The organism is Pseudomonas sp. WS 5027 (genome assembly GCF_012985695.1).
In the GTDB taxonomy this organism is placed as follows: Bacteria; Pseudomonadota; Gammaproteobacteria; order Pseudomonadales; family Pseudomonadaceae; genus Aquipseudomonas; species Aquipseudomonas hygromyciniae.
In genome coordinates, this window is record NZ_JAAQWU010000005.1 from 1 (window position 1) to 230,686 (window position 230,686).

General features: G+C 59.8%; 195 protein-coding genes, 2 tRNA genes and 8 pseudogenes (1 of these 205 cut by a window edge). 80 read left to right on the plus strand and 125 right to left on the minus strand.

Features of this window, described 5'->3' with window-relative positions:
- Together HBO09_RS08045 and HBO09_RS08050 are read right to left on the minus strand one after the other, a co-directional pair.
- A pseudogene (locus tag HBO09_RS08045) lies at positions 1-652 on the minus strand (type IV secretion protein Rhs); the annotation flags it as partial.
- A 176-nt stretch (positions 653-828) separates the two neighbouring features.
- Positions 829-2,649 carry a sigma-54-dependent Fis family transcriptional regulator gene (locus tag HBO09_RS08050; protein WP_169993214.1) on the minus strand — a complete coding sequence of 607 codons (1,821 nt, stop codon included), beginning with the start codon at positions 2,647-2,649 and terminating at the stop codon, positions 829-831.
- A gap of 261 nt (positions 2,650-2,910) precedes the next feature.
- Between HBO09_RS08050 and HBO09_RS08055 the strand changes: the two genes are divergently transcribed.
- From HBO09_RS08055 to HBO09_RS08080, 6 genes are all read left to right on the plus strand, one after another.
- Positions 2,911-4,005 carry an ABC transporter ATP-binding protein gene (locus tag HBO09_RS08055; RefSeq protein WP_169993212.1) on the plus strand — a complete coding sequence of 365 codons (1,095 nt, stop codon included), beginning with the start codon at positions 2,911-2,913 and terminating at the stop codon, positions 4,003-4,005.
- Entirely contained in the window at positions 4,005-5,102 is a 1,098-nt protein-coding gene (locus HBO09_RS08060) for an ABC transporter ATP-binding protein (RefSeq protein WP_169993210.1), read from the plus strand. Before HBO09_RS08055 ends, HBO09_RS08060 begins: the two co-directional genes overlap by 1 nt.
- Positions 5,099-5,965, plus strand: a complete 867-nt coding sequence (locus HBO09_RS08065) for a sugar ABC transporter permease (protein ID WP_029293322.1) — start codon at positions 5,099-5,101, stop codon at positions 5,963-5,965. Before HBO09_RS08060 ends, HBO09_RS08065 begins: the two co-directional genes overlap by 4 nt.
- A 10-nt stretch (positions 5,966-5,975) precedes the next feature.
- On the plus strand, positions 5,976-6,776 hold the full coding sequence (locus tag HBO09_RS08070) for a carbohydrate ABC transporter permease (protein ID WP_017735079.1): 801 nt from the start codon (positions 5,976-5,978) through the stop codon (positions 6,774-6,776).
- Between the two features lie 10 nt (positions 6,777-6,786).
- Positions 6,787-7,059: a DUF2160 domain-containing protein gene (locus tag HBO09_RS08075; RefSeq protein WP_029293327.1), complete on the plus strand. Its 273-nt coding sequence runs from the start codon at positions 6,787-6,789 to the stop codon at positions 7,057-7,059.
- A gap of 167 nt (positions 7,060-7,226) precedes the next feature.
- Positions 7,227-8,969, plus strand: a complete 1,743-nt coding sequence (locus tag HBO09_RS08080) for an ABC transporter substrate-binding protein (RefSeq protein WP_029293329.1) — start codon at positions 7,227-7,229, stop codon at positions 8,967-8,969.
- Positions 8,970-9,042: 73 nt separating this feature from the next.
- On the opposite strand, the gene HBO09_RS08085 is transcribed toward HBO09_RS08080, so the two are convergent.
- The 24 genes from HBO09_RS08085 to HBO09_RS08200 all read right to left on the minus strand — a co-directional run bounded on the left by HBO09_RS08085 (position 9,043) and on the right by HBO09_RS08200 (position 36,270).
- Positions 9,043-9,357 (minus strand): transcriptional regulator, encoded by a 315-nt coding sequence (locus HBO09_RS08085; protein ID WP_169993208.1) that lies wholly within the window; start codon positions 9,355-9,357, stop codon positions 9,043-9,045.
- Positions 9,354-9,698 carry a toxin gene (locus HBO09_RS08090; RefSeq protein ID WP_169993206.1) on the minus strand — a complete coding sequence of 115 codons (345 nt, stop codon included), beginning with the start codon at positions 9,696-9,698 and terminating at the stop codon, positions 9,354-9,356. The genes HBO09_RS08085 and HBO09_RS08090 overlap by 4 nt, the downstream gene beginning before the upstream one ends.
- Before the next feature lie 238 nt (positions 9,699-9,936).
- Positions 9,937-11,400 carry an NADH-quinone oxidoreductase subunit NuoN gene (gene nuoN / locus HBO09_RS08095; protein ID WP_029293335.1) on the minus strand — a complete coding sequence of 488 codons (1,464 nt, stop codon included), beginning with the start codon at positions 11,398-11,400 and terminating at the stop codon, positions 9,937-9,939.
- Positions 11,401-11,407: 7 nt separating this feature from the next.
- Positions 11,408-12,940 (minus strand): NADH-quinone oxidoreductase subunit M, encoded by a 1,533-nt coding sequence (nuoM, locus tag HBO09_RS08100; protein ID WP_029293337.1) that lies wholly within the window; start codon positions 12,938-12,940, stop codon positions 11,408-11,410.
- Positions 12,941-12,995: 55 nt separating this feature from the next.
- Complete coding sequence (nuoL, locus tag HBO09_RS08105) at positions 12,996-14,849, minus strand: NADH-quinone oxidoreductase subunit L (RefSeq protein ID WP_029293339.1); 1,854 nt, start codon at positions 14,847-14,849, stop codon at positions 12,996-12,998.
- On the minus strand, positions 14,846-15,154 hold the full coding sequence (gene nuoK, locus HBO09_RS08110; RefSeq protein ID WP_003174727.1) for an NADH-quinone oxidoreductase subunit NuoK: 309 nt from the start codon (positions 15,152-15,154) through the stop codon (positions 14,846-14,848). The genes nuoL and nuoK overlap by 4 nt, the downstream gene beginning before the upstream one ends.
- A gap of 2 nt (positions 15,155-15,156) precedes the next feature.
- A complete protein-coding gene (nuoJ, locus tag HBO09_RS08115; protein WP_017476146.1) occupies positions 15,157-15,660 on the minus strand; it encodes an NADH-quinone oxidoreductase subunit J in 504 nt (167 codons plus the stop codon).
- Between the two features lie 9 nt (positions 15,661-15,669).
- On the minus strand, positions 15,670-16,218 hold the full coding sequence (gene nuoI / locus HBO09_RS08120; protein WP_003174725.1) for an NADH-quinone oxidoreductase subunit NuoI: 549 nt from the start codon (positions 16,216-16,218) through the stop codon (positions 15,670-15,672).
- Between the two features lie 11 nt (positions 16,219-16,229).
- The gene (nuoH, locus tag HBO09_RS08125; RefSeq protein WP_017737147.1) at positions 16,230-17,237 is read right to left on the minus strand and encodes an NADH-quinone oxidoreductase subunit NuoH; all 1,008 of its coding nucleotides are present in this window, start codon (positions 17,235-17,237) and stop codon (positions 16,230-16,232) included.
- Positions 17,234-19,948, minus strand: coding sequence for an NADH-quinone oxidoreductase subunit NuoG (nuoG, locus tag HBO09_RS08130; protein ID WP_169993204.1), 2,715 nt, complete (start codon positions 19,946-19,948; stop codon positions 17,234-17,236). The genes nuoH and nuoG overlap by 4 nt, the downstream gene beginning before the upstream one ends.
- A gap of 135 nt (positions 19,949-20,083) precedes the next feature.
- Positions 20,084-21,439 (minus strand): NADH-quinone oxidoreductase subunit NuoF, encoded by a 1,356-nt coding sequence (gene nuoF / locus HBO09_RS08135; protein ID WP_169993202.1) that lies wholly within the window; start codon positions 21,437-21,439, stop codon positions 20,084-20,086.
- The gene (gene nuoE, locus HBO09_RS08140) at positions 21,436-21,933 is read right to left on the minus strand and encodes an NADH-quinone oxidoreductase subunit NuoE (protein WP_029293358.1); all 498 of its coding nucleotides are present in this window, start codon (positions 21,931-21,933) and stop codon (positions 21,436-21,438) included. The genes nuoF and nuoE overlap by 4 nt, the downstream gene beginning before the upstream one ends.
- Before the next feature lie 2 nt (positions 21,934-21,935).
- A complete protein-coding gene (gene nuoC, locus HBO09_RS08145; RefSeq protein WP_033896875.1) occupies positions 21,936-23,720 on the minus strand; it encodes an NADH-quinone oxidoreductase subunit C/D in 1,785 nt (594 codons plus the stop codon).
- Positions 23,721-23,792: 72 nt separating this feature from the next.
- The gene (locus tag HBO09_RS08150) at positions 23,793-24,467 is read right to left on the minus strand and encodes an NADH-quinone oxidoreductase subunit B (RefSeq protein ID WP_012724951.1); all 675 of its coding nucleotides are present in this window, start codon (positions 24,465-24,467) and stop codon (positions 23,793-23,795) included.
- Between the two features lie 10 nt (positions 24,468-24,477).
- Positions 24,478-24,891 (minus strand): NADH-quinone oxidoreductase subunit A, encoded by a 414-nt coding sequence (locus HBO09_RS08155; RefSeq protein ID WP_003219575.1) that lies wholly within the window; start codon positions 24,889-24,891, stop codon positions 24,478-24,480.
- Between the two features lie 656 nt (positions 24,892-25,547).
- The gene (gene aceA / locus HBO09_RS08160) at positions 25,548-26,873 is read right to left on the minus strand and encodes an isocitrate lyase (protein WP_003219577.1); all 1,326 of its coding nucleotides are present in this window, start codon (positions 26,871-26,873) and stop codon (positions 25,548-25,550) included.
- Positions 26,874-27,381: 508 nt separating this feature from the next.
- Positions 27,382-28,107, minus strand: a complete 726-nt coding sequence (locus HBO09_RS08165) for a secretin N-terminal domain-containing protein (protein WP_169993200.1) — start codon at positions 28,105-28,107, stop codon at positions 27,382-27,384.
- Between the two features lie 309 nt (positions 28,108-28,416).
- Positions 28,417-28,839 carry a GNAT family N-acetyltransferase gene (locus HBO09_RS08170; protein WP_169993197.1) on the minus strand — a complete coding sequence of 141 codons (423 nt, stop codon included), beginning with the start codon at positions 28,837-28,839 and terminating at the stop codon, positions 28,417-28,419.
- Positions 28,832-30,001 (minus strand): cupin domain-containing protein, encoded by a 1,170-nt coding sequence (locus tag HBO09_RS08175; RefSeq protein ID WP_169993195.1) that lies wholly within the window; start codon positions 29,999-30,001, stop codon positions 28,832-28,834. The genes HBO09_RS08170 and HBO09_RS08175 overlap by 8 nt, the downstream gene beginning before the upstream one ends.
- Before the next feature lie 84 nt (positions 30,002-30,085).
- Positions 30,086-31,456, minus strand: a complete 1,371-nt coding sequence (gene purB, locus HBO09_RS08180) for an adenylosuccinate lyase (RefSeq protein ID WP_029293372.1) — start codon at positions 31,454-31,456, stop codon at positions 30,086-30,088.
- Positions 31,457-31,581: 125 nt separating this feature from the next.
- Positions 31,582-32,205 (minus strand): high frequency lysogenization protein HflD, encoded by a 624-nt coding sequence (gene hflD / locus HBO09_RS08185; RefSeq protein ID WP_169993193.1) that lies wholly within the window; start codon positions 32,203-32,205, stop codon positions 31,582-31,584.
- Positions 32,202-33,326: a tRNA 2-thiouridine(34) synthase MnmA gene (gene mnmA, locus HBO09_RS08190; RefSeq protein ID WP_169993191.1), complete on the minus strand. Its 1,125-nt coding sequence runs from the start codon at positions 33,324-33,326 to the stop codon at positions 32,202-32,204. Before mnmA ends, hflD begins: the two co-directional genes overlap by 4 nt.
- Positions 33,327-33,385: 59 nt before the next feature.
- On the minus strand, positions 33,386-33,832 hold the full coding sequence (locus tag HBO09_RS08195; protein ID WP_169993189.1) for an NUDIX hydrolase: 447 nt from the start codon (positions 33,830-33,832) through the stop codon (positions 33,386-33,388).
- Positions 33,833-34,044: 212 nt separating this feature from the next.
- On the minus strand, positions 34,045-36,270 hold the full coding sequence (locus HBO09_RS08200; RefSeq protein WP_169993187.1) for an NADP-dependent isocitrate dehydrogenase: 2,226 nt from the start codon (positions 36,268-36,270) through the stop codon (positions 34,045-34,047).
- Between the two features lie 495 nt (positions 36,271-36,765).
- Here HBO09_RS08200 and icd point away from each other — a divergent pair, with 495 nt between their 5' ends.
- Positions 36,766-38,022, plus strand: a complete 1,257-nt coding sequence (gene icd / locus HBO09_RS08205; protein WP_169993185.1) for an NADP-dependent isocitrate dehydrogenase — start codon at positions 36,766-36,768, stop codon at positions 38,020-38,022.
- Between the two features lie 80 nt (positions 38,023-38,102).
- Here the strand turns inward: icd and cspD are convergent, their stop codons facing one another.
- Entirely contained in the window at positions 38,103-38,402 is a 300-nt protein-coding gene (gene cspD, locus HBO09_RS08210; RefSeq protein WP_169993183.1) for a cold shock domain-containing protein CspD, read from the minus strand.
- Between the two features lie 224 nt (positions 38,403-38,626).
- On the opposite strand from cspD, the gene clpS reads away from it, so the two are divergent.
- Both clpS and clpA read left to right on the plus strand, forming a co-directional pair.
- Positions 38,627-38,995 (plus strand): ATP-dependent Clp protease adapter ClpS, encoded by a 369-nt coding sequence (gene clpS, locus HBO09_RS08215; RefSeq protein WP_029293391.1) that lies wholly within the window; start codon positions 38,627-38,629, stop codon positions 38,993-38,995.
- A gap of 29 nt (positions 38,996-39,024) precedes the next feature.
- Positions 39,025-41,295 carry an ATP-dependent Clp protease ATP-binding subunit ClpA gene (clpA, locus tag HBO09_RS08220; RefSeq protein ID WP_169993181.1) on the plus strand — a complete coding sequence of 757 codons (2,271 nt, stop codon included), beginning with the start codon at positions 39,025-39,027 and terminating at the stop codon, positions 41,293-41,295.
- Positions 41,296-41,481: 186 nt separating this feature from the next.
- Here clpA and infA read toward each other — a convergent pair whose 3' ends face one another.
- The 3 genes from infA to aat form a co-directional block, all read right to left on the minus strand.
- Positions 41,482-41,700 (minus strand): translation initiation factor IF-1, encoded by a 219-nt coding sequence (gene infA / locus HBO09_RS08225; protein WP_002553999.1) that lies wholly within the window; start codon positions 41,698-41,700, stop codon positions 41,482-41,484.
- A gap of 100 nt (positions 41,701-41,800) precedes the next feature.
- Positions 41,801-42,508, minus strand: a complete 708-nt coding sequence (locus HBO09_RS08230) for an arginyltransferase (RefSeq protein WP_169993179.1) — start codon at positions 42,506-42,508, stop codon at positions 41,801-41,803.
- A gap of 55 nt (positions 42,509-42,563) precedes the next feature.
- Positions 42,564-43,244 (minus strand): leucyl/phenylalanyl-tRNA--protein transferase, encoded by a 681-nt coding sequence (aat, locus tag HBO09_RS08235; protein ID WP_169993177.1) that lies wholly within the window; start codon positions 43,242-43,244, stop codon positions 42,564-42,566.
- 521 nt (positions 43,245-43,765) lie between these two features.
- Here aat and ftsK point away from each other — a divergent pair.
- Genes ftsK through cysG form a run of 6 tightly spaced genes read left to right on the plus strand, consistent with a single transcriptional unit; the run spans position 43,766 to position 51,254 of the window.
- Positions 43,766-46,174, plus strand: a complete 2,409-nt coding sequence (ftsK, locus tag HBO09_RS08240) for a DNA translocase FtsK (RefSeq protein ID WP_169993174.1) — start codon at positions 43,766-43,768, stop codon at positions 46,172-46,174.
- 57 nt (positions 46,175-46,231) lie between these two features.
- Positions 46,232-46,855: an outer membrane lipoprotein chaperone LolA gene (gene lolA / locus HBO09_RS08245; RefSeq protein ID WP_169993172.1), complete on the plus strand. Its 624-nt coding sequence runs from the start codon at positions 46,232-46,234 to the stop codon at positions 46,853-46,855.
- A gap of 10 nt (positions 46,856-46,865) precedes the next feature.
- On the plus strand, positions 46,866-48,191 hold the full coding sequence (locus HBO09_RS08250) for a replication-associated recombination protein A (RefSeq protein ID WP_169993170.1): 1,326 nt from the start codon (positions 46,866-46,868) through the stop codon (positions 48,189-48,191).
- Positions 48,188-48,562, plus strand: coding sequence for a fluoride efflux transporter CrcB (crcB, locus tag HBO09_RS08255; protein ID WP_169993167.1), 375 nt, complete (start codon positions 48,188-48,190; stop codon positions 48,560-48,562). Before HBO09_RS08250 ends, crcB begins: the two co-directional genes overlap by 4 nt.
- 16 nt (positions 48,563-48,578) lie before the next feature.
- The gene (gene serS, locus HBO09_RS08260) at positions 48,579-49,859 is read left to right on the plus strand and encodes a serine--tRNA ligase (protein ID WP_169993165.1); all 1,281 of its coding nucleotides are present in this window, start codon (positions 48,579-48,581) and stop codon (positions 49,857-49,859) included.
- Positions 49,860-51,254 carry a siroheme synthase CysG gene (cysG, locus tag HBO09_RS08265; protein ID WP_169993163.1) on the plus strand — a complete coding sequence of 465 codons (1,395 nt, stop codon included), beginning with the start codon at positions 49,860-49,862 and terminating at the stop codon, positions 51,252-51,254.
- Here cysG and HBO09_RS28830 read toward each other — a convergent pair.
- The 8 genes from HBO09_RS28830 to HBO09_RS08300 form a co-directional block, all read right to left on the minus strand.
- The gene (locus HBO09_RS28830) at positions 51,239-51,361 is read right to left on the minus strand and encodes a hypothetical protein (protein ID WP_262381200.1); all 123 of its coding nucleotides are present in this window, start codon (positions 51,359-51,361) and stop codon (positions 51,239-51,241) included. The genes cysG and HBO09_RS28830 overlap by 16 nt on opposite strands.
- Before the next feature lie 22 nt (positions 51,362-51,383).
- On the minus strand, positions 51,384-52,379 hold the full coding sequence (locus HBO09_RS08270) for a glutathione S-transferase family protein (RefSeq protein WP_169993161.1): 996 nt from the start codon (positions 52,377-52,379) through the stop codon (positions 51,384-51,386).
- A gap of 88 nt (positions 52,380-52,467) precedes the next feature.
- Positions 52,468-53,469, minus strand: coding sequence for a glycosyl transferase family protein (locus tag HBO09_RS08275; protein WP_169993159.1), 1,002 nt, complete (start codon positions 53,467-53,469; stop codon positions 52,468-52,470).
- Positions 53,466-53,801, minus strand: coding sequence for a TusE/DsrC/DsvC family sulfur relay protein (locus HBO09_RS08280; protein WP_169993157.1), 336 nt, complete (start codon positions 53,799-53,801; stop codon positions 53,466-53,468). Before HBO09_RS08280 ends, HBO09_RS08275 begins: the two co-directional genes overlap by 4 nt.
- Positions 53,798-54,091, minus strand: a complete 294-nt coding sequence (gene tusB / locus HBO09_RS08285; RefSeq protein WP_169993155.1) for a sulfurtransferase complex subunit TusB — start codon at positions 54,089-54,091, stop codon at positions 53,798-53,800. Before tusB ends, HBO09_RS08280 begins: the two co-directional genes overlap by 4 nt.
- Complete coding sequence (gene tusC, locus HBO09_RS08290; RefSeq protein WP_169993153.1) at positions 54,091-54,441, minus strand: sulfurtransferase complex subunit TusC; 351 nt, start codon at positions 54,439-54,441, stop codon at positions 54,091-54,093. Before tusC ends, tusB begins: the two co-directional genes overlap by 1 nt.
- Before the next feature lies 1 nt (position 54,442).
- Positions 54,443-54,835: a sulfurtransferase complex subunit TusD gene (gene tusD, locus HBO09_RS08295; protein ID WP_169993151.1), complete on the minus strand. Its 393-nt coding sequence runs from the start codon at positions 54,833-54,835 to the stop codon at positions 54,443-54,445.
- Positions 54,836-54,922: 87 nt separating this feature from the next.
- Entirely contained in the window at positions 54,923-55,594 is a 672-nt protein-coding gene (locus tag HBO09_RS08300) for a Bax inhibitor-1/YccA family protein (RefSeq protein ID WP_029293588.1), read from the minus strand.
- A 152-nt stretch (positions 55,595-55,746) separates the two neighbouring features.
- On the opposite strand from HBO09_RS08300, the gene HBO09_RS08305 reads away from it, so the two are divergent.
- A tRNA-Ser gene (locus tag HBO09_RS08305) sits at positions 55,747-55,837 on the plus strand.
- A 218-nt stretch (positions 55,838-56,055) separates the two neighbouring features.
- On the opposite strand, the gene HBO09_RS08310 is transcribed toward HBO09_RS08305, so the two are convergent.
- From HBO09_RS08310 to HBO09_RS28835, 3 genes and pseudogenes are all read right to left on the minus strand, one after another.
- Complete coding sequence (locus HBO09_RS08310; protein ID WP_169993149.1) at positions 56,056-61,008, minus strand: hemagglutinin repeat-containing protein; 4,953 nt, start codon at positions 61,006-61,008, stop codon at positions 56,056-56,058.
- A gap of 104 nt (positions 61,009-61,112) precedes the next feature.
- Positions 61,113-62,780 carry a ShlB/FhaC/HecB family hemolysin secretion/activation protein gene (locus HBO09_RS08315; protein WP_262381204.1) on the minus strand — a complete coding sequence of 556 codons (1,668 nt, stop codon included), beginning with the start codon at positions 62,778-62,780 and terminating at the stop codon, positions 61,113-61,115.
- A 568-nt stretch (positions 62,781-63,348) separates the two neighbouring features.
- A pseudogene (locus HBO09_RS28835) lies at positions 63,349-63,462 on the minus strand (integrase); the annotation flags it as partial.
- Between the two features lie 18 nt (positions 63,463-63,480).
- Between HBO09_RS28835 and HBO09_RS08320 the strand changes: the two are divergent.
- Positions 63,481-63,723: pseudogene (locus HBO09_RS08320) on the plus strand (phage tail tape measure C-terminal domain-containing protein); the annotation flags it as partial.
- Between the two features lie 293 nt (positions 63,724-64,016).
- Here the strand turns inward: HBO09_RS08320 and HBO09_RS08325 are convergent.
- From HBO09_RS08325 to HBO09_RS08335, 3 genes are all read right to left on the minus strand, one after another.
- Positions 64,017-66,281: a TonB-dependent siderophore receptor gene (locus tag HBO09_RS08325; RefSeq protein WP_346266426.1), complete on the minus strand. Its 2,265-nt coding sequence runs from the start codon at positions 66,279-66,281 to the stop codon at positions 64,017-64,019.
- A gap of 272 nt (positions 66,282-66,553) precedes the next feature.
- Positions 66,554-67,552 carry a FecR family protein gene (locus HBO09_RS08330; protein WP_169993143.1) on the minus strand — a complete coding sequence of 333 codons (999 nt, stop codon included), beginning with the start codon at positions 67,550-67,552 and terminating at the stop codon, positions 66,554-66,556.
- Positions 67,549-68,070 carry a sigma-70 family RNA polymerase sigma factor gene (locus tag HBO09_RS08335; RefSeq protein ID WP_169993141.1) on the minus strand — a complete coding sequence of 174 codons (522 nt, stop codon included), beginning with the start codon at positions 68,068-68,070 and terminating at the stop codon, positions 67,549-67,551. Before HBO09_RS08335 ends, HBO09_RS08330 begins: the two co-directional genes overlap by 4 nt.
- A 481-nt stretch (positions 68,071-68,551) precedes the next feature.
- Here HBO09_RS08335 and HBO09_RS08340 point away from each other — a divergent pair, with 481 nt between their 5' ends.
- From HBO09_RS08340 to HBO09_RS08350, 3 genes are all read left to right on the plus strand, one after another.
- Positions 68,552-69,019, plus strand: a complete 468-nt coding sequence (locus HBO09_RS08340; RefSeq protein ID WP_169993139.1) for a GAF domain-containing protein — start codon at positions 68,552-68,554, stop codon at positions 69,017-69,019.
- 144 nt (positions 69,020-69,163) lie between these two features.
- On the plus strand, positions 69,164-69,397 hold the full coding sequence (locus HBO09_RS08345) for a hypothetical protein (RefSeq protein WP_169993137.1): 234 nt from the start codon (positions 69,164-69,166) through the stop codon (positions 69,395-69,397).
- A gap of 539 nt (positions 69,398-69,936) precedes the next feature.
- Entirely contained in the window at positions 69,937-70,494 is a 558-nt protein-coding gene (locus HBO09_RS08350; protein ID WP_169993135.1) for a hypothetical protein, read from the plus strand.
- A gap of 844 nt (positions 70,495-71,338) precedes the next feature.
- Here the strand turns inward: HBO09_RS08350 and HBO09_RS08355 are convergent.
- Positions 71,339-71,881, minus strand: a complete 543-nt coding sequence (locus tag HBO09_RS08355) for a histidine phosphatase family protein (protein WP_169993249.1) — start codon at positions 71,879-71,881, stop codon at positions 71,339-71,341.
- 395 nt (positions 71,882-72,276) lie between these two features.
- On the opposite strand from HBO09_RS08355, the gene HBO09_RS08360 reads away from it, so the two are divergent.
- Together HBO09_RS08360 and HBO09_RS08365 are read left to right on the plus strand one after the other, a co-directional pair.
- Positions 72,277-72,597, plus strand: coding sequence for a hypothetical protein (locus tag HBO09_RS08360; protein ID WP_169993132.1), 321 nt, complete (start codon positions 72,277-72,279; stop codon positions 72,595-72,597).
- A gap of 133 nt (positions 72,598-72,730) precedes the next feature.
- On the plus strand, positions 72,731-73,102 hold the full coding sequence (locus HBO09_RS08365; RefSeq protein ID WP_169993130.1) for a hypothetical protein: 372 nt from the start codon (positions 72,731-72,733) through the stop codon (positions 73,100-73,102).
- Between the two features lie 29 nt (positions 73,103-73,131).
- On the opposite strand, the gene HBO09_RS08370 is transcribed toward HBO09_RS08365, so the two are convergent.
- Complete coding sequence (locus HBO09_RS08370; RefSeq protein ID WP_169993116.1) at positions 73,132-73,281, minus strand: hypothetical protein; 150 nt, start codon at positions 73,279-73,281, stop codon at positions 73,132-73,134.
- Between the two features lie 93 nt (positions 73,282-73,374).
- Positions 73,375-74,214 (minus strand): endonuclease, encoded by an 840-nt coding sequence (locus tag HBO09_RS08375; protein ID WP_169993114.1) that lies wholly within the window; start codon positions 74,212-74,214, stop codon positions 73,375-73,377.
- 175 nt (positions 74,215-74,389) lie between these two features.
- On the opposite strand from HBO09_RS08375, the gene HBO09_RS08380 reads away from it, so the two are divergent.
- Positions 74,390-74,821: a hypothetical protein gene (locus tag HBO09_RS08380; RefSeq protein ID WP_169993112.1), complete on the plus strand. Its 432-nt coding sequence runs from the start codon at positions 74,390-74,392 to the stop codon at positions 74,819-74,821.
- Between the two features lie 95 nt (positions 74,822-74,916).
- Here HBO09_RS08380 and HBO09_RS28655 read toward each other — a convergent pair whose 3' ends face one another.
- Together HBO09_RS28655 and HBO09_RS08385 are read right to left on the minus strand one after the other, a co-directional pair.
- Positions 74,917-75,132 carry a DUF6434 domain-containing protein gene (locus tag HBO09_RS28655; protein WP_222933912.1) on the minus strand — a complete coding sequence of 72 codons (216 nt, stop codon included), beginning with the start codon at positions 75,130-75,132 and terminating at the stop codon, positions 74,917-74,919.
- Between the two features lie 31 nt (positions 75,133-75,163).
- Positions 75,164-75,769, minus strand: a complete 606-nt coding sequence (locus HBO09_RS08385) for a hypothetical protein (protein ID WP_169993110.1) — start codon at positions 75,767-75,769, stop codon at positions 75,164-75,166.
- Positions 75,770-76,258: 489 nt separating this feature from the next.
- Here HBO09_RS08385 and HBO09_RS08390 point away from each other — a divergent pair, with 489 nt between their 5' ends.
- The gene (locus tag HBO09_RS08390; protein ID WP_169993247.1) at positions 76,259-77,050 is read left to right on the plus strand and encodes an aminoglycoside phosphotransferase family protein; all 792 of its coding nucleotides are present in this window, start codon (positions 76,259-76,261) and stop codon (positions 77,048-77,050) included.
- A 226-nt stretch (positions 77,051-77,276) separates the two neighbouring features.
- Here the strand turns inward: HBO09_RS08390 and proP are convergent, their stop codons facing one another.
- From proP to HBO09_RS08420, 6 genes are all read right to left on the minus strand, one after another.
- The gene (gene proP / locus HBO09_RS08395; protein ID WP_169993108.1) at positions 77,277-78,779 is read right to left on the minus strand and encodes a glycine betaine/L-proline transporter ProP; all 1,503 of its coding nucleotides are present in this window, start codon (positions 78,777-78,779) and stop codon (positions 77,277-77,279) included.
- 131 nt (positions 78,780-78,910) lie between these two features.
- Positions 78,911-80,182: an FAD-dependent oxidoreductase gene (locus tag HBO09_RS08400; RefSeq protein ID WP_169993106.1), complete on the minus strand. Its 1,272-nt coding sequence runs from the start codon at positions 80,180-80,182 to the stop codon at positions 78,911-78,913.
- 2 nt (positions 80,183-80,184) lie between these two features.
- Positions 80,185-81,756: an aldehyde dehydrogenase (NADP(+)) gene (locus HBO09_RS08405; protein ID WP_169993104.1), complete on the minus strand. Its 1,572-nt coding sequence runs from the start codon at positions 81,754-81,756 to the stop codon at positions 80,185-80,187.
- Between the two features lie 55 nt (positions 81,757-81,811).
- Entirely contained in the window at positions 81,812-82,759 is a 948-nt protein-coding gene (locus tag HBO09_RS08410) for a dihydrodipicolinate synthase family protein (RefSeq protein ID WP_169993101.1), read from the minus strand.
- 44 nt (positions 82,760-82,803) lie between these two features.
- Entirely contained in the window at positions 82,804-83,730 is a 927-nt protein-coding gene (locus HBO09_RS08415; protein ID WP_169993099.1) for a 4-hydroxyproline epimerase, read from the minus strand.
- Between the two features lie 26 nt (positions 83,731-83,756).
- Positions 83,757-85,373, minus strand: coding sequence for an APC family permease (locus HBO09_RS08420; protein WP_169993097.1), 1,617 nt, complete (start codon positions 85,371-85,373; stop codon positions 83,757-83,759).
- A 200-nt stretch (positions 85,374-85,573) separates the two neighbouring features.
- Between HBO09_RS08420 and HBO09_RS08425 the strand changes: the two genes are divergently transcribed.
- Entirely contained in the window at positions 85,574-86,341 is a 768-nt protein-coding gene (locus tag HBO09_RS08425; RefSeq protein ID WP_169993095.1) for an AraC family transcriptional regulator, read from the plus strand.
- Between the two features lie 146 nt (positions 86,342-86,487).
- Here HBO09_RS08425 and HBO09_RS08430 read toward each other — a convergent pair whose 3' ends face one another.
- Positions 86,488-87,324, minus strand: a complete 837-nt coding sequence (locus tag HBO09_RS08430; RefSeq protein ID WP_169993093.1) for an HAD family acid phosphatase — start codon at positions 87,322-87,324, stop codon at positions 86,488-86,490.
- A 126-nt stretch (positions 87,325-87,450) separates the two neighbouring features.
- On the opposite strand from HBO09_RS08430, the gene HBO09_RS08435 reads away from it, so the two are divergent.
- Together HBO09_RS08435 and HBO09_RS08440 are read left to right on the plus strand one after the other, a co-directional pair.
- Positions 87,451-89,598 carry a TonB-dependent receptor gene (locus HBO09_RS08435; RefSeq protein ID WP_169993091.1) on the plus strand — a complete coding sequence of 716 codons (2,148 nt, stop codon included), beginning with the start codon at positions 87,451-87,453 and terminating at the stop codon, positions 89,596-89,598.
- A 173-nt stretch (positions 89,599-89,771) separates the two neighbouring features.
- Positions 89,772-90,410: a hypothetical protein gene (locus HBO09_RS08440; protein ID WP_029293673.1), complete on the plus strand. Its 639-nt coding sequence runs from the start codon at positions 89,772-89,774 to the stop codon at positions 90,408-90,410.
- Positions 90,411-90,467: 57 nt separating this feature from the next.
- Here HBO09_RS08440 and HBO09_RS08445 read toward each other — a convergent pair whose 3' ends face one another.
- Positions 90,468-91,013, minus strand: coding sequence for a hypothetical protein (locus tag HBO09_RS08445; protein ID WP_169993089.1), 546 nt, complete (start codon positions 91,011-91,013; stop codon positions 90,468-90,470).
- Between the two features lie 169 nt (positions 91,014-91,182).
- Here HBO09_RS08445 and HBO09_RS08450 point away from each other — a divergent pair, with 169 nt between their 5' ends.
- Positions 91,183-91,512, plus strand: a complete 330-nt coding sequence (locus HBO09_RS08450) for a hypothetical protein (RefSeq protein ID WP_070996090.1) — start codon at positions 91,183-91,185, stop codon at positions 91,510-91,512.
- Between the two features lie 588 nt (positions 91,513-92,100).
- Positions 92,101-92,349 (plus strand): DUF1652 domain-containing protein, encoded by a 249-nt coding sequence (locus HBO09_RS08455; protein ID WP_169993086.1) that lies wholly within the window; start codon positions 92,101-92,103, stop codon positions 92,347-92,349.
- 3 nt (positions 92,350-92,352) lie between these two features.
- Here the strand turns inward: HBO09_RS08455 and HBO09_RS08460 are convergent, their stop codons facing one another.
- Entirely contained in the window at positions 92,353-92,715 is a 363-nt protein-coding gene (locus HBO09_RS08460) for an NUDIX hydrolase (protein WP_169956953.1), read from the minus strand.
- Between the two features lie 141 nt (positions 92,716-92,856).
- Here HBO09_RS08460 and HBO09_RS08465 point away from each other — a divergent pair, with 141 nt between their 5' ends.
- The 9 genes from HBO09_RS08465 (at position 92,857) to HBO09_RS08505 (ending at position 106,941) form a co-directional block, all read left to right on the plus strand.
- On the plus strand, positions 92,857-93,825 hold the full coding sequence (locus HBO09_RS08465; RefSeq protein WP_169993084.1) for a Gfo/Idh/MocA family oxidoreductase: 969 nt from the start codon (positions 92,857-92,859) through the stop codon (positions 93,823-93,825).
- Positions 93,826-93,932: 107 nt separating this feature from the next.
- Positions 93,933-94,571 carry a ribonuclease T2 gene (locus HBO09_RS08470; protein WP_169993082.1) on the plus strand — a complete coding sequence of 213 codons (639 nt, stop codon included), beginning with the start codon at positions 93,933-93,935 and terminating at the stop codon, positions 94,569-94,571.
- Positions 94,572-94,625: 54 nt separating this feature from the next.
- Positions 94,626-95,243 carry a transcriptional repressor LexA gene (gene lexA / locus HBO09_RS08475; RefSeq protein ID WP_169993080.1) on the plus strand — a complete coding sequence of 206 codons (618 nt, stop codon included), beginning with the start codon at positions 94,626-94,628 and terminating at the stop codon, positions 95,241-95,243.
- Complete coding sequence (imuA, locus tag HBO09_RS08480; protein ID WP_169993078.1) at positions 95,243-95,854, plus strand: translesion DNA synthesis-associated protein ImuA; 612 nt, start codon at positions 95,243-95,245, stop codon at positions 95,852-95,854. The genes lexA and imuA overlap by 1 nt, the downstream gene beginning before the upstream one ends.
- A gap of 7 nt (positions 95,855-95,861) precedes the next feature.
- The gene (locus HBO09_RS08485; protein WP_169993076.1) at positions 95,862-97,277 is read left to right on the plus strand and encodes a DNA polymerase Y family protein; all 1,416 of its coding nucleotides are present in this window, start codon (positions 95,862-95,864) and stop codon (positions 97,275-97,277) included.
- Positions 97,253-100,351 (plus strand): error-prone DNA polymerase, encoded by a 3,099-nt coding sequence (locus tag HBO09_RS08490; protein ID WP_346266427.1) that lies wholly within the window; start codon positions 97,253-97,255, stop codon positions 100,349-100,351. Before HBO09_RS08485 ends, HBO09_RS08490 begins: the two co-directional genes overlap by 25 nt.
- 1,576 nt (positions 100,352-101,927) lie before the next feature.
- Positions 101,928-104,045, plus strand: a complete 2,118-nt coding sequence (locus HBO09_RS08495) for a PAS domain-containing hybrid sensor histidine kinase/response regulator (protein ID WP_169993072.1) — start codon at positions 101,928-101,930, stop codon at positions 104,043-104,045.
- 58 nt (positions 104,046-104,103) lie between these two features.
- On the plus strand, positions 104,104-106,641 hold the full coding sequence (locus HBO09_RS08500) for an excinuclease ABC subunit UvrA (RefSeq protein WP_169993070.1): 2,538 nt from the start codon (positions 104,104-104,106) through the stop codon (positions 106,639-106,641).
- A gap of 78 nt (positions 106,642-106,719) precedes the next feature.
- Entirely contained in the window at positions 106,720-106,941 is a 222-nt protein-coding gene (locus HBO09_RS08505; RefSeq protein WP_169993068.1) for a YdcH family protein, read from the plus strand.
- 80 nt (positions 106,942-107,021) lie between these two features.
- Here the strand turns inward: HBO09_RS08505 and solA are convergent, their stop codons facing one another.
- From solA to HBO09_RS08545, 7 genes are all read right to left on the minus strand, one after another.
- On the minus strand, positions 107,022-108,176 hold the full coding sequence (gene solA / locus HBO09_RS08510) for an N-methyl-L-tryptophan oxidase (protein WP_169993066.1): 1,155 nt from the start codon (positions 108,174-108,176) through the stop codon (positions 107,022-107,024).
- Positions 108,173-109,087, minus strand: a complete 915-nt coding sequence (locus HBO09_RS08515) for a rarD protein (RefSeq protein WP_169993064.1) — start codon at positions 109,085-109,087, stop codon at positions 108,173-108,175. The genes solA and HBO09_RS08515 overlap by 4 nt, the downstream gene beginning before the upstream one ends.
- Positions 109,084-109,947, minus strand: a complete 864-nt coding sequence (locus HBO09_RS08520) for a methyltransferase (protein ID WP_169993062.1) — start codon at positions 109,945-109,947, stop codon at positions 109,084-109,086. The genes HBO09_RS08515 and HBO09_RS08520 overlap by 4 nt, the downstream gene beginning before the upstream one ends.
- A gap of 207 nt (positions 109,948-110,154) precedes the next feature.
- Entirely contained in the window at positions 110,155-110,763 is a 609-nt protein-coding gene (locus HBO09_RS08530; protein ID WP_169993059.1) for an NAD(P)-binding domain-containing protein, read from the minus strand.
- Positions 110,764-111,243: 480 nt separating this feature from the next.
- Entirely contained in the window at positions 111,244-112,614 is a 1,371-nt protein-coding gene (locus HBO09_RS08535; RefSeq protein ID WP_169993057.1) for a VOC family protein, read from the minus strand.
- 179 nt (positions 112,615-112,793) lie between these two features.
- Positions 112,794-113,108 (minus strand): SCP2 sterol-binding domain-containing protein, encoded by a 315-nt coding sequence (locus HBO09_RS08540; RefSeq protein ID WP_029293699.1) that lies wholly within the window; start codon positions 113,106-113,108, stop codon positions 112,794-112,796.
- A gap of 56 nt (positions 113,109-113,164) precedes the next feature.
- Positions 113,165-113,875: a histidine phosphatase family protein gene (locus HBO09_RS08545; protein WP_169993055.1), complete on the minus strand. Its 711-nt coding sequence runs from the start codon at positions 113,873-113,875 to the stop codon at positions 113,165-113,167.
- 193 nt (positions 113,876-114,068) lie between these two features.
- Here HBO09_RS08545 and sohB point away from each other — a divergent pair, with 193 nt between their 5' ends.
- Entirely contained in the window at positions 114,069-115,091 is a 1,023-nt protein-coding gene (gene sohB / locus HBO09_RS08550; protein WP_169993053.1) for a protease SohB, read from the plus strand.
- Between the two features lie 73 nt (positions 115,092-115,164).
- Here the strand turns inward: sohB and HBO09_RS08555 are convergent, their stop codons facing one another.
- On the minus strand, positions 115,165-116,706 hold the full coding sequence (locus HBO09_RS08555) for an MFS transporter (protein ID WP_169993051.1): 1,542 nt from the start codon (positions 116,704-116,706) through the stop codon (positions 115,165-115,167).
- A 150-nt stretch (positions 116,707-116,856) separates the two neighbouring features.
- Here HBO09_RS08555 and HBO09_RS08560 point away from each other — a divergent pair, with 150 nt between their 5' ends.
- Entirely contained in the window at positions 116,857-117,732 is an 876-nt protein-coding gene (locus tag HBO09_RS08560; RefSeq protein ID WP_169993049.1) for a LysR substrate-binding domain-containing protein, read from the plus strand.
- A gap of 261 nt (positions 117,733-117,993) precedes the next feature.
- Here HBO09_RS08560 and dhaL read toward each other — a convergent pair whose 3' ends face one another.
- The 7 genes from dhaL to HBO09_RS08595 all read right to left on the minus strand — a co-directional run bounded on the left by dhaL (position 117,994) and on the right by HBO09_RS08595 (position 125,380).
- Complete coding sequence (gene dhaL, locus HBO09_RS08565) at positions 117,994-118,641, minus strand: dihydroxyacetone kinase subunit DhaL (RefSeq protein WP_169993047.1); 648 nt, start codon at positions 118,639-118,641, stop codon at positions 117,994-117,996.
- Positions 118,642-118,644: 3 nt separating this feature from the next.
- Positions 118,645-119,646, minus strand: a complete 1,002-nt coding sequence (locus tag HBO09_RS08570; protein WP_169993045.1) for a dihydroxyacetone kinase subunit DhaK — start codon at positions 119,644-119,646, stop codon at positions 118,645-118,647.
- Between the two features lie 156 nt (positions 119,647-119,802).
- Positions 119,803-120,918 (minus strand): alcohol dehydrogenase catalytic domain-containing protein, encoded by a 1,116-nt coding sequence (locus HBO09_RS08575; RefSeq protein WP_169993043.1) that lies wholly within the window; start codon positions 120,916-120,918, stop codon positions 119,803-119,805.
- A gap of 26 nt (positions 120,919-120,944) precedes the next feature.
- Entirely contained in the window at positions 120,945-121,700 is a 756-nt protein-coding gene (locus HBO09_RS08580) for an SDR family oxidoreductase (RefSeq protein ID WP_169993041.1), read from the minus strand.
- 156 nt (positions 121,701-121,856) lie between these two features.
- The gene (locus tag HBO09_RS08585; protein WP_169993039.1) at positions 121,857-122,864 is read right to left on the minus strand and encodes a substrate-binding domain-containing protein; all 1,008 of its coding nucleotides are present in this window, start codon (positions 122,862-122,864) and stop codon (positions 121,857-121,859) included.
- 54 nt (positions 122,865-122,918) lie between these two features.
- A complete protein-coding gene (locus tag HBO09_RS08590; protein WP_169993037.1) occupies positions 122,919-123,896 on the minus strand; it encodes an ABC transporter permease in 978 nt (325 codons plus the stop codon).
- Entirely contained in the window at positions 123,893-125,380 is a 1,488-nt protein-coding gene (locus tag HBO09_RS08595; RefSeq protein ID WP_169993035.1) for a sugar ABC transporter ATP-binding protein, read from the minus strand. The genes HBO09_RS08590 and HBO09_RS08595 overlap by 4 nt, the downstream gene beginning before the upstream one ends.
- 282 nt (positions 125,381-125,662) lie before the next feature.
- Between HBO09_RS08595 and rpiB the strand changes: the two genes are divergently transcribed.
- The 3 genes from rpiB to HBO09_RS08610 all read left to right on the plus strand — a co-directional run bounded on the left by rpiB (position 125,663) and on the right by HBO09_RS08610 (position 129,108).
- Complete coding sequence (gene rpiB, locus HBO09_RS08600; protein WP_169993033.1) at positions 125,663-126,124, plus strand: ribose 5-phosphate isomerase B; 462 nt, start codon at positions 125,663-125,665, stop codon at positions 126,122-126,124.
- Between the two features lie 63 nt (positions 126,125-126,187).
- Positions 126,188-127,168, plus strand: coding sequence for a sugar-binding transcriptional regulator (locus HBO09_RS08605; protein ID WP_029293725.1), 981 nt, complete (start codon positions 126,188-126,190; stop codon positions 127,166-127,168).
- Positions 127,169-127,545: 377 nt separating this feature from the next.
- A complete protein-coding gene (locus HBO09_RS08610) occupies positions 127,546-129,108 on the plus strand; it encodes a TerC family protein (protein ID WP_169993031.1) in 1,563 nt (520 codons plus the stop codon).
- Here the strand turns inward: HBO09_RS08610 and HBO09_RS08615 are convergent.
- Positions 129,105-129,467, minus strand: coding sequence for a thioredoxin family protein (locus HBO09_RS08615; RefSeq protein ID WP_169993029.1), 363 nt, complete (start codon positions 129,465-129,467; stop codon positions 129,105-129,107). The genes HBO09_RS08610 and HBO09_RS08615 overlap by 4 nt on opposite strands.
- Before the next feature lie 348 nt (positions 129,468-129,815).
- Between HBO09_RS08615 and HBO09_RS08620 the strand changes: the two genes are divergently transcribed.
- From HBO09_RS08620 to HBO09_RS08635, 4 genes are all read left to right on the plus strand, one after another.
- On the plus strand, positions 129,816-130,205 hold the full coding sequence (locus HBO09_RS08620) for a RidA family protein (protein ID WP_169993026.1): 390 nt from the start codon (positions 129,816-129,818) through the stop codon (positions 130,203-130,205).
- Between the two features lie 167 nt (positions 130,206-130,372).
- The gene (locus HBO09_RS08625; RefSeq protein WP_169993024.1) at positions 130,373-131,137 is read left to right on the plus strand and encodes an IclR family transcriptional regulator; all 765 of its coding nucleotides are present in this window, start codon (positions 130,373-130,375) and stop codon (positions 131,135-131,137) included.
- A 17-nt stretch (positions 131,138-131,154) separates the two neighbouring features.
- The gene (locus HBO09_RS08630) at positions 131,155-132,363 is read left to right on the plus strand and encodes an amino acid deaminase (RefSeq protein WP_169993022.1); all 1,209 of its coding nucleotides are present in this window, start codon (positions 131,155-131,157) and stop codon (positions 132,361-132,363) included.
- A gap of 138 nt (positions 132,364-132,501) precedes the next feature.
- On the plus strand, positions 132,502-133,419 hold the full coding sequence (locus tag HBO09_RS08635) for a sugar kinase (RefSeq protein WP_169993020.1): 918 nt from the start codon (positions 132,502-132,504) through the stop codon (positions 133,417-133,419).
- 168 nt (positions 133,420-133,587) lie between these two features.
- Here HBO09_RS08635 and HBO09_RS08640 read toward each other — a convergent pair whose 3' ends face one another.
- From HBO09_RS08640 to HBO09_RS28850, 14 genes and pseudogenes are all read right to left on the minus strand, one after another.
- Positions 133,588-133,863, minus strand: coding sequence for a peptidylprolyl isomerase (locus HBO09_RS08640; protein ID WP_029293742.1), 276 nt, complete (start codon positions 133,861-133,863; stop codon positions 133,588-133,590).
- 41 nt (positions 133,864-133,904) lie between these two features.
- The gene (locus tag HBO09_RS08645; RefSeq protein ID WP_170060908.1) at positions 133,905-136,454 is read right to left on the minus strand and encodes a PAS domain-containing sensor histidine kinase; all 2,550 of its coding nucleotides are present in this window, start codon (positions 136,452-136,454) and stop codon (positions 133,905-133,907) included.
- 143 nt (positions 136,455-136,597) lie between these two features.
- Complete coding sequence (locus HBO09_RS08650) at positions 136,598-138,550, minus strand: acetoacetate--CoA ligase (protein ID WP_169993016.1); 1,953 nt, start codon at positions 138,548-138,550, stop codon at positions 136,598-136,600.
- A 169-nt stretch (positions 138,551-138,719) separates the two neighbouring features.
- Positions 138,720-139,493, minus strand: a complete 774-nt coding sequence (locus tag HBO09_RS08655) for a 3-hydroxybutyrate dehydrogenase (protein ID WP_057959252.1) — start codon at positions 139,491-139,493, stop codon at positions 138,720-138,722.
- A gap of 7 nt (positions 139,494-139,500) precedes the next feature.
- A complete protein-coding gene (locus HBO09_RS08660; RefSeq protein ID WP_029293751.1) occupies positions 139,501-140,892 on the minus strand; it encodes a GntP family permease in 1,392 nt (463 codons plus the stop codon).
- Between the two features lie 287 nt (positions 140,893-141,179).
- Positions 141,180-142,586 (minus strand): sigma 54-interacting transcriptional regulator, encoded by a 1,407-nt coding sequence (locus HBO09_RS08665; protein WP_169993014.1) that lies wholly within the window; start codon positions 142,584-142,586, stop codon positions 141,180-141,182.
- Positions 142,587-142,630: 44 nt separating this feature from the next.
- Positions 142,631-142,717: pseudogene (locus HBO09_RS28845) on the minus strand (outer membrane lipoprotein carrier protein LolA); the annotation flags it as partial.
- 8 nt (positions 142,718-142,725) lie between these two features.
- Positions 142,726-144,303, minus strand: coding sequence for an ABC transporter ATP-binding protein (locus HBO09_RS08670; RefSeq protein WP_169993012.1), 1,578 nt, complete (start codon positions 144,301-144,303; stop codon positions 142,726-142,728).
- A 10-nt stretch (positions 144,304-144,313) separates the two neighbouring features.
- Positions 144,314-145,336 carry an ABC transporter permease gene (locus tag HBO09_RS08675; RefSeq protein ID WP_169993010.1) on the minus strand — a complete coding sequence of 341 codons (1,023 nt, stop codon included), beginning with the start codon at positions 145,334-145,336 and terminating at the stop codon, positions 144,314-144,316.
- Positions 145,336-146,397: a microcin C ABC transporter permease YejB gene (locus HBO09_RS08680; protein WP_169993008.1), complete on the minus strand. Its 1,062-nt coding sequence runs from the start codon at positions 146,395-146,397 to the stop codon at positions 145,336-145,338. The genes HBO09_RS08675 and HBO09_RS08680 overlap by 1 nt, the downstream gene beginning before the upstream one ends.
- Positions 146,397-148,256 (minus strand): extracellular solute-binding protein, encoded by a 1,860-nt coding sequence (locus HBO09_RS08685; protein WP_169993005.1) that lies wholly within the window; start codon positions 148,254-148,256, stop codon positions 146,397-146,399. Before HBO09_RS08685 ends, HBO09_RS08680 begins: the two co-directional genes overlap by 1 nt.
- Before the next feature lie 135 nt (positions 148,257-148,391).
- A complete protein-coding gene (locus HBO09_RS08690) occupies positions 148,392-148,673 on the minus strand; it encodes a peptidylprolyl isomerase (RefSeq protein WP_032861429.1) in 282 nt (93 codons plus the stop codon).
- 282 nt (positions 148,674-148,955) lie between these two features.
- The gene (locus HBO09_RS08695; RefSeq protein WP_169993003.1) at positions 148,956-150,041 is read right to left on the minus strand and encodes a 3-deoxy-7-phosphoheptulonate synthase; all 1,086 of its coding nucleotides are present in this window, start codon (positions 150,039-150,041) and stop codon (positions 148,956-148,958) included.
- A gap of 339 nt (positions 150,042-150,380) precedes the next feature.
- Entirely contained in the window at positions 150,381-150,515 is a 135-nt protein-coding gene (locus tag HBO09_RS28850; protein WP_262381201.1) for a hypothetical protein, read from the minus strand.
- Positions 150,516-150,662: 147 nt separating this feature from the next.
- Between HBO09_RS28850 and HBO09_RS08700 the strand changes: the two genes are divergently transcribed.
- Both HBO09_RS08700 and HBO09_RS08705 read left to right on the plus strand, forming a co-directional pair.
- Positions 150,663-151,412 carry a carbon-nitrogen hydrolase family protein gene (locus HBO09_RS08700; RefSeq protein ID WP_169993000.1) on the plus strand — a complete coding sequence of 250 codons (750 nt, stop codon included), beginning with the start codon at positions 150,663-150,665 and terminating at the stop codon, positions 151,410-151,412.
- A 19-nt stretch (positions 151,413-151,431) separates the two neighbouring features.
- Positions 151,432-151,881, plus strand: a complete 450-nt coding sequence (locus tag HBO09_RS08705; RefSeq protein ID WP_169992998.1) for a GNAT family N-acetyltransferase — start codon at positions 151,432-151,434, stop codon at positions 151,879-151,881.
- Positions 151,882-151,917: 36 nt separating this feature from the next.
- On the opposite strand, the gene HBO09_RS08710 is transcribed toward HBO09_RS08705, so the two are convergent.
- On the minus strand, positions 151,918-152,157 hold the full coding sequence (locus tag HBO09_RS08710) for a DNA-binding protein (protein WP_169992995.1): 240 nt from the start codon (positions 152,155-152,157) through the stop codon (positions 151,918-151,920).
- A gap of 81 nt (positions 152,158-152,238) precedes the next feature.
- Here HBO09_RS08710 and HBO09_RS08715 point away from each other — a divergent pair, with 81 nt between their 5' ends.
- The 6 genes from HBO09_RS08715 to HBO09_RS08740 all read left to right on the plus strand — a co-directional run bounded on the left by HBO09_RS08715 (position 152,239) and on the right by HBO09_RS08740 (position 158,033).
- Positions 152,239-152,604, plus strand: a complete 366-nt coding sequence (locus tag HBO09_RS08715) for a helix-turn-helix transcriptional regulator (protein WP_169992992.1) — start codon at positions 152,239-152,241, stop codon at positions 152,602-152,604.
- 151 nt (positions 152,605-152,755) lie between these two features.
- Positions 152,756-153,397 carry a UvrY/SirA/GacA family response regulator transcription factor gene (gene uvrY, locus HBO09_RS08720; protein WP_029293774.1) on the plus strand — a complete coding sequence of 214 codons (642 nt, stop codon included), beginning with the start codon at positions 152,756-152,758 and terminating at the stop codon, positions 153,395-153,397.
- A gap of 16 nt (positions 153,398-153,413) precedes the next feature.
- Positions 153,414-155,237, plus strand: coding sequence for an excinuclease ABC subunit UvrC (gene uvrC / locus HBO09_RS08725; protein ID WP_169993243.1), 1,824 nt, complete (start codon positions 153,414-153,416; stop codon positions 155,235-155,237).
- Between the two features lie 32 nt (positions 155,238-155,269).
- The gene (gene pgsA, locus HBO09_RS08730; RefSeq protein ID WP_029293776.1) at positions 155,270-155,830 is read left to right on the plus strand and encodes a CDP-diacylglycerol--glycerol-3-phosphate 3-phosphatidyltransferase; all 561 of its coding nucleotides are present in this window, start codon (positions 155,270-155,272) and stop codon (positions 155,828-155,830) included.
- Between the two features lie 63 nt (positions 155,831-155,893).
- A tRNA-Gly gene (locus HBO09_RS08735) sits at positions 155,894-155,969 on the plus strand.
- 222 nt (positions 155,970-156,191) lie between these two features.
- The gene (locus HBO09_RS08740) at positions 156,192-158,033 is read left to right on the plus strand and encodes an integrase arm-type DNA-binding domain-containing protein (protein WP_169992990.1); all 1,842 of its coding nucleotides are present in this window, start codon (positions 156,192-156,194) and stop codon (positions 158,031-158,033) included.
- A gap of 1,475 nt (positions 158,034-159,508) precedes the next feature.
- Here HBO09_RS08740 and HBO09_RS08745 read toward each other — a convergent pair.
- The 4 genes from HBO09_RS08745 to HBO09_RS08760 all read right to left on the minus strand — a co-directional run bounded on the left by HBO09_RS08745 (position 159,509) and on the right by HBO09_RS08760 (position 164,206).
- Positions 159,509-160,671 (minus strand): IS3 family transposase gene (locus tag HBO09_RS08745; protein WP_169992987.1). Its coding sequence is split into 2 segments (ribosomal slippage): positions 159,509-160,416 and positions 160,416-160,671, totalling 1,164 coding nucleotides; the frame shifts between segments, so codons are not numbered across the junction.
- Positions 160,672-160,837: 166 nt separating this feature from the next.
- Positions 160,838-161,953, minus strand: coding sequence for a D-alanyl-D-alanine carboxypeptidase family protein (locus tag HBO09_RS08750; RefSeq protein ID WP_234451333.1), 1,116 nt, complete (start codon positions 161,951-161,953; stop codon positions 160,838-160,840).
- A gap of 179 nt (positions 161,954-162,132) precedes the next feature.
- On the minus strand, positions 162,133-163,548 hold the full coding sequence (locus HBO09_RS08755) for a HAMP domain-containing sensor histidine kinase (RefSeq protein WP_169992984.1): 1,416 nt from the start codon (positions 163,546-163,548) through the stop codon (positions 162,133-162,135).
- On the minus strand, positions 163,526-164,206 hold the full coding sequence (locus HBO09_RS08760) for a response regulator transcription factor (protein WP_169992983.1): 681 nt from the start codon (positions 164,204-164,206) through the stop codon (positions 163,526-163,528). The genes HBO09_RS08755 and HBO09_RS08760 overlap by 23 nt, the downstream gene beginning before the upstream one ends.
- 404 nt (positions 164,207-164,610) lie before the next feature.
- Here HBO09_RS08760 and HBO09_RS08765 point away from each other — a divergent pair, with 404 nt between their 5' ends.
- Positions 164,611-165,933: a chloride channel protein gene (locus HBO09_RS08765; RefSeq protein WP_169992982.1), complete on the plus strand. Its 1,323-nt coding sequence runs from the start codon at positions 164,611-164,613 to the stop codon at positions 165,931-165,933.
- A gap of 6 nt (positions 165,934-165,939) precedes the next feature.
- Here HBO09_RS08765 and HBO09_RS08770 read toward each other — a convergent pair whose 3' ends face one another.
- Positions 165,940-167,217, minus strand: a complete 1,278-nt coding sequence (locus HBO09_RS08770; RefSeq protein WP_106118393.1) for a DUF2254 domain-containing protein — start codon at positions 167,215-167,217, stop codon at positions 165,940-165,942.
- 106 nt (positions 167,218-167,323) lie between these two features.
- Complete coding sequence (locus HBO09_RS08775) at positions 167,324-168,577, minus strand: sodium:proton antiporter (protein ID WP_169993241.1); 1,254 nt, start codon at positions 168,575-168,577, stop codon at positions 167,324-167,326.
- Between the two features lie 300 nt (positions 168,578-168,877).
- Here HBO09_RS08775 and HBO09_RS08780 point away from each other — a divergent pair, with 300 nt between their 5' ends.
- From HBO09_RS08780 to HBO09_RS28855, 3 genes and pseudogenes are all read left to right on the plus strand, one after another.
- A complete protein-coding gene (locus HBO09_RS08780) occupies positions 168,878-170,758 on the plus strand; it encodes a DUF294 nucleotidyltransferase-like domain-containing protein (protein ID WP_106118391.1) in 1,881 nt (626 codons plus the stop codon).
- Positions 170,755-171,477 (plus strand): 3'-5' exonuclease, encoded by a 723-nt coding sequence (locus HBO09_RS08785; protein ID WP_106118390.1) that lies wholly within the window; start codon positions 170,755-170,757, stop codon positions 171,475-171,477. The genes HBO09_RS08780 and HBO09_RS08785 overlap by 4 nt, the downstream gene beginning before the upstream one ends.
- A gap of 48 nt (positions 171,478-171,525) precedes the next feature.
- Positions 171,526-171,699 (plus strand): annotated as a pseudogene (locus tag HBO09_RS28855) (helix-hairpin-helix domain-containing protein); the annotation flags it as partial.
- 57 nt (positions 171,700-171,756) lie between these two features.
- Here HBO09_RS28855 and HBO09_RS08790 read toward each other — a convergent pair.
- The 3 genes and pseudogenes from HBO09_RS08790 to HBO09_RS08800 form a co-directional block, all read right to left on the minus strand.
- Positions 171,757-172,491, minus strand: a pseudogene (locus tag HBO09_RS08790) (methyl-accepting chemotaxis protein); the annotation flags it as partial.
- 341 nt (positions 172,492-172,832) lie between these two features.
- On the minus strand, positions 172,833-174,500 hold the full coding sequence (locus HBO09_RS08795; RefSeq protein ID WP_106118388.1) for a BCCT family transporter: 1,668 nt from the start codon (positions 174,498-174,500) through the stop codon (positions 172,833-172,835).
- Between the two features lie 228 nt (positions 174,501-174,728).
- A complete protein-coding gene (locus HBO09_RS08800) occupies positions 174,729-176,216 on the minus strand; it encodes a SulP family inorganic anion transporter (RefSeq protein ID WP_106118387.1) in 1,488 nt (495 codons plus the stop codon).
- 385 nt (positions 176,217-176,601) lie between these two features.
- On the opposite strand from HBO09_RS08800, the gene nhaA reads away from it, so the two are divergent.
- Positions 176,602-177,795, plus strand: a complete 1,194-nt coding sequence (gene nhaA / locus HBO09_RS08805) for a Na+/H+ antiporter NhaA (RefSeq protein ID WP_106118386.1) — start codon at positions 176,602-176,604, stop codon at positions 177,793-177,795.
- A gap of 402 nt (positions 177,796-178,197) precedes the next feature.
- Here nhaA and HBO09_RS08810 read toward each other — a convergent pair whose 3' ends face one another.
- On the minus strand, positions 178,198-179,508 hold the full coding sequence (locus tag HBO09_RS08810; protein ID WP_169992981.1) for an MFS transporter: 1,311 nt from the start codon (positions 179,506-179,508) through the stop codon (positions 178,198-178,200).
- A gap of 96 nt (positions 179,509-179,604) precedes the next feature.
- Positions 179,605-180,921, minus strand: coding sequence for an L-fuconate dehydratase (locus HBO09_RS08815; protein WP_169992980.1), 1,317 nt, complete (start codon positions 180,919-180,921; stop codon positions 179,605-179,607).
- Positions 180,922-181,004: 83 nt separating this feature from the next.
- On the opposite strand from HBO09_RS08815, the gene HBO09_RS08820 reads away from it, so the two are divergent.
- Positions 181,005-181,991 carry a LysR family transcriptional regulator gene (locus tag HBO09_RS08820; RefSeq protein ID WP_169992979.1) on the plus strand — a complete coding sequence of 329 codons (987 nt, stop codon included), beginning with the start codon at positions 181,005-181,007 and terminating at the stop codon, positions 181,989-181,991.
- 4 nt (positions 181,992-181,995) lie between these two features.
- On the opposite strand, the gene HBO09_RS08825 is transcribed toward HBO09_RS08820, so the two are convergent.
- From HBO09_RS08825 to HBO09_RS08835, 3 genes are all read right to left on the minus strand, one after another.
- Positions 181,996-183,576, minus strand: coding sequence for an aldehyde dehydrogenase (NADP(+)) (locus HBO09_RS08825; protein ID WP_169992978.1), 1,581 nt, complete (start codon positions 183,574-183,576; stop codon positions 181,996-181,998).
- A 71-nt stretch (positions 183,577-183,647) separates the two neighbouring features.
- Positions 183,648-185,195 carry an altronate dehydratase family protein gene (locus tag HBO09_RS08830; RefSeq protein WP_169992977.1) on the minus strand — a complete coding sequence of 516 codons (1,548 nt, stop codon included), beginning with the start codon at positions 185,193-185,195 and terminating at the stop codon, positions 183,648-183,650.
- Positions 185,196-185,361: 166 nt separating this feature from the next.
- The gene (locus tag HBO09_RS08835; RefSeq protein WP_169992976.1) at positions 185,362-186,321 is read right to left on the minus strand and encodes a LysR family transcriptional regulator; all 960 of its coding nucleotides are present in this window, start codon (positions 186,319-186,321) and stop codon (positions 185,362-185,364) included.
- Positions 186,322-186,441: 120 nt separating this feature from the next.
- On the opposite strand from HBO09_RS08835, the gene HBO09_RS08840 reads away from it, so the two are divergent.
- A complete protein-coding gene (locus tag HBO09_RS08840; RefSeq protein ID WP_169992975.1) occupies positions 186,442-187,638 on the plus strand; it encodes a fumarylacetoacetate hydrolase family protein in 1,197 nt (398 codons plus the stop codon).
- Positions 187,639-187,725: 87 nt separating this feature from the next.
- Here HBO09_RS08840 and uraH read toward each other — a convergent pair whose 3' ends face one another.
- Together uraH and HBO09_RS08850 are read right to left on the minus strand one after the other, a co-directional pair.
- Complete coding sequence (gene uraH, locus HBO09_RS08845) at positions 187,726-188,136, minus strand: hydroxyisourate hydrolase (RefSeq protein WP_169992974.1); 411 nt, start codon at positions 188,134-188,136, stop codon at positions 187,726-187,728.
- Positions 188,137-188,146: 10 nt separating this feature from the next.
- A complete protein-coding gene (locus HBO09_RS08850; RefSeq protein ID WP_169992973.1) occupies positions 188,147-188,650 on the minus strand; it encodes a heme-binding protein in 504 nt (167 codons plus the stop codon).
- A gap of 148 nt (positions 188,651-188,798) precedes the next feature.
- Here HBO09_RS08850 and HBO09_RS08855 point away from each other — a divergent pair, with 148 nt between their 5' ends.
- The 5 genes from HBO09_RS08855 (at position 188,799) to HBO09_RS08875 (ending at position 196,320) form a co-directional block, all read left to right on the plus strand.
- A complete protein-coding gene (locus tag HBO09_RS08855) occupies positions 188,799-189,470 on the plus strand; it encodes a heavy metal response regulator transcription factor (protein WP_169992972.1) in 672 nt (223 codons plus the stop codon).
- On the plus strand, positions 189,467-190,837 hold the full coding sequence (locus tag HBO09_RS08860) for a heavy metal sensor histidine kinase (protein WP_169993239.1): 1,371 nt from the start codon (positions 189,467-189,469) through the stop codon (positions 190,835-190,837). Before HBO09_RS08855 ends, HBO09_RS08860 begins: the two co-directional genes overlap by 4 nt.
- Before the next feature lie 187 nt (positions 190,838-191,024).
- On the plus strand, positions 191,025-192,743 hold the full coding sequence (locus tag HBO09_RS08865) for a hydrogenase maturation protein (RefSeq protein WP_169992971.1): 1,719 nt from the start codon (positions 191,025-191,027) through the stop codon (positions 192,741-192,743).
- Between the two features lie 101 nt (positions 192,744-192,844).
- Complete coding sequence (locus HBO09_RS08870) at positions 192,845-195,259, plus strand: DUF3772 domain-containing protein (protein ID WP_169992969.1); 2,415 nt, start codon at positions 192,845-192,847, stop codon at positions 195,257-195,259.
- Between the two features lie 14 nt (positions 195,260-195,273).
- Entirely contained in the window at positions 195,274-196,320 is a 1,047-nt protein-coding gene (locus HBO09_RS08875) for a DUF2931 family protein (RefSeq protein ID WP_169992967.1), read from the plus strand.
- Between the two features lie 44 nt (positions 196,321-196,364).
- On the opposite strand, the gene HBO09_RS08880 is transcribed toward HBO09_RS08875, so the two are convergent.
- The 5 genes from HBO09_RS08880 to HBO09_RS08900 all read right to left on the minus strand — a co-directional run bounded on the left by HBO09_RS08880 (position 196,365) and on the right by HBO09_RS08900 (position 202,038).
- Positions 196,365-197,591, minus strand: coding sequence for an MFS transporter (locus HBO09_RS08880; RefSeq protein WP_169992965.1), 1,227 nt, complete (start codon positions 197,589-197,591; stop codon positions 196,365-196,367).
- A 260-nt stretch (positions 197,592-197,851) separates the two neighbouring features.
- On the minus strand, positions 197,852-199,024 hold the full coding sequence (locus HBO09_RS08885) for an MFS transporter (protein WP_169992963.1): 1,173 nt from the start codon (positions 199,022-199,024) through the stop codon (positions 197,852-197,854).
- 110 nt (positions 199,025-199,134) lie between these two features.
- Positions 199,135-200,058 (minus strand): LysR family transcriptional regulator, encoded by a 924-nt coding sequence (locus HBO09_RS08890; protein WP_169992961.1) that lies wholly within the window; start codon positions 200,056-200,058, stop codon positions 199,135-199,137.
- 865 nt (positions 200,059-200,923) lie between these two features.
- The gene (locus HBO09_RS08895; RefSeq protein ID WP_169992959.1) at positions 200,924-201,595 is read right to left on the minus strand and encodes an NAD(P)H-dependent oxidoreductase; all 672 of its coding nucleotides are present in this window, start codon (positions 201,593-201,595) and stop codon (positions 200,924-200,926) included.
- Positions 201,592-202,038: a GNAT family N-acetyltransferase gene (locus tag HBO09_RS08900; protein WP_169992957.1), complete on the minus strand. Its 447-nt coding sequence runs from the start codon at positions 202,036-202,038 to the stop codon at positions 201,592-201,594. The genes HBO09_RS08895 and HBO09_RS08900 overlap by 4 nt, the downstream gene beginning before the upstream one ends.
- Positions 202,039-202,123: 85 nt before the next feature.
- Between HBO09_RS08900 and HBO09_RS08905 the strand changes: the two genes are divergently transcribed.
- The gene (locus HBO09_RS08905) at positions 202,124-203,524 is read left to right on the plus strand and encodes a PLP-dependent aminotransferase family protein (protein ID WP_169992955.1); all 1,401 of its coding nucleotides are present in this window, start codon (positions 202,124-202,126) and stop codon (positions 203,522-203,524) included.
- Positions 203,525-203,623: 99 nt separating this feature from the next.
- On the opposite strand, the gene HBO09_RS08910 is transcribed toward HBO09_RS08905, so the two are convergent.
- Both HBO09_RS08910 and HBO09_RS08915 read right to left on the minus strand, forming a co-directional pair.
- Complete coding sequence (locus tag HBO09_RS08910) at positions 203,624-204,145, minus strand: ClbS/DfsB family four-helix bundle protein (protein ID WP_169992953.1); 522 nt, start codon at positions 204,143-204,145, stop codon at positions 203,624-203,626.
- Between the two features lie 88 nt (positions 204,146-204,233).
- Positions 204,234-205,151 carry a LysR substrate-binding domain-containing protein gene (locus HBO09_RS08915; RefSeq protein WP_169992951.1) on the minus strand — a complete coding sequence of 306 codons (918 nt, stop codon included), beginning with the start codon at positions 205,149-205,151 and terminating at the stop codon, positions 204,234-204,236.
- A 250-nt stretch (positions 205,152-205,401) separates the two neighbouring features.
- On the opposite strand from HBO09_RS08915, the gene ycaC reads away from it, so the two are divergent.
- From ycaC to HBO09_RS28865, 3 genes and pseudogenes are all read left to right on the plus strand, one after another.
- Entirely contained in the window at positions 205,402-206,028 is a 627-nt protein-coding gene (gene ycaC, locus HBO09_RS08920) for an isochorismate family cysteine hydrolase YcaC (RefSeq protein ID WP_169992949.1), read from the plus strand.
- A 24-nt stretch (positions 206,029-206,052) separates the two neighbouring features.
- Positions 206,053-206,142, plus strand: a pseudogene (locus tag HBO09_RS28860) (outer membrane lipoprotein carrier protein LolA); the annotation flags it as partial.
- A 58-nt stretch (positions 206,143-206,200) separates the two neighbouring features.
- Positions 206,201-206,290 (plus strand): annotated as a pseudogene (locus tag HBO09_RS28865) (outer membrane lipoprotein carrier protein LolA); the annotation flags it as partial.
- Positions 206,291-206,341: 51 nt separating this feature from the next.
- Here HBO09_RS28865 and HBO09_RS08925 read toward each other — a convergent pair.
- The 12 genes from HBO09_RS08925 to tatA all read right to left on the minus strand — a co-directional run bounded on the left by HBO09_RS08925 (position 206,342) and on the right by tatA (position 217,722).
- Positions 206,342-207,679, minus strand: coding sequence for a cation:proton antiporter (locus tag HBO09_RS08925; RefSeq protein WP_169992947.1), 1,338 nt, complete (start codon positions 207,677-207,679; stop codon positions 206,342-206,344).
- Between the two features lie 23 nt (positions 207,680-207,702).
- Positions 207,703-209,175 carry an amidase gene (locus tag HBO09_RS08930; protein ID WP_262381202.1) on the minus strand — a complete coding sequence of 491 codons (1,473 nt, stop codon included), beginning with the start codon at positions 209,173-209,175 and terminating at the stop codon, positions 207,703-207,705.
- A 5-nt stretch (positions 209,176-209,180) separates the two neighbouring features.
- Positions 209,181-210,851, minus strand: a complete 1,671-nt coding sequence (locus HBO09_RS08935) for a tryptophan 7-halogenase (protein ID WP_169992943.1) — start codon at positions 210,849-210,851, stop codon at positions 209,181-209,183.
- A gap of 63 nt (positions 210,852-210,914) precedes the next feature.
- Complete coding sequence (locus HBO09_RS08940) at positions 210,915-211,556, minus strand: peroxiredoxin-like family protein (protein WP_169992940.1); 642 nt, start codon at positions 211,554-211,556, stop codon at positions 210,915-210,917.
- Between the two features lie 19 nt (positions 211,557-211,575).
- Positions 211,576-212,340 carry a hypothetical protein gene (locus tag HBO09_RS08945; RefSeq protein ID WP_169992938.1) on the minus strand — a complete coding sequence of 255 codons (765 nt, stop codon included), beginning with the start codon at positions 212,338-212,340 and terminating at the stop codon, positions 211,576-211,578.
- Complete coding sequence (locus HBO09_RS08950; protein WP_169992936.1) at positions 212,337-213,974, minus strand: FAD-binding oxidoreductase; 1,638 nt, start codon at positions 213,972-213,974, stop codon at positions 212,337-212,339. The genes HBO09_RS08945 and HBO09_RS08950 overlap by 4 nt, the downstream gene beginning before the upstream one ends.
- A complete protein-coding gene (locus HBO09_RS08955; RefSeq protein ID WP_169992934.1) occupies positions 213,964-214,830 on the minus strand; it encodes a class I SAM-dependent methyltransferase in 867 nt (288 codons plus the stop codon). Before HBO09_RS08955 ends, HBO09_RS08950 begins: the two co-directional genes overlap by 11 nt.
- A 34-nt stretch (positions 214,831-214,864) precedes the next feature.
- On the minus strand, positions 214,865-215,794 hold the full coding sequence (locus tag HBO09_RS08960) for a GNAT family N-acetyltransferase (protein ID WP_169992932.1): 930 nt from the start codon (positions 215,792-215,794) through the stop codon (positions 214,865-214,867).
- A gap of 50 nt (positions 215,795-215,844) precedes the next feature.
- Complete coding sequence (locus HBO09_RS08965; protein ID WP_169992930.1) at positions 215,845-216,357, minus strand: MarR family transcriptional regulator; 513 nt, start codon at positions 216,355-216,357, stop codon at positions 215,845-215,847.
- 92 nt (positions 216,358-216,449) lie between these two features.
- On the minus strand, positions 216,450-217,214 hold the full coding sequence (tatC, locus tag HBO09_RS08970; RefSeq protein ID WP_169992928.1) for a twin-arginine translocase subunit TatC: 765 nt from the start codon (positions 217,212-217,214) through the stop codon (positions 216,450-216,452).
- Entirely contained in the window at positions 217,211-217,507 is a 297-nt protein-coding gene (gene tatB, locus HBO09_RS08975; protein ID WP_169992926.1) for a Sec-independent protein translocase protein TatB, read from the minus strand. Before tatB ends, tatC begins: the two co-directional genes overlap by 4 nt.
- Complete coding sequence (tatA, locus tag HBO09_RS29175) at positions 217,507-217,722, minus strand: twin-arginine translocase TatA/TatE family subunit (RefSeq protein ID WP_169992924.1); 216 nt, start codon at positions 217,720-217,722, stop codon at positions 217,507-217,509. The genes tatB and tatA overlap by 1 nt, the downstream gene beginning before the upstream one ends.
- Before the next feature lie 161 nt (positions 217,723-217,883).
- Between tatA and gspK the strand changes: the two genes are divergently transcribed.
- The 3 genes from gspK (at position 217,884) to HBO09_RS08995 (ending at position 221,200) form a co-directional block, all read left to right on the plus strand.
- A complete protein-coding gene (gspK, locus tag HBO09_RS08985) occupies positions 217,884-218,849 on the plus strand; it encodes a type II secretion system minor pseudopilin GspK (protein WP_169992922.1) in 966 nt (321 codons plus the stop codon).
- Positions 218,850-219,048: 199 nt separating this feature from the next.
- A complete protein-coding gene (locus HBO09_RS08990) occupies positions 219,049-220,878 on the plus strand; it encodes a hypothetical protein (RefSeq protein ID WP_169992920.1) in 1,830 nt (609 codons plus the stop codon).
- A gap of 10 nt (positions 220,879-220,888) precedes the next feature.
- Positions 220,889-221,200: a hypothetical protein gene (locus HBO09_RS08995; RefSeq protein ID WP_169992918.1), complete on the plus strand. Its 312-nt coding sequence runs from the start codon at positions 220,889-220,891 to the stop codon at positions 221,198-221,200.
- Positions 221,201-221,261: 61 nt separating this feature from the next.
- Here HBO09_RS08995 and HBO09_RS09000 read toward each other — a convergent pair whose 3' ends face one another.
- A complete protein-coding gene (locus tag HBO09_RS09000) occupies positions 221,262-223,292 on the minus strand; it encodes a PhoX family phosphatase (protein WP_169992916.1) in 2,031 nt (676 codons plus the stop codon).
- A gap of 232 nt (positions 223,293-223,524) precedes the next feature.
- Between HBO09_RS09000 and HBO09_RS09005 the strand changes: the two genes are divergently transcribed.
- The 6 genes in view from HBO09_RS09005 to gspG are tightly spaced (at most 32 nt apart) and all read left to right on the plus strand, a layout consistent with a single transcriptional unit that may run on beyond the window.
- On the plus strand, positions 223,525-225,177 hold the full coding sequence (locus HBO09_RS09005; protein ID WP_169992914.1) for a lipoprotein UxpA: 1,653 nt from the start codon (positions 223,525-223,527) through the stop codon (positions 225,175-225,177).
- On the plus strand, positions 225,150-225,602 hold the full coding sequence (locus HBO09_RS09010; RefSeq protein ID WP_169992912.1) for a pilus assembly protein PilZ: 453 nt from the start codon (positions 225,150-225,152) through the stop codon (positions 225,600-225,602). The genes HBO09_RS09005 and HBO09_RS09010 overlap by 28 nt, the downstream gene beginning before the upstream one ends.
- Before the next feature lie 13 nt (positions 225,603-225,615).
- Positions 225,616-227,559, plus strand: coding sequence for a type II secretion system secretin GspD (gene gspD, locus HBO09_RS09015; protein ID WP_169993235.1), 1,944 nt, complete (start codon positions 225,616-225,618; stop codon positions 227,557-227,559).
- 5 nt (positions 227,560-227,564) lie between these two features.
- Complete coding sequence (locus HBO09_RS09020; RefSeq protein WP_169993237.1) at positions 227,565-229,013, plus strand: ATPase, T2SS/T4P/T4SS family; 1,449 nt, start codon at positions 227,565-227,567, stop codon at positions 229,011-229,013.
- Positions 229,013-230,215: a type II secretion system inner membrane protein GspF gene (gene gspF, locus HBO09_RS09025; protein ID WP_169992910.1), complete on the plus strand. Its 1,203-nt coding sequence runs from the start codon at positions 229,013-229,015 to the stop codon at positions 230,213-230,215. The genes HBO09_RS09020 and gspF overlap by 1 nt, the downstream gene beginning before the upstream one ends.
- A 32-nt stretch (positions 230,216-230,247) precedes the next feature.
- Positions 230,248-230,686: the 5' portion of a type II secretion system major pseudopilin GspG gene (gspG, locus tag HBO09_RS09030; RefSeq protein WP_169992908.1), read on the plus strand. It continues 5 nt past the right edge of the window; 439 of the gene's 444 nt are visible here — the first part of the coding sequence; the start codon lies at positions 230,248-230,250; the stop codon falls past the right edge of the window.

Sequence of the window (230,686 nt, forward strand, 5' to 3'; positions counted from 1 at the left end):
CCGGGTCCTTGAGGATGTCCTGCACCAGCGAAAGGCTGTCCCACACCTCGGAAATGGCTGACCAGGTACCGGCCAATATCCCACTGCCAATAGCGCTCGCCGTGGAGGCCTGCCAGTGCGGTTTGAAACCACTCCACTCCTTGCGCAACCAGGCTTGCAGCTCAACGGTCAAACCGTCGTAGGACGCAAACAGCGCCTCCACCTGCGCTGGCGAAACCCCGCCCTGCACACGCAGCTGATAGCGCCCGCCGGCTGCGCAGTGATGGGAGCCCTTGCCTTGTTCATCCAGTTGGATAAACGTGGAACTGCCGTCATCCAGGCCAAGCACCTGCACCTGGAGATTGCCCAGCGGCACGTCATACACCGACTCGAACTTGCTCTCGATCTTCAGCTCGCCGCCTGCCGGGCACACGGCAACACTGGAAGCAAAATCGGTGTCGGCCATGCTCACCGACACCTGGGAATCGCCGACCCGCAGCACTCGCTCCATGCCCAGCAACGACGGCAAATCCGTGGCATGGCTGGCCTTGTCCAGGGCTTGCGCGTACCAGCTGGTTACCTGCTGGCGATACACCGCCAGGCTCTGGTGAAAGCCGTTCAGCTCGTATTCGATCAGGTCGAGGGGGGATGAATCAGGGGCAGGAGCTGGCATCCATGACGTCTCTGCAAAAGAAAGGCGTCGGAGAATGCCGCAGGAAAAGGGTGGTTGGAGGTGTGGTCTGTTAAATCAGAATGGGCTTACGTGCAGGCAGAATTTGCTCGGTGGGATCGCCGCTTATGCCCACATCAACTAGCGATCGGTCTTAAAGAAAGACGCAGGATTTACGGCTATGGAGCGGCGCGTAATCGTTTGTATAAGGTATTGCGGCTGACCCCCAGCTCCCGCGCCAAGTGGGAGATATTGCCGCCGACCGCTGCCAGTTGTTGCTGCAGATTTTGGCTATCGTCCAGATCGCCCATGACTAGCGGTGCGGGGGGCGAGGCTTGCCCCAGGTCGACAAAAAAATCATCTGGCAGGTGCTCCGGGCGGATCGGCTGGTCTTCGGCCATGGCCAGCGCCACCTGCATCACGCTGCTGACCTGGCGCAAGTTGCCTGGCCAAGGGTGTTGCTCGAATAACGCCAGCACTTCAGCACTGAGTCCGGCCCACTGCGTGGGGTCGCGGTGCTGTTGCCACAGTTGCTTGAATAGCGCCTGTTTGTCACTGCGCTCGCGCAGGGGCGGCAGTTCCAGGGTCAGGCCGCCGATGCGGTAGTACAAGTCCTCACGAAACCGTCCGACCTGCACCTGTTCGCGTAGCGAACGGTTGGTGGCCGAGATAATTCGCAGGTCTACCGGGAACAATTCGCTGCTGCCCACCGGCTGCACGCAGCGCTCCTGCAATACCCGCAGCAGCCGGGCCTGGGTCGGGAGGGGCATGTCACCGATTTCATCGAGAAACAGCGTGCCTTTGTCAGCCTTGCGGATCAGGCCGATGCTGCCCTTTTGGTTGGCGCCGGTGAACGCGCCTTTTTCGTAGCCAAACAGCTCCGATTCCACCAACTCGGCCGGAATTGCCGCACAGTTGACCGCGATAAAAGCCTGCTGGCTGCGGGAACTGGCCTGGTGCAGGGCTTTGACGAAAACTTCCTTGCCCACACCGGTTTCGCCATGGATCAGCAACGGGATGTCTTTTTCCAGTAGGCGTTCGGCCTGGCGCACGGCTTTTTCCACGCGGCTGTCGCCAAAGTGCAGGGTCTTGAGACCGATGGCCACGGCGGCCGGCTCGCTGAAGACCCTGGCTTGCACCGGCGCCTGTTTGGGGCGTTTGAGCAGGCACTGGAAACGGTTGCGCCCCGCAGCTTGTAGGGCGAAGGGCTGGCCTTCGGGTTGGTTGAGCAGCTCCAGCAGCGAGACCTTGAACAGGCTGTCGATCATCACCCTCGACAGGCTGATGCCCAGCAGGTTGTCGGCGCGGCGATTGGCTGACAGCACCTGGCCACTTTCATCGAAGATCAGCAGGCCGGCCCATTGGCTGTCGAGGTTGTTCAGGCCGGTGTTGAAGGTCAGTTGGAAGTGCTCGCCGCCAAACAGGTTGAGAATCAGGCGGTTTTCCACGGTCTGGCTCATCATCTTGACCATACCCAGGGTGTGGGAGGGCGGCAGGTAGCTGTCGCTGGACACATCCAGCACCGCAATGATTTCGCGGTTGGCATCAAAGATCGGCGCGGCTGAACCGGTCATGAAACGGTTGGCCTTGAGGAAGTGTTCGTCATGCTCGATGTGCACCGCCTGGGCGCAGGCCAGTGCCGTTCCGATGGCGTTGGTGCCGGTGGAGCGCTCCATCCAACTGGCCCCCGCGCTGAAACCACGGGCCAGTTTGGGTTCGATAAAGCGCTGGGTGCCCCAGGAGGTCAGGACCTGGCCCTGGTTGTCGGCAAGCATGATCAGGCAGTTGGAATTGCTGAGGATGTTCTCGTAGTAGGGCAGCACTTCTTGGTGGGTGGTCTGGACCAGCGCGTGCTGGCTCTCCAACAGCTGGCTGATCCCCTCGGCGGGCAGTTGGTCGAAGCTGGGGGCGCTCTGGTGATCCAGGCCAAAGGCACGGCAGCGGCGCCAGGAGTCCTGGATGATGGTGTCGTGGGGCAGCAATGGGGCAGGTGCGGCCATGGGGTGACCTTCTTTTATTGTTGTTATGAACCGTGCACCGCTCACCTTGTGGGAGCGGTTTTGCTGAGCTTATTCAGTGTTGTTCAGAACTGTTCATTGTCAACCCGGCGGTTGTTCAATTGTTCAGTTGTGAATGTTCATTTCTGTTCAGCACTGAGCAGCAGTTCTACCTACGCCTCTGTTAAATAAATACTTTTTGTTATTGGCACGAAACTCGCTCTGACCTTGGCAGAACAATTCCAATAAAAAAAAGGGCGTGTCATGTCATTGACCCTGGAACATGTGACTCGTGTCGTCGAAGGCCAGACCTGGATCGACGACGCCAACCTGCGCTTTGAAGCCGGCTCCTTCAATGTGTTGCTGGGCCGTACGCTGTCTGGCAAAACCAGCCTGATGCGCCTGATGGCCGGCCTGGACAAGCCTGACCACGGGCGCATCCTGATGAACGGCGTCGATGTCACCCACAAGCCGGTGCGCTTGCGCAATGTATCGATGGTGTACCAGCAGTTCATCAACTACCCGACCATGACGGTGTTCGAAAACATCGCCTCGCCTTTGCGCCAGGCCGGGGTGTCCAACGAACTGATCCGCAGCAAGGTGCTGGAAACCGCGAAGATGCTGCGCATCGACAAGTTCCTGCAACGTCATCCCCTGGAGCTGTCCGGTGGCCAGCAGCAACGCACGGCCATGGCCCGGGCGCTGGTCAAGGATGCCGAATTGATTTTGTTCGATGAGCCTCTGGTGAACCTGGACTACAAACTGCGCGAAGAGCTGCGTCAGGAAATGCGCGAGCTGTTCAAGGCCCGCAACACCATTGCCATTTATGCCACCACAGAACCCAACGAAGCCCTGGCGCTGGGCGGCACCACCACCATCCTCCACGAAGGCCGGGTGATCCAGAGCGGCAAGGCCGCCGAGGTCTATCACCAACCGCAGACGGTATTGGCAGCCGAGCTGTTTTCCGAGCCTCCGATCAACCTGATGCCAGGGCGTATCAGCGGTAATGAAGTGAGTTTCGCCAACGATGTGCACTTTCCGTTGAACGTGGACCTGCGCCCGATTGGTGAGGGCGAGTTCCGGTTTGGCGTGCGCCCTAGCCATATCAGCCTGGTGCCCAGCAACGATGATGACCTGGAACTGGCGGTGACGGTGGAAGTGGCGGAGATCAGCGGCTCGGAAACCTTCCTGCATGTGCGCAGCGAGCATTTTCTGCTGGTGTTGCACCTGCCGGGAGTGCACGAGTACGACGTGGATGCGCCGATCCGGATCTATATTCCGACCCATAAACTGTTTGTGTTCGATGGCCAGGGCCGTTTGCTCCAAGCCCCCGGGCGCCGTGTCGCGAGGGTTGCCTGATGGCCGAGATCCATTTGCAGAACCTGGCGCATAGCTATAGCCCTACACCCGCAGGGCCTGAAGACTACGCCATTCGCGAAATGAACCACATCTGGGAGCAGGGCGGCGCCTACGCATTGCTCGGCCCCTCGGGTTGCGGCAAGTCAACCTTGCTCAACATCATCTCCGGCCTGCTCAGCCCTTCGGAAGGCCAGGTGCTGTTCGACAGCAAGGTGGTGAATGACCTGACCCCGGAAAAGCGCAATATCGCCCAGGTGTTCCAGTTCCCGGTGGTGTACGACACCATGACCGTGTTCGATAACCTGGCATTCCCTCTGCGAAATCAGGGTATGGCCGAGGCGAAAGTGCACAGCAAGGTGCAGGAAATTGCCGAGGTGCTCGACCTGCAGAGCCTGCTGGGCAAAAAAGCCCGCAACCTCAGTGCCGATGAAAAGCAAAAGGTCTCGATGGGCCGTGGCCTGGTGCGCGATGACGTCTCCGCGATCCTGTTCGACGAGCCACTGACGGTGATTGATCCGCACCTGAAGTGGAAGCTGCGGCGCAAGCTCAAGCAGATCCATGAGCAGTTCAATATCACCATGGTCTACGTCACCCACGACCAATTGGAAGCCTCGACCTTTGCCGACAAGATCGCGGTGATGTACGGCGGGCAGATTGTGCAGTTCGGCACTCCGCGGGAGTTGTTCGAGCGCCCCAGCCATACCTTTGTCGGCTATTTCATCGGTAGCCCGGGGATGAATCTGATTGAGGTGAAGGCCGATACCGGCGGGGTCCGATTTGCCGGGACACATCTGGCGCTGTCCGAGGTGCAGCAACGGGAGCTCGCAGAAAAGGACTACAAGAAACTGCAGGTCGGTATTCGTCCCGAGTTTATCCATGTGTGGGAAGAGCCCAATCCCGACGCGTTGCAGGCCGACGTCACACATGTCGAAGACCTGGGCACCTACAAGATCCTGACCCTCAACCTCGACGGCGCTCTGTTGAAAGTGCGCCTGGCCGAAGACAAGCCGGTACCCGAGGGGCGCGCATCCATCAGCTTCCCGGCGCAATGGCTGATGGTGTATGCCGACGATTACCTGCTGGAGGTGCGGCCATGAACAAGGTGCAGAACAACAAGGCCTGGTGGCTGGTGTTGCCGGTGTTCCTGCTGGTGGCGTTCAGTGCGGTGATCCCGATGATGACCGTGGTCAACTACTCGGTGCAGGATATTTTCGATCAGTCCAGCCGCTATTTCGTCGGGGCCGACTGGTACAAACAGGTGCTGCTGGACCCACGTCTGCATGACTCGCTGCTGCGCCAGTTCATCTATTCGGCATGTGTGTTGCTGATCGAGATCCCCCTGGGCATTGCCATTGCCCTGACCATGCCCACCAAAGGCCGCTGGTCGTCCCTGGTGCTGATTGTGATGGCCATCCCGCTGCTGATCCCGTGGAACGTAGTCGGCACCATCTGGCAGATCTTCGGCCGTGCCGATATCGGCCTGCTGGGTTCGAGCCTGAATGCCATGGGCATCAACTACAACTACGCCGCCAACACCATGGACGCCTGGGTCACGGTACTGGTGATGGATGTATGGCACTGGACTTCCCTGGTGGCGCTGCTCTGTTACTCGGGGTTGCGGGCCATACCGGATGTGTACTACCAGGCGGCGCGGATTGATCGGGCGTCGGCCTGGGCGGTATTCCGACATATCCAGTTGCCAAAGATGAAGAGCGTGCTGCTGATCGCCGTGATGCTGCGCTTCATGGACAGTTTCATGATCTACACCGAGCCTTTCGTACTGACCGGCGGCGGGCCGGGGAATGCGACGACCTTCCTCAGTCAGACCCTGACCCAGATGGCCGTAGGCCAATTCGACCTAGGTCCGGCGGCGGCGTTTTCCCTGGTCTATTTCCTGATCATCCTGTTGGTGTCCTGGCTGTTCTACACCGCCATGACCCACTCCGACGCCAACCGCTGAGGCCGCCAACATGAGCAAGCGCAAGGTCATTCCGCTGCTGATCTACATCCTGTTCCTGCTGGTGCCGATCTACTGGCTGCTGAACATGTCCTTCAAGAGCAACACTGAAATCCTCGGCGGCCTGACGCTGTTTCCGCAGGATTTCACCTTGGCCAACTACAAGGTGATCTTCACCGACCCCAGTTGGTACACCGGGTATCTCAACTCGCTGTACTACGTGAGCCTGAACACGGTTATTTCCCTGACCGTGGCGCTACCGGCGGCCTACGCGTTTTCGCGCTATCGCTTCCTTGGCGACAAGCACCTGTTCTTCTGGCTGCTGACCAACCGCATGGCGCCGCCGGCGGTGTTCCTGTTGCCGTTTTTCCAGCTGTATTCGTCCATTGGCCTGTTCGATACGCATATTGCTGTGGCCCTGGCCCACTGCCTGTTCAACGTGCCGTTGGCGGTGTGGATCCTGGAAGGCTTTATGTCAGGGGTGCCCAAGGAAATCGACGAAACGGCCTACATCGATGGCTATAGCTTTCCGAAGTTTTTCGTGAAGATCTTTATCCCGCTGATTGGCTCGGGGATCGGTGTCACGGCGTTTTTCTGCTTTATGTTTTCCTGGGTCGAACTGCTGCTGGCGCGCACCCTGACGTCCGTCAATGCCAAGCCGATTGCCGCCGTGATGACCCGCACCGTGTCAGCGTCGGGGATTGACTGGGGCGTGCTGGCGGCTGCTGGGGTGTTGACCATTTTGCCGGGCATGCTGGTGATCTGGTTTGTTCGCAACCATGTGGCCAAGGGCTTTGCCCTGGGCCGGGTCTGAGGAAACGATGATGGAATGGATGGCCTGGACCACCCCGACGGCACTGTTTTTTGCGGCGATTGCCCTGTTGCTGGCGGGCATGACCACGTGGGAGCTGCGTTCGCCGAGTATTCCCCGGCGCGGCTTGTTACCGATCAGCACCACCCGTGGTGATCGCTTGTTTATCGGTCTTCTCGGGAGCGCCTACCTGCATCTGCTGGTGATCGGCGTTACCGGCTGGAGCATCTGGGTGGCGTCCGCGCTGTCTGTGGTGTGGCTGTTGTCTGTGATGCGTTGGGGCTGACGCGATGGCCTGTTCCCGTGTAGGAGCGAGCTTGCTCGCGAAAATCGTCAACGATAACGCGGGCAGCCTGGATGCACGCGGTGTCTTGGGGCTTTTCGCGAGCAAGCTCGCTCCTACACGGGGCGGGGCATCTGTCGGACCCGTTTGAAATCAACCAGGAGGTCTCTATGTTCGATAAAAACAATAAGCTGCGACATAGCATTTCATTGGCCGCCGTCTTGGCCCTCAGCGGTTTGAGTGCTGCGGCCTGGGCCGATGCGTACGAAGATGCCGCGAAAAAGTGGATCGGCAGCGAGTTCAAACCGTCCACCCTGACGGAGGCCCAGCAGCTTGAAGAACTGAAGTGGTTTATCAAGGCCGCCGAGCCGTTTCGTGGGATGAAGATCAATGTGGTGTCGGAAACCCTCACCACCCACGAGTACGAATCCAAGGTGTTGGCCAAGGCCTTCAGTGAAATCACCGGGATCAAGCTGACCCACGACTTGCTGCAGGAAGGCGACGTGGTGGAGAAACTGCAAACCCAGATGCAGTCGGACAAGAATATCTATGACGGTTGGGTCAACGATTCCGACCTGATTGGCACGCACTTTCGCTATGGCAAGACCGAATCCATCACCGACCTGATGGCCAATGAAGGCAAGGACTTCACCTCGCCGACCCTGGACCTCAAGGACTTTATCGGTATCTCGTTTACCACCGCGCCGGACGGCAAGATCTATCAGTTGCCCGACCAGCAGTTCGCCAACCTCTACTGGTTCCGTGCCGACTGGTTCGAGCGCGCCGACCTCAAGGCCAAGTTCAAGGAAAAGTACGGCTATGAGCTGGGCGTGCCGGTGAACTGGTCGGCCTACGAGGATATCGCCAAGTTCTTCAGTGAAGACGTCAAGGAAATCGACGGTAAGCGCGTGTATGGGCATATGGACTACGGCAAGAAGGATCCTTCCCTGGGTTGGCGCTTTACCGATGCCTGGTTTTCCATGGCCGGTGGCGGCGACAAGGGCCTGCCCAACGGCTTGCCGGTGGACGAGTGGGGGATACGGGTCGAGGACTGCCACCCGGTGGGGTCCAGCGTGACCCGTGGCGGCGACACCAACGGCCCGGCTGCGGTATTTGCCACGCAGAAGTACGTCGACTGGATGCGCGCCTATGCGCCACCGGAAGCGGCGGGCATGACTTTCTCCGAGTCCGGGCCGGTGCCGTCCCAAGGCAACATCGCCCAGCAGATCTTTTGGTACACCGCCTTTACCGCTGACATGACCAAGCCCGGCCTGCCGGTGATGAATGCCGACGGTACGCCGAAGTGGCGCATGGCGCCGTCGCCACGCGGGCCATATTGGGAGGAGGGGATGAAGCTGGGGTATCAGGACGTGGGGTCCTGGACGTTCCTCAAGTCCACGCCTGAGAAGCAAAAACTCGCGGCTTGGTTGTATGCGCAGTTCGTGACTTCGAAAACCGTGTCATTAAAGAAAACCATCGTCGGCCTGACGCCCATCCGCGAATCCGATATCAACTCCCAGGCCATGACCGACCTGGCCCCCAAACTCGGCGGCCTGGTGGAGTTCTACCGCAGCCCGGCGCGGGTGCAATGGACGCCGACCGGCACCAACGTGCCGGATTATCCACGCCTGGCCCAACTGTGGTGGAGCCACATCTCGGAAGCCGCCAGCGGCGAGAAAACCCCGCAACAGGCATTGGATGGCCTGGCCAAGGATCAGGATGCGATCATGACGCGCCTGGAGCGCTCCAAGGTGCAGCCGATCTGCGGACCGAAGATGAACCCCGAGCGCGATGCCCAGTACTGGTTCGACCAGCCGGGCGCACCGAAACCGAAACTGGCGAACGAGAAGCCCAAGGGTGAAACCGTGAACTATGCGGACTTGCTCAAGTCGTGGGAGGCGGCGCGCAAGTGAGGTAGGAGGAATAGCAAAACGGCACCGTGAGGTGCCGTTTTTGTTGATGTGTGAAAGACCGCTTCACATACGATCAGCTAAGCAACGCTAATCGCTCCACCGTATCCGGAAATTTTGATACCAGTCGAATCAGTGTGGCTGCCTGGGCATTGGGGCGTGCGCGACCTTGTTCCCAGTTTTCCAGGGTGCGTGCATTGGTGCGCAGGTACATGGCAAATACAGCACGGGAAAGATTGAGTTGTTGTCGCACCGCAATGACTTCTTCAGCAGTGAGAGGGGCCAGTTTGTTTTGCTGCACTTGATGGGTACGTAGTGTGACCTTGCCTTGGCGCTCGTTGGCCAATGCATCGAAGCCTTCGACCAGTTCGGAAAAAATGTCACGTTTCATGTGAGTCCTCTCGCGTTGATTTCCCTGTCCAGCATGTGTTTGAGGGCTTTTTTGTGTTGTGGGCTCAAGTCGCTTTGCTCGTGCTTGCCGTACAGCGTGAACAGCCAAAATTGAGTGCCGCCAGACCACCAGTAGTAGATGACTCGTAATCCACCCCGTTTGCCTTTGTTTCGTCGTTCATCGACGAAGCGCAGCTTGCGTAACCCACCGGTGCCTTCCATCACGGCTCCCGCTTCGGGATTCTTCATTAGCTCCTGTTGAAAGCCGTGAAACAGTTCGTCAGTCAGGTAGTCCTTGCGGTACCGCTCAAAGGGCGGCAGTTCGATAAATAGAGCATCCATGTTCTGTACGTAGCCTGCGTATAGTTTGGTGGCCCATCTGCCAGGGGTCAAGTGAGCCTGACGTGGGATTCTTCCTAAAGCGCATACACCATACGAGCGGCTCCGGCAGGTAGATGCCAGACACGGAGGCATTTTATTAAGGAATATTCCTTGAGCTGGGCAGGGAGCTTGAACCTTTCCCAGAAACGCAAAACGGCACCCTAAGGTGCCGTTTTGTTTACTGCTTGAGCCTAAGCGATCAACCCGCCATCACCGCATGCTGCACCAGGGTGAGCAACGGTTGTGGGTAGACACCCAGGAAGAACGCCAGCAGGGCAATGGCCAGCAGCATCACGCCGCCTGCTTTCTGTTCCCAGTGCAACTCGGCATCCACACGGCGCAGGTTTGGCTCGATCAGGTACAGGGTGACCATCACGCGCAGGTAGTAGAACACGCCGATGGCACTGCCCAGCACCAGGGAGGCAACCAGCCACCACTCGTGGGCTTCGACACCGGTCGCGACGATGTAGAACTTGCCGATAAAACCTGCGGTCAGCGGGATACCGGCCAGGGACAGCATCATCACGGTCAGCACGGCGGTCAGGTACGGACGGCGCCAGAACAGGCCGCGGTATTCGTACAGGGCATCGGCGTCACGGCCTTTGTAAGGCGAGGACATCAGGGTGATTACGCCGAACGCGCCGAGGCTGGTGATCACGTAGGTGACCAGGTACACGCCGATGGCTTCCACGGCCAGGCCTTTGCTCGCCACCAGGGCGATCAGCAGGTAGCCGAAGTGCGCGATAGACGAATAACCCAGCAGACGCTTGAGGTTGTTCTGGGTCAGGGCCAGCAGGTTACCGAACAGGATCGACGCGATGGCGATCACGGTCAGCACATCACTCAGCACGCCGGTGTTGGCGGCAGGGGAGATCTGGAACAGACGCACCATCACCGCGAACACGGCGACTTTCGAAGCGGTTGCCAGAAACGCGGCCACTGGCGCCGGGGCGCCTTCGTACACGTCTGGGGTCCACAGGTGGAACGGTACCAGCGACAGCTTGAACGCCAGGCCGATCAGCATCATGGCCAGGCCCAGTTGGGCGATGGGCGCAGGCATGCTGGTGGTGGCCAGGGCGTGGCCGATACCGCTGAAGCTCAGGCTGCCGGCTTCGGCGTAGAGCAGGGCCATACCGAACAACAGGAACGCGGAACCTGCGGCCGACAGCACCATGTACTTGATGCCGGCTTCCAGGGAGCGCTTGTTGAAGAAGGCGTACGCCACCAGGCCGTAGGTCGGGATCGACAGCAGTTCCAGGCCGATGAACAAGCCAGCCAGATGCTGCGCGCTGACCAGCACGATACCGCCGGCCGCAGCCAGCAGGATCAGCAGGTACAGTTCTTCGCGGTTGCCCGGGTAGCCAGTGCCGCCTTCGCCGAGGTAGGCATGGGCGAGGGTGACGCAGGCCAGTGTCGCAACGAGGATCAACGCGGTGTACAGCAGCGCGAAGTCATCGATCATGACCAGCGGGGTCACCGCCAGTGGGGCGACCTTGAGTGCCGGGATAATCGACAGCAAGGCCAGGTTCAGACCTGCGGTGGACAGCAGGAACGTCTGCGAGTGATTGCGGCGCCAGGCGATTGCCAGCATCACCACCACAATGGTGAGGCTGGTAATCAGCAGCGGCGCAAGCGCGATAAAGTGTTGGATCGTGAATTCCATAGCGCTCTTACCGGGCCGAAGCGAGTTGAGTGAAGGCGGTGCTCAACCACTGCTGCACGCCATGCATCGTGGCGGCAGAGGTGTCGAGGAACGGTTGCGGATACACGCCGATGTACACCAGCAGTACCGCAAGGCCGAGCACCATGATCAGTTCGCGAGCATCCATCCCTTTGAGGACGGCGTCCGACTTGGTCGGGCCGAAGTAGGCGCGGTGGATCATGATCAGCGAGTAGACCGAACCGAACACCAGGCCGGAAGTGGCAATCGCGGTGATCCATGGCGCACTGACGAAGCTGCCCATCAGGATCAGGAACTCACCGACAAAGTTACCCGTACCCGGCAAGCCCAGAGACGCGGCGGCAAAGAACAGGCTGATCGCCGGCAGGTACGCGATACGCGACCAGATGCCGCCCATCTCACGCATGTCACGGGTGTGCAGGCGCTCGTACAACTGGCCACTGAGGATAAACAGTGCGGCGGCTGAAACACCGTGAGCCAGCATCTGGATCACCGCGCCTTGCAACGCCAGCTGGCTGCCGGAGTAGATGCCGATCAGTACGAAACCCATGTGGGAAACGGACGAGAAGGCAATCAGACGCTTGATGTCGGTTTGCGCGAAGGCCAGGAATGCACCGTAGAAGATCCCGATCAGACCCAGGGTCATGGCGATCGGCGCAAACTCGGCCGAAGCATTCGGGAACAGCGGCAGGGCGAAACGCAGCAGGCCGTAGGCCGCCGTCTTCAACAGGATACCGGCCAGGTCCACGGAACCTGCGGTTGGTGCCTGGGCGTGAGCGTCAGGCAGCCAGGAGTGGAACGGCACCACTGGCAGCTTCACTGCGAAGGCGATGAAGAAACCGAGCATGAGGATGTACTCGGTGGTCATCGACATCTTGGTTTTCAACAGGTCGGCGTAGTTGAAGGTGATCACGCCGGTGTTGTTGAAGTTGACCAGGACCAGGCCCAGGATCGCCACCAACATGATCAGGCCGGAAGCCTGAGTGAAGATGAAGAACTTGGTCGCCGCGTAGATCCGGGTTTTCTTGCCGTCCGAAGAACTGTGACCCCAGAGCGCGATGAGGAAGTACATCGGCACCAGCATCATTTCCCAGAAGAAGAAGAACATGAACAGGTCGAGGGCGAGGAACACGCCGACAACGCCGCCCAGGATCCACATCAGGTTCAGGTGGAAGAAGCCCACGTGACGCTCGATTTCTTTCCAGGAGCAGAGTACCGAGAGGATACCCAGCAGGCCGGTCAGCAGGATCATCAACAGCGACAGGCCGTCGAGGGCCAGGTGCACGTTGATGCCGAAGCGTTCGATCCAGACGTGCTTGAATTCAAGCGCGAAGGTTGGATCGACACCCGGTGCCGGAGCAAATGAATAGTCGCCATGGGCCCACAGCCAGAGGCCGAGTGCGAGTTCCAGGGACATGGTCAGCAACGCAATCCAGCGGGGCAGGGTGGCGCCGAAGCGTTCACCCATCCAGCAGAGCAGGCCGCCGATAAAGGGGATCAGGATTAGCCAGGGCAGAATCATGACGGGCTCGTTTCCTTTCGCAAGTTCGCAAAGTACGCAGTGCACTTAAACATAGTCAGACCGCAACCACGACGATGGCGCCGATCACCAGCACGGCACCAGCAGCCATGGAAGCTGCATACCAACGCAATTGGCCGGTCTCGGTGCGGCTCAGGGCGGTGTGACCGGCCTTGGCAGCACGCGGGATCAAACCAATGGTCTGGTCGAGCGGGTCTTTGCGCAGTACATGGCTGATCGCAAGGTAAGGCTTGACGAACAGTTTGTCGTAGATCCAGTCGAAGCCCCAGGCGGCGAACCACCAGGCCGAAAGGAAGCGGCCAATGCCACTGTTGGCCACGGCAGTGACGAAGCGACGCTTGCCGAGGAACAGCATGGCCGCCAGCAGGATACCGGCGATGGCAATGGCGCCCGAGGCGATTTCCAGGCTGTGCTTGGCGTCGCCGCCAGCATGCCCGACGCTTTGTGGCAGTACGCCAGCCAGTGGCGGGGTGATCATGGCGCCGACGAAAGTCGACAGGATGATCAGCACCGACAGCGGCAGCCAGTGGGAGATGCCGTGGCCTGCGTGGGCTTCGGTCTTGGCTTCACCGTGGAACGTGATGAAGATCAGGCGGAAGGTGTACAGCGAGGTCATGAACGCACCCACCAGGCCGGCGTACAGCAGGCCTTGGTTACCGCTGGCAAAGGCTTCCCAGAGGATCTCGTCTTTGGAGTAGAAACCTGCGGTCACCAGTGGCAGGGCTGCAAGCGCGGCACCACCGACGATGAAGCTGGCGTAGGCCAGCGGCAGTTTCTTCCACAGGCCGCCCATCTTGAAGATGTTCTGCTCGTGGTGGCAGGCAACGATTACCGCACCTGAAGCGAGGAACAGCAGGGCCTTGAAGAAGGCGTGGGTCATCAGGTGGAAGATCGCGCCGTCCCAGGCGCCAACGCCCAGGGCCAGGAACATGTAGCCGATCTGGCTCATGGTCGAGTAGGCGAGGATTCGTTTGATGTCGGTCTGCACCAGCGCGGCGAAGCCGGCCAGCACCAGGGTCACGCCACCTACGAGGCCCACCAGGTGCAGGATTTCCGGCGCCAGGGTGAACAGACCGTGGGTACGGGCGATCAGGTAGACACCGGCGGTCACCATGGTGGCGGCGTGGATCAGTGCCGATACCGGGGTAGGACCGGCCATGGCGTCTGCCAGCCAGGTTTGCAGTGGCAGTTGTGCCGATTTACCGACAGCGCCGCCCAGCAGCATCAGGGTGGCCAGGGTGATCCAGAAGTCGCCGACCTGGAATTTCTGCGGTGCCAGCACCAGCAGTTCCTGGATATTCAGCGTGCCCACCTGTTGGAACAGAATGAACAGGCCGATGGCCATGAACACGTCGCCGATCCGGGTCACGACAAAGGCTTTGAGTGCCGCGTTACCGTTGTTGCGGTTGCTGTAGTAGAAACCGATCAACAGGTACGAGCACAGGCCCACGCCTTCCCAGCCGAAGTACAGGAACAACAGGTTATCGCCCAGCACCAGGAACAGCATGCTGGCGATAAACAGGTTGGTGTAGGCGAAGAAGCGCGAGTAACCGGCCTCACCGCGCATGTACCAGGACGCGAACAGGTGGATCAGGAAACCCACGCCTACCACCACGCCGAGCATGGTGATCGACAGGCCGTCGACGTAGAGAGCGAAGTCAGGCTTGAAGCCCTCGACCGCCATCCACTGCCACAGCACCAGGGTGTAGTGACCGGCTTCGGGTGGTGCAACGTTGAATTGCCAGATGACGTAGGCGGCGACAATCGCCGACAGGCCAATGGAACCCACGCCGACCAGGGCCGAAAGGTTTTCCGACCAGCGTCCACGGGAGAACGACAGCAGCAGGAAACCGATCAGGGGGAATACGAAAGTCAGAAAGATCATGTTCATCCGCGCATCTCACTGGCAGCGTCGATATCAAGCGTGTGGAAGCGACGATACAGTTGCAGCAGGATCGCCAGGCCAATACTGGCCTCGGCGGCTGCCAGGCTGATCACCAGGATGAACATGACTTGTCCATCCGGCTGGCCCCAACGTGCACCTGCCACGATGAACGCCAGTGCTGCAGCGTTCATCATGATTTCCAGGCTCATCAACACGAACAGAATGTTACGGCGAACCATCAGGCCGACCAGGCCAAGGCAGAACAGGATGCCGGCGACCGCCAGACCATGCTCCAAAGGGATAGCAGGCATCGTCATTGCTCCTTGGCTTCGTTGCGGCCCAAGTGGAAGGCAGTGATGGCTGCAGCGAGCAGCAGCATCGAAGCCAGTTCGACCACCAGCAGGTACGGGCCGAACAGGCTGATGCCCACGGCCTTGGCGTCTACGGTGGTGTGGCCGATGGCCTGGCCGCTCTGGTGAGCGAACAGTACATACAGCAGCTCAGCCAGCAGCAGCGCTGCCAGGATTACCGGGCCAAGCCAGATGCCGGGCTTGAGCCAGACGCGCTCCTGGGCGACCGAAGCTGGCCCCAGGTTGAGCATCATCACCACAAACACGAACAGCACCATGATGGCGCCAGCGTAGGCGATCACTTCCAGGACACCGGCAAACGGTGCGCCGAGGCTGAAAAAGGTCATGGCCACGGCGATCAGCGAAATGATCAGGTAGAGCAGGGCGTGCACGGGGTTGGTGTTGGTGATCACGCGAAGCGTGGACACCACTGCAATACCCGATGCGAAATAGAAAGCGAATTCCATCTTTCTTCCTTAAGGCAGCAAGCTCTTCACGTTGATCGGCTCGGCTTCGTTTTGTGCGGCGCCCTTGGGCTTACCGGCAACGGCCATACCTGCAACACGATAGAAGTTGTAATCAGGGTTTTTACCGGGACCGGAGATCAGCAGATCTTCTTTCTCGTACACCAGGTCCTGACGTTTGAACTCGGCCATCTCGAAATCCGGTGTCAGCTGGATCGCGGTGGTCGGGCAAGCTTCCTCGCACAGGCCGCAGAAAATGCAGCGCGAGAAGTTGATGCGGAAGAAGTCTGGGTACCAGCGACCGTCTTCGGTTTCAGCTTTCTGCAGGGAGATACAGCCCACCGGGCACGCCACGGCGCACAGGTTGCAGGCTACGCAACGCTCTTCGCCGTCGGGGTCGCGGGTCAGTACGATGCGGCCGCGATAGCGCGGCGGCAGGTACACCGCTTCTTCCGGGTATTGCAGGGTGTCGCGTTTGCGAAAGCCATGGCCGAAAACCATCACCAGGCTTCGCAACTGGGTACCGGTACCCTTAACGATGTCGCCAATATATTTGAACATGGGTCAAATCCTCACTGAACCGCGCCCGCTGGCGTGTTCAACAACACAACGGCAGCAGTCACCAGCAAATTGATCAGGGTCAGCGGCAGGCAGAAGCGCCAGCTGAAATCCATCACCTGGTCGTATCGTGGACGCGGAATGGAAGCGCGCAGCAGGATAAACAACATGATGAAGAACGCGGTCTTGAGGAAGAACCAGAAGAACGCCAACTGCGGCAGGATGCCGAACGGACCGTGCCAGCCGCCGAAGAACAGCGTGACCAGCAGGGCCGAGATCAAGATGATGCCGATGTACTCACCGACGAAGAACATGCCCCATTTCATGCCGGCGTATTCAATGTGGTAACCGTCGGCCAGTTCCTGTTCCGCTTCCGGCTGGTCGAAGGGGTGACGGTGAGTCACGGCCACACCAGCGATGAAGAAGGTACAGAAGCCAAAGAACTGCGGAATGATGAACCACAGGTTCTGCGCCTGGTACTCGACGATGTCGCGCATGTTGAACGAGCCAACCTGCACCACGATGCCCATCAGCGCCAGGCCCATGAACACTTCGTAGGACACAGTCTGGGCCGAAGCCCGCAAGCTGCCCAGCAGGGCGAACTTGTTGTTACTGGCCCAACCGGCGAACAGTACCGCGTAGACCGACAGACCGGCCATGGCGAAGAAGAACAGCAGGCCGATGTTCAGGTCCGCCACACCCCAGGTCGGGGTGATCGGGATGATCGCGAAGGCGATCAGCAAGGCGCTCATGGCCACGACCGGTGCCAGGGTGAAGATCACCTTGTCGGCAAACGGCGGGGTCCAGTCTTCCTTGAAGAACATTTTCAGCATGTCGGCAGCGATCTGGAACATGCCGAATGGGCCAACGCGGTTCGGACCGTAACGGTCCTGCCACCAACCCAGCAGGCGACGTTCGACGAAGCTGAGCAGGGCGCCCGCGACGACCACGGCCAACAGGATCACGATGGCCTTGACCACCGAGATGATCACGTCGATCACTTCAGGAGTGAACCAAGTCATTGCGCTGCCTCCTGCAGACCGTCAACGGTTTTGCCAAAGATTGCCGGTGGAATCCCGGCGAGGCCTTTTGGCAGTGCAACCAGGCCAGCACCCAGCTCATCATTGATGCGCAGCGGCAGACGCAGGGTCTGGCCGGCTACGTTCAAGCTGAGCAGGGCACCGTCGTTGACGCCCAGGCGATCGGCTTCGGACTTGGCCACGGACACGTAGGCTTGTGGAATGCGCTCTTGCACCGGTGCGGCTTTGGAAGAGGTCTCTTCGCTGCCGAACAGATGGAAGAACGGCACAACCTGCCAGGTACCCTGGGCCGGGTTGAACGGACGCGGTACGGCTGCGAACCAGTTCAGCGAGTCACCGGTGCTTTCGATCAGGCGGGTGCCTGGGTCGCCAGCGCGGATATGACCACCGACTTCGTCCTGGAACTTGTTCCAGGCCTGCGGCGAGTTCCAGCCCGGCGACCAGGCAAACGGCACCTGTTGACGCGGCTCGACCGAACCCGAATAACCTTCCATGGAGAAGGCGAACGCAGTGTCGTTGTCTTGTGGGGTACGCGGTTCGTGCACGCTGATATCAGCACGCATGGCGGTACGCCCGGAATAACGCAGCGGTTCACGGGCCAGCTTCATGCCCTTGATCCGGAACGCGGCGGACGGTGCAGCATCGACGATACGCGCCAGTTGCGGTGCGCTCGCGGCGACGGCTGCGGTGACATGGTCGAGCTGGGTCCAGTCGATCGGCTGGTTCAGCAGGGTTGCGCGCAGGGCATGCAGCCAGCGCCAGCCTTCGTGAACCAGGATGCTGGCGTCCATGTACTTCGGATCGAACACCTGGAAGAAGCGCTGGGCGCGGCCTTCCTGGCTGACCAGGGTACCGTCGCCTTCAGCGAAGGTAGCGGCTGGCAGTACCAGGTGGGCACGGTCGCTGGTGGCAGTCTTCTGGTGATCGGCGACGATCAGGACTTTGGCGGCGTTCAGTGCCGCGTCAACCTTGGCGGTATCGGTGCGGGTGTACAGGTCGTTTTCCAGCACCACGATGGCGTCGGCATTGCCGTCGATCACCGCTTGCAGGGCCGCGTCCACGGACTCGCCGCCGAGCATGGCCAGGCCAAGGCTGTTGGCTTCCGGCACGACCAGGCTGATGGAACCGTTCTTCTCGCGCAGCTTCAGGGCTTTGGCGATGTTGGCGGCGGCTTCGATCAGCGCTTTGGAACCCAATGAGGTACCGGCAATGATCAATGGACGCTTGGCCGCCAGCAGGGCGTCGGCGATGCGCTGGGCCAGGGCCACGGCTTCTGCGTCCAGGCCTTCGACGGCAGGTGCGCTGGCGTCAAGGGCGTGGGCCACGGCGAAACCGATGCGGGCCAGGTCATCTGGCGCTGCGTGCACGCATTCTTCGGCGATATCGTCGAGCTTGGTTTCAGCCAGACTTGCGATAAACAGCGGGTTCAGCGCGTGCTGGCCGATGTTTTTCACCGCAGCGTCGAGCCAAGGCTGCACGCGCATGGCGTCGGCCATTTCTTCGGCCTTGCCTTTGACCGACTGGCGCAGGGACAGGGCGATGCGGGCAGCGGTCTGGGTCAGGTCTTCACCGAGCACGAAGATTGCGTCGTGGTCTTCGATGTCGCGCATGTTCGGCACTGGCAGCGGGCTGTCGTTCAGCACCTGGAGGACCAGGCGGATGCGCTCCAGCTCACCGGCTTCGATACCACTGTAGAAGTGCTCGGCACCGACCAGCTCGCGCAACGCGTAGTTGCTTTCGAGGCTGGCGCGTGGCGAACCGATACCGACGATGTTGCGCCCGCGTAGCAGGTCAGCGGCTTTATCCAGCGCGGCGTCCAGGCTCAGCTTGGCGCCATCGGCCAGCAACGGTTGGCGCGGACGGTCTTCGCGGTTGACGTAACCATAGCCGAAACGGCCACGGTCGCACAGGAAGTACTGGTTGACCGAACCGTTGAAGCGGTTTTCGATGCGACGCAGTTCGCCGTAGCGCTCGCCCGGGGAGATGTTGCAACCGCTGGAGCAGCCATGGCAGATGCTCGGCGAGAACTGCATGTCCCACTTACGGTTGTAGCGCTCGGAGTGAGTCTTGTCGGTGAACACACCGGTCGGGCAGACCTCGGTGAGGTTGCCGGAGAACTCGCTTTCGAGCACGCCGTCTTCAACGCGACCGAAGTACACGTTGTCGTGGGCGCCGAAGACGCCCAGGTCGGTGCCGCCGGCGTAGTCTTTATAGAAGCGTACGCAGCGATAGCAGGCGATGCAGCGGTTCATTTCGTGGGAAATGAACGGGCCCAGTTGCTGGTTCTGGTGGGTACGCTTGGTGAAGCGATAACGGCGCTCGTTATGGCCGGTCATCACCGTCATATCTTGCAGGTGGCAGTGACCGCCTTCCTCACAGACCGGGCAGTCGTGGGGGTGGTTGGTCATCAGCCACTCGACAACGCTGGCGCGGAACGCCTTGGATTCTTCATCGTCGATGGAGATCCAGGTGTTGTCGGTGGCTGGCGTCATGCAGGACATGACGATACGACCACGGGTGTCGTTTTCGTCGGTGTACTGCTTGACCGCACACTGGCGGCAGGCACCGACGCTACCAAGCGCGGGGTGCCAGCAGAAATAAGGGATGTCGAGGCCTAGTGACAGACACGCCTGTAACAGGTTGTCTGCCCCATCGACTTCGAGCGCTTTGCCGTCTACGTGGATAGTGGCCATGGTTCAAAGTTCTTCGTTGGCCCGTTGTCAGCGGGCGTGGCTAATGGAATCTTGTTATTCATGTGCATCAACACAGCCTTCAAGGCGTCAGCACATGACAAAGCGAAGGGCACGGACCCTTCGCTTATTGAAGCGTTACGCGCCGACTACGATCGGCTTTGCCAGAGGCGGGACGGCGGCGCTTTTTGGTGCGATGCCGGCTTCGAACTCCGAGCGGAAGTACTTGATTGCGCTGCCCAGTGGCTCCACGGCGCCCGGTGCGTGAGCACAGAAGGTCTTGCCCGGGCCGAGGAAACCGACCAGGCCCAGCAGGGTCTCGATATCCCCCGGCTGGCCTTCGCCTTTCTCGATAGCCATCAGAAGCTTGACGCTCCACGGCAGACCATCGCGGCACGGGGTGCAGAAACCACAGGATTCGCGAGCGAAGAACTGCTCCATATTGCGCAGCAGCGAGACCATGTTCACGGTGTTGTCCACCGCCATCGCCAGGCCGGTACCCATCCGGGTGCCCACCTTGCCGATGCCGCCGGCATACATCTGTGCATCCAGATGCTCGGGGAGCAGGAAGCCGGTACCGGCGCCGCCGGGCTGCCAGGCCTTGAGGGTGTAGCCGTCGCGCATGCCGCCGGCGTAGTCCTCGAACAGCTCGCGGGCGGTCACGCCGAATGGCAGTTCCCACAGGCCAGGGTTCTTGACCTTGCCGGAGAAGCCCATGAGCTTGGTGCCCATGTCTTCGCTGCCTTCGCGGGCCAGGGATTTGTACCAGTCCACGCCGTCGGCGATGATCGCCGGCACGTTGCACAGGGTCTCGACGTTGTTGACGCACGTCGGCTTGCCCCACACGCCAACGGCGGCGGGGAAGGGCGGCTTGGAGCGCGGGTTGGCGCGGCGGCCTTCGAGGGAGTTGATCAGGGCGGTTTCTTCACCGCAGATATAACGCCCGGCGCCGGTGTGCACGAACAGCTCGAAGTCGAACCCCGAACCGAGGATGTTCTTGCCCAACAGGCCTGCGGCCTTGGCTTCTTCGACGGCACGGTTCAGGTGCTTGGCGGCCGTGGTGTATTCGCCACGCAGGAAGATGTAGCCACGGTAGGTTTTCAGCGCGCGGGCACTGATCAGCATGCCTTCGATCAGCAGATGGGGCAGTTGCTCCATCAGCATGCGGTCCTTCCAGGTGTTGGGTTCCATTTCATCAGCGTTACACAACAGGTAACGGATGTTGATGGACTCGTCTTTCGGCATCAGGCCCCACTTCACACCCGTGGGGAAGCCTGCACCGCCGCGACCTTTAAGGCCGGCGTCCTTCACGGTCTGGACGATATCGTCCTGGGCCATGTCGGAGAAAGCCTTGCGTGCTGCGGCATAGCCGTTCTTGGCCTGGTACTCGTCAAGCCATACAGGCTCGCCGTCGTCACGCAGGCGCCAGGTCAGCGGGTGGGTTTCGGCCGAACGCTTGATCAGGTTGGCCGGGCCAAAGGAAGTCAGGGTCATGGGTAGCCCTCGAGCAATTGGGTGACGCCAGAGGCCTGGACGTCGCCGAATGTGTCGTCGTCGATCATCAACGCCGGCGCCTTGTCGCAGTTACCCAGGCAGCACACCGGCAGCAGGGTGAAACGCCCGTCTGCAGTGGTTTGGCCCAGGCCGATGCCCAGCTTGCTCTGGATCGCGTCGACCACCGACTCGTGGCCGCCGATGTAGCAGACCATGCTGTCGCACACGCGAATGATGTGGCGGCCGACCGGCTGGCGGAAGATCTGGCTGTAGAACGTCGCCACGCCTTCCACATCGCTGGCCGGGATGCCGAGGATCTCGCCGATGGCGTAGAGGGCGCCGTCGGGCACCCAGCCACGTTCCTTCTGGACGATCTTCAAGGCTTCGATCGACGCCGCGCGCGGGTCTTCGTAGTGATGCAACTCGTGCTCGATGGCCGAGCGCTCGGTTTCACTCAAGGTGAAACGGTCTGTCTGGATAAGCGTGCTGTTCATGCTTAGCGGTCCACGTCGGCCATAACGAAATCGATACTACCCAGGTACGCAATCAAGTCCGCGACCATCTCGCCTTTGATCACCGAAGGGATCTGCTGCAAGTGCGCGAAGCTTGGGGTACGAATCCGGGTGCGGTAGCTCATGGTGCCGCCATCGCTCGTCAGGTAATAACTGTTGATACCCTTGGTCGCTTCGATCATCTGGAAGGACTCGTTGGCCGGCATCACCGGGCCCCACGAGACTTGCAGGAAGTGCGTGATCAGGGTTTCGATGTGTTGCAGGGTGCGCTCTTTAGGCGGCGGCGTGGTCAGCGGGTGATCCGCCTTGTACGGGCCTGCCGGCATGTTGCGCATGCACTGCTCGATGATTTTCAGGCTCTGGCGCATTTCTTCGACACGCACGATGCAGCGGTCGTAGGCATCGCCATTGGCCGCCAGCGGCACTTCGAACTCGAAGTTCTCGTAGCCGGAGTACGGGCGCGCCTTGCGCAGGTCGAAATCGCAACCGGTCGAACGCAGGCCAGCACCGGTGACGCCCCATTCCAGGGCTTCCTTGGTGTTGTACTGTGCGACGCCGATGGTCCGGCCCTTGAGGATGCTGTTGTCCAGGGCGGCTTTCTGGTACTCGTCCAGACGCTTGGGCATCCAGTCGATGAATTCCTTGACCAGGCGCTCCCAGCCGTTCGGCAGGTCGTGGGCCACACCGCCGATGCGGTACCAGGCCGGGTGCAGGCGAAAGCCCGTGATGGCTTCGATGACCTTGTACGCACGCTGACGGTCGGTGAAGGTGAAGAACACCGGGGTCATGGCGCCAACGTCCTGGATATAGGTACCCAGGAACAACAGGTGGCTGGTGATCCGGAAGAACTCGGCCATCATGATGCGGATGGTATCGACGCGGTCTGGCACCTTGATACCGGCCAGCTTCTCGACCGAGAGCACGTACGGCAGGTTGTTCATCACGCCGCCGAGGTAGTCGATACGGTCGGTGTACGGGATGAAGCTGTGCCAGGACTGGCGTTCGGCCATCTTCTCGGCACCACGGTGGTGGTAGCCGATGTCGGGCACGCAGTCGACGATTTCTTCGCCGTCCAGTTGCAGGATGATACGGAACGCACCGTGGGCCGAAGGGTGGTTCGGGCCCAGGTTGAGGAACATGTAGTCCTCGTTGGTGCCGGAGCGTTTCATGCCCCAGTCTTCCGGGCGGAAGCGTGCGGCTTCTTCTTCAAGCTGCTGCTTGGCCAGGTTCAGGCTGAACGGATCGAATTCGGTGGCGCGCGCCGGGAAGTCCTTGCGCAGCGGGTGACCTTCCCAGGTCGGCGGCATCATGATGCGCGTCAGGTGCGGGTGGCCCGGGAAGTCGATGCCGAACATGTCCCAGACTTCGCGCTCGTACCAGCTGGCGTTCGGCCAGATACCGGTCACGGTCGGGATGCTCAGGTCGCTTTCCGAGAGGGCGACCTTGATCATCACGTCGCTGTTACGTTCCAGCGACATCAGGTGATAGAACACGGTGAAGTCGGCGCCGCTCGGCAGACCCTGGCGCTTGGTGCGCAGACGCTCGTCCACGCCATGCAGGTCATAGAGCATGACGTACGGCTTGGGCAGGTTGCGCAGGAAGGTCAGGACTTCGACGAGTTTGGCACGCGCCACCCACAGCACCGGCATACCGGTGCGTGTGGCCTGTGCGGTGAAGGCGTCAGGGCCAAAACGGTTGTTGAGTTCGACGACCACATCCTGGTCGTCTGCCTTATAAGGCGGGATGTACAGAGCACTGCCTGTAGTCATGGTTTTTTATCGCTTTCGGTCAACGTAAAGAATGAAGCCAGGTTTTCGTTCTATAAAAGAAGCGGTTCTGGATCAGACTTCGTCGGGGCTGCGCAGGTTGGTGACTGCGATTCGCTGTTCGCGGCGCTGTTCCTTTTGTGACGGCATCTCGGCGCGGTACACGCCCTGATCTCCGACAACCCAGGAAAGTGGGCGACGCTCCTTGCCAATCGATTCCTGCAGCAACATCAAGCCTTGCAGGAATGCTTCAGGGCGGGGCGGGCAGCCAGGCACGTAGACGTCCACGGGCAGGAACTTGTCCACCCCCTGAACCACGGAGTAGATGTCGTACATGCCACCGGAGTTGGCGCACGAACCCATGGAGATAACCCACTTTGGCTCGAGCATTTGCTCGTAGAGACGCTGGATGATCGGCGCCATCTTGATAAAGCAGGTACCGGCGATAACCATGAAATCCGCCTGTCGCGGCGATGCCCGGATAACTTCGGCGCCAAAGCGCGCGATGTCGTGGGGCGCCGTGAAGGCGGTGGTCATTTCCACGTAGCAGCACGAAAGGCCGAAGTTGTACGGCCACAGGGAATTCTTGCGCCCCCAGTTGACCGCGCCACTCAGCACGTCTTCCAGCTTGCCCATGTAGATGTTTTTGTGGACTTGATCTTCTAACGGATCGGAGACGGTTTCCCGTTCGCCGATGGGGTACTGATCGTTAGGAGCATCCGGGTCGATCCTGGTGAGATTGTATTGCATCGCCAAAGCCTCATTGTTTCAGCTTCGCTTGCCGCTTGCGACGAGCTTCCGGAGCCCAGTCAAGGGCGCCCACTCGGAACAGGTAGACAAGACCTGCCAACAGAATTGCTATGAAAACGAGAGCTTCGACGAATCCGGTCCAGCCGCTTTCGCGGACGGACACAGACCAGGCAAAGAGAAAGAGGGCTTCGATATCGAAGATCACGAACAGCATCGCGACCAGATAGAATTTGGCTGAGAGCCGCAAGCGGGCGCCACCTGTAGGTAGCATGCCGGACTCGAACGGTTCGTTTTTGCTGCGGCCCCAGGCTTTTGACCCGAGGAGGCTGGAAACGCCAAGCATGAAGGCACAGAGGCCGACAACACCGAGGAGGAAAATGGCAAAGCCCCAGTTGTGGGCCATGAGTCCTGTCGCTTCGGTCATGCTGGAAATCCTTAACAGAGAGCAAAGGTCTCTGAGCTCGAAAAAGTAACGACGCAGTGACGATATGTCGCAGCGCAATCAATCGCGGTGATTTTATGGCTAAACACCTAGCAAGTAAAATTCCTGTAGCTAAATTATTCGCTGAAAGAAGGACATAGTGCACCTTTATGGGGCTGTAGCCCAGACGCTGCGGGCATTAGCTTGATTTTCATCAAATATGTTTTGTTTGCTGTGTAACGATGTTTTGTTGCTCTAAATGATAATGAATACTGTTTGCGGGAGTTTTAAGCGGGTGTTGAGTGCGTCGCGGGGGAAGTTGTTGTTACTTGCCCGTTTGGCGCAAGTTGCCAGCGCGCAACTTTTAACTGATTTTTCCTGAACGAATACCGCTCTGGATCAAGGTTTTGCGCAAAAACATCAGGCTAGCCTCATTTTTATTGTGGGAGCGGGCTTGCTCGCGAAAGCGGATCATCAGCCAAGAAACGGTTGGCTGACACACCTTTTTCGCGAGCAAGCCCGCTCCCACATTTTGATCTTCGCTGGGCCAGGAGAGATTTTTTCAGGCAAAAAAACGCCCCGAACCAGTCGGGGCGTCAGATCGTGCGGCACTGCGGTTAGCTTTCTATCGGACCCGCAATGGCCGTGTACTCAGTGACTTAGTGAAACTGTTCTTCTTCGGTCGAACCGGTCAGCGCGGTCACGGACGAGGTGCCGCCCTGGATCACGGTGGTCATGTCGTCGAAGTAGCCAGTGCCCACTTCCTGCTGGTGCGCCACGAAGGTGTAGCCTTTGGCGGCGTCAGCGAATTCCTGCTCCTGCAGTTTCACGTAGGCAGTCATGTCGTTGCGGGCGTAGTCGTGCGCCAGGTTGAACATGCTGTGCCACATGTTGTGAATGCCGGCCAGGGTGATGAACTGGTGCTTGTAGCCCATGGCGGACAGTTCGCGCTGGAACTTGGCGATGGTCGCGTCGTCCAGGTTTTTCTTCCAGTTGAAGGAAGGCGAGCAGTTGTACGACAGCAGTTGGTCCGGGTATTCCTTCTTGATCGCCTCGGCGAAGCGACGGGCTTCGTCCAGGTCTGGCTTGGCGGTTTCGCACCAGATCAGGTCGGCGTACGGCGCGTAGGCCAGGCCGCGGGCAATTGCTTGGTCCAGGCCTGCACGAACCTTGTAGAAACCTTCCTGGGTGCGCTCGCCAGTCACGAACGGCTGGTCGTACGGATCGCAGTCCGAAGTCAGCAGGTCAGCGGCGTTGGCGTCGGTACGGGCCAGGATGATGGTCGGCGTGCCGGCAACGTCAGCGGCCAGGCGGGCAGCGGTCAGCTTCTGTACGGCTTCCTGGGTCGGAACCAGTACCTTGCCGCCCATGTGGCCGCATTTTTTCACGGAAGCCAGCTGGTCTTCGAAGTGCACGCCGGCGGCGCCTGCCTCGATCATGCTTTTCATCAGCTCGTAGGCGTTCAGTACGCCACCGAAACCGGCTTCGGCGTCAGCCACGATTGGCGCGAAGTAGTCGATGTAGCCTTCGTCGCCCGGACCTTTACCGGCTTTCCATTGGATCTGGTCGGCGCGGCGGAACGAGTTGTTGATGCGCTTGACCACGGTTGGCACGGAGTCCACCGGGTACAGCGATTGGTCAGGGTACATGGACTCGGCGGAGTTGTTGTCCGCAGCCACTTGCCAGCCGGACAGGTAGATCGCCTGGATACCGGCCTTGACTTGTTGCACCGCCTGGCCGCCGGTCAGGGCGCCCATGCAGTTGACGAAATCTTTCTCTGGACGGAAGGACGGCTTGGCGCCCTGGGTAACCAGCTTCCACAGCTTCTCGGCGCCCAGTTTTGCGAAGGTGTGCTCAGGTTGAACCGAGCCGCGCAGGCGGACGACGTCAGCAGCGGAGTAAGCGCGAGTCACGCCTTTCCAGCGTGGGTTTTCAGCCCAGTCTTTTTCAAGGGCTGCAATTTGCTGTTCGCGTGTCAGTGCCATGGGGAAAAACCTCGTCGCGTCTTTTGTGGAAAAACTACTGGGTTGAAAATTCCGTTTGCCAGCCACGTATTCAGTGCGTGGGATTGGCTGCTCGCTGACCAGAAGCTTAGGCGGTCAAGGTGGGCTTGGCGGGGAAGGCGACGGGATGAACGATAGGCTCAAGGGAGAAAGTGAGCAGGTAGAGGCGAACCGAGAACAGTCTTCGGGCGTCGTGGGCCTTGGTACGATCCATCAGTGTGTTGCCGGGTTACCTGGTTAGCTTCCGTCCCTCGGGACAACTTCGTTCCAGTCGCAACCTCGTCAAACACGCCTTGTGGGCAGTACAGACACGAATCGGCTCAGGTGGGTAGCTTAGAGCGACGATCCGAAGGCCCTTGCCAGGGCCCCTGATTAGCGGGAGCGAGGCCATCATGCCCATGCTTTTTTGGATCGTCAAATGTTTTGTAGTGCTTTTTTTATAGCACTACATCTTTGGTCTAATACGACTAATCAGTCAGTTTTTGGTGCTTCAGTTCATGGTGTCGACTTTGACACGCAAAGTCAGGTCATCCCGGCCCTGGGTCGAGTAGGTGCGGGTAGCGCCCTGTTTGTCGGCCTGGGTCTGGCGATTGATACCGGCCAAGGTGATCCATTCGCCTAGGCGTCCGCTGACGGTTGTGTCGGTACTTTGCACATTCACTACATCGGGACGCTCCTGGCTCATACGGTCACGATTGGTGCTGATGCTCAGGTGCACGGTCTCGCCGGTGACGCTGGCGGTGACGTAGAAGCCTTGGGTGACGTTGCGGTACTGGGTCTGGTTCTGCGGGCGGCCATAGGCGTCGGGCTGGGTGGTGGTCAGTGGCACGCTTTGGCCGACCTGAATCAGCGCGGGCACACCTTCGCTGGCCTGGATCTGCTGAATCCCACCGTCTCGGCTTTCGGTGCTGTAGGTGATGACCTGACGGTTGGTCTGCTGATTGTTTTCGTTGGTGTCGACAGTGATCAGCAAGCGCTTGGATGGAGTGTCCAGTTGTGCGAGCAGGGCGCGCAGGCCTTGGATCTTGTCGGGCTCGGCATTGACGATCAGTTGATTGCCGTAGGCGCTGACAGTGCCGTCCTTGCCAATGAAATTCTGCGCGACCGGCAGCAGGTCGGCGCTGGTGCGGTTGTTCAGGGGTAGGACTTCGGTGGCTGCCATTGCCGAAAAACTGACGGCCAAGAGCAAGCTGGCGACTAGGGTGCGTAGGGACATGTCCGTTATCTCTGCGAGTCATTTGGGCTTGATGGTGCCAGTTTATCGAACTGGTTGGCACTAGATTGTTGTGGCGAGCGGGCTTGCCCCGCGCTGGGCTGCGTAGCAGCCCCAATAAAAACGCCGAGTTCTTTCAGGAAGAACTCGGCGTTTGGTTAGAGGGGGCCGCTACGCAGCCCAGCGCGGGGCAAGCCCGCTCGCCACAGCAAGCCCGCTTGCAATACCAAGCTCGCTCGCCTGCTCCCACAGGGGCCTACATTCCAAGTGTGGGAGCTGGCTTGCCTGCGATGGGGGCGACTCGGACTCGGATCAGCCCTCGCGCACCATATCCACATGGGGAATCCCGACTTCCAGGAATTCCTCGCTGACAATCTTGAACCCCAGCCGCTCATAGAACGGCGCGGCATACACCTGCGCGCTGAGGAACTGGCGGTTCTGACCGCGTTTCTCGGCCTCACCAATCACCGCTTCCATCAGCTTGTCGCCGACCTTCAGCCCGCGCCAGTCCTTGAGGACCGACACGCGACCAATCTCGCCGCTGGGCAGCAGGCGTGCAGTGCCAATGGGAAAGTCGCCTTCGAACGCGAGGAAGTGCATGGCTCCAGCGTCGTCTGCGTCCCACTCCAGCTCAGGTGGAACCGATTGCTCAGCGATAAATACCGCTTCACGAATGCGCCGGATCTCGGCGATATCCTTTTGCCAGTCTGCGACACTTACGTGAATTTTATTCATCGGCAAACCCCAGGCTTCCTTGCTTGACCAGTTCGCACAGCAGGTCACGGCCATCTTCATCGGCTAGCCACGGACCCAGGTTGTCGACGTGCAGGGCGTCGGCCGCGCAGATCAACTTCAGCAGTTCGCGCAGTTTGCCTGGCAGGTAACGGCTCTGGCCGCTGGCGAACAGCAATACGTCGTCGTCCACTTCGGACCAGGCCAGGCGCGCGCTCGGATTGCGGATCAGCACTGCGCCGTCTTCCAGGCTGCTGATCACTTCTTCCTGCGCCAGTTCTTCGGGGCCAGCGACCAGTTCCGGGTAGCGCGGCTCGGTCATGAATTGGCCGAACCAGGTCAGCAGCATGCGCTCGTCGCTCATGTGCTCGGCCAGCAGGCTTTTCAGGCGGTCGAGGGCATCGCTCTGGATCTGGTGTGGGTCGCTGACAGGCTGGGCGTCGGCGTCGGTGTAGCGCTCTTCATCCGTCAGGTACTGGCTGAGGAAGTCGGTGAAGTGGGTCAGCACTTCGGCGGCGCTTGGTGCTCGGAAACCTACCGAGTACGTCATGCAGTCATCTTCAGCGATGCCGAAGTGCGCCAGGCGCGGTGGCAGGTAGAGCATATCGCCCGGTTCCAGCACCCATTCGGCGCTCTCTTCGAATTCGGCGAGGATGCGCAGATCCGCGTGCTGCAGCATCGGGCTTTCCGAACTGCACATCTGGCCGATCTTCCAGTTGCGCTTGCCCTGGGCTTGCAGCAGGAACACGTCGTAGTTATCGAAGTGTGGACCGACGCTGCCACCGGGGGCGGCAAAGCTGATCATCACGTCATCGATGCGCCAGCTTGGCAGGAAGCGGAACTGCTCCAGCAACTCGGCCACTTCCGGTACAAACTGGTCGACCGCCTGCACCAGCAGGGTCCACTCGCGCTCGGGCAGGGTGCTGAAGGCGTCTTCGGCAAACGGGCCGCGACGCAGCTCCCAAGGGCGCTCGCCGTGCTCAATCACCAGGCGCGACTCGACTTCTTCTTCCAGCGCCAGGCCGGCCAGTTCGTCGGCATCGATCGGGCTTTCGAAATCAGGAATGGCCTGGCGGATCAGCAGCGGTTTTTTCTGCCAGTAGTCGCGCAGGAATTCCCGTGCAGTGATGCCGCCTAGAAGTTGAAGAGGAATATCAGGATTCATGTGTAACCTATTGAAAAAAAGCACTTTTCAGACGGGAATAAAAACGCCCGGCGCTGCCGGGCGTCTCAAGGGGTCAAGCCGCAATCAGATGCGTTTGGCTTGGTCTACAGCGTTGCCGATGTAGTTGGCCGGGGTCAGCAGTTTCAGCTCGGCCTTGGCCGCGGCTGGCATGTCCAGGCCGTCGATGAAAGTTTGCAGCGCCTCGGGGCTGATGCCCTTGCCGCGTGTCAACTCTTTCAGCTTTTCGTACGGGTTTTCGATGTTGTAGCGGCGCATTACGGTCTGGATCGGCTCGGCCAGGACTTCCCAGCAAGCGTCCAGGTCAGCGGCGATTTTCTGCGCGTTGAGTTCCAGTTTGCTGATGCCTTTGAGGCTGGCTTCGTACGCGATCACGCTATGGGCAAAGCCCACGCCGAGGTTGCGCAATACGGTGGAGTCGGTCAGGTCGCGCTGCCAGCGGGAGATCGGCAACTTGCTGGCCAGGTGCTGGAACAAGGCGTTGGCGATGCCCAGGTTGCCTTCGGAGTTTTCGAAGTCGATCGGGTTGACCTTGTGCGGCATGGTCGACGAGCCGATTTCGCCCGCAATGGTGCGCTGCTTGAAGTAGCCCAGGGAGATGTAGCCCCAGATATCGCGATCGAAGTCGATCAGGATGGTGTTGAAGCGCGCAATGGCGTCGAACAGCTCGGCAATGTAGTCGTGGGGTTCGATCTGCGTGGTGTACGGGTTGAAGCCCAGGCCCAGCTCGTCTTCGATGAAGGCGCGGGCGTTGGCTTCCCAGTCGATCTCAGGGTAGGCCGACAGGTGAGCGTTGTAGTTGCCTACGGCACCGTTGATCTTGCCCAGCAATGGCACGGCGGCCACTTGAGCGATCTGGCGCTCCAGGCGGTACACCACGTTTGCCAGTTCTTTACCCAGGGTGGTCGGCGAAGCCGGCTGACCGTGGGTGCGCGACAGCATCGGCACGTCGGCGAAGCGGATGGCCAGTTCGCGGATAGCATTGGCGGTCTGGCGCATCAGCGGCAGCATCACGTCATCACGGCCTTCGCGCAGCATCAGGGCGTGGGACAGGTTGTTGATGTCCTCACTGGTGCAGGCAAAGTGGATGAACTCGCTGACCTGGGCCAGTTCCGGCAACTTGGCCGCTTGCTCTTTGAGCAGGTACTCGATGGCTTTGACGTCGTGGTTGGTGGTGCGCTCGATCTCTTTTACACGCTCGGCGTGCTCCAGGGAGAAGTTTTCCGCCAGGGTGTTCAGTACAGCGTTAGCCTCGGCGGAGAACGCCGGCACTTCGCTGATGGCAGGGTGAGCGGCCAGGCGCTGGAGCCAGCGCACTTCAACCAGTACACGAGCACGGATCAGGCCGTATTCGCTGAAAATAGGGCGCAGGGCCTGGGTTTTGCCGGCGTAGCGGCCGTCAACAGGGGAAACCGCAGTGAGCGAAGAGAGCTGCATGGGGTGTTCTCGGACAGTCGGGCAACGAAATGGGGCGCGTATCATACATGAAAAAATCCGCCGGTCCGTTGCCAACTGACCGGCGTATTACGCGTAACGGCTTGAAAATAGCCCGTGGCTGCGACTTATTCGTTGCGCATCAACGGGTAAAGCTCTTTGAGCAATTTGCGACGGCTGATGACCAACTGCCAACGATGACCGCCCAACTGGCGCCACAAGCGCGCCGAACGAATACCGGCCAGGAGCAGGGCACGGATTTTCGAGGCGTTGTTGGGTTGTTGCAGGTTGCGCATGTCGCCGTGGACCTGGATCCGTTGGCGCAGAGTGCTCAAGGTGTCTTGGTACAAGGCGCCACAGGCGGCGATCACGTTCTCGTGGGCCGGGCCGAAGTGCTCGACCTGGGACTGGATCTGCGGCAGGCGCTTGCCGATGGTTTCCAGCAGGTCGCCGCGCTTGGCCAGTTGCCGCTCAAGGCCGAGCATCGACAAGGCGTAGCGCAGCGGCTCGCGCTGCAGGGTGCTTGGGTCGCGCTCGAGCGCACCGATCAGGGCCCGATAACCTTCGCGCAGGCTCAGGTCGTCGCCGCCGTACACGTCCAGGGTGTCCTTCGGATCAACCACCAGCAGGCTGCCGAGCATGCAGGTCAGCCCAGCCTCGGTCACCTGGCCGGTCTTGGCGATTTTGTCTACTAGCACTGCGGCGAGGAAGACCCCGCCCAATGCCGTCAATTGCTCCTGGGTCGGGTTCATGCCGGGTTGCTCCAGGGTTCGGCGACTTCAATCACGCCGCCCCCCAGGCAGATCTCACCGTCGTAGAACACCACGGACTGGCCGGGCGTGACCGCACGTTGTGGATCATCGAACGTGGCACGGTAGCCGCTGGCAGTCCTTTCCAGGGTGCAGGGCTGGTCGCTCTGGCGATAGCGCACCTTGGCGGTCAGGCGGCGCGGGGTGCTCAGGTCGATCGGGTTGACCCAATAGATCTCCGAGGCCAGCAGCGCGCCGGAGAACAGCAGGGGATGCTCGTTGCCCTGGCCGACGATCAGCACGTTGTGCTCGAGGTCCTTGACCAGCACATACCACGGCTCTTCACCGGCGTCTTTCAGGCCGCCGATGCCCAGGCCCTGGCGCTGGCCGATGGTGTGGTACATCAGGCCGTGGTGACGGCCGATGACTTCGCCTTCGGTAGTCTTGATCTCGCCCGGCTGGGCCGGCAGGTACTGCTTGAGAAAGTCGCTGAAGCGACGCTCGCCGATAAAGCAGATCCCCGTGGAGTCCTTCTTCTTGGCGGTGGCCAGGCCGTGTTTCTCGGCGATCTTGCGCACTTCGGGCTTTTCCAGTTCGCCTACCGGGAACAGGGTCTTGGCGATCTGTTCACCACCGACGGCATGCAGGAAGTAGCTCTGGTCCTTGTTCGGGTCCAGGCCCTTGAGCAATTCGGTGCGGCCATCGATATCGCGGCGGCGCACATAGTGGCCAGTGGCAATCAGGTCGGCACCGAGGATCATGGCGTAGCCGAGGAACGCCTTGAACTTGATTTCCCGGTTGCACAGGATGTCCGGGTTCGGCGTGCGGCCGGCCTTGTATTCGGCCAGGAAGTGCTCGAACACATTGTCCCAGTACTCGGCGGCGAAGTTGGCGGTGTGCAGCTTGATGCCAATCTTGTCGCACACGGCCTGGGCATCGGCCAGGTCGTCCATGGCGGTGCAGTATTCCGTTCCATCGTCTTCTTCCCAGTTCTTCATGAACAGGCCTTCCACCTCATAACCCTGCTCCATGAGCAGAACGGCGGAAACGGAAGAATCCACGCCGCCGGACATACCGACGATGACGCGCTTCTTTTGTGTGTCAGAAGGGGCTGGATCACGCATAGGATTTCAACGGGTGTCTTGAAAAAGGACGCGATTCTAGCAGGCTCACGCCCGCAAGGCTAAAGAGAAGGGCGGATCAGTTCGAGACTGTGGCGCTGGCCGGCCAAATAGTCATCGATACAGCGGATGATCAGCTCGCTGCGCCAGTCGTCGCGTACAGCCATCAGTTCGTCACGGGTCAGCCAGCGAGCGCGCACGATGCCTTCGTCGAGCTGATAGTCCGGGTGGTGTTGCAGGGCTTTGGCAATGAAGCAGACCCGTTGGTAAGTCACGCCATTGCTGGGTGCGGTGTACAGATAGATGCCGACGATACCAGTGGCTTCCACGTCCCAACCGGTTTCTTCGAGGGTTTCGCGCACGGCGGCTTCGGTCAGGGTTTCATGCGGGTCGAGGTGCCCGGCGGGCTGGTTGAGCACGGCGCGGCCGCCCTTGAGCTCTTCGACCATCAGGAAGCGACCGTTGTCTTCGACGATGGTGGCGACGGTGATGTGGGGTTGCCAGGTCATTTGAACGCCTCGATTCAGGGTGTGACTCGGTCGGTGTGGGAGCGGGCTTGCTCGCGATGGCGGTGTTTGAGCCACCGAATATATTGGCTGAGCTACCGCTTTCGCGAGCAAGCCCGCTCCCACATTTTGATTGGGTTTCTTCAGTGAAAACGGTGCTGGGCACAAAGAGAAACCCCGGCGCGGGGCCGGGGTTTCTTTGCATCCTTACAGCCTTACTTCAATGCAGCAATCGCGGCATTGAGGGTAGCGCTCGGACGCATAGCCTTGCTGGTCAGCTCTGGGTTCGGCGCGTAGTAGCCGCCGATGTCCACTGGCTTGCCCTGTACGGCGTTGAGTTCGGCAACGATGGTTGCTTCGTTCTCGGCCAGGGTTTTTGCCAGTTGAGCGAACTGCGCCTGCAGCGCGGTATCTTCAGTCTGGGCGGCCAGGGCTTGTGCCCAGTACAGCGCCAGGTAGAAGTGGCTGCCGCGGTTGTCGATGTTGCCGACTTTGCGCGATGGCGACTTGTTGTTGTCGAGGAACTGGCCGGTGGCCTGGTCCAGGGTCTTGGACAGTACCAGGGCTTTCGGGTTGTTGTAGTTCACACCCAAATGCTCAAGGGAGGCGGCCAGGGCCAGGAACTCGCCCAGGGAGTCCCAACGCAGGAAGTTTTCTTCCAGCAGTTGCTGCACGTGTTTTGGAGCCGAACCGCCGGCGCCGGTTTCGAACAGGCCGCCACCGTTCATCAGCGGCACGATCGACAGCATCTTGGCGCTGGTACCCAGTTCCATGATCGGGAACAGGTCGGTCAGGTAGTCGCGCAGTACGTTACCGGTCACCGAGATGGTGTCCAGGCCCTTGCGGGTGCGCTCGAGGGTGAACTTCATCGCGTCGACCGGCGACATGATGCGGATATCCAGGCCTTCGGTGTTGTGGTCTTTCAGGTAGGCCTGAACTTTCTCGACCACTACGCCGTCGTGGGCGCGCAGCGGGTCCAGCCAGAAGATGGCTGGGGTGTTGCTGGCGCGGGCGCGGTTGACGGCCAGTTTGACCCAATCCTGGATCGGCGCGTCTTTGGTCTGGCACATGCGGAAGATATCGCCGGCTTCGACCGACTGTTCCATCAGCAGGTTGCCCTTGCTGTCGGTGACGCGGACTACGCCGTCAGCCTTGATCTGGAACGTCTTGTCGTGGGAGCCGTACTCTTCGGCTTTCTTCGCCATCAGGCCAACGTTTGGCACGCTGCCCATGGTGGTTGGGTCGAAGGCGCCATTGGCCTTGCAGTCTTCGATGACCGCCTGGTAGATGGTGGCGTAGCAGCGATCCGGGATCACGGCCTTGGTGTCATGCAGTTGGCCGTCGGTGCCCCACATCTTGCCGGAGTCACGGATCATGGCTGGCATCGAGGCGTCGACGATCACGTCGCTCGGCACGTGCAGGTTGGTGATGCCTTTGTCGGAGTTGACCATCGCAAGCGATGGGCGAGCGGCGTAGACCGCCTGGATATCCGCTTCGATCTGCGCTTGCTGGTCGGCCGGCAGGGCCTTGATGCGAGCGTACAGGTCGCCGATGCCGTTGTTCAGGTTGAAGCCGATCTGTTCCAGCACGGTAGCGTGCTTGGCCAGGGCATCTTTATAGAACTCGGCAACGATCTGGCCGAACATGATCGGGTCGGAGACCTTCATCATAGTGGCTTTGAGGTGGACCGACAGCAACACGCCTTGTTTCTTGGCGTCTTCGATCTCGGCGGCAATGAACGCGCGCAGGGCGTTCTTGCTCAGCACGGCGCTGTCGAGGATCTCGCCGGCCAGTGCGGAGGTCTTTTCTTTCAGAACGGTGGTGCTGCCATCCCTGCCGACCAGCTCGATTTTGACAGCATCGGCTGCTTCGATCTGCACGGCTTTTTCGCTGCCGTAGAAGTCGCCGTTGCTCATGTGAGCCACGTGGGACTTGGAGTCAGCAGCCCAGGCGCCCATTTTGTGCGGGTGCTTGCGAGCGTAGTTCTTGACCGACAGTGGGGCGCGGCGGTCAGAGTTGCCTTCGCGCAGGACCGGGTTCACGGCGCTGCCCTTGACCTTGTCGTAACGTGCACGGGTTTCTTTTTCCGCGTCGGTGGTTACGGTTTCCGGGTAGTCCGGCAGGGCGTAGCCCTGGGCCTGCAGTTCCTTGATCGCGGCTTGCAGCTGCGGGGTCGAGGCGCTGATGTTCGGCAGCTTGATGATATTGGCTTCAGGGGTAACGGCCAGGGCGCCCAGTTCGGCGAGGTGGTCCGCAACAGCCTTGGTGCCCAGTTGCTCGGGGAAGCTTGCGAGGATGCGCCCTGCGAGGGAGATATCGCGGGTTTCCACTTCAATATCAGCGGAAGCGGTGAAAGCCTCTACGATAGGCAGCAGTGAATAGGTGGCGAGGGCTGGAGCTTCGTCGGTGAAGGTATAGATGATCTTCGAGCGGGTGGGCATATTCGGATTAACTCTCTTCTTTGCTAAAAGCGTGCGCGGAAACTCGAGATGCGCCGGGTAAAGCGCGTTCGTTCAAAGTCATCCATGAGCCGAATGTCGATGTTTCTTCGCGGTGATGTTGGGTTGCATCAGTCGAGCGTCAAGCGGGTGGGTTGCTGTGGCAACCCGGCTTTTTCGGGCGCAGGTGCTCGATATAGAGCGGTCGGCCGTCGTGACTCTTTGGTCAGCGGCGGCATTATACATAGGTCGCTATGCTTACGCCGAGCCTTCATACAAAAGGTGGGTCGTCCATTGGTCTAAAGGTCGCAGGTACCGGATTGCGCCTAAAGTCGCACGTAATGCTCAAGTTTGGCGTTTTTCCCTTTTGTTTCAAGGTTGTAGGCGACTGAATCTACGGTTTTCGCAGCAAATGTACCGGGCGCAAGGTTCCAGTCCACATTCAACTGGAGTAGGCTCGGGCACAGCCAGATGTTCAATCCACAAACGGAGTTCAGCATGGGATACAAGAAGATTCAGGTTCCGGCAGTCGGCGACAAAATCACCGTCAACGCAGACCATTCTCTCAATGTTCCTGACAACCCGATCATTCCCTTCATCGAAGGTGACGGTATTGGCGTCGACATCAGCCCGGTGATGATCAAGGTGGTCGATGCAGCTGTTAACAAGGCTTACGGCGGCAAGCGCAAAATCTCCTGGATGGAGGTGTATGCCGGCGAGAAGGCCACTCAAGTTTACGACCAGGACACCTGGCTGCCCCAGGAAACCCTGGACGCGGTCAAGGACTACGTGGTTTCCATCAAGGGCCCGCTGACCACGCCGGTCGGTGGCGGTATCCGCTCGCTGAACGTGGCCCTGCGCCAGCAACTGGACCTGTATGTCTGCCTGCGCCCGGTGCGTTGGTTCGAAGGTGTGCCAAGCCCGGTCAAGAAGCCTGGCGATGTGGACATGACCATCTTCCGTGAGAACTCCGAGGATATTTACGCCGGCATCGAATGGAAGGCCGGTTCGCCGGAAGCCATCAAGGTCATCAAGTTCCTCAAAGAAGAAATGGGCGTCACCAAGATCCGTTTTGACCAGGATTGCGGGATTGGCGTCAAGCCGGTTTCCAAAGAGGGCACCAAGCGCCTGGCGCGCAAGGCCCTGCAATATGTAGTGGATAACGACCGTGAATCGCTGACCATCGTGCACAAAGGCAACATCATGAAGTTCACCGAAGGTGCCTTCAAGGAGTGGGCCTACGAAGTGGCGGCCGAAGAGTTCGGCGCGACCCTGCTCGATGGCGGGCCGTGGATGCAGTTCAAGAACCCCCGTACCGGCCGCAATGTGGTGGTCAAGGACGCGATTGCTGATGCCATGCTCCAGCAGATCCTGCTGCGTCCGGCCGAATATGATGTGATCGCCACCCTGAACCTCAACGGTGACTATCTCTCTGACGCTTTGGCGGCAGAAGTGGGCGGCATCGGTATTGCTCCGGGCGCCAACCTGTCCGACACCGTGGCGATGTTTGAAGCTACCCACGGTACAGCGCCGAAATATGCGGGTAAGGATCAGGTCAACCCAGGTTCGCTGATCCTGTCGGCGGAAATGATGCTGCGTCATATGGGCTGGACCGAGGCGGCCGACTTGATCATCAAGGGCACCAACGGGGCGATTTCGGCCAAGACCGTGACCTATGACTTCGAGCGCCTGATGGACGGCGCCAAGCTGGTGTCGTCTTCGGGCTTTGGCGATGCGTTGATTTCGCATATGTAAGTCGAAGGCCATAAAAAACGGCCATCCTGATGACTCAGGGTGGCCGTTTTTTTTATGTGCTGTATCTGCTCAGTGGCGGATCAGGCCGTTTGTTCCTTTTTGGAATGAGCGGATTTAGCTGTCTTGTCGTGCTTGTCTTCGTTGGGTTTTCCAGGGGCGGCGGCACACGCTGCGCAGATGTTGGTAGCATGCAGCCCCTTGGGTCCCTGGATAATCTCAAAGGACACTGCTTGGCCCGCTTTCAGCGTTTTGTAACCCTCCATGGTAATTGCTGAGTAATGCGCAAAAAGGTCTTCATCCTTACCGTCTTCGATAATGAAGCCGTACCCCTTGGCATTGTTGAACCATTTGACCTTGCCACTGATCTTGCTGCCAGACATACCCATATCCCTCTGCACCAGACTCCATCACTGGAGTATCATCCAGTTTATCCGTCCTAACCCGAATAAATAAGGTTGACTGCGCGGACCTTTTTTACCCACTGTGGGTTCTATTGGTTGTAACACCGTTTTGCCGATAGTCAAGGCGACCAGTCGGTCGGAGTTGAATTTCTGACAGGTCGCCCCCATCACTGTAAATGCACAACAGACGAACATTTCTTTCCATGCATGCATTCAGCCAGATTCGACTAACATTCAATCAGGATCGCCCGGATCATCTAGAAGACGATGACGGTTCTGCAGGCATCGCTGTTCAGGAGGCCAAGCCTGCTTTACAGGCGCCGCCGATGTACAAGGTGGTTTTGTTCAATGATGACTACACGCCGATGGATTTCGTCGTCGAAGTACTCGAGGTGTTTTTTAATCTGAACCGCGAGTTGGCGACCAAGGTAATGCTGGCCGTTCATACAGAAGGACGGGCAGTATGTGGAGTGTTTACCCGCGACATCGCCGAGACCAAGGCCATGCAGGTCAACCAGTACGCCAGGGAAAGCCAGCATCCGCTACTCTGTGAAATCGAGAAGGACGGTTAACTCCGACCACTTGGGTATGAGGTGAAGCTATGTTAAACCGCGAGCTCGAAGTCACCCTCAATCTTGCCTTCAAGGAGGCCCGTTCGAAGCGTCATGAATTCATGACCGTCGAACACCTGCTGCTGGCACTTTTGGATAACGAAGCTGCCGCCACCGTTCTGCGTGCGTGCGGCGCCAACCTCGACAAGCTCAAGCATGATCTGCAAGAGTTTATTGACTCCACCACGCCACTGATCCCCGTGCATGACGAGGACCGTGAGACCCAGCCAACCCTGGGCTTCCAGCGGGTGTTGCAGCGTGCTGTCTTCCATGTGCAGAGCTCCGGCAAGCGTGAAGTGACGGGCGCCAATGTATTGGTTGCCATCTTCAGCGAGCAGGAAAGCCAGGCGGTGTTCCTGCTCAAGCAGCAGAGCGTTGCCCGCATTGATGTCGTCAACTACATCGCCCATGGCATCTCGAAAGTGCCAGGGCATGGCGATCACTCCGAGGGTGAGCAGGATATGCAGGACGAAGAGGGTGGTGAGTCTTCTTCTTCAAGCAACCCGCTGGATGCCTATGCCAGCAATCTCAACGAGTTGGCGCGCCAGGGGCGGATCGATCCGCTGGTTGGGCGCGAGATGGAAGTTGAGCGTGTTGCGCAGATCCTGGCTCGTCGTCGCAAGAACAACCCGCTGCTGGTGGGTGAGGCTGGCGTGGGTAAGACCGCGATTGCCGAAGGCCTGGCCAAGCGCATTGTGGACAACCAGGTGCCTGACCTGCTGGCCAACAGTGTCGTCTACTCCCTTGACCTGGGGGCGCTGCTCGCCGGGACCAAGTACCGTGGCGACTTCGAGAAGCGTTTCAAGGCGTTGCTTGGCGAGCTGAAAAAGCGTCCCCAGGCGATCCTGTTCATTGATGAAATCCACACCATCATTGGCGCCGGTGCGGCTTCCGGTGGGGTGATGGATGCGTCCAACCTGCTCAAGCCGCTGCTGTCTTCCGGTGATATCCGCTGCATAGGCTCGACTACGTTCCAGGAGTTTCGTGGGATCTTCGAAAAAGACCGCGCCCTGGCGCGTCGCTTCCAGAAGGTCGACGTGTCCGAGCCTTCGGTTGAGGACACCATTGGTATCCTGCGTGGGCTCAAAGGCCGTTTCGAAGCGCACCACGGCATCGAATACAGTGATGAGGCGCTGCGTGCGGCCGCTGAGCTGGCGTCGCGCTATATCAATGACCGGCATATGCCGGACAAGGCCATCGACGTGATCGACGAAGCAGGGGCCTACCAGCGCCTGCAGCCGGTAGAGAAGCGTGTGAAGCGCATTGAAGTGGCCCAGGTCGAGGATATCGTGGCGAAAATCGCGCGTATTCCGCCAAAACACGTCACCAGTTCCGACAAGGAGCTGCTGCGTAACCTGGAGCGCGACCTCAAGCTGACGGTGTTTGGCCAGGATGCGGCGATTGATTCGCTGTCGACGGCGATCAAGCTGTCCCGGGCCGGCCTCAAGTCGCCGGACAAACCGGTGGGTTCGTTCTTGTTCGCCGGTCCTACCGGCGTCGGTAAGACCGAAGCTGCGCGGCAGTTGGCCAAGGCCATGGGCATTGAGCTGGTGCGGTTCGACATGTCCGAATACATGGAGCGGCACACCGTGTCGCGCCTGATCGGTGCACCTCCGGGTTATGTCGGCTTCGACCAGGGCGGCCTGTTGACGGAGGCGATCACCAAGCAGCCTCACTGCGTATTGTTGCTCGATGAAATCGAAAAGGCCCACCCGGAAGTCTTCAACCTGCTGCTGCAGGTCATGGATCACGGGACCCTGACCGACAACAACGGGCGCAAGGCGGACTTTCGCAACGTGATCGTGATCATGACCACCAACGCGGGTGCCGAGACGGCTGCGCGGGCTTCCATTGGCTTTACTCATCAGGATCACTCTTCCGACGCCATGGAAGTGATCAAGAAGAGCTTCACGCCGGAATTCCGTAACCGTCTGGACACCATTATCCAGTTTGGTCGCCTTAGTCATGAGGTTATCAAGAGCGTGGTGGACAAGTTCCTTACCGAGCTTCAGGCGCAGTTGGAAGACAAGCGCGTACAGCTGGAGGTGACGGAAGCGGCACGCAGCTGGATCGCCGAGGGAGGCTACGACGCGGCAATGGGCGCCCGCCCAATGGCGCGCCTGATCCAGGACAAGATCAAGCGGCCGCTGGCCGAAGAGATCCTGTTCGGCGAGCTCTCCGACCATGGTGGCGTGGTGCATATCGACCTGAAGGATGGCGAGCTGACCTTCGAGTTCGAGACCACGGCCGAAATGGCCTGACCGCTGTAAACCTGTAGGAGCGAGCTTGCTCGCGAAGATCGCCAACGATAACGCATGCTTCCTGATTCGGTGCGTTGTCCTGGGGTTCTTCGCGAGCAAGCTCGCTCCTACAGTTGTTTTGCGACCTCTATAAATCCCACACACACAAAAACGCCCGGCATAACCGGGCGTTTTGTATTGACTTGCTTAGCGAGCGCGGTAAGTGATGCGCCCTTTGCTCAAGTCATAGGGCGTCAGCTCGACGCGCACTTTGTCACCGGTAAGAATACGAATGTAGTTCTTGCGCATCTTGCCGGAGATATGCGCGGTTACGACGTGCCCATTTTCCAACTCCACACGAAACATGGTGTTGGGCAGGGTGTCGACGACAGTGCCTTCCATTTCGAAGCTGTCTTCTTTCGACATGCAGTAAAGCCCTCGGTATCCAGTGAATGGCCCGGTGCAACTGCGCCAGGCAAAAGCGGCGTGCATTGTGCCCGAAAAAGGGTGTTTAAGCCAAGGGGTTCTAGTTAAGCGTGACCCATCTTTGATTAATTAGCAGCTCAATGGGCCGATATTGGGTCTTGTAGTTCATCTTTTTGCAGTTTTTGATCCAGTATCCGAGGTACACCGCCTCCAGGTTTTGCCTGGACGCTTCACTGATCTGCCACAGGATGGCGAAGCGTCCGAGGCTGCGGCGCTCTTCGGTGGGCTCGTAAAAGGTGTAGACCGCCGACAAACCATTGGGTAGCAGGTCGGTGACCGCGACCGCCAGCAGCCTTCCTTCAAGCCGGAACTCGTAGAAGCGCGAGAACGGCAGATCGCGTACCAGGAACGTGGAAAACTGGTCGCGACTGGGCGGGAACATGTCGCCGTCGGCGTGGCGCTGTTCGATGTAGCGCTGGTAAAGATCAAAGTACTCCTCGCTGAAACCGGGCTTGGCTGGGCTCACGATCAGGTCGGCATTACGTTTGAGGATGCGTTTTTGATTGCGGTCCGCTAAAAACTGCGCCACAGGTATGCGTGCCGGCACGCAAGCATTGCAGTTCTGGCAGTGCGGCCGATACAGGTGGTCGCCACTGCGCCGAAAGCCCATCTCTGACAGATCGGCATACACATGCACGTCCATCGGCTGGCTGGGGTCGAGGAACAGCGTCGTCGCCTGTTCTTCGGGCAGGTAGCTGCAAGAGTGGGGTTGAGTGGCATAAAACTTCAAGCGCGCCAACTCGGTCATGATCAACCCTCGGATAAGCTTTGAAATAAGTGTAAGCCAGGTGCGCGGATGTCGCCTAAGAAACCCACGGCCCACTGCTGGCTTGATCAAGGTGGTCGCGCAGGTAACCGGCAAAGTCGCTGCGGGGAATGGCGCGGGCGCCGAGGCTGTGCAGGTGATCGGTGGGCATCTGGCAATCGATCAGCACAAAGCCCCAGGCCTGCAATTGCCTGACGAGCGTGGCAAAACCGAATTTCGAGGCGTTGTCTGCGCGGCTGAACATCGACTCGCCAAAGAACAGCTGACCCATGGCCAGGCCGTATAGGCCGCCGACCAATTCGCCCTGATTCCATACCTCGACAGAGTGGGCATAGCCCCGTTGGTGCAGTTGCAGGTAGGCGTTCTGCATGGCCTCGGTGATCCAGGTGCCGTCTGCATAGCTGCGAGGTGCAGCGCAGGCCTGGATGACGGCAGCGAAGTCCTGGTCGAAGGTCACCTCGTAGCGTTGCTGACGCAGCAGCTTGGCGAGGCTGCGGGATACGTGCAGTTCGGCGGGGAACAACACTGTGCGCGGGTCTGGCGACCACCACAGGATGGGCTGGCCTTCCGAGAACCAGGGGAAGCAGCCATGACGATAGGCCTGGACCAGGCGGTCAGCAGACAGGTCGCCACCGGCAGCCAGCAGGCCGTTGGGTTCACGCATGGCTTTGGCCAGCGGTGGAAAAGTCAGGGTGTTGCGTTGCAACCAGGTGAGCATGGGTAGTCAGGCTTACGGAAGGGGAGGGCGGTGACAGGCCAAGGCCCGCCGCGTAGGCAGTGATTATTGTCGACCTAGCGCCACTCGGCCAGCACGATCGCGTAATCAGTGCCCTGATGCATGAGCGAGTGTTTCTGCAACTCTATAGCGGCGATGCGGTCGTAATCGCGTCATGTCGCTATCCGTTGGGCGGTAATGCTGGGTAAAGCTTGTCCAGTCTGATAAAAACAGCTCATAAGCCTTTGTCAGTAAAGACAATGCATGCTCAAATTGAAGCGTATGGCCGATGCGCTTGTCTATGCTGCCTGAGCGAGACCGGCAGCGTGGCAACGGGCACACAAACCCGTACAATGGCGGCACTATATCCTTGTGGGCCGGCGTTAACGCCGGTTCATGACTGAGTCACGGAGTGTTGAAGGACGCTTGACGACGCTCGTTCACTTTTCACCTGCCCGGATTGGGCAGTATTTTTATAGTCATTCAACTGTTGGACGCGCTTAAGGCGCAGGAAAAGACCCGTTTTGAAGAAATCCACCGCAGCACCCAAAACAGCAGTAGTACCGGCTTGGCGCCAGCACCTGCACTATCGGCTCAAGGAAGGCGCGCTGATTGCCATCGGTGCTCTATGCCTGTTCCTGATGATGGCCTTGCTGACCTACGGCAAGGACGATCCGGGCTGGAGCCATAACAGCAAGATCGACGATGTACAGAACTTCGGCGGGCCTGTGGGCTCCTACAGCGCCGATATCCTGTTCATGATCCTCGGTTATTTCGCCTATATCTTCCCGTTGCTGCTGGCGATCAAGACCTGGCAGATCTTCCGTCAGCGTCATGAGCCGTGGCAGTGGAGCGGCTGGCTGTTCTCCTGGCGCCTGATCGGCCTGGTGTTTTTGGTGTTGTCGGGCGCGGCGCTGGCCCATATCCATTTCCATGCGCCGACCGGACTGCCGGCGGGTGCGGGCGGCGCCCTGGGCGAAAGCCTGGGTGACCTGGCCCGCAAGACCCTGAATATCCAGGGCAGCACGCTGATGTTCATCGCCCTGTTCCTGTTTGGCCTCACGGTATTTACCGACTTGTCGTGGTTCAAGGTCATGGATGTGACTGGCAAGATCACTCTCGACCTGTTCGAACTGTTCCAGGGCGCCGCTAACCGCTGGTGGGCGGCCCGCGTTGACCGTAAGCGCATGGTTGCGCAATTGCGTGAAGTCGATACCCGGGTCAACGAAGTGGTGGCTCCGAGTACGCCGGATCGCCGTGAGCAGGCCAAGGTCAAGGAACGCCTGATCGAACGCGAGCAGGCCCTGACCAAGCACATGTCTGATCGCGAGAAACAAGTGCCGCCGGTCATCGCTCCCGCCCCGGTCAAGGCGCCCGAGCCAAGCCATCGTGTCCAGAAGGAAAAGCAAGCGCCGCTGTTTATCGACAGCGCCGTCGAAGGCACCTTGCCGCCGATCTCGATCCTTGACCCGGCGGAAAAGAAACAACTCAACTATTCCCCGGAATCCCTGGCGGCCGTCGGCCATCTGCTGGAAATCAAGCTCAAGGAGTTTGGCGTCGAAGTGTCGGTGGACTCGATCCACCCAGGCCCAGTGATTACCCGTTACGAAATCCAGCCGGCCGCGGGGGTCAAGGTCAGCCGTATCTCCAACCTGGCCAAAGACCTTGCGCGCTCCCTGGCCGTGACCAGCGTGCGCGTGGTGGAAGTGATCCCCGGCAAAACCACCGTGGGCATCGAGATTCCCAACGAAGACCGCCAGATCGTGCGCTTCTCCGAAGTGTTGTCGACCCCGGAATACGACAACTTCAAGTCGCCGGTCACCCTGGCCCTGGGTCACGACATTGGCGGCAAGCCGGTGATCACTGACCTTGCGAAAATGCCTCACCTGCTGGTTGCCGGTACCACCGGTTCCGGTAAGTCGGTAGGTGTGAACGCGATGATCCTGTCGATCCTGTTCAAGTCCGGCCCGGAAGACGCCAAGCTGATCATGATCGACCCCAAGATGCTGGAGCTGTCGATCTACGAAGGCATTCCGCACCTGCTGTGCCCAGTGGTAACCGACATGAAGGACGCCGCCAATGCCCTGCGCTGGAGCGTTGCCGAGATGGAGCGGCGCTACAAGCTGATGGCGAAGATGGGCGTGCGTAACCTGTCCGGTTTCAACGCCAAGGTCAAGGAAGCCCAGGACGCCGGCACGCCGCTGACCGACCCGCTGTACAAGCGCGAAAGCATTCACGATGAAGCACCGCTGCTGACCAAGTTGCCGACCATCGTCGTGGTGGTCGATGAATTTGCCGACATGATGATGATCGTCGGTAAGAAGGTCGAAGAGCTGATCGCCCGTATCGCGCAGAAGGCCCGTGCGGCGGGGATCCACCTGATCCTCGCGACTCAGCGGCCGTCGGTGGATGTGATCACCGGCCTGATCAAGGCTAACATTCCGACCCGGATGGCGTTCCAGGTGTCGAGCAAGATCGACTCGCGGACCATCATCGACCAGGGTGGCGCCGAGCAACTGCTGGGCCATGGTGACATGCTCTACATGCCACCCGGCACCAGCCTGCCGATCCGCGTTCACGGCGCCTTCGTTTCCGATGACGAGGTGCACCGGGTGGTCGAGGCGTGGAAACTGCGCGGCGCGCCGGAATACAACGACGATATCCTCGCGGGTGTCGAGGAGGCCGGCAGCGGCTTCGATGGCGGCAGCGGTGGCGGCGACGATGATGCCGAGACCGACGCGCTGTACGACGAAGCGGTGGCGTTCGTGCTGGAAAGCCGTCGCGCCTCGATCTCTGCGGTCCAGCGTAAACTGAAGATCGGCTACAACCGTGCCGCGCGTATGATCGAATCCATGGAAATGGCCGGCGTCGTCACGGCCATGAACACCAACGGCTCGCGCGAAGTGATCGCGCCAGGGCCGATGCGCGACTGACCTCGTGCCGCGTGGCAGCACGCGGCGCGCCTTTCACATCATTCTATGAGGACTCCCATGCGTCTTATCCGCATGCTGTTGTTGCCGGCATTGGCCCTGACCGCGTTTTCGGCCAACGCTGACCAGGCATCCGTCGCGAGCCTGACCAACCTGCTGGACAAATCCAAGACCCTGACTGCGCGCTTCTCCCAGTTGACCCTGGACGGCGGCGGCACCCAGTTGCAGGAAACGGCCGGTGAAATGGCCGTGCAGCGCCCAGGCCTGTTCTTCTGGAAAACCGACGCGCCCAACGAGCAGACCATCGTTTCCGATGGCAAGAAAGTCACGCTGTGGGACCCGGACCTGGTGCAGGCGACCATCAAGACCCTCGATCCGCGCCTGAGCCAGACCCCGGCCTTGCTGCTTTCCGGTGATGTGTCGCAGATCAGTGAGAGTTTCGAGATCACCTCCAAGCAACAGAGCAACGTGATCGATTTCACCCTCAAGCCCAAGTCCAAGGACACGTTGTTCGACAGCCTGCGCCTGTCGTTCCGCAACGGCGTGATCAACGATATGCAACTGGTCGACAGTGTCGGCCAGCGCACCAATATCCTGTTCACCGGGGTCAAGGCCAATGAGCCTGTTCCAGCCTCGACGTTCAAGTTCGACATCCCCAAGGGTGCCGATGTGATCCAGGAGTAAATCGCTGCCCATGGACCTGTTTCGAAGTGACCCGATTGCCCAGCCTTTGGCCGCGCGTTTGCGCTCGACCAATTTGGATGAGTATGTCGGGCAAGAGCACTTGCTGGCTCGCGGCAAGCCCCTGCGCGAGGCCTTGGAGCAGGGTGCCCTGCACTCGATGATTTTCTGGGGGCCGCCGGGCGTGGGCAAGACCACCCTGGCGCGGCTGTTGGCGAAAGTCTCGGATGCACACTTTGAAACGGTCTCGGCGGTGTTGGCCGGGGTCAAGGAGATCCGCCAGGCAGTGGAGGTCGCCAAGCAGCAGGCCGGGCAGTACGGCCGGCGCACCATCCTGTTTGTCGACGAAGTGCATCGCTTCAACAAATCTCAGCAGGATGCGTTCCTGCCTTATGTGGAAGATGGCACGCTGATTTTCATCGGCGCCACCACGGAAAACCCCTCGTTTGAACTGAACAACGCCTTGCTCTCGCGGGCGCGGGTGTATGTGCTCAAGAGCCTTGATGAAGCGGCGATGCACAAGCTGCTGCAACGGGCGCTGAGCGAGGACAAGGGCCTGGGCAAGCGCCACCTTAGCCTGGGGGAGGAGGGTTTCAAGATCCTGTTGGCGGCGGCTGACGGTGACGGTCGGCGCTTCCTCAATCTGCTGGAAAATGCCTCGGACCTGGCCGAAGACCATAGCGAGATTGGCGTCGACCTGCTGCAAAGCCTGCTGGGCGATACCCGGCGGCGCTTCGACAAGGGCGGTGAAGCCTTTTACGACCAGATTTCCGCGTTGCACAAGTCTGTGCGCGGTTCCAACCCGGACGGCGCGTTGTATTGGTTTGCGCGGATGATCGACGGCGGCTGCGATCCACTGTACCTGGCCCGGCGCGTGGTGCGCATGGCCAGCGAGGACATCGGCAACGCCGACCCGCGGGCCCTGAGCCTGTGCCTGGCGGCGTGGGAGGTCCAGGAACGCCTGGGCAGCCCGGAAGGCGAGTTGGCGGTGGCACAGGCCATCACCTACCTGGCCTGTGCGCCGAAAAGCAATGCGGTGTACATGGGCTTCAAGTCGGCATTGCGTGCAGCGGCCGAGCACGGCTCGCTGGAGGTCCCGCTGCACCTGCGCAACGCGCCCACCAAGTTGATGAAACAATTGGGTTATGGCGACGAATACCGTTACGCCCACGATGAGCCGGATGCCTATGCAGCCGGTGAAGACTACTTTCCCGACGATCTGGAGCCGCAACCGTTCTACCAGCCGGTGCCCCGTGGCCTGGAGCTGAAGATTGGAGAAAAGCTCAATCACCTGGCGCAACTTGATCGCTTGAGCCCTAAACAGCGGAGAAAACCATGATTCCCTTGGTCGTTGCAGTCTCCGTTGGCGGTGTGGCCGGTACTTTGTTGCGCTTTGCCACCGGCAATTGGATCAACGCCAATTGGCCGAAACACTTCTATACCGCGACGCTGGCCGTTAATATCGTGGGCTGCCTGCTGATCGGCGCGTTGTACGGCCTGTTTCTGTTACGCCCGGAGGTGCCAGTTGAAGTGCGCGCCGGGTTGATGGTGGGCTTCCTTGGCGGCCTGACCACCTTTTCATCCTTTTCACTGGATACCGTGCGCCTGCTGGAAAGCGGGCAAGTGCCGCTGGCATTAGGCTATTTGGCCATCAGTGTATTCGGCGGGCTGCTTGCCACTTGGGCTGGCCTGTCCTTGACCAAACTTTGATAAACGAGAGACCGACATGCTCGATTCCAAACTGTTACGTAGCAACCTTCAGGACGTAGCGGACCGCCTGGCATCCCGTGGCTTTGCCCTGGATGTTGCGCGCATCGAAGCGCTGGAAGAACAGCGCAAGACCGTCCAGACCCGCACCGAAGCACTGCAGGCTGAGCGTAATGCACGTTCCAAATCCATCGGTCAGGCCAAGCAGCGTGGTGAAGACATCGCGCCGTTGATGGCGGACGTCGAGCGCATGGGCAGCGAGCTGTCCGACGGCAAAGTCGAGCTGGATAAGATTCAGTCCGAGCTGGATTCGATCCTGCTGGGCATTCCCAACCTGCCGCACGAGTCGGTGCCGGTTGGCGAAGATGAAGACGGCAACGTCGAAGTGCGCCGCTGGGGCACGCCAAAAACCTTTGATTTCGAGATCAAGGACCACGTCGCCCTGGGCGAGCTGACCGGTGGCCTGGATTTTGAAACCGCCGCCAAAATGTCCGGTGCGCGCTTTGCCTTGCTGCGCGGCCCGATCGCGCGCATGCACCGTGCCCTGGCGCAGTTCATGATCAACCTGCACACCGGCGAACACGGTTACGAAGAGGCTTACACCCCGTACCTGGTACAAGCGCCAGCGCTGATGGGCACCAGCCAGTTGCCGAAATTCGAGGAGGACCTGTTCAAGATCAGCCGTGATGGCGAGGCCGATCTGTACCTGATCCCGACTGCCGAAGTGTCGCTGACCAACATCGTGGCCGGCGAGATCCTCGACGCCAAGCAACTGCCGATCAAGTTCGTCGCCCACAGCCCGTGCTTCCGTAGTGAAGCCGGCGCATCGGGCCGAGACACCCGCGGCATGATCCGCCAGCACCAGTTCGACAAGGTCGAGATGGTGCAAGTCGTCGAACCGTCGACCTCCATGGAAGCCCTGGAAGGCCTGACTGCCAACGCCGAGCGCGTCCTGCAACTACTGGAGTTGCCGTACCGCGTATTGGCGCTGTGCACCGGCGACATGGGTTTCAGCGCAGTGAAGACCTACGACCTGGAAGTATGGGTGCCGAGCCAAGACAAATACCGCGAGATTTCCTCGTGCTCCAACTGCGGTGATTTCCAGGCCCGACGCATGCAAGCGCGTTTCCGTAACCCGGAAACCGGCAAGCCGGAATTGGTCCATACCCTCAACGGTTCGGGCCTGGCCGTAGGCCGTACCCTGGTCGCGGTGTTGGAAAACTACCAGCAAGCTGACGGTTCGATCCGCGTGCCTGAAGTGCTCAAGCCGTACATGGCGGGCGTTGAGGTCATCGGCTAAATGGAATTTCTGCCGCTGTTTCATAACCTGCGCGGCAGCCGCGTGTTGGTCGTCGGTGGTGGGGAGATTGCCTTGCGCAAGTCCCGGCTACTGGCTGACGCCGGCGCGTTACTGCGGGTGGTTGCTCCCTTGATCGAAGACCAGTTGCGTGAACTGGTGCAGGGCAGTGGCGGTGAACTGATTGTGCGTGGTTACCAGGAGGCAGATCTTGATGGCTGCACCCTGATCATCGCGGCAACCGACGACGAGCCGCTGAATGCGCAAGTGTCCAGCGATGCCCGGCGCCGGTGCGTGCCGGTCAATGTGGTGGACGCTCCGGCCTTGTGCAGTGTGATCTTCCCGGCGATTGTCGACCGCTCGCCCTTGGTGATTGCGGTGTCCAGTGGCGGTGACGCGCCGGTCTTGGCGCGCTTGATCCGGGCCAAGCTGGAAACCTGGATTCCGTCTACCTACGGCCAACTGGCCGGACTGGCCGCGCGCTTTCGAGCGCAGGTCAAAGGTTTGTATCCGGATGTGCAACAACGCCGGGCTTTCTGGGAAGAGGTTTTCCAAGGGCCGATTGCTGATCGGCAACTGGCTGGGCAAGGCGATGAGGCCGAGCGTTTGCTGGTGGAGAAGGTCAATGGCAAGCCGCCCCATGCGCCAGGTGAAGTGTATTTGGTCGGTGCGGGCCCCGGTGATCCGGACCTCCTGACCTTTCGCGCCCTGCGCTTGATGCAGCAGGCCGATGTGGTGCTATATGACCGCCTGGTGGCACCAGCGATTCTTGAGTTGTGCCGGCGCGATGCCGAGCGCGTGTACGTCGGCAAGCGCCGCGCCGATCACGCGGTGCCGCAAGAGCAGATCAATCAGCAATTGGTGAAACTGGCCAAGCAGGGCAAGCGTGTGCTGCGTCTCAAGGGCGGCGATCCGTTTATTTTCGGGCGTGGCGGTGAAGAGATCGAGGAACTGGCGGCTAATGGCATCCCGTTCCAGGTGGTGCCGGGGATCACCGCAGCCAGTGGTTGTGCGGCTTACGCTGGCATTCCCTTGACCCACCGTGATTATGCGCAATCGGTGCGTTTCATCACGGGGCACCTGAAAAATGGGACCTCGGATTTGCCTTGGAATGACCTGGTGGGGCCGTCGCAGACGTTGGTGTTCTATATGGGCTTGATTGGCTTGCCGATCATCTGCGAGCAACTGATCCGCCACGGCCGCTCGGCGGATACCCCGGCGGCGCTGATCCAGCAAGGCACCACGTCCAACCAGCGCGTGTTTACGGGCACCCTGGCCGACCTGCCGCGCCTGGTAGCGGAGCATGAAGTACATGCGCCGACGCTGGTGATCGTAGGAGAAGTAGTGGTGTTACGTGAGAAGTTGAAGTGGTTTGAAGGCGCTCAGTCCCAGGTGTGATAACCGGCACTCATATCAACTGTAGGAGCGAGCTTGCTCGCGAAAAATTCAACTGCGCCGCGTTCCTCCAGAATGCCAGCGTTATCGTTGACGATCTTCGCGAGCAAGCTCGCTCCTACAGTTTTTGCTTTAGCTCCATACGCCCTTGCTGCTCATCTTCTGTCGGTCATGTTTGCTATCAAACACCTGCAATGGCCCCTTCGGCACAATCCCTGTGGGGTTGATCGTCCGGTGGCTGGCATAGTAATGCCCCTTGATGTGGGCAAAATCCACCGTCTCGGCCACGCCCGGCCATTGATACAGTTCCCGTAGCCAATTCGACAGATTCGGATAATCCGCAATCCGCCGTAGGTTGCATTTGAAGTGGCTGTAATACACCGCGTCAAAACGAATCAGCGTGGTAAACAGCCGCACATCGGCCTCGGTCAGGTATTCACCCGCCAGGTAGCGGTGCTTGGCCAGGTGCTGTTCCAGGTGATCCAGTTCGGCAAACACATCATCAAACGCGTTTTCGTACGCCTGCTGCGAAGTGGCAAAGCCTGCGCGGTACACGCCGTTGTTCACCGCAGGATAGATCCGCTCGTTCAACGCATCGATGGTCGGGCGTAGTGGCTCGGGGTAGAAGTCCAGGGTGTTGCCAGTCAGCCCGTCGAACGCGCTGTTGAACATGCGGATGATCTCCGCCGACTCATTGCTGACGATGCGATTGAGCTGCTTGTCCCACAGCACCGGCACCGTGACGCGCCCGGTGTAGTCGGCGGTATCGGCGGTATAGCGCTGGTGCATAAAGGCAAAGTCGTCGAGCTGGTCGCCGGTAGAGCCATGGGCCTTATCGAAGGTCCAGCCATTTTCCAGCATCAGCCAACTGACCACCGACACGTCGATCAGGCTTTCCAGACCCTTTAGCTTGCGTAGGATCAGGGTGCGGTGCGCCCACGGGCAGGCGAGGGAGACATAGAGGTGGTAGCGGCCGGCCTCGGCCTTGAAACCACCATCACCGCTTGGGCCAGGTTGGCCATCTGCGGTGACCCAGTGCCGGCGTTGCGCCTGTTCCCGTTGGAAGGCGCCATCTGCGCTACTTTCGTACCACTGGTCATGCCAGCGTCCTTCAATCAGCAAACCCATGACTGACTCCTTGGCTGTTAAGCGTTGGAGTGCAGTCTAATGGTCTGGGTTCGAACAAATAGCGCAAAGGCTCGGGGTTAATGATCGATTAAATCGATCTGTCCCGCGCTTCCCAATACTGTTGGGCCAGCTCGAACGCCTGTTCCCGTGGGTGTCCAAGGCCGCGCAGGGCCAGGGCCATGGTGGCGATCAGCGCCAACTGAGGGTAGCTATCCTGCACTTCGCCGCGCCACAGGGCTTTCAAATGCTCGGGGTCGAGGCTGGCCGGCTTGACGTGGCGCTGGGCGGAGAGGGCAGGCCACTCCTCATCCCAGCTTGCGCCACCGGTGGTGCCATATAAGTGGCTGGCGGAGTCGGGATTGATCTCGATCTCGCCGCCATCGCCCTTGATCACAATGGTGTTGTCACCCAGCAGGCCGCTGGCATCGCGATGTACGCCTTGGTAACCGGGGTGGAAGATGCTTTGCAGGCCGCAACGTGCACCCAGCGGGTTGAGGATGCGTGCCAGGGAGTGAATGGGCGAGCGCAGGCCAAGGATGTTGCGCAGGTCAATCATGCGTTGCAGTTGCGGGGCCCAGTCACCCAGGGGCATAAACGCCAGGTTGCGTTGCGCAAGGGCGGTCTCGACCTGTTGCCAGTTGCGGCACAGTGGAATCTGCAGCTCACCCAGCAACTGTTCGGTGTACAGCCGGCCCGCCGTGTGGGCACCGCCGCCATGCATGAAAATTCGCACGCCGTTCTGCGCCAGGCACTTGGCGGCCAGCAGGTACCACGGCAGATGGCGTTTTTTCCCGGCGTAGGTAGGCCAATCGATATCCACCTCCAATGCTGGCGGGTTTAGGCGTTCGCGCAGGGCCTCGGTGAAACCGGCGAGTTCCTCGGGGCTTTCTTCCTTGTGGCGCAGCAGCATCAGGAACGCGCCGAGCTGGGACTCCTGAACTTTCTCGTCGAGCAGCATGCCCATGGCTTCCCGTGCTTCTTCGTGCGTCAGGCTGCGGGCACCGCGCTTGCCTTTGCCGAGGATGCGCACAAACGGCGCAAAGGGATGTTCGGCGGGAGTTTCGGTGATCAACGGGGCAAAGTCGGTCATAAGCAATTCGTCGGCCTGGGCAGGCCCGCCAGCTTGGCGGCAAGTTTGGCGGGAGTGCCTTTGAACAGTCGGTTGAGGTGCAGGCTGTTGCCCTTTTCCGGGCCCAGCTTCGAGGCGGTGTACTTGATCAGCGGGCGGGTGGCCGGTGACAACTGGAACTCCTGGTAAAAGCCTCTGAGCAGCTCGAGGATCTCCCAGTGTTCGGCGGTCAATTCCAGATCTTCGGCTTTTGCCAGGGCGTTGGCCACCTCGGCGGACCAGGCATTGAGGTCAACCAGGTAACCGTCCTTGTCCAGTTCCAGGGTGCGCGGGCCTACGGTCAGAGTGTTCATAGCCAGCTGTTGACCTTGTCATGGTCGATCGACAACTGCACAAAACCCGGGTAGTCGACACCCTTGGCCCAGTCCGGCAACGACAGGCCGCGGGCTTGGGCGTCTTCGACAAGCACGAAGATGGATAAGGCCTTGCCTTCCAGGGCCTTGAAAGGCGCGCTACCGGCTTGCAGGGCATAGGTTGCATCGCCGCACAGCAGGATCGCGTCTTGTGCGCCACACAGGCGTAGGCAACTGTCTAGTCTGCTGTCGGAAAAAGGGGAGTGGGACAATACATGCAAGGTCGACATCAGAGGGTCATCACCTGATCGTAACGGTCAATCATCTGGGAAATCTGCTCGCTGCTCAGTGGCTGCGCGTTGTCAGGGACGGCCAATCCACGCTCGGCCAGGCTGTGGCTGCATGCGAATACCTCATCGATGCCGAACAGCGAGAGTGCCTGCAGGTTGGCAGTCACATCCTTCTGCTGCACCGCTTTGGCATTCTGTGCGGGGGCCAGTTGAAATACCCCGTCATCCAGAAACAGCAGCCCAATCGGCAAGTCGAATGCGCCACCGGCCAGTACCACATCCAGTGCTTCCCGCGCACTGGGCCCAGACCACGGCGCCTGGCGGCTGATTACTAACAAGGATCTGGACATTTCATGGCCCTCCAAAGCAGATCAGACGGTCGGCGTCCTGGATGGCATCGTGCAACTGTCCAAGGCCCGACAACGCCCAGGGCGCGTCCAGGTTCACCGCACTGCGCTGGTAGCGCGCGGCCTCCTCGCCGTTGAGCACTCCGCGCCGTAACGCGGCAGCGATGCATACCACGCCATCGAGTTGATGCTCGCTGACCAGAGCGCGCCATTGTTGGGCGATATCCTGCTCATCCTGCGGTGTGACCACCGAATTGGCGGCGCTGTAGACGCCATCCTGATAGAAAAACAGCCGCACAATCTCATGCCCGCCGGCCAGCGCAGCCTGGGCAAACAGCAGGGCACGGCGCGAGGAGGGCGCATGGGCGGCGGAAAACAGTGCAATTGCGAACTTCATGGAACACTCTGTAGGTAAACCTTTGCCAATGATAAAGCCGCAGGCAACAAAAAGCCCGCCGAAGCGGGCTTTTTGATAAGGCTGGGATCAGTCGTCGCGGCTCATGATGCCGAAGATTTGCAACAGGCTGACAAACAGGTTGTAGATCGATACATACAGGCTGATGGTCGCCATGATGTAGTTGCGCTCGCCGCCATGAATGATGGCACTGGTCTGGAACAGAATGCAGACCGAGGAAAACAGCACGAAACCGGCGCTGATCGCCAACTGCAGGCCGCTGATCTGGAAGAACATGCTCGCCAACACGGCTGCCAGCAACACGAAGAAGCCAGCAGTGATGAAGCCGCCGAGGAAGCTCATGTCCTTACGGGTGATCAGTACATAAGCCGACAGGCCACCAAACACCAATGCCGTCATGGCAAATGCCGAGCTGACCACTTCCGCGCCGCCCTGCATGCCCAGGTAGCGGTTAAGGATCGGGCCCAGCAGGAACCCCATGAAACCGGTCAGGGCAAACGCCGACACCAGGCCCCAGGCCGAGTCGCGCAGCTTGTTGGTGAGGAAAAACAGGCCGTAGAAGCCGATCAACACCACGAAGATATTCGGGTAACCGACACGCATCTGCTGCGCCACATACGCCATCACGCCGCTAAATGCGAGGGTGAGGGCGAGCAGGCCGTATGTATTGCGCAGGACGCGGCTAACCTCTAGCTGCTCAGCCTGCACGTTGCTATTAACTGCGTAATCCTGTTCGCGCATGGCGACACTCCTTCAGTTTTGAAACGTTCAGTCGCAAAGATCATAACAGACGCTCTGTAACAAGCTATGCAGAGAGTTTGACAGTGTGTTTCATTCGGGTATTATGGCGCCCGCTGAGACAGGATGGGCTACTATAATCCTGTGTTGCACAAGGGAAATTGGCAGAGTGGTTGAATGCACCGGTCTTGAAAACCGGCGAACGTTAATAGCGTTCCCAGGGTTCGAATCCCTGGTTTCCCGCCAAGATTCAAACGAAAGCCCCGCGATTGCGGGGCTTTTGTGTTTCTGGCGTTCGATAATTGGATAAGGTTTTAAACTGACAGTTTCCGCATCGTTTAAGACGCTTTGCGCAACTACTGTCAGATCCTCTATCAACGGGTCGGCTTTACGATCTCACCCACACGTCTATACACCGTCTCGGTTATCCGCTTAGCCTCCTGCTTCCACGAGTGGATTGCTAGCTAATTGATTTGCTGATCAATCCCGGCCTGTAACGCCTGGCTATCACTGTGCCCGCCGACCCTCAGCGGTCCAAGGTTGAAGGCTTGATCCTTACGTATGGCGTCGTCCTGTTTCTGGGTCAATTCGTCCTTGGCGCCCAGCACCAGGTTGACCGGTGACTTCGACAGGTTCAGCCCGACATCCGCTCGGTAATCGCTGCCGGCCAACGTCGTTGCCGTCACCTTGGAGCCACCCAGGTCGACCTTGCCCTGGTCCGCGCTGATCCGGGCTCCAGTCAGGTGGGTTTCGCCACTCACCTGCAGGTTGACGCCTTGCGTGCGGATGCCCGACGCTTGAGTGACGCTGTCCTTCACCACATGGCTGACGTCCAGGTTCAACGTCGGGGTGTAGGACGTGTTGCCGCTCTTGTCCCCGAACAGCACGTTTGCGGTGGTATTGGCCACCGAACTGCCGGTGGTGTTTTTGCCGTTGACGGCGTAGCTGTCAGTGGTTTTTGGCCAGACCTTTTCCTTGAGATCGGACAGGCGAGTGCCCACGGCATCCTTCTTGTCCGCCAGGTAAGCCTTGGCTTTGTCCACGCTCGTACCGAAGGTGCCGCGGGGCTCGGGGTTCACGTCGTAGCTACCGCTGCGAGTGAGTTTCTCGCCCAGGCGTTCCTTGGCGTTACCAACGCTGTTGACCACGCTGTCCTTGGCCGAGGCCAGGTGCTCGGTGCCCTTGTCCACGGCGTTCTCGAGCTTTTCGCGGTGCTTGTCAAACGCGCCCTCGGCCTTGGCTTGCACCTTGTCCTTGAGCGGGCCGCTGGCCTTGGCCAGTTTGTTGACCACACCGGGCTGGTTTTTCTCGACATCAAGCTTGGCGTCGACGTTGACTTGGGTGCTGCTGACTTGATCCTTGCGGCTCTCAATGACGAGGTCGCCGCCGACGTTGCCACTGACCTGCTCGGCTTCAATCCGCGCGCCGGCCAGATGGGTGTCACCGGCACTGTTGATCACCACCTTATTCGCCTTGATCAGGCTGTCGTGCTGGGTGGTGCCTTGCAGGTGATCCACGTCGACCTTGGCCCGCGCATTGATGCCGTGCTGGGTCTTGGGGGTGTCGTGTTCACCGGCGTCGGCCAGGGTGGTTTTGCCGCCGCTGCCGCCTGCGCCCAGGGTCACGCCCCAGCTGTTATGCGCCTGGGTCGATTGCGCTGACTCTTGCAGGATGCCGCCGTTTTGCGCATCCAGATTGACGCTGTCAGCCACCACCTGAGTGCCTTGCAGGTGGATGGCATCCGCCGCGTTGGCGCCGCTGGTGAGGCTCACCTTGCCGTTGCTGTGCAACTGCCCGGCGCTAACGCCTTGGTCGTTTTCGGCGACTTTGCCGATGTTGAAGTTGGCGCTCAGGCTGCCGGTGGTGCCGCTGCTTTCGGCGCTGCTGGTCTTGCCGGCACCGACCGTCAGGCCGCCGCCCAGGTTGCGGCCACTGCTCACGTGAGTATCGGTGGCTGCTTGCAGGTTCAGCTTGCCGCCAGCGTTGAGGCTGATGTCACCGGTCTTCGCGGTGCTGCTGCCGACCTGAGTGCCTTGCAGGGTCATGTCGCCACCGCTGCTAAGCTGGATCGGGCCGTTGCCCTGCAGCGTCGCGACACGCGCCTGGCTGTCCTGGGTGTTAAGGCGCTTGTCGTCCAGTTGCACACCGGAACCGAGGTTGACGTTCGTACCGTTGCTGCCCGGCGCCGTGCCCACGGTCAATGAACCGCTACCACGCAGGCTGTTATTGGTGTTGCTCTGGGTATCGCTGGCCTGGTTCAGCGCCAATTCGCCACCGCCTTTGAGGTTGACGCCCGCCTGGCCGCCGTTGAACTGGCTACCTTCATAACGCGCGTCGCCTTGGGTCTCGATGTTCACACCCTGGGCCCCGGCGTAGCTGCCGACCACCGCCGTGCTGCTGGATTCGCGCACATCGCTGCTGCCGCCTGCGCCATTGCCTCGCACGTTCAAGTCTTCACCTGTGGTGGTGTAGACGCGCACGCCCACTTTGGCGTCAACGCCTTGCTCGCTGCTGGTGTGGGTGTTGGCGGCCGCCGTGGCGAGGTGCTCGCCGGCATTGATCTTCAGCCCGCCCTCACTGGCGCGGTACTGGGTGCCTTCATCTTTCACGGTGTTGGCGACATTGACCTGCACCGTGCCACCGCTGAACTGGCTGACCACGGCGGTACTGTCCTGCTGTGTGCGGGTCTTGTTGGTATGGCCGACTTCCACATCGAGCCCGACATTCGGTTGCTCGAAGGCATCCAGCAGGCCGGGCTGATGGAATTTGGCCTGGGCCACGCCGTCGACGGCTTTTTCGATCGGCCGGGTGATGCCTTTGTATTCAACATTGGCGCCGACGTCGGCGGTCCAACCATTCTCTTTGTGGGTGCTGGTCTTGGTGTTATGCGCCGCCTGGTTATCGACCTGCGCCGCGTTGACCTGCAACTCAGAACCGGCCTTCACTTGCGCGCCCTGGCTGGTCAGGGTGTTGCCGGCGTTGATCGTCAGCGTGCCTGCCGACGCAACGCTGCTGGTTTGCGCGGTGGTTTTGTGGCTGGTGTCATTGTTGCTCTGGTGGCTGAACTGCGCACCATTGCCGGCTCGGTCCAGGCCGCCGGTGTAATAGACGCCGCCAGCGGTGGTGGTGGTGTCGGTTTGGCTACGGGTGCTGTCATCGGTCGCCAACAGCTCGACGTTTTTGCCGCTCACGGTCGCATCGCCCTGGGTCGCGTTCAGCTCGGAACCCTTGATGCTCACGTCGCCACCGGCCGTGACGGCCAGGCTGCCGCCGCTGAGGCTGGAAGCTTGCTGCTGGGTAGTGTCGGTCTTGCTGGCGTGCTGCTGGTCTGCATAGTTCACACCCGCGCGGTATTGACGCGTGCCGTCGGCGGTTTCCTTGGCGTAGCTATCGAAACCCCGCGTGTGAGTGCTGGTAGTGGTGTGAGAGGTGTTTTCAGCCGACGCGACGTTGATGTCACCCTTGGCATTCGCTTGCAGTTCGCCTGCCGCAGAGACCTTGGAGCCGCTGACGCTGATGTCCTTGGCGCTTTGCAGTTTGAGGTTGCTGTCCGAGCGCAGGTTGCTGGCGACGACGGTGCTGTCCTTGAGGTTTTTGCGGCTTTCATCCTTGGTGATACCAAAGAACTTGCTGTCGTTGCTGTAGTTATTGTCGTGGGAGGTGTCTTGCACGCCGTCGATCACCAGCGAGCCTTTGTCGCTGATGACGCTGGCCTGTTGGCCGCCACGCGCCTGGCTGCCGCTGATGCGCACATCGTCCGCCTTGACGATCAGCTTGCCATCGGCGTTGACCTTGCTGCCGGTGTTCAGGGTCTTGCCCTTATCGCCATCGCCGTTCTTGCCGAAGAAACTGCCGCCAGTCAGGTCGCCGGAGTAAGCGTTGTCGCTGCTGCTCTGGGTACGGCTGGCGCTGGTGATGTCGACTTGCCGAGCGGCCAATTGAATATCGCCCGCAGATTTCAGTTCGGCGCCTTGCAGTTGCAGTTTTTGCTGGCTGGTCAACTCCAGGGCTTTGCCGGCCTTGAGGCTGCTGGTGACGCTGCGCTGTTCGCTGCTGGAATTGTCCCAGTTGGCTTTCCACAGGTGCTTGCGGTGGTTGCCTTGGTCGCGGGTTTCGCGGGTTTCGGTGGCGGCGCTCAGTTGCAGGTCGGCGCCGCTGTTGACGCGCAATGCGTCGCCTGCTTCGACCTTGCTGGCCTTGATCTCGGTGTTGGCGCCGGACAACAGCGTGGCATGTTGTTGTGCGACGACGTTGTTGCCGTGCTGACGCGAGTCCTTGTCGGTGGTGGTGCGGTCATAGGTTTCGTAGGTGAACAGGAAGTTGCTGTTGTTCCACTGCTCACGTTTTTCCTGAAGTTTTTTGCTTTCCAGGCTGCTGAGGGTGAGGTTGCGGCCGGCGTCTAGCTTGACGTTGCGCCCGCCGACGTCGGTGGCGGCGAGGCTCAAGTCTTTGGCACTGTGCAAGTCGACATCGCCCTGGCGGCTCTGCACACCGGCGCGGGTGGCGTCGAGGCTGTTGGCGTAGACCTGGCCGCTGATATCGAGGTCGCCGGCCGAGCTGACCTTCACCCCATCACGACCCTCGACTTGCACCGCGCCCACGCGCACCCCGGCACCTTCGGCGGTGCTGATGATGTTGATACGGCCGGCCTGCATTGCTCCGAACAGGTGGGCGTCGATACGCTGGTCCTGGGCTTTGCTCGCCGGGTCGACCTGGCGCACCTGGCCGCTGGCATAGTCGACCTGATTGCGGCCAACCTTGAGGTTCAATTGGTCACGCGCACTGAGGCGCCCATCGCTGTCGATACGCGGCGCGATCAGGTTGATCGAACCCGCACCGTTTTGCAGACCCTGGCCTTGCACCGTCAATTGGCCGCTTGCATCGCGAGTGTTCAAGCCTTGCAGCTTGCCGTCGTTGAGTTCAGGGCGGCCCACTACCAGGTTGGCATTTGGGGTGTTGATGAAACTGCCGCCGTTGACGGAAATGCCATTGGGGTTGGCCAGCACATAATCGGCAGCCCGGCCAAAAATCTCCTGAGCGCCGTTGATGGCCGAGGCGTTGCGGCTCACTACTTCGTTGAGGATCACGCTCGCCGCCTGGCCCTGGAACTGCGGGTTGGCCGCCAGCTGCCCGGCGAGTTGCGATTGACCAGCCTGCAAGGCGTTGTTCAACACCACACCCTGGCGGTCGACGTTGTAGTCCAGAAACTGGTTATGGGACAGGCCGCCGGCATTCGGCGCGACGATGTTGACGATGGGCACGCCGCCCTGGTTTTGCAGCTGCGGCGTACCGCCAGGCCCTTCGACGACGGTTAAGCCACCGGCCAGTACCAGCTGCGGCAGCAGGAACAGACTGGCGATGGCCCAGCGCAGTTTGCCCTGGGGTGAAAGGTGAAACGTATGGGTGTCAGTCGGCATAAATAAATTCGCTCTGTGTTGGCTGATCCGCGACGTGCGTTGTTCGTTGCAACGCTGCTGTGGTGGTCAGGTACGGCGGTTAACTCAGGCTAAACAGGTGTTGTTCAAATCTGCACGCTAAGGCGCGTCAGCCAGACCTCCCGCTCCTGGCCAAACCCTGTGGGCGTGTTGAGGTTGCGTTGGTAATCGAGGTCCAGTTGCACGTTTTTCCAGCTCAGGTTGAGCCCTGCACTGGCACCGCTCAGGCGCTGGCTTTGAGCGCCGTGTTCGCGCTTGATCCATCCGTTGTCGAGGCCCAGGCGCGGGGTGATTTTTACCGGCAGGTCGCTGCTGAGCGGCAGGCGCAAGGTGTTGCGCCATACCGCGCCGATGGCCCCGGACGCGATGTTTTCGCGGTAGCCACGCACCGCCGAATCGTCGGTGCCCAGCAGTTGTTCGATGGCAGGCAACGCATCCGGGCTGTATTGCGCCGACAGCTGGCTCTGCCACTGCCACGGTTGCCCCAGCCATTGGCCGTTGCGCCATTGGGTGAGGTTGGCGCGGTACTTATGGAATTGCGCCTGGGGCAGGTTTTTTTGCGTTTGGTCAGCATCACGGTCGGCGCCGAACCATGTCAGGCCTTGGGCGTAATTGACGTCGAGGTTCCACACTGCGCTGTTGAGCCAGAACAGATTCAGGCCAGCCTCGGCCACTGTCAGCGTCGGGCTCTGGATACCTAAGCGAACCTTTTGCAGGTAGCTGTCGACGTCCTTGTAGGCCAGTTGCAGGTTGGCGCTGAGTTGATGGCCCTGGTCGCGCCACAGCACGCGGTCGGTGCGCAAACTGACCTGGTCGGTACGGCCGCTGTTGTAAAACGTGGCGCGGCTGAGCTTGAACGGCGAGCGGTATTCGTTGTGGCTGGCGAACAGGCTGTAGGTCCAGTACCCGTAAGGGATGGAATAAAACAGGCTGTTGCTGCGGCTGTAGCGCGGCCCGTGGTTGAGCGTGTCGCTGAAGCTCAGGTTGAGCGAATCGTTGAGCTCCAGCGGGCTGTCCAGGCTCAGGTTGATGGCATTGCGATCACGCCCCGTGCCGGCACTGCCGAGGTTATCCACTCCAAGCCCCAGCCCCCAGCGTGACGCCGTGCTGCGCGAGCGCAGGATGATGCGCGAGGCGCCAGCTTCACTGCCAGGGGCGATGTCTGCGGTGAGGTCCACCGAACGCAGGCGGTTGAGCTGGTCCAGGCCTTGCTCCAAATCGCGCAGGTTCAGCGGCTTGCCGAGCATCCCGGGGAACGCGCCGCCTAACGACACCGGCAGGCTCTGGTCGGCCAGTTCGATGGCTTCGAGGTAGCCCTCTTCGACGTGAATATCCAGCGACTGCCCAGCCGCCGGCGGGCTGATCAGGTACGGGCGGCTGGCGATATAGCCGGCTTGTACATACAGCTGGGTGATCTCGGCCAGCAGGCGGTTGATCTGGGTGACGCCCATGCACGGCGCCACGTAGGGTTCGATGCGTTTGTTCAGCTCAGCCTTGCTGAACAGCGTGACCCCGGCCAGGCGCGTGCCACTTAGCGGCCAGCAGCGTTCATCTTTGGCGATGTCTGTTGGCAAGGCCGGCGTGGCCGCTTGCGTACCGAAACTACCGCGTTGCAGCTGCCGTTGGCGTTGCTCCAGGTGTAATTGCTGCAAGTCGCGCTGCTGTTGTTGCTGCAAGCGCAGCGCTTCCTGGCCCGCTTGCCGCCCATCGGCGGCGGCCGGCAGCGCGCACAGGCAGAGCAGGGCGACGCCCAGGCTCTGGATACAACACAGGCGTTGGGTTGAGGGCTGATTCGGCACTCGACATCCTTAACGTAGAAATACGCACAATCCATACCCCTTAGCCAAAGGGTGAACTCAGGGACTTTGCACAGTTGAGCCATCATTAAACGGTTTGTTCATCAGTGGCAGGATTTTTTACGTAAAACGTGGGGAATGCCGCGTTATTCACAAAATAAATGCACAGAGGTGGTGCGGGAGGGCCAGGCGATAACTCGTTTGGGCGTTTCATGAGGCGATTTCTGCCCTCATTCTGCTGACTCACCGATCAACCCTGCCTTTCAGACGTATTTACCCCTTTGCCTTTTACAAATGCCGCTGGGGGGCCATAGGACAAACGCCACGAATCGTGGGCAATTTGGTAGTTTGTGTGCGGTCGGCAGGACGCCGGGGGGGGAGTAAATCATTTCCGCAACCTGATGTGCACCCCTTGAGTTATGGGGCTTTCAGCGTGTTGATATATGGAGTGATGCGGAAATGGTAAAAGGTTAACTTGCTGTATTTAAAGGAAAACTCGTCAGTCTTGAAAACCGGCGAACGTTAAAGGGTTCTCACGCTCCGTCAGCCCCCACTCCCTGGTCATGTTGAAAACGTGGGAGAGGAGTGCGATCTCGCGATTGGCACGAACCGTTGCTGAACGGGCATCACGGTAACCGGCATAGCTTTGGAGACTGTCCAGGGCGATTGGACGAAGGGCGCGACATCGGCCTGGGCCAACTACCTGGACTCATCACAGAAAGTGGCAGGGCAGACCAAGCGCCTGTTCGGCAACGCGTTCAGCTTGATGGAGGACTCAATCGTCAACTTCACCATGACCGGGAAGCTGTCGTTTGCTGACCTCACCAAGTCAATTCTTGCCGATATGGCACGCATTGCGACCCGGCAAGCAGCCTCTGGCCTTCTCGGCTCCCTTGGGGGGCGCAGTTTTTTCCTCCTGGTTTATCCAGCCATCAGCCATCAGTACGACTTGGGGGCGTGCCACGCCATTTCGTATCCGTCACGCTGTACGTGGTCCAGGAGCTGAATTTGCAACTACGCTTGGTACGGCGTGGGTCAGTATTGCCTGGTACAACGCGCTCGGCCCGTGGTCGATAGAAGTCGACCACCGCCGGGCGCTGAACCCGCGATATAAAAAGCTGCCTGGCAAGGACCGGCGTTTTTTTGCGTCAGGACAGCGTTAGTGTATGCGCCTATACCAAGTTTATCAGCGCCTCAAAAAGTCCACTTGGCATTGACCACTGCATTGCGGGGTTCGCCGTAGGAGCCCGAGGCAAAGGTGCCGATGCCGTCGTAATATTTCTGATCGAACAGGTTGTTCACGTTCAGGCCGACAGTCAGGTGCTCATCCACTTTGTAGTTCGCCAACAGACCAACCACGGCAAACGGGTCCTGTGTTGCCTTGTAGGTTGGACCGGTGTACTGGGGAATTTGCCCCTCTGCGTAGATCTTACTTTGCCAAGTCACGTTGCCGCCGACGGTCAGACGCTCCAGATCTCCCTGCAAGCGGTAGGTGGTACCGAGCTTGAAGAGGTTGGAAGGCTGATTGGTCTGGACACGCTTGCCATCCTTATCGTGGGATTCACGATAGGTATAGCCACCGAATACGTTCCAGCCAGTGGTCAATTCGCCCGAAATTTCGGTCTCGACACCGCGAGTGCTGGTACCGCTAATAGCTTTATAACTCGCCTTATTGGAATTCGGGTTGGCGACTTCCTGAGGGCTATTCTTTTGCTCGACGTCAAACAACGCGATGCTGGCATTCAACGCACCGTTGAGGAATTCACCTTTGAGGCCAATCTCGTAGTTATCGCCCTGCAATGGCTCAAGGGATTTGTTGTCGACGGTCTTGTAGAACGTCTGCGGCAAGAAGATGTTGGTATAGCTGGCATACGCCGAGTACGTGTCGTTTAGGTCATAGACAATCCCTGCATAGGGAGTAACCACCCCAGTTTTACGGGTCTTGTCGGTAGTTTTGGTCTGGTTCGAAATGCTGGTGACGCGATCTTCCTGCTCCCACCAACTGACGCGGGTGCCAAGAATCACAGTCAACGGATCGATAGGTTTCAGACGTAGCGCGGTGTAAACCCCGGTTTGCTGCAGGTTCGTAACGGTTCCGCCATTTTCAATGAAGTTCGGTCGAGCGAACTGACGACCATCCCAGGTGAAAATATTGTCCACCGATGCAAAATCTCCGTCCGCTCCGGTGCTGGTGTAGTCGGGGAAGTTTAGATGCGTGCGCGAGGTGCTGGCACCTACCACCAGCTCATGCTGGCGCCCACCCAAGGTGAACGGGCCGGTGGCATAGGTGTCCAGGGTGTCTTGAGTCTGGTAGCTATCCAGACGACTGATGTAGGCATTTGCGCCAGCGCCTGTCACCGGGTCAGGCGCGCCATTACTCGCCGAAGCCCCTTGCCCTTTGCGATAGCTGTATTGGTGGCTGTAGGCGGTTTTCCAGCTCCAGTCGTTACCCAGCGTGTGATCCAGCAGGGTGCTGAAGTTGTAGCTGGTGTTGTCCTGGAATGCCCAGCGGCTGGCAGGGTTGAACGAACGGGAGAAATTGGTCTGCTTGCCGGTGCTGTAAAACAATGGAATATGGCCGTAGGTAGTGCCATCGGCATCATTGTTTTGGTAATCGAGGCTGGTGCGTAGCGTAGTGTCGTCGCTCAAGTCGATGTCCAACGCACCGTAAACCACGCGTTTTTCTTGCTTGTACCAATCAATGAACGAGTTCTGCTTCTGGTAGGCCGCGACAAAACGCCCGCGTACGTTGCCGGTTTCGGTCAGTGGGCCGGATACGTCAACTTCGGAACGGTATTTGTCCCACGTACCCGCCTCACCGGAAACGTAACCCTGGAAGTCCTTGGTCGGACGCTTGCGCACCAGGTTGATGGTGGCCGACGGTGTACCCGCGCCACTCATTAGGCCGGTGGCCCCTCGCAGTACTTCGACACGGTCATAGATCGCCATGTCCGACAGTGCACTGGTGTACTGCTGGGATTCGTTGGCCACTTGCGACGGAACACCGTCGTACTGGAAGTTCTGGATCGTAAAGCCGCGGGAGTAAAACGTGTAACGCTCACTGTCGCGATGGTTGAGGCTGATACCCGGCGTAAAGGCCAGCACCTGGTTGATGGTTGACAGTTGCTGGTCATCCATCAACTGACGGGTGATTACACTCACCGACTGCGGTGTCTCGCGCAGTGACAAAGGCAGCTTGGTGGCAGTGCTGGTGGCGCCGGTGGTGTAAGACCCGGTGCCTTCTGTAGTGCCACTGTCCTGATACTCGGTAATGTTGGTCTGGCCCAACTCAACCCGCGTGGTCGGCATGCTGACCAACAGATAACCATCCACGCTGGATTGGGCGCGCAGTGCATTACCGTGCAACAGCACGGCAAAGCCCTCATCGACACTAAAGTTACCTTGCACCCCGTCGCTTTTGAGATTGGCGACCTGTGCCGCCGCAAAAGAAATGTCCACCCCTGCCTCCCGAGCATAGCGACTTAACACGTCGCCCAGGGGACCAGCAGGGATGCCGTAATGTTTGACCTGCTCCTGCCCGAATACAGGTTGAGTCATGAGAAGTGGCGCTGCAAAAATCGCCAAATGAAAGGTCAACGCCAAGGCGCAAGGTTGACCAAAGGTAAAACGAAAGCGTTTAAGTGGAGGCATGTTCCTAGGTCTCGAGTTTTGTTGGCTACTACAAGGACGGCCAAGAAATGAGAACTGGAACCCAAGGAAAATGTTTTTTATCAGCGCACTGAGGGGGTCACAGGAAACGCCTCTGTTCGCGGCTTTTTCAGAGCGATACGGGTAACCCATGGCGTCACTTTTTCGACCTTGATCGGCAGACTGCGGGCGAGCAGGCGCAGCGCACGCTCACTGTCATCCGCCGGTAGGACGGCGGTGACTTCGAGGTCTGCCAGTGCCTTGGGGTCGTACATCATCCACCCGTTATGGAAGCGGTTCAGGCGCTCGAGTACCTGAGCTAATGGCAGGCGCCTGACCACCAGCTTATGGTGCTCCCACGCCTGCTCAATCCCGACTCCGTCAACGTCGTTCAATGGATGAATGCCGCCCGCATCCATCATCACCTGCTGACTGGAATGGACATCCAGACGGTCACCGGCGCTGGTCACATGGGTGCTCGACTCAATCATGGCCAATCGCGTCGAACTGCCCAAACGCTCCACCGTAAAGCGCGTCCCCAAAGCCCGGATGCTGCCTTCGTCTGTAACGACCAAGAAGGGGCGCTGCGCGTCCTTGGCCACTTCGACCAGGATTTCACCGCCAAGCAAATGCAACGTGCGTGAGTGGGCGTCGAAATCCACATCGACGGCAGAGAGCCCATTGAGGCTGATACGGCTACCGTCGGGCAATTGCTGGGTATGCCATTGGCCGGTGCCGGTGCGAATGTCTGCAAACCAGTAAGCCACCGGTGTCCGCTGTAGCACCAGGCTTGCCGGTAGCAAAAGCATCAGCGCCAGCACCAGGGCTTTAACCGGCAAGCGTGCGGGTTTGCGCGTAATGCTGCTCAAGGCGGCGCGAGTTGGCGCACGTGGCAATGTACGCAAGGGGGCCAAGCTGACCTGCAACTGCCGGACGGCTTCGCGATGCAACTCGCTAGCCTCCAGCCAGTCGTTGTATTCGCGCAGTTGGGCATCATCCAGCTGTCCGTCGATGCATACCAGCCACGAGGCAGCCTGCTGCAACACGTTTGGTGTAAGGGGGGACGCGGGGCTTGTGCTCACGAAAGAGGGTCTGCTGCGGCGTGGCAATGTAGCAGCGCCTGCACCAGATACTTCTGCACGCTCTTGATCGAAACCTGCAACTGCTCCGCGATCTGAGCGTGGCTGTACCCTTCCAAGTGGCGAAGGATAAACGCCTGTTGAGCGCGGGTACTCATTCGGGAAAGCGCCCGAGCGATTTGCTCTAAAGCTTGTACTGCCGCGAGTACCTGTTCAGGTGAGGGAGCCTGCTCCATGTATTGAGCCTGGCGTTCAAGCTCCTCGCGGTACGCCTGTTCGAGTTTCTGACGTCGGCTGCGATCAACCAGTAAGCGGCGAGCAACGGTTGCGAGAAACGCCCGCGGTTCTCGCGGAACAGTATAAGCACCGACGGTAAGCAGACGAACAAATGTGTCCTGCGCCATATCTGCCGCATTCTGCGGACAATCCAAACGACGGCGCAACCAACCCAGCAGCCAACTGTGATAGCCCTTGTACAGGGCATCCAGGCTATCAACTTTGGAGGGGTGAGAGGTTTGCATCGAGATGATTCGCAAATAGGAATTATTCTACTTTAGTTGAAGTAGAGCTTGGAATGCAATTGTGACGTTGGCGTCTACAACATGTACGCTTCTGGCCGAACGCGGCCATACGACAAGTGCCACGAATCGTGGGCTAATTGGTAGTTTTTGTCCGGTCGGCAGGACGCCGGGGAAGGGGTGAAAACAGTTCCTAAACTAAAAGCTCACCGCTCATGGAATGGGGCCTTCAGTCTGGTTGCTACTGCTGGGTAATGGAACTTTGCGAGCCCTCAAGGCCGCAGCCCGCTGGCGCTTGCATAGCGCTCTTGAAAGCCAGCGAACGTTTCGAAGACCCGCGCGGCGTGAGCCTCGTCCAACGACATTGCTTCGGGAATGGTGATCCAGCCTCGCAAACTTCTATCCTAATGCTCATTGGGTATTTAGGATCCTCGATCCGGCGTCCTATAGTTGGATTTTTCCAACCCATAGTCCGGACTTTTTTGTGGCCAAATCCAGCTCAGTATTCGACTCGCTACGCCAGGACATTGATGCGCTAGCCGAACAACTTGGTGTCAGCTCTATTCTTGTCATGCGTTCCCTACCCCAGCATATGCAGGTAGAGGCTTCTGGCGGACGTCATGAAGATACCTATCCCATAGGCGCCCAGGGCAAGAAAAGTAGTTTGGCCCACAACGGCCAGGAGCTCTACTGTGAGCGGGTGGTGGACGCCGACCAGCCGCTATACGTCAAGGATTCGCGTTTGGAGTCCGACTGGTCTGGCAATGAAGATGAGGTAGAGTTCGGGCTGAGCAACTATTTAGGCTATCCAGTACGCGGACCTGACGGCGAGGTGTATGGCACCGTCTGCGCCTTGCATGAGGATGCCAAGGAATACAGCGCCGAAGAACGGGCCGCTCTGGATGAGTTTCGCAAGAAGGTTGAGGCACAGCTGGCGCGGGATTTGAAATAACCGCTATACACAAGTCATCACCGGCCATATTGGCGGTGCTATGGCGAAAACTCAGAAAGCCTGGCCATTGTGCCGGGTTTTTTATTGCACTCAGTTTGTGCAAGGTCGAATATAGAGCTTCCGACTATAAACTGGGAGAGCGTCATGGTTTTGCGTGGCATGGCACAGATGCATGTCGACGACTTGGCGGAACGGTTCAAGAAGTTGGTTGTAGGGCAGGCTGACAACGCGGATATTCAGTTTGCGTGGGTTGTTTTTTATCAGGGCAGAATGTTCGGAGCTTATTCAACAGCCGAGCTTGCGCTGCAGAAAATAACGAACATTGAGCACTGTATCAGCATCGATGAGGCCCCAGTCCCTCAAGCCTCAAGTGATTAAAGTTTTCGTTAAGCCCCGCCTGGAGCGGGGTTTTTATTGCCTCAAACCCCATGGTTGATATCAACGAGAGAAAAAAAGGACTGCCCTGAAAAAGCGAAGCCCCGGCATTTAGCCAGGGCTTCTGGATGAACGGAGGGAATCGACCCCCCGATACACCATTTCATATCCGCCCGCTTAAAACCAAAGGCTAGAGCTGCGCAAAAGTGGTGTTATTGTCCGACTTCTTTGTATGGATTGACCTGCCTATTTTTGGCTGGAAAATATGAGCGGGCTTGTATTAGTAATGAGTCGGCCTTCCTCCCCTCTTTGGGGGGCATGGAATCGACGGCCCAAGCTCAAGGATGACGTTATGTCGCTATACGAAACATTCTTAACCCCACCAGAGTCGGTAGTCTATTTCTCCACCCCGGTCATCGTATGGGCATTGTGCTTTGCGTACTGCCACTTCACGTTCGATCCCGATAAAGTAAGTATTCAGTGATACGTTGGGCTATTGTTACCAGCGCAAAATACATTGACGCACATTTTCAAGGATTGAAATGAAAGCCACATTGCTTGTGTTATCCGCCTTCTTCCTGCTTTGCGGCTGCGCCACGCCGCTTACCTCCGATATGTCTAGCCCTTCAATTGCCGACACAAAAACAGTGGTGTTCGGCGGTAAGACGTTCGTCCTGAAATACCAAAAACCGGGCTTATGGGAGTATTTTCCAGCAAAGGAAAGCATCGATGCCTGGAATGAAATGGTGGATTTTACCGTCGTACCTCGTGAGATGAACCGCTTCAAACCCCTCGACCTCGCGAAGCGCGCCATCCAGCTTCACCAGCAAGATAATCCGAACATGCCGGCGATCCTGCTGACCGACAATAAAACCGGAATCGATTATTCGATGATGTTTTATCCCACTTCATTGCGTAAAGATGGGCAGTTCTCGGAAATCAGTTATTTCAAGTATTATAAGGATGGTACTACCGGGCAGACCATTATCTTTCATTTTGCCAGGAATATTCCAAGATCGAGCAATCCCTCGGAAAGCGCAATAGAAACAGGTCGGGAAATAGTGCCGTTGATAGAGGCATTCCCGCTGTATCGGCCGTAATACTGTTGAGCGGCCAGCACGAATCGATTCGCAGGCGGTGATTGCCAGAAAAGCATCTTCGCAGGCTTTCGCAGATCGCCAAAGGACTGCTCAAGGTTGAAAGCTATAGCCTTGAGGTCGCGGCGCAGGTGCTGGTTGGATTTGGTAAGGATGAACATACAATACAACCCGAGTGACTATTTTGGTGACGGATTAACCTAATTCAGACCGAACACATGCTCAACGAACTGTCGCCATCACCCATGCCGGCGATAGAGAATTGATCGCGTTGCAGCCGTGCCAGGCGTATGTCAGGGCTATCAACCGTCGCGGTCGTGAAAATTGGTACGGGACAAAAAAGCCCCGAATTGGCCTATGATTCGGGGCTCCAGATTATACTTATGATATATGGGTTTTATTTGTAGGGTTTACTTGTTTTTCGGGCGGTCCCTATCATTATTTCTGTAGTTTTGTATGGTCAAGTAGGCCCTGATAGTGAGTAGGGCAAGGCAGAAAATCATGCCAAAGATAAATTGAAAAGTGGTCATGTGATTCCTCCAGGGCAACCAACCTTTGATTGTCTATCAAGTCCGTAGCTTATTCTATTTATATAGTGCCTCTTATTGTTGCTAGTTGGCGATTTAATTTATTTTTTCGGTTGTGCTCGATCGGTAGAGCGCAGGGGTAGTGTTTTTTTTTGCTGTCTAATTTTACCTAATCGTACCGCGCATTTATTGGGCTTAAACGCGTTTAAATGTAGATGGAGTTTTAGGCGGAAAACTTATACGAGCCACGCAATGCATGGATTACATACTGCTGCAGTAGCAGGCCTTTTCATGACGGTATTTGATGGGTATTGCATAACTTACTTCTGATGCATCTGATAGATCACTGCGCTCCAGTAGCGGTTTGCGTTACGCATCTGGGGAGTCCAGCCGCTAGCCTCTAGCTGCTTACCAATCATTCGATTCATGAAGCCATGGCCGAGCAACAAGACCGGCCCGGTGCTGGAAAGATCTTGAAGCTGTTGCGCGGCCTTGCTGGCCCGTAGCCTGGCCTGGCGGGCTGATTCGACCGTTCCTGAAAAACCACACAACCATGAGATACGAAGGATAAATGCCCAGGTAAAGGGAGAGAGCCGCGGTAGTCTCCAGCGGCCATGGGGCAGCTGTGCTTCACAGAATACAGCGTCTACCACTGTAGGCTGAAGGCACAGCGCCCTTACGGATGTCAGCGCTCGCGGGGCACTACTCGATACGATCACCTGAGCGCTCGCCGCCAGTTGCACGCTAGCCTGCGGCGCGGGCTGGTTGATGATTTCGGATAAGTTGTAATGCTCGATCCAGTGTTTCATTTCGGCTAATGAAACCTTGCCGCTCATTGTCAGTTTCGGCTGGCCATGGCGCATCAGGATGATCTCCCTGTTCACTGTGTTTACGTCCTTGTCTTGCGGATTTGTGCAGATGCAGGATGGGTTTTTTGGGTATTAGATACCAGGTGACTACTGAGTAGATAGCACATTGAGTCGAAAGGGTACCCTCTAGGCAATAGACGCGGGAGCGGCATCTAAAAAAATAACCAGGGTGTTTTATAAAAGGCAATGAGCCACTAGCCCATCTGTGCTAGTTCTCTCGTGAAGGGATAAGTGCTAACTTTTTTACTTTGTTTTTGTAGTGAAAGAGGGTTCTGTGTTTAGTGCCTCCTTTAAGAATCTATTGGTCGCGATAATTAATAAGCGCCCAGTTCCCCATCGGAGCCAAAGTTAGGGCGCGCTTAACCATATTGGAACTCAGGAGAGTGATCATGAATTACCGATGCCTGCTGCCCATGCTTCTACTGGCTGGTTGTATTTCGCAACCCAATCATCAGGGTGTCAATTGGGGGAATGGGGCCTGTCCAAAGCCTGCCCCAGAGAGCATTTCGGCCACCAATCATCTGGTGATTGAAGATGGCAAGACGCTGAAATGCCAAATTCGCCCTTATGTCTGGAACATGGCTTGCCAAGGGATCGTCGACGGAGAAACGCAAGGCGTTATTTGTCAGGATAATGGTGGGGGGCAGATGATTTTCTTGTTTGACGACAAAGGAGTGTTGACTAACCATCGCAGTTTGAAGGCTGGCTAGGGATATTCAGGGCTACTGCGCCTGGACCTCATCCCGCCAACGAGCATGAATGACCGATGCAGCGATTAGCGTTGTGGCAATGTGGATTGCAATGGGTTATTAAAGCCGCCGACTATTCGCTGGGAAGCTATCAATGCGTTATTTACTGGGATGTACGGTTTTGCTGGCGTGCGCAACTGCGGTTGGGGATGACGCGCAACTGAAACAGTGGGAAAAGATGGACCGCTGCTCGACTGCCGCGTTTATCGCGGTGTCTATCCTTGAAGAAAGCGAGGACACCTACAATCAGGCAATCGCTCTACATGGGGCGATTAATGGGCTCAAGAACAATACAAAGCTGGAAGAGACAAACCCGACTGAGAACGAAATGACGGGCGCCTACAACATGGCGCTACGGATCTCCCACACGATGCCACGTCCCTTCGGCAGCCGCGGTCATGATTGGCTCGTCGCCCAAGCGGCAACCGCATGCACCTTGTGGGTTCCTGAAGTCAAACCGCAGTAAGTGCTGCCGATGGCGCTCGGGCCCCGGGCTTACATGCCCAGGGTAGGAATGGTCACTTGGCCACATTCGATGAGTTGGCCAGCGGTTACTTGAAGCACATCATTGGGTTTTGCGGCGTACCCGGCAAAAAAGCCGATGGTCAGCAGCGCGATACAGAGCAGGGATCTTCTTAAAGTCATCGGGAATTCGCTGAGTCATGGGTATGAAAACATGCAGCACTGATTCCCGATTGTGCAAAAGGTTCCTGGCGGGCGGGTTCTGCCAGGCGCGACCTACGAAAGCAGCACCACACGGGCGCTCTCGAATAGCACGGGCCGTACAAGAATTTTGTAGCTGTCAGCATCGAACGCCTGCGGTGGCAGGGCCGGCGCCAACCGGGCTTCGGTCTCCGAGGTGTAAGTCCCGATGTACCGCCAGTTGTCCACGACGTGGTATTGCTCCATCTGGCCATGGCGTTCATGCAGCGCAATGGCGGCGGGGTAAGGCCAGCGATGGACGGCCCAATGCGCCAACGCCAGCAGCAAACGCTCGGTGTGGGCTGCATGGGTTTCATCGCCCCGGCATGCTCCGGCGCATTTACGGATCTGCGCGCGGAAACAGCCCTTTGCGCTGGGTGGTTCTATACCCAGCAGGCCATGGCAGAGACGGTGCTCGTCGGCGAGCAGCATCAACGCTTCGATTGCCATGCGTCGGCTGCGAAACAGCCCATACAACTGTGGCCCCTCAGTCAGCGCGGTGGTGTCGATGATCTCGAGTTTGCCATTGTGCAAGCACAGCGAGCACAGGCGCCGCTGCCGGCGCAGGCGTTTGTTCTTCAAGGGCTGCATCTCTTTGATCAGGCGCGACTCCAGCAACAATGCACCGATTTCCCCTGCGGTCTGCTGGTACTCGATCCGCTGTGCCTGGCGCAACATGCGCGCTTCTTCTGGGTTGCGCAGGTGCGCCAGCAGGCGGCTGCGAAGATCGACACTTTTACCGATGTACAACGGCATCGACTCGCCTTGCGCGTAGAAGAAATACACGCCAGGTGCGCGCGGTGCCGCTTCGGCCTGGGCGCGAAGGTGGGCAGGGTACTCGAAGGGTGAGACGGGGAGAGTCGGGCGTAGAGGCATGCCCGATATAGTGCGGCATCATCTGGCGCAAAGGGTAGCCGCCGGTCGGTCCAGTCTCGCCGCAGTCGATAGTATTGCGGATTCGGGGCCGCTTGCATTGCGCTGATCGCCAGTGCGAGAGGGGGCGTGATACCTTTGCGCGCAATGTGGCTAATCGGCATCAGGGAGTGATGGAATGGGAAACGCATACAACACGGCACTGCTGGTCGCTGCCGGGCTTAACCTGCTGGTGGCGCTGATGCATATCGGGGTCATCATCAAAGGGCCGTCCTGGTATCACCTGTTTGGTGCGGGCGAGCGTTTTGTACGTGCGGCCAAGGCCGGTCGCCGCTTCCCGGCCGTGGTGACGGCGGGGATTGCCCTCGTGCTCGCCGCGTGGTCGGCCTACGCGCTGTCCGGCGCCGGTGTGATCGATCCCTTGCCCCTGCTGCGCCCTGCGTTGTGCGTAATCACCCTGGTCTACCTGTTGCGTGGGCTGTTGGGCCCATTCGTGTTGGCCGGCACAGGCCGTAGTACGCGCTTTATTATGATCAGTTCGGGGATTTGCGTGGTGTATGGGCTGGTGCATCTGGTGGGGCTGGTGCAGGTGTGGAATACCCTGGCCTAGCGCTGGCAGTGCCTGGGCTATCGCAGCCTCGAGCTGCCACACGGTTCTTCTGACTCCGCAAGGTTACTGATCCAATTCCCTCCCCATCGATGCGCCTAAGGCCGGGATGACGACTTCCGATTCCAATGATCTGCCACGTCCCCCATGGTCAAGGGCGCGCCACTCTTGATCCAGGCCATGAACGCCCGATCGAACTTGAACGACTCCCCGCACTCGCCGACGAGGAATCGGCGGACCTTCTGCGTATTCCTGTAGTGCGGGTCCAGTGGGGTGTCGCGGGTGATGGGGCCCGAGTGCCAGTCGAAGGTCATTGCCATTCCTTGGGTGATGGAGTTTTTTGATTCAACAATTGAAGACTGGAGCATAGCGCTCTTCACGTTTTTTGAAGTGAATCGGCGCCATCGGCACTTTTTCACCGTTTACGAATATAGCCGGGAAGGTGAGGGTGAAGTCATCCATGTCGCCCTTGCCCAACGCCGTCCCCTTGCGGCTGCTGCTGGATTGTTCCTTGGGGTCAAAACCGGTTTTCAATTGCTCGATACTGACTTGATAGGTTTCACCCGTCGCCAGCGTTACGGTAACTAGGGGTGAAGCGGCGCTGACCCACAGTGGCGGGTCGGTCTGTTGATAGACCGCCCGGCGTTGATCCGGGGTGTTCAGGTTGCGTAGGCGCGGGGGGATGTAAAGTCGGCCAAACAGGCGCAGTTCGGTATCGGTTGAGCGCAGCTTGTCTGGCCAGCTGGATGTTCCTGGCGGTGCTACATAGACCAATACGTGAACCCAATCGAGCGCTTCCGAGCGTGGGGCAAAGCTCATTGCGGCTTTCGGGCCGGGGCAGGTGCGTTCGAGTAGAGCCTGTGTACCCAGTGTCGATTGCGGATGCAGATACGGCCCGGTGCTGCATCCCGCAAGCAGCGCCAGGAGGAGATAGAAGATGTATTGCTTCATTGGGGCCAACTCCATTTGTCGTAAGCGCGACTATGTCATCTGCGCGATGAATTCTCATCAGCACTGTGCAGTATTCTCTGGCGAGAAAGATTCTCGTTTGTCAGGCTCTGAGATAAACTCCCCAGATTATTGAAAGGGAGCATTGCGGCAATGGAACTGAAATCGTCGAGCAGAAGTATCCACGTGCTGGGCTACGGCATCCTGGCTGCAGGCCTGGTGTGCCTTATTCTTGCGTTGTTCAGCACACAAGGGCGCAAGTGAGCGGATGCGTAAATCTATGAAGTATCTCTCGACCTTGAATCTCGCAATGGAACGCTTTCTGAGTCGGTTTACCCGCACGCAGTTCCTCTGCGCCGCCATTGCGTTTACCGCGCTCAACTTCGGATTGGACTACACCGTTGCTTCGTATAACTCTATCTACCTGTCCATGCTCAGCGGTTGGCTTTTTGCCATGGGTTTTGTGGGGTTCAGGTCTAGGCCGTGATGGGTATGTTTGATCACTACTTGAAGCGATGGGACCTGGTTGTCGACGGTGACGCATTCGCCTCGCGCAACGGCAATCTACTGCCCGTTCGCCAGCACGGCATGCCTGCCATGCTCAAAATCTCTCAAATAGCCGAAGAGCAGGCCGGCAGTGTGCTGATGGCCTGGTGGGACGGCGAAGGTGCCGCCCCCGTACTGGCCCAGGACGGCGAGGCCTTGCTCATGGCGCGTGCGTTGGGCTCGGCCTCGCTTCTACAGATGGTCAATGACGGCCGGGATGAGCAGGCCACTCGCATCCTGTGTGGCGTAGCCGCGCGCCTGCATGCACCACGGGCCAAGCCGACTCCCGCATTGGTTGCACTGGAGCAGTGGTTCGCGGCGCTATGGCCTGCGGCGGCGAGGCACGGCGGCATTCTTGAGCATTGTGCAAGCACTGCACGCGACCTCCTGGCGGCACCCCAGGAGGTCGCGGTACTGCATGGCGATATTCACCATGGCAATGTGCTGGATTTTGCCGCGTCCGGCTGGCTCGCTATTGATCCCAAGGGCCTCTACGGCGAGCGGGGCTTTGATTATGCCAATCTGTTCTGCAACCCAGATGAACGCGCCCTGGCCCCGGAGTGCTTTGCGCGGCGGATCGAAGTGGTCGCCAGTGTTTCGGGTATCGAGCGGCGCAGGCTCCTGCAATGGGTGCTTGCCTGGGCAGGGTTGTCGTTAACCTGGATGCTCGAAGAGGGGGATGAACCGGGACTCACCCTCGGCGTGGCGCAACTGGCGGCGGCGGCGCTTGGTCGGTGATTATCGTCGCGGCTTGGGCCCCGGTGAGTGATGACCAGCGCTGCGGTGATCAGTAAGCGGTCGCAATCGCCATCACACCCCTGTAGGAGCTGGCTTGCCAGCGATCGCGCCGGGCCGGTCGCCGACAAAGTGACTGACCCACCGCCATCGCCGGCAAGCCAGCCCCTAGATTTTTTTGCGGCCCAGCCAAGCGCGCTGCCTGATCGAGATCCCCTGTGGGAGCCGATCAGTCGATTCGCGGATGCTGCTGCGCCAGGTTCTCGCGCTTGGCTTCCAGCTCGGCGATCTGCTCGTCCAGGTCTTCGATCTTCTGCTCGATATTGTCGTGATGCTCCTGCAGCAGCTCCCGTGCCTCTTCAATATCCGACGCCGCCGGCGCCGCGCCGCGCAGGGGTTTGTTGGCGGTTTCCTTCATGGTCAGGCCAGTGACCAGGCCCACCACGGCAATCACCATCAAGTAATACGCCGGCATGTACAGGTCGTTGGTGCTTTCCACCAGCCAGGCAACGGCGGTCGGGGTCAGGCCGGCGATCAGCACCGAGATGTTGAACGCACTGGCCAAGGCGCTGTAGCGGATGTGGGTGGGGAACATTGCCGGCAGGGTGGACGCCATCACGCCGATAAAGAAGTTCAGCACCACCGCCAGCATCAGCAACCCGGCGAAGATCAGCCCGAGCTTGCCGCTGTTGATCAGCATAAACGCCGGAATCGCCAGCGCCAGCAGGCCGATGCTGCCCGCGATGATAAAGGGCCGGCGCCCGACCTTGTCGCTGATAAAACCGATCATGGGTTGCACGAACAACATGCCGACCATGATCGCGATGATGATCAGCACGCCATGGTTTTCGCTGTAGTGCAGGTTGTGCGTCAGGTAGCTGGGCATGTAGGTGAGCAGCATGTAGTAGGTGACGTTGGTCACGGCCACCACGCCGACGCAGGTCAGCAGGCTGCGCCAATGCTTGGTGGCGACTTCCTTGAACGACACGCGCGGGCCGCGGGCCAGGCCTTCGCGATCGCCCTGTTCGAGTTTCTCGACATGTTGTTGGAAGGCCGGAGTCTCTTCCAGGGCGTGGCGCAGGTACAGGCCGATCATGCCCAGGGGCAGGGCGAGGAAGAACGGCAGGCGCCAGCCCCACTCCTGGAATTGCTCTTCGCCCAGCACGCTGGAGATCACCACCACCACCCCCGCACCGAGCACGAAGCCTGCAATGGAGCCAAAGTCCAGCCAACTGCCAAGGAAGCCGCGCTTGCGGTCGGGGGCATATTCGGCGACAAAAATTGAGGCCCCGGTGTATTCACCGCCCACCGAGAAGCCCTGGGCCATCTTGGCTAACAGCAACAGGATCGGCGCCCAAATGCCAATCGAGGCATAGGAGGGAATCAAGCCGATGGCAAAGGTGCTGATGGACATGATCACGATGGTGGCCGCAAGGACTTTCTGCCGCCCGTACTTATCCCCCAGCGCACCAAAGAACAGGCCACCCAGGGGGCGGATCAGGAAGGGTACGGAAAAGGTCGCCAGCGCCGCGATCATCTGCACGCCAGGGTCGGCGCCGGGAAAGAACACCTTGCCCAGCACATAGGCCACGAAGCCATACACCCCGAAGTCAAACCACTCCATGGCATTGCCCAGCGCTGCTGCGGTGATCGCCTTGCGCATCTTGGCATCGTCGACAATGGTGATGTCTTTCAACCCGATAGGGCTGACACTTTTCTTGCGCGATTTCATACAGGTCACTCTGTTGCTGATCGGTGTCGATGCCATTGTTTTAATGGCATGGTCTACTGGGTCAGATACATGAGGACACTAAATAATTCACCGCTTTATATTTTTTTTCGCTAGGCCCCTGCAAGGGGCTGTCAGAAACGGTCCAGTCGATAGCGCTCCAGCGCGGGCAATCCCGCAGGCTGGGGCATATAGACCGGTGAGAGCAGTTGCGCGATCAGCTCGGCAGTGACGGCCGCTTGCGTCAACCCCAGGTGTTGATGGCCGAAAGCAAGCAACACCTTACCGTCGCACACTCGGTCGATGATCGGCAGCGAGTCTGGCAACGAGGGCCGAAAGCCCATCCACGGTGTGGCGTCCTCAGCGCTCAACTCATGACGCAACAGGCCGTGGCTCAGCCGATGCAACTGCCAGGCGCGCTGCATGTTCGGCGGCCGGTCGAGGCCGGCAAATTCCACGGTGCCGGCCAGGCGCAGCCCATCGCTCATGGGCGTCATGATGAACTTGCGCTCCAGCGAGGTGACGGCAAACGGCAAGCGCTCTTGCTCATGGGGCAGCATCAGGTGGTAACCGCGTTCGGTGTCCAGGGGGACCTTTTTGCCGGTCAGCGCCTGGGTGAGCCTGGCGGAGTGTGCACCGCAGGCGATCACCACCTGGCGGGCGGCCAAGCGGCCCAGGTCGGTGATCAATGTAACGCCCTGTGCCTGCAACTGGCCGTCCTGGACCTGTCGCTTGAGGAATGTCACGCCGCAGGCCTTGGCGGCCTCGACTAGTTCGCAAACCACGCGATACGGCTCGAGGAAATGCCCGGTCCGGGGAAAGAACAATCCGCCCTGGATCCGTTCGCTCAGTTGCGGTGCGGCCCGCTGCACGGCGTCCGCCGACCAGTAGTCCACCGGCACCTGTTGCTGGGTCATGCGCGCTTGCAAACCTTCAATCGCTTGGCGCGACTCGGCGCGCTCGAACACCAATAGCGAACCGTCCTCACGGAGCAATTCAGGTCGGGCCAAGGTTGCCAGCAAGCGCTGCCACGCACCCAGGCTGCTTTCATTGAGGGCACGGATGCCGGCAACCGAACGCTGGTAGGCGGTGGGGCGCAGGTTCAACAGCAGGCGGGTAAACCAGGGCAGGGCGCGGGGCAGGTATTTCCAGTCCAGACGCAGTGGGCCCATGGGGTCCATGAGCATGGCGGGCAGGCGCATCAGGATCGACAGGTCGGCGATGGGGAACACCTGTTCGGTCGCCAAATGCCCGGCATTGCCGAACGAAGCGCCCATGCCCGGTTCCTGCTGATCGATGACCACTACTCGGCGGCCCTGGCGCGCCAGTTGCAGCGCGCAGGCGACGCCGATAATGCCGGCGCCGACCACCGCAATGTCGATCTCGGGTTGAGGGTTGTCGAGCATGTTCAGGCTTCTCTCTGGCCGTCGAGCAAGCGCCGCAACGCGAGCGGATTGTCTTGTTTGAGGGCTTCGGGCAGCAGGCTGTCGGGGAAGTCCTGGTAGCACACCGGGCGCAGGAAACGCAGGATCGCGGCGGTGCCCACCGAGGTCGAGCGTGAGTCCGAAGTCGCGGGGAACGGCCCGCCATGCACCATGGCATCACACACCTCGACTCCGGTCGGCCAGCCATTGACCAGCAATCGGCCCGCCTTGCGCTCAAGGGTCGGCAGCAATCCCCGCGCCTGTTCAAGATCAACCTCATCCAGGTGCAGGGTGGCGGTCAGTTGGCCTTCGAGGTGTTCGGTCACCCGGCGCATTTCGCCATCGTCGACACATTGCACCAGCAACGCGGCGGCGCCGAAGACTTCGCCTTGCAAGTGCGGGTTGGTTAGGAAGTCTTGCGCGCGGGTGGTAAACAGCTGCGCCTGACATTGGTTCGGGCCTTGCGCTGGCAACCCGCTGGCCACGGGGTGGGCATGCTCGGCCAGTGTGCCGACGCCCGCTTCATAGGCCTGGAAGATGCCAGGGGTGAGCATGGTCTGCGCCGAGCTGCGTTGCAGCAGGCTGCTGGCAACGCTGACAAACTGCTCCAGCTGCGCGCCCTGGACCGCAATCAGCAGTCCGGGGTTGGTGCAGAACTGCCCGGCCCCTTGGGTCAGTGAGGTGACGAAGCCTTGCGCCAGTGCCTCGCCGCGTGCCTTGAGGGCGGCAGGGAACAGATACACCGGATTGATCGAACTCATTTCCGCATACACCGGGATCGGCTCCGGGCGTGCCTGGGCCGCCTGGCATAAAGCGATGCCACCACTTTGCGAGCCGGTAAAGCCTACTGCCTTGATTCGTGGGTCGGTGACCAGGGCAATCCCCACTTCACGGCCAGAGCCGTATAGCAGGGAGAACACGCCTTCGGGCAGGCCACACTGCTTCACGGCACGGGCCAGCGCGCGGCCTACCAGTTCGCTGGTGCCGGGGTGGGCACCGTGGGCCTTGACGATCACCGGGCAACCGGCGGCGAGGGCTGAAGCGGTATCACCGCCGGCCACCGAAAATGCCAGCGGGAAGTTGCTGGCGCCAAATACGGCCACCGGCCCCAACGGCACCTGGCGTTGGCGTAGGTCGGCACGGGGCAGGGGCTGGCGGCCTGGTTGCGCAGTATCGATTCGCACGTCCAGCCATTCGCCGGCGCGTACGGTCCGGGCGAAGGTGCGCAGTTGCTGGCAGGTGCGGCCCCGTTCGCCCCGGATCCGCGCGTGGGGCAAGCCGGTTTCAGCCACGGCGCGCTCGATCAACTCATCGCCCAGGGCCTCGATTTCGTTGGCGATGGTTTCGAGGAATTCAGCGCGGGCCAGCAGCGATGTCTCGCGGTAGCTGTCGAAGGCTGACCACGCCAGCGCGCACGCCTGGGCCACGTGTTCGGCCGAGCCGCCGTGATAGGCGGGTTCCAGCGCAGCGTTGGTAGCCGGGTTGATGGCGTGCAGGGCGGCGCCGGTGCCGGGAATGGAGTGCTGACCGATCAGCATATTGCCTGTCAGAGTCATGGCCTGTTCCTGAAAAAAGAAGAAACGCCGCTGTGCACCAGCGGCGTACGAGCAGTCAGTCGACGTTCTGTTCTGCCGACCAGTTGGCATACCACTGGCGGAACAGCGTGTACTGGTTCTCGGCATAGCGGCGCTGGGCATCGCTGAGCACATCGCTTGGGTTGAAGTGCAGGCTGTATTCCAGATCGCCGTTGAGCACCATCAAGTGCTTGTAATAGAGCACCAGGTCGCAGCCTTCATCGAAGGACGACAGCACTGCCAGCGCGGCTTCCAGTTCACGGGCCTGGCGCCGCGCCTTGGCATCGCCCTTGGCGGCTTTCTTGCTCAGGGCCACCAGGTGCAGGACTTCCCGTGGCAGGGCGTTGCCGATACCGGTGATAGCGCCGGTGGCGTTGCAGTTGACGAAACCGTGCACCACTTGGGTATCCACACCCACCATCAGGGTCACGTCATCGTCCTTGGAGGTGATGTGTTCAGCGGCGTAACGCAGGTCGGCAGCGCCGCCGAACTCCTTGAAGCCGATCAGGTTCGGGTACTCGCGACGCAGTTCAAAGAACAGGTCGGCGCGGGTGGCAAAGCCGTAGTAGGGGCTGTTGTAAATCACTGACGGCAGGTTCGGCGCGGCGCTGAGGATCGCCGCGAAGTGGGCCTTTTGCGCGGTGGCCGAGGCGCCACGGGACAGCACGCGCGGGATGACCATCAAGCCATGGGCGCCGACCTTGGCCGCGTGGGCCGCATGGGCGACGGCCTCACGGCTGTTGACCGCGCCGGTGCCGACGATGGTCGGGATACCCGCCGCCACCAGGCGCGCCACGCCTACCTGGCGCTGGGCTTCGGTGAGCAACGGCCAGTCGCCCATGGAGCCGCAATACACCACGGCGCTCATGCCGATATCGATCAGCTCGCGGCCCTTGGCGACCAGGGCGTCGAAGTCCGGCTGGCGCTGGGCGGTGCAGGGTGTCATCAGGGCCGGGATGCAGCCGGTGAAGATGTTATCGCTCATGTTTTTATCTCCTTGGAAGGGTCTGTTTAAAAGCTGCCGGGTGCTCAAATGCCCCAGGCGAAGGGATCCTGTTCGTCGATCAGCAAGGTGCTGTCGGCGGTCATATAGGCGCGGCCGGTGATGAACGGGCGGATGCGTTCGCCCTCCCATTCAAAACGGCCTTCGAATTGGCTGGCGGTGATGCTGGCTTGTACCCATGGCTCACCGGCCTGAAGCTTGCCATCGGCGGCCAGGCACGCCAGCTTGGCGCTGGTGCCGGTGCCGCAGGGCGAGCGGTCGTAGGCTTTGCCGGGGCACATGACGAAGTTGCGGCTGTCGGCCTGGTCGTCATCGGCGAACAGTTCGATATGGTCGATCAACGCGCCGTCTTCGCCATGGATGCCTTGGGCTTCGAGGGCCTTGAGCATCGCCCAGGTGAAGTCGGTGAGGGCATCGACATTGGCCATGTGCAAATCCTGGCCGTGCTCGGACACCAGGAAAAACCAGTTGCCGCCCCAGGCAATATCACCGTAGACACGGCCATACCCCGGCACCTCCACCGGCACCTGCTGGCGATAGCGATAGGCGGGCACGTTGCGCAGGGTCACGGCGCCATCCGCATGCAAGGTGGCGCTGACCGGGCCCACCGGCGTGTCGATGCTGTGCACCCCCGGCGCGATGTGCCCCAGGTAGTGCAACGAGGCGACCAGACCGATGGTGCCGTGGCCACACATGCCGAGGTAGCCGGCATTGTTGAAGAAAATCACCCCGCAGGTGGCTCCCGCAGAGACCGGCTCGCAGTACAGCGCGCCGACCAGTACATCGTTGCCACGGGGTTCCAGCAGGCAGGCGCGGCGCCAGTGGTCGTGTTCGCTGCGCAGGTTGTCGAGCTTGTCGGCGATGCTCTGGCCGGCAAGCTGCGGGAAGCCATTGAGGATCAGGCGCGTCGGTTCGCCGCCGGTATGGGAGTCAATCACGTGCAATCGTTTCATCCAGATACTCCTTGGTGATTGGCCCGTTATGCGTTCGCCGGATGCATACCGGTCGCGGGCAGCACGGCTTCGCTTTCGTCGTCTTCGTGTTCCAGTTCCACCAGGTGCGCCGGCACGCCGGTGGCGGCGCCCCAGTAGTAGATGCCCAGCGCGCAGGCGGCGACGACCAGGGTGTCGAAGGGGTGGCTGAGCACGCCCAGGCCACCAAAACTGCCGAGCTTGGATAGCACCATGGTTACCGCGTAGAAGCCGATCAGCCACGCGCTGGAACGCACTTGCTGGGCGATGTTCAGGTGCTGGGTCGGTACCAGGCGGCGGCACAGCAGGTACACCCCAAACATCACGATCTGCAGGCCCAGCAGCCACGACACGGTGTTCCAGCCCGACCAGTAGACGATCAACGCGGCGATGATGAACGACAGCGGGCCCAGCACATTCATCCACTTGACCCGGAACGGGCGCGGCATGTCCGGGGCGTTGCGTCGCAGTGCAGCCACGCACACCGGGGCCACCGCGTAGCTCAACACCAGGGCGGCGGAGACCACGTTGATCAACGCTTCCCAGGACGGGAACGGCAAGGTCCAGAACACCGACAAGCCAAAGGTCAGCCACAGCGCCGGGCGTGGGATACCGGACTTCTCATCAATGCGCGTAAAGATCTTGAAGAAGGTGCCAGTCTGCGCCCAGCCGTAGATCACCCGTGGCGTGGCGTTCATGTAGATGTTGCCGCAGCCGCTGGGGGAGATCACCGCGTCGGCCACCACCAGATAGGCCAGCCAACCCACACCCAATGCCAGGGCGATATCGCGATAGGGCAGCGCCAGTTCCTTGCTGATCCCGGCCCAGCCGTTGGCAAGCATTTCGGTGGGCACGCCGCCGAGAAAGGCCACTTGCAGCAGCACATAAATCGCCGTGGACAGCAGCACCGAAAGGATCAAGGCAATGGGAATGGTGCGTTGCGGGTTTTTCACTTCGCTGGCCACCGAGATGATCGGCGTCAGCCCCAGATAGGCAAAAATCACCCCGCCGGCGGACACCGCCATTTCAATCCCCGACAGGCCGAAAGGCGCAAAGCCCTGGGAGTGAAAGTTGGCCGGTTTGAAGAAGGTGAATAGCACGCCGATCACCAGCAGCGGCACGATGAACTTGAATACGCTGACCAGGTTATTGGCGATGGCGAACGTCTTGACGCTGCGGTAATTGAGCACGAAAAACAGGCAGAGCAGGCCGAACTGCACCAGCCAGCCGAGGGTGGTGGGGTCGCTGGAGCCGGCCTTGGTCAACTCGGGAAACCAGGCGGCGGCATATTGCCTTGAGGCGACCACTTCGATCGCCACCAGGCTGGAAAACGCGATCAATGTGATAAAGCCCATCAGGTAGCCCAGCAGCGGGCCGTGGGAATACACCGGGTAGCGCACCACGCCACCGGCACGGGGCAGGGCCGCGCCCAATTCGCAATACACAATGCCCAGCAGCAGCACGGCAAAACCGCCGAGTAGCCAGGAAAAAATCCCGGCAGGACCTGCGATGGACGACACGTGACTGGCGGCAAACAACCAACCGGAGCCGAAGATGGCTCCCAGTCCGATAAAGGTGAGGTCGATCAGAGACAGCTGTTTCTTGAACTTGCCTTGGGCTGACATAGCGGCGCCTTCTTGTGGGTTATTGGATAGGCATGCAGTGGCGCTACAGTGAACCCATCAGCCCGCTGGCGATTGATGTTTTGCGCGGCTATCAATGACGAATTCAGCACAATTTCCGCAGGCGCAACCGCACTCGACAGGGCCCTGGCCATCGGGCAATCTGCGGGCTCAGCGAGGCGATAAACGAGGCAGTGAACGGCATGATGCACAACGCGTTTGCAACCCTGTGCCAGGGCGGCGAGCAGCGCCCACACAGCCTCGAACAGATGCTGGCGGGCGTGGCCATGCTGTTGCCGATGCTCGACGTGATTCCCAATGCGACGATGTTTATCAAGGACGTGCAGGCGCGCTACGTCATGGTCAACCGCACCCTGGTGCAGCGCTGCGGCTTGAAAGATCGGCGCCCGTTACTGGGCAAGACCAGCGCCGAGGTGTTTCCCGCGCAGTTGGGGCCGGGTTACACCGAGCAGGATCGGCGCGTGCTGGAGCAGGGCCTGGTGTTGGAGGATCAACTGGAGTTGCACCTGTATGGCAGCCGCGAACCCGGTTGGTGCCTGACCCACAAATGGCCGTTGCACAACCACGAAGGCGCGATCATCGGCCTGGCTGGGATTTCGGTCGACCTGCAATCCGCCAGTGAGACCCACCCGGCCTATCAGCGCCTTGCGGCCGTGGACGAACACATCCGCGCCCACTTCAACCAGCGCGTGACCCTCGGAGAACTGACACGCATCGCCGGCATCTCGGTGGCGCAACTGGAGCGCTACTGCAAGCGCGTGTTCCACCTGACACCCCGGCAGATGATCCAGAAAGTGCGCCTGGAACATGCCCATCGCCTATTGCACACCGACATGCCGATCACCGATGTGGCGTTGCAATGCGGCTACACCGACCACAGTGCATTTACTCGTCAGTTCAAGGCGTTGACCGGGTTTACGCCGCGTCAGTATCGCCAGGCCACCAGCTAATGAGTGGGCGCTGTGTGCCACCCCAAAACTCCGTGCCCGCTGCCGGCTTGCCCGCGAAGGCGATGGTTCAGCCAGGTAGGTATCGACTGACCCACCGCCATCGCAGCGGTGCGGCGATCCGAAAAGCCAGCTCCCACATCTGATCTTCATTGCTGCAACTGAAGGGCCTCCCGTTTGAAAAAACGCTTCTGCGCAAACGGTATCTCTTCACGGTCGCCATAGGGCGCGCTGTACCAGTTGCCGTAGGTTGGATTCGGTAGCAGGAACCAGCGCTGGCCAAACCAGCCTACATAAGGCTCCACCGCCCGGCGTTGGGCGGCCAGGGTGTTGTGTTCGGCCTGGACGAAATCCCCCAGGGAATCACCAGCCATCAACAGCACCCGCGCCTGGCTGGCGACCCATTGGCGCCGGCAGTTCTTGCCGTAGCCCGCTTGTTCGCAATGACCGGTCGGGGTGGCCGCCGCCAGTACTTGTTCGTTGCTCTGCACCGGGAAACCGCGCAAACGCAGGTTGTCGACGGTGGCCTGAACCTGGCTGTGCTCACGGTTGGTCAGGTAATACACCTTGATCCCCCGTTGCTTGGCCGCCTGTAAAAACGCCACGGCGCCGGGCAGGGCCTGGGCCTTGGCCTGGTCGACCCAGGTGTTCCAGCGGTCATAGGAGTAGACCTGGTTGTTGACGATGTCCCGGGCATTGAGCGGCACGTTGTTCAGGAGGGTTTCATCGATATCGACGATCACCGCCGGCGGCAAGCCGCTCAGGTTGCGCGGGGCAAAGGGCAGGGCGTCCCAGTCCTTGGTGGCCAGGGCCACGTCGAGTTGGCGGGTGGCGTCGGCGAACACCTGGCGATAGATCAACTCATGCTCGATGGAGGTTTGGGTCCAGAGCACCGCATCCAGTTGGTCGTTGGCCGGTGGGTGTTGTTGGCAACCGACCAATAGTGAAGAGAACAGGTAGATGCTGGCGAAGGTGAGATTGCGCATGAAAGGCTCGGCCTCAAGGGTGAAGGGGCGCTCAGGGCCAGCACATTAGCCTAATCGACGAGGTTTGTGCGTGACCTGCGTATGATCCGCGGCTTCCAACCGCAGACCTCTTCAAGGATTCGGCCTATGCGCCTGCAACAACCTCTGCTTGTTCTTTCTGCGCGCAGTCTTGGCTTGGCGGCTGCCCTAACATTCAGCCACCTAGCCCAAGCCCAGGAGGCGCTGCAGTTGGCACCGCTGCAAGTCACCACCACGCAGCTGAGCGAAGGCGAAGCGGCCCAGGCGCAACTCAAGCAGGTGCCCGGTGGGACCAACTACGTTGACATGGCCAGCGTCGAGCAGGGGCGGGTCAGCAGCAATGAAGATGTGCTCAAGTACCAGGCCGGCATCTACGCTAAGGCTGCGAACAACGAAGGGGTGAAAATCTCCATTCGCGGCTCGGGCATCAACCGGGGTCCCGGCAGCCATGCGTCCGGCCTGTATGAAACCATCGACGGCCTGCCACTTACCGGCCCCGGCGGTACGCCTTACGAACTCAAGGATCCGTTGTGGCTTAGCCGGGTTGAAGTGCTGCGCGGCGCCAACGGGTTTGATCGGGGCGCCTTGGCCCTGGGCGGGGCAGTCAACTATGTGACCCGCACGGGCTACGATGCCCCCAAGTTACGCGTGCGCTATGAGGCCGGCAGCCATGGTTATGCCCAGCGGGAAATCAGTTCGGGGCAAGTGCTGGGCGATGCCGACTATTACATCAGCCTGACCGATGTCGAGTACGACGGCTTCCAGCAACAGAGCGCCGGCAGTGGCAAGGGTGTGGCGGCCAACTTCGGTTACCGGTTCAACCCGGACCTGGAAACGCGCTTCTATTTCCGCTACCGCGAAACCGCCAACGACAGCCCCGGCAAACTCACGCGCCAGCAGATCGAACACAGCCCGCGCGCGGCCAACGCCGTCAACCTGGCGCGCGACTCCAAGCGCTTGCAGCCGGGCTCGACGTGGATCGCCAACAAGACCACCCTGCAGTTGGACGATAACGCGCGCGTCGAAGCGGGCCTGGTGTATCACGATTACCCGATGGACCTGCGCGAGGGCACCAACCGGTTGAAAGTGGCGTACACCGACATCAGCGGCACCTTGAACTACATCCGCCAGGACACGCTGCTGGGGCGCGACAGCAAGACCACGGTCGGCTTGCGTACTACCCAGGGGATGCCCAATAACGGCGTGTCGGAATACGTGCGCGTGCCCACCAACACCACGGCCACATTCGCTCCGGGCACCAAGACCCGTGACTACAGCTACCTGGGGTCGGATACGGTGTTGCATGTGAGCAACGACCTGGAACTGCTGCCCGATCTGTGGCTGACCACCGGGCTGGCAGCGATCTACACCCGCCGCGAAACCGAAGTCACTTACCCCGAGACCCATGCCCCCTTGAGCACCCACGACTGGGACTACGCGCCGCGCGTGGGGCTGCGCTATGACTTCAATCCGCAGTTGCAGGTGTATGGCAACCTGAGCCGGTCGGTGGAGCCGCCACATGCCTGGTCGATGATCTGGGGTTCCAACAAGTTCTTCGCGAAAGACTCGGGCAGGCCGGAGGCGGGCTTGACCCGCGAAGGCGTGGAGCTGCAAAACCAGACCGCCACCACCCTGGAAGTGGGCGGGCGCGGCGAAGCCTGGTTTGGCCAGTGGGACCTGGCGTTGTACCACTCGCTGGTGCGCCATGAACTGCTCAGCGTCGAGACCCAGGCGGCTACGCCCAACACCTCGCAGGTGGTCGCTGAATCCAACGCCAGCCCGACCATCCACCAAGGCCTGGAACTGAGCCTCACCAGCCCGCTGTGGGACGGTGGCAATGCAGGCCGCCTGGCCCTGCGCCAGGCCTACACCTACAGCAACTTCCACTACCGCGACGACCCGCGTTTTGGCGACAACACGCTGCCCGGCATCCCCAAGCACTATTACCAGGCGCAGGTGCGCTACAGCCATCCCAGCGGCTTTTTCAGCAGCCTCAATGGCGAGTACTCCTCGCGGGTGGCGGTGGACTATGCCAACTCCTACTACGCATCAGCCTATGGCTTGTTGGGCGCCACCGTCGGCTATGACGCGCCGAAACAGGACTGGCAAGCCTGGATCGACCTGCGCAACCTGACCAACCAGCGCTACGCCAATACCGTGACCCCGGGTTATGACGACCATGGCAACGATATGGCGCGCTCGACGCCGGGCGACGGCATGGGTGTATATGCCGGGGTTTCCTGGAGCTTGCGTTAAGGCCCCTGTAGGAGCCGGCTTGCCAGCGATGAGCCCCCCAGGGATCAGTGGTAAACGCCGGCAGTTGATGAGGGTTTTTCCTACAACGGCCTTTTACCAGGGCCGTTGACTCTTTATCATCCGCCCCCAGCACCTCCGGCCATGGAGACGCTCCATCAACTAAGGAAGTCGTAATGCACATTGGAAAAATGCTGGGGTTGGCCCTGATGATGTTGGCAGTGAGTGGCTGCGCCAGCTTCACCAAGGACGAAGTCGCGCCAGTCACCCTGCCATCGAAGGCGAGTTTCGCCAACAAGCCGAACGTCTATGTCGACTTTGATTTTTATCAAGGCGAACCGACCAACGCTGCCGCTGCCGAAGTACCCCAGGCGCGGGATATGCTGCGTCCGCAACTGCAAAAAATCCTCACCGATTCCGGCCTGTTCGGCCGCGTGACCCTTGATGAGTTCCAGAAGCAGCCAGGCGACTACAGCCTGCGCCTGAAGGTCTACAACCATCCGCCAGGTGGTGGTCAGATGGTATTGGCCTTTATCAGCGGCTTCACCTTCACCATCATTCCGGCGCTGGGTACCGACCAGTACACCATGAGCCTGGAAGCCCTGGACCCACAGGGCCAGGCGCTGAGCAAAGGCAGCAATCATGATGCGATCAACACCTGGTTGGGTATCTGGTTTATCCCGATGATGGCCTACACGCCAAAAGAAGCGGTGACCGATACCTTCACGCGCCAGGTCAATGCGTTGCTCAAGCAGATGGTCGAGAGCAATAACCTCAAGTACTCGGCACTGGATGCCGGTGTGCCGCGGGCCTGATTCAGGCTGCAAAAAAAGGGAGCCGGCTGACCGGCTCCCTTTTTTTTGCCTGGGTTTTTACTTGAGTGCCTGAATGAACAGCGGGTCGCTGTACAAGGCCTTGAGCAAGTCACGCACCAGCGGGTTATAGGCGTTCGCCGCATTCGGAATCGCAATCGGGCCGAAGAATGAACTGGACCACACGCTAGTCACTTCCTTGGTGGCGTCGTACACCACTGCGTCGTTCTTGAACACGGTAAAGCGCGCGGCCAGTGTGCCGTGGCCGGAGCCCACGCCAGCGGTCAGCTCGTTCTTCACCAGCAGTACGTCAAGGCGCCGAGGCGCGCTTTGATTCAGCAGGCCGGCCAGGGACAGTTCCTGGGTGAGTGCCGCCTGCACGTGGGCCGGGATACTGCCGGTGGGCGAGCTGATCGGATTGGCCCGGACCATCAACGAACCCTGGCCCGAGGCGGCAGTGACCTTGGCCTGGCTGATGGGTTGCAACGGCGGCGTCTGCTTGAGGCGCTGGACGTTGTCGAAATTGGGCTCGTATTGCGTCATGGTCACGCCGCAACCTTGCAGCAGCAGTAATACCAACGGGGCCAACATAAGAAACTTCTTCACGGCATTTCCTTGCGTGAGGGGGATAGGGGCGCGCGATTATGGTCAGGCGCGGGTAGGGCGGCAACCGTGGCGGTGAGGGAAGAACGTCAAGAAGGCATTTTGCTGGCCCCCGTCTACCGCATGTTTCGCCAAAATCACTTTTATTTTCAGGTGGTTAGGTGGGATGCCAATGCGCAATGTAAAAATCACGCTACTAGCCTTGGCCCTGGCCAGCGGGGCGGCGGCGGCCCAGGGCAAGGCGCTGCGTGAAGGGGATCGATACATGTGCAGTTGGGGCGCGGGCACGGCGGCCCGGGCCCAGGAGCTGAAGTTGGCTGGCGTTTCATTGTATGCGGCGCGGCAGAAGATCCAGCGCTACAAGTTCGACAAGTCCTGGATGCGCATGATGGCCATGGGCATCACCGAGCAGACCTATGACAGCCCCTCGCGTCTCAAGCCGGCAGCAGTTCGTTCGAGCTTTTATGAAGAGTGCGTGCGCTACAAGTTGGCGCGCAAATAGAAGGGCGCAAGACCTACCGCAGGAGCGGGCTTGCCAGCGAAAAGCGTCAACGATGACGCGGGGTGTCTGGTCCCCCGCGGTGCTCTCAGGTGCTTGGCCGGCAAGCCGGTTCCTACAAAAACATCAGCTATGTTCAGCGATGTTTATTAACCTGATAGTTATTAAGGTTTTATTCCCGCAAGTTTTGAAGTTGCACCAAAAAGTGGCACTGAAAGTGTCGTGCTCCATAAAAAATGTGTGGTTATTGAATGACTTAGCGCTGTTTCAATCCGACGAAAGGCTATTAATCAACTTGTTACAAGTTGTCTCAGTGGTTATTATTGCCGGGCGTTCACCTCCCACGGTTTATGCATTTTTAAATCCCAAGTTTCCATCAGCTACTTGGGATTTTTTTTGCCCGCGATTTGGCCTTCATACCGTGAACCCGGATGAACGTGCGTGGTTTTTCTGACGTCATTGCACCAGCGCTGTCGCGCAAAAATGTGGGGTAGCTAACACTTTCGTAGGATTGGCCACACGGGTTGCACAACCTGATCTAACCTGCAGGGATCACGTCCATCGCGTCATGTGCGAACAAGGGTGCCCAGGATGATTCCCATCGTTGAGTTGCGCCGCATCATGGCGTCCGGTTTCGCCCCGCTGTCGTGCGACTGTAGCGTCAACTCCGAGGGTTTCTTGATCATCCGCGTCTTCGAGCCCAAGTCCGGTCGCGTGGAGCTGCTGTTGAATGGCGTGGCGCCCGAGGGCCTGGATAACATGCGTACCATCTCCAACCTGATCGGCGAACTGCGCACCGAGATGAAGGCCGGGCGCCGTGGGTTTGCGGCATTCGGCTAGGTATCAGAGCCTGCGCAGAAACGAACGGACAATGCGCTTGGTGGCGTCGGTAGCGTCCAACTGCTCCAGCGCGCTGTAGGCATGCCATTGGCAATCGATGATTTCATTGCAGGGCCGGGCCTGGTCGATGTTCACCACCGAGGCTTCAAACACGTGATGCAGCGTGTCACTGGCCTTTAACTCCTGCAGATACAACAAACCATCCACGTTCAGCCCGGTTTCCTCTTGCAGCTCACGCTCGGCCGCGCCGACCGGGCGCTCATCGCGCTCGACCTTGCCGCCGGGCAACGCCCATTTCGACCTGGCCTTGCGCACGAACAGAATGTGCCCTTCGTGTTCGCAAATCACCGTTGCGCGTATTTTCATGGTCTGTGCCCCCGCAGCCAGATGATCGTCATAAAAGTGTAATGCAATTGTCATGCTTGGTCTTTATGGGGGGAGGCTGGAGACCGTGCAGGAAAACGCCGATACTGCCCAACTGAAAAAATACCGGTGAAGGAAAGTCAGATGAGCACCATCCGCTGGGGCATGATCGGTTGTGGCAGTGTTACTGAAGTAAAGAGTGGACCCGCTTTCTACAAAGCGCCAGGTTCGGCCCTGGTGGCTGTGATGGGGCGTCGTGAGGAAGCGGTGCGCGATTATGCGGCACGCCACGGGATTGCCCGGTTTTACACCGATGCCCAGGCGCTGATCGATGATCCCGAAGTGGATGCGGTGTACATCGCCACGCCACCGGCCAGCCACCTGGAATACAGCCTGCTGGTGGCGGCGGCGGGCAAGCATTGCTGCGTCGAGAAGCCGATGTCGCTGAATGCCGAGCAGAGCGCATTGATGCAGCGCACTTTCGAGCGGGCCGGGCTGCATCTGTTTGTCTCCTATTACCGGCGCTCTCTGCCGCGCTTCCAGCAGGTACGTGCCTGGCTGCAAGAAGGGCGCATCGGCGAGTTGCGCCACCTGAGTTGGACGTTGTGCAAGCCGCCTGCGCCGACGGATACCCATGCCAGCAACTGGCGTACTGATCCGGCGATTGCCGGGGGTGGTTATTTTGCCGACCTGGCCAGCCATGGTTTCGACCTGTTCCAGTACCTGGCGGGGGATATCGTCGAGGTCACGGGTTACACCGCGCGCCAGGCCGGGCGCTATGCGGCGGAAGACGCGGTCACCGCCTGCTGGAGCTTCAGCTCGGGCGCGCTGGGCATGGGCTGCTGGAACTTTGTGGCTGACCGGCGCGAGGATCGGGTCGAGTTGATCGGCAGCACAGGGCGTATCACGTTTTCAGTATTCGACGAGCAGCCGTTGCAGCTGCAAGCCGAAGTCAGCGAGACCCTGCATATTGCCCATCACCCCCATATCCAGTGGCACCACGTGCTGGGCATGAACGCCCATATTCGCGGCGAGAGTGTGCACCCGGCACTGGCGATCGAGGCCTTGAAGACCGACCGGATCATGGATCGGGTGTTGCAGCGCAAGCCCTGACTCTCAGAGTTGTTGAGCTTTCGGCGGCGCGGCGGCGCGTTACCTGACTGCGTGACGGGGCGGTCGTTCATAACAATGGCCGCTCACTTTAATGAAGGATTGACTCGATGAAATGGAGAACCTCCTGGATCGCCCTGTGCCTGGTATTGACCGCCCTGGCTGATGCTGCCCCCCGCAATCAGGGACAGGCCGGCGACTTTGATTTTTATGTGTTGTCACTGTCCTGGTCGCCGACTTTTTGCCTGACCCACCCGCAGGACCAGCAATGCACGGGCAAGGGCTACGGCTTTGTGCTGCATGGCCTGTGGCCACAATATGCGCGAGGCGGTTGGCCGGCATCTTGCCTGCCGCAGTCGCAGTTGTCGGCCGAGGAACTGACCAAGGGCATGTCACTGTTCGTCACCGAAAAACTGCTCAAGCATGAGTGGGCCAAGCACGGCACATGCAGCGGCGTGGAAGCATCCGAGTATCTGGACAAGACTGATACAGCATTGGGCGTGGTGCAGATTCCGCAGGCGTTCGAGCCCTTCAATGTGCCGGGCCCACTCGCAGCCAGGGACATTGAAGCTTTGTTTCGCGAGAGCAACCCCGGCATGGGGCGCCACGGCATGGCCGTGATCTGCAAGGGTAAGGTGTTGTCGGAGGTGCGGGTCTGCTTGAACAAGGAACTGCGCTTTGCCGGTTGCCCGCAGAGCATCAAGACGCAATGCCGGGGTGGCGAGATCCGCATTCCAGCCCAGCGATAGATGGGCCGGCTTCTGACTAGCGGCTATTGTCAGAAATTTCCCACAGGAGTACAAATGTACTCCATGACGACTCTTACTCCCCGCCGTGCCGCCATCCTGAACTTCATCCGCGAGCGTATCGCGCAGCAAGGTCAGCCGCCCAGCCTCGCCGAGATCGCCGAGGCCTTTGGGTTTGCCTCACGCAGTGTGGCGCGCAAACACGTGCTGGCGCTGACCGAGGCCGGTTTTATCGAGGTCAACCCGAATCAGGCCCGGGGTATTCGCCTGCTCAATCAACCAGTACGCCCCGAATGGCTGGATGTCCCGGTGCTGGGCCGCGTTGCAGCCGGCCTGCCCATCGGCGCCGATGCCGAAGTGCACGCACGGCTGATGCTCGACCCTGCGACCTTCGCCCGGGTTCCGGATTACCTGCTGCGGGTCCAGGGTGACTCGATGATCGAAGACGGCATTCTCGATGGCGACCTGGTGGGCGTGCGACGCAGTGCCGAGGCGTTGAACGGGCAGATTGTGGTGGCGCGCCTGGATGGCGAAGTCACCATCAAGCGTTTCGAGCGGGCGGGCGACAGTGTGCGTCTGTTGCCGCGCAACCCTGCTTATCAACCTATCGTGGTCCGTCCCGACCAGGACCTGGCCATCGAAGGCGTGTTCTGTGGCCTGGTGAGACAAGGGTGATGGGCGCCGTGGTTGCACTGGACTCGCTGTTCAATGGCGGGCGGGTCTGGAAGGGGCGGCCGGCCGCGCCGCCGGCCAGTGTGCATCCCACGGGGCTGGCGGCCCTGGATGCGGTGTTGCCCAGCGGTGGCTGGCCGGAGGCGGCCTTGAGCGAAATCCTTGTGGCCCAGCAGGGCGTGGGCGAATTGCAACTGGTCTGGCCGACCCTGGCGCGGCTGTCGGCGGCCGGCGAGCGCATTGTGCTGGTGGCGCCGCCGTATACCCCATACCCCCACGCCTGGCAGAACGCCGGCGTAGACCTGCGCCAGCTCTCGGTGATCCAGGCCGATGAACGCGATGCCTTGTGGGCGGCGGAGCAATGCCTGCGTTCGGGCAGTTGCGGCGCGGTGCTGTGCTGGCCGCGCAAGGCGGATGATCGGGCCTTGCGCCGCTTGCAGGTGGCCGCCGAGACCGGCCAGACCCTGGCGTTTGCCTGGCGGGCCCTGGGCGAGGCGATCAACCCGTCACCGGCCGCCCTGCGCCTGGCCGTCGAGCCGAGCCAGGTGCGGGTGCTCAAGTGCCGGGGCGGCCTGGCCCATCCCGCGCCGATAGCCCTGGCCCGCGGGCACTGAGGTTGATATGCGCTGGGTGTGTATTGTCTTCCCGCAATTGGCGTTGGACGGGGTCTTGCGTCAGCGCCCCGAGCCCGAGCAACCCTTGGCGTTGTTGGCCGGCCCAGCGCAACGCCGGGTGTTGCAAACCGTCAATGCCGCCGCGCGAGCCTTGGGCCTGCGCCCCGGCCAATCTCTGACGGCGGCCCATGCCCTGACCAAGGCGTTTGCCTGCGTTGAATACAACCCGGTGGATATCGACCGCTACCAGCAACTGCTCGCGGCCTGGGCCTATGGTTTCAGCTCCCAGGTCAGCGTGTTCTATCCGCGGGCCTTGCTGTTTGAAATCGAATCGAGCCTGGGCCTGTTCGGGCCGTGGCCGCTGCTGGAAGCACGCTTGCGTGAGGAACTGAGCGACCTGGGCTTTCGCCACCGTATTGTTGCCGCCCCCAACCCGGCCGCCGCGCGCGTATTGGCCAACGCCTATGACGGCCTGGCCGTGGCCGATGCCGAGGGGCTTGCGCAAGCCCTTGGGCCGATGCCGATCGATCGCGTCGGCCTCGACCCGCAAGCCGCCACGGCCTTGTCGCGCATGGGCCTGCGGACCCTGGCCCAAGTGCAGGCGTTGCCCCGGCATACCTTGGCCAGGCGCTTCGACGCAGGGTTGCTCAAGCACCTGGATGCCTTGACCGGGCAACGGGCGCTGGCCCTGGATTTCTATCAGCCGCCGGATCGTTTCGACCTGCGCATCGAATTGAACTTCGATGTGCAGTCTCACCAGGCCCTGCTGTTTCCCTTGCGGCGTCTGACCGGCGACCTGGCGGCGTTCCTCTGTGGCCGCGACAGTGGCGTGCAGCGTTTTGCCCTGCACCTGGAGCATGCCGAGGCGCCGGACAGCGTAATCACGGTTGGCCTGTTGAGTGCCGAGCGCGAACCGTCGATGCTGTTTGAACTGGCCCGTGGCCGTCTGGAGCAGGTGCTAGTAGCCGCGCCAGTGCGTGGCCTGCGCCTGCTGGCCGAGGACCTGCCGGTGTTTGTGCCCCAGCGCCAGGACCTGTTCGACGAGCGCCCGCAGCAAACCCTGCCCTGGGCACAATTGCGCGAGCGCCTGCGGGCGCGTCTGGGGGATGAGGCGGTGCAGGGCTTGCGCTTTCATGCTGACCATCGCCCCGAGTGTGCCTGGCTGCCGGGCAGCGACAGCCGCGTCTGCCCGCCCTTGAACCCGGTGCAACGCCCTGGCTGGTTGCTCAAGGAGCCGACCTTGTTGGCCGAGCAGGGCATCCAGATCCTGCTGGGCCCGGAGCGCATCGAGTCCGGGTGGTGGGATGGCGCGGATATCCGCCGCGACTACTACCTGGTGCGCACCCGCGCCGGGCAGCAAGGCTGGGCCTATCGCACCGTGGGTGACAGCGCCGGGTTGTGGCTGCAGGGTTGGTTTGCATGACCCAGGGCTACGCAGAACTGCATTGCCTGTCCAACTTCAGCTTCCAGCGCGGCGCGTCCAGTGCCCGCGAGTTGTGCGAACGCGCCAAACAGCAGGGTTATCACGCCCTGGCAATCACCGACGAATGCACCCTGGCCGGCATCGTGCGTGCCTGGCAGGCGGCCAAGGAAGTGGGGCTGGCGTTGATCGTCGGCAGTGAGGTGCGCCTGGAGAACGGCCCGAAACTGGTGTTGCTGGTGGAGAACCTACAGGGCTACCAGCACCTGTGCCGGCTGATCACCCAGGCCCGGCGTCGTGCCGAAAAAGGCCAGTACCGCCTGTTGCGCGAAGACTTCGCCGACCCGGTGCCGGGGTTGCTGGTGCTGTGGTTGGCCGAGGAGGGCGATACGCCTGCCGAGGGCCAATGGCTGTGCGAAACCTTCAATCAGCAGCTATGGCTGGCGGTAGAGCTGCATTGCGCCCAGGACGATGCCCGTCGTCTGGCGCAGCGCCTGCAACTGGCCGCCAGCCTGGGGCTGCCGGCTGTGGCCTGTGGCGATGTGCATATGCATGTGCGCAGCCGGCGCGCCTTGCAGGACACCATGACCGCCATCCGTCACCACCTGCCGGTGGCGCAAGCCGGTCACCGCCTGCACCCCAATGGCGAGCGGCACTTGCGCAGCCTGGAGACGATCGGTGCGCTGTATCCGGCGCACTTGCTCGAGGAGTCGCTGCACATCGCCCGCCGTTGCACTTTCGACCTGGGGCAGTTGCGCTATCAATACCCCAGGGAGTTGGTGCCCCAAGGGCACAGCGCAAAATCCTGGCTGCGCGCCTTGACCGAAGAGGGCATTGCCCGGCGCTGGCCCGAGGGGGCGTCAGCCAAGACCCTGGAGCAGATCGGTAATGAACTGGAGTTGATCAGCGACCTGGGCTACGAAAGCTATTTCCTTACAGTGCACGACATCGTGCGCTTCGCCCGCAGCCGTTCGATCCTCTGCCAGGGCCGTGGCTCGGCGGCCAACTCGGCGGTGTGCTTTGCCCTGGGCATCACTGAAATCGATCCCAGTCGGATGAACATGTTGTTCGAGCGCTTCCTGTCCCGGGAACGCAACGAGCCGCCGGACATCGATGTGGACTTCGAGCACGAACGCCGCGAAGAGGTGCTGCAATACGTGTTCCAGCGCTATGGCCGGCGCCGCGCGGCCTTGACCGCAGTGGTCAGCAGCTACCACGGTGCCGGGGCGGTGCGTGATGTGGCCAAGGCCCTGGGCCTGCCACCGGATCAGGTCAATGCCCTGGCCGATTTTTGCGGGCGCTGGAGCGATGAAGCGCCGCCCCTGGAGCGCTTGCGCGAGGGTGGTTTTGACCCCGAGAGCCCGGTATTGCGACGGGTCCTGGGCTTGACCCAACAACTGATCGGCTTTCCGCGCCACCTGTCCCAGCACCCCGGTGGCTTCGTGATTTCCGAGCAACCGCTGGACACCTTGGTGCCGGTGGAAAACGCCGCCATGGCCGAACGTACCATCATCCAGTGGGACAAGGATGACCTGGACGCCGTGGGCCTGCTCAAGGTCGATATCCTCGCCCTCGGCATGCTCAGCGCGATCCGCCGCTGCTTCGACCTGCTGCGTCGCCATCGTCACCGCGACCTGACACTGGCGACGGTGCCCTCGGAAGATCCGGCAACCTACGCGATGATCAGCCGCGCCGACACCATCGGCGTATTCCAGATCGAGTCCCGGGCACAGATGTCCATGCTGCCGCGGCTCAAGCCCAAGACGTTCTATGACCTGGTGATCGAAGTGGCCATCGTGCGACCCGGGCCGATCCAGGGCGGCATGGTGCATCCGTATCTGCGCCGGCGGAACCAGGAAGAGCCCGAGACCTATCCGTCGCCCAAGCTGGAGGCGGTACTCAAGCGCACGTTGGGTATCCCGCTGTTCCAGGAGCAAGTGATGCAGATCGCCATTGTCGCGGCGGACTATACCCCTGGCGAAGCTGACCAGTTGCGCCGTTCGATGGCGGCCTGGAAGCGCCATGGTGGCCTGGAGCCCCATCGCCAGCGGCTGCGCGCCGGTATGCTCAACAACGGCTACAGCGAGGCCTTCGCCGCCCAGGTGTTCGAGCAGATCAAGGGCTTTGGCAGCTATGGGTTTCCCGAGTCCCACGCGGCCAGTTTTGCCTTGCTGACCTATGCCAGTTGCTGGCTCAAATGCCATGAACCGGCGGCGTTCGCCTGCGCTCTGATCAACAGCTGGCCCATGGGCTTCTACAGTCCGGACCAGATCCTGCAGGATGCGCGCCGTCATCACTTGCAGGTTCGCCCGGTGGATGTGACCGCCAGTGACTGGGATTGCAGCCTGGAACCTATCGACGGCGAGCAACCGGCGATTCGCATGGGCTTGCGCATGATCAATGGCTTTCGCGAAGAAGATGGTCGGCGCATCGAAAAAGCCCGCCAGGCCGCTGGATTTTGCGATATCGCCGACCTGGTCGAGCGCGCCCGACTGGACAGCCGGGCCCAGGAACTGCTGGCGGATGCCGGGGCCTTGCGTCAGTTGACCGGGCACCGGCATCAAGCGCGCTGGGACGTGGCCGGGGTGGAGACGCAACTGGGATTATTTGCCGGGGCGTCGAGCCCCCAGGAAGAGGCGGTGCAACTGCCGGCCCCCAGCGTCGGCGAAGACCTGTACGCCGATTATGCCAGCGTGGGCACCACCTTGGGCCCCCATCCCTTGGCGCTGTTGCGTGATCAATTGCGCGCGCGGCGCTGCCGCAGTTCACAGGAACTGCAGGCGGTGGAGCATGGGCGCAATGTCAGCGTTGCCGGCCTGGTCACCGGGCGCCAGCGCCCGGGCACCGCCAGCGGCGTGACCTTCGTGACCCTGGAAGACGAGTTTGGCAACATCAACGTGGTGGTCTGGCGCGACCTGGCCGAGCGTCAGCGCCAGGTGCTGGTGAACTCACGGTTGCTCAAGGTGGAGGGGCGCTGGGAGGCGGTGGGCGAAGTCCGCCATTTGATCGCTGGCCGCTTGAGCGACCTGACGCCGCTGTTGGCGGGGATCAGCGTGCGTAGCCGGGATTTTCGCTGACGGGTACAACGCTCTTCTTTCAAAAAACACCCCTGTGGCGAAGGGGGGGCTTGTTGTGGCGAGCGAGCTCGCCCCGCGCTGGGTGGCAAAGCCACCCCAACCGCCTCCCCATGCACCGCCAGACACACCGAGGTGGCAGGTTTTGGGGCTGCTGCGCAACCCAACGGGGGCGATACGGCGTTCCGGCAAGCCCCCTAGCCACAGGGAACTTGCCACACCCTCGAACCTACTATGGACCACTAGCTTTATGTGGCGAGCGGGCTTGCCCCGCGCTGGGTGGCAAAGCCACCCCAACCGCCTCACCATGCTCCACCAGACACACCGAGGTGGCCGGTATTGGGGCTGCTGCGCAACCCACCGGGGGACAAGCCCCCTAGCCACAGGGAACTTACCACACCCTCGAACCTACTATGGACCACTAGCTTTATGTGGCGAGCGGGCTTGCCCCGCGCTGGGTGGCGAAGCCACCCCAACCGCCTCACCATGCTCCGCCAGATACACCGAGGTGGCAGGTTTTGGGGCTGCTGCGCAACCCAGCGGGGGACAAGCCCCCTTACCACAGGGAACTTGCAGCACCCTCGAACTTACTGTGGACCACTGGCTTTATGTGGCGAGCGGGCTTGCCCCGCGCTGGGTGGCGAAGCCACCCCAACCGCCTCACCATGCTCCGCCAGACACACCGAGGTGGCCGGTGTTGGGGCTGCTGCGCAGCCCACCGGGGGACAAGCCCCCTCGCCACAGGGAGCTTGCCACAGGGAACTTGCAGCCCCCTCGAACCTACTATGGACCACTAGCTTTATGTGGCGAGCGGGCTTGCCCCGCGCTGGGTGGCAAAGCCACCCCAACCGCCTCCCCATGCTCCGCCAGACACACCGAGGTGGCCGGTTTTGGGGCTGCTGCGCAACCCAACGGGGGACAAGCCCCCTCGCCACAGGGAACTTGCAGCGCCCTTGAACTTACTGTGGACCACTAGCTTTATGTGGCGAGCGGGCTTGCCCCGCGCTGGGTGGCGAAGCCACCCCAACCGCCTCAACATGCTCCGCCAGACACCCCGATATGGCAGGTTTTGGGGCTGCTGCGCAACCCAACGGGGGACAAGCCCCCTCGCCACAGGGAGCTTGCCACAGGGAACTTGCAGCACCCTCGAACCTACTATGGACCACTGGCTTTATGTGGCGAGCGGGCTTGCCCCGCGCTGGGTGGCAAAGCCACCCCAACCGCCTCACCATGCACCACCAGACACACCGAGGTGGCCGGTTTTGGGGCTGCTGCGCAACCCACCGGGGGACAAGCCCCCTAGCCACAGGGAGCTTGCCACAGGGAACTTGCAGCACCCTCGAACCTACTATGGACCACTGGCTTTATGTGGTGAGCGGGCTTGCCCCGCGCTGGGTGGCGAAGCCACCCTAACCGCCTCACCATGCACCACCAGACATACCAAGATGACAGGTTCTGAGGCTTGCTGCGCAACCCAGCGGAGGACAAGCCTCCTAGCCACAGTGATACAGAGTGAAACCATCCAGCACCGCTATGCTCCAACTTTGGCGAATGTCTTCTCTTTGTATGAGCAGGGTCCATGCAATTCTTATCCAATACCCATGGTTGTGACGGCTGGGGCGGTGAAATGGCCCAAAGGATTCGTGCCTTTGACTGGTCGACCACGGACCTGGGCTCGATTGACAGCTGGTCCACCAGCCTGGCCTGTGCCGTGCAGATGCTCCTTGCCTCGCCGGTGCCGATGGTGATGCTCTGGGGGCGCGCCGGGTACATGATCTACAACGACAGTTACTCGGTGTTTGCCGGCGGCCGGCATCCGTCCCTGTTGGGCATGCCGGTGGAGCAGGGCTGGCCGGAAGTGGCCGACTTCAACCGTCATGTCATGAACACCTGCCTGGCCGGCGGCACCTTGTCCTATCGCAACAAGGCCTTGACGCTGCTGCGCAATGGTCAGCCCGAAGACTTGTGGCTGGACCTCTATTACAGCCCGGTAGCCGGTGATGACCAGCAGCCGGCCGGGGTGCTGGCGATTGTCGTGGAAACCACCGCGCATGTGCTGTCCGAGCGTTTGCGCCAGGAAGCGGAGGGGGCCTACCGCGTGGCGGACGAACGCTTGCAACTGGCGCTCAATGCCGGGGCGTTGCTGGGCTCGTTTGTCTGGGATGTGCTGCCGGATCGCCTGTCGGGTGACGCGCGTTTCGCCCGCACCCTGGGCCTGTCCATGGAAGATGTGGAGCAGGGTCTGCCCATCGCCGCCGCCACCGAGGTCATCCATCCAGACGATCTGGCGCGGGTCAATCGCCAGATTGCCCGTACCGTGGAAGCCGGTGGGCCGTTTAACGCCGAGTTTCGCGTGCGGCGCCCTGACGCCAGCTATCTGTGGGTACTGGCCAGCGGGCGTTGCGAGCTTGACGCGGACGGTCAGCCGCTGCGCTTTCCCGGGGTGATCATAGATATCCATGTGCGCAAGATCGCGGAAGAGTCCCTGCTCAAGCTCACCCACACCCTGGAACAACGCGTCGCCGCCGAAGTCCAGGCGCGCTCGGCTGCCGAGGACCAGTTGCGCCAGTCGCAAAAGCTCGAGGCCATTGGCGGGCTGACGGGGGGCGTGGCCCATGACTTCAATAATCTGCTGCAGGTGATTGCCGGCAACCTGCACTTGCTGGCCCGCCATGAACGGGACAACCCCCAGGTACAACGGCGCGTCGGTGCTGCCCTGGCTGCGGTCGAGCGTGGTGCCAAGCTGTCTTCGCAACTGCTGGCGTTTGCCCGGCGCCAGCCCCTGTCACCGGCGGTGTTCAACCCCCGGCGCATTTATGAAGGCCTGGGTGAGTTACTGCAGCGGGCCCTGGGAGAAACCATCCAGATCGATGTGCAATTGCCGCAAGACCCGTGGTGTATTCATGTCGATCGCAATCAGTTGGAAAACGCCGTGCTCAACCTGGCGATCAATGCCCGGGATGCCATGAAGGGCGAGGGGGTGATCCGTATCACCGGTGAAAACATCACGCTGTCGCCCGAGGATGGCAGCCGCAACGGGATTGTCCCCGGTGAATATGTGCGCCTGTCGGTCAGCGACACCGGGGCCGGCATGCCGCCGGCGGTGCTGCGGCGGGTCTTCGAGCCGTTCTTTACCACCAAGCCGGACGGTCACGGCACCGGCCTTGGCTTGAGCATGGTGTTTGGCTTCGTCAAGCAAAGTGGCGGGCATGTGCAGGTCAGCAGCGAGCCAGGCCAGGGCACCGTAGTGCAGATGTACTTCCCCCACAGCCTTGAGCCGGAAAGCGAGGAAACCCCTGCCCAGGTGGCGTTGCAAGAAGGCGGCCGCGAAACCATCCTGGTCGTGGAGGACAATGAAGGTGTACGTGCCGCTGCGGTGGAGCTGCTGCAACAGGCCGGCTACACGGTAATCACTGCCGAAGACGGGGATGACGCCATGCTGATGCTGCGCACCGGTTTGCGGCCGGATCTGATCTTTACCGATGTGGTCATGCCCGGGCGAATGAAAAGCACGGACCTGGCCGAATGGGCCAAGGTACAACAGCCGCCCGTTGCTGTGTTGTTTACCTCCGGGCATACCCGCGACGTGCTTTCCAGCAACCACCAGTTGGGTGCCGATATTCACCTGCTGGGTAAACCCTATAGCCCTGATGCCCTCGCGCAGCGGGTACGCTCAGTACTCAATGCACGTAATTGAACGTTTGCCCCGGTTCCTGGCTCCACCGCAGGACCTGCCACCCTTTACAAGGCTGACCATGACTTCACCGCGCCACTTGCCATCAGGCACCGATCTTCTTGCCGCGCGACCCGGTTTTGTCCGGGTGCGGGGCGCCCGTGAACATAACCTGCGCAATGTCGATGTGGACATCCCACGGGATGCCCTGGTGGTGTTCACCGGGGTGTCGGGGTCGGGCAAGTCGTCCCTGGCGTTTTCCACCCTGTATGCCGAGGCGCAACGGCGCTACTTCGAGTCGGTGGCACCCTATGCCCGGCGCCTGATCGACCAGGTGGGTGTGCCGGATGTGGACTCCATCGAAGGCCTGCCGCCCGCCGTGGCATTGCAACAGCAGCGGGGTACGCCGAGTACGCGCTCATCGGTGGGCAGTGTGACCACCTTGTCCAGCCTGATCCGCATGCTCTATTCCCGTGCCGGCAGCTATCCGCCGGGGCAGCCGATGCTCTACGCCGAGGACTTCTCGCCCAACCTGCCCCAGGGCGCCTGCCCGCAGTGTCACGGCCTGGGCCGCGTGTATGAAGTGACCGAGGCGCTGATGGTGCCTGATCCCTCCCTGACCATTCGCCAGCGTGCAGTCGCCTCCTGGCCACTGGCCTGGCAGGGGCAAAACCTGCGGGACATCCTCGTGACCCTGGGCTACGACGTCGATATCCCTTGGCGCGATCTGCCGAAAAAGCAGCGCGACTGGATCCTCTTCACCGAGGAAACACCCACGGTCCCGGTATACGCCGGCTTGACCCCGGCGCAGACCCGCGACGCCCTCAAGCGCAAGCTCGAACCCAGTTACCAGGGCACCTTCAGCGGCGCCCGGCGCTACATCCTGCATACCTTCACCCACACCCAGAGCGCGCTGATGAAAAAGCGCGTCGCGCAATTCATGCAAGGCAGCCCTTGCCCCCTGTGCGAGGGCAAGCGCCTGAACAAGGCGGCGCTGTCGGTGAAGTTCGCCGGGGTGGATATTGGCGAGTTGTCACAGCTGTCGCTGTTGCAACTGGCGCAACTGCTGCGCCCGGTGGCCGAGGGCAAGGGGCGGGTAAAACTGTCGGTGGAAAAACGCCTGGCCGCCCAACGCATCGCCCAGGATTTGCTGGAGCGGGTCAGCACCCTGACCGACCTGGGCCTGGGCTACCTGTCCCTGGAGCGCAGTACGCCGACCCTGTCCTCTGGGGAGTTGCAGCGCCTGCGCCTGGCGACACAATTGGGCTCGCAGTTGTTCGGGGTGATCTACGTGCTGGATGAACCGTCGGCCGGCTTGCATCCGGCGGATGGCGAAGCCTTGTTCACCGCCCTCGAGCGCCTGAAAGCCGCCGGCAACTCGCTGTTTGTGGTGGAACATGACCTGGAAACCATGCGCCGCGCCGACTGGCTGATCGACGTCGGCCCGGCCGCCGGCGAGCAGGGCGGCCAGGTACTGTACAGCGGCCCACCGGCAGGCCTGGCACAGGTTGAAGCGTCACAGACCCGCGAATACCTGTTTGCCGAGCCGCGTGCGCTGAACTCTTCGCGTCGTGCGCCGAACGGCTGGCTCAGCCTGGAAGGGGTCAGCCGCAATAATCTTGACGAGGTGAGCGTGGACTTCCCCCTGGGCTGTTTTACTGCGGTGACGGGGATTTCCGGCTCGGGTAAATCCAGCCTGGTCAGCCAGGCCCTGCTGGACCTGGTCGGTGAGGGCCTGGGGCGGGTGGTGGTCAGCGAAGATGAGCCCGACCTGCAAGACCCGACACCGCAAACCAGCGGTGGGCGCATCCGCACCGGCCTGGAGCAGATCCGCCGCTTGGTACAGGTGGACCAGAAACCCATCGGCCGCACCCCACGTTCCAACCTCGCGACCTATACCGGCCTGTTCGATAACGTGCGCAAGCTGTTCGCCGCCACCCCGGCGGCGAAAAAACACCACTACGATGCCGGGCAGTTCTCCTTCAACGTCGCCAAGGGCCGCTGCCCGAACTGCGAGGGCGAGGGCTTTGTCAGCGTCGAATTGCTGTTTATGCCCAGCGTCTACGCTCCATGCCCGACCTGCCACGGCGCGCGTTACAACCCTCAGACCCTGGCGATTACCTGGCAGGGCCTGAACATTGCCCAGGTGCTGGCTTTGACGGTCGAACAGGCGGTGGACGTGTTCGCCGAACAGCCGGGCGTACTGCGCGCGTTGCAGGTCCTGCGCGACATTGGCCTGGGCTACCTGCGCCTGGGCCAGCCGGCCACCGAATTGTCCGGCGGTGAGGCCCAGCGCATCAAACTGGCCACCGAACTGCAACGCACCGCTCGGGGCGCGACCTTATACGTCCTCGACGAGCCCACCACCGGCCTGCACCCCCGTGACGTCGACCGCCTGCTGCTACAACTCAACCATCTGGTGGACGCCGGCCACACGGTGATCGTGGTCGAACACGAAATGCGCGTGGTGGCCCAGAGCGACTGGGTCATCGACATCGGCCCAGGCGCTGGCGACCAGGGCGGCCAAGTCGTCGCCAGCGGCACGCCCCAACACGTCGCCCAAAGCAAAACCAGCCGCACCGCACCGTTCCTCGCCCGCGAACTGGGCCCGGGGAATTGACCTTGGGCATGACAAGAGACCCATGGATGGGCTAGCTTCAAGGTGTACCAGTCATTGATTAACTTGCGGAGGTACTTCATGCCAGTGAAACATGATCTTTATCAGGATTTGGGGTTGAGCAAGGACGTCGTCGAAAAACGCCGGGCGGAGAATCCTCACTTGAACGCGTTGCTTGATAAATACAAGGATATCGATGAGCTGGTGTTGGCCGCCGAAAAAGCCGCCGTCAAAGATGATGAATTGAAGAAACTGAAGGAGAGGCGCTTGTTGATCAAGGATGAAATTTCCCAGTTGCTTTGATAAGTGAAGTTTGGAGTAGGTCAGGGGGCGAGGATCTCGCTCCTTGACAGCTTACTATTTTGCAATAACTGTAGTGTTTTTTAGTTTCGAAAGCGTGCTGGGGAAAACTCTGAAATTGAGACGATTGGATTCTGTCTGTCGACCAAGTGTGCAAGAGCGTCGCCTACGGCAGGTGCAAATTTAAAGCCATGTCCTGAACATGCGGATGCAAAATATACCGAGTTAAAGTTTGTGGATGCGCCGATCAAAAAAGATTCATCCTTGCTCATGGTATAGAAGCAATTCTTTGCTCGTGCTGGTAGATGTTCAAGGTCAGGCAGGAGGGGACTGACCATAGAAGATACTTCTTCCTCCATTTGCTGCGAAACTTGAAATTCCATCCAGGAAGGAGATGTCGGGGTTTGTTGTCGATTATGAAACCCTATTTTTACACCAGGTTCATTGCTGATAATAGAGGGTACTCCATACAGCAGTTGCCCAAGTGCGGATTCGTAGAGAAAGACTGGAAACTTTCCAGGAGAAAAAATATTTTCAGATCCTACTTTGGGGGTGAACCAATAAACAGGTACCTTTCTGGTCTCCAGATAAAGTTTTAGCTCGGGTAGCAGGTGCTCGGTAATCCAAGGGCCGGTCGTGACAATGACCGATTTTGCCGTATAAGATTTACCACTTTTGGTTTTCAGTATTGCGCCCAGGGCATGATTTTCTACAGAAACGATACTTTCACCAAATATTGTTACAGCGCCTTGATGCACAGCCTCATTTAACATGGTTAACCTGGCATCGCAGGCGGAAATTGCGTAGGCGCCAGGTTCATACAGAGCTTCAAACTCAGGGGGTATATTGAATGCTGGAGCATATTGATTGACTTTTTCTGAGGTCAATAATTTGTGCGGTATTTTTGAGTTCTTTGCTGTTTCGGTGCTCCCCCTCACCAAGCGGCTGTCGCTGTGTCCAATAAAAATACCGCCAGTTTTAAATAAGAGTTTTCTTTGTGCTACGGCCTCCAATTCACGCCATAGTGTATCTGCATGGTTGAGAAGAGGAAGGTATTTTTCTCCTTCCCAATAAGCACGGCGAAAAATTCTTGAACTACCATGAGACGATCCGAAGCAGTGAGTAGGCCCGCTAGCATCGACTCCAAGTACTCGTTTACCTTTCGATGCCAATCGCCACAACGCTGACGCTCCAAAAATCCCAAGACCGACGACGATTACGTCATAGTTACTCTTCATTTAGCTGAGCTCCTTTTTCGAGAGCGAGTGCCTGCGCACTCGTAAAAAAATATTGAAATCAATATACCAAGCGTCGCCACAAACAAAGATAGGGATCCTATTGAAATAGGTTGCTTGTAAAAAAATATGGCAACAAATAGTTGTGTGATAGGTAGTGTGAACTGGAGAAAGCCAGTCGTGGCGAGAGGCAGCTTTTTTACTGCATAAGAGAACATTGCTAAAGGAAGAACTGAGATGGACCCGGCAAAGAAAATTAACCATCTAAAACGATATGTAGTGTTTTCGGGCCACGCAAGTGACCAGTCAAGTATAATCCATGCTGATAAGACTCCGGCACTCAGTATCAGGGTTTCTATTAAAAGTCCATTTATAGGGTCTAATGAGCTGGATTTTTTTGTGCAGGTGTATAAGCCCCAGGATATTGCGATTGCTGAATATACCCAGTGATTGAGTTTGCTATCATATATAATTAGTAGCACGGCTGAGACAGATATGATGATGATTGACAGGGCTTGAGTGGTTCTAAGCGTTTCCTTGTAAATGATCACGCCTATACCTATTGATAGGAATGGGGCTAATAAGTAGCCGAACCCGCTTTCTAAAATGTGTCCATTTATCGAAGCCCAAATAAAAGCCCCCCAATTTATGGTCAGAAGTATGGATGCGCCGAAGTGTAGGCTGAGCATTTTTATTTTAAGTTTTTTAAGTTCTTGAGTTTTTTTTGTCCATAAAATAATAAGAGATAGAGTGATGAGGGAAAGCAATATCCGGGAGGCGATAAGTGTTAGCGGCGGGAAAGCGCTCAACTCCCGCCAGTAGAGTGATGAAAGCCCTAGGAGTATGTTTGCAGCGGCACCGCAAAAAAGTGCCCATATGTATGTGGCTAGGTAGAGCGATGAGAGGTTACTCATTTTTCAGGTGGTTGATGAGAAAATTCGATTATTTCGTACGACCAATATATATTTCCTTGTTTGTCAATTGTGTAATTCGCTAAGCCTTTTCTAGACCAGTCCTCAAACTCGGTTTTTAAATGCTTCTCGAGCTTCCGCCATTGGGCTGAATAATAAAGTAAGGGGAGTGTATGTCGCTCAATTAGTTTGAATTGTAGTAGTGGTGTTTTATTGTTATTGTATTTTCTGAGTATGTCGTCTATTCCTACTAGAGAGTTGAGGCCGACAATGGCTCTGCCGCCAATGCTAAGGTATGTAGGAAGGTCTTCGAGAAAGCGTGTTATGACGTCATCGCCATAAAACATTGCACGAGCAGAGAGCTCTCCTTTACGCTCTAAACTCTCTAGCATCTTGACCAATGAAGTGGATGGTGTGCGCCAGCCTGGAGGATTAAAAACAATGGTTTGAAATTTTTGTTGTGGGATTTTTTCGAAAAGATTGCTTGTGTGGAATGTGATTTCGCAGTTTTTGAAATTGATTTTTTCATGGTTTTTTGCTTGGTCAATAGATGTTCTGCATATGTCTGTTGCCATGATTTTTTTGTTGCCGAGTTTTCGCATCAATAATGCATGTGCGCCACTTCCTGTCCCAATATCCAGAAAGCTACCATTTAAGGTAGCGGCGTCTGATGTGCGGACCAGATAGTCACCAAGTTTTAAGCCCGCTAAGCTTATTTTGAATACATTGAATGCATTTAAAAAAACCAGTCTTTGTCCAAGGCCGAAATAGACTTCATAAGTAGAGGGTTGACTGTTTAAATAGTCAAACCCGCCATTGGGTTGAGACCAGCCAGGTACACCGTGATCAATAAGTCCTAACATGTATTTAACCCCTTTGGCCTATTGTTTTTGAGCGTGCACAAGCCTTGCTTAGGCCTTCTACGATAAGACTGCCTAATTGCTTCTGGTCAAAGTATTTGATCGCCTGCTCGGTGGTACCCTTGGGTGTCATTACAAGTTTGCAAATCTCAAGGGGGGAGTTTTTGTTTTCGGCTAGTAGAGTGGTGGTGCCTCGAATTGTTTGAATGGTTATAAATAACGCGTTTTTTTATCAAGGCCATTGCTTATTGCAAAGTTGAATAGGGCGGTCGCGAAATAGGCGACGTAGGCAGGGCCGCCACCGATTAATGCCGTGGCACTATCAATCAAGGACTCCTTCTTTAGAGTGAGACATTTTCCGAGGCTGGAAAATAATTGGTTGGTCAGTGTCCTGTTTGTATTCGTAATTTTTGTTGAGTAGTAACAAGCGGTCATTCCCTCTAGGTTTGCGCAGGAAATGTTCGGCATGGCACGGCAAATTTGTGTTGTGTAAATAGCTTTGTTTAGTGATGATATGGTAAGCCCAGCCATGACAGAGATCACAAGGCCTGAATATTTTTTTATGTGTTCGCAGTTTTTTGTGAAATCAAAAAATGCTTGGGGGGGAATGGCTAATAATAATATATTCGTATTTTTTAGCTCTGGCATGCTTTCCTGTGTGCATACTCCATCAATAGTGATAGTGGCGCGCCGTATGGGGTCAGGTTCGATTACAGTCATAAAAATATTAAGGTTGGAGTTCTTTAGCCCAAGAGCAAGGGCACTCCCCATATGTCCTGCCCCTACGATGACGATGCTTATTCTTGATGAAGTGTTCATAAAAGCCTCCAGGGTGAATAAGAGTCTCTATGTGTTAGCTGGTTTGATGAGCATCGTCTCGGATTGGATTTATATCAAATCATAAGCGTCCTAAATTGTCGTAGTACTTTTCCGCTTGCTCATATGTACGTATTAATGCATGGGGGATTAGCAGGTAACTATAAAAATCACTTTGCGGGGGAGTGACGACTAGGTGCGACGAGGCATAGATTCCGATGAGGTTTCCCCATGGCGGGCGAACTTGCTTGCGCTGCGCAGCAGCCCTAAAACATTCCAACGTGCAAGGGTTTGCTTTGCAACTTGACGCGGGCAAGCCCGCTCGCCACAAGGGGCAGGGCCGATCGGAGAGGCGCCATATTTGTTCAGAATTGACCAAAGGACAGCAACCCCTGCACTGCCTATTATCCCAACCGTTCGCCCGACCCTGGGGCACGTTGACTGCGCATGGATTGCGTTGTGGTGTCGGGCGAACTCTTTTTCCTAGCTGCGCAGCGCCTGCAGGCAGGTGTCGATCGAGCGCTGCTGGGTGTCGGCATACAGCTGCAACTCATCAATGGTCCGGCGGCCCAGGGCCTGTTCAAATTCGGCCTGGTTGGCGTTGGCCGCGTAGTGACTCTGCGCCGCATCGCCCAGGTTCGACTGGAAAATCCCCGCCGCGCTGACCGGCAGAAAATCCTCATACACCAACGGTTCGATTGCCACGTGACCGGCCTCAAGCAGTGCGTCCAGATTGGGTCGTGGGATCTTATCGGCTGCGCGGCCCTTGTCGGTCAGGAAGTAGCGAAAGAACGCCAACCCCTGCTCGCGCATGGCCCGGTGGTTATCCGGGAAGGCCTGGAAGTGCTGCTCCATCAGTTCGGTGTAGCGCTGGGCGTTGGCCTCATTGGGGAAGGCGCCCAGTTCATCCCGGGCGGCGTTGAGCAGCTGGTCGTAGAGTGCCCGGCCTTTGGGCGTCAGGGCCACGCCACGTTGTTCGATTTCACCAAACCTTGCGCTGTGGCTGCCGTTGGCATCGCTAAAAGCGATGGCTTCGTCGAGGGCCTTGAAGCTGGTCTGGCGTAGCAGGATCGGGCATTGGCGCCGGGGTGGGCCTTCGATCACGGCTTTGGGGGTGATGCCCTTACCGGGCATGTCCGCTTGTACGCGGTCGATGTCCAGGGTGCGTGGGGTCAGGTGATTGATGTGCGGGCCCTTGAAGGCCACCACGTCGGCAATCAGCCGGTGCTGGTCGCTGAGTTGCTGGTACTGGGCTGCGCTGACCGTCGCGGTGTGGTGCCAGCGAAAGGTTTCCAGGGCTTGTTGGATAAATACCTGGGCATCGCTGGCATTCAGGCCACCGTCGGCTTCGGCCTGTTCGATCAGGGCCAGCGCCCGTGGGGTGAAGATCGAGCGCTTGCCCAGGGCGGCTTCGGCAAAGGCCCGCAGTTCAAGGTTTTCGATCAGTTCCAGGCGCAGCAGCGAGGTAAAGACCCGGAACGGACTGGTCTGCAAGGCGTTTTCATGCACTGCGCGAAAGGCCGTGGAATGCACCGGTACGCCGGCCGGGGTGAGGTCGTAGTAACCCACCGGCTGCATGCCCATCACCGCAAACAGGCGACTAATGGTTGCCAGTTCAAGGGCGGTGCCCAGGCGGATGGCGCCGTGGCGTTCCATGTCCAGGCGCTGGATTTCACCGGTGCGCTGCAGTTGCCGCGCCAGGTCGGGATCGCTCGCCAGCACCCGTGCATTGGTCTCGGCCACCAACTCCAGCAACGTGCCATACAGCGGCACTTCCTCGCGGTACATGTCGGACATGGCCTTGGAGAAGTCTTTGCGGATGTCGTCGGGGCTGATATGGCGCTGGGTAGGCATAGAAAAATTCCTGGCTGCGATAACGGTGGTAGGGGCCGTGAGCCAGATTTTGTTGGGCGTTGCCCGTGGGCGCAAACGAAGATTCCTCTGGACTTCATTCTGCAAATGAATGAGCGCCACAGGCACAAACAAAAATCCCGCCTGGGTAGGCGGGATTGGTCAACCCAGGTTGCCCTGGATCAGGCCGGGAACAGTTCGCTAAGCTTCATCGCCAGCATCATGTCGCCTTCGGTGCGCAGCTTGCCGCCCATGAAGGCTTGCATGCCGTCGGTGGAACCGTCGACGATACCTTTCATGGTGTCGCCGTCCATGACCAGGGTCACTTGGGCGTCAGGGTTTTCGCCTTCCAGCAGTTCGCAGGTGTTGTTCTTAACCACCAGCGAGAAGTTCTGGGTGTCGTCGATACGGAAACCGAACACCAGGTCCAGGCCGTCGGCGGCGCCTGGGTTGAATTTGGCTTTCATTGCTTCTACGGCTTTAGCTACGTCAGTCATGGTTCGATCCTTTTATGGGTGGTGCCAGTGACCTTGGGGTCACGGTTGGCCGCAATTCATCGGAAAGTGATGAGCTGCGGCGCCTTCAACAGCTGCAAGTGGGTATGGCTGTTGAAGGAAGCCAGTGCCACTTCGCGACCACGGAACTTCAAGTGGTTGAGCGAAGTGTTGACAATCTGCCAGTTCAGCTCGAAAGCCTGGGCGGCAGGTATGCGGGTAATCAGGTGGAGCAGGGCGGTGATGGTGCCGCCAGAGGTAAATACCGCGATCTTGTGGGAGTTGTCGGCTGCCTCAAGCAGGCGCTGCAAGCCACCCCGCACCCGCTCGACAAACCCCAGCCAGCTTTCCAGGCCGGGTGTGTCATAAGTCCCGCTCAACCAGCGCTCGATGATCAGGGCGAAGATACGCTGGAACTCGCTACGGTTGTGCGGGGCGTTGCGCAGGATCTCCAGGGCTTCGGGCTCGCTGTCGAGCAGGTCTGGGAGCAGGGCGCGGATGATTGCGTCGGCATCGAATTCGTTGAAGGCGCTGTCGATTTCCAGGGGCGGTACCGGCAAGCCTTGGGCGCCGATGGATTCGAAGGCTGCGTTGGCGGTGTGCTGCTGGCGCCGCAGGTCGCCCGACACGCAGCGGTCGAACGTCAGGCCCAGATCCGCCAGGTGGCTGCCCAATACCTGTGCCTGCTGCACACCGACGGGCGACAGGACGTCATAGTCGTCTGCACCGAAGGAGGCTTGGCCATGTCGAATCAAATAGATGCTGCCCACGTCCGTTCACCCGGTACGTTGAAAGTCTGGCGAGGTTATGAGGATGCCGGGAAGCTGTCAATGAAAAAACATACGCTTGTTTTAAAAGCTCGTTAGAGGCCCGTTTCAAGGGGTTTCAGCTCTGGCTCAGCGGCAGTCCCATCGGTATGCTGGGGCAATCCGCGCCCGGCGCACCGTTTCTGTAAGGAGTCCCATGGAGTTTTTGGCTGAGTATGCAAGTTTTCTGGCTAAAACCGTCACGTTGGTCGTCGCCATTCTGGTGGTGCTGATCAGTTTTGCGGCGTTGCGCAGCAAGGGTCGGCGCAAGAATGCCGGGCAGTTGCAGGTCAGCAAGCTCAATGACTTCTACAAAGGCCTGCGCGAGCGCCTGGAGCAGACCCTGCTCGACAAGGATCAGCTCAAGGCCCTGCGCAAGTCCCAGGGCAAGGCCGAGAAAAAACACAAGAAAACCCCCGAGGCCAAGCCACGGGTGTTTGTCCTGGATTTTGATGGTGACATCAAGGCCTCGGCCACCGAGAGCCTGCGTCATGAAATCACCGCACTGCTGAGCCTGGCTACGCCCAAGGACGAAGTGGTCCTGCGCCTGGAAAGTGGCGGCGGCATGGTCCACAGCTATGGCCTGGCCTCATCGCAATTGGCGCGGATCCGCGAGGCGGGCGTGCCGTTGACGGTGTGCATCGATAAAGTCGCGGCCAGCGGCGGCTACATGATGGCGTGCATCGGCGAGAAGATCATCAGCGCGCCGTTTGCCATCCTCGGCTCGATTGGCGTGGTGGCCCAGTTGCCCAACGTCAACCGCCTGCTGAAAAAGCACGATATCGACTTCGAAGTGCTCACCGCTGGCGAGTACAAGCGCACCCTGACGGTGTTTGGCGAGAACACCGAGAAGGGCCGGGAGAAGTTCCAGGAAGACCTGGATATCACTCATCAACTGTTCAAGAACTTCGTGTCGCGCTATCGCCCTCAGTTGGCGATTGATGAAGTGGCTACCGGCGAAGTCTGGCTGGGCGTCGCGGCGCTGGACAAGCAACTGGTGGACGCGCTGCAGACCAGTGACGAATACCTGGCGACCAAGGCCAAGACCGCTGAACTGTTCCACCTGCACTATGCCGAGCGCAAAAGCCTGCAGGAGCGGGTGGGCCTGGCGGCCAGCGGCTCGGTGGACCGAGTGCTGCTGACCTGGTGGAGCCGCTTGACCCAGCAGCGCTTCTGGTAACACGGCCGCCTCTGTAGGAGCGAGCTTGCTCGCGAAGAACTCAAGACCAACGCGGTCATCCACCATACCCGCGTTACCGTTGACGACCTTCGCGAGCAAGCTCGCTCCTACAAGGTGTTGGAATCGGATGCCTCATCAGCAGGCCCACCACCAGCGCCCCCAGCAGGCTCAACAGCCCCGCCACCCACAATACCCGGCCAAACCCACCGACAAACGCCTGCCATGCCAACGGTTGCACCAGGCCCTGCGCCGATTGCGGCAGCAGCGCCATGGCCGCAGGCATGTCCCCGGCCACCACCCGCGAGGCAATCCCCGGTACCTGAGCCTGCCATTGCTCGCCAAGGCTGGCGTGCAGCAAATGCTCGCTATGGCTGGCCAGCAGCGCCCCGTATACCCCGATCGCCAACATGATCGCGCTGAAACGCATGGTGGTACTCATGCCCGAGGCCATGCCCGCTCGGTCCCTCGGTACGCAGGCCATGATGTTTTTCTGGGTATCGCCATTAAGCAGGCCGGCACCGGCGCCGGTCACTGCAATGGCCAAGGCAAACGGTAGATAACCGCCGACACTCACGGCCCAGGCGCTGAGCAGGTTGCCGCTGCCCACCAGGGCCAGCCCGGTCGCCATCAGGGTCGCGGGGGCGAAGCGGCTGGCCAGGCGTGCGCCGATACGCGGGCAAATCAGCATGGTCAGGGCAAACGGCAGCATGCCCAAACCTGAAGCAATCGCAGAAAATCCCAGGCCGTTTTGCAGGTAGAACGGCAGCAGCGTCATCATCACCTGGGCACACCCGGCATAGGCAAACATCCCCAGCAAAGCGCCGATAAACCGTGGGTACTGGAACAGTTGCAGGTCCACCATCGGTCGGTGTTGCAAGCGCTCCACCCACACAAACAGGCCCAACAGGAACGCGCCGCCGAGCAATCGCGCATAGGTCAACGGGTTGTCCCAGCCGATCCGGTTGGCTTCGATCAGGCCCCAGATCAGGCACAGCAGGCTGGCGCTGAAGGTCAGGCTGCCCCAAGGGTCGAGACGGGCCGATTGGCTGTCGCGTGATTCCGGGATGGCGTGCAGGACCAGCGCCAGCAATGCCAGGCCCACCGGTAGGTTGAGGTAGAAAATCCAGCGCCAACCCATGTAGTGGGTGATCAGGCCGCCGAGGGTCGGGGCGGCGGTCATCGCCACGCCCATGCAGGCGCCCCAGAACGCCCAGGCCTTGGCCCGTTCCAGTTCATCGTGAAAGGCATGGCCGATGGACGCCAGGGCCGAGGTCAGCAGCAACGCTGCACCGACCCCCTTCACGGCGCGGGCGATATCCAGCAGCAGCACGCTGGGGGCGGCGCCACAGCCCAGGGAGGCGAGGATAAAAATACCCAGGCCCCACACCAGGGTCTTCTTGCGGCCGAAGCGATCGGCGATGCTCCCGGCCGGCAGTAGCAGGGCGGCGAACGCCAGCATATAGGCGCTGACCACCCATTCGATATCGACGAAATTGGCCCCCAGGTCGCGGGCGATAGTCGGCAGGGTCACGGCGACAATATTGGTGTCGAGGACAATCAGCGAGCAGACCCCAGAAGCGGTCAACAGCGTAAGGCGTGGGCTGACCGGGCTCATGGCGTGATTACCTGGAAGGCAATAGGCAATGTGGGTTTGACGGGCATCGCAAGGACTCTCTACTGTGGGCGTCCTGTCAGCTTATCGTCGGCGCGCAGTGGTTCTGTTAGCCGAGGCCAAGCACATCATTACCTTTGAGCTAATCCTGCAATGGAAATACGGCATTTCCGCTACTTCCTGGCCGTTGCCCGGCACCGCAACTTCACGCGTGCCGCCGAACAGCTGGACATTGCCCCGCCCACCTTGAGTCGGCAGATCCAGGATATGGAACGCACCCTGGGCACCCGCCTGTTTATCCGGCGCCAGCGTGACGTCAGCCTGACAGAGGCGGGCAGCGCGCTGCAGGCCGAAGCCGAGGCCACCGTGCGCCAGTTCGAGTTTGCCCAGCGCAATGCCCAGCGCGCCGGGCGTGGCGAAATCGGCCATATCGAATTGGGCTATGTCGCGTCGGCGGTGTATTCGGGCGTGTTGCAACGCCAGGTGCAGGCATTTTGCGCGGAGTTTGCCGATGTCAGCCTCAGCGTGCGGGAAAGCCCCATGGCCCTGTTGCCGGGGCTGGTGGCCGAGGGGCGCTACGACATTGGCTATATTCGCTCACCGATGACCTTGCCCGACGGTGTGGAGGCGCTACGCCTGGGCAGCGAAGGTTTTGTCCTGGCGTTGCCCCAGGGTTCGTGGCTGTTGGGCTTGAAGGCAATCACCTGCGAGCATTTACAGAACGAGACCTTCATCCTGCCCGAGCAAATCAGCGGCACCTTGCAGGTGGCCGCGCAAGGTGGTTATGCCCCGCGCCTGGGGCCCCAGCCGGGAGGCCTGGTGGCGGTGATCGCCCTGGTGTCGCTGGGGCAGGGGGTGGCGGTGGTGCCGGAATCGGTGGTGGGGCATGTCAGCCTGCCGGGTGTGCAATATCGCCACATCCAGGGCAACGACGCGTCGTCGTGGCTGTCGCTGATTTACCGGCGCTTTGAAAAAGCCCCGGCGGTGGCGCGGTATATCCAGCACATCAAACACAACCCCACCCGGTAAGGGGCCCGTGGCGAGGGGGCTTGTCCCCCGCTGGGCTGCGCAGCAGCCCCAAAACCTGTCAGCGCGGTTTACCTGAATATTCGCAGCGTGTTTGTTGGGGCTGCTGCGCAGCCCAGCGGGGGACAAGCCCCCTCGCCACGGGTTTGGGTTCCCCCTTGGTTGAGCGTTATTAGCTAAAAGCTATGTTTTCAAGAACTTTGAAAGGGCAGGGTCTTGAAGTGGACTTGGCTTTCAAGGGCCTCATCGCCGGCAAGCCCGCTCCTACAGGGTCAGACGGGGTTGGATCGAGTCCGCCAGTTGCGTGAGGATCAGGCAGCAGGACACTGCGCCGGCATCCAGCACCCCCAGCGAGCGTTCGCCCAAGCGGCTGGCCCGGCCGATCTTGGCCACCAGGTCCTTGGTCGAGTCGCGCCCTTGTGAGGCTGCACTTTTCATCGCGTCCAGGGCATCACCGAAGGATGCGCCGCCTGCCTGCGCCCGTTCAAACGCCTCCACTGCCGGGATCAGGGTGTCCATCAAACACTTGTCGCCCACGCCGGCTTCGGTGATGTCCTGCAATGAGGTCAGGCCGCCGCGCAGTAAATGGGCGAAGGTGGCGGCATCAATGTTTTCGCTGCCGCGCACTTCGTCGGCCATGCCGATAAACAGGCTGCCATACAGCGGGCCCATAGAGCCGCCGATGCCCTCCATCAGGCTCAGGGTCAGTTCATCCAAGGCCTCGGCCAGGGTCAACTGCCGGCCTTCGAGGGTACGGCCGCAATGGGCGAAGCCCTTGGCCATATTGATGCCGTGGTCGCCATCGCCAATCGCGCCGTCGACTTCGCTGAGGTATTCACGGTTGGCGACGATCACACTCACCAAGTCAGTGACAATCGCGCTGCCGTCGTGGGTAGAGAAATGCTGGCTCATGGTTTATTCCGCCTGGGTCATGCCGATGGAGCGGCAAGGTTGGTCGATCAGGGTTTTCAGCTCGGCATCCAGGCCCAGCAGGGTCAGGGTCACGCCCATCATTTCCAGGGAGGTGAAGTAGTTGCCGACGTAGCAGCGATGGATCTTCAGGCCCTTGGCCTTGAGTTGGTTTTCGACTTCGGCGTAGAAAATGTACAGCTCCATCACCGGCGTCGCACCCAGCCCCGAGACCAGCACCACCACGCTGTCATCCTGGCTGAAATCCCGGTCGGCGAGGATCGGTGCCAGCATGCGCGCGGCCATGGCGGCGGCGGACTCGATCGGAATCACTTCGATGCCGGGTTCGCCGTGGTGGCCGATACCCAGCTCCATCTGGCCGTCCGGGATCTGGAAGTTCGGCTTGCCCACCGCCGCAATGGTGCAGGGCGTCAGGCCGATACCGATGGAGCGACAGTGATCGACGGCCTTCTGCGCGACGCGAATCACTCCATCCAGGTCATAGTGTTGTGCGGCGGCGGCACCGCCGATCTTCCACATGAAAATTTCCCCGGCCACCCCACGCCGCTTGGCGATATCGGCCTTGGGCGCCGATGCCACGTCATCGTTGGCGACCACGGTGCGGATCTGCATGTCTTTGCTGGCGGCCATTTTCATCGCTAGCTTCACGTTCATGTTGTCGCCGGCATAGTTGCCGTACAGGCAGGCCACGCCCGCGCCGTGATCGGCGGCGCGGAAGGCATCGAAAAAGCTTTTGGCGGTGGGCGAAGAGAAGATTTCGCCGACGGCCACGGCGTCCACCAGGCCGGGGCCCACGTAGCCGAGAAACGCCGGCTCATGGCCGGAGCCGCCGCCGGTGACGATGCCCACGCGGCCTGGGCCCGAGGGCTTGGCCTTGCTGATCACGCGGGGGTTGGTGTCGCTTTGGCGCAGTTCGGGATGGGCGACCAGAATGCCGCGCAGCATGTCCTCGACCACTTGGTCCGGATCGTTGATGACTCGATTCATAACGCGGGTTCCTGTTCTTGTTGTGAGCAACTAACTGTAGGAGCGAGCTTGCTCGCGAAAAACGTTAACGCTAACGCGGGCTACCTGGATGAGTGCGTCGCCCTCAGGTTTTTCGCGAGCAAGCTCGCTCCTACAGTAAAAAGCGGTTGGGGTGTTTTAGGGTTCGAGTACGACCTTCAAGGACTTGTCCCCGCGCTCCATCACCGCAAACGCTTCCTTGAAATCCGCCAGCGCAAACTTGTGGGTCACCACGTCGCGCATGTCGATCTTGCGCTTGCCGATAAAATCGATGGCCCGCGGGTACATGTAGGGGCCCAGGTGTGAACCGAGCACGTCCAGTTCCTTGCGGTCGCCAATGATCGACCAATCTACCGTGGCCTCGTCGTTGAACACGCTGAATTCGACGAAGCGCCCCAGCTTGCGCAGCATCGCCAGGCCCTGATTCACCGCCTTGTGGTGCCCGGTGGCTTCGATGTAAATGTCGCAGCCGTAACCGTCGGTGATTTCGCGGATTTTCGCCAGTACATCAACCTCGGCCGGGTTCCAGACCTCATCGGCGCCCATGCGCAGGGCCAGTTCGGCGCGTTCGGGTTTCATGTCGAGCACGATCAGGCGTTTGGGGTTGCGCATGCGCACCGCGCCGATGATGCCCAGGCCCAGGGTGCCGGCGCCGGCCACGACCACTACATCGTCGAAATCCACATTGGCCCGTTCGGCCGCGTGCAGCGAGCAGGCCAGGGGTTCGATCAGGATTGCCTCGTCCGGCGCGATGGAGTCCGGCACCTGGTGGATGATGCCTTCCTTGGTGAAAATCATGTACTGGGCCATGGCGCCCTGGACGTTGTTCTGGAACCCGTAGAGGTCGTGTTTCTGGCACATCCAATACTGGCCGTGGTTGCAGAAGCGGCAACCCCAGCACGGCACGATCTGCTCGGAAATCACCCGGTCGCCGACTTTCACTCCACGCTTCTCGGCACCCGGGCCCAGGGCGACTACGCGGCAGACAAACTCATGCCCGGGAATCATCGGCGGCTTTACGTAGCGCGGCTGCTCGGCGTCGCCCCAGAACGATGGTGCGCCGCGATAGGTCTTGATATCGCCCATGCAGATGCCACACAGCTCGACCTTGGTCAGAATCTCGTCGGGGCCGGGTGTGGGGACGTTGACGGTTTCCAGGCGATAGTCTTCCGGACCATGGCAGACCACGGCCTGCATGGTCTTGGGGATCACCGGGTGGAGTTGTTCGGCGGTACGTTCGGTAGCGGTGGACATGACAAACCTCACGACGAATAGATGGGTTACTGAATGCTGTAGCCGCCGTCGATCACCATATTGGCGCCGGTGACCATCTGGGCGGCATCGCTGAGCAGGTACAACGCCAGCCCGGCGATTTCATCGGGCTGGGCAAAACGGCCTGCAGGGATCTGCAATTTGGCCCGTTCGCCCACTTCGCCCGCCCAGGCTTTCTTGCCCAGGGCGGTTTCGACGATGGTGGGGGAGATGGCATTTACAGTGATGTGCGGTGCCCATTCCATGGCCAGGACCTTGGTCATGCCAACAATCGCGGCCTTGCTTGCGCAATAGGCCACATGCCGATCCAGGCCGATCACCGCGGCCTGGGACGCCAGGTTGACGATGCGCCCGCTGCCCTGGGCGAGCATGTGCCGGGCGCAGGCCTGGGCCACGAAGAAGCTGGCCTTGAGGTTGATATCCAGGGTGGTGTCCCAGGCGTTTTCGCTGACGTCGATGGCCTTGTCCAGCATCACCACGCCGGCGCTGTTGACCAGGTAGTCCAGGCGTTTGAAGTGCGCGAACACGTAGTCGATGCTGCTCTGCACCTGGTCGAGTTGGCGCAGGTCGACGGCAAGGCCGATATGCCCGTTGCCCAGGCTGGCGGCCACTTCAACCACGGCCGGATCGCGGTCGAGCAAGGCCACGCGGGCACCACGCTCCACCAGCAGGCTGGCGCACGCCAGACCAATCCCTGCGGCCCCGCCGGTGATCACGGCGCAACGGCCGCTGAGGTCGAAGGCTTGGTTCCAGAATCCAGACATTGGTTTAACTCCATTCTCTCAGTCGCTGGAGATTCAAATGTGGGAGCGGGCTTGCTCGCGAAGGCGGTGGGTCAGCCAACTGATGTGTCTTCTGACACACCGCCTTCGCGAGCAAGCCCGCTCCCACATTTGGATAGTATTTACGGGTCGGAACCGCTATTTAGTACCGCTGACCTGCCGATACAGCGCATCCGCATTCCCATTGGTCACCGGCACCCACGGCAGGATGTAGTTCTTCGCGGTGCCGTCGGCCCATTTCACGTCCTTGGCATAGCGCTCCCAAATCACCGACTTGGGTTTGTAGTCTTCGCCCGCCAGTTGCCGCAGGGCCACATCCAGTGCGCCCTGGGATTGAGCCTGGGCGTCTTGCAGGAAGGTGGTGACTTCATCTCTTTTGGCTGCCTGGATCGCATCGGGCATGCCGTCGATGGAGGTGACGGGCACGTCCTTGGACGTCAGGCCATGGGACTTGAGGGCCTGCACGGCGCCGAGGGCCATGTCGTCGTTTTGCGCGATTACCCCGTTGATGCCTTTGGGGTGGGCATTGAGCCAATCTTCAGTCAGGGTCAGGGCCTGGGCGCGGTCCCAGTTGGCGGTCTTTTTCTCGATGATCTTGATCCCGGGGTGTTTGCCCAGCACTTCCAGCTCGCCTTTTTCCCGGTCGATCTGCGCCGACTGGCCAATCGGGCCCTGGATGATCACCACATTGCCCTTGCCCTGGAGTTTGTCGACCATGGCCTGGGCCTGTAGGCGCCCGCCCTCGACATCATCGTTGCCCACGTACGGCACGCTGGCATCGGCGACCTTGGTGTTGGAGGCAATCACCACCACATCATTGGACATCGCCTGCTTCACGGTGCCAACGCCGGCCTTGGTGTCGATGGGCACAAAGAGGATCGCGTCGTAGCGCTGGGTCACCATGTTTTCGATCTGGTTGTTCTGGGTCAGCGCGTCATAGTTGCCGTCGAAGACGGTCAACTGCACGGTGCCGTCCTTGACCGCCGGGTGTTCTTTGAGCTCGCGTACCCAGTTCTGCATGAACTGGCCCTTGAGGCCGTACACGGCAGCGCCGACTTTGTAGGTCTTGCCATCGGCGGCCAGGGTGATGCTGCTGGCGAGCAGGCTGAGGGCCGCAACGGCGGCAAATGATGTAGCGAATTTCATGATGAGAACTCCGTTTATTGTTGTGGTCGTTCAGTTCGTTCAGAGGAAAAGCGACTAGCGTTTTTTCTTGCGCCACACGTCAATCAACACCGCGAGCACGATGATCAGGCCCTTGGCGACCTGCTGGTAATAGGAGGACACGCCGAGCAGGTTCAGGCCGTTGTTGATTACCCCGATCAGCAGGGCGCCGAACAGCGTGCCGACAATGGTGCCGACGCCGCCGGACAGGCTGGTGCCGCTGATTACCACGGCGGCAATCGCATCCAGCTCATAAGACATGCCGGCCTGGGGCAGGGCGGAGGTAGTGCGCGCAGACAGCACCACGCCTGCCAGGCCAGCGAGCAGCCCTGAGACCACGTACACCGAGAACGTCACCTTGCGCACGCCGATCCCCGAGGTACGCGCGCTTTTTTCATTGCCGCCCACCGCGTACACGTAGCGTCCGTAGGTGGTGTAGCGCAGCACCATCCAGAAAATCAGTGCGACCACCGCAAAGATGATGATCGGGATACCAATCGGCCCAAGCTTGCCGATCCCCAAGGCCAGGTAAGCGTCCGGCAGGTCGGTGACCGGGCTGCCGTCGTTGAGGATGAAGGTCATGCCCCGGGCAATGCTGAGCATGCCCAAGGTAGCGACAAAGGGTGGGATCGACAGGTTGGCCACCATGAAACCGTTGACCATCCCCAGCATCGCCCCGGCAAACATCCCGGCGCTGACGGCAGCGAGCAGGCCGTAGCCCTGGGTCGCCACCAGGGCGCTGCAGAGGCCGGCGAAGGCGAGGATCGAACCGACCGAGAGGTCGATGCCCTTGGTCAGGATCACATAGGTCATGCCCACTGCAAGGATGCCGTTGATCGAGGTCTGGCGCAGGATGTCCATCCAGTTGCGCCAGGTCATGAAGTATTCGCTGGAAAACGCCATGACCACGCACAGCAGGATAAACACCAGCGGCAGGCCAAAGCGGTCGAGGGACAGCCGCAGGCGGCTGCGCACGGGGGTGGTGAGCGGGGCGGTAATGGTTTTGGCATTCATGAGGCAAGACTCAACAAGGCTTCCTGGGAAAGGTCGGTGTCGCTGCTGATAGTCACCAGCCGGCCACCCTTGAAGACGGCGATACGGTCACTCAGGTGCAGCAGCTCCGGGGCCTCCGACGACACCACGATGGCCGCGCCACCGGCGCGCACGAACTGGTCCAGCAAGTGATAGATCTCCTGCTTGGCGCCTTCATCGATGCCCCGTGTCGGCTCATCGCACAGTAGGCACACCGGTTGGGTCGACAGGCATTTGGCAAGCACCACCTTCTGTTGATTGCCGCCGCTCATGGACGCCACTGGCAGGTCCAGGGAGGTGGTCTTGATCTGCAGGCGCTTGACCATGTCCTCGGCCAATTGGTTTTCCTTGCGCGCATTGATCAGCGACCAGCTCGACAGCTGCTTGTACGCCGATAACGCGATGTTCGAGAGGATGCTGGAACTGAGCACCAGACCGCTTTCCTTGCGGTCTTCGGTGACCAGGGACATGCCGGCGCGGATGGTCGCCTTGGGCAGGCCGATGGGCATGGGTTTGCCTTGCAGGGTGACGCTGCCGGCATCCGGGGTGGTCAGACCGTAAATGCAATTGAGGAACTCGCTGCGCCCCGAGCCCATCAGGCCATAGATGCCGAGGATTTCGCCCTGGCGCAATTGCAGGCTGATGTCCTGGAACTCGCCGCTGCGGCTCAGGCCCTGGACGTCCAGGCAGCACTCGGCGGCGCTTTCGCGGCCAACCTTGTGGTCGATACGCGTCAATTCCTGGCCGACAATGCCGCGCACCAGATGGGCACGGTCGATGTCGGCCATGCGCCCGCTTTCGACGAAGGCGCCATCGCGGAAGATGCTGTAGTCGTCGGCAATCTGCGAAAGCTCGCTGAGGCGATGGGACACATACACGATACCGGCGCCTCGGGCGGTGAGGCGGCGGATGGCCTTGAACAGGGTTTCGGCTTCGCGCTCGCCGATGGCGGAGGTGGGCTCGTCCATGATCATCACCTGGCAGTCATGGCTGAACGCTTTGGCGATTTCCACCAACTGGATCTGCGCCACGCTCAAGCGATGCATGGGCGCGCTGGCCTCGACGTCGAACTCCAGGCTTTCCAGCAGTTCGCGGGTGCGTCGGTTCAGCGCCTTGCTGTCGACGATGCAGCCGGCGCGCCGTGGTTCGCGGCCCAGCCAGATGTTCTCGGCGACGGTCATGTAGGGGATCGGTTCCAGTTCCTGGGTGATCATCGCGACCCCCGCTGCCAGCGCTTCGCTGGGGCGCTGGAAATGCACGGGGGCGCCATTGAGCAGGATGCTGCCGGCGTCACGCTGGGTGATGCCCATCAAGATACTGAGGAACGTGGATTTGCCGGCGCCGTTGCCGCCGCACAGGGCATGCACACTGCCGGCCCGCAGCGAGAGGCGGCCGTCACGCAGGGCAGGGATGCCGGCATAGGCCTTGGCGACGTGTTCAGCCTGGAGCAGTAATGGCGTAGCCATTGGCGTGTCCTCGTGCTGTGAATTCTTATTAGGTACACAGTCGTGTTGCTGCGTGAGCATATGTGTATCAAATGAAATTCTGATCAGTCAATCTCTTTCATTGAAAACTTGTAGTCGCCTGCGATTTCTTGATTCGTGGCGTTTTAGAGGGCTTTGACTGGCAGGTCAGTTAAATCGTGCTTGACAGTTGTCAGTGAATATCCGAGAAATGGCTGATCGGAATTTCACTGAGTGATCATATGATCAGTCTTAAGTCTCACCACGGCAGCGGAGCCTAATGCCATGAACACACCTTTCCCGGTGGCTATCGGATGTGACGAAGCGGGTTTTGAGCTCAAGGAGTTGTTGAAGCGCCATATCGAGGCGCTGGGGTATCCGGTGACCGACTTTGGCACCCACTCCACGGCCCCGGTGCTCTACCCGGATATTGCGCTGACGGTAGCCACGGCCATCAACGCCGGGCAGCAGCGCCTGGGCGTGCTGGTGTGTGGCACGGGCATCGGCATGGCCATCTCGGCCAATAAAGTGCTGGGGATTCGCGCGGCCCAGGCCCATGACACCTATTCGGCGGAACGGGCGCGCAAGAGCAACGATGCGCAGATCCTGTCCATCGGTGCACGGGTGGTGGGAGCGGAGCTGGCCAAGAGCATCGTCACCGCGTTTCTGGCCTCGGAGTTCGAGGTGGCGCGATCCGGGGCCAAGGTCGAGCGCATCAATGCCATTGAGCGTGATGGGCATCAGTAGTGGACGTAGCGGGGCAAGAGTCGGGAGAATGCGCCTTTGACGCCGAAACGGAAGCCCGTCCCCATGAGTGACAGCACCCTGCGCACCGCCAGCGATATCGATCTGATGACCGAAGTGGCGATGCTCTATTACCTTGAGAACGTCACTCAGGAAGCCATCGCCAAGCGGTTTGACCTGTCCCGGGCCAAAGTCAGCCGGCTGCTCAAGCGTGCGCGCGATGAAGGGATTGTCGAAGTGCGGGTGTTGCAGCATCCGGCAATGAACAACGAACTGGAGCAGGCGCTGGTGGAGCGCTTCCAGTTGGACCGTGCATTAATCGCGGTCGACCACAGCGACGCCGACACCCAGCGCTCCGCCGTAGCCAGCCTGGTGGCCAACTACCTGAACAAGACCCTGGGCGACGGCATGATTGTCGCCGTGGGCATGGGCCGCAATGTGGGGGCGGTAGCCGATAACGTGTTTTTGCCGGTGACGCGCAACTGCACGTTTGTCTGCGCCATTGGCGGTTCGCTCAAGGCTGGCGAATACATGAACCCTGACCATATCTGCCGACGCCTGGCCCTGCGCTTTGGTGGTGAGAGCGAAAGTCTGTACGCCCCAGCGCTGGTGGCCAACCCGGAACTGCGCAGCGTGCTGATCAGCAACGACACCGTACGCTCCACCCTCGACCGCGCACGGCGGGCCGATATGGCGCTGATCGGCATTGGTGACATGAGCGAGAACAGCAACATGGTGCGCATGGGCTGGTTTTCACCCCAGGAAATCGCCCAGGCGCGTTTGTCCGGCACCGTGGGCGACATGATGGGCTACGACTTTATCGACATCCATGGCCAGCCGGCGGTCAACGCCATTCAAGGGCGGGTGATCGGCTTGACGGTACAGGAGTTGTTCCGCATTCCCGATGTGGTGGCAATCGCCAGTGAAAACACCAAGGCGGCGGCGACGTTGGGGGCGTTGCGCTCGGGGGTGATCAATACCCTGGCGACCACGGTGACCAATGCCCACACCATCCTGGCGCTGGACGACGCGACCCGCAAAACCTGACCCGCTCGCTCATGGAGCTGGCTTGTGTGGGAGCTGGCTTGCCTGCGATAGCATCACCGCAGCGTGACGGATACATCGAGGGGCGTGCATCGCAAGCCGGCTCCTTCAGGGGTTTGCGGGGTGCTTTTACAGATCTTGTAATAGTTTTAAATTGTGGGGAATTTGTATTTCGACTGTAGGATTAAAGTCCTTTTCTCACTGCAGGACTTGCATGAACACCCTCTCGGAGCCCCCCAGTCGTCTTTCCCCAAGACCTCTATTGCCGCCGTTCCCGCTGAAGCATCCCCTATTCAGACTGCTAACCTTTTCCCGGCCATCGGACCGCGTTTTGTTGTGCCCGGCATTCTGAACATCAATAAAGAGACAGAGACTTCTATATGGAATGGTTAGCGGATCCAACGGCCTGGCTCGGCCTGTTGACCTTGATTGTGTTGGAACTGGTATTGGGTATCGACAACCTGGTGTTTATCGCGATCCTGGCGGACAAGCTGCCACCGGAGCAGCGTGACCGTGCGCGGTTGATTGGTCTGTCCCTGGCGCTGATCATGCGCCTGGGCTTGTTGGCGAGTATTTCCTGGTTGGTGACCTTGACCCAGCCGTTGTTCGAGGTGTTCGACAAGAGCTTCTCCGGACGTGACCTGATCATGCTGTTTGGTGGTGTGTTCCTGTTGTTCAAGGCCACCATGGAATTGCATGAGCGGCTCGAAGGGCATGTCACCGAACGCACCGGCAATGCGGCCTACGCGATGTTCTGGCCGATCGTGGCGCAGATCGTGGTGCTGGACGCGGTGTTCTCCCTCGACGCGGTGATTACTGCGGTCGGCATGGTGGATGAACTGGCGGTGATGATGATCGCGGTGATCGTGTCCATCGGCGTAATGATCGTGGCCAGTAAGCCGCTGACCCGCTTCGTCAACGCGCACCCGACGGTGATCATGCTGTGCCTGGGCTTCTTGATGATGATTGGTTTCGCCCTGACTGCCGAAGGCCTGGGCTTCCATATCCCCAAAGGCTACCTGTACGCGGCCATCGGTTTCTCGATCCTGATCGAGGTGTTCAACCAGATCGCCCGGGCGCGCCGCAAGAAGTCGGCGCAAGGCCTGCGGCCGATCCGTGAACGTACGGCTCATGCGGTCATGCGCCTGCTGGGTGGTCGCAGCCTGGCGGTGGAAGAAGTGGGTGAAGACGTTACCGACCTGCTCGATGGCGGCGATAACCCTCAAGGCCCGCTGTTCGACCGTCGCGAACGGATCATGATCAGCGGCGTGTTGCAGTTGGCCGAGCGGCCGATCCGCACCTTGATGACCCCGCGCGCGAATGTGGACTACATCGATCTGGCTGACGATCCGGAGACGATTCGCCTGAAGCTGATGCACTCGTCCTACTCGCGCTTGCCGCTGATTCGCAACGGTGCGGTGGATGAGCCTTTGGGCTTCGTGCATAAGAAGGAACTGCTCAAGGAGTACCTGGCCGGCACTGAGCCGAACCTGGAACACCTGGCGCGACGGGCGATCAACCTGCTCGACAGCTTCTCGATCCTCAACGCCCTGGAACAGATGCGCCAGGAGTCGACGCACATTGCTTTCGTGATCAACGAGTTCGGCGACTTCATGGGGGTGTTGAGCATGACCGACATTCTTGAGTCCATCGCCGGTGAGTTGCCGGATGCCAGTGAAGTGGAAGGCCCGGATATCGTCGAAGAGCAGGGCGGTTACCGCGCCAATGGCGCGTTGAACCTGAACCTGATCCGCCAGCGCACCGGTTTCCAGGCGATGGCCACCGAGGATTACCAGACCCTTGCCGGCCTGGTCATGAGCCTGTTGGATCGCCTGCCGGTGGTAGGCGACAGCCTGGAGTACGCAGGCTGGCGCCTGACCGTAGCGGCGGTGGAAGAGCGGCGGGTGACGCAGGTGTTGCTGACCCCTGTCGCCGTGGGTTAACGGGGCCTAGCCCTTTTGGTCGGCACACCACGGGTGTGCCGCTCGAAGGTTTTCTTCAGGGTCTGCTCCTGGGTTTCCCAGGGGCCGAACCCTTTGAGTGTTTCGACCAGCCTGCCGTTTTTCAGTATCAGCAGCGTCGGCGTGCCGGTGACGTCGGGATGCCGAGGCGTCTGGGTGGTATCGAGCACATAAAGGGCTGCCTGGCGGCGATAGCGGCTGGCCACTTTACTGAACAGTGGCTTGGCCGCACCGCATGCCGAGCACTGGGGCGATACAAAGAGCATGAACACCGTGCGCTGTGTCTGCAGCGCCCGTCTATACGCATCCGCGTCATCGATTACTGTGTTGATCAGTCCCATGACAATCTCCTTCAGGTCCGTGGCCAAACCCTAAGCCGGTTGGGCCAGGCGGTCTACTGTCAGAATTCACAGGTAGCGCACCCCGATGTGAAAGATCGCAACGGATTGGGGCCTACGGTAGCAGTGCGCGAGTCGTCGCGGGCGGGGCGTTGGTGGCTTGGCGATTTCTTATGTGCATGATTTAAAACGACTTTAACGCTTGAATATTTTTCTGGAGCTGGCTGTGGCACACTTTCTGCTGTTTATTCCGTTGTTACACACCATGGTCCGTTATAGCGGAATAAGCGGCTTCCGCCACGCCTGGCGCAATTCCTGAAAAATATCCGTTTTTAATCAAGGAGCAATTTTATGAGCGTTACTCGTTACGGCGTCGGCAGCACCGCCGGCGGTGGCCAACCCCGCCCATTCGCCCGTGCAGTGGAGGCGGATGGCTGGCTGTACGTGTCGGGGCAGGTGCCGGCGGTGGACGGTGAGATCATCAATGGTGGGATTGTCGAGCAGACCCACCAGACCATGAAGAACGTGGTGGCGATCCTTGAAGAGGCAGGTTTCGAGCTTAAAGACGTGGTCCGGGTGGGTGTATGGCTGGAAGACCCACGGGATTTCTGGAGTTTCAACAAAGTCTTCGGTGAATACTTCACTCCTGAACACGCTCCGGCACGGGCCTGCGTGCAGGCGAATATGATGGTTGATTGCAAGGTCGAGATCGATTGCGTGGCCTACAAGAAAAAAGGCTGAATGCCTGATCTCCCGACCGCATGCGATTCAAAATGTGGGAGAGGGCTTGCTCGCGAAAACGGTGGGTCAGTCAATTATTTAGTGACTGATACTGCGCTTTCGCGAGCAAGCCCGCTCCCACAGGGGATTGTGCGCAAGTCCTATGATTTCCCGGACCGAAGACCACCATGACCGAAGACACCATCAAACGCCGTGCAAAAGGCCTGGACCGGGCGTTCGATATCCTCGATTTTCTCAAGGAAGTCGGCCAGCCCCTGCGCCCCAACGATATTGCCAGTGGCATCGGCAGCCCCAAATCCACAGTTTATGAACTGGTTGCATCCCTCCTGGAGCGGCGCATTCTCGAAACCGTGGGCCAGGACGGCCACGTCTACCTGGGGCGCCAGCTGTACTTCCTCGGCCAGGCGCACTTGCGCCATTTCGACCTGACTCGCGAGGCCGATCACGTGTTGCAGGCGATCGTCAGCCAAACCCGCGAGACCGCGCAGATGTGCCTGCTCAACGGGCGCAAGTACACGGTGGCGCTGATGCGCGAGGGCGAGCGGCATTTCCGGATTTCTTCGGATATCGGTGAGAACGCACCGATCCCCTGGACCGCCTCCGGACGCTTGCTGCTGGGGCATTTGAGCGACCAGCAGATCATCGACCTGATCGACCACGACGATTTCATCCTGCCGGATGGCCAGCGCCTGCCCCTGGACACCTTCCTCAGGCAGATCCGCCAGGCCACCCTCGATGGCTTTTTTTCCTTCGACAGTGTTGCCGACACCTTTACCCACTGCTTTGCCGCCCCGGTGCGCGATGCCCAGGGCATCGCCATTGCGACCCTGTGCATCGTCGCCCCGCGGGCCGACGCCCAGAACAATTACAACGACTACCGCCGGGTGCTGATCGACAGCGCCAACCACCTGGCCCGTCGTATCAATGAATAGCCAAACGGAGTAATCCCATGCCGGTCTTCAATGCCGTTGAAAAAGGCGCTGCCGCCAGCGGTGCCCACCTGGTACGCGACGTCAGCCTGCCCGCCCTGGTGCTGCACCGCGCAGCACTGGAACACAACATTCGCTGGATGCAGGACTTTGTCAGCAGCAGCGGTGCGCAACTGGCGCCCCATGGCAAGACCAGCATGATGCCGGCGCTGTTCCAGCGTCAGTTGGCGCAAGGCGCCTGGGGCATCACCCTGGCCACCGCCGTGCAGACCCGCGCCGCCTATGCCGGTGGTGTGCGCCGGGTGTTGATGGCCAACCAGTTGGTGGGCGCGCCGAACATGGCGTTGATTGCCGAGCTGCTGGCCGATCCTGATTTTGATTTCCATTGCATGGTCGACCACCCGGACAACGTGGCTGACCTGGGCGCGTTCTTCGCCGCCCGTGGCCTGCGCCTGAACGTGATGATCGAATACGGCGTGGTCGGCGGCCGTTGCGGTTGCCGCAGCGAGCAGGAGGTGTTGGACCTGGCGCGGGCGATCAAGGCCCAGCCGGCCCTGGCGCTCACCGGTATCGAAGGCTACGAAGGGGTGATCCACGGCGAGCATGCCATCAGCGGCATCCGCGCGTTTGCCGCGTCCCTGGTGCGCCTGGCGGTGGATATGCAGAACAGCGGTGCTTTCGACCTTGGCAAGCCGATCATCACCGCATCGGGTTCGGCCTGGTATGACCTGATCGCCGAATCCTTTGCCGCGCAGAACGCCGAGGGGCGCTTCCTCAGTGTTCTGCGGCCCGGCAGCTATGTGGCCCACGACCACGGCATCTACAAGGACGCGCAATGCTGCGTGCTGGAGCGGCGCAGTGACCTCAGCGAAGGCCTGCGTCCGGCCCTGGAAGTCTGGGCCCACGTGCAGTCATTGCCGGAGCCTGGGTTTGCGGTCATCGCCCTGGGCAAGCGTGACGTGGCCTACGACGCCGGCTTGCCGGTGCCGCTCAAGCGCTACAAGGCCGGCGTGCTGCCGGCGGTGGGCGATGACGTGAGGGGTTGCAAGGTCACGGCGGTGATGGACCAGCATGCGTTCATGAGCGTGGCGGCGGGGGTTGAGTTGCGCATTGGCGACATCATCTCGTTTGGCACCTCGCACCCGTGCCTGACCTTTGATAAGTGGCAGGTGGGGTGTCTGGTGGATGAGCAGTTGCAGGTGGTCGAGTCGCTGCATACCTGCTTCTAGGCTGCGGCCACGGTAGGAGCGAGCTTGCTCGCGAAAATCGTCAACGATAACGCTGGTCGTCTGACACCCCGTGGCGATCTTGCGTTTTTCGCGAGCAAGCTCGCTCCTACAGTGGAGGTGTATTTGGAGAGCTGTGAAATGAAGCCAATCCCGCGCATCGCCCTGATCGGCGAATGCATGATCGAACTGCAACACCGCGCCGACGGCAGCCTGCACCAGAGCTTCGGCGGGGATACCCTGAACACCGCCGTCTACTTGCGCCGTGAACTTGGCGCGAACAGCAGGGTGGACTACGTTACCGCCCTGGGCGATGACAGCTTCAGCGATGCCATGTGCGCGCAATGGGCCGAGGAAGGCCTTGGCCTGGAACGGGTCCAGCGCTTGCCGGGCCGCCTGCCGGGGTTGTACTGCATCCAGACCGACGCCAATGGCGAGCGCAAATTCCTCTACTGGCGCAACGAAGCAGCGGTGCGCGATTGCTTTACCACGCCAGGGGCCGAGCCGGTCCTGGCCGCCTTGCCGACCTACGATGTGCTGTATTTCAGCGGGATCACCCTGGCTGTATTGGGCGCGGTGGGGCGTGCACGTCTGCTGGACGTGTTGGCGCAAGCCCGCCAGCGTGGCGCCCGGGTGGTGTTCGACAACAACTACCGCCCGCGTCTGTGGGCCAGTGTCGAAGCCGCCCGCGAGGCCTATCAGCAGGTGCTGGAACAGGTGGATATGGCCTTGCTCACCGAGGATGACGAGCGCGCCTTGTTTGGCTATGCCGACAGCGAGCAGGTATTCGCGGCCTATCCGCAGATCGGCGAAGTGGTGCTCAAGCGCGGGGCGCACGACTGTCTGATTCGCCAGGGCGGCGAGCGTTTTGCAGTGCCGGCGGTAGTGGTCGAAAAGGTGGTGGACACCACGGCGGCGGGGGATTCGTTCAGTGCGGCGTATCTGGCCAGCAGGCTCAGGGGTGGTTCGCCGCAAGAGGCGGCCATGGCTGGGCACCGGCTGGCGAGCCGGGTTATTCAGGTTGCGGGCGCGCTGATTCCCCTGAGCGTGTCGTGCTGATGGGGCTTGTTGTGGCGAGGGGGCTCGTCCCCCGTTGGGCTGCGAAGCAGCCCTGAAACCGGTCACCTCGGTGTGTCTGAAAGGCCGAGGTGAGACTGACTGGGGCTGCTGCGCAGCCCAACGGGGGACGAGCCCCCTCGCCACAATGGTTGCTTGCCACTGAGTTCGTCAGTCGCGGTAGAACACCTGCACCAGGTGATAACCAAACTTGCTCTTGATCGGCCCGTGCACCACCCGCAGCGGTTTTTTGAAAATCACCGCATCGATCACTCCAACCATCTGCCCCGGCCGCACTTCACCGAGGTCGCCGCCGCGCTTGCCGGACGGGCAGGTGGAGAATTTCTTGGCCAGCACATCAAAGGCTTCGCCCTTGGCAATACGCTGCTTGAGCTGTTCGGCTTCCTCGCTGGTCTTGACCAGGATATGGCGGGCTTGGGCTTTCATCGGGCAGTTACCTTGCAACGGTCGGGCTTGAAGGCGCGGGATTATGCATCAACTTGGCCTTTGACGCCGATCATGCTGCGGATTTTTGTGGCCAGTAGATCGATGGAAAAAGGCTTGGCCACCATGTCCATACCGTCCTCCAGAAAACCTTGGCGTTCGGTGGCCGTTTCCGCATAACCGGTCATGAACAGCACTTTGAGCTCGGGGCGATACTGGCGGGCGATTTCCGCCAGTTGCCGACCGTTCATGCCCGGCAGGCCGACATCGGTGATCAGCAAGTCCACCCGCAGGTCAGATTCGAGTAACGGCAGCGCCGTGCGTGCGTCAGCAGCCAGGTGCGCGGTGTAGCCCAATTCATCGAGCAGATTGACCACCAGCATGCGCACCGCCGCATCGTCCTCGACCACCACCACGGCTTCGCCATCGCGCGCCACTGGAGCTTCCATCGGGCTCTGGGGCTGGGGTTTTTCCAGTGCGGTGCCGCGCAGGCGCGGCAGGTACAGGCGCACACAGGTGCCTCGGCCCGGCTCGCTATGGATCGTGACGTGGCCGCCGGATTGCTGGGCAAAACCATAAATCATCGACAACCCAAGGCCGGTGCCCTGGCCGATGGGTTTGGTGGTGAAGAACGGATCGAAGGCCTTGGCCAGGATCTTCGGGGTCATGCCGGCGCCGTTGTCGCATACGCCAAGCATCACGTAGTCGCCGGCCTTGACCGGTTCCAGGGTGGTGATGTCGGTGCCGTCGAGGTAGCTGTTGGCCGTCTCGATGCTCAGTTGCCCGCCATCGGGCATGGCATCGCGGGCGTTGATCACCAGGTTGAGCAGGGCGTTTTCCAGTTGGCTGGCGTCGGTGTTCACCGGCCAGATATCGTTGCCCAGCTGCACCTTGAGGTCGATATGGGCGCCTTTGGTACGCCGGAACAGGTCTTCCAGGGACGTGACCAACTGGTTCGGGTCCAGTGGCCGGCGGTCCAGGGACTGGCGTCGGGAGAAGGCCAGCAGGCGATGGGTCAGGGCGGCGGCACGATGGGCCGAGGACACGGCGGCATCGGTGAAGCGCCCAATCTCATCGCTGCGCCCGGCCGCGATGTAGCGCTGCATCAGGTCCAGGCTGCCGATGATGCCGGTAAGCATGTTGTTGAAGTCATGGGCGATACCGCCCGTGAGCTGGCCGACCGCTTCCATTTTTTGTGCATGACGCAGCGCATCTTCGGCGCGCTCGCGCTCGAACATCTCGTTTTGCAGGCGCTGGTTGGCCTCGGCCAGGGCCTGGGTGCGTTGGGCCACGCGCTCTTCGAGGTTGTCGTTGAGGTGGCGCAGGGCTTCTTCAGTGAGTTTGCGTTCGGTCTCATCGATCACAAAGATGTAGAAACCATTGACCGAGCCATCGGCACTGAAGCGCGGCAGGTACTTCATCAGCGCATGCCGGGGCCGGCCATCGCGATGGGGAGTGACGGTGATGAAACTGCAGGCCTTGCCCTTGAGCGCGGCGGCGATCTTATCGGCGCGTCCGGCATACACCTGGGCACCGATCACTTCGCGGATGGTCTTGCCATACAGCTCTTGCGGGGTCAGGCCATACCAATCGAGGTAGGCACTGTTGTTCAGGCGAAAGCGCTCTTCGTGGTCCACATAGCCGATCAGCACCGGCATGGCGTTGATGATCAGTTGCAGCTCGGTCTGGCTCTGGCGCAGGGCTTGCTCGGTGTGCTTGCGCTCGGTCAGGTCCAGGGCCGCGCCGAGGAATCGCGTCGGTCGGCCATGGTGATCCTTGTAGCAGCGACCACGGGCAAACACCCAGCGCACCTGGCCGTCGGCCTGGAGCAGGCGATACTCCTCGGCGTATTCGCTGCCATGGGTAATGCAATGCTTGATGCTGCGGGCCACCATGCCACGGTCTTCCGGGTGCACGCCTTGCAGGTAATCGCTGATGGGCAGTTGGTGGGCGTTTACCGGATCAACCCCGTGCAACAGGGCAAAATGGCTGTCGGCGATAAAGCGGTCTTCGCTGATATCCCAGTCCCAGGTGCCCACCGCGTCGGTAGCGGCCAAGGCCAGTTGCAAGCGTTGCTCGGTGTCGTGCTGGGCCTTGAGGCTGGCTTCGGAGCGTTGCTGCAGCTCCTGGGCCAGTTGCCGGCGTTCGTTGGTTTCAATGGCGGTCACCAGGATTCCGGCAACTCGGCCACGCTCGTCGCGGATCGGGCTGTAGGTCAGGTCCAGCCAGATTTCCGTATCGCGGTGGTTGCGCGGCAGGACAAAACGCTGCTCGCTGAAGGTGCGCACCTGGCCGGTCAATACGGCGCTGTAGATCGGCGCGGTGAAGTGTTGCAGCTCCGGCCAGACCGCGTGTGTCGGCTGGCCGAAGGCCTGGGGGTGCTTATTGCCAGTCAGCAGGGCGAAGCCATCGTTATAGATTTGCGTGAGTTCGTCACCCCACAGCAACAGCATCGGCATCGGTGAGTGGATGACGATATCGATTGCCGTGCGCAGGCTTTGCGGCCAGTGGCTGGCATCACCGAGGGGGCTTGTGGCCCAGTCCAGCCGCGCGATGAGCGCCGCGGCCTCGCTGCCGGTGGATGATCCGTTCATGTAAGTGTCCTGCGTGTAACGCTTGAAGAATGCCTTGAACCGAATATTCCGTGGTGCGGAAACGGCTGACTACCCCTCGAAAAATAGCATGCTTGAGGGGTTTATCTTCAAATGAGTGCAATGACGCTGAAACCTTTCATCTTTTACGCCAGCTCCGGGCGGTTGCGAAACTGCTCCAGGGCTTCGGGGTTGGCCAGGGCATCGGTGTTTTTCACTGGTTCCCCGTGCACGACGTTTCTTACCGCAAGCTCGACGATCTTGCCGCTGATGGTGCGCGGAATATCACTGACGCTGAGGATTTTTGCCGGCACGTGGCGCGGCGTGGTGTTGGCGCGGATCACTTCGCGGATCTGCTGTTCAAGGGCGGCGTCCAGCTGTTCGCCGTCATTGAGGCGCACAAACAGCACCACGCGCACATCGTCCTGCCAGCGTTGGCCGATGGCCAGGCTTTCCAGGACCTGCGGGACCTTTTCCACCTGGCGATAGATCTCCGCCGTGCCGATGCGTACGCCGCCCGGGTTGAGCACCGCGTCCGAGCGCCCATGGATCAGCAGGCTGCCATTGGCGCGTTGCTCGGCATAGTCGCCCTGGGCCCAGACGCCGGGGAACTGGCTGAAATACGAGGCGTGCAGCTTGTCCCCTTGTGGGTCATTCCATAGGCCAATGGGCATGGCCGGAAAGTGCCGGGTGCACACCAATTCGCCTTTTTCGCCAATCAGTGGTTGGCCCTGGTCGTCCCACACTTCGATCGCCATCGCCAAGCTTTTGCATTGCATTTCGCCGCGCCGTACCGGCAACACCGGGTTGCCGATCACGAAGCAGGAGACGATATCGGTGCCCCCCGACATCGACGACAGGCACAGCTGCTGCTTGATCTGGCGGTACACGTAGTCGTAGCTCTGGGGCGAGAGCGGCGAGCCGGTGGAGATCAAGCCCTTGAGGCTGCCCAGGTCATGGCTGAGGCGTGGTTGCAGGCCGGCCTTTTCCAGGGTGGCGAGGAATTTCGGGCTGGTGCCGAACACGCTGATGCGCTCCTGATCGATCAGGTCAATCAGGCGCTCTGGCCCGGGATGAAACGGCGAGCCGTCATACAGCACCGCCGTGGCGCCGATGGCCAATACGGAGACCAGCCAGTTCCACATCATCCAGCCGCAGGTGGTGTAGTAGAACAGGCAGTCGTCGCGCGACAGGTCGGCGTGCAGGCCGTGTTCCTTGAGGTGAGTCAGCAGCACGCCGCCGGTACCGTGGATGATGCACTTGGGCACGCCGGTGGTGCCGCTGGAGTAGAGGATGTACAGCGGATGGTCGAAGGGGACGGCGACAAACTGCGGTTCGCCGCCCGGGCGGTAGAAGTCATCCCACAGGGCTGCGTTGGCCTGGGTCTGGTAGTCGTCGATACGCGCTTCGGGCCGCGCGTAGGGCACGATGATCAACTGTTGCAGGGACGGCAGGCGCTCGAGGATTTCATTGAGCTTGGCGCTCTGGTCGATCAGCTTGCCAGCGTAGCGATAACCGGCGCAGGTGATCAGCACCTTGGGTTCGATCTGGCCGAAGCGGTCGATCACCCCTTGGGTGCCGAAATCCGGCGAAGAGCAGGACCAGATCGCCCCCAGGCTGGTGGTGGCGAGCATGCCCACCAGGGTTTGCCAGGTATTGGGCATGCACGCCGCCACCCGATCGCCCAGGCCCACGCCGGCCGCTTGCAGGCTGCGCTGCAGGCCGGCGACGTGGCGGGCCAGCTCGGCATAGGTCAATTGTTCACGCTGGCCGTCTTCGCCGATGGCGACCACGGCGGGGTGCTCATCGCGGCGGCGCAGCAGGTGCTCGGCAAAGTTCAGAGTGGCGCCCGGAAACCACTGGGCGCTGGGCATCTGCGCGCCTTCCACCAGTACGGTGCTGGGCGGCGTACGGAACTGCACCTCGAAGAACTCGACAATGGCCGCCCAGAAGGCCGGGCGCTGGTCGATGCTCCATTGGTGCAGGGTGGGGTAGTCGTTGATCTGCAAGGCGTGGCGATCATTGATAAAACGCCGGAACTGGTCCATTCGGGTGTTGTGGATGCGTTCCGGGCTGGGTTGCCAGAGGATGTCGGACATAGGCTCGTCTCTTGTTCTTGTCGCAGATGTTTGACACTGCAAAGATCCCAAGGTGGGAGCGGGCTTGCTCGCGAAAGCGGTGGTTCAGCAATGAATAGGTTGACTGACACCCTGCTTTCGCGAGCAAGCCCGCTCCCACATTTGGTTCTGCGTTGTTCGCAGGGTGGGGTTATTGGGCCAGCCAACCTCCATCGATATTCCACGCTGCGCCACGCACCTGGCTGCCGGCTTCGCTGCACAGGAACAGGACCAGCTCGCCCAGTTGTGGTGGGGTGACAAACTCTAGCGACGGCTGCTTCTCGGCCAGCAGATCATGCTGGGCCTGTTGCGGGTCAACGCCTGCGGCGATGCGATCATCGATTTGCTTTTGCACCAGCGGCGTCAACACCCAGCCGGGGCAAATGGCGTTGCAGGTCACGTTGCTGGTGGCGGTTTCCAGGCCGACCACTTTGGTCAGGCCGATCACCCCATGCTTGGCCGCCACATAGGCCGCCTTGCCCACCGAGCCGACCTGGCCGTGCACCGAGGCGATATTGACGATCCGCCCCCAACCCTTGGCCTTCATGCCCGGCAAGCTCAGGCGCGTGCTGTGGAACACCGACGATAGGTTGATGGCGATGATCGAATCCCAGCGCTCCACCGGGAAGTCCTCCACCGCCGCCACATGTTGGATGCCCGCGTTGTTGACCAGGATGTCGATGCCGCCGAACTCGCGCTCGGCGTAGGCGACCATCTCGGCGATCTGCGCCGGGTCGCTGACATCGGCCGGGTGATGGCCGACTTTGCCGCCAAACGCCTGCACTTGGGCGATCACCGCGCTGGCATCGCCGAAACCGTTGAGGATCAGATTGGCGCCGGCCTTGGCCAGGCTCAGGGCGATGCCCAGGCCGATGCCGCTGGTGGAGCCGGTGACCAGGGCGGTCTTGCCGTTCAATGTCGTCATGAAAACCTCACACAATGCCGGTGGCGTAGAAAGTACCGATCACCACGAACACCGCGAGGGTCTTGATGATCGTGATGCCGAAAATATCTTTGTAGGCTTCGCGGTGGGTCAGCCCGGTGACCGCCAGCAGCGTGATGACCGCGCCGTTGTGCGGCAGGGTATCCATGCCGCCGCTGGCCATGGCCGCGACCCGGTGCAGCACTTCCAGGGGGATATTGGCTGCATGGGCTGCCGAAATAAAGCTCTCGGACATCGCCGCCAGGGCGATGCTCATGCCGCCGGAAGCAGAGCCGGTGATGCCGGCCAGCAGGGTTACGGTAATCGCTTCGTTGACCAGCGGGTTGGGGATGCCCTTGAGCCAGTCGGCCAATACCAGGAACCCCGGCAGCGAGGCGATGACCGCACCGAAGCCGTATTCCGACGCGGTGTTCATCGCCGCCAACAGGGCGCCGCTGACCGCGCTCTTACTGCCTTCGGCCAGCTTGCTCTTGATCGCCGAAAAGCCGAACACCAGGACCATGATGATCCCCACCAGCAACGCGGCCTGCACCGCCCAGATGGCGGTGAGCTTGGCGATTTCCGTGGTGACCGGCGCGCTCATGCCCGGCAGCGCGAGGCTGTGGGTCTTGCCGTACCACTGTGGGATCCAGTGGGTGAACAGCAGGTTCATCACCCCCACCAGAATCAGCGGCGACAGGGCGATCCACGGGTTGGGCAGGCTCAGGTCTTCGGCGGTTTCCGGCTCGTTGCGCAAGTCGGTGCCATAGCCTTCACCGGCCCGCTGGGCCTTGTTGCGCTGGCGTGCCAGGTACAGCATACCGGCGCAGAACACAAAGATCGTGCCGATCAAACCCAGCCAGGGCGCGGCCCAGGCGGTGGTGTTGAAGAAGGTGCTGGGGATAATGTTCTGGATCTGCGGCGTGCCGGGCAGGGCGTCCATGGTGAACGAGAACGCACCCAGGGCGATGGTTGCCGGGATCAGGCGCTTGGGGATATTGCTCTGGCGGAACATCTCGGCAGCGAACGGGTACACCGCAAACACCACCACAAACAACGACACGCCGCCGTAGGTCAACAGGGCGCAGACCAGCACGATCACCAGCATCGCCTGGCGGGTGCCGAGCAAGCGGATGGCAGCCGCGACGATTGAGCGCGAAAAGCCCGACAGCTCGATCAGCTTGCCGAACACCGCGCCGAGCAGGAACACCGGGAAATACAGTTTGATAAAGCCGACCATTTTTTCCATGAACACCCCGGTAAAGGCAGGGGCGACCGCGGAAGGGTCGGTGAGCAGTACGGCGCCAAGGGCGGCGATGGGGGCAAACAGGATGACGCTGTAGCCGCGGTAGGCAGCCAGCATCAGCAGCGCGAGCGCCGCCAGGGCAATGATCACACTCATGGTGTGTCTCCATCGGATTGTTATTGTTGTGGGGTAGAGCTGTAGGAAGGGGCTATAGCGGGAATTGTGCAAAGTTTGTAAGTTGTTGATATGTATAGATATTTAAAGATTTTGGTGATTGGTTTTCGAGTCTTGTCTCTATATCAAGACAAACGAAGTTCCAATGTGGGAGCGGGCTTGCTCGCGAAAGCGGTGTGTCAGCCAATGATTTTGTTGCTGATAGGCCGCTTTCGCGAGCAAGCCCGCCCCCACAAGGTGGTTGTCTTTTATTTGAGATATTTGTCTCTTTATTGAGATTGTTCGATGCCCAGCGCCACCATCTTCTTGTACAGCGTCGAGCGTCCGAGCCCCAACCGCTTGGCCGCCTCGATCACATTGCCCTCACACTGGCGCAACGCTGCAGCAATCAACTGCCGATCAAACCGCTCCCGTGCCGCGCTGAAGGTTTCGACCTCAATGGGCGCCACGGCGCTGCACTGCACCGGGCTGAACGTACCAATCGCCGCGCGAATCTCTTGCGCATCCAGCACCAGGTCATCACTGAGCAAGGCGGCCCGCTCCAACACGTTGCGCAATTCGCGGATGTTCCCCGGCCAGGCATGCTGGGCCAGTAACGCCAGGGCTTCGCGGTCTAGTTCATGCTGGCTGCGCAGTTCTTCAAGGATCGCTTCGCTCAACGCCGGAATATCATCCAGGCGCTCGCGCAGGGGTGGGACCTGGATCGGCAGTACGTTGAGGCGGTAGTACAAGTCGGCGCGAAATTCGCCGCGCTTGATCGCGGCTTCCAGGTCGGTGGAGGTCGCGGCGATCACGCGTACGTCGCTGTGGATCATCTCGTTGGAGCCCACAGGCTCAAACTCTTTCTCCTGCAACACCCGCAGCAGTTTGCTTTGCAGGGGCAGTGGCATGTCGCCGATTTCATCGAGAAACAACGTCCCGCCCTGGGCGATTTGCAGTTTGCCGGGACGGCCCTTGCGGTCGGCGCCGGTGAACGCGCCGGGCGCGGTGCCAAAGAATTCGGCTTCCAAAAGGTCGTGGGGGATGGCGGCGCTGTTGATGCTGACAAAGGCTTTATTGGCGCGTGGCGAGGCACCATGGATGGCCTGGGCCAGCAGCTCCTTGCCGGTGCCGGTCTCGCCCAGCAGCAACACCGGCGACTCGGCACTCGCACTGCGCCGCGCCCGGCGCTTGACCTCCAGGCTGGCGGCGCTGGTGCCGATAAAGTGCGCAAAGTTGTATTTGCTCTGGCGTGAGCGCAGCAGCGAGCGGGTCGAGGCCAGTTCCTGTTGCATGCTCAGGTAGCGCTCGATCATCGGCGAGAGGTTACGCAACTCGTCGAACAGGGCAAAACCGATGGCGCCGATCACCTTGCCGGCATCGTCGTGGATCGGCAGGCGCATTACCACCAGCGGGCCTTTGGGCGTGTCCTGGATATCCAGGAGGATCGGCTGGTCACTGCGAACCACCTGGCGCAGCAGGCTGTTGGAGATCACCTGCTCGCACGGCTGGCCGATGGCCTGGTCAGCGCTCTTGAGGCCAAAGCGCTTGGCATAGCGCTCGTTCATCCACACGATATTGGCGTCGCGGTCGACAATCACAGTGCCTTCGCTGGACTGCTCGATGATTTCAAACAGGGACTGGATCGCCAGGCCGCGAACGTGTTGGTAGTCCTTGAGGCTTTCGCTGGTGTTCATGCTGGCGCCGCCAATACAAAGGTTAATAGGATCACGCCGCCCCTTGTAGGAGCGAGCTTGCTCGCGAAAAACCTGAGGACGCCTCGGGGTGGCAGGCTTTTCGCGTTATCGTTAACGCTCTTCGCGAGCAAGCTCGCTCCTACAAGGGCAGTTGTGTGGCTGCGAGCAGTTCTTGGGTGTAGGGATGTTGCGGTGAGTCGAACACCTCAGCGCTCGGGCCGCGCTCGACCACCTTGCCGTCCTTGATCACGATCATGTCGTGGGCCATGGCCCGCACCACGGCCAGGTCATGGCTGATAAACAGGTAGGTCAGGCCGTACTTTTCCTGCAGTTCACGCAGCAGCGCCACCACTTGTTTTTGCACGGTGCGGTCCAGGGCCGAGGTGGGCTCGTCCAGCAGTATCAATGCCGGGCGCAGCACCAGCGCGCGGGCAATGGCGATGCGTTGGCGCTGGCCGCCGGAGAATTCGTGGGGGTAGCGATGGCGGCTGGCCGGGTCGAGGCCCACATCCTGCAGCACCTTGATCACCTGCGCGTCACGCTCCTGCAGGCTGCAGGGCGCGTGCACTTCCAACCCTTCGCTGATGATCTGTTGTACAGACATGCGCGGGCTGAGGCTGCCGTAGGGGTCCTGGAACACCACCTGCATCTGCTTGCGCCAGGGCTGCATCTGCTTCTGGCTCAGGCCATCAAGGGCCTCGCCCTGGAAGCGGATACTGCCGCTGGACTCCAGCAGGCGCAGGATCGCCTGGCCCAGTGTGGACTTGCCGGAGCCGGATTCGCCGACGATACCCAGGGTCTTGCCTCGTTGCAGCTCCAGGCTGATGCCGTCCACCGCCTGCAGGTACTGCTTGCGCCGGAACAGCCCGCCACCTATGGGGAAGCGCACACTCAAACCGTCGACTTGCAGGACGTTTTCGCGTTGATCCTGGCACAGCGCCGCGCCGACCGGTTCGGCATCCAGCAGCAGGCGGCTGTAGGGATGTTGCGGGGCATTGAACAGGGTTTGGCAGTCGGCCTGCTCGACAATTTCCCCGGCCTGCATCACGCACACGCGCTGGGCAATGCTGCGCACCAGGTTGAGGTCATGGCTGATCAACAGCAAGGACATGCCCAGGCGTTGCTGCAAGGATTTGAGCAGTTGCAGGATCTTGCGCTGCACCGTCACATCCAGCGCGGTGGTTGGTTCGTCGGCGATCAGCAGTTCTGGTTCGCAGGCCAGGGCCATGGCAATCATCACCCGCTGGCGCTGCCCGCCCGACAACTGATGGGGGTAGGACTTGAGGCGCTCTTGCGGGTTGCGGATGCCCACCAAATCCAGCAATTCGAGGATGCGGGCCTGGGCCGCCTTGCCGCCGAGGCCCTTGTGCAGCAGCAGGGTTTCGCCGATCTGCTTTTCGATGCTGTGCAAGGGGTTGAGGGAGGTCATCGGCTCCTGGAAGATCATCGCGATGCGGTTGCCGCGCAGTTTTTGCAGGGCGCTGGGCCCGGCGCCGATCAGCTCCTGACCCCGATAACGCACCGAGCCGCTGCTCGCGGTGCCGGCCAGGGGTAGCAATTGCAGGATCGAATGGGCGGTCACCGACTTGCCCGAACCGGATTCACCCACCAGCGCCAGGCACTCGCCGGGGCGGATATCCAGGCATAGGTTATGCACTACGGTCTGGCCGCTGAAGGCCACGCACAGGTCGCGGATCTCGATCAGGTTGTCGCTCATACGGACTCACTCATGAACGTGGGTCGAAGGCATCGCGCAACGCCTCGCCGATAAATACCAGCAGCGACAGAATCAGTGCCAGGGTGAAAAACGCCGTCAATCCGAGCCACGGCGCCTGCAGGTTCTGCTTGCCCTGGGCGATCAACTCACCGAGGGACGCGCTGCCCGCCGGCATACCGAAACCGAGGAAGTCCAGGGCGCTGAGGGTGGAAATCGCCCCGGTCAGGATAAAGGGCAGGTAGCTCAAGGTGGCGGTCATTGCGTTCGGCAGGATATGCCGGCGGATGATCTTGCCGTCACCCAGGCCCAGGGCTCGCGCGGCTTTGACGTATTCCAGGTTGCGCCCGCGCAGGAACTCGGCGCGCACCACGTCCACCAGGGCCAGCCAGGAAAACAACGCCATGATCCCCAGCAGCCACCAGAAGTTGGGCTCGACAAACCCCGAGAGAATGATCAGCAGGTACAAGACCGGCAGCCCTGACCACACTTCGAGGATACGTTGGCCGAGCAGGTCGACCCAACCGCCGTAATAGCCCTGCAAGGCGCCGGCGGCAATGCCGATGGTGGCGCTGATTGCGGTCAGCGCCAGGGCGAACAGGATCGATACCCGCGCTCCGAAGATCACCCGTGCTAGCACGTCCCGGGATTGGTCGTCGGTGCCCAGCCAGTTCACCGTGGACGGCGGACTGGGGGCAGGGCGAGTCAGCTCGTAGTTGGGCGTGTCATCGCTGAAGGGGATTGGCGGGAACAGCATCCAGCCGCCATCCTTCTTGATCAGGTGCTGCACGTAGTCACTGCGGTAGTCGGCCTGGAACGGCAGTTGCCCGCCGAACTGCTGCTCGGTGTAGCGCTTGAACACCGGGAAGTACAACTCGTCCTGGTAGCTGAGCACCAGCGGTTTGTCGTTGGCGATCAGCTCGCCACCCAGGGCCAGGATAAACAGGCCGATAAACAGCCACAGCGACCACCAGCCGCGGCGGTTTTGCTTGAAGCGTTCGAAGCGCCTGCGGGCCACGGGAGACAGATTGAGCATCAGGCGTTCCTCGCGGCGAAGTCGATACGCGGGTCCACCAGGGTGTAGCAGAGGTCACCGATCAGTTTTATCAAGAGGCCGAACAGGGTGAAGATAAACAGCGAGCCGAAGACCACTGGATAGTCCCGCGACACGGCGGCCTCGTAGCTCATGCGGCCCAGGCCGTCGAGGGAGAAGATCACCTCGATCAGCAGCGAGCCGGCGAAGAACACACTGATGAACGCCTGGGGGATCCCGGAGATCACCAGCAGCATGGCGTTGCGAAACACATGGCCGTAGAGCACGCGCCGTTCGCTCAGGCCCTTGGCCCGTGCAGTAACCACGTACTGGCGCGTGATTTCATTGAGGAACGAGTTTTTGGTGAGGATGGTCAAGGTGGCAAAACCACCGATCACCAGGGCGCTGACCGGCAGCACCAAGTGCCAGAAATAATCGGCGATCTTGCCGATGGTGCTCAGTTGCTCGAAGTTCTCCGACACCAGGCCGCGCACCGGGAACCAGTTCAAGGTAGTGCCGCCGGCAAAGACCACGATCAAAAACATCGCAAACAGGAAGGCCGGCATCGCGTAGCCAATGACGATGGCGGTGCTGCTCCACACATCGAAACTGCTGCCGTGGCGCACGGCCTTGCGGATCCCCAGGGGGATCGATACCAGGTAGGTAATCAGGGTTGCCCAGAGGCCGAGGGATATGGTCACCGGCATCTTTTCCAGGATCAGGTCGGTCACCGTGGCGCCGCGAAAAAAGCTGTTGCCGAAATCCAGTTGGGCATAGCTCTTGAGCATCAGCCACAAGCGTTCGTGGGCTGGCTTGTCGAAGCCGTATTGCTTTTCGATGTCCTTGATCAGCTTGGGGTCCAGGCCTCGGCTGGCGCGTGATCCACTGCTGACGCCGTCGCCGGAGGCCCCGCCGACACTGGCACCGCCAATGCCCTGCAAGTGGGCGATGGCTTGCTCCACCGGCCCCCCGGGCGCCGCCTGGACGATCACAAAGTTCACCAGCAGGATGATCACCAGGGTCGGGATGATCAGCAGAAGGCGCCGCAAGATATAGGCAAACATCAGTGGGCACCTCGCGACTTGCTCAGTTGGGCTTTCATCTGCTCATTGGTCAGGGGTGTCGGGCTGAGTTCCCACCATGACTCCAGCGCCTCGTCGTTGCTGGCTTCGATGGCCGGGCGGCCGAAGCGGTTCCACCAGGCGGCCGAGGTGCCGGGCGGGTAGTAATTGGGGATCCAGTAGTAATTCCATTGCAGCACCCGGTCCAGGGCATGGGCGTAGCTGAGCATCTGTGTCTGGGTGGTGGCGCGCACCAGGCCGGTGATCAGGGTATCGACCGCCGGGTTCTGCAGGACGAAATAGTTGTTGGCGCCTCGGTCGAACGCGGCGGCTGAGCCGAAGTAGTTGTACAACTCAAGGCCCGGCGAGGTGGTGACGGGGAAGCCGGTGACGATCATGTCGTAGTCGCGGCTCATCAGCCGGTTGACGTACTGCGAGGAGTCGATGCGCCGGATGTTCAGCGTAATGCCGATCTGCGCCAGGTTGCGTTTATAGGGCAGCAGCAGGCGTTCGAGGCCGTTTTGCACATTGAGGAAAGTGAACTCCAGGGGTTCGCCGGCGGCATTCACCAGTTTGTCGCCCTTGGGCATCCAGCCGGCTTCTTCGAGTAGGGCCAGGGCTTGCAACTGCTTGTCGCGGATCATGCCGCTGGCGTCGGTGGAGGGCGCCTTGAACACTTGGGTGAAGACTTCGTCGGGGATTTGCCCGCGCAAGGGCTCGAGAATCGCCAGCTCCTCGGCGTCTGGCAGTTGGGTCGCGGCCAGCGGGCTGTTGGAAAAGTAGCTTTGCTGGCGGATGTACAGGTTGCGCATCATCTGCCGGTTGGCCCACTCGAAATCCCAGAGCATGGCCAGGGCCTGGCGCACGCGGCGGTCCTGGAACATCGGTTTTTGCAGATTGAACACGTAGCCCTGGGAGTTTTGCGGCGCATCCTTGGCCAAGTGCGCCCGTTGCAGGCGGCCATCATCCAGGGCCGGGCCGTTGTAGCCGATGGAATAGCCGGTGGCGGAAAATTCACGGTTGAAATCGTAGGCGCCGCCACGTAGGACCTGGCGTGCGACTTCGGTATCGCCGAAGTATTCCAGGCTCAGGCGATCGAAGTTGTACAGGCCGCGGCTGACGGGCAGGTCCTTGCCCCACCAATCAGGGTCGCGCTGGAAGGTGATGGTGCTGCCGGAATTGATCTTGCTGACCTTGTACGGGCCGCTGCCCAAGGGTGCTTCATAACCGCCGCCATTGGCGAAGTCGCGGCTCTTCCACCAATGTTCGGGGAACACCGGCAGGGTCGCGACATCCAGGGGCAGGGTGCGGTTTTGATTGCTGGAGAAGTCAAAGCGCACTTGCAAGGGGCCTTCGACCTCGACGTGTTTGACGTCGGCAAACAGCGTGCGAAAGCGCAGGCTGCCCTGGGTCATCAGCAGGTTGAAGCTGTAGCGTACGTCTTCGGCGGTGATCGGCTTGCCGTCGGCAAACCGCGCCTTGGGGTTGAGGAAAAACCGCAGGTACAGGCCGTCCTCGGCGCGTTCCATCTTTTCCGCCACCAGGCCGTAGACGGTATAGGGCTCATCCAGAGAGCGGTAGGCCAGGGGCGAATACACCCAGCCGTCCAGCTGGCTGACGCCGATGCCTTTGTCGATATACGGCAGGACATGGTCGAAGCGGCCGACTTCCAGGGCCGAGCGCTTGAGGCTGCCGCCCTTGGGCGCATCGGGGTTTACGTAGTCGAAATGACTGAACCCGGCAGGGTACTTGGCGGGCTCGCCGTAGACGGTCAGTGCATGTTGAGGGGCTGCGAACGAGACAGTACTCGCCAGCAGCAAGGCCAGGGTGGAGCCAACCAACGTGAGGAAGTCCAGTCGCATTATCAGCCTTGAACGCCGGGTGAAGAAGGAAGGGGACTTGTACCCTAACCGCGTGCGGGTCGCCAGTCACCCTGCTGCCACACAAACGCAACGGCCCACCAAAAGGCGGGCCGTTGTGTTTTGCAAAGACGTGGATCAGTCCTGGCGGCTGGTCACTTCCAGCAGGTGATAACCGAACTGGGTTTTCACTGGGCCTTGCACGGTGTTGACTGGGGCGCTGAATACGACAGTGTCGAATTCCTTGACCATCTGGCCAGGGCCGAACGAACCCAGGTTGCCACCGTCACGGCTCGATGGGCAGCTGGAGTTGGCTTTGGCGATTTCTGCGAAATCAGCGCCGCCTTCGATCTGGGCTTTGAGTTCGTTGCACTTGTCTTCGGTGGCAACCAGGATGTGACGGGCGGTAGCTTTGGCCATGGTGGGTAACTCCTTGAATAAAAAAGGTGAGCGTACCGGATTCAGGCGGTTATTTCCTGGCAAAGTTCCACTGAGTTATCGGGCCGGGCTCATTGTGGCGAGCGGGCTTGCCCCGCGCTGGGCTGCGCAGCGGCCCCAATGAGTCCGCTGCAGTTTTTCAGGTAAACCGAGGCTGTCAGTTTTAGGGCTGCTGCGCAGCCCAGCGCGGGGCAAGCCCGCTCGCCACAATAAGCCTGCTTGTCACAATAAGGCAGTTACCGTTCAACGGGATGGCCAGTTCGCTTACGCAGGCCCCAGCGTTTTCTGAGCGCGCAGGCGTGCGGTCGCTTCACGCAGCAATTGCTCGGTGCCGTCCCAGCCCAGGCAGCCGTCGGTCACCGAAACGCCGTAGCGCATCGACGGGCTGAGTGGTTGGCAGCCGTCGAACAGATGACTTTCCAGCATCATGCCGATCAATGAAGTGTCGCCCTGCAAGCGTTGCTCCAGCACATCATTGAACACTGCCGGTTGGCGCATCGGGTCCTTGCCGCTGTTGGCGTGGCTGCAATCGACCATGATCCGCGTGGTCACTTTGCTTTTGGCCAGGTCGGTCTTGACCTGGGCCACGCTCTGGCGGTCGTAGTTCGGGCCACGGTGCCCGCCACGCAACACCAGGTGGGTATCGGCGTTGCCTGGGGTCTGGATGATCGCCGGGTGCCCCTGGCTGTCGACGCCGAAGTGGCGGTGTGGGTGAGCCGCAGAGCGCATGGCGTCACAGGCGATGGCCACGCCACCGTCGGTGCCGTTCTTGAAGCCCACGGGCATGCCCAGACCGCTGGCCATTTCCCGGTGGATCTGCGATTCGGTGGTACGGGCGCCAATGGCGACCCAACTGAGCACGTCATCGAAGTAGCCAGCGGCCATCGGTTGCAGCAGCTCGGTGGCAACCGGCAAGCCCAGGCGCAGCATTTCGCGCATCAACTCCCGCGACAGCGTGAGGCCGGCGGCCATGTCATCGCTGCCATCGAGGTGCGGGTCGTAGGCCAGGCCTTTCCAGCCGATGGTGGTGCGCGGTTTTTCGACGTAGGCACGGATCACCAGGAGCATCTGGTCACTGACGTCATTGGCCAGTTTCTTCAGATTGCGCGCGTATTCCATGGCGGATTCGGGATCATGGATCGAGCAGGGGCCGACGATGATCAGCAGACGAGAGTCTTCGCCATTGAGAATCGCGCGGATGGCTTGGCGATGTGCGTTGACTTGTTCGGTCAGGAACGGGCTCAGGGGCAACTGGTGCTTGAGCTCAAGGGCGCTGGGCAAGCGCTGGGTCAGCGCTTCATTGGCGCTGGACAGGGTGGTGACGGGCAGGGCGGCGATGGAGGAGTTCATATTTTCTGCTTCCTGGGCAAGCGGCGGGCTGTTCCCGCACGCTCTGCCCTACTGGGGTGTTCGACAATTGGCCGTATTGGCTACGTGTGTTGGCTTGCCACCAATAGGTGACCGATCGGAGGCGGCAGGCTGTCCCGAACGGAGCTTGCTAAATCGCCAGGCGGTGCAGGTGTCGTAACGGTAATAAGTGGAGTAGTTCATGGTGTGATTTCCTTTAAGTTCGGTGTGTAGCAAAAATTGTTCAGGGCTGAAAAAACAAAACCCCCGGTCGGGGAGCCGACCGGGGGTTAGATTTCTCTGGCAGGCGACCCCTTGAGTAGTGGGCGCCGATTTCAGGTATCAGGCGCGCCAGTGGCTAAACCAATACCCAAAATAAAAGCTGACCAGTGCGCTCAAACCGTTCACGCGGGTAGCCACGACCGAACGCGGTGCGTTGGCAGTAGGGCAAGCCTGGGTGAGGGTGAGTTGCAACATGGTGTTTCTCCAAATGATGGGGTGGAGCTTAACTGAGGCACGGCGGTGGATTCAATCAGTAATTTCTATTGTGATGAGGGGCTTACCACTATGGCGGATGTCCCGATATGCTGAATGGATACTCACAATGATAGCCAGGACGCGACCATGACCACCTTGACCCTTGGCAGTGCCCAAACCTGTTCCATTGCTGGCGACCTGGCGGCCAATATCCAGCGTCACATGGCATTTATGGTCGCGGCCGCCGAGCAGGGTGTGCAACTGCTGGTATTTGCGGAGTTGTCCCTGACCGGCTACGAGCCTGCGCTGGCCGCGAGTTTGGCGATTGCGCCGGACAATGCAGTGCTGGCGCCCCTGCGGGACCTGGCGCGTGAGCTGCACATGACGGTGGTGGTCGGCATGCCGATTCGCTTGCCGTCGAGCAGCGGGGTGTTGATTGGTGCCCTGGTGTTGGCGGCGGATGGTTCAATGGCGGTCTATAGCAAACAGCATCTACATCCTGGCGAAGAGGTGGCATTTGCGCCAGGTTCGGGTGGCGAGGCGTTGGTGTGGGGTGAGGACCGGATCGCGCTGGCGGTATGCGCCGACTTTTCCCACGCCAGCCATCCACAGGATGCGGCGACGCTCGGGGCTACGGTCTATGCGGCGGGTGTATTGATCAGCGAGGGTGGTTACGCCGCAGACAGTGCGTTGCTTCAGGGATACGCCGCCGAACACTCGATGGTGGTGCTGATGGCCAATCATGGCGGGCCATCTGGCGGCTGGGCGTGTGCCGGGTGCAGTGCTATCTGGGGGCCGGATGGCGAGTTGATTGCGGCGGCACCAGGTGTGGGCGATGCCCTGGTAATCGCACGCAGGGAGGCTGGCAGTTGGACCGGCTGGCAGGTCATGTTGTGACGTAATGGAGGCCACCGCGATGGCATTCACCCTCAAGGCTGCATCGGACCACCACCTGGCCTTTGCGCGCAGCCTGACCCATCAGGCTATGGGCCATTACTATGGGCACTATGGTCTGACGTGGTCTGACAAAGGCTTTGATACCGCCTGGGCGGGACGGGAAAATTGGTTGATTTGCCAGGACGACAGGCAGATAGGCTTCGTCAGTCTGAGTCGGGATGACAACGCGCTGTATATTCGTGAGCTGCACATTCTCGACACTTTTCGCCGCCAGGGCGCAGGCAGTTGGGTGCTGGAGCAGATGATTGCCAAGGCGTGTGCCGAAAACCGGGGGTATTTGCGATTGACGGTATTCAAGACCAATCCGGCAAAAAGGCTGTATCAGCGCCAGGGCCTGAGTATTGTTGGTGAGGAGGGGTGTTTCTGGCGCATGGAGTCCGTGTGTCTGTCGGCGCACTCGTCCCGGTAAACCTCGCGCTCGACTTGAATCGGTGCATACTGCCCTTTAGGAGCCGATCTCCTGAACATTGCCCAGGCTTTTTGCTTCGTTAACGATGATCCCGTCTTTCATGCCCAAAAGGACCGCGACCTTATGGGCTTCCCCACGCCGCCCCTTTTTGCGCCCAGCGAGCACTTGATAGGTGGTCGCCGGGTCCACGCCATGTTCCCTGGCGAATGCCTGGACCGATTTTCCTTGATGTTCCAGCCAGGCTTTGGCTTGTGCAGCGGTACGGACTCCGGGCATAGTTCAAAACCGTTCAAGTTTGTGCAAAACGAGATGACGTCGTCACCTCTTGGGGTGTGCCATAAAGGATATTACATCCAAATGAGTGGAATAGGTTCGCGCTTAAGGCAAGAAAGAGAGCGGCTTGGTTTGTCGCAAAAGGTTTTTGGTGAAATAGGTGGCGTAGAGGCTAACGCCCAAGGTCGATACGAAAGTGGTGGTCGCGCACCAAAGGCTGATTATTTATCCCGCGTCGCAGAGAAAGGTGTTGATATCCTGTTTGTTTTGACAGGTAGCCCCACTCCTATCCAACTGGAAAACCTGAGCCAGGTCGAAGAAAAGGTTCTGGGTAACTATCGCGCGATGTTTAAAGAGGATCAGGATGCAATCCGTCGGCTGACCAGCACCTTGGCAGAGCATTCCTGGGTGGTGCATGGAAAATCCCCGCCGATCCCCAAGGAATCCTGACCTTTTACCCAGGAAACACCCCCGCCTGCCGCTCGGCAGGCGTTCGTAGTGTATTGAAACTCTATATATATGACGCGTTCAGCTAGGTCTGTGCCGTGGTTTTTTGCTAAGGTGTCCGGCAACCTATAAGACCATTTCGCGAGGTGTCTGCTTGATTAGGGTGCTAGTAGTCGATGACCATGATCTCGTTCGTACAGGCATTACACGAATGCTGGCTGACATCGATGGCCTGCAAGTAGTCGGTCAGGCCGAGTCGGGGGAGGAATCCCTGATCAAAGCGCGTGAATTGAAGCCCGATGTAGTCTTGATGGACGTCAAGATGCCGGGGATTGGTGGTCTTGGCGCTACCTGCAAGTTGTTGCGCAGTCATCCGGATATCAAAGTCGTCGTGGTTACGGTCTGTGAAGAAGATCCTTTTCCTACAAGGCTTCTTCAGGCGGGCGCAGCGGGCTACCTGACAAAAGGCGCAGGGCTCGCGGAAATGGTCCAGGCCATCCGCCTGGTATTCGCCGGCCAGCGTTACATCAGCCCGCAGATTGCCCAACAACTGGCAATCAAGTCGTTTCAGCCAGTCAGTGACTCGCCGTTTGATGCCTTGTCCGAGCGCGAGATTCAGATCGCCTTGATGATTGTGGGTTGCCAGAAGGTCCAGTCGATTTCCGACAAGCTCTGCCTGTCGCCGAAAACCGTGAACACCTACCGTTATCGAATTTTCGAGAAGCTATCCATCAGTAGTGATGTGGAACTGACCTTGCTCGCGGTTCGCCACGGCATGGTGGACGCCAGCGCCTGAAATGCAAGCCACTGAAATAACCGCCGCGTTTGATCCGAGTGCATTTCTTGCGACCTGCAGTGGCCGGCCTGGCGTGTATCGCATGTTCGACAGCGAGGCGCGCCTGCTGTACGTCGGCAAGGCCAAGAACCTCAAGAAACGCCTGGCCAGCTACTTTCGCAAGACCGGCCTGGCGCCGAAGACGGCTGCGCTGGTAGGGCGTATCGCCCAGGTCGAAACCACCATCACCGCCAATGAAACCGAGGCGCTGCTGCTAGAGCAGACGCTGATCAAGGAATGGCGGCCGCCCTACAATATTCTGCTGCGTGACGATAAGTCCTACCCGTACGTGTTTCTGTCGGACGGTGACTTCCCACGCCTGAGCATCCATCGCGGGGCAAAGAAGCACAAGGGCAAGTATTTTGGTCCTTACCCCAGCGCCGGGGCGATCCGCGAGAGCCTGAGCCTGCTGCAAAAGACCTTTTTCGTGCGCCAGTGCGAAGACAGCTTTTACAAGAACCGTACCCGCCCGTGCCTGCAATACCAGATCAAGCGCTGCAAGGCGCCGTGTGTCGGGCTGGTCGAGCCCCAGGAATATGCCGAAGACGTGCGGCACTCGGTGATGTTCCTTGAAGGGCGCAGCAATGCCCTGGCGGACGAACTGTCCGGCGCCATGGAACAGGCGGCCAGTGTCCTGGACTTCGAGCGGGCCGCCGAACTGCGTGACCAGGTGTCATTGCTGCGGCGGGTGCAGGATCAGCAAAGCATGGAAGGCGGTACCGGTGACGTTGACGTGATTGCAGCCTTCGTCAATCCAGGTGGCGCCTGCGTACACCTGATCAGCGTGCGTGGCGGCCGGGTACTAGGCAGCAAGAACTTCTTTCCTCAGACGGGAATCGAGGAGGAGGTGGCCGAAGTCATGGCTGCGTTCCTCGGCCAGTATTACGTCAGCAGCCCCGAGCGCGACCTGCCGGGCGAACTGATCGTCAACGTGGTGCATGAGGACTTTCCCGCACTGATCGACGCGATCCATGCATTGCGTGGCCGCGAGCTGGACATCAGCCACCGGGTACGCGGCACCCGGGCGCGCTGGCAGCAACTGGCGGTGACCAACGCCGAGCAGGCCCTGAGTGCTCGCCTGGCGAACCGCCAGCATGTGGCCGCGCGTTTTGAGGCACTGGCTGACGTGCTTAAGCTCGACGAGCCACCGCAACGCCTGGAGTGTTACGACATCAGCCACTCCAGCGGCGAGGCGACGGTGGCGTCCTGCGTGGTCTTTGGTCCGGAAGGGCCAATCAAGTCCGATTATCGCCGCTATAACATCGAAGGCGTCACCCCGGGCGACGACTATGCCGCCATGCACCAGGCCTTGACCCGACGCTTCAGTAAACTCAAGGACGGCGAGGGCAAGCTGCCGGATATCCTGCTGGTGGACGGTGGCAAGGGCCAGTTGTCCATGGCCCGTGATGTGCTTAACGAACTGGCGGTACCCGACCTGATCCTCCTCGGCGTGGCCAAGGGCACGACGCGTAAGGCCGGTTTCGAAACGTTGTACTTGAATGATGCGGCCCATGAGTTCACCTTGAAGGGCGATTCACCGGCACTGCACCTGATTCAGCAGATCCGCGACGAAGCCCACCGCTTTGCCATTACCGGCCACCGCGCCCGACGCGGCAAAACCCGGCGTACTTCAACCCTGGAAGGGGTTGCAGGGGTCGGGCCAAAGCGCCGGCGTGAATTGTTGAAACATTTTGGTGGATTGCAGGAATTGTCCCGTGCCAGCATTGAAGAAATAGCCAAAGCCCCCGGTATCAGTAAAAAGCTCGCTGAGTTGATTTATGCAAACCTACACAGCGAGTAGAATGCCTTCTCACCTCGTAGCCAGTTGTGCCGATGAATATCCCTAATCTGATCACCGTTCTACGCGTCCTGCTCATTCCGATTTTCATTTTGCTGTTTTACCTGCCTTATGAATGGAGCTACATGGCCTCCAGTTCCGTCTTTGCCTTCGCGGCCGCGACCGACTGGCTGGACGGCTACCTGGCACGACGCCTGGAGCAGAGCACGCCGTTTGGCGCTTTCCTCGACCCTGTGGCTGACAAGCTGATGGTCGCCGTGGCATTGGTGCTGCTCGTCCAAGAGCACGGCAATCTGTGGCTGACCCTGCCTGCTGCCGTGATCATCGGTCGCGAGATCGTCGTCTCGGCCTTGCGCGAATGGATGGCCGAAATTGGTGCCCGCGCCCACGTAGCCGTGTCCAATATGGGCAAATGGAAAACTGCCGCGCAAATGCTGGCGCTGGTGATCCTGCTGGCCAACCCGTCGAACTTCACCTTCTGGGTGCTGTTGGGCTACGCCTTGCTACTGATCGCTGCGGGCCTGACCCTGTGGTCCATGCTGCAATACCTGCGCGCCGCGTGGCCCCATCTGCGCACGACCGTAGAAAAGAAATAAAACTTTTTTGAATCAAGGGGTTGACGGGTGGTGAGGATTCTATAGAATGCGCATCACCAAGACGCGGGAATAGCTCAGTTGGTAGAGCACGACCTTGCCAAGGTCGGGGTCGCGAGTTCGAGTCTCGTTTCCCGCTCCAAATATTGCGCTGCAGAGTTCCACTGAATTCTGTAAGTGATTGAAATCAGGGCCTTTAGGCCCTTTTTTCGTTCCAGCGGGAACCACTGAAATCCAGCACTATCCGGTGCGTTTAAGTCCAGAATTGAGTCCAGAATTCTGACGAGCACTGAATCGGTTTGTTGCTGGAGCAGTTTGCGCAACGAGACGAGCATCTGGCCCTGACTCTGTTCAGGAGCTCGCGATGGCACTCTCAGAAATGACAGTTCGGCACGCCCGAATCACCGGTAATGACTACACCCTCGGCGACAGTGATGGTCTCACACTCAATGTGACGGCCAGAGGCGGCAAAGTCTGGCTCTTCCGCTACTATTGGGCGGGCAAGCAGAAGCGCATGTCCCTCGGTAGTTATCCCCAAATTGGGCTTAAAGAAGCCCGTACCCGTCGTGATGAAGCCCGTACCTTGGTTGCCCAAGGCATCAATCCCTATGAGCATCGCAAACAACAGCGGCTTGCTGTTCATGCTGCGAAGGAGCACACCTTCGAGGCTGTGTTCAATCAGTGGGTGGAGTTCCGCAGGCTGAGCCTGAAGGAAGGGCGTCAAAGCACGCTCTCGCAGATATTGAGAATCTTCAATAAAGACGTCCTGCCCAGCCTGGGCGGGCGGTCTATCTACGATATCAATCGTCACGATCTGCTAGATTTACTGAGCAGGATCGAACAGCGCAAGGCCTTAACGACCGCCGAAAAATGCCGGACCTGGTTCAACCAATTGTTCCGCTATGCGCTGGTGAAAATCGAGGGACTGGAACACAACCCGGCTTCAGACCTTGATGTGGTCGCACTTCCCAAACCTCCTGTTACGCACAATCCATTTCTCCGAATGGACGAGCTCCCAGGATTGATGGTTGCTCTTCGAAATTACGGTGGCGCCAGCCAAACGCGGCTTGGCCTTCGGTTGTTGCTGCTGACCGGTGTCCGCACGGGCGAGTTGCGGTTGGCGACACCAGACCAGTTCGATCTGGAGAAGCGCTTGTGGGTCATACCGGCGGAAGTGGTGAAACAACTCCAGCTAGCGATGCGGAAGCCAGGTAAGCAGATTCAAAATGTGCCGCCGTACATTGTCCCGCTGTCGGTTCAGGCGCTGGAGATCGTGCGTCACTTGCTGGACCAGGTTGTCCCCGCACAGCGCTACTTGTTTGCGCATCGAAGCGACCTGAGCAAGCGCATCAGCGAAAACACGCTGAACGGCGCGTTACGCCGGATGGGGTACGCCGATCAACTCACGGGTCATGGGATGAGGGCGACGATCTCGACGGCGCTGAACGAGATCGGCTACCCGAAGGTGTGGGTGGATGCTCAGCTTTCTCATGCTGATCCGGATAAGGTGAGTGCGGCTTACAACCACGCGGAGTACGTCGAGCAGCGCCGGACCATGATGCAGGATTGGGCGAACCGTCTGGATCTATGGGGGCAGGGCCAGCTAAAAGCGGCAAGTTCTCCGCTGACTATTCGTTTAGAGGGGGCAGCTTCGTTACCTTCGTTGGAAAACGCGAACGCAAACGCCGTTCTGTACAACAGCGGCTCCCCCGCGACGACCATCCCAGTCTCCACAATGTCCATCAGCAACGAACCGGTCCTTAATGCGGCTCAGCATCCACCTGTCCTACCTGCTCCAACGCAGACTGGACAGCTGCGCGAACCCCAGGTATCAGACATACAACGTCAGCGCGCCGAGATGCTCGCCACTTATGAAGCTTCGAGTAGTCTGCCGCTGCTTGTCTTCGCCAAGCTGGCAGGCAAATCCCGAGATCAGATCAACCGCGATATCAAGGCTCGGCACCTGCTGTCTCTGAGCCTTGGGAATCGCGGTCAGCGCATTCCTGATTGGCAGCTTGATCCACTGCGGCACAAGTTGGTACTTGCTGCCTTAGCGCGGTTTCCGGATGTTGATGGGTGGAGGCTTTATGGCGCCCTTTGTAAACCTCATGAGCGATTAAAAGGTCGCGCGCCAATCGATGTGCTTACTAAGGAGAATTTCGATGTAACCGCGCGGATCGTTTGCAGTGCCCTAGGCTCAAGCTGAGGTGCTGTCTCGTGCGGTGATAACGAATGTGGCTGCTTCCTTGGGGTCATCTAGCGCTACTCCTGAATGCGTGGACTACACACGTCGCCTGATGTTTCGGAGTTGGTCGGCTAGAGGATTCTATTGCGCAGGAAGACACCATTTGGCAATATCCCGTTCCCGCGTTCTCTTATCAGCTCTCCATCCCTCTCATTTGGGGGCTGTGTTTTTGAGGGGCGGGTAATCACCCGGCTTCGTGCCGGGTTTTTTATGCGTTCGGCAGATACGGCCGGCGGATAAACATGGAATTAATCTACCCCTCGTATGGGGTGCTAGGGGTCGAGTGTTCGAATCACTCCGTCCCGACCATATTTTTCAATGACTTAGCCCGGTTCGGAAACGACCGGGCTTTGTTGTTTCTGGGCTTTGATCATTTTGGTCACCGTTGGGTCACCGTTAGCAAAAAGCTCGTAAAGTGCCATTCGGGGCTTCGTCGCGTTGAAACCTGTCAAGGCTGATCAGTTCTGACTGTATTGGCTGCAATCTTTTCCTTTTCGCGAACTTTCTCTCGGCGAGCACTGGCTGACATCGACACGGCGAGCTGTCTTTAGATTTTTTCTGATCACCACCAGAAGGATATGGCAAATCCGGGTGAGTTCGATCACCAACTGCTTACGGTGGGTGTTTTCGTCCTGCAGCTGGCAGAGTTCCCGTACCTGTCGGAACAGTGAAGGTGGGTGGCGCCAGCCAGATGGTCTCAGGAGGCGGCGCAAGCGCGAACCCATCACGTTTGAATTGCTTGGGCGGAGGTCGTCGCGTGATGAGCATTGTGGGAGGTCGATTTTTCTGGTGTTCGGAGGCAGGCCCGAACTGGGTAGTCAGGCAAAGCTCGAAGCGAATGGCAAAGTAAGGTTTTCTCGAAGCTCGTCACATTGAGTAGATTTGATGTGGCTGCGCCCATCCATCGTGAGTGCATGCTTGCTCGTAGACGCGTCGCTACTATGACCAAGGACGCCCGTTCCTGAAGCGACACTGCCTTATCCCGATCTGAACGAGCCAAGTCGAGTTGTGTGTTAAGCAAGCATCTATGGACGCCCGGATAGCCTCTGTATATGGTTCAATCAATCTTGTGATCGCGGTGTAATTCGCAATGGAGCTTACCCAGGAGGGGGGCCGTGTCTTCGAGTAGTGCTTATCATCCAGGTCCGGTAGAACCAACTCCACAGCAGCGCTTGCTACTGATGGATGACGTGCAGTGGGAGTCGTTTATAGAGCGCTGCGCACGCCAGCTCGAGAAGGAGGGCCAATACGCGCAGGTTCTGAAGCTAGGAGGCGCAAATGACAAGGGGCGAGATATATGCGGGTACACGGTACATCCACCTGCTTCGGATACTTGGGACCTATACCAAGCTAAGTATTACAGCAGCACTCTCTCCCCGAGCCAAATCGTAGGTGAGTTGGCCAAGTTTCTTTCCTGCGTGCAGGACGTGTAGTGGTCAACTAATCCCGGACACGACGTTAAGTTTTTCCTCGGCCTGCGCTGGTGCCCACCCCTCGTTGAATTGGTGAGGCCGAATCCAGTTGTAGCGATGCATCAAAAAATGGCTGATATCGCGCTGTGCTTCCTGCGCAGTTCGATAGCCCACGGTCGGTATCCATTCTGTTTTCAAGCTGCGATATACGCGCTCCATCGGTGCGTTATCCCAGCAGTTTCCTCGTCGACTCATGCTTTGGCGCATGCGGTATCGCCATAACCGCTGGCGAAAGAGTCGGCTTGCATATTGCGATCCCTGGTCTGAGTGGAATAGCAGATCCGAAGGCCTGCCACGCTGCTCGTAAGCCATATTCAGCGCTTTGATCACCAGCTCAGCGTCTGGCTTTTCCGACAGCGCCCAGCCCACGATCCGACGCGTACAAAGATCCAGGACGACAGCCAGGTAATGCCACTTTCCTTGCGCCCAAATGTAGGTGATATCGCCGCACCAGACTTGATTGGGCGCTGGCACGTCGAACTCGCGGTTCAATGTGTTCGGGATATCCAGTCTTTCTACTGTTGCTCGTTTGTAGGCATGGGAGCCGGGTTGTTTGCTGACTAAATCAAGCTCGCGCATCAAGCTACGCACTTTGAATCGACCGAGTTGCTCACCGTCTTCACGCATCAGCGACAGGATGCTGCGACTGCCCGCAGAGCTGCGACTTTGCGAGAACAACTCACTGACGCGACTACGCAATCGAAGTCGTTCAACATCGGGCGTGCGGCGCCGAAGGCGCTGGGCGTAGTAACACGAGCGAGTGACGTCAAACACCTTGCACAGCCAATCAACCGGCTCATGGGCGCTCAACTGGTCAATCAGCGCGAACGCTCGTGATCTTCCGACATCAAGAGCGCGGTAGCCTTTTTTAGTATTGATTTCTCTCGCTCAAGCCGAGCAATCCGGGCTTCCAGCTCCTGAATTTTTTGCTGTTCCGGAGTCAGTGCCTTGCTCTGCGGGGTGACGCCTTTATGTTCTTTCTGAATCTGGTCAACCCAGCGGCGCAATGCCGACTCACCAATGCCGAGTGAACGGCTGGCTTCGATGTAGCTGTAGTTTTGTTTGAGCACAAGGTAGGCAGCCTCGCGCTTGAACTCAGGAGTAAAGGAGCGGCGTTGTTTGTTCATCAGACACCTCTATCTGGCGAGCATTCTCGCCTAAATGGGTGTCCGGTTTCATTAGACCACTACAGTCCCTGTACAGCGTCATTGAGGGATGAATCGCCTTCGAAGAATTTTGAAAGCGCGAGCTCTTTGCGTAGATCATCGGAGTTCATGACCTTCTCCTCACTATTCACGTTATCTGACCCCCATCGAACCAACCGCGGATCGTCCGGGTAAAAAACAAATGCACGGTATCCCACCAACGTCGCCACCAATGACCTTGCTCCGCGTCCACAAGAACCACCAATGGCCGACTCCCCAGCTTATGCTCGGCGTCGAACAGGTCGAGTCTTCCGACGACCGTGCCTGCCGTGATAGGGGCTTCGATGGGGCCATCAAACGCCAGGTGCATCTCGACGTCACGATTTTTATTCTTGGGCAGCGTGAGGGTCATGTCTTCAAGCAAACCCACATTCACATAGGGTTGTATGCCTTTCCAGAGAGCCACCTGCGAGAGTACTTCGCCACCTTTCTTATAGGTTTGGGTGGCGTAGAAGCGAAAGCCGTAACCCATCAGTTTCTCTGTTTCTGCCGTACGCTTATGGGCGCTACTGGCGCCCAGAACTGCGCTGATCAAACGTTGCCCATCCCGCTGTGAGGAGGCGATCAAGCAGTAGCCCGCCGCCTCTGTGTGCCCGGTCTTCAAGCCGTCATAGGTGGAGTTACGCCATAAAAGCGCGTTGCGGTTGGATTGCTGAATGCCGTTCCAGGTGAAGGTTTTCTTGGCGTAAAGAGGGTAGTAGGTGGTCCCTTCGTTGATGACTTTTCGAGCCAGGGTCGCCATGTCACGTGCGGAAGAATAGTGCTCCGGGTCCGGTAGGCCGGTGGAGTTCATAAAGTGGGTGTTGAGCATTCCCAGTGTTGAAGCGGTTGAGTTCATCATCCCGACAAAACCGGCTTCGCTTCCAGCGATATGTTCGGCCAGCGCAACGCTCGCGTCATTGCCTGAGTCGATGATCACGCCGCTTAGCAAATCGTGAACCGAAGCAGAGCTGCCGGGCTTGAGAAACATCCGTGAGCCGCCTGTACGCCAGGCATTTTCGCTCACGACGACCTCATCATTTGCGCTTATCAGGCCAGACTTAAGCTCATGCGTCGTGATATACGCAGTCATTAACTTGGTCAGGCTGGCCGGTGGTAGGCGTGCATCACTGTTGTGGCTGGTAATGACCCTGTTCGTTTTCGCGTCTATGAGTATCCAGGCTTCGGCTCCCAGCTTCGGCGCAGCGGGGATCATTGTCCCCATGGTCGCGTTGGCAGCCAGAGCGGCATTCGCCCAAAGAAGCGGTGGTGTTACACAGAGCACGGTTAAGACACGCAGGAACAACAGATATCTCACAAGCAAAAGGCCTTGGGTCAGCAATATGTGCTGCCAAACTAGGCCTGGGCGCCGAGGCGCTCAAATTAACCAGTATTAAGTAAAATTTAATGTTCAGGTACAGATCGATCCGTGGCTTGACCGCTGAACATCGGGCAGTGAATCAATACGCGTGTTCCCCTGCCCGAGGCACCGGGGTGGATATCCAGTGTGTATCCGTGCAATTTCACTATGGCGGCGACTAACGACAGGCCTAGGCCGTGGCCTGGGTTTATCTGGCTTCCCTCGCCGCGATAGAGCCGGCGAATGACATGCGTACGGTCCGCTTCAGGGATGCCGGTACCATCGTCCACTACTTCAATAATGACAGTTGAGTCCTTGATGCTCCCCCGCAATTCGATATGGCCGCCCTCCGGGGTAAATTTAATGGCGTTATCGAGCAGATTGACCAGCGCTTCGAACAGTAACGAAGAGTCGCCATACACCTGGGGACAATCGCTGGGAATGTCCAGCGAAAGCGTTTGGGCGCGGTCCAGTGCCATCGGTTCGTAAAACTCATGCGCCTGTTTCAACAACGTCATGATCGGGAAGGGCGCAAAGGCAGAGCGGCGACGAATATCCTCAAGCTCAGCGACCCGCAGCAGTCCTTGAAAGCGCACCATGATCGACTCGCTCTCCTCAAACGCCTGATTCAAGGTCTGCTTATGTTCTAGGGCCAGCGGTAACTGCTGGAGCTGATAGAACCGTGCGCGTAAGCGTGTCAAGGGTGTGCGCAAATCATGGGCAATACCGTCGCAGACGCTTTTCACCTCATGCATCAACTGCTCTATGTGATCAAGCATCGTATTGACGGCGTTGGCCAGCATATCCAGTTCATCGCGGCGTGCTGACAACGGCAAACGCTCAGCCAAGTTGCCCGAAACGATACTTTTGGTACACAGCTGCAGGCGTTTGACACGACGCAATGGGCGACGTCGCAGTAAGCGCCAGCCAATCAAACCGGGGATAAGTGTTAATGACAACCCCCACATCAGGGCCTGCTCAATAATGCCACCCACGGCGGAAATCGACCCGCCGTCACGTGCCAAAATCAGGATATGTCCGTCAGGGCGCCGTGCCAGCAAGGCATAGCTGCTTCGGGTTTCGGTGCTGGGTAACGCAATGCTCAGGCCGCGCTCAAGGTAGTGAACCTGGCCGTCGTCGGGTAGGTTGGAGCGCAGTTTCAGCAGGTCGCCGGCGACATGGGTGCCATCGGGTCCAAATAAACCGTAGGCGTCGATCCCGGGGGTCGAGTAAGCCTCACTCGCCGCCAACTCAGCAAGCAGGTTCGAGTCGTCGACCTTTTGATAATAGTGGGCGCGTTGCAACAACGTACGCTCGGCAACCGTGCCCAGATAGTGGGAGATTTCCCAGTACAGTACACCGGTAAAGAGTGCTCCCCACGCCACGAAGAACACCGCGTAAAACCCGATCAATCGACTACCGGACGAGCGCCATTCCTCATTTTTTGGTAGCGAGGACATAGCCGGCACCGCGTATTGTATGGATCACAGGTGAATCTTTGTCGCTTTCCAGCTTTTTACGCAGTCGTCCGATGTGCACATCAATGATGTTTGTCCCGGGATCGAAGTGATAGCCCCAGACGCCTTCAAACAGCATGGTACGAGTGACCAGTTGGCCGGCACTGCGCATCAGGAAGTTGAGCAGTTTGAACTCGGTGGGCAGCAACTGGATGTCTTCGTCATTGCGCGTCAGCTTGTGCTCCACCAAGTCCAGTCGCAGGTTGCCGCAACTGAGGTGTGGGTTGCTGGGGTCTGCGGCGGTGCGTCTGAGCAATGCGTCAAGGCGCGCGATCATCTCGACGGCCGAAAAGGGCTTGGTCAGGTAGTCATCGCCGCCCGCACGAAGTCCCAGAACGCGCTCATCCACGTCCGAAAGAGCGCTGATCATTAGGACCGGTGTCTGAATCCCGAGACTGCGCAAGGTGCTGACAATCGTCAGCCCGTCAAAGTCCGGCAACATGCGATCCAGCGTAATCGCGTCGTAGCCGCCTGCAATCGCCAAGGCCAGTCCGTCGCGTCCAGTGGCAGCCCACTTTGAGCTGAAACCGTGGCGTTGGAGTTCAGCGACAATGATTTCGGCCGTCACCTGATCATCTTCAATGACCAACGCATTACTCATAATTTCCTCCATTCGTGCGTGTTTTTCAGCGCTCCCGACTCAATGCCGACATCCAGTGCAAGCGAACCTTATTGCTCCAAGTTGCGCGCGAATACTAACTATTTCTTAACCCACCTTAACCCGGTCATCTCGCCTGCACAGATATATTCGTAATAACAGCCGAACGAGCTGACTGACATGAGGGTAAATAGTGACACCCTATCTGGCTTTCTTCTTGCTGACATTCGCCTTGGTATACGCCCACACAAATTGGCTTACTCACAAAACAAAATCGACGTGGTGGGGCTCCTGAGCCGGGAGTGAATAGCTATAGTTATCTGGTCACTCCCGGTTGGACGTGACCGTTTAACCCGTTAATCTTGTTTTTGCATTTTATTGAACCTCAACAACGGGAATCCGCTCGGGTGATCAAACCGATATTGCTGATACGTCGTCGCTTTGCCTCGATCCGATGGCGTACTCGGGTGACACTCTGGGTCGCTGCTACCCTCGCAGGTTTGCTGGTAGTGATGTTCGCCCGGTTGGCTGACCTGGCGCTGATGCAGTTCGCTCAACAGGCCGTCGCCCGGCCGTGGCTGCCGTTTATCTACACGCCGCTGATCGGCATGTTTGTGGTGTGGATGACCTCGCGTTTTTTTACAGGGGCTCAAGGTAGCGGTATTCCCCAGGTGATCGCGGCTACGCGGTTGGCCCACCAAGGCAAGCCCGTGAATAAGTTGGTATCGTTGCGTCTGGCCTTCGCCAAGATAGGGCTCGGTACTCTGGCCCTGACCGGTGGTTTTTCAGCGGGGCGTGAAGGCCCTTCGGTGCAAGTCGCCGCCTCGATCATGCATTTCTTTCACCGTTACCTGCCCAACGCACGCATCATTCGCCCAGAAGACCTCATCCTGGCCGGTGGTGCGGCGGGTATTGCTGCTGCCTTTAACACGCCCTTGGCCGGTGTGGCCTTTGCGGTGGAGGAGCTGGGGCGCAAGTTGGAAACCCGCACCAGCGGGGTGTTGCTCAGCACGATCATTTTGTCGGGTATGGTCGCGATAGCCTTGCAGGGCAACTACAACTATTTCGGGCACTTCGACGTACAAGAGGCCAATTTCGATATCGTTCTTCCGATACTGGCGATTGGTATTGGCTGTGGTGTTATGGGGGGATTGTTCAGTCGGATGCTCCTATGGCCACAGCGGTATTGCAGTTTTGTCGTCTGGGAATGGCGCCGCCTGCATCCAGTCTGGTTCGCAGGTGGCTGCGGCATGATCGTGGCGATTCTCGGTTGGCTCAGCGGTGGGATGTCCTTTGGCAGCGGTTACGGGATCACCTCCCAGATCATCGTGTCCGATGTTGGTTTGCCGTGGCACGCGCCGATTACGCGTTTTCTTGCGACCGTTGTGACTTATTTTTCCGGCATACCGGGCGGTATTTTTGCCCCCTCTTTGGCGGTAGGCGCCGCTGTCGGTGCCAATGTCGCTGAATACTTCGCCTTGGCGGCACAGCCCATCATTGCACTGTGCATGGTGGGGTTTCTGGCAGCAGTCACGCAATCGCCAATCACCTCTGCAATCATCGTGATGGAGATGATCGACAGCCATGGCATGGTTATTAGTCTGATGGCTGTTGCACTGATTGCCAAAGCAGTCAGTGCCAGGATGGGCCCCGAGCTCTATCAGCAGTTGGCGCGTGGCTTTCTGCAATCGGACGGCAGTGGCGCCGCCGCGCAAAAAGCCAACACGTAGATTGGGTCAGTGCAGCAGCGGTCGCGCCGCTGCTCTGAGCTTGTGCCGGTCCTCTTCGAGTACAAGTGCAGTGTTCGCGTGCTTGAGCAGCAGTTCTGCGTGCCGGGTACAGGCACCCCTGAACATCGCCGGGTTTATCTGTGCCAGGCTTACAAGGGCCTTCATCATGCGCAGGTCGACTTCCACTAGACCCGCGCCATCTCTGGCAATCGGTGCGAAGAAGTCATCGAACAGGTCATCCACGGTTAAACCGCGCAGGTAAACGTGCTGGCAGTCAGCGTCGATTTTCGCAGCGGGTTCTTTAGGTGTACCCCAACATGTCAGGCTTCTGACGCCGCGCCCAATGACGTCAATGGCGGTGCCGGGGTCATTGACGGCCGGCGACAAGGCGCGGGAGGCGATCTCCGACAACACTGACAAGCCGAACCGGGGATCGTGTTCGAACGTTCGACGCACGCCGATAGCCAGGGTAGCAATGATTTTTTCGTTGCTCGACGCCAGTTCCTCCCCGCGTGCCTTGCTTAAGCTAACGGTTCTTGCGAGCGGCATGCCGATATGCACAAAGCTTCCCGGCAAGACGTCCATAAATATCTGTATCTCGTCTGTGTTGGCGATCACGCCTAACGCCTGAACGTCAATGTGCTGGACGTACCCCGTGTGGAGGCTTGTGATGATCAGCGCAGAACTGGGGATCACTGACTCGCAAGGGTAGGCGGCTGCCCCCAAATGCGGCCATTGGACTCGATTGTTAATGGCATCAATGGCTGCTTGCTCGACACGGTCAATAGTTTCTCCCACCCGCCCAAGCTTGGACAAATGATCGATCCAGCGCAGCAGCGTGTAGACAATCAGAATGACCACGACAATGGTTACCGCGAATAGCAAAACCCTCCCTTGTGTACCGTAGGCGCCGGTACTCAGCGCAATGATCCCCACCAGGCTGAACAGGAATGAGCCAATAAAGGTGGCCAGGGCATTTTGTGTCGTGGTGTCTTCCATCACCAGTGTAGTGGCGCGGGGTGTCACGCCGCTGCTCGCTGCACCGTAGGCGGTGACCATGGTGCTTAACGAAAAGGTCGTCACCGCGAGCATGCTTGAGGCAATGATGCCTAAAATCTTATCGACGGCGTCGGCACCGATGCGGGCGGGCAACGATTCGGGAATGTAGTCCTTGAAGACAACGGCGAGTAACGCGGTGGCAATACCCAGCAAGGAAAACAGACTCGCCCTGAACCACAGCCGTTTGGTCAATTGGTGCAAAACCCAGCGCCAGCGTGCGAGCATTTTTATACCTCCTGCAAATAACGCGATGGGACCCATCGCACGGATTCAGGGAAACGAAGGCGGTGAGTTAATTATCCTTAATGGAGTCTGTCGTCTGGTCAAGGGTTCATCCAGCGTCTTTGTTTGCAGCACACGGAATGACTCTCTTGACCAATTTACCGATCGACATGCCTTGGATCAGGATAGAAAAAACGACCATTAGATACGTCAGGGAAACCACGATATCGCGAGCCGCGCCTGGGGGCAGCGACAACGCCAATGCCACCGATATCCCGCCCCGCAGGCCGCCCCAGGTCATCACACTCCAGGCACCTTCCGGTAGGCGGAAGCGTTTACCCAATACCGCAATGGGAACCCCTACAGTCAACAATCGTGATAACAACGTCAGCAATATGACCAGCAGGCCAGTGGTGAGCAATGGGTTAGAGAACTGGATCAAAACGACTTCCAACCCGATCAATACAAACAGCACTGCGTTGAGTATTTCATCGATCAGTTCCCAGAACATGTCCAGGTTTTTTTCAGTCTGCTCGGACATGGCATGGGAGCGCCCTTGGTTACCCACAATCAGTCCCATCACCACCATCGCCAATGGGCCGGAAACATGGAACTGAGTGGCGAGTGCATAGGCGCCGAGAACAGCGGCCAAGGTGATGAGCACTTCCTCCTGATAGCTATCGATACTCTTGAGCATTCTGTAAGTGATATAGCCCACGCAGGCGCCTAACAGAGCACCGCCTCCGGCTTCCTTGAGTAACAGATGCGATGCACCGATAACCGACGGTGTCTGCCCGCTGGCGATCATTGCGACGATCAGCGAAAACAGCACGACACTCACGCCGTCGTTGAACAGTGACTCACCGGAAATGACCAGTTCCACGCTATGGGGCGCGCCGGCAGATTTCAGAATACCCATCACGGCGATGGGGTCGGTGGGGGAGATCAGCGCGCCAAACACCAGGCAATAAGACAACGGTAGCTGCAGTTCTGTGAGGGACAACAACGCCCAGAGCCCGAAGCCGATGAACAATGTTGAGAGCGTTGTCCCTACTACCGCCAAGGATGCAACCTGCCATTTGTAGGCCCGCAGCTCCGATAGGTCCACATGCAACGCCCCAGCAAAGAGCAGCAATGACAACATGCCTTGCATCAGCAGTTCGGAAAAGTCGATGGACTCCACCAGCGACTGCTCAAGGGTATGCAAGGCATGAAAGCCCAGCGCATCGAATGCCATATTCAATAGTGACAGGCCCAAGGCAATGCCCATCACACCGATGGCGGATGGCAGGCCGACGTAGCGCCGATTGAGATAGGCAAGTACTGCCGTGATGCAAAGGAAGATTGCAATAATGTCCAGCATTGACCCGCTCCAATAAAACAGGATGAGGAAAGCACCCTCGGCAATGCAGATCGCAAATGCTTCTGACCGTTCAGAAATAACCGCCATCAGCGCTGTGCATTCAGTGAATGCCGCGCCTGCCGGGATTATAAATATGACGGCCCGCCGTTACGCAGCAGTTGTTGCCACTCATAGCGTAGATCAGACGTGGCGCTTGATCCTCGTATCGGGATGTGATGTGGTGGGCGACACAGAAAGGCCACTGCCCTTTGCGATGTAGGGCGCTCGTAACTTTAATTCTTTTCAGCATTTCGAGGTTTCATGCAAATCGAGTTACAGGAGATCAGCGACCACCTCTATCGTTTTGCTCCATTTGATACGCTGCCAAAGGAATCGGTAGACGCCATCGCTCGGCGGGTAGAAGTGAGTTATTTCAAGGCCGGCAGCGACATCCTTGAAGCGGGCGCGATCATTCATGACTTGCACTATGTGCGTAGCGGTGCGGTGGAGATTTACCGGCGCAATGGCGAGCTCTACAACCGACTTGTCGAAGGCGACCTCTTCGGTCAGGCCGGTTTGTTGCGCAGTAACAAGGTGCGTTTTCCCGCCCGGGCCTTGGAAGATAGCCTGATCTATTACATACCCGCCGACGTGTTCGCTGACCTTTGCGCGCAGCATGATGCTTTCGCCGACTTCGTTGAAGCTGAGGGGCACTCCAGGCTCAAGACTGCCGTTGAGGCGCAGGGGCGTGCCAGTGAGCTTATTCAGCTCAAATGCCGAGGCCTTATCTCTCGGCCCTTGGTGTGGGTCACGTCGGATACCTGCGTCGGCGACGCGGCAAAAATCATGACAGAACAAAGCGTTTCTTGCGTTCTAGTGATGTCATCAGCGGGCTTGCAGGCGGCTGAAATCCAAGGGATCGTGACGGATCGGGACCTTCGCACACGTGTTGTCGCGGCCGGCCGAAACGCTGACGAAACGGCTGCCCGAGACATCATGACGGCCGAGCCGGTAACGATAGGCGCAGACGACTCAGTGTTTGAAGCGATGCTGGTGATGTTGCGCCGTAATATTCACCATCTGCCGGTGGTCCATCATGGCCATCCGATTGGGCTGATCAACCTGTCGGATATCATCCGCTACGAGTCACACAGCAGTTTGTATCTGGTAAACAGAATTTCTAACCAGACTTCGGTCGACGGCCTTAAATCGCTTTTGCGTGACCTGCGCGGAACCTACATTCGCATGGTGCGTGACGGCGCGACGGCGCACATGATTGGTAGCGCGATTTCCGGTATTGGCCGGGCCTTTACCCAGCGTTTGCTGGAGCTCGCAGAGAAAAAACTGGGGCCGCCTCCGGTGCCTTACTGCTTTATGGTGTTGGGTTCCATGGCGCGTGATGAGCAGTTGTTGGTGACGGACCAGGATAATGCTCTGGTGCTCGACGACCGCTTCGATCCAATCCAGCACGATGCTTACTTCCGAGCGTTGGCGACGTTTGTGAGTGATGGCCTGGCCGCATGCGGTTACAGCTATTGCAAAGGCGGAATCATGGCGACGAACGATCAGTGGCGTCAGCCGTTGAAGGTATGGCGAAGTTATTTTGATCAGTGGATCGAAAAGCCAAACCCCAAGACGTTGCTCAATAGTTGTATTTTTTTCGATCTGGATGGTGTGTTTGGCGAGCTCGAGCTTGTTCAGGAACTGAAAGTTCTGTGTGCTCGAAAATCCAGCGCACATCCTGTTTTTCTAAGTGCCATGGCTCGAATTGCCCTTAACCGGACGCCGCCATTGGGCTTTTTCCGGACCTTTGTGGTTGAGACAGACGGACAGCACAAACGGATCATCAACCTGAAGGGGCGAGGTACCGCACCGCTGACAGACCTGATCCGCATCCACGCGCTCGCGTGTGGCAGTACCGCGCAGAATTCATTTGATCGTATGGACGCCATCGCGAACAGCAACGTCATTCCGCCTGAAGCATTAAAGCAACTCCGATACGCGCTGGAGTTCCTGTCGATGGTGCGAATTCGACATCAGGTTGACGCACTGGAGCAGGGAGCGGCGCTCAATAATTATGTCGAGCCGGAACGCTTTTCCAACAGTGAACGACATAATCTCAAAGAGGCGTTTCAGGTCTTGAGTAATGGCCAGAATTTCTTGCGCTTCCGTTATCCGTCAAAGGGTCGCCTGTCGTCATGAAACACGTGAAAGCGCAGCCCAATCATAAAGTGCTGGAGTGGTCTTCCAGGTTCGAGACCCTGGCAGACAATGCCGTTAACAGCCGCTTGCGACAGTTCTATCAAGCCGGCGCGGTCTCGGCACAGACCTCCATTGACAGCTTGCAACTGCTGGCCATGGACGTGGAAACCACCGGCCTTGATGCACAGGCTGACAGTATTGTGAGCATCGGGGTAATGCCGTTCACGCTGCAGCGCATTTATTGTGGGAATTCGCTTTACTGGGTGATAAAACCAGCGTCCGAGTTGAATGAAAAGTCGGTGACGTTTCATCACATAACCCATGCTGAAATTTCAGATGCTCCCACCTTTGAGCAGGTGCTGGCCCCATTGCTGGAGGCCATGGCAGGCAAGGTGATGGTCGTCCATTATCGGAATATTGAGCGAGCCTTTTTGGATCAGGCAGTGCGTAGGCATTTAGGGGAGGGGTTTGAATTCCCGGTCATTGATACGATGCAACTGGAAGCCCGACTACATCGGCAAAAACGTGGATGGTTCGCCCGACTTATGGAGCGCTCACAACCGTCCATAAGGCTGGCGGATAGCCGGGCGCGCCTTGGTCTTCCGGCTTATCACGCTCACCATGCATTAACCGATGCCCTGGCAACCGCAGAACTGTTGCAGGCGCAGGTAGCGACTTATTACTCAGCGTCAACGCCTGTTGGCGAGTTATGGAACTGAGTCACCGCTTGATAGTGAAACGTTAGCGCCTGTCCGACCGATATTCCTGTAGGCATTGACTCACTAGCGGTCAGTATGGTGAATGCTTGTGACATCCTGGCTCAGGCATCGGCCGTAACCGGATCAATGTGCGGGAGGAATAGCCCGCAAGCGCGGGCTGCCATTACCTCGGCCATTGAGCTTTCAAAAGACTTCCGGTCAAGCACTCAGCGTGTCTCATGATCCGTTTGAGAGCCCTCATCGCGCCAGGTACACATCGCGTGTACTGCGTCATTTTTTTCAAACAACGAAGCGATTCACCATCTTATTAAGATCAACCGCCAGCTTTGACATTTCCCCGCATGCGCTGGCTGTTTGACTGGCGCCTGCAGAACTTTGCACGGCAAGCTCTCGAATGCTGACGAGATTACGATCAACTTCTCGGGCAACATGGGCCTGTTCTTCAGACGCAGTTGCGATCAACATATTTCGCTCATTAATCTGCGTAATGGCCTTGGCGATCTGATCCAGTGAACTGCTGGCCTCCTGTGCCACATCGAGGGATTGGGTTGCTAGCTCTTTGCTTTTACTCATGGCTTCGACTGCTTCAGCTGAATCGCTCTGCATTGCGGAGATCATCTGTTCGATCTCTTGAGTGGAAGACTGCGTTCTGTGCGCCAACGCCCTGACCTCGTCAGCAACGACTGCAAAGCCGCGGCCTTGCTCACCAGCCCTGGCAGCTTCAATCGCTGCGTTCAACGCCAGAAGGTTAGTTTGCTCTGCGATTGCACGAATCACTTCGACGACTTTGTTGATGCTTTGAGCCCGCTGTGACAAAACCTGAATCTTGTCACTCGTGGCTTCAACATTGCCGCTGAGTTTTTGAATCGACTTCAACGTTTGAGAGACTCGCTCTAAACCGGTCTCAGTAAAGCCCTGGGTGCGACGCGACTCTTCCGAGGCCGACTCCGCATTACGGGCCACCTCATCAACCGCCGCACTCATCTCAGTTACCGCAGTGGCAGCTTGGTTGACCGAGCTTCCTGACTGCGAAGGAATGATCTAGGTATCTAGACTATCGACCTGACGTTAATAAACTTAATCAGGCCTCTCGCTTTTAACTGCTCTGCTAAGTCGCCTGCGCGCATCCGGTGATGCATTTGCTGATATCCAGTGCGACAGTGCTTTTCTACGTTTGAGTTTCTAATATGGAACTCTGCTGGAAACCGGAACGTGAACGGTCATGCAGGCATGTACCAAATTCTTACGGAGAGGGTTTTTTCGTCGTAAATGTCGGCCGCTCAGGCTGACGCCATCGCTCCAGGCGATGGCGTCAGGGGTTGTTTGCTGTGCGCTGACAGCGAAAGCCCGATTCGCTAACGAGGCTCCGACATCAGTCCTTTCACCAGCGATACACACCCGAGCATCAGAACGATTGCGAAAGGTAAACCTGTGGATACTGCCATTGCCTGCAGTGCCACCAGCCCCCCACCCAACAGAAGGGCAATCGCAATCACGCCCTCGATGACTGCCCAGAACACTCGTTGAGGCACAGGCGCATCCACCTTGCCGCCGGCGGTGATCGTGTCGATTACCAAGGAGCCTGAGTCCGAGGAGGTAATAAAAAACACAATGACCAGAACGATGCCCAGGAAGGAGGTGATCTCTTTAAGCGGGAGCTCTCCCAGCATGGCGAACAACTTCAGCTCCAGCACAGCGTCCTTGACGCCCACCAGGCCCTGTAAGGTCGTTTGGTCAATGGCCGTTCCGCCGAACGTTGTCATCCACAGCACAGACACCACTGAGGGAACGAGCAAGACCGAGATCAGAAACTCTCTGACAGTTCGACCACGACTGACGCGCGCGATAAACATGCCTACAAACGGCGACCAACTGATCCACCACGCCCAGTAGAAGGCCGTCCAGCCTTGGGTGAATTGGGTGTCAGTGCGGCCGAATGGATTTGACAGTGCCGGCAGGTATTCAACATACGTCACCAGGTTCTTGAAGAACCCTGTGAAGATGGCCAAGGTCGGTCCCACTACGATGATAAACACCAGTAAGAGCAATGCGAGTCCCATATTGATCTGGGAAAGCATTTTGACGCCCTTGTCCAAACCGGAAAGGACTGACCACAGCGCGATCAAGGTAATGCCAACGATCAGCACGACTTTACTGAGATTCGTCGATTGTATCCCGAAGAGATATTCAATCCCCGCGGCAGCCTGTTCTGCACCAATGCCCAGAGAGGTTGCCAACCCGAATAGCGTGGCGAATACCGCCAGGATATCGATGATATGCCCCGGCCAGCCCCAAACGCGCTCACCCAACAGTGGATAGAAAATCGAGCGTATCGAAAGCGGTAAGCCCTTGTTGTAAGAAAACAACGCCAGGGACAACGCCACAATCGCATAGATCGCCCAGGGATGAAGTCCCCAGTGAAAGATCGTAGCGGCCATTGCCAAGTCGGCGGATGCTTTCATATCGCCTGCTGCACCGCCCAACGGCGCCCAGTCCGTACGCACGCCGTTCGCATCGACTGTCACGCCTCCCATGGACGCCGCGTAATGCGACATGGGTTCGGCGACGCCATAAAACATCAAGCCAATGCCCATGCCCGCGGCAAACAGCATTGAAAACCATCCGACGTAGGAGTGGTCTGGTTTGGCATCTCTGCCGCCCAAACGCACCTTTCCCAACGGGGAGAAAATCAACGCAATGCACAGCACCACAAAAACGTTCGCAATGCTCATGAAGAGCCAGGCGAGGTGACTAGTCAACCAGTTCCGGATGGCGCTGAAGAGGGGTTCTACTTCATTCTGCAGTGCCAATGTCAAAATCACGAACAGTAAAATTGTGGCGGCTGAAATGATAAATACTTTGCCGTGGATATCGAGCGAGAACGAAAACTCTCCTTTGATATTGTCTTGACCGATGACGTAGTCAGTGTCGATCAGGTTGGCAGCTCCACTAGGAGCAGGAATACCGTCCTCACTGGGGACGTGAGGGGTGTTAGGCCGATCATCCGTAGGCTTTTCAACCATGAGAATCTCCTTGTTGTTGGCGCGTTTTAACGCGCAGTTGTCATTATCCCCGCTGTTCCTATGGTAAAACGAGATGTAAGCGCCTTTATCCTAACAAGCTTTGAGAACAAACCCGGCAAAACCTGCCGGTTGAATAGCCCTTCGATCGAATATGCCACCGTCACATGACGTCTTTTTGGGCTGCAATCTATTCGATTGAGTGCAATGAACAGGTTTGGGCGGGCCAGATTAATGCCCCATCAACTTATTTATGCCATCGGGTTTGTCGTGAACGCCAAAGCGATCCACGATCGTGGACGTAGCTTGGTTCATCCCGATAACATCTACGTGAACCCCTTCTCGGCGCAGCTTCAGCACTACCTTGTCGAGCGCAGCGACTGAAGTAATATCCCAAAAGTGGGCCTCTCGAAGATCGATGGTCAGGGTCTCCAGTCGTTCCTTAAGATCGAACGAATGAGTGAACCTGTCTGCTGAGCCAAAAAACACCTGGCCTGTGACGTAGTAAGTGCGATGGGCATGTGCGGGGTCATGCTGAGAAGTGACCTCCAGGTAATGTCCGATCTTGTTGGCGAAGAACATGGCGGCCAGCAAGGTGCCTGCGACAACGCCGTAGGCCAGGTTATGGGTCGCGACGACCACGACCACCGTGACCAGCATCACGATGTTCGTTGAGAGCGGATAGTCTTTGAGATTGCGGATGGAGTCCCAACTGAAGGTGCTGATGGAGACCATGATCATCACGGCGACCAACGCGGCCATCGGTATGCGGGCGAGCCAGTCGCCCATGAAGATCATCATGATCAGCAGTGAAACGCCTGCACTCAGCGTAGACAAGCGGGTTCGTCCGCCAGATTTAACGTTGATCATCGACTGCCCGATCATCGCGCAGCCTGCCATGCCGCCAATGAGGCTGCTGGTGATGTTGGCGATGCCCTGGCCTTTGCATTCACGATTCTTGTCGCTGCTCGTGTCTGTCAGGTCGTCGACGATGGTTGCCGTCATCATCGACTCCAGCAAACCGACCACTGCCAGCGCGGCAGAGTACGGCAGTACGATCATCAGTGTTTCAAGGTTTAGTGGCACGCTTGGCCACAAGAATATCGGCAGACTATCAGGCAGCGAGCCCATGTCGCCCACCGTATGTATATTCAGGCCCATGTAGATCGAAATCGCAGTCAGCACGATGATGCATACGAGCGGCGAGGGGAGCAGTTTTCCTACGCCCGGCAGCCTTGGGAACAGGTAAATAATCGCCAGTCCGCCAGCAGTCATTGCGTAAACGGGCCAGGTTACCCCGGTGAGTTCTGGCAGCTGCGCCATGAAAATCAGGATCGCCAAGGCGTTAACGAATCCTGTGACGACTGATCGCGATACGAAGCGCATCAGCTCGCCCAGCCGCAGATAGCCCGCGATTATTTGAAGTACGCCGCACGTCAGCGAGGCGGCGAGGAGGTACTGAAGGCCATGATCCTTGACCAGGTTGACCATGAGCAATGCCATGGCGCCGGTGGCCGCCGAGATCATCGCCGCACGCCCCCCAACAAACGAGATCACAGTGCAGATACAGAAAGAGGCATAAAGGCCAACCTTGGGGTCGACGCCGGCAATAATAGAAAAGGCAATAGCCTCTGGAATAAGCGCCAGTGCAACAACGAGGCCCGCGAGGACATCGGCTCGGATATTTGACAGCCAAGCAACTTTGATCTTTTCAAACATTTATTTACCCATGGCAGGCACCACATCCCGCGCAGCGGTTAGCACTGAGCCGTGTGTGCTTGTGTCTTCAATTGAGTTGTGGAATGGCCGCGGCCAAAAAAGCAGGCGCAGCAAAGTACGACCGCAGCTAGGAGGCGGTCAGGGGCGTGCGAGGGGGCGGAGCGCTATGGCGGCGTAGGCAGCCAGTTCGAGCGTGGCAAGGTAAGTCCTTCGGCGTATCGTATACAGACCACGGGATATTAACCGGCCGTAGCGCACTCGTACAACCGATAGGCGGTCTTGCAGGAACCTATCATGTAGAATATGCCGCGGGTGTCACCGCAAAACGCGGGAGGGCAGGTTTAATTCAGCGCAGGTCGGGCCGCCGCGCGGAGTGACTGCGCCTATGAGCTTGAAATCCTCACGTCCGGATAAAACCCACGGCCATCGTGAATCTCCCGCCACGCGTGCTTTTTTCTCCCGTTTCCTGGCCGCGGAATCAGCGGGTGGCCTTATACTCATGGCCGCTGCTTTGATAGCACTCCTGGTTGCTAACTCTCCGTTGGCAGACATTTACTTCTCGTCACTGCATGTAAAAGTCGTTGGCCTCTCGATTGAGCACTGGATCAATGATGGCCTGATGGCGGTCTTTTTCATGCTGGTGGGGTTGGAGATCAAGCGCGAAATGTTGGTCGGCCAGTTATCGAGCTGGGGCCAGCGCGCTCTTCCAGGATTCGCCGCGTTAGGCGGTATGCTTGTACCTGCTTTGATTTATATTGCGGTCAACTGGGGTAACGCCGAAACCTTGGGAGGGTGGGCTATTCCGGCTGCGACCGATATTGCGTTTGCCTTGGGCGTACTGTCGCTGCTAGGTAAACGTGTGCCCATCTCGTTGAAAATCTTTCTGTCTGCGCTTGCGATTCTTGATGACCTAGGTGCCGTGCTCATCATCGCTCTGTTTTACACCAGCGGCTTGTCGGTCAGTATGTTGCTGGCCTCACTGGGCGTTATTGTGTTCCTGGTGATGCTCAACCGATTCGGTGTGACCCGGCTCTGGCCTTACCTGATAGCGGGCGGTCTGCTGTGGTTCTTTATGCTTCAGTCTGGTATCCACGCGACCTTGGCCGGTGTCATTCTCGCACTGTGCATTCCGATGCGGGCGGCGAGCAGCGAGCGCAAATCACCGCTCATCCACCTGGAAGGAAAGCTGCATCCGTGGGTCGCTTTCGCTGTTGTGCCCATTTTCGGTTTTGCCAATGCTGGAGTGTCTCTTGCCGGTATCTCTCCCAATAACCTGATCGACCCGGTACCTCTGGGGGTAACGCTTGGGCTATTGCTAGGCAAGCAAATTGGTGTGTTTGGTTTGGGTGCGCTGGCGATTCGCGCAGGGCTGGCCAAGCTGCCTGAGCAATGTAATTGGTCTCAGCTGTACGGTGTAGCGCTGCTGTGCGGCATTGGTTTCACAATGAGCCTGTTCATCGGGGCGCTCGCCTTCCCGGATAACCCGCATTTGGTCGATGAGGTGAAAGTTGGAGTGCTTATGGGCTCTATTCTTTCCGCTGTCCTCGGTGTTGCTGTTCTTTTGAAGGTTAAACATTAATCCTGAGCTCATCTATCCGTTGATAGCTGCATGGGGGGGGATGAGCATCCAGTAGCGCCTACGGGTTCAGGCATCATGAATGCTGCTGTTCGATCAATTTTTTGGCCTTGAGATGCTCCGAAAACAAGTCCAGAATTAAGTACTTTCCTGCTTGGGAAAGAAATGAAACCCCTTAGATTTCAATAGGTCGGACACCAGATGCGAGTCTCGTTTCCCGCTCCAAACATTAAAAAAGCCACTCAATTGAGTGGCTTTTTTTTGCCTGGCATTTATAGGCGGTGGGGTTTGTGAGTGTGGCGCCGTTGATGAATAGACGGCGACTCCTGCAGTACATGTTCATTTCCATCTTCATGGCGGGGTTGGCCGCATGTGACCAACCCCTAAGCTTACTGCCTTGACCTCTCAGGTGGCGGTTTGCTCTTGGCCCTGTCGCAAGCGCGTGCTGACCAGCGCCGCAACGACCAGTAAGCCAGCAATTACCCACAACCCATTGCGCGTGGTACCTGTCGTCTGTTCGATCAGCCCCATCACTGATGGGCCGACAAAGCCACCCAACAAACCGCACGTTGTGACGAACGCCAGGCCACCCGCCAGGGCGGTTCCACTCAAGCGACTGGAGGGGAAAACAAAGATGATCGACTGCACGACGAACAGCATCAGTGCCGTCAGTGAAAAACCGATCAGGCCAATATAGGAATTGGAAAACGAAGCCACCAGCAGTCCGGCCGACATGGTTAGCAGGCCAAAGAATAGAATGCGTCGGCACCGCTGCGGTGAGGTGGCCAGACGTGGAAAAGTGGCGGCACCCAGGGCGGCGGCGATCCACGGTACGGAGGTCAGCAGGCCGATTTGCAGCGGTGTCAATGAACCGTAATTGCCGATAATGCCGGGCAAGAAGAAGATCACGGTGTAGATGGTGATCTGGTGCACGAAGTAGACGGCGATCGCCAGCCAGATTTGCTTATCGCGCAACATCTGATTGAGGCGGGTTTGTTGTGGGGCGTCGTCGCTCTCGGCATCCAAGCGCGCTTGGATTTCCCGAGCGTCAGCCGCCGACAACCAGGACGCGGAGGAGGGGCCGTCGGGCAGTTTCTTCCATACCACATAGGCCAGCGCCACGGCTGGCAAACCTTCAAGTACGAACAACCACTGCCAGCCATGCCAGCCGAGCCAACCGTCGAGCTGCAGCAGGGCACCGCCCAGCGGGCCACTGAGAATATTGGCGATGCAAACACCGAGCAGAAAATACCCCGTGGCGCGGGCGCGTTGTTCGCGGTTGAACCAGTAGGTCAGGTAAAGCATGACACCTGGAAACAGGCCCGCTTCGGCGACGCCCAGCAGCAGGCGCATGACATAGAACGAGGTTTCACCCTGGACGAATGCCATGCCCGTCGAGAGCAGGCCCCAGGTGATCATGATGCGAGTAATCCAGAATCGCGCGCCGACCTTTTGCATGATCAGGTTGCTGGGCACTTCGAACAGCGCGTAGGTCAGGAAGAACAACCCTGCGCCCAAGCCATACGCCGCGGCGGAAAGCCCAAGGTCGATGCCCATGCTGGCTTTGGCCAGGGCAATGTTGGTACGGTCCAGAAAGCTCATGACATAGACCACGACCAGCAGCGGCATCAGTCTGCGCAACAGCAGATTGGTCAAGCGCTGCTCGTTACAGGCAGCAGGGGCCTGGGTCACGGCGATGGGGCTTAGGATTGTCATTTTTATAGTCCTAATAGAGTTGGGTGCACGTGTCATGGCGCCCAGTGTAAGGGGCGCCACTGTGCCGTTGTAAGAACGGATGCTGCTGCTTAGCGGTCAGGATTGGGCAAGATCAATCCAAACCGGGCCATTGGGATACTGGTAGCGTTCCAGCGTTTCGGCAGTCATTTCGATGCTGTAGCCGGGCCGTTGCGGGGGCATGTAGCGGCCGTTGCGAATTACCACGGGTTCCAGGAAGTGCTCGTGCAAGTGATCGACGTATTCCAGAACACGATTATTCAGCGAGCCGGATACCGCGATGTAATCGAACAGCGAGATGTTCTGCACGTACTCGCACAAACCGACGCCGCCGCCATGGGGACATACCGGCACGTCAAACTTGGCGGCCATCAGCAACACGATCAACACTTCATTGAGACCGCCCAGGCGTGCGGCGTCCAACTGGCAGAAATCCAGGGCCTGGGCTTGGAACATCTGTTTGAACATTACCCGGTTATGGCAGTGTTCACCGGTAGCAACGCCAATCGGTGCAATGCGCTGGCGGATGGTTGCGTGTCCGAGGATATCGTCCGGGCTGGTCGGTTCTTCGATCCACCACGGATCGAAAGCGGCCAGGCGACGCATGTTTGCCACCGACTCATCAACGCTCCAGACTTGATTGGCGTCCATCATCAAGGTGCGTTCCCAGCCAATTTCTTCGCGCAGGATCGCGGCGCGGCGCATGTCGTCTTCCAGGTTGGCGCCGATTTTCTGTTTGAAGTGAGTCCAACCATCGGCTACGGCTTCTCGGGCCAGCCGGCGCATTTTCTCTTCAGAGTATCCCAGCCAGCCCGGGGCGGTGGTGTAGCCGGGATAGCCTTCGCGCAGCATCTGAGCTTCACGCGTGGCTTTGCCGGGCGCCTGACGACGAAGCAGGGCGATGGCTTCTTCAGGCGTGATTGCGTCAGTCACATAGCTGAAGTCCAGGCAGGCGACGAGTTGCTCGGGTGTCATGTCTGCCAGCAGTTTCCACACCGGCTTTGCTTCGGTCTTGGCCCACAGGTCCCACACTGCGTTGACGATGGCGGCAGTGGCAAGGTGTATCACGCCCTTTTCCGGACCCAGCCAGCGCAACTGACTGTCACCTACGGTGATGTTGTGCCAGAAGCGGCCCATGTCGGCGGTGATCTCTTCCAGTGTCAAGCCGACGATCAGTGGCGCCAGCGATTGCACGGCGGCCACACAGATTTCATTGCCGCGGCCGATGGTGAAGGTCAGGCCATGACCTTCCATGCCTTCTGGGGAATCGGTGTGTAATACCACGTAGGACGCCGAATAGTCTGGCGCGCTGTTCATGGCGTCAGAGCCATCGAGTGACCGGGAAGTGGGGAAGCGAATGTCGCGAACGCTCAGGTGGGTGATTCGAATGCTCATGGAGAACTCTTTTTATAGGTGACCACTTGGGAGTTCGACTGTAGGTTGGTCGGCGATATAGGCATAATCGTCGATTCGTATAGATGGATATTAAAATTGATATGTCAGAGCCGTCGAAAGTCCCAACGCTCGCCAGCCCGGCGCCAGCGAAAACATTCAGCCCGCTGAAGATTTCCAGTCGCCAGATTGCACTGCTCAATGCCCTGGGCGAGTTCCGGAACCTGCGTCGCGCGGCGGCTGCGATGCACACTACGCAGCCGGCCGCGAGCCTGTTATTGCAGCAGTTGGAAGAACGCCTCGGCGCCAAGCTGTTCGAGCGCCTGCCACGGGGCATGGAGCCGACGCTCTATGGCGAAGTGATGATTCATTACGCCCACGGGGCCATTCATGAGTTCGAACATGCCGAAGCGCAGTTGGCGGAGCTGGCACGCGGTGCTTCGGGGCTGGTGCGCATCGGCACAGTGATGGGCCCGGTGCCGACCTTGTTGACCCGGGGCGTATTGGCATTCAAGGCGGATAACCCGAAGGTACGTATCTGTATTGAAGTCGGGACCAGCGACACGCTGCTGCCGGCGCTGATTCGCGGCGATTTTGATGTGGTGCTGGGGCGGCTCCCGGACCAGATCGACAGCCAGGGCCTGGACATTCAACTGTTCGAAAAGGGCGAGCAGATGCGCGTCATTGCACGTCCCGGGCACGCACTGGCCACGGCGGCAAAACTGAGCCTGGCTGACCTGGTGACGCAGACCTGGATTCTGCATCCGATTGGTAGCCCGATGCGTCGTCATGTGGAAAGCGCGCTGAAGGCGGGGGGCATGGTGCAGACGCTGGACATCGTTGAAACCGCGTCGATCTTGGCCACCACCTCAATGATCGAGGCGTCGGACATGATCGCCGTGGTGCCCAATGACGTCGCGGAGCACTACCTGCGCTATGGCATGGTAGCGATCCTCCCGGTGGAGTTGCCCATCACCATGGTCAACATCGGCCTGCTGACGCGCGAATCTCGGCCATTGTCCGCCGCCGTCAGCAAGCTGTTGGGTTACCTCAAGGAGCATGGGAAGGGGTAGAGGTTTACTGGCTGTCGCAGCTGCTCACCCCATTTACCAAGCGCGTGATACCCAGAGGGTTGGCATCTTTCAAGGCATCGGGCAGCAAGGTGTCCGGGAAGTTCTGGAAGCATACCGGGCGCAGGAAGCGGTCAATAGCCAGCGTGCCCACTGACGTGCCGCGGGCATCCGATGTCGCCGGATACGGGCCGCCATGGACCATCGAATCGCAGACTTCCACACCCGTCGGATAGCCGTTGAGCAGAATTCGCCCGACTTTCTGCTCCAGTAGCGCGGTCAGTTCGCCGAACTGTTCGAAGTCCGCCGGTTCGCCAATGATGGTCGCCGTCAGTTGCCCGTGCAGGCCATGCAACGCGGCACTGAGCTGCGCCTGATCCGCCACTTCGACGAACACCGTGGTCGGGCCGAACACTTCCTCCTGCAAGACTTCATCGCCATCGATCAAAAGGCTGACATCAGCTTTGAACAGTTGCGGTTGGGCCTGATTACCCTGTTGCGCGTTGCCGGCCAAGTGCTCTATGCCAGGGTGCGCGAGGAGTTTTTGCAAGCCTTGGTCATAGCTGCGCAACGTACCGGCGTTGAGCATGGTTTGCGCCGGTTGATCACCGATCAAGCGCGCCACTTGCTGCACGAACGCGCTGAACTGCGGCGAACGAATACCGATCACCAGACCCGGATTGGTGCAGAACTGACCACAGCCCTGAACCACCGAAGCGGTCAGGTCGCGGGCGACGCTTTCGGCCCGCGCTTGCAGCGCCTGGGGCAGGACGATCACCGGATTGATGCTCGACATCTCAGCGAACACCGGAATCGGCTGTGGACGTGCTGCCGCCATGTCGCACAGCGCGCGGCCACCCTTGAGTGATCCGGTGAAGCCCACTGCCTGAATCGACGGATGCGTGACCAGCGCTTCGCCAACCCCGGCGCCGTAGATCATGTTGAACACACCGGCCGGCATGCCGGTTTTTTCGGCGGCGCGAATCAACGCACCCGCGACGAGCTCGGCGGTGGCCATGTGGCCGCTGTGCGCCTTGAACACCACCGGGCAACCGGCGGCCAACGCCGACGCCGTGTCGCCGCCGGCAGTCGAGAACGCCAGGGGAAAGTTACTCGCACCAAACACCGCCACCGGCCCGAGGCCAATGCGGTACTGACGCAGATCCGGGCGCGGTAGCGGTTTACGTTCCGGCAGTGCCTGATCAATCCGCGCCCCATAGAAATCCCCACGACGCAGTACCTTGGCGAACAGGCGCATTTGGCCGCTGGTGCGGCCGCGCTCGCCTTGAATGCGCGCAGCAGGCAATGCGGTTTCGCGGCAGACCAGCGCCACAAAATCATCATCGAGGCTGTCCAGTTCATCGGCGATCGCGTCGAGGAATTCGGCACGTTTGACGGCGCTCAGGCTGCGGTAGGCGGGATACGCGATGGCCGCAGCGTTGGCGGCACGGTCAACTTCTTCAACGGTGGCCTGGTGGAAACTGTAAGGCAACTGCTCGCCTGTGCTGGCATCAATGCTTTTGACGATGACAGTGCCGGCAGCGCTGCGCTGGCCGCCGATGTAGTTGTGGCCGGTGATCGTAGACATTTCTGGCTCCAGAAGGGTGGGGTCGCATCCCCTTTAGGGGATGCCGGGGGAGGTGAGCAGGTACCGTCGATTCAGGTGACGGCGCCGATCTGCCAGGGCACGAATTCGTTCTGGCCGTAACCGTGCTGTTCGCTCATGCTGCGTTCGCCCGAAGCGATGCGCAGCATGAGATTGAAGATGGCTTCACCGCAGGCTTCGATGGTCATGGTGTCTTCGGCGATTTCTCCGCAGTTGATGTCCATGTCCTCGCGTTGGCGATTCCACAAGGCGGTATTGGTCGCCAATTTGACCGAGGGGGAAGGGGCACAACCGTAAGCAGAGCCACGTCCCGTGGTGAAGGCAATCAGGTTGGCGCCACCGGCCACTTGGCCCGTGGCCGACACCGGGTCGTAGCCTGGGGTGTCCATGAACACCAGACCCTTCGCGCCGACCTGCTGGGCATACTCATACACATCGACCAGGTTGCTGGAGCCTGCCTTGGCGACCGCCCCCAGGGACTTTTCCAGGATCGTGGTCAAGCCACCAACCTTGTTGCCGGCGGACGGGTTGTTGTTCAGTTCGGCGCCATTGCGTTCGCAATACGCCTCCCACCAGTGAATCCGTGCAACAAGTTTTTCGCCGACGGCGCGGTTGACGGCACGGCGAGTCAACAGGTGCTCGGCGCCATAGATTTCTGGGGTTTCGGAAAGGATCGCCGTACCGCCGCAAGCGACCAGGCGGTCCACGGCATTACCCAGCGCAGGGTTGGCGGTGATCCCGGAATAGCCATCCGAACCGCCGCACTGCAGGCCAACGAGCAGATGCTTGGCACTCACCGGTTCGCGCTTGACCTGGTTTGCCTCCTCCAGCAACGACTTGACCTGGGCGATGCCGCTGGCGATCGCCTTGGAGGTGCCGCCGCTGTCCTGAATACTGAACGTGCGCAGGGTATTGCTGCGGCTCAGGCCTTGGCTGCTGAGCAGTCCTTCGATCTGGTTGGTTTCGCAGCCCAGGCCGATCACCAGCACCGCGGCAAAGTTGGCGTGGGTGGCGTAGCCGGCCAATGTCCGGCGCAGCAGGGCCAGGCCTTCTCCGGCGGGGTCCACGGCGCAACCAGCGGAATGGGTCAGGGCGACGACGCCATCGACTTGAGGGTACGCCAACAGCGCAGCCGGATTAATGTCGCGGCGAAAATGGTCGGCGATGGCGCGGGCCACGGTGGCCGAGCAATTCACCGACGTCAGGATGCCGATGTAATTACGTGTCGCCACACGGCCATCCGGGCGCACGATTCCCATGAATACAGGCGCATCGTTCAGCGTCTGCTCGGGTTTCACATCGTGGCTGAAAGCGTAGTCGCGGGCGAAGTCGCCCATGGCCAGGTTGTGCACATGCACATGGTCACCGGCCTGGATTACTTCGGTGGCAAACCCGATGATCTGCCCGTAACGACGCAGCGGTTGGCCTGCCTCGACTCGGTGCGAGGCGATCTTATGGCCGGCGGGGACGGGCTGGCGAACCACCACGCCTTGCGGTTCGAGGACTTCACCCGACAACAAGGGCCGGCGGGCGATCAGCACATCGTCCAGGGGATTGAGGCGCAGCACGGCGGCTGCGCCGGTTTTCATAATCAATTCCATCGCAGACTCTCTGGCTATCAAGCGTGGGAGGTCGCTGGCACATGGGCCGCGCCATACCTTTGTCGCCCCACTATAAGAGCCCCCGGACACCGCTGCCTAATGAGACCTTTGGATTGATTGATAACTTTTTCTCATCGATTGGGCGTTCTGGCCATGCAATGGAGATTCAATGTTTGGTGGCTTCGCGGCGCAACCTGGCGAGCTCCAGCAAGGTATCGGCAAATTCACGGGCCGCTTCGCTCAGCGGTTCGTTCTTGCGTGTGATGATGCCGTAGTCCTGCGGCTCGACCTTGAACGATGTGTTGAGCACTTTGAGCAAGCCAATCTGAATCTGCGACTGGACCATGGACTCGGGCAGAAACGCGAGCATCGGTCCCGACTGTAGGAGCTGCAGGAAAGTGGGCATCGAGATGGTTTCAACGGTGTTGGTCGGCGTGCGCATGTTGAATTCGATGAAGGCGCTTTCCATCTGGCGACGTATGGGCGCATTGAAGGGGTACATGACCCACGGCCAGTCACTCAGTTGTTCGGTCGCCACTTCGTCGAGCTGCGCGAGGGGGTGACGGCTATTGACCACCAGGCAAAAAGGCTCGGGCCCTAGCGTCCGAAATTCGAACGGTTGCTGATAACGCTCATCGGTGAAGCGGGCAATGATCAAATCCAGCTTCTTATGCTCGAGCATTTCCAGAAGTTGATTGCTGGTTTGCTCGATCACTTCGATGGACAGCATAGGGCGGTCCAGTTTGATTCGGGTAATGGCTTCGGGCAGCACCACCGACGTCGCGGCGAAGATCGCGCCGACTCTCAAGTGACCATGGCCACCTTTGCGCACTTTATTGAGCTGATCGACGAAGGACTGTGTGTCGTCCAGCGTCATCCGCGCATACCGGACGACAAACTCGCCCAGTTCAGTGAGCGCCATGCTGCGCGTCTGCCGTTCGAACAAGGCGAATCCAAATAACAGTTCGATGTCGCGCAGCATCTTGCTGATGGCGGGCTGGGTCAGATTCATCAACTCGGCGGTGGTGTGCATGTTGCGGGTCCGGGCCAGCGTATCGAGCAGCATCAGATGCTTGATCTTCAGCCACTTGCTGACACTGGCGAATGAAATCTCGTCGTTTTCCATAGGGTACTCAACCTGATTGATAACGAAACGATATCAAATGCTGAAAATATGTCATTGGAATTTATCAATCAAGTCCACTAGTTTTTGCCCGAACGACATCCAATTGATAGGGATTGCCTTATGCCCACTGCGAAATTGACCTGTGAAAACACCCTCCCGATCGATGGCTTGCACGGGACACTTATCGGGCGAGCCTGGGTGCCGGGGAAGACAGCAGGCCCATCGCCAGTCGTACTGCGCGCCGATGGCGTATTTGATTTGTCCGAAGCGTTCGCAACGTTGAGTGATCTACTGGAAAGTGCATCGCCGCTTGAGGCGGCTCGCAACACTCGCGGTCGATACATCTGCACCACAGCAGCACTGTTGGCCAACACCGGATCGGGCTCAGACCCTGCCCAGGCGTACCTGCTGCCACCGGTTGACCTGCAAGTGATCAAGGCCGCTGGCGTGACTTTCGCTTCGAGCATGATCGAGCGGGTGATTGAAGAGCAGGCCGGGGGCGATGCGGTCAAGGCCGAAACCGTACGTAGCCTGGTCAAGTCAGCCATCGGCGATAACCTGAGCTCGATCAAACCCGGTTCGGCCCAAGCGGCGCGCCTCAAGGATATGTTGATCGAGCAGGGGTTGTGGTCGCAGTATCTGGAAGTGGGCATAGGCCCTGATGCCGAGATATTTACCAAGGCCCCGGTTCTTGCGTCTGTCGGCAGCGGCAACGACGTCGGTATTCATCCCAAGTCGAAATGGAACAACCCTGAGCCGGAAATCGTTCTGGCGGTGAGCAGCCGTGGGCAAATTCACGGTGCAACCTTGGGCAATGACGTTAATCTACGCGACTTCGAAGGCCGTAGCGCCTTGCTGCTGAGCAAGGCCAAGGACAACAACGCATCGTGTTCGATCGGTCCGTTTATTCGCCTGTTCGATGAAAGCTTTTCCCTGGATGATGTGCGCTGCTGCGTGGTCGAGCTGGACGTCGAAGGCGATGACGGTTTCATCCTGCGCGGCAGCAGCTCGATGGAGAAGATCAGCCGCGATCCGTTGGAATTGGTGGCCCAGACCGTGGGTAGCGATCACCAGTATCCAGACGGTTTCATGCTATTTCTCGGCACCCTGTTCGCCCCGACGCAAGATCGTGAAGAGCCGGGCAGTGGCTTCACCCACAAACAGGGCGATAGCGTGCGCATCGCCAGTCCCCTGCTGGGCGCTCTGCACAACCGCGTCACCTACAGCAATGAGGCGACACCCTGGACGTTTGGCCTGCGTGCATTGATGGGCAACCTGGCCGCTCGCGGTCTGGTGGCAGGTAAATCGCTGTACTGAAAACACAGTGGTGGTGATGCCAAACAACCAAGCACAAATGCCGCCCCTGAGATTAGGGGCGGTCTTGTCTCTCTGTTCGGTAGAAGCTCAATTCCCTCTGTAGGTCGAGAAACCGTAGGGGCTGAGCAGCAATGGGATGTGGTAGTGCGCAACGGTCCCGTCTACCTCGAAAATAACCGGCACCTCTGGAAAGAAACTCGAGATTTTGTGAGCCTTGAACCACTCACCGGTTTTGAAGGTGACACGGTAGGTGCCTTTCTCCACGGCCTGGCCGTCGGGGTACAGCCCGGGAATACGGCCTTGCTCGTTTGTCGTTGCGCTGTTGAGCATGTTCCAGCTCTTGCCGTCCTGTTTTTCCAGCGTGACATTGACGCCAGGGGACGGCAAACCATCTTGTAAGTTGAGTACATGCACGCTGAGCGGGTTTCCTGCCGCCAATGCCCATGACGATACGACGCTCAATACAACGCCCGCGAAAAAAGTTTTTATTACATTCATGGTGACGTCCTTAGTTTTTAACGGCAGGTAAAATTTTGTCGATAGCGACTAATGCGCAACCTTCATCGAATGTTGCCCCACCGGCACCGGCCACTCCGATAGCGCCAATGACTTGCCCTTCAAACAACAGCGGCACTCCACCGCCCAATAGCAGTAGCTCATTCAGGGTGTTGAGGTTTTCAGCATCGGGTGTACTGCGAGCACGCTCTGCCAGTAGTCGTGTTGGCGTCTTGGTCGATAGGGCGGTATAGGCCTTACTTTGGGCTGCTAATGTGTTGTGTGGGCCAACGTTATCGTCGCGCTGCAGGGCGACTAAATTGCCTCCACGGTCGACAATTGCAGCAACACTTGTACGGCCATCGGCATGACACGCTGCCAGCGCGGCATTTAGCAAATCATTGGCCATTGCCAGTGATACATCGTTGCGCGGCACAACTTGATCCGGGGCTGCGACGGCGAGCGCAGAGCTCATTGCGAGTGACGTCAGCAATGAAGTCCATAGGCTTATACGCATGCTTTTTCCTTTTGTTTTGTCTGGGTGAGTCATAGCCAGACATGATGAGCAGTGCATGGCGTCAGAATGATTGCCCGATGATTACCAAGATGTAATGTGCCAAAAACGGTGAGGCGCGCTAGCCTATGCTCCAGCTTTGGAGGAAGAGATGCGTATCCTGGTCGTTGAAGATGAAGCGAAAACAGCGGACTACCTCCACAAAGCCCTGACTGAATCGGGCTACGTGGTTGAGGTCGCCTTGGATGGCCTGGAGGGCCAGTATCTGGCGCAGGAAAGTGAGTTCGACCTGATCATTCTGGATGTCATGCTACCGGGCCTGGACGGATGGCAATTGCTTCAGATTATTCGGCGCAAGTGGCAAACCCCGGTGCTTTTTCTTACCGCCAGGGACTCTGTGGAGGATCGGGTCAAGGGGCTTGAATCAGGGGCAGATGATTACCTGGTCAAACCTTTTTCCTATGCCGAGTTGTTGGCACGCGTTCGTACTCTGCTACGCAGGGGACCGCCCCGCGAGGTCGAGCAGTTCTTGGTTGCCGACCTGAGCCTGGATCTGTTGCGACGTAAGGTTACGCGCGGGGGGCAGCGCCTGACCTTAACCAACAAGGAGTTTGCTCTATTGCACCTGCTGGTCAGTCGTGAAGGGGAGGTGCTGTCGCGCTCGTTGATCGCCTCACAGGTCTGGCAGATGAACTTTGACAGTGATACCAATGTGGTCGATGTCGCCATCCGACGACTGCGCGCCAAGGTTGATGATCCTTACCCACTAAAGTTGATACACACAGTGCGTGGCATCGGCTACATGCTTGAGGTGCAATCCTGAACCTGTTTGCGCGTGGCCTGAGCTTGCGCCTGGCGATCATGTTCGCGTTAGTCAGTGCGCTGCTGCTGGGCTCCATTGGTTTTTATCTTTATCAGTCGTTACAGCGAGAAATCGCGTGGCGCGATGACCAGGCCCTGCTCGGGCGCCTGGAGCGCATGCAGGCGCTGATCAATGACAGTGACAGCATCGAGCAACTACGAAACCGGCCCAAACTTTACGAAAACATGCTGGGCAATCGCGACAACTTGCTTTGGATTGTCGATGACACTGGCCAGGTGCTGATCGAAATCAACCCCGTAAGCATGAGCTTGCCCAAGTTACCTGCTGCAGCCCAGGCTCAGCTCGGTGATGACCACTCTTCAGTACCAGTGCGGCTTGCCTGGCAGCATGTCATGCAGGGTGATCGCGGGCTGACCCTGATTGCTGGCAAGTTGTTAAGTGAGCGCGAGCAGATGCTGGGGGCTTACCGACTCAAGCTCTGGCTTGCGATGTCAGTTGGTTCGCTGTTGGCTTTTGTGCTCGGCGGGTGGGTCAGTCAGCGAGGCTTAAGACCTGTGCGTTTGCTGGCTAAGCGCGCTGCCGCAATCGATGTACACCATCTGTATCTGCGCCTGGATGAGTTCAACGAACTGAGTGAACTACAAGCGCTCAGCCAGGCGCTTAATAAAATGCTTGCACGCCTCGAAGAGGGGTTCGCCCAGCTATCACGATTCTCAGAGGATCTCGCCCATGAAATGCGGACCCCGCTCACCAACCTGATGGGGCATACCCAACAAGCCCTGAGGCATGGTCGTTCAATCGAGGACTATCAGAACCTGCTGGTTTCCAATCAGGAAGAGTATGAGCGTCTGGCGCGAATGATCGAAAGCATGCTGTTTCTCGCGCGTACCGAGCAGTCGCATGCATCTGTAAGTGATGAGCTCATCAACCTGCACGATCTTGTAGAGCAACTGTGTGAGTATTTTGAAGGTGTGGCACAAGAGTGTGATGTCACGCTGATCAATCAAGCCCATGATCAGTTGCGTGGTGATCCTGCCTTGATCCGCAGAGCATTGGCTAACTTGCTGGCCAACGCGCTGCGTTATGGCTCTCCTGCTACAGCAGTGACTATTAGTAGTGTGGTGTGGGAGGACAGGATTGAAGTCACGGTGCACAACCAAGGCCAGCCGATTTCAGCGCAACATCTACCTAGACTGTTTGATCGGTTCTACCGTTGCGACCCCTCACGCAATCAGCCAGACGATTCCGGTGGCCTGGGGCTAGCAATCGTTCGCTCAATCATGCAACTGCATGGTGGTCGTGTGGCCGTAGATAGCAGTCAACTAGGAACTAGCTTTCGCTTGGAGTTTCCTGTTCGAGACGCCTGAATTGTTTTCCTTAAATGATAGCGTCCGCTGACCAAATTTAATCCGCACACACGAGCCACACTGGCTGGCACAAGATTGATCTCGATCATCTACCCCCTCTGATACACCCTCTACTCTTGCGTTTCCATAAAAGGCCAAGGATGGCTCAAGGAGCCTGCGGCCATGCATTCTCAAGGAAGAGTCAGTCATGCAGTCATTAAAGATCATTTTGTTGTCGTCGGCGTTCAACGGGTTGACCCAACGGGCCTGGCTGGATTTGCGCCAGTCGGGGCACGAGCCCAGCGTGGTGCTGTTCACCGATGAAGCCACGGTATGCCGGCAGATCGAGGAATCGGCGGCGGATCTGGTGATCTGCCCGTTTCTCAAGGACCGCGTACCGCAGCAACTCTGGAGCAATGCGGATCGTCCGGTGGTGATCATCCACCCGGGGATTGTCGGCGACCGCGGCGCCAGCGCATTGGACTGGGCCATCACCCAGCAGGTCCGGCGCTGGGGCGTTACGGCCCTGCAAGCGGTGGAGGAAATGGACGCCGGTCCGATCTGGTCGACCTGCGAATTCGACATGCCTGCCGATGTACGTAAATCCGAGCTGTACAACGGTCTGGTGAGTGACGCTGCGCTCTATTGCATCCGTGATGTAGTGGGGAAATTCGCCAGCGGTTTCGTACCGACACCCCTCGACTACACGCAACCCGACGTCATTGGGCGTTTGCAACCGAACATGAAGCAGGCTGATCGCACCTTCAGTTGGCACGATTGCGCCCGATTCATCAAACGCACTATCGACGCCGCCGACGGTCAGCCCGGTGTGTTGGCGAGCCTCGCCGGCGGCCAGTATTACCTGTATGACGCGCACCTGGATTCGCGCCGCGGTACGCCGGGAGAAATCCTCGCGGTACAGGACGACGCCGTATTGGTCGCGGCCGGCGATCAGAGCCTGTGGATCGGTTCGCTCAAGCGCAAGGCCCAGCCGGGAGATGAAACCTTCAAGTTGCCGGCCCGTCACGTGCTGGCTGGGCAGCTGGCGGGTGTACCGGTGCTGGATGGCTCGATTGCCAACCAAGGGTTCGACGAGATGGCTTATCAACCGATTCGTTATCAAGAGTCCGGGCACGTTGGCGAGCTGACCTTCGAGTTCTATAACGGCGCCATGAGCACCGAGCAGTGCCAGCGCCTGGTCGCTGCGCTGCGCTGGGCCAAGGCCCGGGACACCCAGGTGCTGCTGATCAGGGGAGGGCGCGGGAGTTTTTCCAATGGTGTGCACCTCAACGTGATTCAGGCAGCCCAGGTGCCGGGGCTGGAGGCTTGGGCCAATATCCAGGCTATCGACGATGTCTGCCAGGAGCTGCTGACGGCTCGGCAACTGGTGGTCAGTGGCCTGACGGGCAGCGCCGGAGCCGGCGGGGTGATGCTGGCGCTGGCGGCCGACATCGTGTTCGCCCGGACGGGCGTGGTACTTAATCCGCATTACAAAACCATGGGCTTGTATGGCTCTGAATACTGGACCTACAGCCTGCCGCGTGCGGTCGGCAGTGAAGTGGCGCATAAACTTGTCGAAGAATGCCTGCCGATCAGCACCTTCCAGGCCCGGCAGTGGGGGATGATCCAGGACATTGGTCCACGCTGCCCGCGGGCATTTGGCCCATGGTTGCTGCAACAGGCCAGCGCTGCCTTGACCGATGAAAAGTATGCGTTGCACCGCGCGCGTAAAGCCAGCATGAGCCCCGGGCAGATTGAACGCTGCCGCGAAAACGAGCTGGCACAGATGCGCTTGGACATGGTGGAAAACCGCCAACAGTTCGCCGAGAAGTGCCGCAACTTTGTGTTCAAGCGCAAAACCTGCCAGACCCCGCAGCGCTTGATGGCGCCGTGGGCATTGGCGCCCAAGGCCACGCTGGTTGACTAAGAGGAAAACGCCGCCTCTACTCTTTTGCCGCCAGGGCGGAATTTCCTTTCTACCCTGGCGGTCCATAATGCCAATGGAAAAAGACACAAAAGGGTGAATTGATGCGGCGAATGTATAGGGGCGTCATCTGCCAGGCCTTGCTGGCCATGGTTTTGGCTATCAGCCTGCCGGGATGGGCAGATGCGGCTGCAACTGCGGCGCCAGTCGATGTTGTCGACAGTTTGCCGCTGTTGCCCGAAGACGCCGACCTCAAGCAGCTCAGCCAGCAGCTTGAGCTGATTCGCCAGAGCGTGCCTATCAGTACCAGTGACGAAAAGCTGGCGGAGTTTCGACAGGGCGCATTGCAGGTCCAGCAACGCGCCGCGATGTTGCTCACTGAGCGCGCCACCGAGATGGAGCGCCTTGACGATCAACTCAAGGTATTGGGCGCGGCCCAGCCTGGGGAGGCGCAGAGCCTCACCGACCAGCGCAATGCCCTGACGCGCCAAAAGAACCGCCTGCTTGATGATGAGCAGCAGGCCAAACAACTGAGCCAGACGAGCCGCGAACTCGCTGCGCAGATCGTCAACCTGCGGCGCAACCTGTTTAATTCCCAGGTCACTTCACGTACCGATACTCCCTTTAGCCCGACGTTCTGGTCGACCTTGATCCGCCCGACCCCGGAAGACCTGCAACGCCTGGACAATCTCAAGGCCGAAGGCATTGTCGCCCTCAAGAGTGCGGTCAGCCCCGAGCGCCGCTGGGCGTTCTTCAGCACGCTGTTGGCGGCGGTGCTGATCTGGAGTTTCGGCAGACGACTGCTTGAGCATCTGCTGACCTGGGCGATGATCCGCTGGCTGCCCGAGGGGCGTTTGCGGCGCAGCACATTGGCGGTGGCGGTGGGGTTATCGTCGATCCTGACGATCATGGGTGCCGTCTCGTTGATGCGCTGGGGGTTGGAAAGCAATGCCGTCTTGAGCGAGAACCTGGCCCGGCTTTCCGATCATCTGGTCACCCTGGCCACGTTCTGTGCGTTCATTGCAGGCCTTGGACGCGCCTTGCTGATGCTGCCGCGACCGTCCTGGCGGTTGCCGGCCATTGCCGATGAGATTGCCAGTGCTCTTGGGCCTTTCCCGGCGATTCTGGCGGTGGCGTTGATGCTGGTGGCTACCGAGGAGCGGATCAACAATGTCACCGGCGCCAGCCTGGCGTTGACCGTGGCGCTCAATGGCCTGACGGCGCTGACCACGGCGCTGATCTTCATCGTCGCGTTGCTGCGCGTGCGCCACGTGCGCAAAAAACTTGCGCTGGAGCGCCCTGGCGGGCTCGCCGGTATGCTGCCTTTTGTCGCGTCGATCTGGGTGGCGGTGATTGTCCTGGCGTTGTTCACGGGCTATCTGTCCCTGGCTTATTTCCTGACCGTCAAGCTGCTGTGGGTCAGCGTCGTGGCGGCGACGGCCTACTTGCTGATCGCCTTTTACGGCGACGTTTGTGAAACCCTGCTGTCGCCCAAACAGCCCAGCGGCCTGGCACTGGCCAACGCATTGGGGCTGTCGCCACGGCACCAGGCCCAGGCTTGTACGGTGCTGGCCGGGGTTGGCCGCACGTTGCTGCTGCTTACCGCAGTGATGGCGGCCTTCCTGCCGGCGGGATCCAGCCCCAGCGAGTTGCTCCAGGGCTTCAGCCAGTTGGGAGAGTCCAGCAAGACCCTGGGCAACCTGCATATTGTTCCCCAGGACATCCTCGTTGCGCTGCTGATGTTTGTCATTGGCTTGTTCGCCGTGCGTACCTTGAAGCGCTGGCTCAGCGAGCGACTGCTGCCGGAAACCAACATGGACGCCGGCATGCGTGCGTCCCTGGTCACCCTGGTGGGCTACCTGGGCTTTGTGCTGTTGAGTCTGTTGGTGATGTCGACCCTGCGGATCAACCTGACCAGCCTGACCTGGGTCGTCAGTGCCTTGTCGGTGGGCATCGGCTTCGGTCTGCAGGCCATTGTGCAGAACTTCATCTCCGGGCTGATCCTGCTGACCGAACGGCCGGTGAAAGTCGGCGATTGGGTCAGTCTGGGCGGGGTCGAGGGCGATATTCGGCGAATCAACGTCAGGGCGACCGAGATCCAGATGTCCGACCGCTCGACGGTGATCGTGCCCAACTCACAGTTCATCTCGCAGAACGTGCGCAACGTCACCATGGGCAACGCGCTCGGCGTGGTGAGTATCACCCTCACATTGCCCCTGGACACCGATGTGTTGAAAGTTCGCGAACTGCTCATGCAGTCGTTTACCGAGCATGAGGCGATTCTGGCTACCCCCGCACCTTCGGTCACCTTCAAGGACCTGACCAGGGACGGCCTGGTCATTGGTGTCAGCGGCTACGTCAACAGCCCGCGCTCGGTATCCGGTACCCGCAGTGACTTGCTGTTTATCCTGCTTGCCCGCCTTCAGGAAATGGGTATTACATTGTCTTCGCCCCAGAGCATGGTATTGATTCCGGGAGAGGGAAGTGCAGCGAGTGGCGAAGTTCCTGTAGGGCAATGACGAGGTGGCGGTGCGTGAAAATAAAAAGCCTGATGACAGTGATTGTTGCTGTCTTGTCCTGTTTTTCCTTAACGGCTTGCCAGAGTAAAGACGTGGCTGAAACTTACAGCTGGTCGGGAACGGTATCTGCACCACAGGAATACCCTATGGAGGTTTACCTGGGCGCCATCATCGCTGAGGATTTTACCTACGGTTTTGATGCGATCTGGGGCACGCAAAATACCGGGTGGGGTACTCAGGGTGGAACGATGACCACCGGGATCGAAAAAAAGGGCGTGCCCTATCAACTGGAGTTCACCTGGTACTCACTGGTGGAGAGAAAGTTTTACAGCGGTAAATGGGCTTTGGACAAAGAGAAGATAAAGCGCCTCTTGGATGAAGGCTTTATCGACCAGGACACCCATAAAAAAGACACCTACAGCACCTTTATCATCGGGTTGGCACCGCAGGGCCGGGTGGTCCTTTGGCTGAGCGGGGCGGGAAACCAGAAGGAAGTCGGAGTCTTTCAGGCGCAGGCCACAACCATTACCAAGGAAAGCGCCTACAGCAACGCCCAATACATGTTTAAAGACGGCTATGCAGACCGGATGTTGAATGATCCATCCTATAAAACGTTCAGTGCGCAAGTCCGGCAAAAAATACAAACGCAAGGCTATCCTTCGCCGCAAACTTATAGCGTCTACCGGGAAAAATATAGCTGGAGACCTGTGGTTGTCCTGCAGGAGGGCGAATGGCTGGATTTTGGATTCAGCGCCTACAACGGTGAGCAGGAAAATATATTCGCCAAGGCTCTATTGGATAATCGTTATGAAAAAAGGGCCATTCCTAAGTTTTGCGGCTTCTATTGGCGCAATGGAAACAGTCGGTATGGCGTCTGGATTGACTCTTTCGATGAAAAAGAAATCTTTGATGTTTTCCAGAAGCTTGGCCAACAAAAAGATATAGACCTGCTGGTGAAGGTTGACGCGCAAAACACCCGGGTTTCCCTGGCATTGAGGTCGGGAGCGCAAGAGTTTCCCATCGGCAAAGCAAAAGTCAGGTTGTCTCGTAAAATCGAGTAGGCTCCCCCTGCCGATGGGAGAGCCACACTTCATAACTCAGGTCACTAGCAGGGCTGGGCCGCGAGGCTGTTGCTGACATTGCGCCCCAGCACCAGCACGGTTACAAAACCAAAGCCCACCAGCACCGTGGCGAGGCTCAGGAGCACTGAGCTGCCCAACTGATCGACGATCCGCCCACCGAAGAATGAGCCCAGGGCAATAATCACCTGGAACAGCGCGACGAAGAGCGGCATGCCGCGTTCGACATCCTTGGGCGCCACGACAAACATCCAGATACTGGCGCAGGCCGGGAAGGCGCCGAAGGCAAAACCCCAGAGCCCAATCAGCATGGCTGCGCCGGTCATGCCGGTGGCGAAGTGGGGGAACAGGGCGGTGCTGGTGCCGATCATCAGCGCCACCAGCAACAGGGTGAGACGTACGCTGCGGTTGGCGGCAAAGCCGGCAAAAATATTCCCCGCCACCCCAGCCACGCCGAACAGCAGGAGCAACGAGCCGATTGTCGGCCCGTCGAAGCCGGCACTGTGTTTGAAGAACGGCGCGACATAGGTGTACGCGGCAAAGTGCGCCAGGCCAATCAGCAATACCGCGATCAACCCGACCCGCGCTTGGGGGTTGATAAACAAGGCGGGCAGGTCGCTGATGCGGATGGCTTTCTCCGGGTTGAGTCGCGGCAGCAGGAAGATCTGCGCCAGGAGTACCGGGATGCCCATCAGTGCAGTGATCAGGAAGGTCATGCGCCAGCCCATCAGGCCGCTAAGCCAGGTGCCTACGGGCACGCCCAGCACGGTGGCGAGGGTCACGCCGACCATGATGATCGAAGTGGCCTGGGCGACGCCCACACCCTTGGGCGCCAGCCGGCCGCTGAGGGCAATGGCCGTGGCCCAGAAACCGCCGATGCTGATGCCCAGTAGCACGCGGCCCAACAGCAGCAGGCCAAAGTCGCTGGCAAAAGCCACCACCGAGTTGGCGATGATCATGATCAGCGTCAGGCCGATCAACAGATAGCGGCGGTCCATGGTGCCAATGCACACCGACAGCAAGGGCGCGGCGAGGGCGGCCATGATGCCGGGCAGGGTCACCATCAACCCGGCGTGACCGGCACTGATGCCCAGGTCACTGGCGACATCATTGAGCACACCCACCGGCAGAAACTCACTGGTCACCAGGGCGAAGGCACCCACGGCCACCGAGAGAATCGCCAGCCACTGCTGTTTGACACTCTGTTGATTATGTTCGGGAAGACTGCGAGGGGCCGGGCTGGCGCTTGGCATGGTGTTGAAATCCGGGGGGAATGCAGCCTGAAGCCAGGCCGGGGGAGAATGTGGAGGCGATTATAGGAAGCAGCGTTGGCAATTAAACAGGCCGGTCGGTTTGATAGTCATCATCAATGCAATCAATGCAGCGTCCTGTAGGCGCCGGCTTGCCGGCGAAAATCGTCAACGATAACGCGGGCAACCTGAAGACACGCGGCGTATCTGAGTCTTTCGCTGGCAAGCCAGCGCCTACAAAACCGTTGAGTGGCAGGGACTGTTCAATCGTCCACGGCTGCTTTGGGCTTCATCTGCAGCCCAAGCACGCCCATGGCTACTAATGCCGCACCGGCCCCCGCAATGGGTATATAGGCAAGCCCGAACTGGCTGATCACCCAGCCTGCCCCGATGCCACCCAGCGCAGTGCCGAGGTTGAACGCGGCAATATTGAGCCCCGAAGCCACTGCACTGGATTGGGGGATATGCTGGTGTGCCAGGCGCAGCAAGCGCAGGGTCGACAGGGTCACAATGGCAAAGAACACCACCCCCAACAGCCCCACCAGCGTCAAGGTGGCGATGATCGAGTCGCCCCACACATACAAACCCAAGAGGTTGAACATCAATGCGCTCAACCCGCCGAGCAGGCATCGGTCGGCGTCGAATGCATCCGCGAGGTAACCGCCCAGCACGTTGCCAAGGATGGAGCAGACACCGAACACCAGCATCGCAAAACTCAGCATCTGTGGTTGGACGCGGGTGATATCCAGCAGGAACGGCGACACAAAGGTAAAAAATGAGAACGTCGCCACGCTCACCAGCATCGCGATGCTGGCAGCCATCATCAGTTCGCGCTGCAGCAGGGCGGCGAGGCTTTGTTTCAGGCCGTGCTCTTTGTGCAGTGCGCCGGCGAGTGGCTGGCGCATCAGCAGTATCAGGCCCAGGGCGCTGATCAAGCCCAGGCCGCCAATCGCCAGGAATACCGTGCGCCATGACCAGTAGCTGCCGAAGAAGGTACCGATCGGCACGCCAAAGGCGATCGACAAGGTCAGGCCAATCCACACCAGCGATAGCGCACGCCCGGCCCGTAGCGGGTCAACCAGCTTGATCGCGGCGTTGGAGGCCACGGCCATGAATACACCGTGCGCCAGGCCGATAACGAAGCGTACGCCATGCAGGGTCACGATATCTGCTGCCAGGCTGATGACTACGCTGCCGGTGGCCAGCACGGCCACGGTCAGGAGCAATACGGTTTTGTCGCGCCAAGTGGCCAGCATGGCGGTGATGACCGGGGCACCGATGGCCGCACCCAGGGCGTAGGCCGCGATGGCCGAGCCCACTTGCGAGATGGACTCGTGCAGGTCGATGGAGATTGCCGAAACCAGGCCGGCGACGACGAATTCGGACAAGCCGAATGTGAAGGTACACAGTGAAAAAATGTAGATAACGGCAGGCATAAGAACTCAGTGACGGGAAGAGGGCGCGCGTGGGCTTCAGGTGATGATGGGGCGCCAGTCACGCGCTGGGAAATACTATAAAAGTCTCTGCCTGATACCTTTGACGACGACTAACCCTTGGTCGATGCCACCGAGGCAGGATTGAAATCGAGCATGGCGATAAAACTGTCCAGCAACGGTGATGGGTTGTCGGTGTTCCAGCTCATATACAGGCCGATTGCCGGGTTGGGGGCCGCGTTCACTGGGCCGATCCGTCGAAACACCACCTTGTCGCGCATGATTGACTGGGCAATCGACTCCGGTACCAACGCGACCCCGAAGCCACAGGCCACCAGACCGATCAAGGTATGGATCTGCGCGGCCTCCTGCACCACCCTGGGGTAAAAGCCGGCGGCTTCACACAGGGCGATAAGCTGGCTGTGATAGCCGGTGCCCAGGGCTTGGGGGGTGAACACGAAGTCTTCGCCAGCGAAGTGCCGCAAATCGATCTGACCAGCACCCGCCTTAGGGTGATCGGCGGGCAGCGCCATCACGATCTCTTCATCCAGCAATAGGCGCGACTCGACGTTTTGCGCCGAAATCGGCAATTTGCGCATGAAGGCAATGTCCGCTTCTCCCGCCACAATCGCCTTGGCCTGGCTGGAGGAGGGCATCTCCTTGATGATCAATTGCACCTTGGGGAAGTGTTCACGAAATCGGCGCAGGCTACTGAGCAGCGACTCGTAGTAGCTGATCGATACGGCAGTCACTGTCAACGTGCCCGCGATCCCTTCGGACACCTGGCGAGCGTGTTCGATGCCCAGTTCCAGTTCCTTGAGGGTGCTATAGGCGGCGTGCAGGAACGCGTCACCGGCCGGGGTCAGTTTTACCCCGCGTTTGCTGCGGTTGAACAGACTGAACCCCAGCTTGCCCTCCAGGCGGTTGATGGCCTGGCTCAGCGGCGGTTGAGCCATGTGCAGGCGGATCGCCGCCTTATGGAAGTGCAGTTCTTCAGCCACGGCAATGAACTGGCGCAGCAGGCGGGTTTCGATCATGTCTTCTGTTCCTTCATTTGAACCGATCAGTGGGCCAGGCGCGGCAATGGTAGCGCTTATTCGCCCGCGTCGAGCCCCGACCTCTTGTTACTGCCCGTCCGCCCACCCCGGCTGGCGCCCGAATTCCTCGAACAGCTCAAGAATGGTGGCTTTGACCTTTTGTACGGCGTTGCTCTCGACCACCGTGTCATGCCAGCACCCTCCCACGGCAGGATCGCGACACCCAACTGCGCGCAGTGGGCCTGGTGATGAGTTGCGACATGGTCGTGGCAAATCACAGCGCGAGCTTCGCCATGCCCCCCCGTGAACAGGGGGGTGAACAGCTGGCTTTTCGTGGCGAGCGGGCTTGCCCCGCGCTGGGTGGCGAAGCCGCCCCAATCGCCTCACCACGGTCTGCCAGATACACCGAGGTGGCTGGTTTTGGGGCTGCGTTGCAGCCCAGCGGGGGACAAGCCCCCTCGCCACAGGGGGTGAACAGCTGGCTTTTCGTGGCGAGCGGGCTTGCCCCGCGCTGGGTGGCGAAGCCGCCCCAATCGCCTCACCACGGTCTGCCAGATATACCGAGGTGGCTGGTTTTGGGGCTGCGTTGCAGCCCAGCGGGGGACAAGCCCCCTCGCCACATCCCGAAAAAACAATAACAAGGACGGTACCTGCGGGACCGTCCGACTGCGGGGAGTCAGATAGCAATGAGTAATGAAATTCTGTCGATTGTGGTGCTGGTGGTCTTCGTCGTCTTCGGTGGTTTGCGCAGCGCGCGCCTGTCGCTGGCACCGGTCGCGTTCTCCACCAATGGCGCACCGGTGGTTGCCAATACACGCCGCAGGAGCGTGAAAGGTGTTGCGCAGCCTGTTGATCTACAGCGCGGTCATTGCCCTTGTGGGGCCGTGTGTTGCGTGGTTGACCCTGGTGGTGCCCGGAGTGCTTTGACGAGCGAGTTGAACAGCGGCTCCAGGGCCAGTCGCGCACGGCTGTCCTGGACTGAGGCCTGAACCCTCTCTTCACCGAACACCAGGCCCTGGAGGTAGGTGAAGTGCGGGTCGAGCAACCCAAGCGTGCCCAGGACCTGACGTAGATAGGGCGTCAGAAAGTCCGGTTGCCGTGCCTTCTCGCCCTGGTGAAAACCGCCGGAGCCGACCAGTACATACACTGGGCGGTCGCTCAGCAGGCCGGTCTTGCCCTCGGGCCCTGAACTGAACGTGCGATGGATGCGCAGCACGTAGTCGATCCACAGCTTGAGCGCAGCGGGCAGGGTGAAGTTATGCATCGGGGTGGCAATGAGCAGGATATCGCAGCGCTCCAGCTCGCGGATCAGCGCTTCGGAAACCTCGAATGCCGGTGCGTCGAACGGTGTGGTTGTCGCCAGCCCACGGGCGTAGTCCATGCCAAGCGGCGGCAGCGGGTGTGTGCCCAGGTCGCGCTCCACCAGTTCGAGCCTTGGGTGGTGCTGGCGTAGGGTATCCACCAGCTCCAATGCCAATTGGTTCGCGTGGGAAACCTGGCCATTGGGGCTGGCGTTGATCAATAGAACACTATTCATGCGTGATTCTCTGTCTGAAGGCTCTGGGTGAAGTGCATGCCGTGGGCCAGCAGCCCTTGGCGAAAGTAGAAACGTTGGGCCAGCGGCATATGCAGCCCGGTGTCCAGCACGAAATGGGCGCAACCGCGCTGCACGGCTTCTGCGCGAACAGCGTCCAGCAGCCGTGCGCCTAGGCCGCTGCGCTGCAGGTCTGGGTGCACCACTAGATCATCGACGTAGATAAAGCGCCCGTAGAGCAGGTTTTCCAACTCGCGATAACCGGCCAGGCCGACCACCTGCCCAGCGTCCCACGCGGCCAGTAAACGGTAGCCTTGCGCGGTTTGGCGCAGCAGTTGCGCCACATAGTTGGCCGGATCGGCGACATGGGGCCGCAGCACGCGCATAAGGTTGAAACTGGCCTCGAAGGCCTGCGGGTCGGCGAGATGTCGGAGTGTATAAGCCATGGGTTTTGCGCCGTAGAGTGATGGCTGACCTTAAAGCCAAGATGGCTTAAGCTACAGGGCCGAAAAGTGCATAAATGACTAGGCCATGATTCCTCCCTTCACCCTCGACCGAAGCCAGAGCGCGCCGATCTATCGCCAGCTTTACCTGCGGTTTCGCGAATCCATTGCCGATGGCCGCCTGCGCCCAGGGGATCGTGTGCCGGCCGTTCGCGCGTTGGCGGCGCAGTTGAACCTGGCGCGTGGGACGGTAGAAGCGGCTTACCAACTGCTGATCGGGGAGGGCTACCTGATTGCTCGGGGAGCTGCTGGGACGATTGTCACCCCGCAACTGGCTGCGGTTTCCTCGTCCATAGTCCACGCGCCGCCTGTTGCGGCGCAGTACTTGTCCAATCATAGCGGGGCGCTGCCGCTCGCACTGCAGATGGGCCTGCCCGCACTCGATGCCTTTCCCCGTAAGCTCTGGACCCGGCTGGCGGGCCGGCAATTGCGCCAGGCTGGCCTCGAGGGGCTGGTGTACCCGGACCCGCGTGGCCACGCACCCTTGCGCACGGCCATTGCCACCTACCTGGGGATTTCCCGGGGGATTACCTGCCGCCCGGAGCAGGTGTTCGTGTGCGCGGGCTATCGCGCCTGCCTGGACCTGATCAGCCACACGCTGATGCATCCCGGTGATCGCTGCTGGTTGGAAGAGCCCGGCTATTTCATGGCGCGCAACGCGTTACTGGAAGCCGGCGCGCAGTTGGTGCCGGTTGCCGTGGATGACCAGGGGTTTGACGTCGCCCAAGGCATTGCACGCTGCCCGGATGCGCGCTTTGCCGTCGTCACGCCGGCCCATCAGAGCCCGCTGGGGGTGTCGCTGTCACTGCCGCGTCGGTTGGCGCTCTTGGACTGGGCCAATCGCCAGGGCAGTTGGATCATCGAGGATGATTACGACAGTGAGTATCGCTATCAGGGCAGGCCCTTGCCCGCGCTCAAAAGCCTGGACCAGCAGGGCCGCGTGCTCTACACCGGGACCTTCAGCAAGGTGTTGTTCCCAGGCCTGCGCCTGGCCTATCTGGTGGTGCCGGATGCGCAGAGCGATGCCTTCGCCCGTCAGGCGGATCGTCTGCATAACCACTGCCCGCAACTCCTCCAGGCGACCGTCAGTGCGTTCCTCTACGAGGGGCACTTCGCACGGCACCTGAAAAAAATGCGCACCCTTTACGCCCGCCGCCGCCAGTGGTTGGTCGCGGCGCTGCAGCAACAGTTTGGCGAACGCCTGTCGATCAACCCCCAGGCCGGCGGCATGCACCTGATTGCAGGCCTGCGCGACGGCAATGATGTTGAACTGGCCCAGCGTGCCCGGGCCATTGGCATCGCTGTCGAGCCGCTGTCACAGTGGTACCTGGAGGCCACGCCCAGGCACGGGTTGGTACTGGGCTTTACCAACATCGCCACTGCTGAACAGGCGGCGACGCTGGCACGTCGATTGGCTCAGGTTTTCTAGGTTTGTGCACACGAGGGATTCAGCGCGTTCCGATGGGCCTGGTTGCTTGCAAAGTGGAGTCGATCCAGGTGTGTGAGCGTTAAACGCGGGTTCCAGCTTTTAAGATATTGGCAGCAGGCCCTGTGCTTTCAGCCATTTTCCCAAGCGCCCGCGTGCATTGTCATAAGGTGACGCGGTGTTGAACTGGATCATCCGCCCCATCGTCCAGTGCTCGTACCACGGGCATTCATACAGCTCGGCATTGTCGCGGCTCTGGATGATGGAGACGATCCGCTGCTTTGCTGTGTCGAGTCGATCCAGCAGTGGCTCAAAAGCGATGCCCTCGTAGTCGCGGTAGAACTTCTGTGCAAGCTGGCCCAACTGGTTCCACTTGAAGCCGGTGTCCGGGAAGTCTATGGCGTTGCCAGCGGCGTCTGCGTCCAGCCACTTGAGCACCAACTCGTGCCAGCCCACCAGGTAGGCGAGCAGATTGGCAACGCTCATCTGCGTTCCCTTGGCGTGTCCCTCCAGGCTGCATTCGTTGACCCGGTGCATCGGCACTTGTTTGATGACGCTGAGCAGTTTTTCGTAGCGGGTATTGATGGCATCGAGCAGCTCTTGTTTGTTTTGAGGGACCGCCATGCTTCACCTGTCATGTAAAAAAGCTAAGTCGCCAGAAATATTTCCAGCACGGGTATCCACTATTTGGGGCGAGTGACCGGCGAACTGACTATTCAGTAGCCTGGCTTTGTTGTTGTGCCTCAAACGCCTGGGCCAGAAAGTCGATCAAGGTCCGCACCGACGGTAACAGTCCACGCCGTGAAGGGAAGACGGCGCTGATCACGCCTTCGGTGGGTTGCCATTCAGGGAGCAAGCGGACCAGACGGCCATCTTTTATCTCATCCTTGACCACCGCCAACGGCAGGTTGGCGATCCCTACGCCCAGGAGCGCCGCGCTTTTCAGGGTGGGCATGTCATCGCTGATCAATCGCGGCGCGTGGCTGATCTCAGCCGTTATGCCTGCTGGCCCGCTCAGCCCCCAGACGTACTGCAGCATCGGGTTGCCCCAAGTGATGGTCGGCAGTCCTGATAAGTCGGCGGGGAGTAGGGGCAGTGGATGCTCCTGCAAAAACGCCGGGGTCGCTACCAGCACCTGGGGACTCCTGGCGAGCAACTTCATCACCAGGTCACTGCTTTCCAGGGGAGGAAAGCACAGGTTCAGTGCAATGTCATAACCCTCGCTGATCACATCGACCTTACGGTTGAAGCTCTTCACGTTGAGTTCGACGCTGGGGCACTGGGCCATGAACTGGCCCAGCATCGGCGCCACCCAGTAATTGAGCAGCGCGGTGGTGCAGCTCAGGCGAATCACTCCGCGCGGCTCTGCTTTGTTGAAGGCGATCAGTTCTTCGGCAGATTCTGCCTCGGCGGTCATTGCCACGCAGTGGCGGTAGTAGGCCAGGCCAATGTCAGTGACCTGGAATTGACGGGTGGAGCGCTGGATCAGTCGTGCCCCCAGCCGCGCTTCAAGCTGGCTGACCCGGCGGCTCAACGTTGACTTGGGCATGTTCAGCGCCCGACCGGCCGCCGCGAAGCCGCCATGCTCAACCACCTTGGCGTAGAGGAAGAGTTCATTCAGGTCGAACATGGGAGACCGTTCCATTTTTGAGATTCTGAAGTTTAATTCAACCACTACCGAGCACCTAGTGTGATGACTAAAGTGGGGCCCTGGCTTTTTCCTACAACCATCGGCGGGATACGCGAGGACTCTCAATCGGCGGGTTTTGTCAGTGAAAGTGGTTCACTTATGACGAGCTAGACTCCCAGCGCAACTAAACACCGTTGACTCTTTGCAGTGCGGCCCATTTCGGGAAGCACTTTTTACCAGGAGCTTCATGATGCCTAAACCCTACGTTCGCTTGGACAAAGACAACGCAGCTGTCCTGCTGGTTGACCATCAGGCTGGCTTGCTGTCGCTGGTCCGCGACATCGAGCCCGACAAGTTCAAGAACAACGTCCTGGCCCTGGCTGACCTGGCCAAGTACTTCAAGCTGCCGACCATCCTCACCACCAGCTTCGAAACCGGCCCCAACGGCCCCCTGGTGCCCGAGCTCAAGGCCCTGTTCCCGGACGCGCCGTACATTGCCCGCCCGGGTCAGATCAACGCCTGGGACAACGAAGACTTCGTCAAGGCCATCAAGGCCACCGGCAAGAAGCAACTGATCATCGCGGGCGTAGTGACCGAGGTGTGCGTGGCGTTCCCGGCACTCTCGGCCCTGGCCGAAGGCTATGAAGTGTTTGTGGTGACCGATGCTTCCGGCACCTTCAATGAGATGACCCAGAAATCGGCCTGGGACCGCATGTCGTCCAGCGGCGCGCAGTTGATGACTTGGTTTGGCGTGGCCTGTGAGCTGCACCGCGACTGGCGCAACGATATCGAAGGCCTGGGGGCGTTGTTCTCCAACCACATCCCGGACTATCGCAACCTGTTCACCAGCTACAACGCGCTGACCGAGGGCAAATAGCCCCCACCGCCTGTAGGCGCCGGCTTGCTGTCGAAAATCGTCAACGATAACGCGGGGAACCTGACTCCCCGTGTTGCCCTCGGGCTTTTCGCGAGCAAGCTCGCTCCTACAGTGGTGCCTGCCGGTATTCACCTAGTGTCGCCCAGGCCCAAAGCCCCTTGTAGGAGCGAGCTTGCTCGCGAAGGTCGTCAACGATAACGCGGGCAACCTGACTCCCCGCGTTGCCCTCGGGCTTTTCGCGAGCAAGCTCGCTCCTACAGTGGGCGGGGTTGGAACGTCTGTCGGTATTCACCCGGCATCGCCCTGGCCCAAATTATTTCACCGCAGGCTGGCCCACCGGCACGCGTCGCTCTTCGCTCGTCAGCAGGCGGATCAGGGGCGAGGCGATAAAGGTGCTGATAATGGCCATGATCACCAGCATGGTGAAGTACTCCTTGGGCAACACGCCCAGGTCATAGCCCACGTTAAGCACCACCAATTCCATCAGCGCCCGGGTGTTCATGCACACGCCGATCAGCGCGCTGTTGCGCGGTGTTTCGCCCAGCCAGCGGCTGGCGCCATAGGCGCCGAAAAATTTGCTGGCGAACGCCACCAGGCACACCAAAAAGCAATTGAGCAGCGCCGTGTCGCCGTTGAGTGAGCCGATGTCGGTGCGCAGGCCGGTGTAGGCAAAGAACACCGGCAGGAAAAACGCATTCACCAGGCCACTGACCTTGGCATTCCACTGTGTGACAAAGGGCCGGTGGGTGTGCAGGGCGACGCCGATGATAAAGCCGCCGATGATCGAAAATACGCCGATCAGGTTGGTAATCACCGCACTGCCAAACAGCACGATCAGCATCAGCGATATGCCCTGGGCCGACAGCGGTTTGCGCTCCAGGTCGCCGATGATCCAGCGCAGCACCAGGGGCCGCACCACCCACAGTACCAACACGATAAACACGGCCAGCGCGAGGATTCTGCCCAGGGAGGCCCACACGCTGAAGTTGGACGCGATGATCGACGTCACCCCGCCAAGGATCAGCCAACCGCACACATCATCGATGACCGCCGCGCCAATCGTCAGGGTGGCCACGCGGGAGCGGGACAGCCCCAGTTCCATGAAGATCCGCCCGAGGATCGGCAGGGCAGTGATCGACAACGCCGTGGCAAAAAACAGTTGGAAGGCCAGCAGCGGTGGCTTGTCGCCGACGATCTGTTGCCAAAAGTACTCGGCCACCAGGAAACCACTGGCAAACGGCACCAGCAGTCCACCCAGGCTGATGGCCATGATCGAGCGCTTACGCCCCTTGAGGTGGGCGCCGAATTCAAATTCCAGGCCCACCTGGAACATCAGCAGAATCAGGCCGACCTGGGCCGTGGCGACAAAGGCGGTGGAGGTTTGCGGCACAAAGATACTGCTCAGCAGTTCCGGGAAAAAATAGCCCAGCAGGCTCGGGCCCAGGACCAGTCCGGCGAGAATCTCCCCGGCCACCGGGGTTTGCCCCAGGCAGCGGGTGCTGAGCCAGGAGATCAAGCGGCTGGCGCTGAAAATCACGATCAGTTGGATCAGGAACAACAAGGTCAAGTGCTCGGCCTGGGAACCTACGGCCGATTGCCCGCCCGCAGGCGCAGGGGGTTGTAGCGTGATAGCGCTGGTGTTGGTTTGCATGGGGTGTCCTAGTGCTTGAAGTGTTAGAGCGGGGGCTTGCGCCAGCCGCCGAATTCCATTTCCAGAAAGCGCGCCGCTTCCAGTAACAACCCGTCTTGGCCCAGGCCGGCCACCAGTTGCACGGCCACCGGGCAGCCCTGGTCGAGGCGCCCGGTGGGCACGCAAAGGGCCGGAAAACCGAGAACATTGAACAGCGCGCAATAGCCGATATCGAACGGGCGCTTCAGGGCGCTGCCATGGGCCGGCGCCACGCTTGGGGTGGCCGGCAATACCAGAATGCTCTGGCCGTCGAACAGCCCGGCCAGAGCCTGCTGCAGGTGATCGCGCTGCTTCAAGAACCGCGAGAACCCCGGGTTACCCAGTCGATCGCCGCAGCTGTCCATCAGGCTGGCGAGCAGTGGGCCCTTGGAAAACTGCGGCTTGCTGGTCAGGGCGGCATACAACGCCCGTGGATAGTTCAGTGGCTGCCCATCCCCGAGGTAGTCGGCCAGGTGAATGCGGGTCTCGCACTTGAGGACGGCCAGCCAGATAAAAAAGGCGTTGGTTAAACAGCCTTCATTCCAGGCGTGTACCGCCACGCCCTGGTCGGCATAACGCTGGCCGGTCTCGATCACCGCAGCAGTCACGGCGGGCGAGACTGGCGTACCCCATTTGAGAGGGGCCGGCAGGCAGACGAATACGCGCTTGAGCGTCGTGGCCTGGGGCGGTTGTTGATAGCCCGAGTGGATATTGCGGTCGATGCCGTCGCTGCCGGCGATGACCGCCAGTACTGCGCCCAGGTCCTCTGCATACCGGCACAAGGGGCCGGCGGCGAAGTGGCTGGCAATGGCTTGGGATTCCGGCAGTGACACTCGCTGCTCATCCAGCGGCAGATGCCCGCTCAGCGGCACCAGCCCCCGCGACGGCTTCAAACCAAAGATCCCATTGAACGCCGCCGGGATGCGGATCGAGCCGCCGCCGTCGGTGCCCAGGGCAAAGGGCACGCATCCGCTGGCCACCATCACAGAGTCACCGCCGCTGCTGCCACCGGCGGTGCGTGAGGGGTCGTAGGGGTTGAGTGTGCGGCCATACACCAGATTGTCCGTTTCGGGCCACAGCGCCATCTCTGCCTGATTGCCCAGGGCCAGCGGGATAGCGCCGGCTGCCATCAGCCGCGTGGCGACCGTGGCGGTGCTGCGGGCGCGGGTGTTGCTGCGCAGGCGTGAACCGCAGGTCTTGGGCTGCCCCGCAAGACCCAGGCCTTCCTTCATGGAGAAGGGCACACCGTGCAAGCGCCCCAATGGCCGACCCTTGAGCACATCCTCTTCGGCCCGGCGGGCGGCGTCGCGGGCCGCCTCGAACAGGTCGACCGCCATGGCATTGCATAGCGGCTGGACCTGCTCCAGGCGCGCAATGCACTGCTCGATCAGCTCCACCGGCGATATCTGCTTGCCGCGGATCAGCCACGCCAGTTGCACGGCACTCAGTTCCAGCAGGTCTGCCCGGACCTGCGCCATGCCGTTCATCCGCGACGTACCAGGTCGAGGAAGCCACCTTCCTTGCCAAACGGCGACTTGAGCAGCTCCGGCGACTCGCCATATTTGTAGAACAGAGAAGGCCGCAGACGCAGGACCGCAGCCCGCGCCAGGTCCTGCACGACGCCACAGCCATGGCGCAGCAACAACGTGAGGTGACGCGCGGACAGCGACCACTTGACCATTTTCATCAGCCGCACCCGCAGCAGGGCCGAACGCAAGTAGTAGTTGGACGCGTAGATCGGCCGTGCGCGGTTTTCCGCCTTGTACAGGTCGAAGTTGATGGTGCGCGAGTAGAGGTTGGGCATCATCGTCGGGCTCAAGCCCGGGTTGGAGCGGCGGATCTCTTGCAGCAGGCAGGCAAACGGCAGGGGCGACGGTTGCATCTCGCGGGTGTAGCGCGGCAGCAGGTCAGCAAACTGCTGGGCCTGATGACCATCGAGAAAATCCCCGGTCATGTACATCGGTAGCACCACATGGAAGTACGCCATGTTGGCGAACAGCAGGGTCCAGCCCATCATGAACGGGTCGTCCATCACCTCGTACCACTTGCTCCAGGTGTCCTGCAGGGCCAGTTGCGCCTGGATGTGTGATTCCAGGCAATTGACGTAGGCGGGGGTCAGGCTGCCGTGGATATCCTTCTCGATCATCGCCGCGACTTGCGGGATCTGCTGCGCCACATAGGCCAGCCCGGCGCTGTTGGCCGGGTCGAAGGTAAAGGCCGCGTCGCCCAGCAGGAACCAGCCCTCGGTCGAGTAGTATTGCCGCGCCTCGTACATGTAGTTGTGCATGGCCTGGGTATCGACCAGTTGGCCCGACTCGATCAACTCGGTAATCACCGGATGGTCGGCCATGACCTTTTCCTTGAAGGCCTCCAGGGTGCTGATTTTCTGCTCGATCATGTCCGGCCGGTAGGTGATGCCGATGCTGATCATCTCGTTGCCGTCATCGCTGCGCATCGGGATCATCCAGATCCAGTAGCCCTTGCCATAAAAATGATGAGTCACGTAGTACGGGTCGTAGCAATGATGCTTGTCCTTGTGCGCGGTGATGCTGGACAAGATGCTGCGGTCGAAGTCCTTGAGCCTGAGCCAGAAGGTGCTGCGCTGGTACGTGGCCTCTTTGTGCAGCTTGAGCTTTTTCGCCATGAAGCGATTGCGGCCGGTGGCGTCCACTACCCAATCGGCGGTCAGTTGCTGTTGCTCATCGGCGGCGCTGCGCAGGGTCAGCAGGTGGGTGGCGTGCTCACCGGCATTGAGGTCGACGGCGGTGACATCGGCCTCAATCATGTGGATCTGGTGATCACCGACAATCTGGCGCAGGTCCTTGTCGAAGCTGAAACGGTTGAGGTTGTAGGCCGGCATGCGGATCACGCCCGGTGCCTCGTGCACCACGTAGTTGCGGCACTCGGGGTTGTTGCGCAGCTTCAGGTAATAGGTCAGGCCGTACTTGTGGTAGTGCTTTTCTTCCAGCAGGCGCCCCAGCCCCAGGCCCTTGAAGAAGTGGGTGGTCAACTCGACCGTGGACTCGCCGACGATCGGGCGCTTGCGGTCCGGGCGCCCGATCAGGATGACTTCGACACCCGGTAGCCTTTTTTTGAAGTACAGCGCGGCCAGGTGACCGGCTACGCCGGCCCCCATGATTGCGATTCGTTTCATGTCGTCAGTCCCTGAACAAGTGGGTTCGCCAAAGGCGTGGCTGCCTTCGGCGAGGGTTGCCGGTTATGCGCGGCTGGCGGCCGTGATCAATTGCTGTGGCTCTACCCGTTGCGAGTAGTCCACGTTGACGAAGGCGGCGCGGATCAGCCCGTCCTGGCCAATCACAAAGGCGCTGGCCATGGGCAAGGTCAGGGCGTCGGAGCCGTTGAACTGCGCGAGGTCGGCGCCCAGGGAGCGGTAGACCTCAGCCAGTTCGTCTTCGAGCTTGAATACGATGCCGTACTGGCGCGCCAGTTGGTTGTCGGCATCGCTGAGCAACAGGTATTCGATGCCGAGGGCCTCGCGGGTCTTGTGCGAGAACTCTGGCGTTTGTGGCGACACCGCCACCAGGGTGGCACCCGAGGCGGCCAGGTCCGCGACCATCTGCTGGTAGGCGGTCAACGCCTGGCCGCAAAAGGGGCACCACAGGCCTCGGTAGAACACCAGCACCAATGGGCCTTTATCCAGCAGTTGGCGCAGGTCCACATCCTGTTCGTCAGCATCCTTGAGCACCGCCAGGGGCGCCTTGTCGTTGGCCTTCAGGGCCTTGTCGACCAGATGGCTGTCGAGCAGCGTCTGCAGTGACGCCTGGAACTTGTGCAGGACCTCGGCAGGCAACTGGGCCATCTGGTCCTTGACGGTTTGTAGCTTGTCCTTGAGCGACATGGGTGACTCCTGTTCACGTCTATTGAGAAAGGCTGCGGGTAGCCCGGGTAAAAATCCTGGTGGCGGCCTTGCCGCTGGGTGGGTGGCGCTCGAACAAATGCTGCACCCATTCCGGGCGGGTCTTGCTGGCGTCGTTGATCCAGTTGGCCACCGAGTCCTGGGCGTATTTGTCGGTTTCATCGAGCATGGCAATCAGCAACGGTTCGGCCATCTGCGGTTCGGTTTTGAGCGAGGCGATGTGTTCACACCAGACCCCACGCGGGCGCAGGATTTCAACGCAGAAACGGCGGATCAGCGGGTCATCGCTGCGGGCATGGCGGCGTAGCAGTTCCAGCGCGCCCGTCAGGTCCTGGACCAGCAGCGGTCGCAAGGCAATCCAGGCCCATTCGCGCACGCCAAAATGTGGGTCGGTGGCGAACCGGAACTGGCTCAGCAAAGCCTGTTCCAGTTCGCTGTTGCGTTGGCAATAGGCATTGGCAAAGGCCGCCCAACTGCGCACGGTGTCCGACGGATGCTCCAGCAGCAGGCCCCAGGTCTGCTCGCGCAGGGGTAGGGCGGCGCTTTCCAGCCACTGCCCCAGCGCCAGGCCCAGAGCGGCGACTTTCTTGGAGATGCCCAGGGCCTGGCCGGCCTGGGCTGCGTTGCGCAGTGCTTGCGCCAGGGACGGCTCCAACTGCGCGCCAAGGGCCGTTGCCAGCGCTATCTGGTCAACGGCCAGGCATTCGCCCAGATTGCGGGTGGCCAGGCGGCCCTGGTCGATCAGGTCTTTGCGTTCTTCACTCATATCGATACCACCGACGCGGTCTTGGCCTGGTCAGGCGTTGGGTTTGCGGCGCAGTAGCGCCCCGGTGAAAGTAGGTTGTCCGGATCCAGTGCTGTCTTGATCCGCGCCCCAAGCTGCCAGGCAGGCCCCTGGGAGTCGGTCAACAAGTGCATGAAGCGGGTGGGCACGCGATACGGCAATACGCCCTGTGCCTTGCCGTGGGCGAACAGCTGGCGATAGCACTCATGGGCGCGGTTCGACGCCTGGGCATCGGCACGGTCGAACAGCAGTGGCACTGTGCAGTCGATGGCACGGCTCGACAGGCTGGTCAGCGTCACCGGGCAAGGCATTTGCTGCTGGCGGCAACGACGCTCCATGGCGCGCACAAAGTCGGCGACCTCTTGGATCTTCAGCGGCAGGATCGGGGCGTACCAGATCAGCCCGCAGTTATCTCGCGCAGGGTTCAGTGGCGCATCGGGCAGCGGCTTGGCGCCGGCGGTGTAGGCCAGCGGTAGGGCCACTTCGCTGGGTTGGCCTTCCATCAGGTCGATGCCTTGCAGCATTTTGTCCAGGGTCCGCTGCCAGCGCCGCGACCAGCCGCCGGGCAGATGGCCCAGCAGGCGCCTGACCGCAGTCAATTGACCCCGGGTCTTGAACAGCGATTTGCTGGCGAAAGCCTCAAGTTCACGGCTGATCATGCGTTTGAGCGGGGCGTGCTGGGCCTTCTGGCAATAGATCGAACCCACGCCCATCCACGCGGGCAGGCCCAGGGCATCGGCGGCGGCCCGTTGCTGCGCTTCACTCAGGCCCACCACCTGGGCGTTCTCACTGGCCATGGTCAACAGCCGCGTACGGTTCATCAGGTTGATGCCGCCGATCTGCCCGGGGGCCAGGTCCAGCATGCGCTTGATACCTGCCAAGGCTGCTTCCAGCCCTTGTTCTTCATCCACCCAGAAATAGAACGGCTGGATAACTTCTGGCTTGCGCACCAGGGCAATCGACATTTGCGTCACCACGCCCAGCCCGCTTTGGCTGAACAGGCCGTCCAGGTACGGCCCCACACCCCATTTGAAGCAGGGCGCGGTGACCCCCAGGGCCATTGGCGAGCGGTACAGCGTCCCGTCGGCCAGCACCGCTTCGATGCCGAGTACCGCCTGAAAGTGGTCGGTATGGGGGGTGATGCCAAAACCGCGCTCCAGTGCATTGCCCAGCACGCTGCAGGTCGGGCCCGCGCCGGTGACGGGTGTCAGCCACGGCAGGTTGTGTTCCTGCAGATAGCGGGCGAGGTCGCCCTGGGTCACCCCAGGCTCAAGGGTCACTACCGACAGTTCTTCATCGAACCCCAGAATCCGGTCCATCCCGGACAAGTCCATCAACACACAGTGGGCGTCGGTGGTCGAGGCGCTGCCGTAGCCCCAGTTGTGTCCGGTGCTGATCGGATGCACGGCAACCCCATAGCGCCGCGCGATCTCCATGCACGCCGACACTTGCTCGGTGGAGCGCGGCGCAATCACCACCCTGGCATACGCGGGGGAGCACATGGTGTCTTGCCCGAAACGCTCGATGCTTGCCGGGTCGACGCGCACACCCGCGTCACCGAGCACCTCGCGCCATTGCTGCTGGGCAAGTGTCAGGTGGGCGGGCTCAAAAGGCACTGGCCAAGCCTCCCAGGCGCAGGAACAGGCGCAACTGGTTCACATCCGCCTGGCGACTGGCGGGCAGCGCGCTGTAGCGGCGGCGGAACTCAGGCTTCATTACTTTCACGCAGCGCCGCTTGGGCGTACGAATCACCATCATCAACGGGCTGAACGCGGTGCTGTAGACCTTGGCGCACGGGCCCAGGTAACTGGCGGCCAGGGTCTGGAACTCTTCCAGCGAGAACGCCGCGAGCAGTGAGTTGCGATAGTCCAGCAGGGTATCCGCGTCCGCGCCGTCGCTGGCGCGTTCGACAAAGTAGTCGACGGACTCGATGCTTTTCAGGCGCCCGAAGTCATTCAGGTAAATCGCCCGGTCATTGCGCAGTACCCGGGAGATATTGCGAAAAGTGCCTTCCAGCTGGCCGAGGTTTTCCAGGTGATGCAGGGCCATCGACGAGATCACCACATCCACGCTGCGGTCAGCGATCATGCTGAGCCGGGTCATGTCATCTTCAATCAGCTGTACATTGTCGATGCCTTGTTGGTGACACGCTTCACGCGCCACCTCGAGCATATTCTGCGACAGGTCCATGCCGATGAATTCGGCCCGTGGGTTGAGCCGTGCGACTTGCAGCAACAGGGCTGCCGGGCCGCAGCCGATGTCCAGCACCACATCGCCGGGCTTGATCAGCGCGCACATCTGCGCACAGTGATAAAGGTGGGTGCCGGACAAGGCCTGGCCCTGGGCGGCACTGTCGGCATAAGACGCCACACTCTGCTGTTCCTCCATGACCAAGGCCGGTTCGGGTATGCGCTCGAACGGTTGCTTGATCGTTATTTCCCTGAATATCGCGCGCAGCAATCCGCTGTCCATACTGCTTCCTCCATGAAATGACGTTTGAACGTGCTTACGCCAGGGCCAGTGCTCGCTGGACCCGTGGCGACAGGTTTCGGCCGTGCACGCCACAGCGCGCCATATGGGTCAGCACTTCTTGTGCGTCCCAGCGGCGTACGCTGCCGGTGGCGGGCAGGCGGATATGGGCGTAGTCACTGCGGCAGAAAAAATCGAAGAAATGCGTGCGCTGGCCTTCGACGGCAAACCCCAGGGCAGGGCGCTGATAAGCCTGCTGGAAAATTGCCGGCGCGTTGCCCAGATCCAGACACAAGGGCAGCGACAGGGCGTTGTTTAGCTTGGTGTAGGGCTGCACCCGGCCCATGGGGGAAAAGAACAATACATTGCGATAAAACGCCCCCGCCCGCGGATGCACGGCGATCAGCAGCCGCTGTACCCCGCGAAAATGCATGGCCCAGCGAAACATCGCGTTGTAGAGCATCAAGGGCACCCCTTTGCCCCGATAACCTGCGGCCACCGCCAGAGTGCCGACCTCTGCCAGCCGGCCGCCGGCCAGGCGCTGCATGACGACCTCGTTGCCATGGACTTCTTCCAGGGGCAAACCGAGCATGGAATCTTCGATCAACGAGACGGTGCCGACGATCTGTTGATCCTTGATCGCCACAAAGGTGGTGGTGCCCGGCAACAGGTGGAACGCCGAAAAGCGCATGCCGGCCCGGCACACCGTGGAGATACCGCGCCGTGCATAGCTGTCGTTGACCAGGCGCAAGGCCTCTTCCAGTTCGAACAGGCTTTGCACCGGGCGAAACTCAAAGCCTTCGATGGCCAGGGGGTGACGGGCGATACGCTTGATAAACAAGCGCCGGTAAAGCGTGGGAGGGATGTAGCGTTCCAGGGAAACCACGCTGTGGCGGATGACATCGACGCCACTGTGGATCCGTGGCTTCCTGCCGAAATTGGTCATCACTCGTTGACTGTGCAGCATCAAACACCTCCTTGTGTGACTACCGCGATTGAAGCAATTGAACCCCGGGCCTAATGCTCATCCGGCAGTTGCTGGGACAGCGCGTGGCTGGCCGAGATGCAATAGATCGACTCGGACAACGCCTGGCGCTGCTCAAGGCTCAAGCCCTGGATGATGCCGCTGATCCAATCGGTGTGTTCGGCAAACACCTCATCGACCACGCGCTTGCCGTCGGCAGTTAGCGTGATGATCAGCTTGCGTCGGTCGGTCGGGTCGGTCTTGCGCTTGATAAACCCGTCGCCCTGCAGCCCATCGAGCAAGCCGGTGACGGTGCCGGTGGTAATCGACAGACGCGTCGCCAACTCCAGGGGCGACAGCTTCCCGCCGGCGCTCTTGAGGGTGAGCATGATGACGAAGCGGCCCTCCGACAGGTTGTAGCGAGCCAGGCGGATGGCACACACACGATTGATCGCGGCCGCGGCCGACAGCAGCTCGAAGCACAGCTTGACGCTGTCCCTGACCTCGGCTGGCACCCCATCAAGCTCGCGGAGCATGATGTGGTGTTTGTTCTCTAAAATATTCATAAGGCGCAGTTTATCTTGGCGCCTTACTAAGTCAACATTTTGTTTATTTGGCGAGGCGCGCCGCTGTCAGTGCGCGCTGGGGTACAGCGTAATCAGCCCGCCGTATCAGGCTCCGGCGCCTCTGTGCGCGGCTTGCTCACGGACCGGCTGGCCAACAACCCCAGCTCAAACAGAACCCACATCGGCACCGCCAGCATGGTTTGCGAAAACACGTCCGGTGGGGTCAGCAGCATGCCCACCACAAAGCAGCCGACGATCACATACGGCCGGCTTTTTTGCAGGGTCTGCACGTCCGTGATCCCGGCCCAGATCACCAGAAAGGTGGCCACCGGGATTTCAAATGCCAGGCCGAACGCCAGCAATAGCGCGAGGATGAAATCCAGGTACAGGGCGATATCGGTCATCATCGCCACGCCATCCGGAGTCACGCTGGTAAAGAAGCCGAACATCATCGGGAACACTAGGAAAAACGCAAACGCCATGCCCGCGTAAAACAGCACCACACTGGCGGCCAGCAACCAGGCGGCGGTGCGGCGTTCCTGGCGGTACACTGCCGGCGCAATCATGCCCCAGGCCTGGTGCAGCAACAGCGGCATGCTGATGAACAGGGCGATCATCATGGTCAACTTGAGCGGCGCCAGAAACGGCGAGGTCACCCCGGTGGCGATCATGGTTGCGCCGCTGGGCAGGAAGTCGCGCAACGGTTGCGAGACAAAGCTGTACAGTTGCTGGGCAAAAGGGAAGAGGGCGCAAAACACCAGGAGGATCGCCAGGACGCAGCGCACCAGGCGCGAGCGCAACCGGGTCAGGTGGCCCGTCACCGACAGACGCGGGGTAGGCAAGGGCAGGTCGCTCATGGGGCAGGTTGTCCTGGGGAAGTGGTGGTTTCTGGTGGCGGTGCGGCGTCCAGGCGGATGCCGTCGCGCAGTTGCTGCTCCAGTTGCCGCAAGGGTTGCTGATCGATGCTCTGCAACAGGTGTTCGTGGTCCAGTTCCTGAGTGACCTGGGCCTTGAGCGTATTCATCGCCCGCTTGGCGCGGCCCAGCCACAGCCCGGCATTGCGCGCGGCAATCGGCAGGCGCTCGGGGCCCAACACCAGCAGGGCCACCAGGCCCACCAGCAGCAGTTCGCTAAAACCGATATCGAACATCAGTGTTTGCTGTCTGCAGATCGCTGAGGCTCGGCTTGCACCTCAAGGCTGGTCTTTTCTGCCGTCTGGGCGCCAGTTTCGTTGCCCATGGAGGAGCGAAAACCCTTGATGGCCTCACCCACATCGCTGCCCAGGCCCTTGAGGCGCCGGGTACCGAACAGCATCACCACGATCAGCAGCACGATGACCAGTTGCCAAATCCCTATACCACCCATACCGACACTCCAAGCCATTGATTTGAAATATGAAGGCGCAGTTTGCCGAGGCTTTATGACGGAGCGGTGACGTTTTTGCGGGAATTGTGTGAGCCTGCCACCTGGTTGAAACATCCGGTGTGTTGACTGTCGCCAGGTTCTACATAAAAGGCGGCGGGGCAATGGATAAGAAGCGGCAGCAGGGCGCGGCGTTGTTGATGGTGCTGGTGGCCCTGGCCATGCTCGCGGGCGGCATGGCCTGGATGGTCGAGCAGGGGCGCCAGCAGGTCGATAGCGTGCGTTTGGTGCAGCAGCGCGTACAGGCGCGGGCGATCGAACGGGCGGCACTGGCCTTTACCGAACAGGCCCTGCAAGACCCGTTGTGGCGCGCCAGCCCATTGTTCTGGCAGGCCATGCGCGGGCAACCGTTGGCTTATGACTTCAAGGGTGGCAAGGCAAGCATCCAGATTCGCGACCTGCACACCTGTTTCAACGTCAACGCCCTGATCGGCCCGGAAGCCGAACGTGCCCAGCGTCAGTTGGTGCATCTGCTGGGCGCCGACATGGCCGCCGAGCGCTTGGCCCAGACCCTGGCCGACTGGCTTGACGCCGACCAACAGACCCGCCTGCAAGGTGCCGAAAGCAACGAATACCTGCGTCAATCACCACCGCGCCTGGCGGCCAATCAACGCATGCGCGATATCAGCGAGCTGAACCTGCTGGCGGTGCCCGACGCGCTACGGGCCGTGCGCTACCCGCAGCTATGCAGCCTGGACGAGACCGCTGGCTGGCGGCTGAACGCCAATGCACTGAACCTGGACATGCTCCCGCTGCTGGATGCGTTGTATGAAGGTGAGGTCTCGCGTTCGGTGCTGACCCGGCTGATTAGCGCCCGCCCGGCAGGGGGTTATCGTGATGCGGGCGAACTGCGCCAGGCCCTGGGGGCGGTGGATGATGCGATGTTCGAGCGGCTGAGCGAAGGATTGCAGCTCAACGGTGACCACTTCCTGTTGCAACTGGAGGTTGACCTGGATGGCCAGCGCTTTCGCAGCCAGTACCGTGTCGAAGCCCTGGGCGTGGTGAAATGGCATGCGCGGGTGCCGGCGCAGGGCATGCTGTTGCGCTCGCGGGAGCCGTTGCCACTATGAAAAGCCCACCCATTATTACGTTCGTCGGTTATTAACTCGTCTGTGTGTGGAACGTCTATACCTCAGTTAAGTAAGCATCATCGATTCAAAGAACGGACCCTGCGCTTGCGTTCGCTCGCTCAACTCGATCTGGAAGAGAGCCTGCGGGGTAGTCGTAAATTTTTGCATAGGGCTTAAAAAGACTAATTAGGACAGTCTTATGCGCGCTCTTATGCCCTGCATCACCTATCTTCTTACGCTGTGTCTTTTCTGGGTTGGCCATGCAGTCGCCGGCTCGTCCCCACCTCTTGTAGTCGTACACATCGACCCGGTCTTCGGCCCCATCTGTGCCGGGCCTTTAGGACCGGGGCCTTGCGATGATGTCCGGCGCTTCATCAAGGTCCAACAGCTTGCCGCAACGATCAACTTACCCGTGGTCGGTATGGATCCCTATTTTGGGCCCATCTGCAATGGGCCACTTGGGAATGCAACCTGCCAGCAAATCGCATGGTTCCTGGCAGTGCGCCAAGTTGCTGCGCAAGAGTTCCAGCTGCAACAAGTCGGCAACGTGTGTGTGGGGCCGTTCGGACCTGCGCCTTGTGAAGCGCTGCGCGATTACTTGATGCAGGCGCAGCTCGGCGTTGATCCCAACCAGCAGATAGATCCCAGGGCAGTGCGGGTGGTAGGAACCCCAGGGGATCAGAATGGCGGGCCTTTGTGCCAGGGACCTTTTGGTCAGATACCGTGCACGCTTGCCGGGCAATCGAGCCTAGATCGAATGGGCGTCTTACCTGCGCCCGGTTCGTTTGTGTTGCCGGCAGGGGTGAGCGACCCTGCGAAAATTGCCGCTGCGTGTGCCAGGCAGGTGAAGGTTGATGTGGCTGCGTTTGCCATATGCACTGGCCAGAAGATCGTTCTCCCGGCCAACCAGCAGGCTCTGCTTGATTGCGCCGTCAAGTCCAACGACACCCAAAGGTTCGCCTATTGTGCAGCGCCAAAACTGGGCATCAAGATTTCTGCTGATCAACGCAAGCTTGTTGGTTGCGCAATGGGCGCAAATGGAAGCGAAGAGCAATTCAAAGCGTGCGTGGGTTCAGCGCTGGTGGACAGAGCTCTGAACAGCGACGAGAAGGCGATACTGAACTGTGCCTCGAACGCAAACAGTGACCCCGCAAAGTTCGCGACATGTGCGTCAACGCGTGTCTTTTCCCAGGAGCAGAAAGCGGTGGTTGATTGCGCTGTCGAGTCTGCGGATGCAGCCGCGTTCGCCAGCTGCGCAGCGCCCAACGTGGGCATAAAAATGTCCGACGAGCAACGGATCCTGGCCCGCTGCGCCATGCAGAGCCGTGGTGACATCGACGACGTTGCCGCCTGTGCGGGCTCTGCTTTTGTGGGTAATAGTCTGGGCCCCAATGAGCAGGCAGTACTCAATTGCGCGGCCAGTTCCGCGGGGGATACTTCAAAATTTGCAAGCTGTTCAGCCAACAAGCTGTTGGGGGGCAAGTTAAGTCGGGAGCAGCAGGTTGCAATACAGTGCGCGGCGCAGGCACAGGGTGATATTTCCCTGGCGGCGACTTGCGCAGGCGCCAATATGTTCAAGATGCAGCTCAATCCAGAACAGCAAATTGCGGTCCAGTGCATCGTTTCTAGTGGGGGGCAGCCCTACGCGGCAGCTGGCTGCATGGCGTCCCGGCTCACCGTGCGGGAACTTACCAAGTGCCTTGCTGATGGTGTCGGAGGTGATGGCTGTTTTGGCGACTCCAATGATCTAGTCGGTCGAAACGGCTGGGTCGCTCGCAACATGGGGCAGATTGCTGGCGGCTCCGGTTCAGTGATTAATAATCCTGATCAGATATGGGGCGGCGACAACTCGTTTGTAAGGCATCCCCATCAGATTTTGGGGGGATCAAATTCTTTCGCCAGAAACCCGGGCCAGTTCTGGGGTGGGAACAACTCGATCTTCAACAACCCGGGGCAATTGCTTCCAAAGCCAAGGCCGCTTCAGGTTGGGTCGGTGGCTGGCAAACGCATCTGTCTGCCTTGGTGTTAAGGAGAACAACATGCCTTTTCTTAGAGATACGTTGGTTGCGCTGACATTGGTTGCCAGCACTATTGCGATGGCGAGCGCGGATACGCTGAAGTTCGAAGGCGTTGCTGCAATCGCCGCAGGAGCGATAAACCCACCGAATCCTGTAGAGGGTTGTAATCGCGCAAAGCAGGACGCTGAGCAGAAGGCGGTGAATGCGGGGACGAAGGGACTGGCGTCCTGGGACCGGCTTAGCGTCGACAGTGACTGTTCGTTATCCCCGCAAGGTGCTACTGGAGTGGGTTTCTTTTATATCTTCAAAGCACGTGGAAACTTCATAAAGTAAAGTCGCTACCTTGTGGCGAGCGGGCAAGCTCGCTCGCCACAAGTACGTGGCTACATCACTATCAGATCGCCAATTCCCCCCCATCGGCCCGCTGGATCACTACCGTAGACGCACGAGGGCGTACTTTGCCGACCGTGACGTCAGTCGCCACGCCGGTGGACGGCCAGTTATCCGGGTGCTGGATGTTGACGAACACCGTCTTGTTATCCGGGGTAAAGGTCACCCCAGTCACTTCCGAACCATTAGGCCCGACGAAGAAGCGGCGCAGGTCGGCCTGGTTCTGGGCGTTGACCGGCACTTGCTTGCCCTGGGCGTCGACCATGTTGGTGGGGATCACCACCAGCATCTGGTCGTTGGTGTAGTCAGTCAGGGTTTTTTCGCCGTTGTCGGTCTGGATCCACATCACGCCACGGCTGTCGAAGGTCATGCCGTCCGGGCTGGCGAACTGGTTCAGGGTGGTCAGGCCGGAGCGGTTGAGGTCCGGGCTGCCAGCAGCGTTGGCGCCAAACACAAAGATGTCCCAGGTGAACGACACCTGGTTATCGGCGTCATGCCAGCGAATGATGTGCCCGTGTTTGTTGTTCACCCGTGGGTTGGCGGGGTTGGCCACCGTGCGGCTGGTGTTGTTGGTGAGCGTCAGGTAGACGTCGCCATTGAGTGGGTTGACCGAGGTCCACTCCGGGCGATCCATCGGCGTGGCGCCCACGGCATCGGCTGCACCGCGGGTGTTGAGGATGATCCCCGGCAGGTTGGTGAATTTCGCGCCCAGGGTGCTGCCATCGGTGGTGCTGGTGGCCACGTCCAACAGCAGCCAGTTACCACTACCATCGGCGTTGAAGCGCGCCACGTAGAGTTTGCCGCTGTCCATGTACTTGGCGCCGGTGGCCAGGCGATCACTGGGGTTGGCGTCTGCCGGGTCCCACAACGCGGTGGAGACGAATTTGTAGAGGTACTCGTTTTGCGAGTCGTCGCCGCTGTAGAACACCACTGGCTTGCCAGCGGTGGTCAGGCCCGGCCAGCAACCTTCGTGGCGGAAGCGCCCGAGTGCGGTGCGTTTCACCGCACGGGTCGAGGCGTTGTACGGGTCGATCTCGACGATGTAGCCGTAGGTGCTGGCTTCGTTGCGGTAATCGTCGGTCGCGGTGGCGCCGCTTGGGGTCACGTTGAAGCGGCTGAACTCGCCGTTCACTTCGCTCGGGTCACCCGCGACACTTTCCCAACGATAGTTGCCGTTGCCGGTACCCACGCCGATGCGCACCTGGTCTGCCGGGCGGGCGCCACTTTTGTTGACGAAAATCCCAGGCCAGTTTTCTTCGCAGGTCAGGTAGGTGCCCCACGGGGTGTAGCCGTTACCACAGTTATTGTTGGTGCCGCGGGTCTGGGTGCCGGTCGGCGAGAATTTGGTTTTTACGTGATCGGTGCCTTTCATCGGGCCCGCCAGGTCCATGACGGTGGCGGTGGTGAAACGACGGTTCAGTGGGTCGTTTTCTATCACCTGCCAACGGCCATTGACCTTGGTGATGCGCATCACACCGGCGCCGTGGGCGTTGATCTCTTTGCGCACTTCTTCAACCGGACGAACACCGCCAACCAGGGTCGGGCCAGCCGGGTGCAAGGCTTGCGCGTCGATGTATTCGTGGTTGATGGCCAGCAAGCCATCAGTGGAGCTGCCATTGATGGGGAAGAAGTGCATGCCGTCATGGTGCATGCCCACCGAGTTGGCCTGGTCGGTGGAGGTGTTGCTGCCGTCGCTTTTCCACGGGGCTGCGTTGCTGTTCAGCGGCGTACCCCACGGGGCCAGCACGTGGGCGGTGTAGCCGGCGGCCACGGTGCAGGCATCGGTGAGTGAGCCTGGGATCGAGTTGAAGCCTAGCTTCAGCGCAGGTTTTGGCGGCTGGGTAGGCGTGTCGTTGTCTGAACCGCCGCCGCTGTCAAAGCAGCCCGTCAGGCCGGTGCCGGCAATCATGGCGATCGCGGCACCGAGCCCGCCCCGTACCACACTGCGGCGGCTCAGGTAGGCAGTGAGTACCGATTCCATCGGCTCATTGAGGCTCAGGTTGCGATTCTGGTTGTCGCCAGTCTCTCGACTCATTTCATCAGGTCCTTTGTAGATCACGATTTTTGAAAGGAGCCCGAACTCTAAGAGTCGAATGTGATGATTCGCGGTCGGTTTTGTTAAAAATGTATTTAATTGTATTTCTTTTATTTCCTTTTGTTACAAGGGCGCATATTTCACTCCTGTTAAAAAACTGACATTAAACCGTCATTAATTGACCCCCACTATGCCGCCCTTAAAGCAGAGTTAGCCCTAGGGTGAGAGAACAATGGCTTCAATGGTGCGGCGCGATGTATTGGGATGGATGACGCTGGGCGCCTGTGCGCCGTGGCTGGCCGGCTGCTCTAGCCTGGGGGCTGCGGCGGGGCCTGCGGACAGCCAGCCGGTCGACCTGCTGTATATCGCCGACACCCTCGATGCACGCCTGCCAGGTCGCCCGGTGGTACCCGCCACACGCCTGGGGCCGGCGACACGGATCGGCCAAGCGCCGTGGATCACCGGGCCCAATGCGCGTTTTCGCCAAGCCGATGGCAGCCAGTTGGACGGCCTGCTGGATGCCTCCTTAAGTGACAGCGTACAAACCGGCGGCTATGCGGTACTCGGCGCGGTGCTGCAACGCCTGCGTGATGAAGCCGGGCATGAGAATAGCCTGACCCTGGAAAACGGCCAGTGCTGGAACGGCAGCGGCCTGGCTTACCTGACTCGGGGCCTGTCCGGGGTCCAGGGCAGCCAGTTGCTTGGCAGCGAGGTACGGGTCAGCAGCGATGAGCGGGTGCTATGGCCCGAACAATGCCAGGGCCTCTATCAGCAATTCGGTCATCCGGTGCTGGGCGCCGGCTTGGCCAACGCCAGTGCGCAACGCCTGGCCACCCCGGGGATGCAGGTGTTCCGCCGCGGTGGTGTGCGGATTGCCGTAGTTGGCATCACCGATCCTTATGCGCGGGACCAGCAAGCTTCCTTGAAGCAATGGTTGCAGAGCCTGCAACCGGTGCTCATCCAAGCCCGTGAAGAAGCCGACCTGGTGGTGGCCCTGGCCGATGTCGGCACCGGGCCGGGGTTCTGGCTGGCTGAGCGCCTGAGTCAGGTGGACTTGATGTTGTGCGCTCGTGGCCAGGACCTGTGGCCGCAACCGGTGGAGATCCTGCAAAGTTCCGGCAAGCGCGTCCCGGTGGTGCTGGGTGGGACGCGGGCCAGCGGCGCCTTCCGCATCCGCTGCCAGGCGCAGGCGGGGCAATGGCGTTTCGATGCGCGCTTCTTTGCGGCCCAGGCCAGTGCGTTGGACGCTACTGCCCAGGCCCACGCCCAGCGTCTGCAACCGCGCCTGCAACAACAGCGAGCTGCCCACGCGGCCTGGCTCGACCAACCCCTGGCCAAGGCCCCGGAAAACCTCTGGCGCCGTGATGTGCGCGGCGGTAGCTGGGATCGCCTGTTGCACCAGGCCCTGGCCCGCGAGCCCAAGAGCGCGGTGCTGCTGCCGGGGCTGCGCTATGACAGTCCCTTGGCGCGCGGCCAGATGATTACCCGCGAACACTTGATTAGCCTCAGCGCCAGCTACCCAGCGCCGGTGGTCGATGTACCGGCGCAGCAGGTGCGCCAGGTCCTGGAAAACGGCGCCGAGCAACTGTTTGGCGAGCCGCTGCTGTTGGATAACAGCCAGGACCTGCCGCGCTGGCTCGGCCAGCCCTGGCAGGTCACCTATAGCCCAGGCGGCAAAAGGGTCAGTGAGTTTGCCGAACCGGTGGGCACCTGCCGCACCTTTGGCCTGGGCTTTGCCGCCGATGCCGGGCAACCGTTGTGGCAACACCTTGAAGGTTGGTTGCGCGAGCAGCCGGCGGATTGGCAACTGGCGCCATTGCAATTGCCCGAAGTGCGCTACGTGCAGGGGCACCCGGGATGGCATCCACGGAGCCAGGTCAGTTGAACCGGGCAGGCAGCCTGTTCAACGTGCTGCTGGTTACGTTGGTGGCCTGGCTCGCGGCGCAATGCGTGCTGCAACTGTGGCACGGGATCGCGCAGCCGATCGCGTCCAACCCGACCCCGGCGCCGGTCGCCGACCTATTGAGTAGCCATTGGACACCCCGCCAAGCGCCCAGCGACGACCTGCCGTTGACCACGCTCAAGGTCGATTACCTGGGCAGCCTCAAGGCCACGCCTTTGCGCGCCACGGTGCTGGTCCTGCGCTTTGCGCAGCAAGAACGCACGCTGACCCTGGGGCAGCGCCTGGCCCCGGGCATCGTCTTGCAGGACATCGATGAACGCGGGCTGATTTTCGACAATCAAGGGCAGCGCGAGCGCCTGCCATGGCCGACTGAGCGCCCGGTGATCGGCCTCAAGCGCAAGGAATGAACCGACGATGCACATGATCAATAAATGCCTGGGCCTGAGCGCATTGTGCCTGGCCCTGAGCGTGAACCCGGTCCGCGCCGAAGAAGCGCCGGCCTTGTATGAAGTGAACTTCATCGATACTGAACTCACGGACTTTATCGACAGCGTGTCGCGCATCACCAACACCACCTTCATCATCGACCCACGGGTCAAAGGCAAGGTCACGGTGCGCAGCCTGGACATGCTCGGTAGCGAGGCTATCTACGATATTTTCCTCGCTCAGTTGCGGGCCCAGGGCTTTGCCGCCGTCAACCTGCCCAATGGCAGCGTGAAGATCGTGCCGGACCAGGCCGCACGCCTGGAGCCGGTGCCGGTGGAGTCGGCGCGCCAGGCTGTGCAAGCCAACGATGGCATGGCCACCCGGGTATTCAGCGTGCGCAACGCCGCCAGTGAACAGATGCTCAATATTCTCAAGCCGCTGATCGATCCTCGGGTCGGGGTGATCAGCCCATACCCGTCGGCCAACTTGCTGGTGATCACCGACTGGCGCAGCAACCTCGACCGTATCGACGCCCTGTTGCAGCAACTCGACCAGGTCAGCCAGGAGCCCCTGGAAGTAATGCCCCTGGTCAACGCCAGCGCCAACGACACCGCGCAATTGATGACCCGCTTGCTGGCCCGCGAGCAGGGCGCCGATGGCGCGCAGGTGGTGGCCGACCCGCGCAGCAACGCCTTGCTGGTACGCGGCAGTGCCGACAGCCGCCAACGGGTACGCGCGCTGCTCAAGCAATTGGACCAGCCACAAAATGCCTTGCGCCCGTCGAACACCGTGGTGATGTACCTGCGCCACGCCAATGCCGCCGAAGTGGTCAAGGTGCTGCGCGGCTTGAGCCAGGACACCCCCGGCGCCGGTGGCGAGGGCGTGGCCGGGGAAGGCGCGCCCAAGCAGATGGCGGCCAGCGCCTCGGGGATTCGCATGGAGTCGGAGGAGGGCACCAATGCCGTGGTGATGGTCGGCCCGGACAGCGAAATCGCCGCCTACCGCACCATCGTCGAACAACTGGATATCCGCCGTGCCCAGGTGGTGGTGGAGGCGATCATTGCCGAAGTCTCCGACACCCGTGCCCAGGAACTGGGGGTGCAATGGTTGTTTTTGGGTGACTCGTTTGGCGGCGGCGCGGTGAACTTTACCAATGGCGGGACGAGCATCGCCGGCCTGGCCGGGGCCGCTGCCAGTGGTGACACGGCTGGCCTGGGCAAGCTGTTGGCCAATGTGCCCGGCGCCACCGCAGGCTTTGGCAAGCTCAACGGCGGCGGGCTGAACTTCCTTGCGCTGCTCAACGCACTGAAGAGCGAAAGCGGCTTCAACCTGCTCTCGACCCCGACCCTGCTGACCCTGGATAACGCCGAGGCGTCGATCCTGGTGGGCCAGGAAGTGCCCTTTGTGACGGGCTCGGTAACGCAGAACAACACCAACCCCTACCAGACCATCGAGCGCAAGGAAGTGGGGATCAAGCTGCGGATCAAGCCGCAGATCAATATCGACAACACCGTGCGCCTGGACATCGTGCAAGAGGTCTCGTCGATTGCCGAAAGCACCGGTGCCAGCGATGTAATCACCAACAAGCGCGAGATCAAGACCAAGGTCATGGTCGAAGACAATGGCCTGGTGGTGCTCGGTGGGCTGATCGGCGACGAGGCCAAGAACAGTGACCAGCGTGTGCCGTGGCTCGGTGACATCCCGGGGATAGGGCGGCTGTTTCGCTCCAACGCCAGCCAGCGCACCAAGCAGAACCTGATGGTATTTATCCGCCCGCGGATCATGCGCGACGGCGAGACCCTGGCCCAGTTGAGCAGCGAGAAGTACCGCAACCTCAAGGTCAATTCGAACCTGGCATTACCTGCAATCTCCGATAACAACGCCTTGCTGCGCCTGTTCCCGGCCAGCCGCGAACGCCTGGACGAGGGCGTGTGGTGAGTACGTTGTTACCTTACCGATTGGCGCGCCAGGCGGGCTTGGCGCGGGCGCCGGGCGCGCAGGGCTGGACCTTGTGCCTGCGCGAGGGTGTCGACACCGACGCCTTGCAGGAAGTGTTGCGCGTGCATGGCCTGCCGTCGGCGGTCGAGCACCTTGACCCGGCCCAATACGAACTGCGCCTGGGCGCCTTGTACCAGGCCGGTGAGTCGGCCACGGCGGCGCTGATCGAAGGCATCGGTGAGCAGGTTGACCTCGACAGCCTGATCAACGAACTGCCGCGTATCGAAGACTTGCTGGAGAGCGACAACGAGGCGCCGGTGATTCGCCTGATCAACGGCCTGTTCGCCGAAGGCCTGCGCCTGCGGGCCTCGGATATTCATATCGAGACCTTCGAGCAGAGCCTGGTGGTGCGCCTGCGGGTCGATGGCCATCTGCGCGAGATCCTGCGCCCGCCACGGGCCTTGTCGGCCATGTTGGTATCGCGGATCAAGGTCATGGCGCGCCTGGATATCGCCGAAAAACGCCAGCCTCAGGACGGCCGTATCACCCTGCGCTCCGGGGGGCGCGAGGTGGATATCCGTGTCTCGACCTTGCCCGGCATCCACGGCGAGCGCGTGGTGATGCGTGTGTTGGATAAACAGGCCAATCTGCTGGACCTGAATAATCTGGGGATGCCCGCCGAGGTGGAGCAGGCCCTGCGTGCGTGCCTGTCGCGCCCCAACGGGATTTTGCTGAGCACCGGGCCCACCGGCTCGGGCAAGACCACCACGCTGTATGCCAGCCTCAATGCGCTGAACGATGGCTCGTGCAATATCCTCACCGTCGAAGACCCGGTGGAATACGCGATTACCGGTATCGGCCAGACCGCGATCAACCCCCGCGCCGGCATGACCTTCGCCAGTGGCCTGCGGGCGATCCTGCGCCAGGATCCGGACGTGATCATGCTCGGTGAAATCCGCGACCAGGAGACGGCGCAAATCGCCGTGCAAGCCAGCCTCACCGGGCACTTGGTGCTGTCGACGCTGCACACCAACAGCGCGGTGGGCGCGGTCACCCGCTTGCGCGACATGGGCATCGAACCGTTCCTGATCGCCTCCAGCCTCAAGGGCGTGATGGCCCAGCGCCTAGTACGGCGCCTGTGCCATTGCGCAACGCCCGTCCCGTTGCAGCCCGCCGAGCGCCAGCTGTGGCCGGAACTGGCAACCCTCGAACAAAGCTTTCACCCCCAAGGCTGCGACGACTGCCAGGGCAGCGGCTATAACGGGCGGATCGGGCTCTACGAATTCATCACCCTGGATGCCGGCTTGATCAGCCTGCTGTACGACGGCGCCAGCGAAGCGGCCATGCACGAATACCTCGCCGACAAACGCCAGAGCCTGACCGCGATGGCCACCGAATGCCTGCGCCGTGGCGACACCAGCCTGGAGCAGGTCCTGCGTGCGGTGCGTGACTGATGCCGACCTATCGCTACCAGGCGCTGGACCTGCGCGGCAATCGCCGCAAAGCCAGTATCCAGGCAGAAAGCGAGCGCCATGCCCGGCAACTGCTGCGCGAGCAGGGCCTGTTTGCCCGGGAGCTGCAGGTGCAGGGCGCGAGCCTGTCGAGCCCGCGTGGGCAACGTTTGAACCATGGGCAACTGTGCGAATTGACCCGCCAGTTGGCCACGCTCTTGAGTGCCGGCATCCCACTGGTGGATGCCCTGGGCACCCTGGAACGCCAATTGGCAGAGCCGGCGATCCGCAACTTGCTGGTGGCGGTGCGCGGCGCCCTCGGCGAAGGCTTGAGCCTGGCCCAGAGCCTGCGCCGCCAGGGCGGGCAGTTCAACACGCTGTATTGCGCACTGGTCGAGGCCGGCGAGCGCTCGGGCAAATTGGCGCCGGTCCTCGAGCGCCTGGCCGAGCACTTGGAGCAAGTGCAAAAACAACGACACAAGGCGCGCACGGCGTTGATCTACCCGGCGGTGTTGATCCTCGTGTCATTGGCGGTGGTGATCGGCCTGATGACCTTTGTGGTGCCCAAACTCACCGAGCAGTTCAGCCATACCGGGCAAAGCCTGCCGCTGATTACCCGGGTGCTGATCGGCGCCAGCGAAGGGCTGGTGATGCTTGGCCCGTGGTTGCTGGGGCTGGGCTTGCTGCTGGGGCTGGGTGGGCGGTGGCTGCTGCGCCAGCCCCTATGGCGTTTGCGTCGCGACCGCCAGGTCTTGCGCCTGCCACGTATCGGCGTGCTGTTGTCGGTACTGGAAAGCGCGCGGGTCTCGCGCAGCCTGGCGATTTTGCTGGGCAGTGGGGTGCCGTTGCTTGAATCCCTGGAAGTCGCCACCGCCACGGTCGGCAACCGGCAGATTCATCAATCCCTGGAAACCGTGCGTGAGCAGGTCGAAGGCGGCGTGACCCTGTACCGCGCCCTCAGTGCCAGCGGGCACTTCCCGCCGATGCTGTTGAACATGGTCGCCAGCGGCGAGGCCAGCGGCACCTTGCCCGACATGCTGGAGCGGGTCGCCGACAACCAGGAGCGTGGTTTTGCGCGCCAGGTCGACCTGCTACTGGCGTTATTCGAACCCCTGATGATTCTGCTGATGGGCGCGGTGGTGCTGTTCATCGTGCTGGCGGTGTTGCTGCCGATCATGCAGCTCAATCAGGGCCTTAGCCTTTGAAAATTGAGAACTTGAAAATGGAGAGCCAAGCCATGCCAGGCAATCGTGCAGTTAAACGCCGCGAACGCGGTTTCACCCTGATGGAAATCATGGTGGTGATTTTTATCATCGGCCTGCTGATCGCGGTGGTCGCCCCCAGCGTACTCGGCAGCCAGGACAAGGCCATGCGCCAGAAGGCCCTGGCTGACCTGGCGACCCTTGAGCAGGCGCTGGATATGTACCGCCTCGACAACCTGCGGTTCCCCACCTCCGAACAGGGTTTGCAGGCGCTGGTCAGCAAACCATCCCTGGAGCCGTTGCCGCGCAGCTGGCGCGCCGATGGCTATATCCGCCGGCTGCCCGAGGACCCGTGGGGCAACGCTTATGGCTACCGCACGCCAGGGCAGCATGGCCGGGTAGACCTGTTTTCCCTGGGCGCCGACGGCCAGGAAGGCGGCGAAGGCACCGATGCCGATATCGGTAACTGGAACC

Excerpts from the sequence above, each read along its gene's own strand:
- tatB (WP_169992926.1), bottom strand. The coding sequence starts at position 217,507 with ATGTTCGATATCGGTTTTAGCGAACTGCTGCTGGTGGGCCTGGTGGCC.
- HBO09_RS08425 (WP_169993095.1), top strand. The coding sequence starts at position 85,574 with ATGATGCACAACGCGTTTGCAACCCTGTGCCAGGGCGGCGAGCAGCGC.
- HBO09_RS08810 (WP_169992981.1), bottom strand. The coding sequence starts at position 179,508 with ATGACAATCCTAAGCCCCATCGCCGTGACCCAGGCCCCTGCTGCCTGT.
- tusB (WP_169993155.1), bottom strand. The coding sequence starts at position 54,091 with ATGTCGACCTTGCATGTATTGTCCCACTCCCCTTTTTCCGACAGCAGA.
- HBO09_RS08785 (WP_106118390.1), top strand. The coding sequence starts at position 170,755 with ATGAAACACGTGAAAGCGCAGCCCAATCATAAAGTGCTGGAGTGGTCT.
- tusD (WP_169993151.1), bottom strand. The coding sequence starts at position 54,835 with ATGAAGTTCGCAATTGCACTGTTTTCCGCCGCCCATGCGCCCTCCTCG.
- HBO09_RS08310 (WP_169993149.1), bottom strand. The coding sequence starts at position 61,008 with ATGCCGACTGACACCCATACGTTTCACCTTTCACCCCAGGGCAAACTG.
- HBO09_RS08280 (WP_169993157.1), bottom strand. The coding sequence starts at position 53,801 with ATGAACACTCTGACCGTAGGCCCGCGCACCCTGGAACTGGACAAGGAC.
- HBO09_RS08450 (WP_070996090.1), top strand. The coding sequence starts at position 91,183 with ATGCGCAATGTAAAAATCACGCTACTAGCCTTGGCCCTGGCCAGCGGG.
- HBO09_RS08660 (WP_029293751.1), bottom strand. The coding sequence starts at position 140,892 with ATGAGTGTGATCATTGCCCTGGCGGCGCTCGCGCTGCTGATGCTGGCT.
- HBO09_RS08390 (WP_169993247.1), top strand. The coding sequence starts at position 76,259 with ATGTTTGATCACTACTTGAAGCGATGGGACCTGGTTGTCGACGGTGAC.
- HBO09_RS08440 (WP_029293673.1), top strand. The coding sequence starts at position 89,772 with ATGCACATTGGAAAAATGCTGGGGTTGGCCCTGATGATGTTGGCAGTG.
- imuA (WP_169993078.1), top strand. The coding sequence starts at position 95,243 with ATGGGCGCCGTGGTTGCACTGGACTCGCTGTTCAATGGCGGGCGGGTC.
- HBO09_RS08050 (WP_169993214.1), bottom strand. The coding sequence starts at position 2,649 with ATGGCCGCACCTGCCCCATTGCTGCCCCACGACACCATCATCCAGGAC.
- HBO09_RS08530 (WP_169993059.1), bottom strand. The coding sequence starts at position 110,763 with ATGAACACTTCATCAAGAATAAGCATCGTCATCGTAGGGGCAGGACAT.
- HBO09_RS08420 (WP_169993097.1), bottom strand. The coding sequence starts at position 85,373 with ATGTCAGCCCAAGGCAAGTTCAAGAAACAGCTGTCTCTGATCGACCTC.
- HBO09_RS08075 (WP_029293327.1), top strand. The coding sequence starts at position 6,787 with ATGGAATGGATGGCCTGGACCACCCCGACGGCACTGTTTTTTGCGGCG.
- HBO09_RS08615 (WP_169993029.1), bottom strand. The coding sequence starts at position 129,467 with ATGGGACTGATCAACACAGTAATCGATGACGCGGATGCGTATAGACGG.
- lolA (WP_169993172.1), top strand. The coding sequence starts at position 46,232 with ATGCGTCTTATCCGCATGCTGTTGTTGCCGGCATTGGCCCTGACCGCG.
- nhaA (WP_106118386.1), top strand. The coding sequence starts at position 176,602 with ATGAGCTTGAAATCCTCACGTCCGGATAAAACCCACGGCCATCGTGAA.
- ycaC (WP_169992949.1), top strand. The coding sequence starts at position 205,402 with ATGCCTAAACCCTACGTTCGCTTGGACAAAGACAACGCAGCTGTCCTG.
- HBO09_RS08250 (WP_169993170.1), top strand. The coding sequence starts at position 46,866 with ATGGACCTGTTTCGAAGTGACCCGATTGCCCAGCCTTTGGCCGCGCGT.
- HBO09_RS08910 (WP_169992953.1), bottom strand. The coding sequence starts at position 204,145 with ATGGCGGTCCCTCAAAACAAACAAGAGCTGCTCGATGCCATCAATACC.
- HBO09_RS08195 (WP_169993189.1), bottom strand. The coding sequence starts at position 33,832 with ATGACCTGGCAACCCCACATCACCGTCGCCACCATCGTCGAAGACAAC.
- HBO09_RS08470 (WP_169993082.1), top strand. The coding sequence starts at position 93,933 with ATGAAATGGAGAACCTCCTGGATCGCCCTGTGCCTGGTATTGACCGCC.
- aat (WP_169993177.1), bottom strand. The coding sequence starts at position 43,244 with ATGCTCACCTGGTTGCAACGCAACACCCTGACTTTTCCACCGCTGGCC.
- gspK (WP_169992922.1), top strand. The coding sequence starts at position 217,884 with ATGGATAAGAAGCGGCAGCAGGGCGCGGCGTTGTTGATGGTGCTGGTG.
- HBO09_RS08090 (WP_169993206.1), bottom strand. The coding sequence starts at position 9,698 with ATGGATGCTCTATTTATCGAACTGCCGCCCTTTGAGCGGTACCGCAAG.
- nuoM (WP_029293337.1), bottom strand. The coding sequence starts at position 12,940 with ATGATTCTGCCCTGGCTAATCCTGATCCCCTTTATCGGCGGCCTGCTC.
- HBO09_RS08300 (WP_029293588.1), bottom strand. The coding sequence starts at position 55,594 with ATGCGCGAACAGGATTACGCAGTTAATAGCAACGTGCAGGCTGAGCAG.
- HBO09_RS08990 (WP_169992920.1), top strand. The coding sequence starts at position 219,049 with ATGCGCGCTCTTATGCCCTGCATCACCTATCTTCTTACGCTGTGTCTT.
- HBO09_RS08605 (WP_029293725.1), top strand. The coding sequence starts at position 126,188 with ATGAGTGACAGCACCCTGCGCACCGCCAGCGATATCGATCTGATGACC.
- HBO09_RS08520 (WP_169993062.1), bottom strand. The coding sequence starts at position 109,947 with ATGTTAGGACTTATTGATCACGGTGTACCTGGCTGGTCTCAACCCAAT.
- HBO09_RS08055 (WP_169993212.1), top strand. The coding sequence starts at position 2,911 with ATGTCATTGACCCTGGAACATGTGACTCGTGTCGTCGAAGGCCAGACC.
- tatA (WP_169992924.1), bottom strand. The coding sequence starts at position 217,722 with ATGGGTGGTATAGGGATTTGGCAACTGGTCATCGTGCTGCTGATCGTG.
- HBO09_RS08935 (WP_169992943.1), bottom strand. The coding sequence starts at position 210,851 with ATGAAACGAATCGCAATCATGGGGGCCGGCGTAGCCGGTCACCTGGCC.
- solA (WP_169993066.1), bottom strand. The coding sequence starts at position 108,176 with ATGAAGAGTAACTATGACGTAATCGTCGTCGGTCTTGGGATTTTTGGA.
- HBO09_RS08760 (WP_169992983.1), bottom strand. The coding sequence starts at position 164,206 with ATGAGTAATGCGTTGGTCATTGAAGATGATCAGGTGACGGCCGAAATC.
- HBO09_RS08750 (WP_234451333.1), bottom strand. The coding sequence starts at position 161,953 with ATGGGGACAATGATCCCCGCTGCGCCGAAGCTGGGAGCCGAAGCCTGG.
- HBO09_RS08430 (WP_169993093.1), bottom strand. The coding sequence starts at position 87,324 with ATGCGCAATCTCACCTTCGCCAGCATCTACCTGTTCTCTTCACTATTG.
- HBO09_RS08780 (WP_106118391.1), top strand. The coding sequence starts at position 168,878 with ATGCAAATCGAGTTACAGGAGATCAGCGACCACCTCTATCGTTTTGCT.
- HBO09_RS08080 (WP_029293329.1), top strand. The coding sequence starts at position 7,227 with ATGTTCGATAAAAACAATAAGCTGCGACATAGCATTTCATTGGCCGCC.
- HBO09_RS08415 (WP_169993099.1), bottom strand. The coding sequence starts at position 83,730 with ATGAAACGATTGCACGTGATTGACTCCCATACCGGCGGCGAACCGACG.
- nuoN (WP_029293335.1), bottom strand. The coding sequence starts at position 11,400 with ATGGAATTCACGATCCAACACTTTATCGCGCTTGCGCCGCTGCTGATT.
- hflD (WP_169993193.1), bottom strand. The coding sequence starts at position 32,205 with ATGAACCCGACCCAGGAGCAATTGACGGCATTGGGCGGGGTCTTCCTC.
- gspF (WP_169992910.1), top strand. The coding sequence starts at position 229,013 with ATGCCGACCTATCGCTACCAGGCGCTGGACCTGCGCGGCAATCGCCGC.
- HBO09_RS08455 (WP_169993086.1), top strand. The coding sequence starts at position 92,101 with ATGATTCCCATCGTTGAGTTGCGCCGCATCATGGCGTCCGGTTTCGCC.
- HBO09_RS08065 (WP_029293322.1), top strand. The coding sequence starts at position 5,099 with ATGAACAAGGTGCAGAACAACAAGGCCTGGTGGCTGGTGTTGCCGGTG.
- HBO09_RS08820 (WP_169992979.1), top strand. The coding sequence starts at position 181,005 with ATGGATATTAAAATTGATATGTCAGAGCCGTCGAAAGTCCCAACGCTC.
- HBO09_RS08560 (WP_169993049.1), top strand. The coding sequence starts at position 116,857 with ATGGAAATACGGCATTTCCGCTACTTCCTGGCCGTTGCCCGGCACCGC.
- gspD (WP_169993235.1), top strand. The coding sequence starts at position 225,616 with ATGATCAATAAATGCCTGGGCCTGAGCGCATTGTGCCTGGCCCTGAGC.
- HBO09_RS08700 (WP_169993000.1), top strand. The coding sequence starts at position 150,663 with ATGACCACCTTGACCCTTGGCAGTGCCCAAACCTGTTCCATTGCTGGC.
- crcB (WP_169993167.1), top strand. The coding sequence starts at position 48,188 with ATGATTCCCTTGGTCGTTGCAGTCTCCGTTGGCGGTGTGGCCGGTACT.
- HBO09_RS08670 (WP_169993012.1), bottom strand. The coding sequence starts at position 144,303 with ATGAGCGACAACCTGATCGAGATCCGCGACCTGTGCGTGGCCTTCAGC.
- HBO09_RS08830 (WP_169992977.1), bottom strand. The coding sequence starts at position 185,195 with ATGGAATTGATTATGAAAACCGGCGCAGCCGCCGTGCTGCGCCTCAAT.
- HBO09_RS08865 (WP_169992971.1), top strand. The coding sequence starts at position 191,025 with ATGCAGTCATTAAAGATCATTTTGTTGTCGTCGGCGTTCAACGGGTTG.
- HBO09_RS08570 (WP_169993045.1), bottom strand. The coding sequence starts at position 119,646 with ATGAATCGAGTCATCAACGATCCGGACCAAGTGGTCGAGGACATGCTG.
- HBO09_RS08230 (WP_169993179.1), bottom strand. The coding sequence starts at position 42,508 with ATGACCGAGTTGGCGCGCTTGAAGTTTTATGCCACTCAACCCCACTCT.
- infA (WP_002553999.1), bottom strand. The coding sequence starts at position 41,700 with ATGTCGAAAGAAGACAGCTTCGAAATGGAAGGCACTGTCGTCGACACC.
- nuoG (WP_169993204.1), bottom strand. The coding sequence starts at position 19,948 with ATGGCCACTATCCACGTAGACGGCAAAGCGCTCGAAGTCGATGGGGCA.
- HBO09_RS08800 (WP_106118387.1), bottom strand. The coding sequence starts at position 176,216 with ATGTTTGAAAAGATCAAAGTTGCTTGGCTGTCAAATATCCGAGCCGAT.
- pgsA (WP_029293776.1), top strand. The coding sequence starts at position 155,270 with ATGAATATCCCTAATCTGATCACCGTTCTACGCGTCCTGCTCATTCCG.
- HBO09_RS08955 (WP_169992934.1), bottom strand. The coding sequence starts at position 214,830 with ATGGACAGCGGATTGCTGCGCGCGATATTCAGGGAAATAACGATCAAG.
- cysG (WP_169993163.1), top strand. The coding sequence starts at position 49,860 with ATGGAATTTCTGCCGCTGTTTCATAACCTGCGCGGCAGCCGCGTGTTG.
- HBO09_RS08640 (WP_029293742.1), bottom strand. The coding sequence starts at position 133,863 with ATGAAAGCCCAAGCCCGCCATATCCTGGTCAAGACCAGCGAGGAAGCC.
- HBO09_RS08635 (WP_169993020.1), top strand. The coding sequence starts at position 132,502 with ATGAAGCCAATCCCGCGCATCGCCCTGATCGGCGAATGCATGATCGAA.
- HBO09_RS08770 (WP_106118393.1), bottom strand. The coding sequence starts at position 167,217 with ATGCTCGCACGCTGGCGCTGGGTTTTGCACCAATTGACCAAACGGCTG.
- serS (WP_169993165.1), top strand. The coding sequence starts at position 48,579 with ATGCTCGATTCCAAACTGTTACGTAGCAACCTTCAGGACGTAGCGGAC.
- HBO09_RS08880 (WP_169992965.1), bottom strand. The coding sequence starts at position 197,591 with ATGCCAAGCGCCAGCCCGGCCCCTCGCAGTCTTCCCGAACATAATCAA.
- cspD (WP_169993183.1), bottom strand. The coding sequence starts at position 38,402 with ATGTCTGGCAGCAAGATCAGTGGCAAGGTCAAATGGTTCAACAATGCC.
- HBO09_RS08940 (WP_169992940.1), bottom strand. The coding sequence starts at position 211,556 with ATGTCGCTCAAGGACAAGCTACAAACCGTCAAGGACCAGATGGCCCAG.
- HBO09_RS08375 (WP_169993114.1), bottom strand. The coding sequence starts at position 74,214 with ATGCCTCTACGCCCGACTCTCCCCGTCTCACCCTTCGAGTACCCTGCC.
- HBO09_RS08650 (WP_169993016.1), bottom strand. The coding sequence starts at position 138,550 with ATGTCCGACATCCTCTGGCAACCCAGCCCGGAACGCATCCACAACACC.
- HBO09_RS08505 (WP_169993068.1), top strand. The coding sequence starts at position 106,720 with ATGCCAGTGAAACATGATCTTTATCAGGATTTGGGGTTGAGCAAGGAC.
- uraH (WP_169992974.1), bottom strand. The coding sequence starts at position 188,136 with ATGAATGTAATAAAAACTTTTTTCGCGGGCGTTGTATTGAGCGTCGTA.
- nuoK (WP_003174727.1), bottom strand. The coding sequence starts at position 15,154 with ATGCCTGCTATCCCTTTGGAGCATGGTCTGGCGGTCGCCGGCATCCTG.
- HBO09_RS08645 (WP_170060908.1), bottom strand. The coding sequence starts at position 136,454 with ATGAACGGATCATCCACCGGCAGCGAGGCCGCGGCGCTCATCGCGCGG.
- rpiB (WP_169993033.1), top strand. The coding sequence starts at position 125,663 with ATGAACACACCTTTCCCGGTGGCTATCGGATGTGACGAAGCGGGTTTT.
- purB (WP_029293372.1), bottom strand. The coding sequence starts at position 31,456 with ATGCAGCTCTCTTCGCTCACTGCGGTTTCCCCTGTTGACGGCCGCTAC.
- HBO09_RS08835 (WP_169992976.1), bottom strand. The coding sequence starts at position 186,321 with ATGGAAAACGACGAGATTTCATTCGCCAGTGTCAGCAAGTGGCTGAAG.
- HBO09_RS09010 (WP_169992912.1), top strand. The coding sequence starts at position 225,150 with ATGGCATCCACGGAGCCAGGTCAGTTGAACCGGGCAGGCAGCCTGTTC.
- icd (WP_169993185.1), top strand. The coding sequence starts at position 36,766 with ATGGGATACAAGAAGATTCAGGTTCCGGCAGTCGGCGACAAAATCACC.
- HBO09_RS08270 (WP_169993161.1), bottom strand. The coding sequence starts at position 52,379 with ATGGGTTTGCTGATTGAAGGACGCTGGCATGACCAGTGGTACGAAAGT.
- HBO09_RS09005 (WP_169992914.1), top strand. The coding sequence starts at position 223,525 with ATGGCTTCAATGGTGCGGCGCGATGTATTGGGATGGATGACGCTGGGC.
- HBO09_RS08665 (WP_169993014.1), bottom strand. The coding sequence starts at position 142,586 with ATGAACACCAGCGAAAGCCTCAAGGACTACCAACACGTTCGCGGCCTG.
- HBO09_RS08500 (WP_169993070.1), top strand. The coding sequence starts at position 104,104 with ATGACTTCACCGCGCCACTTGCCATCAGGCACCGATCTTCTTGCCGCG.
- HBO09_RS08655 (WP_057959252.1), bottom strand. The coding sequence starts at position 139,493 with ATGACGACATTGAACGGCAAGACCGCCCTGGTCACCGGCTCCACCAGC.
- HBO09_RS08595 (WP_169993035.1), bottom strand. The coding sequence starts at position 125,380 with ATGGCTACGCCATTACTGCTCCAGGCTGAACACGTCGCCAAGGCCTAT.
- nuoC (WP_033896875.1), bottom strand. The coding sequence starts at position 23,720 with ATGACTACAGGCAGTGCTCTGTACATCCCGCCTTATAAGGCAGACGAC.
- HBO09_RS08515 (WP_169993064.1), bottom strand. The coding sequence starts at position 109,087 with ATGAGTAACCTCTCATCGCTCTACCTAGCCACATACATATGGGCACTT.
- HBO09_RS08915 (WP_169992951.1), bottom strand. The coding sequence starts at position 205,151 with ATGTTCGACCTGAATGAACTCTTCCTCTACGCCAAGGTGGTTGAGCAT.
- HBO09_RS08840 (WP_169992975.1), top strand. The coding sequence starts at position 186,442 with ATGCCCACTGCGAAATTGACCTGTGAAAACACCCTCCCGATCGATGGC.
- HBO09_RS08850 (WP_169992973.1), bottom strand. The coding sequence starts at position 188,650 with ATGCGTATAAGCCTATGGACTTCATTGCTGACGTCACTCGCAATGAGC.
- HBO09_RS08620 (WP_169993026.1), top strand. The coding sequence starts at position 129,816 with ATGAGCGTTACTCGTTACGGCGTCGGCAGCACCGCCGGCGGTGGCCAA.
- nuoL (WP_029293339.1), bottom strand. The coding sequence starts at position 14,849 with ATGAACATGATCTTTCTGACTTTCGTATTCCCCCTGATCGGTTTCCTG.
- nuoF (WP_169993202.1), bottom strand. The coding sequence starts at position 21,439 with ATGACCCTGACTTCCTTTGGCCCGGCCAACCTGATCAAGCGTTCGGCC.
- HBO09_RS08695 (WP_169993003.1), bottom strand. The coding sequence starts at position 150,041 with ATGAACTCCTCCATCGCCGCCCTGCCCGTCACCACCCTGTCCAGCGCC.
- HBO09_RS08895 (WP_169992959.1), bottom strand. The coding sequence starts at position 201,595 with ATGAATAGTGTTCTATTGATCAACGCCAGCCCCAATGGCCAGGTTTCC.
- sohB (WP_169993053.1), top strand. The coding sequence starts at position 114,069 with ATGGAGTTTTTGGCTGAGTATGCAAGTTTTCTGGCTAAAACCGTCACG.
- HBO09_RS08625 (WP_169993024.1), top strand. The coding sequence starts at position 130,373 with ATGACCGAAGACACCATCAAACGCCGTGCAAAAGGCCTGGACCGGGCG.
- HBO09_RS08590 (WP_169993037.1), bottom strand. The coding sequence starts at position 123,896 with ATGAATGCCAAAACCATTACCGCCCCGCTCACCACCCCCGTGCGCAGC.
- HBO09_RS08365 (WP_169993130.1), top strand. The coding sequence starts at position 72,731 with ATGCGTTATTTACTGGGATGTACGGTTTTGCTGGCGTGCGCAACTGCG.
- clpS (WP_029293391.1), top strand. The coding sequence starts at position 38,627 with ATGCATGCATTCAGCCAGATTCGACTAACATTCAATCAGGATCGCCCG.
- HBO09_RS08870 (WP_169992969.1), top strand. The coding sequence starts at position 192,845 with ATGCGGCGAATGTATAGGGGCGTCATCTGCCAGGCCTTGCTGGCCATG.
- HBO09_RS08535 (WP_169993057.1), bottom strand. The coding sequence starts at position 112,614 with ATGCCTACCCAGCGCCATATCAGCCCCGACGACATCCGCAAAGACTTC.
- HBO09_RS08740 (WP_169992990.1), top strand. The coding sequence starts at position 156,192 with ATGGCACTCTCAGAAATGACAGTTCGGCACGCCCGAATCACCGGTAAT.
- HBO09_RS08885 (WP_169992963.1), bottom strand. The coding sequence starts at position 199,024 with ATGCCTGCCGTTATCTACATTTTTTCACTGTGTACCTTCACATTCGGC.
- HBO09_RS08890 (WP_169992961.1), bottom strand. The coding sequence starts at position 200,058 with ATGATCGAAACCCGCCTGCTGCGCCAGTTCATTGCCGTGGCTGAAGAA.
- nuoJ (WP_017476146.1), bottom strand. The coding sequence starts at position 15,660 with ATGGAATTCGCTTTCTATTTCGCATCGGGTATTGCAGTGGTGTCCACG.
- HBO09_RS08345 (WP_169993137.1), top strand. The coding sequence starts at position 69,164 with ATGGTTTTGCGTGGCATGGCACAGATGCATGTCGACGACTTGGCGGAA.
- HBO09_RS08175 (WP_169993195.1), bottom strand. The coding sequence starts at position 30,001 with ATGAATCCTGATATTCCTCTTCAACTTCTAGGCGGCATCACTGCACGG.
- HBO09_RS08995 (WP_169992918.1), top strand. The coding sequence starts at position 220,889 with ATGCCTTTTCTTAGAGATACGTTGGTTGCGCTGACATTGGTTGCCAGC.
- HBO09_RS08815 (WP_169992980.1), bottom strand. The coding sequence starts at position 180,921 with ATGAGCATTCGAATCACCCACCTGAGCGTTCGCGACATTCGCTTCCCC.
- HBO09_RS08715 (WP_169992992.1), top strand. The coding sequence starts at position 152,239 with ATGAGTGGAATAGGTTCGCGCTTAAGGCAAGAAAGAGAGCGGCTTGGT.
- HBO09_RS08825 (WP_169992978.1), bottom strand. The coding sequence starts at position 183,576 with ATGTCTACGATCACCGGCCACAACTACATCGGCGGCCAGCGCAGCGCT.
- HBO09_RS08675 (WP_169993010.1), bottom strand. The coding sequence starts at position 145,336 with ATGCTCAATCTGTCTCCCGTGGCCCGCAGGCGCTTCGAACGCTTCAAG.
- HBO09_RS08755 (WP_169992984.1), bottom strand. The coding sequence starts at position 163,548 with ATGTCCTCGCTACCAAAAAATGAGGAATGGCGCTCGTCCGGTAGTCGA.
- HBO09_RS08610 (WP_169993031.1), top strand. The coding sequence starts at position 127,546 with ATGGAATGGTTAGCGGATCCAACGGCCTGGCTCGGCCTGTTGACCTTG.
- mnmA (WP_169993191.1), bottom strand. The coding sequence starts at position 33,326 with ATGCGTGATCCAGCCCCTTCTGACACACAAAAGAAGCGCGTCATCGTC.
- HBO09_RS08685 (WP_169993005.1), bottom strand. The coding sequence starts at position 148,256 with ATGCGACTGGACTTCCTCACGTTGGTTGGCTCCACCCTGGCCTTGCTG.
- lexA (WP_169993080.1), top strand. The coding sequence starts at position 94,626 with ATGTACTCCATGACGACTCTTACTCCCCGCCGTGCCGCCATCCTGAAC.
- HBO09_RS08465 (WP_169993084.1), top strand. The coding sequence starts at position 92,857 with ATGAGCACCATCCGCTGGGGCATGATCGGTTGTGGCAGTGTTACTGAA.
- HBO09_RS08085 (WP_169993208.1), bottom strand. The coding sequence starts at position 9,357 with ATGAAACGTGACATTTTTTCCGAACTGGTCGAAGGCTTCGATGCATTG.
- clpA (WP_169993181.1), top strand. The coding sequence starts at position 39,025 with ATGTTAAACCGCGAGCTCGAAGTCACCCTCAATCTTGCCTTCAAGGAG.
- HBO09_RS08965 (WP_169992930.1), bottom strand. The coding sequence starts at position 216,357 with ATGAATATTTTAGAGAACAAACACCACATCATGCTCCGCGAGCTTGAT.
- HBO09_RS08900 (WP_169992957.1), bottom strand. The coding sequence starts at position 202,038 with ATGGCTTATACACTCCGACATCTCGCCGACCCGCAGGCCTTCGAGGCC.
- HBO09_RS08905 (WP_169992955.1), top strand. The coding sequence starts at position 202,124 with ATGATTCCTCCCTTCACCCTCGACCGAAGCCAGAGCGCGCCGATCTAT.
- HBO09_RS08165 (WP_169993200.1), bottom strand. The coding sequence starts at position 28,107 with ATGTCCCTACGCACCCTAGTCGCCAGCTTGCTCTTGGCCGTCAGTTTT.
- HBO09_RS08070 (WP_017735079.1), top strand. The coding sequence starts at position 5,976 with ATGAGCAAGCGCAAGGTCATTCCGCTGCTGATCTACATCCTGTTCCTG.
- HBO09_RS08405 (WP_169993104.1), bottom strand. The coding sequence starts at position 81,756 with ATGACTCTGACAGGCAATATGCTGATCGGTCAGCACTCCATTCCCGGC.
- HBO09_RS08930 (WP_262381202.1), bottom strand. The coding sequence starts at position 209,175 with ATGGCGCAGGTCCGGGCAGACCTGCTGGAACTGAGTGCCGTGCAACTG.
- HBO09_RS08370 (WP_169993116.1), bottom strand. The coding sequence starts at position 73,281 with ATGACTTTAAGAAGATCCCTGCTCTGTATCGCGCTGCTGACCATCGGC.
- HBO09_RS08360 (WP_169993132.1), top strand. The coding sequence starts at position 72,277 with ATGAATTACCGATGCCTGCTGCCCATGCTTCTACTGGCTGGTTGTATT.
- HBO09_RS08385 (WP_169993110.1), bottom strand. The coding sequence starts at position 75,769 with ATGAAGCAATACATCTTCTATCTCCTCCTGGCGCTGCTTGCGGGATGC.
- tatC (WP_169992928.1), bottom strand. The coding sequence starts at position 217,214 with ATGAGCGACCTGCCCTTGCCTACCCCGCGTCTGTCGGTGACGGGCCAC.
- dhaL (WP_169993047.1), bottom strand. The coding sequence starts at position 118,641 with ATGAGCCAGCATTTCTCTACCCACGACGGCAGCGCGATTGTCACTGAC.
- nuoH (WP_017737147.1), bottom strand. The coding sequence starts at position 17,237 with ATGACTTGGTTCACTCCTGAAGTGATCGACGTGATCATCTCGGTGGTC.
- HBO09_RS08350 (WP_169993135.1), top strand. The coding sequence starts at position 69,937 with ATGAAAGCCACATTGCTTGTGTTATCCGCCTTCTTCCTGCTTTGCGGC.
- HBO09_RS08945 (WP_169992938.1), bottom strand. The coding sequence starts at position 212,340 with ATGAGTGAAGAACGCAAAGACCTGATCGACCAGGGCCGCCTGGCCACC.
- HBO09_RS08435 (WP_169993091.1), top strand. The coding sequence starts at position 87,451 with ATGCGCCTGCAACAACCTCTGCTTGTTCTTTCTGCGCGCAGTCTTGGC.
- HBO09_RS08925 (WP_169992947.1), bottom strand. The coding sequence starts at position 207,679 with ATGCAAACCAACACCAGCGCTATCACGCTACAACCCCCTGCGCCTGCG.
- HBO09_RS08170 (WP_169993197.1), bottom strand. The coding sequence starts at position 28,839 with ATGAATAAAATTCACGTAAGTGTCGCAGACTGGCAAAAGGATATCGCC.
- HBO09_RS08355 (WP_169993249.1), bottom strand. The coding sequence starts at position 71,881 with ATGCGCCATGGCCAGCCGAAACTGACAATGAGCGGCAAGGTTTCATTA.
- aceA (WP_003219577.1), bottom strand. The coding sequence starts at position 26,873 with ATGGCACTGACACGCGAACAGCAAATTGCAGCCCTTGAAAAAGACTGG.
- HBO09_RS08795 (WP_106118388.1), bottom strand. The coding sequence starts at position 174,500 with ATGGTTGAAAAGCCTACGGATGATCGGCCTAACACCCCTCACGTCCCC.
- HBO09_RS08555 (WP_169993051.1), bottom strand. The coding sequence starts at position 116,706 with ATGAGCCCGGTCAGCCCACGCCTTACGCTGTTGACCGCTTCTGGGGTC.
- nuoI (WP_003174725.1), bottom strand. The coding sequence starts at position 16,218 with ATGTTCAAATATATTGGCGACATCGTTAAGGGTACCGGTACCCAGTTG.
- HBO09_RS08335 (WP_169993141.1), bottom strand. The coding sequence starts at position 68,070 with ATGCAAACCTCTCACCCCTCCAAAGTTGATAGCCTGGATGCCCTGTAC.
- HBO09_RS08855 (WP_169992972.1), top strand. The coding sequence starts at position 188,799 with ATGCGTATCCTGGTCGTTGAAGATGAAGCGAAAACAGCGGACTACCTC.
- HBO09_RS08705 (WP_169992998.1), top strand. The coding sequence starts at position 151,432 with ATGGCATTCACCCTCAAGGCTGCATCGGACCACCACCTGGCCTTTGCG.
- HBO09_RS08960 (WP_169992932.1), bottom strand. The coding sequence starts at position 215,794 with ATGCTGCACAGTCAACGAGTGATGACCAATTTCGGCAGGAAGCCACGG.
- nuoE (WP_029293358.1), bottom strand. The coding sequence starts at position 21,933 with ATGAACAGCACGCTTATCCAGACAGACCGTTTCACCTTGAGTGAAACC.
- HBO09_RS08630 (WP_169993022.1), top strand. The coding sequence starts at position 131,155 with ATGCCGGTCTTCAATGCCGTTGAAAAAGGCGCTGCCGCCAGCGGTGCC.
- HBO09_RS08540 (WP_029293699.1), bottom strand. The coding sequence starts at position 113,108 with ATGACTGACGTAGCTAAAGCCGTAGAAGCAATGAAAGCCAAATTCAAC.
- HBO09_RS08485 (WP_169993076.1), top strand. The coding sequence starts at position 95,862 with ATGCGCTGGGTGTGTATTGTCTTCCCGCAATTGGCGTTGGACGGGGTC.
- HBO09_RS08575 (WP_169993043.1), bottom strand. The coding sequence starts at position 120,918 with ATGTCCACCGCTACCGAACGTACCGCCGAACAACTCCACCCGGTGATC.
- HBO09_RS08710 (WP_169992995.1), bottom strand. The coding sequence starts at position 152,157 with ATGCCCGGAGTCCGTACCGCTGCACAAGCCAAAGCCTGGCTGGAACAT.
- HBO09_RS08580 (WP_169993041.1), bottom strand. The coding sequence starts at position 121,700 with ATGTCTGGATTCTGGAACCAAGCCTTCGACCTCAGCGGCCGTTGCGCC.
- HBO09_RS08680 (WP_169993008.1), bottom strand. The coding sequence starts at position 146,397 with ATGTTTGCCTATATCTTGCGGCGCCTTCTGCTGATCATCCCGACCCTG.
- HBO09_RS08495 (WP_169993072.1), top strand. The coding sequence starts at position 101,928 with ATGCAATTCTTATCCAATACCCATGGTTGTGACGGCTGGGGCGGTGAA.
- HBO09_RS08200 (WP_169993187.1), bottom strand. The coding sequence starts at position 36,270 with ATGCCCACCCGCTCGAAGATCATCTATACCTTCACCGACGAAGCTCCA.
- proP (WP_169993108.1), bottom strand. The coding sequence starts at position 78,779 with ATGAAATCGCGCAAGAAAAGTGTCAGCCCTATCGGGTTGAAAGACATC.
- HBO09_RS08410 (WP_169993101.1), bottom strand. The coding sequence starts at position 82,759 with ATGAGCGATAACATCTTCACCGGCTGCATCCCGGCCCTGATGACACCC.
- HBO09_RS08275 (WP_169993159.1), bottom strand. The coding sequence starts at position 53,469 with ATGACCGACTTTGCCCCGTTGATCACCGAAACTCCCGCCGAACATCCC.
- HBO09_RS08150 (WP_012724951.1), bottom strand. The coding sequence starts at position 24,467 with ATGCAATACAATCTCACCAGGATCGACCCGGATGCTCCTAACGATCAG.
- HBO09_RS08060 (WP_169993210.1), top strand. The coding sequence starts at position 4,005 with ATGGCCGAGATCCATTTGCAGAACCTGGCGCATAGCTATAGCCCTACA.
- HBO09_RS08155 (WP_003219575.1), bottom strand. The coding sequence starts at position 24,891 with ATGACCGAAGCGACAGGACTCATGGCCCACAACTGGGGCTTTGCCATT.
- HBO09_RS28850 (WP_262381201.1), bottom strand. The coding sequence starts at position 150,515 with ATGTTGCAACTCACCCTCACCCAGGCTTGCCCTACTGCCAACGCACCG.
- HBO09_RS08585 (WP_169993039.1), bottom strand. The coding sequence starts at position 122,864 with ATGAAATTCGCTACATCATTTGCCGCCGTTGCGGCCCTCAGCCTGCTC.
- HBO09_RS08400 (WP_169993106.1), bottom strand. The coding sequence starts at position 80,182 with ATGCTCGACAACCCTCAACCCGAGATCGACATTGCGGTGGTCGGCGCC.
- HBO09_RS28655 (WP_222933912.1), bottom strand. The coding sequence starts at position 75,132 with ATGACCTTCGACTGGCACTCGGGCCCCATCACCCGCGACACCCCACTG.
- tusC (WP_169993153.1), bottom strand. The coding sequence starts at position 54,441 with ATGTCCAGATCCTTGTTAGTAATCAGCCGCCAGGCGCCGTGGTCTGGG.
- HBO09_RS08380 (WP_169993112.1), top strand. The coding sequence starts at position 74,390 with ATGGGAAACGCATACAACACGGCACTGCTGGTCGCTGCCGGGCTTAAC.
- HBO09_RS08775 (WP_169993241.1), bottom strand. The coding sequence starts at position 168,577 with ATGCTGGACATTATTGCAATCTTCCTTTGCATCACGGCAGTACTTGCC.
- HBO09_RS08460 (WP_169956953.1), bottom strand. The coding sequence starts at position 92,715 with ATGAAAATACGCGCAACGGTGATTTGCGAACACGAAGGGCACATTCTG.
- HBO09_RS09000 (WP_169992916.1), bottom strand. The coding sequence starts at position 223,292 with ATGAGTCGAGAGACTGGCGACAACCAGAATCGCAACCTGAGCCTCAAT.
- HBO09_RS08690 (WP_032861429.1), bottom strand. The coding sequence starts at position 148,673 with ATGGCCAAAGCTACCGCCCGTCACATCCTGGTTGCCACCGAAGACAAG.